The organism is Microbacterium sp. PI-SA-G, from assembly GCF_057215335.1.
Map to the genome: position 1 here is coordinate 2,480,373 of NZ_CM170103.1, position 221,101 is coordinate 2,701,473.

230 protein-coding genes, 1 tRNA gene and 2 pseudogenes (2 of these 233 only partly in view) are annotated in these 221,101 nt (G+C 69.4%); 139 read left to right on the forward strand and 94 right to left on the reverse strand.

The window, feature by feature from the left end:
- A protein-coding gene (locus AC2D10_RS12140; protein ID WP_484708002.1) for a response regulator transcription factor crosses the window boundary here: on the reverse strand, positions 1–134 show its 5' end (the start). The gene continues 544 nt to the left of window position 1, outside the view; only the first 134 of its 678 coding nucleotides appear in the window; it begins with the start codon at positions 132–134; its stop codon lies off the left edge, out of view.
- A gap of 84 nt (positions 135–218) precedes the next feature.
- On the opposite strand from AC2D10_RS12140, the gene AC2D10_RS12145 reads away from it, so the two are divergent.
- The 4 genes from AC2D10_RS12145 to AC2D10_RS12160 all read left to right on the forward strand — a co-directional run bounded on the left by AC2D10_RS12145 (position 219) and on the right by AC2D10_RS12160 (position 1,989).
- On the forward strand, positions 219–779 hold the full coding sequence (locus AC2D10_RS12145) for a dihydrofolate reductase family protein (protein WP_484708004.1): 561 nt from the start codon (positions 219–221) through the stop codon (positions 777–779).
- Between the two features lie 61 nt (positions 780–840).
- Positions 841–1,266: a MarR family winged helix-turn-helix transcriptional regulator gene (locus tag AC2D10_RS12150; RefSeq protein WP_484708006.1), complete on the forward strand. Its 426-nt coding sequence runs from the start codon at positions 841–843 to the stop codon at positions 1,264–1,266.
- Positions 1,267–1,279: 13 nt separating this feature from the next.
- The gene (locus AC2D10_RS12155; protein WP_484708008.1) at positions 1,280–1,729 is read left to right on the forward strand and encodes a hypothetical protein; all 450 of its coding nucleotides are present in this window, start codon (positions 1,280–1,282) and stop codon (positions 1,727–1,729) included.
- Positions 1,726–1,989, forward strand: coding sequence for a hypothetical protein (locus AC2D10_RS12160; protein ID WP_484708009.1), 264 nt, complete (start codon positions 1,726–1,728; stop codon positions 1,987–1,989). Before AC2D10_RS12155 ends, AC2D10_RS12160 begins: the two co-directional genes overlap by 4 nt.
- Positions 1,990–2,041: 52 nt before the next feature.
- Here AC2D10_RS12160 and AC2D10_RS12165 read toward each other — a convergent pair whose 3' ends face one another.
- Genes AC2D10_RS12165 through AC2D10_RS12180 form a run of 4 tightly spaced genes read right to left on the reverse strand, consistent with a single transcriptional unit; the run spans position 2,042 to position 6,259 of the window.
- A complete protein-coding gene (locus tag AC2D10_RS12165) occupies positions 2,042–3,022 on the reverse strand; it encodes a serine hydrolase domain-containing protein (protein ID WP_484708010.1) in 981 nt (326 codons plus the stop codon).
- A gap of 10 nt (positions 3,023–3,032) precedes the next feature.
- Positions 3,033–3,953 carry a carbohydrate ABC transporter permease gene (locus tag AC2D10_RS12170; RefSeq protein WP_484708011.1) on the reverse strand — a complete coding sequence of 307 codons (921 nt, stop codon included), beginning with the start codon at positions 3,951–3,953 and terminating at the stop codon, positions 3,033–3,035.
- A complete protein-coding gene (locus tag AC2D10_RS12175) occupies positions 3,953–4,909 on the reverse strand; it encodes a carbohydrate ABC transporter permease (protein WP_484708013.1) in 957 nt (318 codons plus the stop codon). Before AC2D10_RS12175 ends, AC2D10_RS12170 begins: the two co-directional genes overlap by 1 nt.
- Positions 4,910–4,966: 57 nt before the next feature.
- Positions 4,967–6,259, reverse strand: coding sequence for an ABC transporter substrate-binding protein (locus tag AC2D10_RS12180; protein ID WP_484708016.1), 1,293 nt, complete (start codon positions 6,257–6,259; stop codon positions 4,967–4,969).
- Between the two features lie 149 nt (positions 6,260–6,408).
- On the opposite strand from AC2D10_RS12180, the gene AC2D10_RS12185 reads away from it, so the two are divergent.
- The 3 genes from AC2D10_RS12185 (at position 6,409) to AC2D10_RS12195 (ending at position 9,962) form a co-directional block, all read left to right on the forward strand.
- Positions 6,409–7,275 (forward strand): MurR/RpiR family transcriptional regulator, encoded by an 867-nt coding sequence (locus tag AC2D10_RS12185; RefSeq protein WP_484708019.1) that lies wholly within the window; start codon positions 6,409–6,411, stop codon positions 7,273–7,275.
- 4 nt (positions 7,276–7,279) lie between these two features.
- On the forward strand, positions 7,280–8,452 hold the full coding sequence (locus AC2D10_RS12190; protein WP_484708020.1) for an exo-beta-N-acetylmuramidase NamZ family protein: 1,173 nt from the start codon (positions 7,280–7,282) through the stop codon (positions 8,450–8,452).
- A 94-nt stretch (positions 8,453–8,546) separates the two neighbouring features.
- Complete coding sequence (locus tag AC2D10_RS12195; RefSeq protein WP_484708022.1) at positions 8,547–9,962, forward strand: M20/M25/M40 family metallo-hydrolase; 1,416 nt, start codon at positions 8,547–8,549, stop codon at positions 9,960–9,962.
- A gap of 38 nt (positions 9,963–10,000) precedes the next feature.
- Here the strand turns inward: AC2D10_RS12195 and AC2D10_RS12200 are convergent, their stop codons facing one another.
- Both AC2D10_RS12200 and AC2D10_RS12205 read right to left on the reverse strand, forming a co-directional pair.
- Positions 10,001–10,207: a CDGSH iron-sulfur domain-containing protein gene (locus tag AC2D10_RS12200; protein ID WP_484708023.1), complete on the reverse strand. Its 207-nt coding sequence runs from the start codon at positions 10,205–10,207 to the stop codon at positions 10,001–10,003.
- Positions 10,204–11,241 carry an iron-containing redox enzyme family protein gene (locus tag AC2D10_RS12205; protein WP_484708025.1) on the reverse strand — a complete coding sequence of 346 codons (1,038 nt, stop codon included), beginning with the start codon at positions 11,239–11,241 and terminating at the stop codon, positions 10,204–10,206. Before AC2D10_RS12205 ends, AC2D10_RS12200 begins: the two co-directional genes overlap by 4 nt.
- Before the next feature lie 90 nt (positions 11,242–11,331).
- Between AC2D10_RS12205 and AC2D10_RS12210 the strand changes: the two genes are divergently transcribed.
- Positions 11,332–11,511, forward strand: coding sequence for a hypothetical protein (locus AC2D10_RS12210; protein WP_484708027.1), 180 nt, complete (start codon positions 11,332–11,334; stop codon positions 11,509–11,511).
- Between the two features lie 12 nt (positions 11,512–11,523).
- On the opposite strand, the gene AC2D10_RS12215 is transcribed toward AC2D10_RS12210, so the two are convergent.
- From AC2D10_RS12215 to AC2D10_RS12225, 3 genes are all read right to left on the reverse strand, one after another.
- Entirely contained in the window at positions 11,524–12,906 is a 1,383-nt protein-coding gene (locus tag AC2D10_RS12215) for an LLM class flavin-dependent oxidoreductase (protein WP_484708029.1), read from the reverse strand.
- 70 nt (positions 12,907–12,976) lie between these two features.
- Positions 12,977–13,690 carry a nicotinamide riboside transporter PnuC gene (gene pnuC / locus AC2D10_RS12220; protein ID WP_484708031.1) on the reverse strand — a complete coding sequence of 238 codons (714 nt, stop codon included), beginning with the start codon at positions 13,688–13,690 and terminating at the stop codon, positions 12,977–12,979.
- A gap of 7 nt (positions 13,691–13,697) precedes the next feature.
- The gene (locus tag AC2D10_RS12225) at positions 13,698–14,222 is read right to left on the reverse strand and encodes a GNAT family N-acetyltransferase (protein WP_484708032.1); all 525 of its coding nucleotides are present in this window, start codon (positions 14,220–14,222) and stop codon (positions 13,698–13,700) included.
- A gap of 137 nt (positions 14,223–14,359) precedes the next feature.
- Between AC2D10_RS12225 and AC2D10_RS12230 the strand changes: the two genes are divergently transcribed.
- Positions 14,360–15,781 (forward strand): alpha/beta fold hydrolase, encoded by a 1,422-nt coding sequence (locus tag AC2D10_RS12230; RefSeq protein ID WP_484708034.1) that lies wholly within the window; start codon positions 14,360–14,362, stop codon positions 15,779–15,781.
- Positions 15,782–15,865: 84 nt separating this feature from the next.
- Here the strand turns inward: AC2D10_RS12230 and AC2D10_RS12235 are convergent, their stop codons facing one another.
- Complete coding sequence (locus tag AC2D10_RS12235) at positions 15,866–16,783, reverse strand: DUF808 domain-containing protein (RefSeq protein WP_484708035.1); 918 nt, start codon at positions 16,781–16,783, stop codon at positions 15,866–15,868.
- 55 nt (positions 16,784–16,838) lie between these two features.
- Positions 16,839–17,561: a FadR/GntR family transcriptional regulator gene (locus AC2D10_RS12240; protein ID WP_484708036.1), complete on the reverse strand. Its 723-nt coding sequence runs from the start codon at positions 17,559–17,561 to the stop codon at positions 16,839–16,841.
- A gap of 127 nt (positions 17,562–17,688) precedes the next feature.
- Here AC2D10_RS12240 and AC2D10_RS12245 point away from each other — a divergent pair, with 127 nt between their 5' ends.
- The 10 genes from AC2D10_RS12245 to msrA all read left to right on the forward strand — a co-directional run bounded on the left by AC2D10_RS12245 (position 17,689) and on the right by msrA (position 27,820).
- Positions 17,689–19,287 (forward strand): ABC transporter substrate-binding protein, encoded by a 1,599-nt coding sequence (locus AC2D10_RS12245; protein WP_484708037.1) that lies wholly within the window; start codon positions 17,689–17,691, stop codon positions 19,285–19,287.
- A gap of 74 nt (positions 19,288–19,361) precedes the next feature.
- Entirely contained in the window at positions 19,362–20,318 is a 957-nt protein-coding gene (locus AC2D10_RS12250; protein WP_484708038.1) for an ABC transporter permease, read from the forward strand.
- 1 nt (position 20,319) lies between these two features.
- On the forward strand, positions 20,320–22,371 hold the full coding sequence (locus AC2D10_RS12255) for a dipeptide/oligopeptide/nickel ABC transporter permease/ATP-binding protein (RefSeq protein WP_484708039.1): 2,052 nt from the start codon (positions 20,320–20,322) through the stop codon (positions 22,369–22,371).
- Positions 22,368–23,168 carry an ABC transporter ATP-binding protein gene (locus AC2D10_RS12260; RefSeq protein WP_484708042.1) on the forward strand — a complete coding sequence of 267 codons (801 nt, stop codon included), beginning with the start codon at positions 22,368–22,370 and terminating at the stop codon, positions 23,166–23,168. The genes AC2D10_RS12255 and AC2D10_RS12260 overlap by 4 nt, the downstream gene beginning before the upstream one ends.
- Positions 23,169–23,184: 16 nt before the next feature.
- Positions 23,185–24,138: a dihydrodipicolinate synthase family protein gene (locus AC2D10_RS12265; RefSeq protein WP_484708043.1), complete on the forward strand. Its 954-nt coding sequence runs from the start codon at positions 23,185–23,187 to the stop codon at positions 24,136–24,138.
- Positions 24,138–25,073, forward strand: coding sequence for an ROK family protein (locus tag AC2D10_RS12270; RefSeq protein ID WP_484708044.1), 936 nt, complete (start codon positions 24,138–24,140; stop codon positions 25,071–25,073). Before AC2D10_RS12265 ends, AC2D10_RS12270 begins: the two co-directional genes overlap by 1 nt.
- Positions 25,070–25,756 carry an N-acetylmannosamine-6-phosphate 2-epimerase gene (locus AC2D10_RS12275; protein ID WP_484708045.1) on the forward strand — a complete coding sequence of 229 codons (687 nt, stop codon included), beginning with the start codon at positions 25,070–25,072 and terminating at the stop codon, positions 25,754–25,756. Before AC2D10_RS12270 ends, AC2D10_RS12275 begins: the two co-directional genes overlap by 4 nt.
- Positions 25,753–26,670 carry a DUF4862 family protein gene (locus AC2D10_RS12280; protein WP_484708046.1) on the forward strand — a complete coding sequence of 306 codons (918 nt, stop codon included), beginning with the start codon at positions 25,753–25,755 and terminating at the stop codon, positions 26,668–26,670. The genes AC2D10_RS12275 and AC2D10_RS12280 overlap by 4 nt, the downstream gene beginning before the upstream one ends.
- A gap of 116 nt (positions 26,671–26,786) precedes the next feature.
- Positions 26,787–27,278, forward strand: a complete 492-nt coding sequence (gene msrB, locus AC2D10_RS12285) for a peptide-methionine (R)-S-oxide reductase MsrB (RefSeq protein WP_484708047.1) — start codon at positions 26,787–26,789, stop codon at positions 27,276–27,278.
- Entirely contained in the window at positions 27,275–27,820 is a 546-nt protein-coding gene (gene msrA, locus AC2D10_RS12290) for a peptide-methionine (S)-S-oxide reductase MsrA (RefSeq protein WP_484708048.1), read from the forward strand. Before msrB ends, msrA begins: the two co-directional genes overlap by 4 nt.
- 50 nt (positions 27,821–27,870) lie before the next feature.
- Here msrA and AC2D10_RS12295 read toward each other — a convergent pair whose 3' ends face one another.
- Positions 27,871–28,680: an alpha/beta fold hydrolase gene (locus AC2D10_RS12295; RefSeq protein WP_484708049.1), complete on the reverse strand. Its 810-nt coding sequence runs from the start codon at positions 28,678–28,680 to the stop codon at positions 27,871–27,873.
- 127 nt (positions 28,681–28,807) lie between these two features.
- Between AC2D10_RS12295 and AC2D10_RS12300 the strand changes: the two genes are divergently transcribed.
- Entirely contained in the window at positions 28,808–29,089 is a 282-nt protein-coding gene (locus AC2D10_RS12300) for a hypothetical protein (RefSeq protein ID WP_484708051.1), read from the forward strand.
- An 18-nt stretch (positions 29,090–29,107) separates the two neighbouring features.
- On the opposite strand, the gene AC2D10_RS12305 is transcribed toward AC2D10_RS12300, so the two are convergent.
- Positions 29,108–29,722, reverse strand: coding sequence for a helix-turn-helix domain-containing protein (locus AC2D10_RS12305; RefSeq protein ID WP_484708052.1), 615 nt, complete (start codon positions 29,720–29,722; stop codon positions 29,108–29,110).
- A 188-nt stretch (positions 29,723–29,910) separates the two neighbouring features.
- On the opposite strand from AC2D10_RS12305, the gene AC2D10_RS12310 reads away from it, so the two are divergent.
- From AC2D10_RS12310 to AC2D10_RS12345, 8 genes are all read left to right on the forward strand, one after another.
- Positions 29,911–31,584 (forward strand): NCS1 family nucleobase:cation symporter-1, encoded by a 1,674-nt coding sequence (locus AC2D10_RS12310; protein ID WP_484708054.1) that lies wholly within the window; start codon positions 29,911–29,913, stop codon positions 31,582–31,584.
- Positions 31,581–32,309, forward strand: coding sequence for an aspartate/glutamate racemase family protein (locus AC2D10_RS12315; protein WP_484708055.1), 729 nt, complete (start codon positions 31,581–31,583; stop codon positions 32,307–32,309). Before AC2D10_RS12310 ends, AC2D10_RS12315 begins: the two co-directional genes overlap by 4 nt.
- Positions 32,306–33,718, forward strand: coding sequence for an allantoinase AllB (gene allB / locus AC2D10_RS12320; protein WP_484708056.1), 1,413 nt, complete (start codon positions 32,306–32,308; stop codon positions 33,716–33,718). Before AC2D10_RS12315 ends, allB begins: the two co-directional genes overlap by 4 nt.
- The gene (locus tag AC2D10_RS12325; RefSeq protein ID WP_484708057.1) at positions 33,715–34,845 is read left to right on the forward strand and encodes an acetamidase/formamidase family protein; all 1,131 of its coding nucleotides are present in this window, start codon (positions 33,715–33,717) and stop codon (positions 34,843–34,845) included. Before allB ends, AC2D10_RS12325 begins: the two co-directional genes overlap by 4 nt.
- On the forward strand, positions 34,823–36,424 hold the full coding sequence (locus AC2D10_RS12330) for an AtzH-like domain-containing protein (protein ID WP_484708058.1): 1,602 nt from the start codon (positions 34,823–34,825) through the stop codon (positions 36,422–36,424). The genes AC2D10_RS12325 and AC2D10_RS12330 overlap by 23 nt, the downstream gene beginning before the upstream one ends.
- A gap of 78 nt (positions 36,425–36,502) precedes the next feature.
- Positions 36,503–37,738 carry a pyridoxal-phosphate-dependent aminotransferase family protein gene (locus tag AC2D10_RS12335; RefSeq protein WP_484708059.1) on the forward strand — a complete coding sequence of 412 codons (1,236 nt, stop codon included), beginning with the start codon at positions 36,503–36,505 and terminating at the stop codon, positions 37,736–37,738.
- Positions 37,735–39,084 (forward strand): allantoate amidohydrolase, encoded by a 1,350-nt coding sequence (locus tag AC2D10_RS12340; RefSeq protein ID WP_484708060.1) that lies wholly within the window; start codon positions 37,735–37,737, stop codon positions 39,082–39,084. The genes AC2D10_RS12335 and AC2D10_RS12340 overlap by 4 nt, the downstream gene beginning before the upstream one ends.
- Positions 39,084–39,794 (forward strand): YoaK family protein, encoded by a 711-nt coding sequence (locus AC2D10_RS12345; RefSeq protein WP_484708062.1) that lies wholly within the window; start codon positions 39,084–39,086, stop codon positions 39,792–39,794. Before AC2D10_RS12340 ends, AC2D10_RS12345 begins: the two co-directional genes overlap by 1 nt.
- 57 nt (positions 39,795–39,851) lie before the next feature.
- Here the strand turns inward: AC2D10_RS12345 and AC2D10_RS12350 are convergent, their stop codons facing one another.
- A complete protein-coding gene (locus AC2D10_RS12350; protein WP_484708063.1) occupies positions 39,852–40,421 on the reverse strand; it encodes a TetR/AcrR family transcriptional regulator in 570 nt (189 codons plus the stop codon).
- Positions 40,414–41,262, reverse strand: a complete 849-nt coding sequence (locus AC2D10_RS12355; RefSeq protein ID WP_484708066.1) for an alpha/beta fold hydrolase — start codon at positions 41,260–41,262, stop codon at positions 40,414–40,416. The genes AC2D10_RS12350 and AC2D10_RS12355 overlap by 8 nt, the downstream gene beginning before the upstream one ends.
- Positions 41,263–41,373: 111 nt before the next feature.
- Between AC2D10_RS12355 and AC2D10_RS12360 the strand changes: the two genes are divergently transcribed.
- The 7 genes from AC2D10_RS12360 to AC2D10_RS12390 all read left to right on the forward strand — a co-directional run bounded on the left by AC2D10_RS12360 (position 41,374) and on the right by AC2D10_RS12390 (position 45,109).
- On the forward strand, positions 41,374–41,688 hold the full coding sequence (locus tag AC2D10_RS12360) for a transcriptional regulator (protein WP_484708068.1): 315 nt from the start codon (positions 41,374–41,376) through the stop codon (positions 41,686–41,688).
- 123 nt (positions 41,689–41,811) lie between these two features.
- Entirely contained in the window at positions 41,812–42,306 is a 495-nt protein-coding gene (locus AC2D10_RS12365) for a hypothetical protein (RefSeq protein WP_484708071.1), read from the forward strand.
- Between the two features lie 2 nt (positions 42,307–42,308).
- Positions 42,309–42,878, forward strand: coding sequence for a dihydrofolate reductase family protein (locus AC2D10_RS12370; protein WP_484708073.1), 570 nt, complete (start codon positions 42,309–42,311; stop codon positions 42,876–42,878).
- 91 nt (positions 42,879–42,969) lie between these two features.
- Positions 42,970–43,365 carry a hypothetical protein gene (locus AC2D10_RS12375; protein WP_484708075.1) on the forward strand — a complete coding sequence of 132 codons (396 nt, stop codon included), beginning with the start codon at positions 42,970–42,972 and terminating at the stop codon, positions 43,363–43,365.
- A gap of 39 nt (positions 43,366–43,404) precedes the next feature.
- Positions 43,405–44,073, forward strand: coding sequence for a hypothetical protein (locus AC2D10_RS12380; RefSeq protein WP_484708076.1), 669 nt, complete (start codon positions 43,405–43,407; stop codon positions 44,071–44,073).
- On the forward strand, positions 44,070–44,624 hold the full coding sequence (locus tag AC2D10_RS12385) for a hypothetical protein (RefSeq protein ID WP_484708077.1): 555 nt from the start codon (positions 44,070–44,072) through the stop codon (positions 44,622–44,624). The genes AC2D10_RS12380 and AC2D10_RS12385 overlap by 4 nt, the downstream gene beginning before the upstream one ends.
- The gene (locus AC2D10_RS12390; RefSeq protein WP_484708078.1) at positions 44,621–45,109 is read left to right on the forward strand and encodes a hypothetical protein; all 489 of its coding nucleotides are present in this window, start codon (positions 44,621–44,623) and stop codon (positions 45,107–45,109) included. Before AC2D10_RS12385 ends, AC2D10_RS12390 begins: the two co-directional genes overlap by 4 nt.
- Here AC2D10_RS12390 and AC2D10_RS12395 read toward each other — a convergent pair.
- From AC2D10_RS12395 to AC2D10_RS12440, 10 genes are all read right to left on the reverse strand, one after another.
- Entirely contained in the window at positions 44,993–46,315 is a 1,323-nt protein-coding gene (locus AC2D10_RS12395; RefSeq protein WP_484708081.1) for a hypothetical protein, read from the reverse strand. The two genes, AC2D10_RS12390 and AC2D10_RS12395, sit on opposite strands and share 117 nt — an antisense overlap.
- Before the next feature lie 136 nt (positions 46,316–46,451).
- Positions 46,452–47,903, reverse strand: coding sequence for a catalase (locus tag AC2D10_RS12400; RefSeq protein WP_484708082.1), 1,452 nt, complete (start codon positions 47,901–47,903; stop codon positions 46,452–46,454).
- 70 nt (positions 47,904–47,973) lie between these two features.
- Positions 47,974–48,396, reverse strand: a complete 423-nt coding sequence (locus tag AC2D10_RS12405; RefSeq protein WP_484708084.1) for a Fur family transcriptional regulator — start codon at positions 48,394–48,396, stop codon at positions 47,974–47,976.
- A 111-nt stretch (positions 48,397–48,507) separates the two neighbouring features.
- Entirely contained in the window at positions 48,508–50,547 is a 2,040-nt protein-coding gene (locus tag AC2D10_RS12410) for a hypothetical protein (protein ID WP_484708085.1), read from the reverse strand.
- Positions 50,548–50,551: 4 nt separating this feature from the next.
- Entirely contained in the window at positions 50,552–51,553 is a 1,002-nt protein-coding gene (locus AC2D10_RS12415) for a glycoside hydrolase family 130 protein (RefSeq protein WP_484708086.1), read from the reverse strand.
- Between the two features lie 30 nt (positions 51,554–51,583).
- Positions 51,584–52,426 carry a carbohydrate ABC transporter permease gene (locus tag AC2D10_RS12420; protein WP_484708087.1) on the reverse strand — a complete coding sequence of 281 codons (843 nt, stop codon included), beginning with the start codon at positions 52,424–52,426 and terminating at the stop codon, positions 51,584–51,586.
- Positions 52,423–53,319 (reverse strand): carbohydrate ABC transporter permease, encoded by an 897-nt coding sequence (locus AC2D10_RS12425; protein ID WP_484708089.1) that lies wholly within the window; start codon positions 53,317–53,319, stop codon positions 52,423–52,425. Before AC2D10_RS12425 ends, AC2D10_RS12420 begins: the two co-directional genes overlap by 4 nt.
- A gap of 4 nt (positions 53,320–53,323) precedes the next feature.
- Positions 53,324–54,589, reverse strand: coding sequence for an extracellular solute-binding protein (locus AC2D10_RS12430; protein WP_484708091.1), 1,266 nt, complete (start codon positions 54,587–54,589; stop codon positions 53,324–53,326).
- 50 nt (positions 54,590–54,639) lie between these two features.
- Entirely contained in the window at positions 54,640–55,647 is a 1,008-nt protein-coding gene (locus tag AC2D10_RS12435; RefSeq protein ID WP_484708092.1) for a LacI family DNA-binding transcriptional regulator, read from the reverse strand.
- Positions 55,648–55,781: 134 nt separating this feature from the next.
- On the reverse strand, positions 55,782–56,699 hold the full coding sequence (locus tag AC2D10_RS12440) for a J domain-containing protein (protein ID WP_484708094.1): 918 nt from the start codon (positions 56,697–56,699) through the stop codon (positions 55,782–55,784).
- A gap of 355 nt (positions 56,700–57,054) precedes the next feature.
- On the opposite strand from AC2D10_RS12440, the gene AC2D10_RS12445 reads away from it, so the two are divergent.
- Together AC2D10_RS12445 and AC2D10_RS12450 are read left to right on the forward strand one after the other, a co-directional pair.
- A complete protein-coding gene (locus AC2D10_RS12445) occupies positions 57,055–58,551 on the forward strand; it encodes an MATE family efflux transporter (RefSeq protein ID WP_484708095.1) in 1,497 nt (498 codons plus the stop codon).
- 115 nt (positions 58,552–58,666) lie between these two features.
- Positions 58,667–59,023 carry a hypothetical protein gene (locus AC2D10_RS12450; RefSeq protein WP_484708096.1) on the forward strand — a complete coding sequence of 119 codons (357 nt, stop codon included), beginning with the start codon at positions 58,667–58,669 and terminating at the stop codon, positions 59,021–59,023.
- A 29-nt stretch (positions 59,024–59,052) separates the two neighbouring features.
- Here AC2D10_RS12450 and AC2D10_RS12455 read toward each other — a convergent pair whose 3' ends face one another.
- On the reverse strand, positions 59,053–59,574 hold the full coding sequence (locus AC2D10_RS12455) for an acyl-CoA thioesterase (protein ID WP_484708098.1): 522 nt from the start codon (positions 59,572–59,574) through the stop codon (positions 59,053–59,055).
- A gap of 138 nt (positions 59,575–59,712) precedes the next feature.
- Here AC2D10_RS12455 and AC2D10_RS12460 point away from each other — a divergent pair, with 138 nt between their 5' ends.
- Positions 59,713–60,327, forward strand: a complete 615-nt coding sequence (locus AC2D10_RS12460) for a ClpP family protease (RefSeq protein ID WP_484708100.1) — start codon at positions 59,713–59,715, stop codon at positions 60,325–60,327.
- Positions 60,324–60,917 carry a ClpP family protease gene (locus AC2D10_RS12465; protein WP_484708102.1) on the forward strand — a complete coding sequence of 198 codons (594 nt, stop codon included), beginning with the start codon at positions 60,324–60,326 and terminating at the stop codon, positions 60,915–60,917. Before AC2D10_RS12460 ends, AC2D10_RS12465 begins: the two co-directional genes overlap by 4 nt.
- An 18-nt stretch (positions 60,918–60,935) precedes the next feature.
- On the opposite strand, the gene AC2D10_RS12470 is transcribed toward AC2D10_RS12465, so the two are convergent.
- Positions 60,936–61,313: a helix-turn-helix domain-containing protein gene (locus AC2D10_RS12470; protein ID WP_484708103.1), complete on the reverse strand. Its 378-nt coding sequence runs from the start codon at positions 61,311–61,313 to the stop codon at positions 60,936–60,938.
- A gap of 281 nt (positions 61,314–61,594) precedes the next feature.
- Here AC2D10_RS12470 and mscL point away from each other — a divergent pair, with 281 nt between their 5' ends.
- A complete protein-coding gene (mscL, locus tag AC2D10_RS12475) occupies positions 61,595–62,008 on the forward strand; it encodes a large conductance mechanosensitive channel protein MscL (protein WP_484708104.1) in 414 nt (137 codons plus the stop codon).
- A gap of 202 nt (positions 62,009–62,210) precedes the next feature.
- On the opposite strand, the gene AC2D10_RS12480 is transcribed toward mscL, so the two are convergent.
- The 3 genes from AC2D10_RS12480 to AC2D10_RS12490 form a co-directional block, all read right to left on the reverse strand.
- Positions 62,211–63,113, reverse strand: coding sequence for a hypothetical protein (locus AC2D10_RS12480; RefSeq protein ID WP_484708105.1), 903 nt, complete (start codon positions 63,111–63,113; stop codon positions 62,211–62,213).
- A 68-nt stretch (positions 63,114–63,181) separates the two neighbouring features.
- Complete coding sequence (locus AC2D10_RS12485; RefSeq protein ID WP_484708106.1) at positions 63,182–63,652, reverse strand: MarR family winged helix-turn-helix transcriptional regulator; 471 nt, start codon at positions 63,650–63,652, stop codon at positions 63,182–63,184.
- Between the two features lie 20 nt (positions 63,653–63,672).
- A complete protein-coding gene (locus AC2D10_RS12490; RefSeq protein WP_484708108.1) occupies positions 63,673–64,323 on the reverse strand; it encodes a GTP cyclohydrolase II in 651 nt (216 codons plus the stop codon).
- Between the two features lie 98 nt (positions 64,324–64,421).
- On the opposite strand from AC2D10_RS12490, the gene AC2D10_RS12495 reads away from it, so the two are divergent.
- From AC2D10_RS12495 to AC2D10_RS12510, 4 genes are all read left to right on the forward strand, one after another.
- Positions 64,422–65,258, forward strand: a complete 837-nt coding sequence (locus AC2D10_RS12495) for a sulfurtransferase (protein ID WP_484708110.1) — start codon at positions 64,422–64,424, stop codon at positions 65,256–65,258.
- 66 nt (positions 65,259–65,324) lie between these two features.
- Positions 65,325–65,990, forward strand: coding sequence for an acyl-CoA synthetase (locus AC2D10_RS12500; protein ID WP_484708111.1), 666 nt, complete (start codon positions 65,325–65,327; stop codon positions 65,988–65,990).
- Positions 65,987–66,346, forward strand: coding sequence for a hypothetical protein (locus AC2D10_RS12505; RefSeq protein WP_484708113.1), 360 nt, complete (start codon positions 65,987–65,989; stop codon positions 66,344–66,346). The genes AC2D10_RS12500 and AC2D10_RS12505 overlap by 4 nt, the downstream gene beginning before the upstream one ends.
- Before the next feature lie 28 nt (positions 66,347–66,374).
- The gene (locus tag AC2D10_RS12510; RefSeq protein WP_484708115.1) at positions 66,375–67,835 is read left to right on the forward strand and encodes an MFS transporter; all 1,461 of its coding nucleotides are present in this window, start codon (positions 66,375–66,377) and stop codon (positions 67,833–67,835) included.
- 102 nt (positions 67,836–67,937) lie between these two features.
- Here AC2D10_RS12510 and purB read toward each other — a convergent pair whose 3' ends face one another.
- Entirely contained in the window at positions 67,938–69,320 is a 1,383-nt protein-coding gene (gene purB / locus AC2D10_RS12515) for an adenylosuccinate lyase (RefSeq protein ID WP_484711849.1), read from the reverse strand.
- Between the two features lie 23 nt (positions 69,321–69,343).
- Complete coding sequence (locus AC2D10_RS12520) at positions 69,344–69,793, reverse strand: low molecular weight protein-tyrosine-phosphatase (RefSeq protein ID WP_484711850.1); 450 nt, start codon at positions 69,791–69,793, stop codon at positions 69,344–69,346.
- A 178-nt stretch (positions 69,794–69,971) separates the two neighbouring features.
- Between AC2D10_RS12520 and AC2D10_RS12525 the strand changes: the two genes are divergently transcribed.
- Both AC2D10_RS12525 and AC2D10_RS12530 read left to right on the forward strand, forming a co-directional pair.
- Entirely contained in the window at positions 69,972–70,235 is a 264-nt protein-coding gene (locus AC2D10_RS12525; RefSeq protein WP_484708116.1) for a hypothetical protein, read from the forward strand.
- Positions 70,232–71,512 (forward strand): hypothetical protein, encoded by a 1,281-nt coding sequence (locus tag AC2D10_RS12530; RefSeq protein ID WP_484708119.1) that lies wholly within the window; start codon positions 70,232–70,234, stop codon positions 71,510–71,512. Before AC2D10_RS12525 ends, AC2D10_RS12530 begins: the two co-directional genes overlap by 4 nt.
- Positions 71,513–71,536: 24 nt before the next feature.
- On the opposite strand, the gene AC2D10_RS12535 is transcribed toward AC2D10_RS12530, so the two are convergent.
- Positions 71,537–71,944, reverse strand: coding sequence for a phage holin family protein (locus AC2D10_RS12535; RefSeq protein ID WP_484708120.1), 408 nt, complete (start codon positions 71,942–71,944; stop codon positions 71,537–71,539).
- A 145-nt stretch (positions 71,945–72,089) separates the two neighbouring features.
- Between AC2D10_RS12535 and AC2D10_RS12540 the strand changes: the two genes are divergently transcribed.
- The 4 genes from AC2D10_RS12540 to AC2D10_RS12555 are packed head-to-tail and all read left to right on the forward strand — an operon-like array spanning position 72,090 to position 76,697.
- Positions 72,090–73,190 (forward strand): histidinol-phosphate transaminase, encoded by a 1,101-nt coding sequence (locus AC2D10_RS12540; RefSeq protein ID WP_484708121.1) that lies wholly within the window; start codon positions 72,090–72,092, stop codon positions 73,188–73,190.
- Positions 73,191–73,199: 9 nt separating this feature from the next.
- The gene (locus AC2D10_RS12545; RefSeq protein WP_484708122.1) at positions 73,200–74,327 is read left to right on the forward strand and encodes a thiamine pyrophosphate-dependent dehydrogenase E1 component subunit alpha; all 1,128 of its coding nucleotides are present in this window, start codon (positions 73,200–73,202) and stop codon (positions 74,325–74,327) included.
- A complete protein-coding gene (locus tag AC2D10_RS12550; RefSeq protein ID WP_484708123.1) occupies positions 74,324–75,304 on the forward strand; it encodes an alpha-ketoacid dehydrogenase subunit beta in 981 nt (326 codons plus the stop codon). The genes AC2D10_RS12545 and AC2D10_RS12550 overlap by 4 nt, the downstream gene beginning before the upstream one ends.
- Positions 75,305–75,353: 49 nt before the next feature.
- Complete coding sequence (locus tag AC2D10_RS12555) at positions 75,354–76,697, forward strand: dihydrolipoamide acetyltransferase family protein (RefSeq protein WP_484708124.1); 1,344 nt, start codon at positions 75,354–75,356, stop codon at positions 76,695–76,697.
- Between the two features lie 51 nt (positions 76,698–76,748).
- Here the strand turns inward: AC2D10_RS12555 and AC2D10_RS12560 are convergent, their stop codons facing one another.
- Positions 76,749–77,969 carry an ROK family protein gene (locus tag AC2D10_RS12560; RefSeq protein WP_484708125.1) on the reverse strand — a complete coding sequence of 407 codons (1,221 nt, stop codon included), beginning with the start codon at positions 77,967–77,969 and terminating at the stop codon, positions 76,749–76,751.
- Positions 77,970–78,069: 100 nt separating this feature from the next.
- On the opposite strand from AC2D10_RS12560, the gene AC2D10_RS12565 reads away from it, so the two are divergent.
- From AC2D10_RS12565 to AC2D10_RS12660, 20 genes and pseudogenes are all read left to right on the forward strand, one after another.
- Complete coding sequence (locus AC2D10_RS12565) at positions 78,070–79,416, forward strand: ABC transporter substrate-binding protein (protein WP_484708126.1); 1,347 nt, start codon at positions 78,070–78,072, stop codon at positions 79,414–79,416.
- Positions 79,413–80,342 (forward strand): carbohydrate ABC transporter permease, encoded by a 930-nt coding sequence (locus AC2D10_RS12570; protein WP_484708127.1) that lies wholly within the window; start codon positions 79,413–79,415, stop codon positions 80,340–80,342. The genes AC2D10_RS12565 and AC2D10_RS12570 overlap by 4 nt, the downstream gene beginning before the upstream one ends.
- Positions 80,342–81,220: a carbohydrate ABC transporter permease gene (locus AC2D10_RS12575; protein ID WP_484708128.1), complete on the forward strand. Its 879-nt coding sequence runs from the start codon at positions 80,342–80,344 to the stop codon at positions 81,218–81,220. Before AC2D10_RS12570 ends, AC2D10_RS12575 begins: the two co-directional genes overlap by 1 nt.
- 58 nt (positions 81,221–81,278) lie before the next feature.
- Positions 81,279–82,973: a glycoside hydrolase family 13 protein gene (locus AC2D10_RS12580; RefSeq protein ID WP_484708129.1), complete on the forward strand. Its 1,695-nt coding sequence runs from the start codon at positions 81,279–81,281 to the stop codon at positions 82,971–82,973.
- Between the two features lie 121 nt (positions 82,974–83,094).
- Complete coding sequence (locus AC2D10_RS12585; RefSeq protein WP_484708131.1) at positions 83,095–84,099, forward strand: metal ABC transporter solute-binding protein, Zn/Mn family; 1,005 nt, start codon at positions 83,095–83,097, stop codon at positions 84,097–84,099.
- Positions 84,096–84,959 carry a metal ABC transporter ATP-binding protein gene (locus AC2D10_RS12590; protein WP_484708133.1) on the forward strand — a complete coding sequence of 288 codons (864 nt, stop codon included), beginning with the start codon at positions 84,096–84,098 and terminating at the stop codon, positions 84,957–84,959. Before AC2D10_RS12585 ends, AC2D10_RS12590 begins: the two co-directional genes overlap by 4 nt.
- Positions 84,956–85,816, forward strand: a complete 861-nt coding sequence (locus AC2D10_RS12595; protein ID WP_484708135.1) for a metal ABC transporter permease — start codon at positions 84,956–84,958, stop codon at positions 85,814–85,816. The genes AC2D10_RS12590 and AC2D10_RS12595 overlap by 4 nt, the downstream gene beginning before the upstream one ends.
- A 31-nt stretch (positions 85,817–85,847) precedes the next feature.
- On the forward strand, positions 85,848–86,270 hold the full coding sequence (locus tag AC2D10_RS12600) for a hypothetical protein (RefSeq protein WP_484708136.1): 423 nt from the start codon (positions 85,848–85,850) through the stop codon (positions 86,268–86,270).
- Positions 86,257–86,670, forward strand: coding sequence for a DUF5615 family PIN-like protein (locus AC2D10_RS12605; protein ID WP_484708137.1), 414 nt, complete (start codon positions 86,257–86,259; stop codon positions 86,668–86,670). Before AC2D10_RS12600 ends, AC2D10_RS12605 begins: the two co-directional genes overlap by 14 nt.
- A 9-nt stretch (positions 86,671–86,679) precedes the next feature.
- A pseudogene (locus AC2D10_RS12610) lies at positions 86,680–87,072 on the forward strand (Fur family transcriptional regulator); the annotation flags it as partial.
- A gap of 19 nt (positions 87,073–87,091) precedes the next feature.
- Entirely contained in the window at positions 87,092–88,120 is a 1,029-nt protein-coding gene (locus tag AC2D10_RS12615) for a permease (protein WP_484708138.1), read from the forward strand.
- Entirely contained in the window at positions 88,113–88,937 is an 825-nt protein-coding gene (locus AC2D10_RS12620) for a TIGR03943 family putative permease subunit (protein WP_484708140.1), read from the forward strand. The genes AC2D10_RS12615 and AC2D10_RS12620 overlap by 8 nt, the downstream gene beginning before the upstream one ends.
- The gene (locus AC2D10_RS12625) at positions 88,927–90,540 is read left to right on the forward strand and encodes a hypothetical protein (protein ID WP_484708141.1); all 1,614 of its coding nucleotides are present in this window, start codon (positions 88,927–88,929) and stop codon (positions 90,538–90,540) included. The genes AC2D10_RS12620 and AC2D10_RS12625 overlap by 11 nt, the downstream gene beginning before the upstream one ends.
- 1 nt (position 90,541) lies before the next feature.
- Positions 90,542–91,321 (forward strand): DNA-3-methyladenine glycosylase, encoded by a 780-nt coding sequence (locus AC2D10_RS12630; RefSeq protein ID WP_484708143.1) that lies wholly within the window; start codon positions 90,542–90,544, stop codon positions 91,319–91,321.
- A gap of 126 nt (positions 91,322–91,447) precedes the next feature.
- Positions 91,448–91,684, forward strand: a complete 237-nt coding sequence (rpmB, locus tag AC2D10_RS12635; RefSeq protein WP_484708145.1) for a 50S ribosomal protein L28 — start codon at positions 91,448–91,450, stop codon at positions 91,682–91,684.
- Positions 91,684–91,854, forward strand: coding sequence for a 50S ribosomal protein L33 (gene rpmG, locus AC2D10_RS12640; protein WP_045250846.1), 171 nt, complete (start codon positions 91,684–91,686; stop codon positions 91,852–91,854). Before rpmB ends, rpmG begins: the two co-directional genes overlap by 1 nt.
- A gap of 3 nt (positions 91,855–91,857) precedes the next feature.
- Positions 91,858–92,163, forward strand: a complete 306-nt coding sequence (gene rpsN / locus AC2D10_RS12645) for a 30S ribosomal protein S14 (protein ID WP_102193482.1) — start codon at positions 91,858–91,860, stop codon at positions 92,161–92,163.
- Between the two features lie 245 nt (positions 92,164–92,408).
- On the forward strand, positions 92,409–93,233 hold the full coding sequence (locus AC2D10_RS12650; protein ID WP_484708147.1) for a DUF559 domain-containing protein: 825 nt from the start codon (positions 92,409–92,411) through the stop codon (positions 93,231–93,233).
- 323 nt (positions 93,234–93,556) lie between these two features.
- Positions 93,557–93,844 (forward strand): HU family DNA-binding protein, encoded by a 288-nt coding sequence (locus AC2D10_RS12655; RefSeq protein ID WP_017203554.1) that lies wholly within the window; start codon positions 93,557–93,559, stop codon positions 93,842–93,844.
- 90 nt (positions 93,845–93,934) lie between these two features.
- Positions 93,935–95,944, forward strand: a complete 2,010-nt coding sequence (locus tag AC2D10_RS12660) for a bifunctional copper resistance protein CopD/cytochrome c oxidase assembly protein (RefSeq protein WP_484708151.1) — start codon at positions 93,935–93,937, stop codon at positions 95,942–95,944.
- A gap of 5 nt (positions 95,945–95,949) precedes the next feature.
- Here AC2D10_RS12660 and AC2D10_RS12665 read toward each other — a convergent pair whose 3' ends face one another.
- Entirely contained in the window at positions 95,950–97,026 is a 1,077-nt protein-coding gene (locus tag AC2D10_RS12665; protein WP_484708154.1) for a hypothetical protein, read from the reverse strand.
- Between the two features lie 118 nt (positions 97,027–97,144).
- Here AC2D10_RS12665 and AC2D10_RS12670 point away from each other — a divergent pair, with 118 nt between their 5' ends.
- Positions 97,145–98,539 (forward strand): ATP-dependent DNA helicase, encoded by a 1,395-nt coding sequence (locus AC2D10_RS12670; protein WP_484708155.1) that lies wholly within the window; start codon positions 97,145–97,147, stop codon positions 98,537–98,539.
- A 2-nt stretch (positions 98,540–98,541) separates the two neighbouring features.
- On the opposite strand, the gene AC2D10_RS12675 is transcribed toward AC2D10_RS12670, so the two are convergent.
- Positions 98,542–99,189, reverse strand: coding sequence for a biliverdin-producing heme oxygenase (locus AC2D10_RS12675; protein ID WP_484708156.1), 648 nt, complete (start codon positions 99,187–99,189; stop codon positions 98,542–98,544).
- A gap of 70 nt (positions 99,190–99,259) precedes the next feature.
- The gene (locus AC2D10_RS12680; RefSeq protein WP_484708157.1) at positions 99,260–99,574 is read right to left on the reverse strand and encodes a DUF2470 domain-containing protein; all 315 of its coding nucleotides are present in this window, start codon (positions 99,572–99,574) and stop codon (positions 99,260–99,262) included.
- An 85-nt stretch (positions 99,575–99,659) separates the two neighbouring features.
- Here AC2D10_RS12680 and AC2D10_RS12685 point away from each other — a divergent pair, with 85 nt between their 5' ends.
- The 3 genes from AC2D10_RS12685 (at position 99,660) to AC2D10_RS12695 (ending at position 102,617) form a co-directional block, all read left to right on the forward strand.
- Entirely contained in the window at positions 99,660–100,940 is a 1,281-nt protein-coding gene (locus AC2D10_RS12685; protein ID WP_484708158.1) for a serine hydrolase domain-containing protein, read from the forward strand.
- A gap of 4 nt (positions 100,941–100,944) precedes the next feature.
- Positions 100,945–101,961 carry a magnesium/cobalt transporter CorA gene (gene corA / locus AC2D10_RS12690; RefSeq protein WP_484708160.1) on the forward strand — a complete coding sequence of 339 codons (1,017 nt, stop codon included), beginning with the start codon at positions 100,945–100,947 and terminating at the stop codon, positions 101,959–101,961.
- Between the two features lie 80 nt (positions 101,962–102,041).
- Positions 102,042–102,617: an isochorismatase family protein gene (locus tag AC2D10_RS12695; RefSeq protein WP_484708161.1), complete on the forward strand. Its 576-nt coding sequence runs from the start codon at positions 102,042–102,044 to the stop codon at positions 102,615–102,617.
- 27 nt (positions 102,618–102,644) lie between these two features.
- Here the strand turns inward: AC2D10_RS12695 and AC2D10_RS12700 are convergent, their stop codons facing one another.
- Positions 102,645–102,857: a multidrug transporter gene (locus tag AC2D10_RS12700; protein WP_484708162.1), complete on the reverse strand. Its 213-nt coding sequence runs from the start codon at positions 102,855–102,857 to the stop codon at positions 102,645–102,647.
- Positions 102,844–104,232 (reverse strand): APC family permease, encoded by a 1,389-nt coding sequence (locus tag AC2D10_RS12705; protein ID WP_484708163.1) that lies wholly within the window; start codon positions 104,230–104,232, stop codon positions 102,844–102,846. Before AC2D10_RS12705 ends, AC2D10_RS12700 begins: the two co-directional genes overlap by 14 nt.
- A gap of 119 nt (positions 104,233–104,351) precedes the next feature.
- On the opposite strand from AC2D10_RS12705, the gene AC2D10_RS12710 reads away from it, so the two are divergent.
- Positions 104,352–105,158 (forward strand): Rossmann-fold NAD(P)-binding domain-containing protein, encoded by an 807-nt coding sequence (locus AC2D10_RS12710; RefSeq protein ID WP_484708164.1) that lies wholly within the window; start codon positions 104,352–104,354, stop codon positions 105,156–105,158.
- Positions 105,159–105,238: 80 nt separating this feature from the next.
- A complete protein-coding gene (locus AC2D10_RS12715) occupies positions 105,239–105,664 on the forward strand; it encodes a cupin domain-containing protein (RefSeq protein ID WP_484708165.1) in 426 nt (141 codons plus the stop codon).
- A gap of 13 nt (positions 105,665–105,677) precedes the next feature.
- Here the strand turns inward: AC2D10_RS12715 and AC2D10_RS12720 are convergent, their stop codons facing one another.
- Together AC2D10_RS12720 and AC2D10_RS12725 are read right to left on the reverse strand one after the other, a co-directional pair.
- Positions 105,678–106,526 carry an alpha/beta fold hydrolase gene (locus AC2D10_RS12720; RefSeq protein WP_484708166.1) on the reverse strand — a complete coding sequence of 283 codons (849 nt, stop codon included), beginning with the start codon at positions 106,524–106,526 and terminating at the stop codon, positions 105,678–105,680.
- 118 nt (positions 106,527–106,644) lie between these two features.
- Positions 106,645–108,123 (reverse strand): PucR family transcriptional regulator, encoded by a 1,479-nt coding sequence (locus tag AC2D10_RS12725; protein WP_484708167.1) that lies wholly within the window; start codon positions 108,121–108,123, stop codon positions 106,645–106,647.
- Positions 108,124–108,196: 73 nt separating this feature from the next.
- Here AC2D10_RS12725 and AC2D10_RS12730 point away from each other — a divergent pair, with 73 nt between their 5' ends.
- Genes AC2D10_RS12730 through AC2D10_RS12760 form a run of 7 tightly spaced genes read left to right on the forward strand, consistent with a single transcriptional unit; the run spans position 108,197 to position 117,324 of the window.
- Positions 108,197–109,303: an S-methyl thiohydantoin desulfurase family protein gene (locus AC2D10_RS12730; RefSeq protein WP_484708168.1), complete on the forward strand. Its 1,107-nt coding sequence runs from the start codon at positions 108,197–108,199 to the stop codon at positions 109,301–109,303.
- A complete protein-coding gene (locus AC2D10_RS12735) occupies positions 109,300–110,877 on the forward strand; it encodes a hydantoinase/oxoprolinase N-terminal domain-containing protein (protein WP_484708169.1) in 1,578 nt (525 codons plus the stop codon). Before AC2D10_RS12730 ends, AC2D10_RS12735 begins: the two co-directional genes overlap by 4 nt.
- Before the next feature lie 34 nt (positions 110,878–110,911).
- Entirely contained in the window at positions 110,912–112,501 is a 1,590-nt protein-coding gene (locus tag AC2D10_RS12740; protein ID WP_484708170.1) for an ABC transporter substrate-binding protein, read from the forward strand.
- Position 112,502: 1 nt separating this feature from the next.
- Positions 112,503–113,546, forward strand: a complete 1,044-nt coding sequence (locus tag AC2D10_RS12745) for an ABC transporter permease (protein ID WP_484708171.1) — start codon at positions 112,503–112,505, stop codon at positions 113,544–113,546.
- A gap of 3 nt (positions 113,547–113,549) precedes the next feature.
- Complete coding sequence (locus tag AC2D10_RS12750) at positions 113,550–115,370, forward strand: dipeptide/oligopeptide/nickel ABC transporter permease/ATP-binding protein (protein WP_484708172.1); 1,821 nt, start codon at positions 113,550–113,552, stop codon at positions 115,368–115,370.
- Positions 115,367–116,134 (forward strand): ABC transporter ATP-binding protein, encoded by a 768-nt coding sequence (locus tag AC2D10_RS12755; protein WP_484708174.1) that lies wholly within the window; start codon positions 115,367–115,369, stop codon positions 116,132–116,134. Before AC2D10_RS12750 ends, AC2D10_RS12755 begins: the two co-directional genes overlap by 4 nt.
- A complete protein-coding gene (locus tag AC2D10_RS12760; RefSeq protein ID WP_484708175.1) occupies positions 116,134–117,324 on the forward strand; it encodes a M20 metallopeptidase family protein in 1,191 nt (396 codons plus the stop codon). Before AC2D10_RS12755 ends, AC2D10_RS12760 begins: the two co-directional genes overlap by 1 nt.
- Before the next feature lie 201 nt (positions 117,325–117,525).
- Here the strand turns inward: AC2D10_RS12760 and AC2D10_RS12765 are convergent, their stop codons facing one another.
- Complete coding sequence (locus AC2D10_RS12765) at positions 117,526–118,263, reverse strand: DeoR/GlpR family DNA-binding transcription regulator (RefSeq protein ID WP_484708176.1); 738 nt, start codon at positions 118,261–118,263, stop codon at positions 117,526–117,528.
- 55 nt (positions 118,264–118,318) lie between these two features.
- Here AC2D10_RS12765 and AC2D10_RS12770 point away from each other — a divergent pair, with 55 nt between their 5' ends.
- Positions 118,319–118,678 (forward strand): DUF4406 domain-containing protein, encoded by a 360-nt coding sequence (locus AC2D10_RS12770; protein WP_484708177.1) that lies wholly within the window; start codon positions 118,319–118,321, stop codon positions 118,676–118,678.
- A 69-nt stretch (positions 118,679–118,747) separates the two neighbouring features.
- Positions 118,748–119,914, forward strand: a complete 1,167-nt coding sequence (locus AC2D10_RS12775) for a MalY/PatB family protein (protein ID WP_484708178.1) — start codon at positions 118,748–118,750, stop codon at positions 119,912–119,914.
- A gap of 32 nt (positions 119,915–119,946) precedes the next feature.
- Here the strand turns inward: AC2D10_RS12775 and AC2D10_RS12780 are convergent, their stop codons facing one another.
- The 3 genes from AC2D10_RS12780 to AC2D10_RS12790 form a co-directional block, all read right to left on the reverse strand.
- Complete coding sequence (locus AC2D10_RS12780; protein WP_484708179.1) at positions 119,947–121,131, reverse strand: type II toxin-antitoxin system HipA family toxin; 1,185 nt, start codon at positions 121,129–121,131, stop codon at positions 119,947–119,949.
- Positions 121,124–121,426 carry a helix-turn-helix domain-containing protein gene (locus AC2D10_RS12785; protein ID WP_484708180.1) on the reverse strand — a complete coding sequence of 101 codons (303 nt, stop codon included), beginning with the start codon at positions 121,424–121,426 and terminating at the stop codon, positions 121,124–121,126. The genes AC2D10_RS12780 and AC2D10_RS12785 overlap by 8 nt, the downstream gene beginning before the upstream one ends.
- A gap of 74 nt (positions 121,427–121,500) precedes the next feature.
- Positions 121,501–122,157: an SGNH/GDSL hydrolase family protein gene (locus tag AC2D10_RS12790; RefSeq protein WP_484708181.1), complete on the reverse strand. Its 657-nt coding sequence runs from the start codon at positions 122,155–122,157 to the stop codon at positions 121,501–121,503.
- A 138-nt stretch (positions 122,158–122,295) separates the two neighbouring features.
- Here AC2D10_RS12790 and AC2D10_RS12795 point away from each other — a divergent pair, with 138 nt between their 5' ends.
- The gene (locus AC2D10_RS12795) at positions 122,296–123,495 is read left to right on the forward strand and encodes an ROK family protein (protein WP_484708182.1); all 1,200 of its coding nucleotides are present in this window, start codon (positions 122,296–122,298) and stop codon (positions 123,493–123,495) included.
- Positions 123,496–123,508: 13 nt separating this feature from the next.
- Here the strand turns inward: AC2D10_RS12795 and AC2D10_RS12800 are convergent, their stop codons facing one another.
- Positions 123,509–125,653, reverse strand: a complete 2,145-nt coding sequence (locus tag AC2D10_RS12800) for an alpha-galactosidase (RefSeq protein WP_484708184.1) — start codon at positions 125,651–125,653, stop codon at positions 123,509–123,511.
- 342 nt (positions 125,654–125,995) lie between these two features.
- Here AC2D10_RS12800 and AC2D10_RS12805 point away from each other — a divergent pair, with 342 nt between their 5' ends.
- On the forward strand, positions 125,996–126,646 hold the full coding sequence (locus tag AC2D10_RS12805; RefSeq protein ID WP_484708185.1) for a hypothetical protein: 651 nt from the start codon (positions 125,996–125,998) through the stop codon (positions 126,644–126,646).
- Between the two features lie 152 nt (positions 126,647–126,798).
- Here the strand turns inward: AC2D10_RS12805 and AC2D10_RS12810 are convergent, their stop codons facing one another.
- Positions 126,799–127,167, reverse strand: coding sequence for a hypothetical protein (locus tag AC2D10_RS12810; RefSeq protein ID WP_484708188.1), 369 nt, complete (start codon positions 127,165–127,167; stop codon positions 126,799–126,801).
- A gap of 266 nt (positions 127,168–127,433) precedes the next feature.
- Between AC2D10_RS12810 and AC2D10_RS12815 the strand changes: the two genes are divergently transcribed.
- A complete protein-coding gene (locus AC2D10_RS12815; RefSeq protein WP_484708190.1) occupies positions 127,434–127,853 on the forward strand; it encodes a tyrosine-type recombinase/integrase in 420 nt (139 codons plus the stop codon).
- A gap of 6 nt (positions 127,854–127,859) precedes the next feature.
- On the opposite strand, the gene AC2D10_RS12820 is transcribed toward AC2D10_RS12815, so the two are convergent.
- From AC2D10_RS12820 to AC2D10_RS12830, 3 genes are all read right to left on the reverse strand, one after another.
- Positions 127,860–128,819 (reverse strand): SDH family Clp fold serine proteinase, encoded by a 960-nt coding sequence (locus AC2D10_RS12820; protein ID WP_484708192.1) that lies wholly within the window; start codon positions 128,817–128,819, stop codon positions 127,860–127,862.
- 3 nt (positions 128,820–128,822) lie between these two features.
- Entirely contained in the window at positions 128,823–128,996 is a 174-nt protein-coding gene (locus AC2D10_RS12825; protein WP_484708193.1) for a hypothetical protein, read from the reverse strand.
- 155 nt (positions 128,997–129,151) lie between these two features.
- Positions 129,152–129,225: transfer RNA gene (locus AC2D10_RS12830), tRNA-Gly, on the reverse strand.
- Between the two features lie 92 nt (positions 129,226–129,317).
- On the opposite strand from AC2D10_RS12830, the gene dcd reads away from it, so the two are divergent.
- The 3 genes from dcd to AC2D10_RS12845 are packed head-to-tail and all read left to right on the forward strand — an operon-like array spanning position 129,318 to position 130,818.
- The gene (gene dcd / locus AC2D10_RS12835) at positions 129,318–129,923 is read left to right on the forward strand and encodes a dCTP deaminase (protein WP_484708195.1); all 606 of its coding nucleotides are present in this window, start codon (positions 129,318–129,320) and stop codon (positions 129,921–129,923) included.
- 1 nt (position 129,924) lies between these two features.
- Entirely contained in the window at positions 129,925–130,380 is a 456-nt protein-coding gene (locus tag AC2D10_RS12840) for a hypothetical protein (RefSeq protein ID WP_484708196.1), read from the forward strand.
- 6 nt (positions 130,381–130,386) lie between these two features.
- On the forward strand, positions 130,387–130,818 hold the full coding sequence (locus AC2D10_RS12845; RefSeq protein ID WP_484708197.1) for a GNAT family N-acetyltransferase: 432 nt from the start codon (positions 130,387–130,389) through the stop codon (positions 130,816–130,818).
- 3 nt (positions 130,819–130,821) lie between these two features.
- Here the strand turns inward: AC2D10_RS12845 and AC2D10_RS12850 are convergent, their stop codons facing one another.
- Positions 130,822–131,346, reverse strand: a complete 525-nt coding sequence (locus tag AC2D10_RS12850) for a helix-turn-helix domain-containing protein (protein WP_484708198.1) — start codon at positions 131,344–131,346, stop codon at positions 130,822–130,824.
- Positions 131,347–131,449: 103 nt separating this feature from the next.
- On the opposite strand from AC2D10_RS12850, the gene AC2D10_RS12855 reads away from it, so the two are divergent.
- The 3 genes from AC2D10_RS12855 to AC2D10_RS12865 are packed head-to-tail and all read left to right on the forward strand — an operon-like array spanning position 131,450 to position 132,718.
- Entirely contained in the window at positions 131,450–131,911 is a 462-nt protein-coding gene (locus AC2D10_RS12855; protein ID WP_484708201.1) for a MarR family winged helix-turn-helix transcriptional regulator, read from the forward strand.
- Positions 131,912–131,949: 38 nt separating this feature from the next.
- Positions 131,950–132,225, forward strand: a complete 276-nt coding sequence (locus tag AC2D10_RS12860) for a type II toxin-antitoxin system TacA family antitoxin (RefSeq protein ID WP_484708202.1) — start codon at positions 131,950–131,952, stop codon at positions 132,223–132,225.
- Positions 132,218–132,718 (forward strand): GNAT family N-acetyltransferase, encoded by a 501-nt coding sequence (locus AC2D10_RS12865; RefSeq protein ID WP_484708203.1) that lies wholly within the window; start codon positions 132,218–132,220, stop codon positions 132,716–132,718. Before AC2D10_RS12860 ends, AC2D10_RS12865 begins: the two co-directional genes overlap by 8 nt.
- 17 nt (positions 132,719–132,735) lie before the next feature.
- Here the strand turns inward: AC2D10_RS12865 and AC2D10_RS12870 are convergent, their stop codons facing one another.
- Positions 132,736–134,142 (reverse strand): MFS transporter, encoded by a 1,407-nt coding sequence (locus AC2D10_RS12870; protein ID WP_484708205.1) that lies wholly within the window; start codon positions 134,140–134,142, stop codon positions 132,736–132,738.
- Positions 134,143–134,238: 96 nt separating this feature from the next.
- Entirely contained in the window at positions 134,239–134,757 is a 519-nt protein-coding gene (locus AC2D10_RS12875; protein ID WP_484708206.1) for a DUF3253 domain-containing protein, read from the reverse strand.
- Between the two features lie 258 nt (positions 134,758–135,015).
- Here AC2D10_RS12875 and AC2D10_RS12880 point away from each other — a divergent pair.
- Positions 135,016–135,393 (forward strand): annotated as a pseudogene (locus AC2D10_RS12880) (arginase family protein); the annotation flags it as partial.
- Between the two features lie 2 nt (positions 135,394–135,395).
- Here AC2D10_RS12880 and AC2D10_RS12885 read toward each other — a convergent pair.
- Positions 135,396–136,868: an alpha/beta fold hydrolase gene (locus AC2D10_RS12885; protein WP_484708208.1), complete on the reverse strand. Its 1,473-nt coding sequence runs from the start codon at positions 136,866–136,868 to the stop codon at positions 135,396–135,398.
- Between the two features lie 193 nt (positions 136,869–137,061).
- On the opposite strand from AC2D10_RS12885, the gene AC2D10_RS12890 reads away from it, so the two are divergent.
- Positions 137,062–138,249 carry an MFS transporter gene (locus AC2D10_RS12890; RefSeq protein ID WP_484708209.1) on the forward strand — a complete coding sequence of 396 codons (1,188 nt, stop codon included), beginning with the start codon at positions 137,062–137,064 and terminating at the stop codon, positions 138,247–138,249.
- Between the two features lie 24 nt (positions 138,250–138,273).
- Here AC2D10_RS12890 and AC2D10_RS12895 read toward each other — a convergent pair whose 3' ends face one another.
- Positions 138,274–139,185, reverse strand: coding sequence for a helix-turn-helix domain-containing protein (locus tag AC2D10_RS12895; protein WP_484708211.1), 912 nt, complete (start codon positions 139,183–139,185; stop codon positions 138,274–138,276).
- A gap of 83 nt (positions 139,186–139,268) precedes the next feature.
- Between AC2D10_RS12895 and AC2D10_RS12900 the strand changes: the two genes are divergently transcribed.
- Entirely contained in the window at positions 139,269–139,730 is a 462-nt protein-coding gene (locus AC2D10_RS12900) for a DUF3817 domain-containing protein (protein ID WP_484708213.1), read from the forward strand.
- Between the two features lie 40 nt (positions 139,731–139,770).
- Here AC2D10_RS12900 and AC2D10_RS12905 read toward each other — a convergent pair whose 3' ends face one another.
- Positions 139,771–140,709, reverse strand: coding sequence for an NAD(P)/FAD-dependent oxidoreductase (locus AC2D10_RS12905; RefSeq protein ID WP_484708215.1), 939 nt, complete (start codon positions 140,707–140,709; stop codon positions 139,771–139,773).
- Between the two features lie 128 nt (positions 140,710–140,837).
- Here AC2D10_RS12905 and AC2D10_RS12910 point away from each other — a divergent pair, with 128 nt between their 5' ends.
- The 7 genes from AC2D10_RS12910 (at position 140,838) to AC2D10_RS12940 (ending at position 148,025) form a co-directional block, all read left to right on the forward strand.
- Positions 140,838–141,731 carry a heparin lyase I family protein gene (locus tag AC2D10_RS12910; RefSeq protein WP_484708217.1) on the forward strand — a complete coding sequence of 298 codons (894 nt, stop codon included), beginning with the start codon at positions 140,838–140,840 and terminating at the stop codon, positions 141,729–141,731.
- Between the two features lie 84 nt (positions 141,732–141,815).
- Positions 141,816–143,141, forward strand: coding sequence for an HNH endonuclease signature motif containing protein (locus tag AC2D10_RS12915; protein ID WP_484708218.1), 1,326 nt, complete (start codon positions 141,816–141,818; stop codon positions 143,139–143,141).
- A gap of 176 nt (positions 143,142–143,317) precedes the next feature.
- Positions 143,318–145,183, forward strand: coding sequence for a molecular chaperone DnaK (gene dnaK / locus AC2D10_RS12920; protein ID WP_484708220.1), 1,866 nt, complete (start codon positions 143,318–143,320; stop codon positions 145,181–145,183).
- A gap of 2 nt (positions 145,184–145,185) precedes the next feature.
- On the forward strand, positions 145,186–145,854 hold the full coding sequence (locus tag AC2D10_RS12925; protein ID WP_484708222.1) for a nucleotide exchange factor GrpE: 669 nt from the start codon (positions 145,186–145,188) through the stop codon (positions 145,852–145,854).
- Between the two features lie 11 nt (positions 145,855–145,865).
- Positions 145,866–146,849, forward strand: coding sequence for a DnaJ C-terminal domain-containing protein (locus AC2D10_RS12930; RefSeq protein WP_484708224.1), 984 nt, complete (start codon positions 145,866–145,868; stop codon positions 146,847–146,849).
- 48 nt (positions 146,850–146,897) lie between these two features.
- On the forward strand, positions 146,898–147,323 hold the full coding sequence (locus tag AC2D10_RS12935; protein WP_484708226.1) for a heat shock protein transcriptional repressor HspR: 426 nt from the start codon (positions 146,898–146,900) through the stop codon (positions 147,321–147,323).
- A gap of 42 nt (positions 147,324–147,365) precedes the next feature.
- A complete protein-coding gene (locus AC2D10_RS12940; RefSeq protein WP_484708227.1) occupies positions 147,366–148,025 on the forward strand; it encodes a GntR family transcriptional regulator in 660 nt (219 codons plus the stop codon).
- 1 nt (position 148,026) lies between these two features.
- Here AC2D10_RS12940 and AC2D10_RS12945 read toward each other — a convergent pair whose 3' ends face one another.
- Genes AC2D10_RS12945 through AC2D10_RS12960 form a run of 4 tightly spaced genes read right to left on the reverse strand, consistent with a single transcriptional unit; the run spans position 148,027 to position 151,876 of the window.
- The gene (locus AC2D10_RS12945) at positions 148,027–148,449 is read right to left on the reverse strand and encodes an ATP-binding protein (protein ID WP_484708228.1); all 423 of its coding nucleotides are present in this window, start codon (positions 148,447–148,449) and stop codon (positions 148,027–148,029) included.
- Positions 148,439–148,771 carry an STAS domain-containing protein gene (locus tag AC2D10_RS12950; RefSeq protein WP_484708229.1) on the reverse strand — a complete coding sequence of 111 codons (333 nt, stop codon included), beginning with the start codon at positions 148,769–148,771 and terminating at the stop codon, positions 148,439–148,441. The genes AC2D10_RS12945 and AC2D10_RS12950 overlap by 11 nt, the downstream gene beginning before the upstream one ends.
- Positions 148,755–150,719: a glycosyltransferase family 2 protein gene (locus AC2D10_RS12955; RefSeq protein WP_484708230.1), complete on the reverse strand. Its 1,965-nt coding sequence runs from the start codon at positions 150,717–150,719 to the stop codon at positions 148,755–148,757. Before AC2D10_RS12955 ends, AC2D10_RS12950 begins: the two co-directional genes overlap by 17 nt.
- A complete protein-coding gene (locus AC2D10_RS12960) occupies positions 150,716–151,876 on the reverse strand; it encodes a PP2C family protein-serine/threonine phosphatase (protein ID WP_484708231.1) in 1,161 nt (386 codons plus the stop codon). Before AC2D10_RS12960 ends, AC2D10_RS12955 begins: the two co-directional genes overlap by 4 nt.
- Before the next feature lie 149 nt (positions 151,877–152,025).
- Here AC2D10_RS12960 and AC2D10_RS12965 point away from each other — a divergent pair, with 149 nt between their 5' ends.
- The 11 genes from AC2D10_RS12965 to AC2D10_RS13015 all read left to right on the forward strand — a co-directional run bounded on the left by AC2D10_RS12965 (position 152,026) and on the right by AC2D10_RS13015 (position 162,815).
- Positions 152,026–152,994, forward strand: a complete 969-nt coding sequence (locus AC2D10_RS12965) for a tripartite tricarboxylate transporter substrate binding protein (protein ID WP_484708233.1) — start codon at positions 152,026–152,028, stop codon at positions 152,992–152,994.
- A gap of 86 nt (positions 152,995–153,080) precedes the next feature.
- A complete protein-coding gene (locus AC2D10_RS12970; RefSeq protein ID WP_484708235.1) occupies positions 153,081–153,608 on the forward strand; it encodes a tripartite tricarboxylate transporter TctB family protein in 528 nt (175 codons plus the stop codon).
- Positions 153,605–155,254, forward strand: a complete 1,650-nt coding sequence (locus tag AC2D10_RS12975; RefSeq protein ID WP_484708237.1) for a tripartite tricarboxylate transporter permease — start codon at positions 153,605–153,607, stop codon at positions 155,252–155,254. Before AC2D10_RS12970 ends, AC2D10_RS12975 begins: the two co-directional genes overlap by 4 nt.
- On the forward strand, positions 155,251–156,120 hold the full coding sequence (locus AC2D10_RS12980; RefSeq protein WP_484708238.1) for a dihydrodipicolinate synthase family protein: 870 nt from the start codon (positions 155,251–155,253) through the stop codon (positions 156,118–156,120). The genes AC2D10_RS12975 and AC2D10_RS12980 overlap by 4 nt, the downstream gene beginning before the upstream one ends.
- A 210-nt stretch (positions 156,121–156,330) precedes the next feature.
- Complete coding sequence (locus tag AC2D10_RS12985) at positions 156,331–157,626, forward strand: ABC transporter substrate-binding protein (protein ID WP_484708240.1); 1,296 nt, start codon at positions 156,331–156,333, stop codon at positions 157,624–157,626.
- A gap of 25 nt (positions 157,627–157,651) precedes the next feature.
- Positions 157,652–158,617: a carbohydrate ABC transporter permease gene (locus AC2D10_RS12990; protein WP_484708242.1), complete on the forward strand. Its 966-nt coding sequence runs from the start codon at positions 157,652–157,654 to the stop codon at positions 158,615–158,617.
- Complete coding sequence (locus AC2D10_RS12995; protein WP_484708245.1) at positions 158,614–159,486, forward strand: carbohydrate ABC transporter permease; 873 nt, start codon at positions 158,614–158,616, stop codon at positions 159,484–159,486. The genes AC2D10_RS12990 and AC2D10_RS12995 overlap by 4 nt, the downstream gene beginning before the upstream one ends.
- Positions 159,487–159,513: 27 nt before the next feature.
- Entirely contained in the window at positions 159,514–160,344 is an 831-nt protein-coding gene (locus AC2D10_RS13000) for an SDR family oxidoreductase (RefSeq protein ID WP_484708247.1), read from the forward strand.
- The gene (locus AC2D10_RS13005) at positions 160,338–161,258 is read left to right on the forward strand and encodes a dihydrodipicolinate synthase family protein (RefSeq protein ID WP_484708248.1); all 921 of its coding nucleotides are present in this window, start codon (positions 160,338–160,340) and stop codon (positions 161,256–161,258) included. Before AC2D10_RS13000 ends, AC2D10_RS13005 begins: the two co-directional genes overlap by 7 nt.
- 59 nt (positions 161,259–161,317) lie before the next feature.
- Complete coding sequence (locus AC2D10_RS13010; RefSeq protein ID WP_484708250.1) at positions 161,318–161,758, forward strand: DoxX family protein; 441 nt, start codon at positions 161,318–161,320, stop codon at positions 161,756–161,758.
- Positions 161,759–161,828: 70 nt separating this feature from the next.
- Positions 161,829–162,815: a LacI family DNA-binding transcriptional regulator gene (locus AC2D10_RS13015; RefSeq protein ID WP_484708251.1), complete on the forward strand. Its 987-nt coding sequence runs from the start codon at positions 161,829–161,831 to the stop codon at positions 162,813–162,815.
- A gap of 22 nt (positions 162,816–162,837) precedes the next feature.
- Here AC2D10_RS13015 and AC2D10_RS13020 read toward each other — a convergent pair whose 3' ends face one another.
- Positions 162,838–163,029 carry a hypothetical protein gene (locus AC2D10_RS13020; RefSeq protein ID WP_484708252.1) on the reverse strand — a complete coding sequence of 64 codons (192 nt, stop codon included), beginning with the start codon at positions 163,027–163,029 and terminating at the stop codon, positions 162,838–162,840.
- Positions 163,030–163,170: 141 nt separating this feature from the next.
- On the opposite strand from AC2D10_RS13020, the gene AC2D10_RS13025 reads away from it, so the two are divergent.
- Positions 163,171–164,685: an FGGY-family carbohydrate kinase gene (locus tag AC2D10_RS13025; protein WP_484708253.1), complete on the forward strand. Its 1,515-nt coding sequence runs from the start codon at positions 163,171–163,173 to the stop codon at positions 164,683–164,685.
- Entirely contained in the window at positions 164,682–166,316 is a 1,635-nt protein-coding gene (locus AC2D10_RS13030) for a fucose isomerase (protein WP_484708256.1), read from the forward strand. The genes AC2D10_RS13025 and AC2D10_RS13030 overlap by 4 nt, the downstream gene beginning before the upstream one ends.
- 132 nt (positions 166,317–166,448) lie before the next feature.
- On the opposite strand, the gene AC2D10_RS13035 is transcribed toward AC2D10_RS13030, so the two are convergent.
- A complete protein-coding gene (locus AC2D10_RS13035; RefSeq protein WP_484708257.1) occupies positions 166,449–167,036 on the reverse strand; it encodes a hypothetical protein in 588 nt (195 codons plus the stop codon).
- Between the two features lie 125 nt (positions 167,037–167,161).
- On the opposite strand from AC2D10_RS13035, the gene AC2D10_RS13040 reads away from it, so the two are divergent.
- On the forward strand, positions 167,162–168,373 hold the full coding sequence (locus AC2D10_RS13040; protein WP_484708259.1) for a glycosyltransferase: 1,212 nt from the start codon (positions 167,162–167,164) through the stop codon (positions 168,371–168,373).
- Between the two features lie 12 nt (positions 168,374–168,385).
- On the forward strand, positions 168,386–169,615 hold the full coding sequence (locus AC2D10_RS13045; protein ID WP_484708263.1) for a glycosyltransferase family 4 protein: 1,230 nt from the start codon (positions 168,386–168,388) through the stop codon (positions 169,613–169,615).
- On the opposite strand, the gene AC2D10_RS13050 is transcribed toward AC2D10_RS13045, so the two are convergent.
- Together AC2D10_RS13050 and AC2D10_RS13055 are read right to left on the reverse strand one after the other, a co-directional pair.
- On the reverse strand, positions 169,600–170,088 hold the full coding sequence (locus AC2D10_RS13050; protein ID WP_484708264.1) for a hypothetical protein: 489 nt from the start codon (positions 170,086–170,088) through the stop codon (positions 169,600–169,602). The two genes, AC2D10_RS13045 and AC2D10_RS13050, sit on opposite strands and share 16 nt — an antisense overlap.
- Before the next feature lie 48 nt (positions 170,089–170,136).
- Positions 170,137–170,259 (reverse strand): hypothetical protein, encoded by a 123-nt coding sequence (locus AC2D10_RS13055; RefSeq protein WP_484708266.1) that lies wholly within the window; start codon positions 170,257–170,259, stop codon positions 170,137–170,139.
- Positions 170,260–170,346: 87 nt separating this feature from the next.
- On the opposite strand from AC2D10_RS13055, the gene AC2D10_RS13060 reads away from it, so the two are divergent.
- Positions 170,347–171,327: a GlxA family transcriptional regulator gene (locus AC2D10_RS13060; RefSeq protein ID WP_484708267.1), complete on the forward strand. Its 981-nt coding sequence runs from the start codon at positions 170,347–170,349 to the stop codon at positions 171,325–171,327.
- 7 nt (positions 171,328–171,334) lie between these two features.
- Here AC2D10_RS13060 and AC2D10_RS13065 read toward each other — a convergent pair whose 3' ends face one another.
- Positions 171,335–172,342 (reverse strand): LacI family DNA-binding transcriptional regulator, encoded by a 1,008-nt coding sequence (locus AC2D10_RS13065; RefSeq protein ID WP_484708268.1) that lies wholly within the window; start codon positions 172,340–172,342, stop codon positions 171,335–171,337.
- A gap of 57 nt (positions 172,343–172,399) precedes the next feature.
- Positions 172,400–173,104 carry an NRDE family protein gene (locus AC2D10_RS13070; protein ID WP_484708269.1) on the reverse strand — a complete coding sequence of 235 codons (705 nt, stop codon included), beginning with the start codon at positions 173,102–173,104 and terminating at the stop codon, positions 172,400–172,402.
- 55 nt (positions 173,105–173,159) lie between these two features.
- Here AC2D10_RS13070 and coaBC point away from each other — a divergent pair, with 55 nt between their 5' ends.
- The gene (gene coaBC / locus AC2D10_RS13075; protein ID WP_484708271.1) at positions 173,160–174,374 is read left to right on the forward strand and encodes a bifunctional phosphopantothenoylcysteine decarboxylase/phosphopantothenate--cysteine ligase CoaBC; all 1,215 of its coding nucleotides are present in this window, start codon (positions 173,160–173,162) and stop codon (positions 174,372–174,374) included.
- 50 nt (positions 174,375–174,424) lie between these two features.
- Positions 174,425–176,590: an ATP-dependent Clp protease ATP-binding subunit gene (locus AC2D10_RS13080; protein ID WP_484708272.1), complete on the forward strand. Its 2,166-nt coding sequence runs from the start codon at positions 174,425–174,427 to the stop codon at positions 176,588–176,590.
- Positions 176,591–176,615: 25 nt separating this feature from the next.
- On the opposite strand, the gene AC2D10_RS13085 is transcribed toward AC2D10_RS13080, so the two are convergent.
- The 3 genes from AC2D10_RS13085 to AC2D10_RS13095 are packed head-to-tail and all read right to left on the reverse strand — an operon-like array spanning position 176,616 to position 179,876.
- A complete protein-coding gene (locus AC2D10_RS13085) occupies positions 176,616–177,545 on the reverse strand; it encodes an acetamidase/formamidase family protein (RefSeq protein ID WP_484708275.1) in 930 nt (309 codons plus the stop codon).
- Complete coding sequence (locus AC2D10_RS13090) at positions 177,542–178,951, reverse strand: APC family permease (protein WP_484708279.1); 1,410 nt, start codon at positions 178,949–178,951, stop codon at positions 177,542–177,544. Before AC2D10_RS13090 ends, AC2D10_RS13085 begins: the two co-directional genes overlap by 4 nt.
- A 31-nt stretch (positions 178,952–178,982) precedes the next feature.
- On the reverse strand, positions 178,983–179,876 hold the full coding sequence (locus AC2D10_RS13095) for a proline iminopeptidase-family hydrolase (protein WP_484708281.1): 894 nt from the start codon (positions 179,874–179,876) through the stop codon (positions 178,983–178,985).
- Between the two features lie 77 nt (positions 179,877–179,953).
- Between AC2D10_RS13095 and AC2D10_RS13100 the strand changes: the two genes are divergently transcribed.
- Together AC2D10_RS13100 and AC2D10_RS13105 are read left to right on the forward strand one after the other, a co-directional pair.
- A complete protein-coding gene (locus AC2D10_RS13100; protein ID WP_484708282.1) occupies positions 179,954–180,673 on the forward strand; it encodes a FadR/GntR family transcriptional regulator in 720 nt (239 codons plus the stop codon).
- Positions 180,674–180,791: 118 nt separating this feature from the next.
- On the forward strand, positions 180,792–181,379 hold the full coding sequence (locus tag AC2D10_RS13105) for a nitroreductase family protein (protein WP_484708283.1): 588 nt from the start codon (positions 180,792–180,794) through the stop codon (positions 181,377–181,379).
- A gap of 46 nt (positions 181,380–181,425) precedes the next feature.
- Here the strand turns inward: AC2D10_RS13105 and AC2D10_RS13110 are convergent, their stop codons facing one another.
- Complete coding sequence (locus AC2D10_RS13110) at positions 181,426–182,334, reverse strand: LysR substrate-binding domain-containing protein (protein WP_484708284.1); 909 nt, start codon at positions 182,332–182,334, stop codon at positions 181,426–181,428.
- 123 nt (positions 182,335–182,457) lie between these two features.
- Here AC2D10_RS13110 and AC2D10_RS13115 point away from each other — a divergent pair, with 123 nt between their 5' ends.
- Entirely contained in the window at positions 182,458–185,934 is a 3,477-nt protein-coding gene (locus AC2D10_RS13115) for a proline dehydrogenase family protein (RefSeq protein WP_484708285.1), read from the forward strand.
- A 62-nt stretch (positions 185,935–185,996) separates the two neighbouring features.
- Here the strand turns inward: AC2D10_RS13115 and AC2D10_RS13120 are convergent, their stop codons facing one another.
- The 6 genes from AC2D10_RS13120 to AC2D10_RS13145 all read right to left on the reverse strand — a co-directional run bounded on the left by AC2D10_RS13120 (position 185,997) and on the right by AC2D10_RS13145 (position 193,761).
- The gene (locus tag AC2D10_RS13120) at positions 185,997–187,091 is read right to left on the reverse strand and encodes an ABC transporter permease (protein ID WP_484708286.1); all 1,095 of its coding nucleotides are present in this window, start codon (positions 187,089–187,091) and stop codon (positions 185,997–185,999) included.
- Positions 187,088–187,984 (reverse strand): ABC transporter ATP-binding protein, encoded by an 897-nt coding sequence (locus AC2D10_RS13125; protein WP_484708287.1) that lies wholly within the window; start codon positions 187,982–187,984, stop codon positions 187,088–187,090. The genes AC2D10_RS13120 and AC2D10_RS13125 overlap by 4 nt, the downstream gene beginning before the upstream one ends.
- Positions 187,985–188,071: 87 nt before the next feature.
- On the reverse strand, positions 188,072–189,256 hold the full coding sequence (locus AC2D10_RS13130) for a benzoate/H(+) symporter BenE family transporter (protein ID WP_484708289.1): 1,185 nt from the start codon (positions 189,254–189,256) through the stop codon (positions 188,072–188,074).
- A gap of 38 nt (positions 189,257–189,294) precedes the next feature.
- Entirely contained in the window at positions 189,295–191,634 is a 2,340-nt protein-coding gene (locus AC2D10_RS13135; protein WP_484708290.1) for a hypothetical protein, read from the reverse strand.
- 142 nt (positions 191,635–191,776) lie between these two features.
- Positions 191,777–192,517, reverse strand: a complete 741-nt coding sequence (locus AC2D10_RS13140) for a response regulator (protein ID WP_484708293.1) — start codon at positions 192,515–192,517, stop codon at positions 191,777–191,779.
- Positions 192,514–193,761, reverse strand: a complete 1,248-nt coding sequence (locus tag AC2D10_RS13145; RefSeq protein WP_484708294.1) for a sensor histidine kinase — start codon at positions 193,759–193,761, stop codon at positions 192,514–192,516. The genes AC2D10_RS13140 and AC2D10_RS13145 overlap by 4 nt, the downstream gene beginning before the upstream one ends.
- Before the next feature lie 72 nt (positions 193,762–193,833).
- Here AC2D10_RS13145 and AC2D10_RS13150 point away from each other — a divergent pair, with 72 nt between their 5' ends.
- Positions 193,834–195,006 carry an MFS transporter gene (locus AC2D10_RS13150; RefSeq protein ID WP_484708298.1) on the forward strand — a complete coding sequence of 391 codons (1,173 nt, stop codon included), beginning with the start codon at positions 193,834–193,836 and terminating at the stop codon, positions 195,004–195,006.
- Here AC2D10_RS13150 and AC2D10_RS13155 read toward each other — a convergent pair.
- The gene (locus tag AC2D10_RS13155; RefSeq protein WP_484708300.1) at positions 195,003–195,812 is read right to left on the reverse strand and encodes a Cof-type HAD-IIB family hydrolase; all 810 of its coding nucleotides are present in this window, start codon (positions 195,810–195,812) and stop codon (positions 195,003–195,005) included. The genes AC2D10_RS13150 and AC2D10_RS13155 overlap by 4 nt on opposite strands.
- Positions 195,809–196,654, reverse strand: a complete 846-nt coding sequence (locus AC2D10_RS13160; protein WP_484708302.1) for an exodeoxyribonuclease III — start codon at positions 196,652–196,654, stop codon at positions 195,809–195,811. The genes AC2D10_RS13155 and AC2D10_RS13160 overlap by 4 nt, the downstream gene beginning before the upstream one ends.
- A 103-nt stretch (positions 196,655–196,757) precedes the next feature.
- Between AC2D10_RS13160 and AC2D10_RS13165 the strand changes: the two genes are divergently transcribed.
- Genes AC2D10_RS13165 through AC2D10_RS13175 form a run of 3 tightly spaced genes read left to right on the forward strand, consistent with a single transcriptional unit; the run spans position 196,758 to position 199,501 of the window.
- On the forward strand, positions 196,758–197,990 hold the full coding sequence (locus AC2D10_RS13165) for an ATP-binding protein (RefSeq protein WP_484708304.1): 1,233 nt from the start codon (positions 196,758–196,760) through the stop codon (positions 197,988–197,990).
- Between the two features lie 51 nt (positions 197,991–198,041).
- The gene (pyrE, locus tag AC2D10_RS13170) at positions 198,042–198,602 is read left to right on the forward strand and encodes an orotate phosphoribosyltransferase (RefSeq protein ID WP_484708306.1); all 561 of its coding nucleotides are present in this window, start codon (positions 198,042–198,044) and stop codon (positions 198,600–198,602) included.
- On the forward strand, positions 198,599–199,501 hold the full coding sequence (locus AC2D10_RS13175; RefSeq protein WP_484708307.1) for an ROK family protein: 903 nt from the start codon (positions 198,599–198,601) through the stop codon (positions 199,499–199,501). Before pyrE ends, AC2D10_RS13175 begins: the two co-directional genes overlap by 4 nt.
- Here the strand turns inward: AC2D10_RS13175 and AC2D10_RS13180 are convergent.
- Positions 199,491–199,784, reverse strand: a complete 294-nt coding sequence (locus tag AC2D10_RS13180) for a hypothetical protein (protein WP_484708309.1) — start codon at positions 199,782–199,784, stop codon at positions 199,491–199,493. The genes AC2D10_RS13175 and AC2D10_RS13180 overlap by 11 nt on opposite strands.
- Positions 199,785–199,983: 199 nt before the next feature.
- Here AC2D10_RS13180 and AC2D10_RS13185 point away from each other — a divergent pair, with 199 nt between their 5' ends.
- A complete protein-coding gene (locus AC2D10_RS13185; protein ID WP_484708310.1) occupies positions 199,984–201,147 on the forward strand; it encodes an anhydro-N-acetylmuramic acid kinase in 1,164 nt (387 codons plus the stop codon).
- A 28-nt stretch (positions 201,148–201,175) separates the two neighbouring features.
- Here AC2D10_RS13185 and AC2D10_RS13190 read toward each other — a convergent pair whose 3' ends face one another.
- The 6 genes from AC2D10_RS13190 to AC2D10_RS13215 are packed head-to-tail and all read right to left on the reverse strand — an operon-like array spanning position 201,176 to position 205,077.
- The gene (locus AC2D10_RS13190) at positions 201,176–201,337 is read right to left on the reverse strand and encodes a hypothetical protein (RefSeq protein ID WP_484708312.1); all 162 of its coding nucleotides are present in this window, start codon (positions 201,335–201,337) and stop codon (positions 201,176–201,178) included.
- Positions 201,334–201,903 carry a YdeI/OmpD-associated family protein gene (locus tag AC2D10_RS13195; RefSeq protein WP_484708313.1) on the reverse strand — a complete coding sequence of 190 codons (570 nt, stop codon included), beginning with the start codon at positions 201,901–201,903 and terminating at the stop codon, positions 201,334–201,336. Before AC2D10_RS13195 ends, AC2D10_RS13190 begins: the two co-directional genes overlap by 4 nt.
- A 3-nt stretch (positions 201,904–201,906) precedes the next feature.
- Entirely contained in the window at positions 201,907–202,719 is an 813-nt protein-coding gene (locus tag AC2D10_RS13200; protein ID WP_484708314.1) for an HAD-IIA family hydrolase, read from the reverse strand.
- A gap of 39 nt (positions 202,720–202,758) precedes the next feature.
- Complete coding sequence (locus tag AC2D10_RS13205; protein WP_484708315.1) at positions 202,759–203,391, reverse strand: metal-dependent transcriptional regulator; 633 nt, start codon at positions 203,389–203,391, stop codon at positions 202,759–202,761.
- Between the two features lie 38 nt (positions 203,392–203,429).
- Positions 203,430–203,732 carry a hypothetical protein gene (locus tag AC2D10_RS13210; RefSeq protein WP_484708316.1) on the reverse strand — a complete coding sequence of 101 codons (303 nt, stop codon included), beginning with the start codon at positions 203,730–203,732 and terminating at the stop codon, positions 203,430–203,432.
- A 25-nt stretch (positions 203,733–203,757) separates the two neighbouring features.
- Positions 203,758–205,077, reverse strand: coding sequence for an Nramp family divalent metal transporter (locus tag AC2D10_RS13215; protein ID WP_484708318.1), 1,320 nt, complete (start codon positions 205,075–205,077; stop codon positions 203,758–203,760).
- A 69-nt stretch (positions 205,078–205,146) separates the two neighbouring features.
- Between AC2D10_RS13215 and AC2D10_RS13220 the strand changes: the two genes are divergently transcribed.
- Entirely contained in the window at positions 205,147–205,821 is a 675-nt protein-coding gene (locus AC2D10_RS13220; protein WP_484708322.1) for a TrmH family RNA methyltransferase, read from the forward strand.
- A gap of 9 nt (positions 205,822–205,830) precedes the next feature.
- Here AC2D10_RS13220 and AC2D10_RS13225 read toward each other — a convergent pair whose 3' ends face one another.
- Positions 205,831–207,153, reverse strand: coding sequence for an MATE family efflux transporter (locus AC2D10_RS13225; RefSeq protein ID WP_484708323.1), 1,323 nt, complete (start codon positions 207,151–207,153; stop codon positions 205,831–205,833).
- A gap of 77 nt (positions 207,154–207,230) precedes the next feature.
- Here AC2D10_RS13225 and AC2D10_RS13230 point away from each other — a divergent pair, with 77 nt between their 5' ends.
- Positions 207,231–207,788, forward strand: a complete 558-nt coding sequence (locus AC2D10_RS13230; protein WP_484708325.1) for a DnaJ family domain-containing protein — start codon at positions 207,231–207,233, stop codon at positions 207,786–207,788.
- Positions 207,789–207,851: 63 nt separating this feature from the next.
- Here the strand turns inward: AC2D10_RS13230 and AC2D10_RS13235 are convergent, their stop codons facing one another.
- Both AC2D10_RS13235 and AC2D10_RS13240 read right to left on the reverse strand, forming a co-directional pair.
- Positions 207,852–208,256 (reverse strand): hypothetical protein, encoded by a 405-nt coding sequence (locus AC2D10_RS13235; RefSeq protein ID WP_484708327.1) that lies wholly within the window; start codon positions 208,254–208,256, stop codon positions 207,852–207,854.
- A gap of 62 nt (positions 208,257–208,318) precedes the next feature.
- Complete coding sequence (locus tag AC2D10_RS13240) at positions 208,319–208,792, reverse strand: DM13 domain-containing protein (RefSeq protein WP_484708328.1); 474 nt, start codon at positions 208,790–208,792, stop codon at positions 208,319–208,321.
- 149 nt (positions 208,793–208,941) lie between these two features.
- Here AC2D10_RS13240 and AC2D10_RS13245 point away from each other — a divergent pair, with 149 nt between their 5' ends.
- From AC2D10_RS13245 to AC2D10_RS13265, 5 genes are all read left to right on the forward strand, one after another.
- Positions 208,942–209,640 carry a response regulator transcription factor gene (locus AC2D10_RS13245; protein ID WP_484708331.1) on the forward strand — a complete coding sequence of 233 codons (699 nt, stop codon included), beginning with the start codon at positions 208,942–208,944 and terminating at the stop codon, positions 209,638–209,640.
- Entirely contained in the window at positions 209,637–210,797 is a 1,161-nt protein-coding gene (locus AC2D10_RS13250; protein ID WP_484708332.1) for a sensor histidine kinase, read from the forward strand. The genes AC2D10_RS13245 and AC2D10_RS13250 overlap by 4 nt, the downstream gene beginning before the upstream one ends.
- 10 nt (positions 210,798–210,807) lie before the next feature.
- Positions 210,808–212,790: a M13 family metallopeptidase gene (locus tag AC2D10_RS13255; protein WP_484708333.1), complete on the forward strand. Its 1,983-nt coding sequence runs from the start codon at positions 210,808–210,810 to the stop codon at positions 212,788–212,790.
- A gap of 109 nt (positions 212,791–212,899) precedes the next feature.
- Positions 212,900–213,859 (forward strand): serine hydrolase, encoded by a 960-nt coding sequence (locus AC2D10_RS13260; protein WP_484708334.1) that lies wholly within the window; start codon positions 212,900–212,902, stop codon positions 213,857–213,859.
- A complete protein-coding gene (locus AC2D10_RS13265; RefSeq protein ID WP_484708335.1) occupies positions 213,859–214,254 on the forward strand; it encodes a hypothetical protein in 396 nt (131 codons plus the stop codon). Before AC2D10_RS13260 ends, AC2D10_RS13265 begins: the two co-directional genes overlap by 1 nt.
- A gap of 14 nt (positions 214,255–214,268) precedes the next feature.
- Here AC2D10_RS13265 and AC2D10_RS13270 read toward each other — a convergent pair whose 3' ends face one another.
- A complete protein-coding gene (locus AC2D10_RS13270) occupies positions 214,269–215,708 on the reverse strand; it encodes an MFS transporter (RefSeq protein ID WP_484708336.1) in 1,440 nt (479 codons plus the stop codon).
- A 110-nt stretch (positions 215,709–215,818) separates the two neighbouring features.
- On the opposite strand from AC2D10_RS13270, the gene AC2D10_RS13275 reads away from it, so the two are divergent.
- Entirely contained in the window at positions 215,819–216,508 is a 690-nt protein-coding gene (locus tag AC2D10_RS13275; RefSeq protein ID WP_484708338.1) for a GNAT family N-acetyltransferase, read from the forward strand.
- Positions 216,509–216,514: 6 nt separating this feature from the next.
- On the opposite strand, the gene AC2D10_RS13280 is transcribed toward AC2D10_RS13275, so the two are convergent.
- Both AC2D10_RS13280 and AC2D10_RS13285 read right to left on the reverse strand, forming a co-directional pair.
- Positions 216,515–216,934 carry a VOC family protein gene (locus AC2D10_RS13280; protein WP_484708340.1) on the reverse strand — a complete coding sequence of 140 codons (420 nt, stop codon included), beginning with the start codon at positions 216,932–216,934 and terminating at the stop codon, positions 216,515–216,517.
- A 1-nt stretch (position 216,935) separates the two neighbouring features.
- A complete protein-coding gene (locus AC2D10_RS13285; RefSeq protein ID WP_484708342.1) occupies positions 216,936–218,405 on the reverse strand; it encodes a peptide MFS transporter in 1,470 nt (489 codons plus the stop codon).
- 86 nt (positions 218,406–218,491) lie between these two features.
- Here AC2D10_RS13285 and AC2D10_RS13290 point away from each other — a divergent pair, with 86 nt between their 5' ends.
- Positions 218,492–219,877: a glycine--tRNA ligase gene (locus tag AC2D10_RS13290; RefSeq protein ID WP_484708343.1), complete on the forward strand. Its 1,386-nt coding sequence runs from the start codon at positions 218,492–218,494 to the stop codon at positions 219,875–219,877.
- A gap of 31 nt (positions 219,878–219,908) precedes the next feature.
- Here the strand turns inward: AC2D10_RS13290 and AC2D10_RS13295 are convergent, their stop codons facing one another.
- The gene (locus tag AC2D10_RS13295; protein ID WP_484708344.1) at positions 219,909–220,499 is read right to left on the reverse strand and encodes an HhH-GPD-type base excision DNA repair protein; all 591 of its coding nucleotides are present in this window, start codon (positions 220,497–220,499) and stop codon (positions 219,909–219,911) included.
- 38 nt (positions 220,500–220,537) lie between these two features.
- Positions 220,538–221,101, reverse strand: partial view of a glutamyl-tRNA reductase gene (locus AC2D10_RS13300; protein ID WP_484708345.1) — the 3' portion only. 756 nt of this gene lie beyond the right edge of the window; the window shows 564 of its 1,320 coding nt (coding positions 757–1,320); the start codon falls outside the window, past its right edge; its stop codon occupies positions 220,538–220,540.

A 221,101-nucleotide genomic window follows, 5' to 3' on the forward strand; every position in this document is an offset into this window, starting at 1 on the left:
TACCGCGTCTCGCGTGCCCGCCAGAGTCCGTCCGTGCCGTTGTGCGCGACGTCGACCGCGAATCCCTCGGCCTCGAGCCCCCGGCGCACGCCGTCGGCGAGGCGCACCTCGTCGTCCACCACCAGGATCCGCATTTCTCCAGTGTGGCGGGCGAACGCTGAATCGCGCCTGAAGCGGCGCCCTTCCGCCGTCGAACGGCGCGGAGTACGGTCAGGGGCATGGCGCGCCTCATCTACTCCATGATCACCTCGCTCGACGGCTACGCCAGCGGACCCAACGGAGGGTTCGACTGGGGGCTCGACGCCGATCTGCACGACTTCATTCGCGAGCAGTTCGACAGCGTCGGCACCTATCTCTACGGGCGGCGCATGTACGAGACGATGGTCTACTGGGAGACCGCGCACCTCGAACCCGACCAGGAGCAGGCGGGCATCGACTACGCGCTGAGCTGGCAGAAGGCGGAGAAGGTCGTCTTCTCGCGCACACTCGCGGAGGTGTCGAGCGAGCGCACCCGCATCGAGCGCGAGTTCGACGCGGCGACGGTCGCCCGCTGGAAAGAGCAGTCGCCGCACGACCTCACGATCGACGGGCCGACGCTCGCCGCGCATGCGATCCGCGCAGGACTCGTCGATGAGTTCCAGCTGTTCATCGGGCCCGGAATCGTGGGCGGCGGGCTGCGGTTTTTCCCCGAAGGCGCGCACATCGACCTGGAGCTGCTCGAGGACCGGCGCTTCGACAGCGGCGTGATGTTCCTGCGCTATCGCGCTCTGCAGCCGTGAGGGGTCGCGGGGGCGAACCGGCACGAACTGCGACCCGAAGCGCGCCGAGTAGCCTGAACGAGTGACCGAGACCCCGCCCTTCAGCCCCACGATCGCGCTGCTCACCGTGGCCGCCGGGTGGCAGGAGGCCTTCGCCGCGGCACTGAAACCGCTCGGCCTGACCTCGCGCAAGTATGCGCTGCTCGGCCACATCCGCGGCACGCCGGGGATCTCGTTCAGCGAGCTGGCCCGTCGCTCTCGCATCACCGCGCCCAGCGCGCACGTGGCGGTCGCCGCGCTCAAAGACGAGGGACTCGTCGACGACGCCACGGCTCGCGCGGGCGCCGCGTCTCAGCTGCAGGTGACGGAACGAGGCCAGCAGGTGCTGGCGGATGCCGCGGGCCGGGTCGCCGCCCTCGACGAGTCCTTCGCCGCCGCGCATCCGGGCCTCACCGAGGCACTCCGCGCGCACCTCATCGACGTGATGGGCGCACCCCGCAACCTTTAGGTAGACTAAAGGTGTGGAACATCTCCTTCTCTCGGTACACGTCCTCGCCGGCATCCTCTTCATCGGCCCCGTCGCCGTCACCGCCAGCCTCTTCCCGCGGTTCGCACCGCAGCCGGCCGACGGTGGCGCGCCCGATCCGGATGCCGCCGGCCTCGGCGTGGCGACAGTGCTGCACCGGATCACCCGTGTCTACGGCATCCTCGCCCTCACGGTGCCGGTGATCGGCCTCGCGCTCGCCGCCGTGCAAGGCAGGATCGGCGAGATCTGGATCACGATCGCCATGGTGCTCACCTCAGTCGCGGGAGGACTGCTGGCACTGCGCATCGTGCCGGCGCAGCGCGACGCGCTCGCCGGCACCCTCGATGCCCGTGGCGGCCGCACGATGCGCATGATGACCGGGATGTTCAACCTGCTCTGGGTCGCCGTCGTCGTGCTCATGATCGTGCGACCGGGTGCCGAATGAGGCCCCTGCTGCGGGTGCTCGACGTGCTCTCGGTGCTCGAGCTGCTGAGCATCGCCGTGCTGCTTCTCAACCTGCTGACCGTGCATGTCGACGGCGTCGCCTCGGCGCTCGGGCCTATCCACGGCGCGCTCTACCTCGCCGTCGCGGTCACCGCGCTGTTCGGGCGCGATCTGATGCTGCGGACGCGACTGATGGCGCTCATCCCGGTGCTCGGCGGCGTGCTGACGCTGATGAACGTGCGCAGGGAAGCGCGGCGGTGACGCTCGGCCGCGGGGCGCGCGACGAGACCCCCCGGCGTCACGACCCCCCGCGTCACGACCCCAACGGTCGCAGGAACTCTTGACGCACGTCTGACATGTCCGCATCGTCACGCGAGGGGTGCACGCGGTTCGTCAGCAGCACCCCGAATCCGCCGCCGGCGAGGTCGACCGCGAAACACGTTCCGGTGAAGCCGGTGTGGCCGACGGCATCCGTCTCGCCCATCCAGGCTGCATCGCGCACACGCAGCCCGAGCGCCTGACCGTAGCCCGCCTCGGCGCGCGCGACCGGCGTCGTCATGAGGCGGATGCTGGCCGCTGACAGCACGCGCCCGCCCCCACCGACCCCGTCGTCGCGGATCATCCGCGCCAGTGCAGCGACGTCGTGCACGGTGCCGAAGAGTCCCGCGTGGCCGGCTGGCCGCCCGAGCGCATGCGCCAGCTCATCGTGCACTGCGCCGCGCACGAGCCCGCGATGCGGCTGCACCTCGGTCGCGACGGACAGCTGCGGCGCCGGCGTCCAGGTCAGCGTCGCCGCGCCGAGCACCTCGGCCGCCGCAGCGACGAGTTCGGCGAACGGTCGACCCGACACGCGTTCGAGCACCTCACCCACCGCGATGAATCCCACGTCCGAGTACCGGTGCGTCGTCCCGGGCGATGCGAGCAGTTCACTGCGCAGCACTGCCGCCCGCAGTTCCTCGCCCACGATCCCCGACCGCCACAGCGCACCCTCCGCGGGCAGCCCCGAGGTGTGCGTGAGCAGGTGCCGCAGCGTGATGCGGTCGGCGCCCGCCCCGCTCCCGACCGCCACGACACCGGCGACCGGCTCGTCGAGGTCGAGCAGCCCGGCATCTCCCAGCCGCAGCGCGGCCACGGTCGTGAAGATCTTGGTCAGCGACGCGAGGTCGAACAGATGCGCGTCGGTCAGCGGGGTGTCGTCGCCGTCGGCCGGGGTGCCCAACACCGTGAGCTCGGCGGCGTCCGATCGGCGGATGCTGCGCAGCGACGCCCACGCCGATCCCGGCGCCCCGTTCACTACGCCCGACTCACTTGCTCATGCCCGAGGTGAGCCCGTTGATGATCTGCTTCGTGGCGAGCAGGAACAGCACCACCAGCGGGATCGTCGCGATGGTCAGGCCGGCGAACAGCTGCGGCCAGTCGGTCGAGTACTCGCCGAAGAAGCGGGTGAGCCCGACGGGCAGCGTGTACGAGTCGCGGTCGCGCAGAAGGATCAGCGGGTAGAAGAAGTCGTTCCACACGGGCACGAAGCGGAACACGATCACGGTCGCGAGTGCGGGTCGGACGAGCGGCAGCAGGATCTGCAGGAACGTGCGGAAGGGGCCGGCGCCGTCGATGCGCGCGGCTTCTTCGAGCTCGATGGGCAGAGCGCGGAAGAACACCGTCAGCACGAACGTCGTGAACGGGATGCCGAGGGCGCCGTAGACGAGGATCAGGCTGAAGACGTTGCTCGTCATCCGCAGCGAGTCGAGCAGATAGAACAGCGGCAGGATCGCCAGGTGCACCGGCAGCATGAGTCCCGACAGGAACACCGCCTCGATGCCGCGGAAGAACTTCGCCCGCGCCCGCGCGAATGCGTAAGCGGCGAGGACCGACACGACGGTGGTGACGATGACCGACCCGACGGTCACGGTGATCGAGTTCACGAAGTAGGTGTCGAACGATGCCGTGATCCAGGCGTTCTGGAAGCTCGTGAACGTCGGCGGGACGGGAAGGCCCAGCGGCTCGGTCGCGATCTGCTGCTGCGTGCGCAGCGAGTTGTTGACCATGAGCAGCAGCGGGCCGATCGCGACCAGCGCGTATCCCCACAGGAAGATGTTCGCGAGCAGGCGTCCGAGGAACGAGCTGTCGGAGGTGCGGCTGGTGCGGCGACGCGCGGCCGAGGGGCGGCGACCCGACACGATCGCCTCGGTCGTCGGCGCGGGGCGTGGTTCGGTGGCGGTGGTCATCAGAACAGCTTTCGTTCGGCTCGGCGCATCGTGGAGGTGATGATGACGGAGATCACCATGATGAAGATGAAGAGCACCGTCGCGAGGGCGGAGGACACCCCGATGGAGTTCGGGTTCCCGGACTCGAAGGCGGTGCGGTAGAACAGCAGCATCATCACGTCGGTCGAGCCCGCCGGTGCGCCGTTCGAGCCGGCGAGGGCGAACGGGATGGCCATCGCCTCCATGCTGCCGATGAAGGTGAGCACGGTGATGATGCCGATGGTCGGGGTGAGCATCGGCAGCGTGATGTAGCGGAAGCGCTTGCCGGCGGTGGCGCCGTCGAGCGACGCGGCCTCCTCGATCTCCTCGGGGATGCCGCCGAGGGCTGCGCCGTAGAGCAGGATCGGGAAGCCGATCCACTGCCACGCGCTGACGAGCACGATGACCCAGATCGCGAGCTGCGGGTCGCCGAGCCAGGGGAGTGCGAGGCTCTCGAGGCCGACGCCGCGCAGGATCGCGTTGATCGGGCCGAACAGCGGCGACAGCATCAGCGACCAGAGGTAGCCGATCACCATCGGGCTGACCAGGTAGGGCAGCGCGAAGATCGTCTGGAAGAAGCGCTTCGTGCGCTTGCGGCGGTGCAGCAGAGTCGCGATGCCGAGGCCCAGCGAGTTCTGGAAGACGAGGGCGCCCGCGAACAGCAGCAGGTTGTGACCGAAGGCGTTCCAGAGCTCCGAGGCGTAGGGCTCCTTCGTCAGGAGCGTGATGTAGTTGCCGACGCCGGCGAAGCCGCCCTGCTTGGTCCCCTGCCAGTCGAAGAACGAATAGCTGAGCGCGGCGAGCATCGGGTACAGGATGAGCACCGCGAACAGCGCCGCCGCCGGCAGCACGAACAGCAGCGCGGTCGGCGTCGTCAGTGCGATGCCGGCCCGCGAGCGCCGCGGCTTCTCCTGGCGGAGGGGGAGGGTGAGGGCCATGATGTCTCTTTCACTGCGGGGTGGGGGCGCCAGGGCGACGCCCCCACCACCGTCGGATCAGGATGCGGGGGTGAACCAGGTGGAGACCCCGGACTGCAGGTCGGATCCCAGCTGCTCGGGCGTCTTGTCACCGAGGAACATCGCCTGGATGTCCGGGCCGAGCACCGCGGTGCCGGTCGGGTCGCCGTAGCGGAAGTCGACCAGCAGCAGGTACGGAGCGGGGTTCTCGGTGTACTGCTCGTTCATCTCCTGCATCAGCGGGTCGGAGTACTCCACACCCGGCAGGGCGGAGAACTGGTCGACCTCGTCGGCGACCAGCTGGCCGAACTCCTTGGTGGTCATCCAGTTGAGCAGCTCGGTCGCGGCCTCCTGCTGGTCGCTGGAGGCGTTGATGCCGAAGCTGCCGTCGGCGTAGCCGGGGGTGACGGCGTGGTCGAGTGCGCTGTCGGGAGCCGGCGGCACCTCGTAGACGCCCCACTCGGTGTCGGGAGCGGAGTTCTGGAACGTCGGCAGGTCGAACGAGCCGCCGGGCCACTGCGCGGCCTGGCCCGAGGTGAACTGCAGCACCGCGTCGGCCACGGCGATCGCGTTGACGTTCTTGTCGAGGTACTTCTGCATGTCCTTGACGATCTGCAGCGAGGCCACGTACGCCGGGTCGGTGAAGTCGGCCTCGCCGGCGAGCACCTTCTCCTCGAAGTCCGCGCCGCCGTAGTTCGCCGAGCCCACGATGTCGTGGAACATCGGCAGCACCCAGTCTTCGCGGGCGCCGAGCGCCATCGGCGTGACGCCCTCGCCGAGGAGCTCCTCCTGCAGGGCGATGAACTCGTCCCAGTCGGTGGGTTCCTCCAGGCCCATCTCGTCGAACATGGTCTTGTTGTAGAACATCTGCATGGTCTGGTACGCGAACGGGACGCCGTAGGTGGCGCCGTCGTCCTTGCCCTGAGCGGCACGCAGCACGGTCGGGTCGAACTGGTCGAGACCGTCGACGATGTCGTCGATCGGCACGATCTGCTCGGACTGGATCGCGGGCTGGATGCCGCCGTAGGCGCGCAGCATCGCGATGTCGGGTCCGTCGCTGCCTTCGAGACCGGTCGCGAGGATCTGGTTGTACTCGGTGGGCTGGAAGCCCTCGAACTCGATGGTCACACCGGGGTGCGACTCCTCGTACTTGTCGAACACGGCCTCCCACTTCGGAGACGACGACGCCTGCCACGACCAGATCGAGAGCGTGACGTCTTCTTCGCCGCCGCTACCCTCTCCGCTCGACGCCGAGGGCGCGCATCCGGCCACGGCCAGGCCCGTGACCAGGAGACCTGCGGTGAACGCAAATCGGGTGGTGCGGTATCGCATGGGGTTCCTCTCGGTTGTGAGAGCCGTCGGCCGGACCGGGGCGTCTCTGCTGTGAAAGCCTCCGCCCACTTTGGGCAACTTTTTACAGAAACTCAAGAGCAATTCGAAAATTACTTCCATTCGTAACACGGCCGTGTCATCCTGGTGCCGTGTCCACCAGTGCGATGACCGCCATCCATCAGCGTCTGTCGGCGCTCACCCCCACCGAGCGCCGCATCGCCACGCACGTGCTGGCTGATCCGCAGAGCGTGGTCGAGAACTCCATCACGCACCTCGCCGCCGCCTGCGGCACGTCGGTCGCGAGCATCGCCCGCTTCACGCAGAGCCTCGGCTTCTCGGGCTACCCCGATCTGCGCCGGGCCCTCGCCACCGAACTCGACCGCAGCGCCACCGACCGCGAGCGCTTCCAGGTGTCCGAGAGCGACGTCAGCCGACACGACGACGCACTCACCACGGTGCGCAAGATCGCCTTCGCCGAGGCATCCGCCATCGAGCAGACCGCGCGCCAGATCGACATCGACGAACTCGAGCGCTGTGTCGACGCGATTCGGGCGGCGCGGCGCATCGACATCTACGGCGCGGCGTCCAGCGGACTCGCCGCGCAGGACCTCGAGCAGAAGCTGCACCGCGCCGGTCTCGTCGCCCAGGCACGCACCGACCTGCACCTCGCCCTCACCGGGGCCGCACTGCTCGACGAGCGCGACGTGGCGATCGCGATCTCGCACTCCGGGCGCACGCTCGAGATCGTGCAGTCGGCCGAGGTCGCCGCGCGCGCCGGTGCCACCACGATCGCCATCACCAACAACCCGCGCTCGCCGCTCGCCCGCGTCTGCACGCTCGTGCTGGTGACGGCCGTGTCGGAGTCGACCTTCCGATCCGGCGCGATGGCCAGCCGCATCGCGCAGCTCGCCGTGCTCGACTTCCTGTTCACGCGCATCGCTCAGGCCGACTACGACACGATCTCCGACAACCTGCAGCGCACCTACAACGCCGTCACCGACCACAGAATCGACTGATCGCATGCTCCTCGGAATCGACCGCCTGATCCGCCGCAACATCCCCGCCGACCTGCTCACGCGCCTCGGGGGCAGCCGCATCGGCATGGTGACCAACGATCTCGCGCTGACCTCCGACCTGCAGCGAGGGCGGCAGCCGCTGACCGCCGCGGGCTGGACCTTCACGCGTCTGTTCGGACCGGAGCACGGGCTCAGCGGCCGCGCGCGTGAGGGCGAGTTGGTCGACGACCGCACCGATCCGGTCACCGGCGTCGAGGTGCGCAGTCTCTACGGCGCCGACGTGCGCCCGACGCCCGCCGACCTCGCCGACCTCGACGTGATGCTGATCGATCTGCCCGACGTGGGCGCCCGCTTCTACACCTACATCTGGACCATGAGCCACGTGCTCGAGGCCTGCGCCGACGCCGGCGTCGCCGTGGTCGTGCTCGATCGCCCGAACCCGATCGGCGGACGACTGGACCGGGCCGAGGGGCCGATGCTCGACGAGCGCGCCCAGTCGCTGGTGGGGCGGTGGAGCATGCCCATCCGGCACGGCCTGACGATCGGCGAACTCGCGCGGCACTGGGTGCGCACGCGGAGGATCGACGTCGACCTCACCGTGATCGAGGTCGAGGGATGGACCCGCGACGCCCCGATCGGTTGCGGGGAGCGGACCTGGATGCCGCCGTCACCGAACCTGCCCAGCCCCACCACCGCGCTGCTGTACCCCGGCACCTGCCTGGCCGAGGGCGTGAACGTGTCGGAGGGCCGCAGCACCGCGGTGCCGTTCCGTGTGATCGCCGCGCCGTTCCTCGACGGGGAGCGCTACGCCGCAGCCATCGCCGCCGCACGGTTGCCCGGTCTCGTCGCCGTGCCGTACGGCTTCACCCCCCTCGTGCGCGACCACGCGGGCGAGGCCTGCGAGGGCGTCATCCTGCACATCACCGATGCCGAGGCGCTGCGCCCCGTGCACGCGGGAGCCCGCCTGCTGTCGCTGATCGAGGAGCTGCACCCCGGCGCCCTCGAGGAGCGGTCGTTCGTGCCGATGCCCGGCGAGTCCGACTGGTCGCCGCTCGAGAAGCTGTTCGGCGTGCAGGGCGCCTTCGCCCAGATCGTCGCGGGGGAGTGGGACGACCCGGCGCGCTTCGCCGTGCCCGAGTGGGCGGATGCCGTGGAGCAGGACCTGCTGTACCGCTGAGTGCGGTCTTCGCACCGCAACATGCGCATACCCGGCATCCTCACGAATCGTCAAGCCCCGTCGCGGTCTCGATGCCGTGCGGCACGGTGGTGCCATGACCCACACCCGACCCGCCGGCGCGATCGCGCACTTCCTCGACGAGCAGCGCGCCGAGATCATCGACCGCCTCTCGGAGTGGGTGCGCATCCCGTCGGTGTCGGCCGACCCCGAGCGCCGCGACGAGATGCTGCGCTCGGCGGAGTGGATCGCCGACGAGATGCGCGATGCGGGCATGCAGGTGCAGGTCCTGCCGACGGGAGACTCTGCGGCGGTGTACGGCGAGCTCCGCGGCGACCCCGGCGCGCCGACCGTGCTCGTGTACAGCCATCACGATGTGCGCCACGCCAAGCCCGAGGAGTGGAGCGTGACCGGGCCGTTCGCGCCGCTGCTGCGCGAAGGGCGGCTGTACGGACGCGGGGCGTCGGACGCCAAGGGGCAGGTGCTCGCGCACACGTGGGCGCTGCGGGCGCACTGTTCGACCCGCGCCGACCGCACTCCGCGAGCCACCGTGAGGTTCATCATCGACGGCGAGGAGGAGATCGGCTCGCCGAGCCTCAAGAAACTGCTGGAGGAGCGCCGCGAGATGTTCGCGTGCGATGTGGTGGTGTTCTCCGACACGGTGCAGTGGAGTGCAGATTCTCCGGCGCCCGTCACGTCGATGCGGGGCACCATGACGGCATCCCTCACGGTGCGGGGGCCTGATCGCGATGTGCACAGCGGCGTGGCATCCGGTGTCACCGTGAACCCCGCGATCGCCCTGGCGCAGGTGCTGGCCGGTCTGCATGACGACGACGGTCGGATCGCCGTTCCGCACTTCTACGACGACGTCGAACCGGTCACCCCCGAGCGCGGGCAGGAGTTCGCTGCGCTGCCCATCGATCTCGAGGCGTGGGTCGCGGGCACCGAGACGCGGGTCATCAGCGGCGAGTCCGGCTTCACGCTCGCCGAGCGGCTGTGGGCGCGACCCGCGATCGAGGTGCTGTCCGTGCTGGCCGGCGAACCGCAGGGCATCGAGCGCTCGGTGATTCCGCGCGAGGCCAGCGCGTCGATCAGCATCCGGTACGTGCCAGGGCAGCGCGCGGCGACCGTCGCCGAGCAGCTGCAGCGCTATGTCGCCGAGGCCATGCCCGAAGACGCGGAGTACACCTTCGAGGTGCACGAGGACCTGGCGCAGGAGCCGTACGTGTCGCCCCCGGGTCCGGTGCTCGACGCGCTCGAGCGCGCCCTCACGCTGGGCCACGGGACCGCCGTGCAGGGCCGCATGGGCAACGCCGGCGGCGGTCCGGCGGACCTGCTGGCGCACGAGCTCGATGTGCCGGTGTACTTCCTCGGCACCGGGCTGCCCGAAGACCACTGGCACGCCAGCGACGAGAGCGTCGATGTGCGGATGCTGCTGCAGGGAGCGGCATCGATCGCGCACCTGTGGCGCGAGATCGGGGCGATGGCGGTCGAGGAGCGCGCCGCGAGCTGACTCGCTCCGGCCCGGCCGCGATGAGACCCGCTTCCGGGTCAGGCGTCGGTGCGGAAGCCGGTCGCCTTGTGCGTGCCGTCGCAGAACGGCTTGATCGTCGAGAGCCCGCAGCGGCAGAGTGCGACCGTGCGGCGGCGGCTCTCGAGCGGCTGGCCCTCGTCGTCGTGCAGCTCCACGTCGCCGCGCACGAGCAGCGGCCCGTCGGGATATGCCGTGATCGTGACCGGTTCGCGGTCGGCGCTCATGACGCGACCCGCTCGCGGAGCGACGACGCGCCCCGACTCCAGCACTCGAGCATGTGCTCGGCGCCCCAGCCGTCGACGGTCAGGCACGCCGATGCGCCGAACATGATGTCGCCCAGCAGCTCGGGGTGATCCTCGGCGAGCGTTCCGGCGAGGTCACGTGCGGCGATCTGCTCGTGCACCGCATCGGCCTCGACGTGCTCGTCGAAGTACGCCGTCACGTCGTCACCGAAGCCCAGGCGGCGCAGTCCGTCGCCGTACAGCCGGTTGGGGATCGACGAGGTCATCTCGAACGCGGCGAGGTGCCCGACGATCGCGCCCAGCAGGCGGCGGTTGAGCCCGAACATCGACATCGTGTTGTGCGAGGCCAGCGTGATCGCGGGCGCATCGTCGACGTACGCGCCGTAGGTGTCGTCGAGGCCGGCCCCGCGCATCGCGGTGGCGAACATCGTCGCGTGCACGCGTTCGGGGCGGCCGCCGCCGTACTCGTCGGACTGGATCTCGACCAGCGCGGCTTTGGGCCGCCCGTGCAGACGCGGGATCGCCCAGGAGTGCGGGTCGGCCTCGCGCAGCGTGTAGATCGAGCGCTGGATGAAGAACTCCGTGGCCTGCTCGGTGGTCGCCTTCTTCGCCAGGTAGCGCGACAGGCTCGGGCCCGTGTCGGCTTCGGCCAGCGCGAACAGGGCGCGGCCCACAGCGTCGACCGTGGGCTCGGGCGAGTCGGGCGCGGGGACACGCTCGCGCAGCACGGCCTCGAACGCGGTCTCGAGCAGCTGACGCGTGGCGACCAGTTCGGGATCCCATTCGAGCGACGCGTCGAGTTCAGGCAGCGAACCGTATGCCGAGGCGTAGAGCAGGAAGAGCGCGAGCTGGATGTCGTCGTCGCGCACGATGTCGTCGGTCATCGCCAGCGCGGTCTCGGCCTGGGCATGCAGGTCGGGCGACTCCTGTCCGACGAGGCGGCTCAGCACGGCGGCGCTCAAAGGCCCCCGCGCGGTGATGTCGGAGACGGTGGCGGGGACGGCAGTCGAGGTCATGTCACGCAGTCTCGCGCGCGCGAGCGCTGTCGGGAAGGGTCTTGACGCGGGCCGCTCGATGCGGCATCCGACCGGCCGTAGGCTGGACTCATGACCAAGAACAAGCTCTGGACCGTCCTCGGTGTCATCCTCGCCGTCGTGATCGCCTGGTGGCTGGTGAGCGCCCTGTTCTCGGTGCTGTGGTTCATCGCCAAGCTCGCGATCGTCGCCGTGGTGGCGATCGTCGTCTACTTCGTGATCCGCAGCATCTTCACCCGCGACGCCGACTGACGCCCGACCGGCTCAGCCGGCGACCTTCGCCCCGATGCGGTACTGCGCCGCGCGATGGGTGTCCTGCACCCGGTCGCCGCGTCCGTGCAGCTTGTGGCGCAGGGTGCCGGGTGTGTACTCCTCTGGGTAGAGCCCGCGCTCGCGCAGCACCGGGATGACGTGCTCGATCACGTCGGCCCAGGTGCCCGGGGTCACCGCGTACGCGAGGTTGAAGCCGTCGATGTCGGTCTCGTCGACCCAGGACTGCAGCTCGTCGGCGATCTCGACGCCCGAGCCGATGACGGTCGGGCCGAGGCCGCCGATCGCGTTGTGCCGTCCGAAGTCGCCGACGGTCCATTCGCGGCCGAGGTCGGCCTCCTCCTTCAGATGCTGCAGCACCGACTGGATCGCGTTCGACTCGACGTTGCCGACCGGCTCGTCCTCGCCGTACTGCGACAGGTCCACGCCCATCCATCCCGACATGAACGTGAGCGCGCCCTCGGGGCTGGCGTACGAGAGGTACTCGGCGTGCTTGGCCGTCGCCTCTTCGCTGGTCGCCGCGGTGATCACGGTGAGCAGCGTGTAGATGCGGGCGTCGTAGCGGTCGCGCCCCGCGGCCTCGAGTCCGTCGCGGATGCGCTTCACGGTCTTCGCGAGCACCTCCTTCGAGGGGGCGGCGACGAAGATCGCCTCGGCGTTCTCTGCCGCGAACTTCACGCCGCGGGGGCTCGCGCCGGCCTGGTAGATCACCGGGGTGCGCTGCGGCGACGGCTCGGAGATGTGGATGCCGGGAACGCTGAAGTGCGTGCCCTCGTGCCCGATCGGGTGCACCTTCGACGGGTCGGTGAAGATGCCGCGTTCACGGTCTTCGACGACCGCATCGTCTTCCCACGAGCCCTCCCACAGCTTGTAGAGCACCTCGACGTACTCGTCGGCGTGGTCGTAGCGGTCGTCGTGGGCGAGCTGGTCGGTCTGCCCCATGTTGCGCGCGGCACTGGGCAGATAGCCGGTCACCACGTTCCAGCCGATGCGGCCGTTCGTGAGGTGATCGAGCGTGCTGAGGCGGCGGGCGAACGGGTAGGGGTGCTCGAACGCGGTTCCCGCGGTGATGCCGAAGCCCAGGTGCTCGGTCACGGCGGCCATCGCGCTCACGAGCAGGATGGGATCGTTCACCGGCACCTGCGCGCCGTTGCGGATCGCGGCCTCGTTCGTGCCGCCGTAGACGTCGTAGGTGCCCAGCACGTCGGCGATGAAGATGCCGTCGAACGTCGCGCTCTCGAGCAGCTTCGCCAGATCGGTCCAGTACGTGATCGTGTTGTACTGGCGCGAGCGGTCGTCGGGGTGCCGCCACAGGCCGGACGACTGGTGGGCGACGCAGTTCATGTCGAAGGCGTTGAAGCGGATCTGACGAGTCATGGACCCATGAAACGGGATGACTCCGCCCGAGGCCACCCTCGGCGACACGGTCCGACACATTCGCCGCAGGTCAGCCGGCGTCCGACTCCTCGACCAGCCTCGGGCTCGGGTCGGGCGGCAGGATCTCGACCCGCTGCCGCGCCTGCGACTGCGCCCGCCACCAGATCACGAATCCGACCGCGGTGAACAGTCCGTAGAAGACGTACATCAGGCCGGTGGCGTAGTACCCCGAGCTGAACAGCAGCGGCACGCCCACCACGTCGACGGCGATCCACAGCAGCCAGAACTCGGTCCATCCCTTCGCCATGCCGTAGGTCGCCAGCAGCGAGCCGACGAATGTCCAGGCGTCCGCCCACACCGGCTCCCACGACCCCAGCGCGCGGAACAGCGGGGTCAGCGCGAGCGTGCCGATGATGAGCGCGGCGACCAGCCCCACCCGTGCGCCGGTCGGCGCCCAGTGCGGGCTGATGCGTCCGCCCTCGGCCTGACGCCAGCGCACCCAGCCGTAGATCGCGACGGCGATGAACATGACCTGCCGCCCCGCCTGTCCGAGCAGATGCGGCACCGAGGGATCCGGGCTGAGGATCGATCCGAGGAAGACGGTGAGCAGCAGCACATTGCCGACGATGCCGACCGGCCACGCCCAGATCCTGCGCCGCATGCCGCCGATCGCGCTCGCGAGCCCGAACGCGTTGCCGACCACCTCACGCACGAGCAGCGTCTGCCCGCCGGGCAGCACCCAGGTCGAGTTGAAGGCGTCGACGAGCCAGGTCAGCGGATCCATCGCGAGGTCAGGAGGTCGGTGCTGCGGCCGGCGTCGGCCGGTCGTCGAGCGTCAGCTGCAGGAAAGAGAGGTCAAGCCAGCGGCCGAACTTGGCGCCGACCTGGGGCATGCGTCCGGCCTCGACGAAGCCGAGCCGCTCGTGCAGGGCGATGGATGCCGCGTTGCCGCTCTCGACCGCCGCGATCATCACATGGATGCCGCGCTCGCGCGCCCGCTCGATCAGCGCGACCATGAGCGCGGTGCCGATGCCGCGGCCCTGCCCGTCGCCGCGCACGTAGACGGAGTGCTCCACCGTGTGGCGGAAGCCGCTGTGCGGGCGCCATCGTCCGTATGACGCGTAGCCCAGCACGCCGGTGTCGTCGGCGGCCACGATCACGGGGAATCCGTCGGCGGTGCGTTCGGCCAACCAGGCGGCGCGGTCGTCGAGGTCCACCGGATCCTCGTTCCAGATCGCGGTGGTGTGCACCACGGCGTGGTTGTGGATCGCGGTGATCGTGTCGAGGTCCGCGGCGACGGCATCCCTGATCTGCACGGGTGTCTCCTGGTCTGCGCTTCGGGCGCGCATCGCCGACGTTATCAGGGCGGCGGGCGTGCGCGGCGCGCGCGCCCCGACACCAAGATGTCGGGGGTTTTGGCTGAACCGCGTCACGGATGGAGCTCTGTGCGGTCATGCCCCAGGAAGTAAACCGTTCGGCGCTCTGCCGAACGGCAGAAAGAAAGTCGATTGTGAACGCTTTGAGAAACAGAAATGAGACCGGCGACGCGCCGGTCATGAGCCTCGGCAGACGAGTCGGAGGACGCATCGCCGTCGTCATCGCGGGGGTGCTGATCGTCGTGGTGAGCGTGATGCTGGCGGTCGTCGCCTTCCTGGGCACAGCCTACGCAGCGCCGAACAAGGTCGCGATGTACGGGGCGGCGATCATTGTCGGGATCATCGTGGCCTCCGGGCTGTCATGGATCGCGTTCCGCTGGACCCGCCGCCGCCGCGCGAAGGGTACTGGCTGGGGTCGTCGCAGCCTGACGAGTTCGATCGTCACGGGCGTGACCGCGCTCGTGCTCGTCGCGACAACGGCTGTTCTCGCGGCGCCGAGCGACACCTCTCACGCTTTCCCTGCCCCGGATGACGTCGTCGGGTCGGCGGAGACGCAGCACGTCGACCTGTCGACGGGCTCGCGCATCGCGTGGTGGAAGACCGAGGCGAAGACCAAGTCCGGCAAGCCTCCGATCATCGTCCTTCACGGTGGACCCGGCCAATATCAGGGCGGCACGATGGGCATTGTCGAAAAGCTCGCGCAGGACCAGGGAGTCGATGCCTACTACTTCGACCAGGTCGGTGCAGGCTTCTCGGGGCTCCTCCCCGCCGACGAGTACTCGATGCAGCGGTTGCTCGACGACCTTGACGCCTTCCGCAAGGAGGTCGTCAAGTCCGACAAGATCTCGCTGGTCGGTCATTCCTTCGGCGGCTTCTATGCCGAGGCATACGCGTCGAGTCACCCGGAAGTCATCGACAAGGTCGCACTCCTCGCGCCGCTGTCATACAGTTCCGGTCTTTCCGAGGAGGAGGAGGCGAAGATCCCATCAGCGCCCGTCGGCGACAGCCCACCCTTCGACCCGAGCGTTGTCAGTCCCGTGATTCTGGTCAAGATCTCGATCGCGTCCAAATTGCAGAAGATCAACCCGTTCGCCTCAGAGGCCTTCATGTCGCAGGAGGAGCAGATGAGCGCGCTCGGCAGCTTGAGCGGAGACAAGTCGCGAGCGAACGCCATCGCCACGATCGCGGTGAATGACACTGCGTGGCCGATCTTCGAGGATGTCGTGGCTGACGTCACCAAGACGGCACTGCCGACGCTCATCGTGCGACCGGAGTTCGACTCCATCAACTGGTCCGCTCTGCGTCGGTATCGCGACGTGAACCCCAATGCGACCATGGTGTTCGCTCCTGGCCTGGCTCATCTCGACGTCGACGCCGATGACCTTGCGGTCTACGACCCGCTGCGCGCCTTCTTCGCAGGCGAGGACCTGCGAAAGTCCGACTTCCCCGTCTACGACGGTGAGGAAGACCCGCACTTCTTCTACGAGAACAAGAAGTAGGCCTCACACGCAGAAACACGACGCCCGTGACCGACTTCGGTCACGGGCGTCGTGCTGTCTCCAGTGTTTCGGAGAGCCCCGGCCTCAGACGTGCACGTCGGCGGGCGACTCCTCGCCCTCGTGGAAGTTCGCCTTCTTGCCGAAGAGCTTCGCGATGCCGAGGATGATCCCGACGACCACCAGTCCGGCGGCGAGACCCGCGACGGCCGAGAACAGGGTGTCGCCGATCCACACGATCACGCCGCCGGCCGGCTCGAGCGCGTGCTCGATGGCGTGCAGGATGTCGGCGCCGAAGTGCACGCCGACTTCGCCGAGGTTGACGAGCAGCAGGTGTCCGCCGACCCAGAGCATGGCGACGGTGCCCAGGATGCTGATGAAGCGGAACACCGCGGGCATCGACCGCACGATGCGCATGCCGGCATGCCGCACGCGCGCTTCGCGGTTCTTGGCCATCTTCAGCCCGATGTCGTCGATCTTCACGAGCAGAGCGACCGCGCCGTAGACGACGCCGGTCATCATCAGGGCGATCACGGCGAGGATCGCGAGCGTGGTCCAGACGTCGAGGCCCGCTTCGAGGTTCGAGAGTGAGATGAGCATGATCTCGGTCGAGAGGATCAGGTCGGTGCGTACGGCGCCCCACACGAGCTTGTTCTCATTGCGGGCGGTCTCATCGGCGTGGCCGTGCTGCACGCCGAACCACTCGAGCACCTTCTCGGCGCCCTCGAAGCAGAGGTATGCGCCACCGAGGATCAGCAGATACGGCAGCACCCACGGCGCGAAGGCGGTGAGCAACAGCGCGACCGGAATGATGATCACGAACTTGTTGGCGAGCGAGCCCAGCGCGATCTTCGCGACCACCGGCAGTTCACGCGCGGGCGTGATGCCCTGCACGTACTGCGGGGTGACCGCGGCATCGTCGATCACGACCCCGGCGGCTTTGGCCGAGGCCTTCATCGCGGCGCTCAGGATGTCGTCGACGACGGCGAGCAGACCAACCGACATGTGTTCCCCCTGTGTTGAGTGCAGACGAGAAACTCTACCGACACCGGGGGTCTTCTCAGGTGCGCGCCCCCTCGGTGCTGGCCAGAGCACGCTGCAGCGGCTGGTAGTGCTCGACGACGGCGCGACGATACGCCTCGACGTCGCCGGCGCGAGCGGCGGCGAGCATGTCGCCGTGCGCCTTCGCCGTCTGGTGGATGTCGTCGGGCTGCGCGATGCCGAGCTGCGGCAGCACGGCGGTGTGCACGTCCCAGAACGCGCCCACGAGCTGTCCGACCAGACGGTTGTCGAGCGCGCCGAAGAGCCGGGTGTGGAAGGCGCGGTCTTCGTCGAGGAAGTACTCGCCTCGGGCCGCCTTGTCGACCATCTCGTCGACGAGCTGGTCGAGTTCGCCATCGACGTTCTCGCGCGCGGCGGCCACGATGAGCTCAGCCATCGACAGATCGAGGGCGAGCCGCACCTCGACCACTTCACGCAACGCCTGCAGAGACCCCTCGGGAGACAGCACCCCGCGGAAGACCAGTGCTTCGACCATCGGATCCAGAGACATCGCTCCGACGTACGTGCCGTGCCCGTGTCGCACGTCGACGATGTCGAGCGTCGAGAGTGTGCGGATCGCCTCACGCACTGATGACCGCGAGACGTCGAGGTCAGCGCACAGCTCGGACTCCGTCGGAAGCGGGTCGCCAGGGGTGAGGCCACGGGTGAGGATGAGCTGCTTGATCTGATCCGCCGTCGTCGAACGCCGCATGCGCGACGCCCTTCCCGTGGTGGACTTCATCTGGTTCCTCTCGTCCCGGCCGAAACGCTCCGATCATCTCACTCTTGTGATCTGCTCGAACCTGTGTTTAGAGTACATCAGACATCAGATGTCCTCAAGATGTCCCCTCACCCACCCTGGAGCACACATGAACCGACACATCACTCGCCGCCGTGCGGGTCGATTCGCGACGATGGTCGCCGGCACGGTCGCCGCGTCCCTCGCCCTTGCCGGCTGCGGTGGCGGCACATCCGCCGACCCGGAGGAGTCCGGCGCAGCAGCCGAAGTCGACCCCGACGGCATCATCGAAGCCGGCATCTCGTACACGTTGAACGGCAGCTTCGACCCGATGATCGCCTCAGGTGCGGTCACCGTCTCGGTGAACTGGCACGTCTTCGAGGGGCTCGTCGACCTCGACCCCGTGACCAAGAAGCCATACGCCGCGCTCGCCGCCGACCTGCCCACGAAGGTCGACGACACGACCTACGAGGTCGACATCCGCGAGGGCGCGACCTTCCACAACGGCGACCCCGTCACCGCCGACGACGTCGTCTTCAGCTTCGAGCGTGTTCTCGATCCGGCCAGCGGCTCGCTCTTCACCACGTACATCGACTTCATCGACACCGTCACGGCCGTCGACGAGGACACGGTGCAGATCACCACCGACTTTCCCTACTCGCTGATCAACGATCGCCTCGGCATCGTGAAGATCGTCCCGAAGGCCGTGGTCGAAGCCGACCTCGAGGGCTTCGGCGCGAACCCGATCGGCTCCGGTCCTTACTCGCTCGTGTCCGCCACCCCCGAGGACAAGATCGTGTTCGAGCGCTTCGACGACTACAACGGTCCGCGCCCGGCGCTCGCCGCGGGCATGAACTGGAACCTGCTCTCCGACGCCTCCGCCCGGGTGACCGCGATGTCGACCGGCACGATCCAGGCCATGGAGGACGTGCCCTACATCGACGTCGACAGCCTCGCCGCCTCGGCGGATGTCGAGAGCGTGCAGTCGTTCGGACTGCTCTTCATGATGTTCAACACCCAGGCAGCGCCGTTCGACGACGTGCGCGTGCGCCAGGCGATGTTCTACGCGCTCGACATGGACAAGATCATCGAGACCGGCATGCTCGGCAACGCCACCCCCGCGACGTCGTTCCTGCCCGAGACGTACCCGAACTACAACCAGGCGTCGACGGTCTACACCTACGACCCCGACAAGGCTCAGGAGCTGCTCGACGAGGCGGGCGTCTCGGACCTCGCGATCACTCTGCTCACGACCGACACAGGCTGGGTCAAGGAGGTCGCGCCGCTGATCAAGGAGTCGCTGGATGCCGTCGGCGTAGACGTGACGCTCGACATCAGCCAGTCCGCCTCGATGTACGAGAAGGTCGATTCGGGCGACTACACCGTCGCCGTCGCCCCCGGTGACCCGTCGGTCTTCGGCAGCGACCCCGACCTGCTGATGAACTGGTGGTACGGCGACAACGTGTGGAGCAACACCCGCACGAACTGGTCGAACTCCCCGGAGTACGCGCAGCTGAGCGAGCTCCTCGGCACCGCCATCCAGCAGGAGGGCGACGAGCAGCAGGAAACCTGGAACCAGGCCTTCGACCTGCTCTCCGACGAGGCAGTCCTGTACCCGCTGTTCCACCGCAAGCTCCCGACCGCGTGGAGCGGCCAGCAGCTCGTCGGGTTCGAGCCGGTTCCGACCACCGGACTGTCGTTCCTCGACGTCGGCGTCGCGGCACAGTAGTCCGACCGAACCAGCGGGGGCGCGCCGACGGTGCGCCCCCGCTCCACCCCTCCTGAACCCGGAAGGAGCGGCTCGTGTCACACACGCTCCGCCTCATCGGCCGACGACTGCTGCAGTTGCCGCTGATGATCCTCGGCATCACGTTCCTCGTGTTCTTCGTGATGTCGTTCTCCCCCGTCGACCCGGCGCGCACCGCGCTCGGCGAGACCGCATCACCCGAAGCGCTCGAGGCCTACCGCGAGAAGCAGGGCCTCAACCTGCCGCTTCTCGTGCGCTACGTGAACTTCCTGTTCGGCATGGTGCAGGGAAACCTCGGCACCTACTCCGCCCGACAGCTGCCGGTGATCGACGAGGTCGTCCGCGCCTTCCCGGTGACCATCGCCCTGACCTTCCTCGGGCTCGCCATCGCCGTCATCGTCGCCCTCCTGATCGGCGTGCTCGCCGCGGTGTACCGCGACCGGTGGCCCGATCAGATGATCCGCGTGTTCGGAGTGGCGGCCCTCTCGACGCCCTCCTTCTGGCTGGCGATCCTCCTGATCCAGCTGTTCACCCTCACACTCGGCATCCTTCCCGCCTCGGGTCCGCTGCCCGACCCCGCGACGGACTTCGGCGGATGGCTGGCGCGCATGACGCTCCCCGCCGTCGCCCTGGCCGTCCCCGTGATCGGCCAGCTCTCGCGCGTGGTGCGCACCTCGATGGTCGAAGAGCTCGACCGGGACTACGTGCGCACGGCGCTCGGCGCCGGCATCCCGCGATTCATCGTCGTCGGGCGCAACGTGCTGCGAAACGCCCTGATCACCCCGGTCACGGTCCTTGGCCTGCGCATCGGGTACCTGCTCGGCGGGGCGGTCGTGATCGAGATCATCTTCGCGATCCCCGGCATGGGAACCGTCATCCTCAACGGCGTGACCAACAACGAACCCAACCTCGTGCAGGGAGTGACGCTCGCCGTCGCCGTGGCCTTCGTGGTGATCAATATCATCGTGGACCTCCTGTACGTCCTCATCAATCCCCGAATCCGGGCGGTGTGACATGCGACGCAAACTCACAGAACGACTCTCTCTTCCCGGCCTCCGGTTCGGGCGGCTCTCGCTCGGATCGCTGATCTGCATCGTGGCGCTCGCGATCATCGCGTCGGCGGCGATCCTCGCACCGTTGCTGACTCCGTATGACCCGCTCGCCTCGGGCGCTCCGGTGCAGCCGCCGAGCCCCGAGCACTGGTTCGGCACCGATCGTCAGGGCCGCGACATCTTCACGCGGCTCGTCTACGGCGCCCGCTACTCGCTGGTGATCGGGCTCGGAGCGACCTCCGTCGCGCTGGCCGTCGCCTGCGTGATCGGCACCATCGCGGCCACGGCGCCGCGATGGCTCTCCGAGATCGTGATGCGGGTGATGGACATCGTGATGTCGTTCCCCGGCATCGCGCTCGCCGCGGTCTTCGTGGCGGTGTTCGGCAAATCGCTGCCGGTGCTGGTGCTCACGATCGCATTCCTCTACGTGCCGCAGCTGACCCGCATCGTGCGCGCCAACATCCTCGACCAGTACGGCGAGGACTACGTCTCGGCCGTGCGGGTGATGGGATCCGGCACTCCACGGATCATCGTGAAGCACGTGGCCCGCAACGCCATGGCGCCGGTGCTGGTGTTCGCGACGGTCCTGGTCGCCGACGCCATCGTCTTCGAAGCGTCGCTGTCGTTCCTGCAGGCCGGCGTTCCCGACCCCGAGCCCTCCTGGGGCAACGTGATCGCGGCCGGCCGCAACCTGCTGATGAGCGGAGCCTGGTGGGCGACGTTCTTCCCGGGTCTGCTGATCATGCTCACCGTGCTCTGCCTGAACATCCTGTCCGAGGGCATGACTGACGCGATGGTGTCGCCCCGGGCGCGCAAGATCACGGCGGATGCCGCGAACACCGAGGAGTCCACGCACGAGCTCGAGGAGGCCGCGGCCGTCGACGACACCCACGTGATCGCCACGGTCGACACGGCCGTGAACCTCTCGGTACCCAGCGGCGTGCCCGACACCCTCGTGCCCCGCACGCCGACGGTTCCGCTCGAGGAGCGCCTGGCGCGGCTGCGCGAGCGCGAATGGGAGCGCATGGATCGGCTGGTCTACGACGGTGAACCGACTCCGCTGCTCGAGGTCGACAACCTCCGCATCTCGTTCCCGCGGCATGGTGACGTCGACGTGATCGATCACGTCAGCTTCACGGTGCGTCCCGGCGAGACGATGTCGCTCGTGGGCGAGTCCGGCTGCGGCAAATCGATCACGTCGCTGGCGATCATGGGGCTGCTCGACTCGAAGGCCGATATCCGCGGACGCATCCTGTTCGACGGCAAGGATCTGCTGACGATGTCGGCGAAGGAGCGCAACACGCTGCGAGGCCACGACATCGCGATGATCTATCAGGACGCCCTGAGCTCCCTGAACCCGGCGATGCTGATCCGCTCGCAGATGAAGCAGCTGACCTCTCGCGGGGGAACGCGCACTGCCGAGGATCTGCTGACGCTGGTCGGCCTCGATCCGGTCCGCACGCTCGCCTCGTATCCTCACGAGCTGTCGGGCGGTCAGCGCCAGCGCGTGCTGATCGCGATGGCACTCACCCGCGACCCGCGTCTGGTGATCGCCGACGAGCCGACCACCGCGCTCGACGTGACGGTGCAGGCTCAGGTCGTCGAACTGCTGCTGCGCCTGCAGAAGGAGCTCGGGTTCGCGATGCTCTTCGTCTCGCACGACCTGGCCCTCGTCGCTGAGCTCACCCACCGCGTGACGGTGATGTACGCCGGGCAGGTCGTCGAGCAGGGAACCACCCGTGAGGTGCTCACCCAGCCCGTGCACGAGTACACCCGCGGTCTGCTCGGTGCGGTGCTGTCGATCGAGGACGGATCCGATCGCCTGCACCAGGTGTCGGGTGTCGTGCCGTCGCCGCGCGACTTCCCCGCCGGTGACCGGTTCGCGCCGCGGTCTTCCGACCCGACCCGCTATGCGGGGGTGACGCCGGTGCGCCGGCAGATCCGTGGGACCGAGCACTTCTACTCCGCGCATCCTGACGATGCGCCCGTCGAGCCGATCGGAGCAGGACGATGAGCGATCCCGTCATCGAACTCAAGGACGTTCACGTGCGGTACAAGACCCGCGCGTCGACGCTGTTCCGACCGGCCTTCGTCGACGCGCTCGACGGAGTCTCGCTCACGGTGCGGCGCGGCCAGACCCTCGGGATCGTCGGCGAATCCGGATCAGGCAAGTCGACCTCGGCGAAGGTGCTGATCGGACTCGAGAAGCCGACCAGTGGGCAGGTCGTGTTCGGTGGAGAGCCCGTGCGCTCCTTCACCCCGGCGGTGCGCAAGCGTCTCGGCCGCATCCTGTCCGTCGTCTTCCAGGATCCGGCGACCGCACTGAACTCCCGCATGACGGTACGAGACGCCCTGCTCGACCCGCTCCAGGTGCACCGTCTCGGCGATGTGAACTCCCGCCACCGCAAGGTGCGGGATCTGATCGGACTCGTGGGGCTCCCCGCATCCGCTCTCGACGCCCTGCCGAGCCAGCTCTCGGGCGGGCAGCGTCAGCGCGTCGCGATCGCCCGGGCGCTCGTGCTCGATCCGCAGGTGATCGTCGCCGATGAGCCCACCTCAGCCCTCGACGTCTCGGTGCGCGCGCAGATCCTCAACCTGCTCACCGATCTGAAGGAGCAGTTGGGTCTCGGGATGGTCTTCATCTCGCACGACATCCAGACCGTCCGCTATCTCTCCGACGAGATCGCCGTGATGAACAAGGGCAGGGTCGTCGAGTTCGGCGATGCTGCCCGCGTCTTCGAGGCACCCTCCGACGACTACACCAGAACGCTGCTGGGCGCTGCGCCCTCGCTGCTTGAACCGACCCCCTGAAACGACCGGAACACACATGTCTGCTGCCTCCATCGCCCCCGTCTTCGCGGGCGTCGTCCCGCCCGTCGCCACCCCGATGCTGCCGGACGGCACCATCGACCACACCTCGCTCGCGCGACTCGTCGATCGGCTCATCGAGGAAGGCGTCTCCGGCCTCTTCGCACTCGGCTCCACCGGCGAGACCGCCTACTTCACCGACGACCAGCGCGTCGAGTTGCTGCGCACGATCGTCGCCGCGAACGAGGGTCGCGTGCCGATCATCGCCGGAGCGATCGAGCTCACGGCGCCCCGCATCATCGCCACCGCACGTCGCCTGATCGACGCCGGTGCGCAGGCCATCGTGACCACGGCCCCGCTGTACACCCTGAACTCGCCGACCGAGGTCGCCGACCACTTCCGCACCATCGCCGCGGCCATCGACGCACCGCTCTGGGCCTACGACGTGCCGGTGCGCGTGCACTCCAAGCTCGGCGTCGACCTGCTCATACAGCTCGGCTCTGAGGGGGTCATCCACGGGGTCAAGGACTCCTCGGGCGACGACGTCTCATTCCGCCGTCTGATCGCCGCGAACATCACAGCCGGCAGCCCCCTGCAGCTGCTCACCGGGCACGAAGTGGTCGTCGATGCGATGGCGCTCGCCGGGGCGCACGGCGTCGTCCCAGGGCTGGCCAACGTCGAGGCGGCGGGATACGTGCGTCTGTGGAACGCCGCACAGGCCGGAGACTGGGTCGCCGCGCGCACCGAGCAGGAGCGCATCAACCGACTCTTCGACATCGTGTTCGAGCCGAAGGGGCTGTCGGGCGACGCGACCGGAGTGGGCGCGTTCAAGGCCGCCATGCACGCGCGCGGCATCATCGACCACCCGACGATCGCCGACACCGTGCAGACACTCGACGACGCAGCAGTCGCCGGGATCCACGGCATCCTCGCGGGGCTCGGGCTCGCCCCCGTCGCCGGCGCCGTCGCCTGATGACCGAGGTCGTCCTCGCCGTCGATATCGGCGGCACGAAGACGGCCGTGGCTCTCGCCGATCGACAGGACCGGCTGCTCTGCGCCGAGGTGGCCGCGACGCCGGCGGCCTCGGGCCCGGCCGCCGTGGTCGCCACCGTGATCGCGTTGGCCGAGAAGCTGCTGGCGGGTGGCGACCGGCGTCTCGCGGGGGTCGGCATCGGCACTGCAGGAGTCGTGGATGCCGGGACCGGCACGATCGTGTCGGCAACCGACACCTTCACGGACTGGCCGGGCACACCGCTCGCCGCGCTCGTGCGGGCCGGGCTCGGTGCGCGTCTGCCGGCGGATGCTCCGGTGTCGGTGCAGAACGATGTCGACGCGCATGCGGCGGGGGAGTACGCCCACGGTGCCGCGGCCGGGGCGTCGAGCGCGATGATCGTCGCGGTCGGCACCGGGGTGGGGGCTGGGTTGATCCTCGACGGTCGCCCGATCCGCGGCGCGCACCACGTCGCCGGCGAGATCGCGCACATTCCCACTCCGGGCGCGGAACATCTGTGGTGTCCGTGCGGGCGGCGAGGTCACCTCGAGGCCATCGGCTCCGGCATCGGCATGCACCGCCACTTCGTGTCGCTCAGCGGAGACCCCACCATCGTCGATGCGCGCGGGGTGGCGGCCGCGGCGGCATCGGGCGACCCGATCGCTCGACGTGCGCTGGAGGAATCCGCGGCTGCCGTCGGGCGGGCGCTCGCCGCGGCGGCGACGCTCCTCGACCCCGAACGCATCGTCATCACCGGCGGCGTGCCGAACATCGGCGATTCCTGGTGGCGCCCGATGCGTGCGGCCTACCGGTCCGAGGCCATCGACGCGCTGCAGAACACCCCGATCCTGCCGGGTACGCTCGGCGACGACGCTCCGTTGCGGGGCGCCGCAGCATCCGCCTGGAGGACCCAATGAGATTCACCGACACGCTCGACCGCCTGCGAGGCGGTCTCGTCGTCTCGTGCCAGGCGTATCCCGGTGAGCCGATGCGCGACCCCGGCACCATGGGCCAGGTCGCGGCGTCCGCGCTCATCGGCGGGGCCGTCGGCATCCGGGTGCAGGGCATCGCCGACATCCGCGCGGTCGCCGACCTGGCCGTGCCGATCATCGGTCTGTGGAAGGACGGTGACGCCGACGTGTTCATCACACCGACCCTCGCGCACGCGATCGCCGTGGCGGATGCCGGCGCCGACGTCATCGCGATCGACGGCACCCGGCGCACCCGCCCCGACGGACGCAGTCTCGCCGACACCATCGCCGGAATCCGCGCGCACACCGACGCGCTGATCATGGCGGACTGCGGTTCTCTCGACGATGCCCTGGCCGCGGCCGATGCGGGCGCCGACATCCTCGGTACGACGCTCTCGGGCTACACGGGCGAGCGACCGAAGACCGTCGGTCCCGACCTCGACCTCATCGGCCTGATCGCCGCACGCACTCCGTTGCCGATCATGGCCGAGGGCCGCATCCACACCCCCCGGCAGGCCGCGGCCGCGCGAGCCGCCGGCGCGTTCTCGGTCTGCGTCGGGACGGCCATCACCCACCCCGCCACGATCACCTCGTGGTTCGTCGATGCTCTCTCAGGAGACCGCGCATGACCGCTCCGATCCTCGTCAGCGCCTATCCGGTCTCGCCCGCGCACGGCCGGTGGGATCCACAGCTCGAAGCAGAACTGCTCCCCGCGATCTGCGCTCTGCCCGAGGTCGCCGGTCTCGAGGTGCCCTGGATGGGCGGCATCCACCCGCACGATGACGCGTGGTTCCTCGCGCACGTGCCCGCCGTCTCGCTCGCCGTGACCGCGATCCCGCACGTGATGGGCCAGGTCGGCCGAGATGCCCGCTACGGCATCGCCTCGAACGACGCCGAAGGCCGAGAGGCGGCGATCGCCGACCTGCGACGCATCGCCGACGACGTCGCGCGCATCGGGCAGGAGAGCCCTGCGTCGGTGGCCGTGGTGATGCTGCACACGGCGCCCCAGACCACCGGGGTGTCGGACGCGCTGGTGCGCTCCCTCGACGAGATCGCCGGGCTCGACTGGTCGGGCGCACAGCTCGTGATCGAGCACTGCGACGCGCACGTGCCCGAGCAGCAGTACGAGAAGGGCTTCCTGCCGCTCGCCGATGAGATCACCGCCATCCGACGTTCGGGCGCGCCGGTCGGTCTGTGGCTGAACTGGGGACGCTCCGTCATCGAGCTGCGGGACGCCGACGCGGTGACCGCGCAGATCTCGGATGCCGCGGCATCCGGCCTCCTCACCGGGCTCGCCTTCTCGGGAGCCGCACCCGTGCAGAGCCCGTACGGATACCCGTGGATCGATGCGCATCTGCCGATCGTCTCGACCTACCCCGAGTCGCTCTCGCTGCTCGACGACGCGCACGTGATGGCGGCGCTCGTCGCGGCAGGCGACGTGCCCTGGCTCGGGCTCAAGGCCGCGCGGCGGCCCGATGACGTGACGGCGGCCGACGCGCTGGCGACGGTCGAACGCAACCTTCGGGTGATCACCGGCCGCTGACGAACAGCCCGCCCGAAACTCACAGCCCGCTCCCAGGGTCACGGGACCAAAACAGGCCGCTCGTGGGTTCTCCTCTAAGACGCCGCAGCCAGCGACGTCGGACAAGGAGTCAGATCATGTCGAACGACTACACCAAGACCCCCGAGGCGGTCAGCGCCCTCACGCACCTGCAGTACGAGGTGACGCAGGAGGATGCCACGGAGCCGCCGTTCCGCAACGCCTACTGGAACACCAAGGACGACGGCATCTACGTCGACGTCGTCTCGGGCGAGCCGCTGTTCTCGTCCACCGACAAGTTCGACAGCGGTACCGGATGGCCGAGCTTCACCCGCCCGATCGACGCCGATGCCGTCACCACCCGCACCGACCGCAAGCTGTTCATGAAGCGCACCGAGGCGCGTTCCGCGGTCGCCGACAGCCACCTCGGGCACGTCTTCGACGACGGCCCCCGTGACGCCGGCGGCATGCGCTACTGCATGAACTCCGCGGCGCTGCGGTTCATCCCGGCTGACAAGCTCGAGGAGGAGGGGTACGGTCGCTACAGCCGCCTCTTCCCCGGCATCACGAGCACCACGATCACCACCGACACCGCTGAGGAGCAGTCATGACCGACACCGGAACCATCACCCGCACACCCGGGACCGAGACCGCCGTCCTCGCCGGCGGCTGCTTCTGGGGCATGGAAGACCTGATCCGCCGTCAGCCCGGCGTGCTCGACACCCGTGTCGGCTACACGGGTGGCTCGAACGACCACGCGACCTACCGCAACCACCCCGGCCACGCCGAGGCGGTCGAGATCGTGTTCGACCCGACCAAGACCACGTACCGCGACATCCTCGCGTTCTTCTTCCAGATCCACGACCCGTCGACGAAGGACCGTCAGGGCAACGACCGCGGGTCCAGCTACCGTTCCGCGATCTTCCCGCTCAGCCCCGAGCAGGAGCAGGTCGCGCGCGACACGATCGCCGACGTCGACGCCTCGGGTCTTTGGCCGGGCAAGGCCGTCACCACGATCGAGCCGGAGGGCCCGTTCTGGCAGGCCGAGGAAGAGCACCAGGACTACCTGATCAAGTACCCCAACGGCTACACCTGCCACTTCCCGCGTGCGGGCTGGGTGCTGCCGAAGCGCGCTGAGGCCTCTGCGGTCTGAGCATCACGAAAGCCCTCCGTCCTTCGGGTCGGAGGGCTTTCTCGTGCCCGTCAGGACTGTGCGAGGAACGCTAGTGCCGCGCTCCGGAAGTCGCGCGAGCCGGGCGCGTTGAAGTGGTTCCGGCCCGGGATCTCGAAGAACTCACCACCCGGGGCGGCGGATGCCAGGGCGCGCGAGCCTTCGATGATCGCGTCCTCCGACCCGGTCGCGAACAGGATCGGGCGGGTCGGGGCGTCCTCGGGGTCGGGGTCGATCGTGCCGGAGGCCCGCATCCCCTCGGCCAGGGCGACGAGCGCGCCGAGGTCGTTGCCCGGCACCCGCTCAGTCAGCGCGATGTAGTTCTGCGTGGTCTGGTCTGCCACGGGGGTGCCGTCGGCGAGATACGCCCGCACCTGATCGAGGTCGAGTCGCGCGAGCGGGATGCCGTCGGGCACACCGCCGAGCACGGCCCGACCGATGCGCTGCGGCAGATCGCGCACGACCTCCCAGCCGACGCGCGCGCCGAGCGAGTAGCCGACGTATTGCGCGTCGTCGACGAGGTAGGCGTCCATCACGGTCTCGACGTCGGTCGCGAGGGTGCGGATGCGGTAGCCCTCGGGCTCATGCGGCTTCTGGCTGAGTCCGTGCCCGCGCTGGTCGAGAGCGAGCACCCGGTAGCCGGCCTTCGTGAGGTCGCGCACCCAGCCGGTGAGCCCCCAGTTGTCGCGCGCGTTCGAGGCGAAGCCGTGCACGGTCACCACCACCGGGGCGTCGACGTCGCCCCACGTGTAGGTCGCGAGGCGGGTGCCGTCCGCGGCGTACACCTGCTGCGGTTCGGGCATGCTGGTCAGGTCGGAGAGAGGGACAGCCACGGCATCCATTGTGCCCCGGTCCTGCGGTCGAGCGAGCAGGCATATCGATATGCCGGAAGATACGCCCCGGGACCGAACTAACCTGAAGGCTCCGCGCGCAGAATCGACCGCGCGCCACCTCACCAGGGAGGTTCCGATGGGGCGTGACACCGACGAGATCGAGCGACGACTGGCCGACGTCGATGCGAAGATCTCCCGACATCCACTCGCCTCGACGCCGGTGACCGACGCGTTCGCCGTCATCGAGAAGCACGGCAAGGAGCACGAGGATGCGATCGCACAGGAGCTGCGCGATCGCGATCTGCCCACGCTCGAGGAACTGGGCAGGCTGCAGGTGCGAGGGACCTTCAGCTGGTGGAAGCTCCACCGTGATCGGCGAGCGCTGCTGAAGAAGCTCGGCCGCACGGACGACGCATGATGCGGATACTCCGCGGGATCAGCGCTCCGCGTGCACGATGAGCCAGCGGGCGACCGCGTCTTCGTCGCCGGTGTTGTGGATGCGGTGGGGCACTGAGCACGGGTAGCTGATCGAGTCGCCGGGGCGGAGGATGACGCGTTCGGCGTCGAAGTCGATCGTCAGCTCGCCGGAGACGACCGTGCCGACCTCGTAGCCGTCGTGGCGGAACAGGCCCATCTCGGCGTGCGCGCTCGCTCCTGGCGGATAGGTGGACTCGAAGTAGTCGATCCCGGGCGTGCGGCCGGGCGAGACGCGACGGAACAGCACGCCGCTCTCGAGAGTGACCGATGACGACTGGCCGGCCCGGACGAGTGCAAAGCCGCCCGCGGTGGCCTCGACCTCGGCGAGAGGTTCGACCGACGTGTCGAAGACCGCGGCCAGCGGCACTCCGAGGGCGTCGGTGATGGCGATGAGGCGCGAGACGCTCGGACGCATCACGCCCCGTTCGATCTGCGAGACCGCGCTGGGCGAGATACCCAGTCGGGCAGCGAGCGCCCGTGCCGACATGCCCTCACGCTTGCGCAGATCGCGCAGGCGGACGCCGACGTCGAGTCCGGCGGCCTGCGGGGCGAGCGTGTCCTCGACGTTCGACATGCCCCGAGTCTACGGATATACCGCCGGGGTGTGAAGCGGGAACTTCACAGCGCTGTTACACACGCGAAACCTGCGGCGCTGTGTTAATCAATAGCTTCATTTCCAGTACTACTTCACCGGACCCCGCCGCCGTGGTCTTCCGTCTTCACGGCCCCGGCTCGCCGAGGCTCTTCCGGAAGGTACGAGAAATGACGACTTCACTTCCCCCGACACCCGCCCGCACTTCGACACCACCGCTGACCAAACCGCAGGACATCATCGAGGCGGCCGGTCATCCGGCCGGCTCCGGCAACATGAAGCCGCACTACGACCCTCGGCTCGCGAACGAGGACCTCGCCCCGCTGCGCAAGCAGAAGTGGTCCTGGTACAACATCTTCGCGTTCTGGATGTCGGACGTGCATTCGGTCGGCGGGTACGTCACCGCCGGCTCGCTGTTCGCCCTCGGCATCGCCGCCTGGCAGGTGCTGGTCGCGCTGGTGGTGGGCATCGTGATCGTGCAGATCTTCGCCAACCTGGTCGCCAAGCCGAGCCAGAAGACCGGCGTGCCGTACCCGGTCATCAACCGTGCGATCTTCGGCGTCAAGGGTGCCAACATCCCCGCGATCATCCGTGGCGTCATCGCGATCGCCTGGTACGGCGTCCAGACGTTCCTCGCCGCGCAGTCGCTGAACATCATCTTCCTGAAGTTCATCCCCGGGTCGGCTGCTCTGCTCGATGTCGGCTTCCTGGGGCTGTCGGCGCTGGGGTGGATCTCGTACGCGATCCTGTGGGTCGCGCAGGTCGCCCTGTTCTGGAAGGGCATGGAGGTCATCCGCCGCTTCATCGACTGGGCGGGTCCCGCCGTCTACGTCGTCATGATCGTGCTGGCGATCTACCTGGTCTCGCAGGCGGGCTGGGAGAACATCAGCTTCGACCTGTCCGACCCGAGCCAGCCGGCTGTCGGCTTCTGGGGATCCATCGGTCTCATGTTCATGGCCATCGGCGTCGTGGTGTCGTACTTCTCCGGCCCGATGCTGAACTTCGGCGACTTCGCCCGATACGGCAAGAGCTTCGCCGCCGTCCGCAAGGGCAACTTCTGGGGGCTCCCGGTCAACTTCCTCTTCTTCTCGCTGCTCGTCGTGATCACGGCATCCGCCACCGTCCCGGTGTTCGGTGAGTTGATCACCGACCCGATCCACACGGTCGAGCGCATCGACACCCCGGTCGCGATCCTCCTGGGCGGACTCACGTTCGTCACCGCGACGGTGGGCATCAACATCGTCGCAAACTTCATCGCCCCGGCATTCGACTTCTCGAACGTCGCACCGCAGAAGATCTCGTGGCGGATGGGCGGCATGATCGCCGCGGTCGGCTCCGTCTTCCTGCTGCCGTGGAACTGGTACTCCGACGCGACCGCCATCCACTACTCCCTCGGTGTGCTGGCCGCGCTCATTGGACCGCTCTTCGGCCTGCTGATCGCCGGCTACTACATCGCCGCGAAGCAGCGCATCAAGACCGACGAGATGTTCTCGATGTCAGAGAACGGCCCGTACTGGTACCGCAACGGCTACAACCCCAACGCCCTCAAGGCGCTGGCGTGGGCGGGGCTGCCGACCATCGCCATCGCGATCCTCCCCAAGATGATCGCCGACCTCGGCTTCTTCGACGTCTCGTGGCTCGGCAACTTCACCTGGTTCATCGGCTGCGGACTCGGCTTCGTCGCGTTCGTCCTCCTCGAGCGGATCGACCCGAAGGTCCCCACGTTCGAGGGCGAGACCGAGGGCATCTCCGACGGCACCGTCGACGGGGCGGCCGACACCGCCGCGTCGCAGCCTTCGGCGATCTCCGGAACCATCGAGACCGTCACGGAGGCGCGTTCGTGAGGATCACCCTCATCAACCCGAACACCTCCCGGGCGATGACCGCGAAGATCGCGGTCGCCGCCCGGGAGGTGGCCGGGCCCGGCGTCGAGATCCGGGCGATCTGCCCGGATGACGGACCCGACGCCATCGAGAGCCATGTCGACGAGGTGTTCGCCGCCCAGGCGGTGATCGATCTCATCGAGCAGGACCTGCAGGACGGCGGCAGCGACGCGTACGTGATCGCGTGCTTCGGAGATCCGGGACTGGATGCCGCGCGCGAACTCGTCGACGTTCCGGTCGTCTGCATCGCCGAGGCGGCGATGCACATCGCCGCGGTCTCCGGACGCTCGTTCGGAGTGGTCACCACCCTCAGCCGCACGCTCGGCCGGGCGCGCGACCTCGTCGCCCGGTACGGCATGACCGAGGCGTGCGTGTCGCTGGTGGGCACCGGCATCCCCGTCCTCGAACTGGAGGACACCTCATCGCAGGCGGCCGAGCGGATCGCGGCGCTGTGCATCGAGGCGGTCGCCGCCGAGGCCGACGTGATCGTGCTCGGCTGCGCCGGGATGACCGATCTCTGCCGCACGCTGAGTGACCGGGTGGGCGTGCCCGTCGTCGACGGCGTCGGAGCTGCCGTGGGCATCGCGGTCGGCATGGTGCGGATGGGCGTCGGCACCAGCAAGCGCGACGAGTATGCGGCACCACCCCGTCGCCCGGCACCTGCACGTCAGGCGGTCACGGCGTGAGCGGCGCGGACGGGTCGGTGCTGCGCATCCGTGCCGCCCGGGCGTGGATCGAGGGGCGGATGCAGCCGGCCGAGGTCACGGTCGAGCACGGCGTGATCGCGTCGATCGATGTTCCCCGCGGGGCTCCGCGCGGTGCGGTCGTGGTGGCCGACGACGCCGTGCTGCTTCCGGGCCTGGTGGACTCGCACGTGCACGTGAACGATCCGGGCCGCACCGAGTGGGAGGGGTTCCGCTCCGCGACCCTCGCAGCCGCGGCCGGAGGCATCACGACGCTCGTCGACATGCCGCTGAACTCGCTGCCGCCCACCACGACCGCCGACGCCCTCGCTGTGAAACGGGCGACGGCCGCACCCTCGGCGCACATCGACGTGGGGTTCTGGGGCGGTGCCGTGCCCGACAACCTCGACGCGCTCGCGGAGCTGCACGCCGAGGGCGTCTTCGGGTTCAAGTGTTTCCTGTCGCCGTCGGGCGTCGAGGAGTTCCCGCACCTCGACCTCGCTCAGCTCGAGGCCACGATGGTGGAGATCGCGCGGCTGGACTCCCGCCTGATCGTGCACGCCGAAGACCCGCAGCTGCTGGGTGCCGACGGGCCTCTCGGGCGCGACTACCGCTCGTTCCTCGACTCGCGGCCCGCGGCGAGCGAGGCGTCGGCGATCGACGCGGTCATCGCGGCCGCTCGCCGCACGGGCGCCCGCGCGCACATCCTGCACCTGAGCGACGCGTCGGCTCTGCCCGCGATCGCCGCAGCCAAGGCCGAGGGCATCGCGCTCACGGTCGAGACCTGCCCGCACTACCTCACGCTCACGGCCGAGGAGATCCCCGACGGCGCGAGCGCGTTCAAGTGCTGCCCGCCGATCCGCGAGGCGGCGAACCGCGACCTGCTCTGGGACGGACTCCGTGACGGCACGATCGACGCGATCGTGAGCGATCACTCGCCGAGCACCGTGGCGCTGAAGCACGCCGGCGACGGCGATTTCGGACTCGCGTGGGGCGGCATCTCGGGGCTGCAGCTCGGGCTCTCGGCGGTCTGGACCGAGGCGCGACTGCGCGGCATCGCCCTGGAGACCCTGCTGCCGCTGTTCACGACCGGGCCCGCGGCGGTTGCCGGACTCGACGGCGTCGGACGGATCGTCGAGGGGGCGCCCGCGCACCTGACCGTCTTCGGTCTGGACGACCCGTTCCCGATCCGGGCGGCTTCGCTCCTGCATCGCAACCCAGTGACGGCGTACGACGGGCGCACCCTCACCGGGCGCATCCGCCGCACGTGGCTGCACGGGCGCTCGGTGTACGACGCGACCGAGGGTGGCGCGGGCGAGGCGCCGCAGTTCCGCGCCCCGGCCGGCGGGCGGCTGCTGTCGGCTGCGGTGGCGCCGGTTCGGGCGAGTTCCGGTGCGGCGGTGGCGGCATGACCGCGCGCGTCCGTACGGCAGCGCCGTTCGCCGTGCTGCAGCCGGGGGTCGGGGGGATCACGGGCGATCACTATGTGCCCGCGACACCCGAGAACGTGTCGTGGGGGCGGCTGCCGTGCGCGACGGATCAGCCGGTACGGCGGATGCGGTCGGGCGAGACCGTCACGATCGACACGGTGAGTCACGAGGGGATGCTGCCCGACCAGGGGTCGGACCCGCCGGCGTACTTCGAGTCGTGCGGGGTTCCAGCCGACCAGATTCTGCGCGACGTGATCGACATCGCCGCGACGGTGCCGCGTGACGCCACGCACGACGGCCCGCACGTGATCACGGGACCCCTCCTGATCGAGGGCGCGCAGCCCGGGGATCTGCTGCGGATCACCGTCGTACGGCTGGAGCCTCGGGTGCCCTACGGGGTGATCTCGAACCGGCACGGCAAGGGTGCGCTGGCGGGGGAGCTTCCGCGCGACGCCGATGCGGTGAGCGTGTTCACCGCGGTCGAGCGGCGCGAGTCGGGACTCGTCGGCGTGCTCCCCGTGCGCGCCGGGGGACCGCCCGTCGTGGAGTTCCCCCTCGCGCCCTTCCTCGGCACGATGGGCGTCGCCGTCGCGGGTGACGAACGGCCGCATTCGGTGCCGCCCGGTGCGCACGGCGGCAACATCGACATCAACCTGCTCACGGAGGGGGCGGTACTCCACCTTCCCGTGCAGGTGCCGGGCGCGCTCGCGTACGTCGGCGATCCGCACTTCGCGCAGGGCGACGGCGAGGTCGCGCTCACCGCGCTCGAGGCCTCGCTGCGGGCGACGCTGCGCTTCGACGTCATCCCGCGCGCCGTCGCGCTCGCCGAATTCGGTGAGGTGACCGGTCCGCTCATCCGCACCGCCGAGTACCTGGTGCCGACGGGGCTCGACCCCGACCTGGGCGAGGCGATGCGTGCGTGCGTCCGTGCCGCGATCGCGCTGATCCGCGCGCGCTGGGGTCTCGACGAGCACCTGGCCTACGCGTATCTGTCAGCGGCGACCGACTTCGACATCTCGCAGGTCGTGGATGTCGTGTGCGGGGTGCACGCCCGCATCCGCGAAGCCGACTTCCGGGAGGTGGATCGTGACCTCGACCATGACCGATGAGACGCGGGTCGGGCGCATCCCCGCCGACCTGCTGCACGCCTTCGAATCGTACGAGAGTGCGCTGCACGCCGACGACCTCGAGGCGCTCGACGCCGCGTTCGCGCCAGGACCCGAAACGATGCGCGGCGATCCGGCCGGACTGCTGGTGGGTCACGACGCGATCAGCGCCTTCCGCGGATCCCGCGGCGGGGTGCCCGCGCGCACGATCGAACGTCTCGAGTACCGGCCGCTCGACGACAGCGGCGACACGGCGCTGCTGATCTCGGTATCGCGCTACGCCGCGGGCGGCACGGGACTGCAGACGCAGGTGTGGCAGCGGATCGACGGACGCTGGCTGATCACCGCCGCGCATGTCACCCCGCGGGCAGCGGCACTCGACCGCTCGATCTGGCGCAGCGTCGGCGATCCGCTGCGACCCGGGGCCGCGACGGGACCGCTCGCCGGACTCAGCGTGGCCGTGAAGGATCTGTTCGCGATCGCGGGAGACCGCATCGGCGCCGGGAATCCGACGTTCCTCGATGAAGCGGCGACCGAGACCACCACGGCTCCGGCCGTCGTCGACCTGCTGCGCGGAGGAGCGTCGCTGCGCGGCATCGCCCGCACCGACGAGTTCGCCTATTCCATCGCTGGCGACAACGCACACTACGGCACACCTCCCAACGGCGCCGTTCCCGGAGCCCTGCCCGGAGGCTCGTCGAGCGGGCCGGCATCCGCCGTCGCCGCGGGTCAGGCCGACGTCGCGCTCGCCACCGACACGGCGGGATCGATCCGGGTGCCTGCGTCGTACCAGGGCCTCTGGGGCCTGCGCACGACGCACGGCCTGGTCTCCCGCCAGGGTCTGCTGCCCCTGGCGCCGAGCTTCGACACCGTCGGGTGGATCACGCGCGACGGCGAGACGATGCAGCGCGTCGCCGACTGGTGCCTGCGCGACGACACGTCGACACCGGACGACGAGTTGCCGGGGCGGGTGCTCGTGCTCGACGAGCCGCGGGCGATCGCCGAGCCCGCGACCGCCGGGGCCCTGCGTGCACTGGTCGCCCGCCTCGGCGCGCTCGACGATGCGCCGCGCGTACGGCGGGCCGCAATCGGTCCGCTCGATGCGTACCACGACGCGTTCCGGGTCGTGCAGGGTGCCGAAGCGTGGCAGACGCACGGCGACTGGGTGCGCGCCCACCCCGGCGCGCTCGGGCCCGCGGTCGCCGAACGGTTCCGGTTCGCGGCATCTGTCACCCGCGACCAGGAGCACATCGCGCGGACCGCGCTGGTCGAGCTGCGCGAGCGGATGACGCGACTGGTGCGCGACGACGTGCTCCTACTCCCCACGGCGCCAGGGCCGGCGCCGATGCGCACTGTCGGACGCGATCGTCTCGATGCGGTCCGGCAGGCGACCCTGCGCATGACGACGCCCGCCGCGATCGCGGGTCTCCCCGCCCTGTCGGTGCCGCTTCTGACCGTGCCCTCCCGATCCGGTCCGCTGCCGGTCGGGGTGACCCTGGTCTCACGGCCCGCCTCGGAACGCGCGCTCGTGCGCTTCGCGCGGCGCCTCTCCCGAGCACTCGAAAACTCCACATCCTCATGAACAACGCAGTACCCCGGAAAGAAATCGCAGTACCGGAAAGACAACGCAGTACCCCTGAAAGACAGAACGGACCCGCAAATGACCGACGCACTCCTGCCCGCCCAGATCGACCCGCCCGCCCGCCTGCTGATGGGCCCGGGACCGATCGGGGCGTACCCGAGCGTGCTGCGTGCGCTGTCGGCTCCGCTGATCGGCCAGTACGACCCCTTCATGACCGCCGCGATGACCGAGACGCAGGAGCTCTACCGCGGGGTGTGGTCGACCCGCAATGACGCCACCGTGCTGATCGACGGCACCTCGCGGGCGGGCATCGAGGCGGCGATCGTGTCGCTCGTGCGTCCGGGCGACCGGGTGCTCGTGCCGATCTTCGGACGCTTCGGTCACCTGCTCGCCGAGATCGCCGAGCGCGCGCTCGCCGAGGTGCACACGATCGAGGTGCCGTGGGGTCAGGTGTTCCCGGTGTCGGTCATCGAAGAGGCGATTCAGCGGGTGCAGCCCACGCTGTTGGCGATCGTGCAGGGCGACACGTCGACGACCATGAATCAGCCGCTCGACGAGCTCGGTGCCGTGTGCGCGAAGCACGGAGTGCTGTTCTACTGTGACGCGACGGCATCCCTCGGCGGCAACCCGTTCGAGGCTGACGCCTGGGGCCTCGACGCCGCGACCGCCGGACTGCAGAAGTGCCTCGGCGGACCGTCGGGGTCGTCGCCGCTCACCCTCTCGGACCGCGCGGTCGAGGTCGTGCGCTCGCGCGCCCGGGTCGAGGCGGGTATCCGCGAGGACACCGACGTCGCGGCCGACGACTTCGTGCGATCGAACTACTTCGACCTCGGCATGATCCTCGACTACTGGGGTCCGCGCCGACTCAACCACCACACCGAGGCGACGTCGATGCTCTACGCCGCCCGCGAGTGCGCGCGCGTGCTGCTGGCCGAGGGGCGTGATGCGGTGATCGACCGGCACGTGCTCGCGGGCCGTGCGATGCTCGCCGGGGTGCAGGGCCTCGGGCTCACCGTCTTCGGTGACGTCCCGCACAAGATGAACAACGTCGTCGCGGTCGAGATCCCCGACGGCGTACCGGGTGATGTCGCGCGCCAGGCGCTGCTGACCGACTTCGGCATCGAGATCGGCACGTCGTTCGGTCCGCTGCACGGCCGCGTCTGGCGGATCGGGACAATGGGCTACAACGCCCGAAAAGACACAGTGCTGACGACGCTCGCGGCGCTCGAGGCCGTGCTGCGTCGCTTCGGGGCCCGTGTCGCTCCGGGCGGCGGGGTCGATGCGGCGCTCGACGTGTACGCGGGCGCGGCGTGATTCCGCTGCTCGACCGACTGCTGACCACCTCGGGTGCCGACCCGACCGACATCACCGCAGCCGCCCGGCGGGTGATGGCCCGATGCCTTGAGCTCGCCCGCGTCACGGCGACCGACGGTGCCATCGAGCGGGTGTATCTGTCGCCCGAGCATGCGCGTGCGAACCGGATCGTCGCCGGCTGGATGCGCGAGATCGGCATGACCACGCGACAGGATGCCGCGGGCAACCAGATCGGCCGACTCGATGTGGTCGGCCGCTCCGGGTCGCCTGCGGGTGCGCCGGCCGTGATGCTGGGCTCGCACCTCGACACCGTGCCCGACGCCGGGCGCTTCGACGGCGTGCTCGGGGTGCTTCTGGCGATCGAGACCGTGCGGCTGCTGCGGGTGCCGACGGATGCCGGGTGGGCCTCACCGTTCACGTTCGCGATCGAGGTGGTCGCGTTCGCTGACGAGGAGGGAACGCGATTCGGCACCGCGCTGCTGGGCTCATCAGCCGTGGCCGGAAGCTGGGATGACCGGTGGTGGTCGCTGACCGATGCTGCCGGCACCACGCTGCGCGAGGCGTTTCGGGACTTCGGGCTGGACCCGGGGCGCATCGGCGAGGCCGCGCGGCGGCCGGACGAGCTGGTCGGCTACCTCGAGGCACATATCGAGCAGGGACCCGAGCTGCACGAACGCGGCGAGGCGCTGTCTGTCGTGTCGTCGATCGCGAGTGCCCGGCGGTTCCAATTCACGATGTCGGGGGAGGCGCGGCATGCCGGCGGCACCCCGTACGACGCGCGGCGCGACGCACTGCTGGGGGCGAGCGAGGCGGCGCTCGCCGTGGAACGAATCTGCCGCGCCGAGCATCACATCGTCGGCACGGTCGGGCAGTTCGAGGCTTTCCCGGGAGCGGTGAACATCGTCCCGGGCGAGGTGCGGTTCAGCCTCGACCTGCGCGGTGAGTTCGACGCGGAGCGCGACCGCGTGTGGGAGGCGCTGACAGACGAGATTGACGGCATCGCCGGGCGTCGGGGGCTGCACTGGCAGTCGCGCGAGGTGCACCGGGCCGCGGCGGTGATGTGCGCCCCGCTGCTGCAGGACGTCGTGCGCGCCGGCATCCGATCCACGCTCCCGAACGGCGCCGACGACCCGGCCGTGCTCTTCAGCCGCGCCGGGCACGACAGCATGGCGATCGCACGCATCACCGGCGTCGGGATGCTGTTTCTGCGAAACCCCGACGGCATCAGCCACCACCCCGACGAGGATGTCAGCGAGGCCGACGTGTGCCTCGGCATCCGCTCGCTTTCCGAAGCGGTGCTGCACCTCGGCGCCGAATCCCGCACCACCCTCGAGAGGATCCACTGATGACGACCCCGATCACCCGCCCGCGCTCCGGGGAGCGCGCGCCGACGGTCACCCTCTGGATGATGATGGTGCTCACGTTCGTCACCGGAGTCGTCGACGCCGTCGGCTTCCTCGGCCTCGACCGCGTCTTCGTGGGCAACATGACGGGCAACATCGTGGTCCTGGGCATGGCCGTCGCCGGGGCGGACGACCTGCCGATCCTCGGGCCTGCGATCGCGCTGGGCACCTTCACCGTGGGTGCCTTCATCGGCGGCGTCTTTCTGCGCACGCGACGCAAGCAGTGGAGCGCCGCCGTCTCGACGCTGCTCGGATCGGGAGCGCTGGTGCTGGGGCTGCTCGGCGTCGCGTTCCTCGTTCCGGCCTGGGCGGATTCGACCGCACTCGAGCTGATCGCCTCGTCGGCCACGGCCGCCGCCATGGGTGTACAGGCCGCCGTCGCCCGCAGCCTCGCGGTCGCCGACGTCACCACAGTCGTCGTCACCTCGACGCTGACCTCCCTCGCCAGCGAGTCACTCGTCGACAGCGGGATCAAGGGCTTGTGGAACCGCAGGTTCGCGGCGATCGCCATCATCTTCGCGGGAGCCGTGGTCGGCGCACTGCTGCTGCGCCTCGGCATCGCTGTGCCGCTGCTGCTCGCGGCCGCGCTGACGCTCGTCGTGGTCGGGCTCGGACACCGGATGCTTCACACCCCGGCCGCCGTGCAGTCCTGAGGCGCTTTCGCATCTCGCCGTGAAGCATCGATGCGGTGGCCGTTGGCCGACGACGCGTCAGCTGCGACTCGCTCGGAGACCGCCGTCGATGAACGAGACCATCCAGGCGAAGCTGTCGTCGATGTCGGTGTTCATCTGGAACCCGTTCGCGGCTTCCAAGGTCGCGAATCCGTGCAGGAAGCTTCGCAGCATTCGGATGGCGTGGATCTCTTGAGCGGGGTCGAAGCCGTATCCGGGGAGGATCGCGGCGAACGACGCGAGCGTGCGCTCCAGGGCGACGGCGAGAGGGTCGTTCGGGCCCGTGGGGGTGGCGCCGACCGTCGCGGCGTATCGGCCGGGGTGTTCTTTCACGTAGGTGCGAACGGCGTGGGCGGCGGCTGTGAGAGCATCTCTGCCGGCTCGTCCCTGCATGGCATCGCGGAGCGCATCACCCAGTTCGGTCGCGCCGAGGATCGCGATGCGATGAGTGAGATCTCCGAGGCCGTCGACGTGCTTGTAGAGTGACGGCGCCTTCACGCCCAGCCGCTCGGCTACGGCGCTCATGCTCAGCGTGTCCGGGCTGATCTCGTCGGCGAGGTCGGCCGCGGCTTCGGTGACCGTGGCCGCGATGAGTCCCGCCCTAGGCATTGTTCGACGATCGGGTCATGGTCTCGGCGAGGAACGGCACGACCAGGGCGAGCACTGCCGCCGGAGAGTCGGCGTGCGGGTAGTGGCCTGCGCCTTCGATGACCTCGACGGTGCCGAGGCCGGCAGGAAGATCGGCGACGATGCGCATGCCCTCGGCGCGAGGGTCTGCCCAGTCCGGGTCGGCGCTGCCTTCGATGATCAGGACCGGGCTGCGGACCCCCGCCAGCATCGCACCGGCGTCGGCGGGCGTGGTCTTGGTCATCGCGTGGAGCACTGCCATCCGCTCCGGCTGACCCATCGTGGTCTCGATCCGGGCGCGCTCTGCCACCCAGTCGGCGGGCTTGGTGGGGATGGCGATGTCCAGGTATCGCATCCACCCCGTGAGGCTGCTGCTCATCATCACCCGCAGGAGTTGCGCCATACCGGCGCGAACATGTCGCTGGCGCAGCATCCCGACGATGTCGAACGACTGCTTACGAGTGAAGGGGGCGAGTTCGACGATGCCGACGATCTCGTCGGGTGCAGTGGCTGCGGCGATCGTCGCCGCGCCTCCGCTGATCGAGTGCCCGATGATCACAGCAGGGCCGCCGAGGTGGTGAACGAGCGCCACCAGGTCGGCGGCGATGTCGGCGCGCTCGTAGCTCGACCAGCTGGTGCTGGAATCTCCACAGCCGCGGATGTCGACGTTGGCGACTCGGTACCCGGCGGCGACCAGCTCGGGCACCATGAATCGGTACGAGTGCCTGCTGTCACCCATGCCGTGGGCCAGGAGCACGAGGGGCCCGGCGCCGGTGATGTCGTAGGCGATGGTTCCCTCGTCGAGGGTGAGATGTTCGAGCACGACGTCCTCCGATGGCTAATGGATGTAGCCATAAGCTATTGGGCGTAGCCACGAATGTCAAGTGCCTCTGGTTTCCTCCGCGGCTCCGGCACCGGCGTCCGGGGCGGCGCGATGAGCGAGCCGGAAGGCGACGCACCGGCCCTGCGCCTGGATCCGCTGCTGCATGAACCGGCGCGGCTGGCGATCCTCGCTGCCCTCGCGCCTGCCGACTACGTCGACTTCTCAGCACTTCTCCGCATCGTGGGGGTCAGCAAGTCAGCACTGTCGAAGCACATATCCGCCCTGACCGATGCGGGTGTCGTGGTCGTGTGGAACATCCCCACCGACAAGCGAGCGCGTCGGATCGCCCTCACCGATGCTGGACGAAAGTCATTCGACGCCTACCTGCAGCGCCTCGAAGAGATCGTCCGATCGGCGCGCGGCTGAAGTGGCCCGAAGCCCAGACGCCGAGTCTGACATGCTGGAGTCATGGAACCGGAGTCACCCGAATCAGATTCCAACGCCGACGCGAGACTCACCCGAGCCCGGGACACCGTCACTTCGTCGGCGATGCAGATCATCAACGCCCTGGGCAGCATCCTCACGCTCGCCGGAACGACGGCCCACCCGAATCAGCCGCTCTGGCGTCGCCTCGACGTCTTCGCGCGCGCCGACCTCAAAGGCGTCCTCGGCAACGACGTCCAGGCCGACATCGTGCACCACCTCCGCCCGCTCGTCTCACTGCAGAATCGGGTAGCCAGCGCGCAGTGGCAGATCTCGACGACCCACGAGGCGGCAGAGCAGGAGACCGTCACCGGGCGCGGCAGCGGCAGCACGACGACGACCACGATCGCCGCGATTGAACTTCTCGCCGACGTCTTCACCACCGTCGCCGAAGCGATCGGCTCCCTCGACACACGCCTGACGGCGCAGACCGTCTTCAGCGCGCCGATCCCGATCTCGCTCCCCGCCTATCTCCGCGAGATTCAGACGGCGACCGCCCAGATCTCGACGGGCCCGGACGCCGTCTGGACCTGGGAATCGCGCCCCGACCCGATGGACTGACGATGAGATCACTGCGATACGCCATCAACGTCACGCTCGACGGCTGCTGCCACCATGAGGCGGGTCTTCCTCCCGACGAGGAGTCGATGAGCTGGTGGACCGCAGACGTGGCGGGGGCTGACGCACTGATCTTCGGCCGCACGACGTTCGAGATGATGCAGTCGGCGTGGCGAAAGCCGGCCGCGGGCGTGTGGCCGGAATGGATGCGCGAGTGGGAGACACCGTTCGCCGAGACCATGGATCGGGCGAAGAAGTACGTCGTGTCGAGCACCCTCGCCGACGTCGACTGGAATGCCGAGCTCCTGACGGGGGAGCTGGGGTCCGCGATCCAACGGCTCAAAGCGCAGCCGGGCGACCGGCTCTCGGTGAGCGGGGTGACGCTCCCGTTGGCGTTGGCCGACCGGGGGCTGATCGACGAGTACGTCTTCCTCGTGCATCCGGTCCTGGCCGGCCACGGGCCGTCGTTGCTCGCCGGCCTGCGCGAACGCATCCAGCTCGAGCTCGTCGATCGCAAGGAGTTCCGGTCGGGCCTGGTGGCGCAGCGATTCCGGCCGGTGCCCGCGAGCGCCTGACGAGAGTTCGCCCCTCGGCGGTAGATGCTCGGTCACATCCGTTCATGCGGACGTAAGCTCCTCGGTCGATGATGGGGCGATGCGACGATGGATGCGTGCTTCCGCGGTTGCGCTGATCGTGCTGGCTTCCTTGTCGGCGACCGGGTGTGGGATGGCCTGCCATCAAGCGGGCTACGTGAACACTCTCGACATCCGCGTCACCGAATCACCCGAGCGGCAGGTGGCGTCGGTCGAGGTTTGTTTCGATGGCGAATGCGTCACCGGCGACCCTGTGGAGCCGGATGCCGCAGCACTGCACTCATCGCAGTGGGTCTTCGAGCTCTTCGTGGCGGCGCCGACGAGTGTCAGGGTGAGGATGCTCGATTCATCCGCTGCGGAACTTGTGACCGAGGACGTCGACCTCGTCTGGGTTCCGACCTGGACGCCGAACGGGCCGGGATGCGAGAACCGCTCGACGACCGACCCGCTGTTCATCGAACTGCCATAGGTGCGATGGGGGTCTCGGCGACGTCGCTAGGCTGACCGGGTGACCACGATGCGCGCGATCGCCGAGAAGGCCCGCCGCGCGAGCGCCCGGGCGGCGCGCGAGGCGACGCGGCGCTCCGCACTCCCGTTCTGGATCGCCGGGGCGACAGCCGCCGGCATCCTCATCGTCTTCCTCGTCGCCGGTGGGCTCGCAGCGGCGGAACGCGTGCCGACCGCGGTCGATGCGGGCAGTGAGGTGCGCACCTCGCTGTACTCGGTGACGGTCATCGACGCCGAACTGACCGACGAGGTCGCCGAGGAGTTCCTCGAGGCGGATCCCGGCGAGACCCTGCTGGTCATGACCGTCGAGATCGAGAACCTGTCCGACCGCCCGATCGGAGTCGGCACCGCGGCGAACCGGGTCGAGTCGAAGCTCGTCAACTCCAGGACCCCGCTGCTGGAGGTGCCCGAGGTCACCGACTCGTTCTCGACGCGCGCCTGGCGAACCGACGCCTCGGCGGGCGGGGTCGTCCTGCAGCCCGGAGTGCCCAGCGAGCTGCACATCGCCTGGTCGGTGCCGGATGACGCCTTTCCTGACGGCATCGCCGAGTTGAACGTGTTCGACGCGAACGCCCAGGGCGGGCAGATCATCCTGTCGTCGTCCGTCATCTCGTGGCAGCGGAGTGACCAGGTCGCCCGCGTCACCGTCGATCTCGGCGAGGGCTCATGAGACGCGTCCTGCCCTGGGTGCTCGGAGCCGCACTGGTACTGGCCGCCGGCGTCGTCACCACGACGATACCGAGCGAGGACTCACTGCTCGAGCCGATCGTCGTCCGCGGTGATGCGGGCGAGACGGTCACCTCGCGATCACTGGCCGTGACGGTGACCGATGCCGTGTTCGCCGAGCGCCTCGAGGTGGCCTCGGCCGACTGGAGCGCCGACGGCAACTGGCTGCTGGTGACGCTCGACGCGTCGGCCGCGCAGACCGAGAAGGATGCCGTGATCGGCCTCGCCACGCTCACGATCGACGTCCGCGTGTTCCAGGCGAGCGAGCGGCCGCCGACGTCGCTGCTGCAGACTCGCCTCCACGTCGGCACCGACGTCACCGGCACCCTCGCTTTCGAGCTGCCCGCCGAGCTGCGGTCGGGTGTCGCCGAGCTGCAGATCACTCCGGCCGCGTTGACGCCGCAGCTCGACGACGTGATCTCGGTGCCGCTCGACCTCGATCAGCTCGAGAGCACGGCACGGTTCGCGCTCGAGGCGCCGGGGTGGGCGCTATGAGCTGGTGGCGGAGGCAGCGCCTGCCGCTCATCGCACTCGCTGCGGCCGCGCTCGCGGTGGTCGGGGTGCACGTGTGGCTCGACGTGCTCCCTGCATCGACCCGAAGCTCGCAGACGATCACGGTCGCGGACCCGGAGGCCGACATCGCGGGCCAGACGATCAGGCTCGATTCGGCGATGTGGTCGGAGTTCGATGCGCCGGACGGCTCGCGCACCATCAGCATCCGCGTCGACGCCCGCACCGGGACGGATGCCACGACCTGCGGCACGTTCTCGCTGACCGAGGTCGACGGCGGACGCACCTGGGAGAACGCGCGAACCCTGCTCGACGTGCCGACGGATGCCGGCGAGCGCGCCTGCCTGGAGGAGTCAGGCCCCTACGGGATCCTCGCGGTCTTTCTGCTGCCCGCCGATGCCGAGGGGCCGTTCTGGTTCGACATCCCCGGCGACGACGGCGAGATCGCCCGCTTCTCCGTCGAGCCCTGAGCCCGACCCCGACCCCGATCCCGAGCCGGGTTTCAGATCGAGCGTCGCCTCGGCGGTGCGCGCCTCGAGGCCTGCGCTCGGCCGGCCGACGACCGCGTCGTAGGCGGTGGCCACGATCGCCACGCGCAGCGGCTCGGCGATCACGGCCACGGCGACCGAGATCAGTGGCAGGAACGCCGCCCAGAACGTGGTCTCATGCCCGCCGATGACCTGGAGCAGACCGCGGGAGCCCGCACGTTCGGCCCAGGCCCAGAGCGCATACGCCAGAGCCGTGGCGCCGAAGAGGACCGGGCCTCCCCGCCACACCAGCGCGACCGCCGCCCAGAGGCTCTCGAAGCGCAGCAGCACCGAGCGAGCGAGCGTCGACGCGGTGCCGCGCAGGGCCGATTCCGCACCGCGAAGAGGTTTCGGTGTCGCGTCGAACGTCGTGCCGTAGACCACTCCGGCCACGGTGAGCCATGCCGCCGGGACGAGCACCACGGCGGCGACGAGGCCGACCACCCACAGCAGCCCCTCCCAGATGACGGCGACCGGAAGGACGTTCGCGGCGAACCAGTCGCCGAGATCGTCGAGCCACACGATTCCCGCGCGGCCCGACAGCCAGCCCCTCGCGTCGGCCCACCACTGAGCCACGAGAGTGAACAGCATGAAGGTCCAGAGCACTTCGGCGTACGCGGCGAGCGCCAGCGTCCAGGACGGCAGTCGCTCGCGCAGACGCGTCAACAGCATGCGGGCGGCGAGGGCGATCACGAGCACGGTGACGGGAAGGATGCCGACCGAGACGATTCCGCCGCGATCACCGAGCAGGTCGTAGTCGAAGCCGGCTTCGCGGAGCGCGATGTCGCTCGCGATCCGGAAGAACTCGATCTGATCGGCCTCGAGCATCCCCCACGCCGCGTAGAAGGCGAAGAACGGCAGGATGGCGGCGAGCACCGCCGCGCCGAAGGCGCGGGGCCCGATCGGAGCCTCCGGGGCACTGTGCGGCAGCGACGGGCGCACGGCCAGGTACATCGCGACGTACGACACCAGCCGGACGGCCACCGCGAGAGGCAGCAGAAGGAGCCCGCCGAGCGTGGTCTGTCCTCCGACGAACCCCGCGAGCTGCACCAGCAGCTGGTGCGCCGCCTCACCGCCGAGGTACCACGCCGCGAGAGCGGGCCAGTGCCGCGCGAGGATGCGCCCGAACGTGCGCAGAGCCGGTGCCATGTGCTCCACCGTAGCGGGCGTGCGATCGGACGCACCCGCGCACGCAGAAGGGGCCGACACCCCGGATGTCGGAACGGTTCCTGAGAACCGTCCGAGATCTGGTGTGTCGACCCCTGAAGCGGAGCGGACGCTCGGATCAGACCGTGCGGCGCAGCGCCTCGCCGAGCGTGGCATCCACGTTCGTCCAGTACTGGAAGAAGCGCTCGCGGATCTCGTCGATCGTGATGGAGCGGCCCTGACCCGTGAGGGTCTCGAGGAACCGGGCGCGCTGCTCGTCGTCGAAGACGACGCGGTAGAGCGTGCCCGCCTGACCGAAGTCGTCGTCATCGAGGTGCAGGGTCGCGGCGGCGCGCATGAGCTCGCCGTCGGTCTCCCAGCTGGCCTCGACGCCGGCGGCCGGGTCGGCCTCGGGTCCGCCTGCGGCGCCGAACGAGTTCGGCGTGTAGGTGCGGTGCTCCGCCGGGTTGTACTTGTACTGCATCTGACCCTCGTGCATGTAGTTGCGGGTCTCGGTCGCGTGCGGCTGGTTGACCGGCAGCTGGTTGTAGTTCGCGCCGATGCGGTAGCGCTGCGCGTCGGAGTACGCGAAGACGCGGGCCATCAGCATCTTGTCGGGCGAGATGCCCGTGCCGGGGACCTGGTTGACGGGCGAGAACGCCGCCTGCTCGATCTCGGCGAAGAAGTTCTGCGGGTTGCGGTTCAGCGTGAACGTGCCGACCTTGATACGCGGGTAGTCCTTCTTCGACCACGTCTTGGTGAGGTCGAACGGGTTGAAGCGGTAGTCCTTGGCCTCCTCGTAGGGCATGACCTGCACGTACACGTCCCACGAGGGGTGCTCGCCACGGTTGATCGCGTCGTAGAGGTCGCGACGGTAGTAGTCGGCATCCGATCCGGCCAGCTTCTCGGCCTCATCGGCGCCCATCGCCTCGACGCCCAGGTGGGAGAGGAAGTGGTACTGCACCCAGAAGCGCTCGCCGGCGGCGTTGATCCACTGGTAGGTGTGCGAGCCGTAGCCGTTCATGTGGCGCCAGCTGCGCGGCAGGCCGCGGTCGCCCATGAGGTACGTGACCTGGTGGGCGGTCTCGGGCGAGAGGGTCCAGAAGTCCCACTGCATGTCGGAGTCACGCAGACCCGAGTCGCCCAGACGCTTCTGCGAGTGGATGAAGTCCGGGAACTTCATCGCGTCGCGCAGGAAGAAGGTGGGGGTGTTGTTGCCCACGATGTCGAGGTTGCCCTCGGTCGTGTAGAAGCGCAGCGAGAAGCCGCGCACGTCGCGCCAGGTGTCGGGCGAGCCCTGCTCACCGGCGACGGACGAGAAGCGGATGAGCGTCTCGCTGGTCGCGCCCGGCTGGAACGCCGCGGCCCGGGTGTACATCGAGACGTCTTCGGTCACGACGAACTCGCCGAACGCGCCGCCGCCCTTGGCGTGCGGGTTGCGCTCCGGCACACGCTCGCGGTTGAAGGAGGCGAGCTTCTCGACCAGGTAGCGGTCGTGCAGGACCGTGGGGCCGTCGGCTCCGACGGTGAGCGAGTGCGCGTCGCTCGCGACCGGGGTGCCGGTCTGTGTGGTGGTGGGAGGTTTCGTCATGGTGTTTCTCCTTCTGCGCGCAGGCGCGACGAGGAACCCGTCTCGGGCGTGAGGCGGGCGCGCGCGTCGCTCACTGAGCGGCGTTCTGGCAACTGGGGCACAGGCCCCAGAAGGTGACTTCGGCTGTCTGGACGGTGAATCCGCCCGTTTCGGACGGGATGAGGCAGGGTGCTTCGCCGGTGACGCAGTCCACATCACCGACCGCACCGCACGCGGTGCAGACGATGTGGTGGTGGTTGTCGCCGGTGCGACGCTCGTAGAGCGCCGCGGACCCTGCCGGTTCGATCCGGCGGATGAGCCCCGCCGTCGTCAGATCCGTGAGGATGTTGTGCACCGACTGGATCGACGTGGTCGGCAGCACGCCCGACACGGTGCGGAAGATCCGCTCCGCATCCGTATGAGCCATGGAATGCAGCGCCTCGAGCACGGCGACGCGACCGGCGGTGGCCCGCAGGCCCGCTTCGCGAATCGTCGTGTCGAGGTCCGTATCCATGTCTCCGACCCTACACCCTGTTTTGAATGATTCAAAACAGGAATGCCGGCATGTCGGTGTGTGATCGGATTCACCCCCCGAATCGTCGGCTCGCCCGCGAGCCAGCCCCGATCACCCGCGCGTGATCGTGAATCCCTCCCCGCGAACGCGCACTCTGCCACCCTGCACGGCCTGCCCGCGTTGCGATCCGTCGAACGTGTACGAGCGTCCGGAGCCGGGAGCGAGCGCGGTGACGCGCTCGTCCTTGTGCGCACTGTTGGCGTACAGCACCGCCGCGCCCGTCGTGGTCGCGTATACGGCCGTGGCCACGCGCGGCTGGATCACGAGCGCGTCGAGGCGTACGTCACCGCGGCTCGTGCAGCGCACTGTGACAGGTCCGTCAGGCAGATCGCCGCCCAGCAGCTGGGGCACCAGCATCCCGTCGGCCTCGGTGAGACCGCGGTCGCCCGCCCCGCCCGCCGGCGTCGTGGTGCTCCACAGCTTGCGTCGCCCGCGGAACACCTCCCACACGGCATCGCCGGCATCCGGCGCCTGACGCCAGATCAGACCGTGCAGGATGCCGCCGGCCTCGGTCACGTCGAACTCGACCCACTCGTCCGCGGCCAGCCGCACGAAGGATCCGCCGGACAGATTGCCCTCGCCGATCCAGGCGCCGCTGTCCGGGGTCTCGACAACGGCGCCGGGCGAGAGCCGCGCGGCTTCCGCGTCGAGCACCCGCAGCCCCGAGAACGACGTCAGGCCCATGATCGACGTCGCGACCTCGGCCACGTCGCGGTTAGCATCGAGCAGCAGCATCGTGAGCAGTCCGTGGATCGTCGACTCCGCACCCGAGTTGCGGTTCACACGGCCGTCGGTCTCGACCCCGTCGAACGTCACCCCGGTCGCCGGGTCGTACACCGGCACGCCCGCGGTGTTCGCGCCGAAGAACCAACCCGCCGCGAGGCCGGCCAGCACGCGCAGACCTTCGCCGCCTACGGCCGCCGCCTGCAGCGCCCCGGCCACGCGTCCGTGCGCGCCGTAGGCGATCTGCGCCTCGGCGGGCAGCGGAGCCCACGCGTTGTGCGGGCCTCCCGATGCGAGCACCTGCGGGGTGAAGCGTCCGGCATCAGCCAGTGCCGCCGCTGTCCAGTCCTGCCGCCGCAGCAGTGCGCCCGCGCGGGCGAGTGCCTCGGGGGCGGCCGCACCCCACGCGTGCCAGAAACCGAGCGACCCGGTCCAGGGCAACACCGCTCCGAACGGCCAGCCCGCGGCCGGATCCGTTGCCATCGCGGCGACGCCTTCACCGTAGGTCTGCAGCGCCTGGCGGCTGCGCGCATCGCCCGCTTCGGCCGATGCCGCAAGGCCGAGCATGGCCTCGGCCGTGGCATCCGCCCCTCCGGCGATGAGCCAGGCGGGGAGTCGGCGTCCGTCGCTCTGCACCCATTGCCCGGCGCGCGACAGCGACTCGCGCCCGAGCGCGTCGAGGCACAGGTGCAGTCGTGCGAGCAGGAATGCCGCGAACTCGGGGTCGTCGTGGCGGAACCGTGCGTAGCCCTCGCCGAACGCCCACACGGTGCGCGCCAGCCAGTACGACTCCGCCGAGTCCGAGGGGTCGGGAAGCTCGACCGGGATCGCGCTGGGCGTGAGCGTGCCGTCCTCCTGCTGCCAGAGCACCACGCGGCCGGCGTTTGGCCCGCTGGCGGTCTGCAGGTAGGCGAGAGAGCGCAGCACGTCGCGCGCGTCGTCGCGGCTCTGCGTGTCGCCCGACGCATTCCAGTCGCGCAGGAACACGACGGCTGCCCGGGCGATGTCGTCGGCGTTGTAGGCGCCCTGCGTCCAGTACCCGGTCACCGCGTCGCGCGTGCCGCCGCCGACCGGACGGTAACCGCCCGCGCCGTCGGTGTCGGCGTAGGTCCAGGGCGCGCGCACTGTCGGGGTCGTGTCGATGTCGTAGGTCGTGTGGGTGCTGCTCGCGGCGACCGGCACCTCGGCCAGCAGGAAGCGCAGGTGCGCGAGGTTGGTCAGTCGCGGGCGGCGCACGGCGCCGGAGCGCAGCGCGGCGGCCGTGCCGGGGGTGCGGTTCGTCGCGCCGACGGCGGCGTCGACGGGGATCAGGGCGAGGGCGGATGCCGTGGCCGCGAGGGTCAGGAAGGTCCGGCGTGAGGTCTCCATGGCGTCACTCCCCGGCTTCCACGGCGGAATCAGCAGTGGTGCGCAGCACGCGACCCCACGGCTCGGCGGGGTCGTGGATCGCCACGGCGAGTGTCGTGTCGGACTGCCCGTAGTACGCGAACCACTTGTCGCGGAACTTCACGAGCCCCTCGACGAAGGTCACGTTCGAGACGAGCCCGTTCCGGTCCTCGAAGGTCTGTGGGCGCAGCCACGGTTCCTGCAGGCGCGCGATGACCGTGGTCGGCTCGTCGGGGTCGATCGCGATCTGCCCGCAGCGGTAGTCGACGTCGACCGTGCCGTCGTCGTGCACGGTGCGGGTGGCGCCGTTCGTGAGCATCACCAGCAGTCCGTTGTCGGTGACAACCGGCGAGGTGCCGATCTCGACCAGCGCCTCGTCCCACGTGCCCGCCGTGGGCGAGTACATCGGCTCGGTGTCGGGCGTGCCCGGTGTCCAGTGGATCAGGTCGTCGCTCGTGGCCCAGTAGATCGCGCCCTCGCCGAAGTACATCCACCACTTCCCGTGCATCTTCTGCGGCACGATGACCCCGGCCTTCGACCAGTTGAAGCCGCGCGGGTCCATGGTCTTGAAGGTGTCGAAGTCCTCGAACAGCGGCCCGTGCCGGGTCCACGTGCGCAGGTCGGTGGAGGTCGCCAGGCACAGCTGCGCGCTGCGCCGATCCCACCCGGTGTACGTGAGGTAGTAGGTGCCGTCGATCAGCGCGATGCGCGGGTCCTCGCAGCCGAACTCCTCGTAGTCCTCTTCGGGCGACAGGATCGGTGCGTCCTCGCGGGTGAAGTTCACGCCGTCGCTCGAGCGCGCGAGACCGATGTGGGAGATGATGTCGTCGGCGTGCGCCCGGTACAGCAGCAGCACCTCGTCGCCCTCGACGAGCGCCGCCGGGTTGTAGAGGTTCGACGACTCCCAGCTGTCGCCGCGGGGGCGCAGGATCGGGTTGCCCTCGTACGGGGTGAACGGACCGAGGGGGAAGGATGCTCCGGTGAACATGGGTGCCCTTTCTGTCTGGACGGTGTGCGGTCAGCCTTTGACGGCCGCGCCGAGGTCGGTGGCTCGGAAGAACCGCTGGAAGACGATGAACAGGATCACGACGGGGAACGCCAGCGCGGTGGCGCCGGCGAGGATCGCCCCGTTCGGATTCGCCGTGGACTGCGCGACGTTGGAGATGTAGTTGGCGAGAGACACGGCGAGCGGCTGCAGCGTCGCATCCTTCGTGATGAGGAAGGGCCACAGGAACTCGTTCCACGGCCCGATGAAGGTGACGAGGATGACGGTGACCAGCACCGGCTTGATGAGCGGAATCGCGACCGAGGTCAACAGCCGGATCTCGCCCGCGCCGTCGATGCGCGCCGCCTCGAAGATCTCCACCGGCAGCGCCTTGAAGAACTGCACGAAGATGAACACCGCGGTGGTGTTGATCGCGAACGGCAGGATCATGCCGAGGTACGAATCCCCCAGCCCGTAGCTGCGGGTGATCTGCACGTACAGCGGGATCATCAGCAGCTGGAACGGCACCATCTGCACGAGCAGCATCAGCACCCAGATCACCCCGCGGCCGCGGAAGTCGAGACGTGCGATCGCGTAACCGGCGAGCAGTCCGAACACGACGGTCCCCAGCAGCACGCCAGCGGTGAAGACCAGCGAGTTCAGCAGCGAGCCCACCAGGTCGATGCGCGAGTCGATCGCGACGAAGTTGTCGACCGTCCAGCCGCTGGTGGGCAGCAGCTCGCTCGGCGAGTTCGTCGGGTTCTCCTGGAACGCCCCGACCAGCATGAAGTAGAACGGGAAGGCGAACCCGATGGCCGCAATCGTGAGCAGGATGATGCTCAGGATGCGGGGAGCCTTGCGTGTGCGTCTCATCATCGCTCCCTGGTTGCGCGGTTGGCCGCCAGCGACAGCATCCCGACCAGGATCACCAGGATCATGCCGATCGCCGCCGCCGTGTCGGGGTTCTGCTGCTGGATGCCCAGCTGATAGATGAGCAGCACCGGCGTGGAGGAGGCCCCGTCGGGGCCGCCGCCGTTGGTCAGCAGGTACGGCTCGGTGAAGAGGTTGGCGCCGGTGATGATCGAGAGGATCAGCACGAGCGTGGTGGCGCTGCGGACGCCGGGGACCGTGACGTGCAGGAACCTCTTGAAGGCTCCGGCGCCGTCGGTCTCGGCCGATTCGTACAGCTCCTTCGGCACGTTCTGGAGGGCCGCGAGGTAGAGCAGGATGTAGAAGCCGAGCTGCTTCCACGTGACGTACAGCGCGATCATCGGCATCGCCAGACCGCTGTTCACCAGCCACGAGGGGTCAGGGGCGAGCGGGCCGAGGATGGTGTTGATCAGACCGTTGCCCGAGAACAGCAGCATCCACACGCCCACGAGCGAGACGCTCGCCGTCAGGTACGGCACGTAGAACGCCACCCGGTAGGCGGCGACCCAGCGGATGCCGGTGTTCAGCGCCGCGGCCAGCACCAGTGAAAGCACGGCGGTCAGCGGCACGTTGATGACGAGGAAGACCAGAGTGTTGCGGAACGAGTCCAGCACACGCGGATCCGTGAGCACCGTGACGAAGTTGTCGAAGCCGACGAACGGACGCTCGACCTCGACGTTCGGCGCGGTGAAGAAGTAGTCGTGGAAGGCGATGTAGATCGCGAACGCGAGTGGATACGCGAAGATCGCGATCACGAACACGAGGTACGGCAGCGCGAACAGGCCGCCGATCGGTTGCGCACCCAGCCATCGGGTGCGCAACCGCCGGTTGTCGGTCATCAGATCACTCGGCGACGAGGTCGTCGATCTTCGTGGCCGCGTTCCCCAGGAACTCGTCGATCGATTCCTTGCCGAAGATCACCGAGGCGGAGTACTCGTCGCGGAACGCCTGCCAGGCCTCGACCGAGTTGGGGATGCTGGGAACGTCGGCGGTCGACTCCGCCTGCTCGGCGAAGGCCACGTAGTTCGGGTTCGCCTCGAAGTAGTCGGCGTAGTTGTCGAGCAGGTCGGTGCGCATCGGCATCTGACCGGTCTCTTCGAGCAGCTGGCCGTCGCTCTCGACACTCGTGGAGAACTTCAGGAACTCCCACGCGGTGCCCTGGTTCTCGCACGCGGTGAACATCGACACGCTCTTCGAGTCGGCGAAGGTGGTCGGGTTCTCGCGGCCGTCGCTCGTCGGCACCGGCATGAAGCCGACGTCGACGGTCTCGGCGTACGACGGGATCGCCCAGGGGCCGGCGAGCTGCATCGCGGTGGTGCCGGCCGACATCGCGTCGTCGGTCGAGGCCTCATTAGGCGAGAGCTTGTCCTGGTAGAAGGTCGACCAGAACTCGGCGACGGTGCGCCCGGCATCCGAGTCGATCGTGGCCTTGCCGTCCTCGACGAGCATGGTGCCGTCGGTCTCGGCCAGGTAGAGCGGATAGAAGTCGAACCACGGCTGATAGAACTCGCTCGTCGGCGCGGGCCAGATCGCGCTCTGCACGCCCGATGCGACGATCGCGCGGGACTTCTCGAGGAACGCGTCGTGCGTGTTCATCTGCGGGTTCTCGGGGTCGATGCCGGCCGCGGTGAAGAGCGCCTTGTTGTACATGACCATGACCGGGTTCGACTTCCACGGCAACTGGTAGAAGCTGTCGTCGGTGGCGTACGCGTCGACCTCGCCGCCGCGCTCGGTGATGTAGTCGCTGCCGCCCTCCATCGTGCTGAGGTCGACGAGCCCGCCCTGCTTGACCCAGCCCGACACGGCTGCCGGGGCGACGTTGTACACCAGGCACGGTGCGGTGCCGGCGGTGATCGCGGCGGTGATGGCCTCCTCCGACGACGACCCCGCGGGGATCTCCTGCGCGGTGACCTTCTCGTCGGGATGCTCGGCGTTCCAGGCCTCCACGACGGCGGTGCCCCAGGCGACCTCCTGCTCGTTGTTCGAGAGCCAGACGTCGATGGGACCGGTGGCGTCGGCTGTGCCTTCGCCCCCTCCTCCGCCGGATGAGCATCCGGTGGCGACGAGTGCGACGACGCCGATGAGTGCTGCGGCACGGATCTTCTTCATGGTGTCCTCCTCGACACGGGTGATGACGCTGGGGGTGATGCGGATGCCGACTACGGGGTCTGCGCGCCGCCTTCGGTGCTCTGGCGGAAGTGCACGACGTTGCAGTCGACGACCTCGGTGCGCGGGTGTGCGCCGAGGATGTCTGCCCGCAGGAGGCGGGCGGCCGCACGACCTCGCGCGGCGGGGTCCGACGAGACGCTGGTGAGCGCCGGCGACAGATGAGCGGACAGGTGGTCGTCGTCGAAGCCCGAGATCGCCAGGTCGCGGGGGATCACGAGCCCCTGCGACCGGGCGTACGAGAGGCCGGCGATGGCCATGGTGTCGTTCGAGTAGAGGATCGCGGTCGGGCGATCGTCGAGGGCGAGCAGCTCCTCGGTGACATCGCGTCCGCTCGCGGCGGTGAAGTCGCCCTCGCGCAGCAGCTCATCGGTGCCGAGCTCGGCGACGTAGGCGTCGGCCCTGGCGCGCGAGTGCACGTACTCGAGTGGCCCCGAGACGTGGGCGATGCGCGTGTGCCCGACCGCTCGCAGGTGCGCGATGAGCTCGCGCAGGGGGGCGGCGTCGTCGGTGCGCACGCACGAGAAGTCGTGTGGCTGGTCGTAGGCGCCCACCAGTACGGTCGGCAGGCCGAGTTCGTCGAGCAGCGGAACGCGCCAGTCGTCGGTCCGCAGGTCGAGCAGCAGAGCGCCGTCCGCGCGGCCGTGGCTGAGAGTGCGGTAGGCGCGTTCCTCGGCGTCGCGTCCCGACACGACCTGCAGCAGCAGTGCGGTCTCGGTCTCGGCGAGCACCGACTCGACGCCCGCGATGAACGCGGGGAAGAACGAGTCGTTCGCGATGACCTCGGGGTCGCGGGCGAGCACCACCGCTATCGCATTGGCCCGGCTGGTGGCGAGGGCGCGGGCGCTCTGGCTCGGCACCCAGTTGAGCTTCTCGGCCGCGGCGAACACCTTGGCCCGGGTCTCTTCGGAGGTCGGACGGTTGCCGCTCAGCGCATGCGACACGGTGGCCTTGGTGACGCCCGCTTCACGGGCGACGTCGGCGATCGTCGTGCGGCTCATGTCACCTCCTCGGGACCCGGCGCAGCGCGAGTTGAACCGGTTTGCACGAGTGTAAACCGGTTTGCGTAGGCGTGTCAATGGCGTCGGGGGCGGATGCCGGGGGCGGATGCTGCGCCGGATGCCGGGGCCGACGGTCAGACGAAGCGGACGGTCTGCTGCAGGCGGGTGCGCACGTCGAAGAGTTCGTTGCCGCCGATCGCGCGCGCGCCGGGGACTCCCTGGCGCAGCACCGTGCTGAGCGCACTGCGCCGCACGACCACGACCGGCACGCCGCGACTGGTGCCCAGCGGAGTGACGGCCTGCGCGAGGTCATCGTCCGGAAGCACGATGATCGCTCCGCCGAAGCGCACGCGCGCGGCCTTCGCCACGGTCCGCATGCGGGCGAGTGCCGCGGTGACGGGTGCGCGCGTGCCCAGGCTCGGACCGGTGATCTCACCGCGACGGAAGTTGACCACGCCGCCGAAGTCCTCGCTCATCACGCCGTACAGCCCCGACGGGCTCAGCACCACGTGGTCGAGCTTGTCGTCGGCATCCCGGCCTGCGGCCACGTCGTGCCACACGGTGAAGCCCATGCCGAGTGCCGAGACCGTGCGCGCGGTGGACTCCTCGGCCAGAGCGTCGGCGAGCATGCGTCGCAGTTCGCGCGGGGCGCCGCGCACCAGCGCCGGGTCGTACGGGTCGGGCACGTCGACCCCGCGGCCGGCCCATTCGCGGATCAGCACGAGGTACCGCTCGCGGCGCCAGCCGCCCGGGTGCCCGTACGAGCGGGCGCGCGGACGGGTGTCGGTGCGGGCCGACGTCGGCGGACGCCATCCGCTCCACTCCGTGTCAGAGCTGACGCCGGTGCGGCGGTCGTAGGCGGCGCGGCCCTCGGGCGTGCCGATGAGCTCCCACGCACGCTGCACCTGGATGAACACGGCCGCGTCGCCGCCCGTGTCGGGGTGCGTCTGGCGCAGTCGCAGGCGATACGCCCGGCGCAGCTCCGTGTCGTCGACCGACGGCTCGACCCCGAGAACCTCGTAGGCCGACGCAGAGAGCGGACTGTCGAACATCGCACTCCTCTCGCGACCGCGCATCCAACATATCCGTCCCGCTTGTGCGTTCCCCGATCCCCGCCCCCTCCCGCTCCCACCCCTCCCGCCCCCACCCGCCCCCACCCGCCCGCTCCCACCCCTCCCGCCCCCCTCCCGCCCCCGAGTGCACGGGATGCTGCCGAGTGCACGGCGTCCGTGCGCGAAGATCCCATGCAGTCGACGCGATCCCGTGCACTCGGCGACTTCGACGCCGAGTGCAGAGACCGAGATCAAGCCGGGGATGACACGCTCCGAATCGATTCGATACACTGGGATACCGCGCTCTCGCGTACTTCCCCCGATCCGCATCCGATCTCTCTGCGAGCTCCCCCTCATGGCCACCTCCCTCACCACGGGTCGCCCGTGGCGTGTCATCCTCGCCTTCTCGATTCCGCTCCTGCTGGGCAATGTCGTGCAGCAGCTGTACCACTTCGCCGACGCCATCGTCGTCGGGCGGCACCTCGGCGTCGCCTCGCTCGCGGCCGTCGGGGCCACCGGTCCGCTGCTGTTCCTGCTGCTCGGATTCGCGTGGGGACTGACGAGCGGATTCGCGATCCCGATCGCGCAGGCCTTCGGCGCGCGCGACGACGCCGGGGTGCGTCGCTCGGTCGCGACGGGAGTGATCCTCTCGGGCATCACCAGCATTCTGCTCACGGTCGGCGCTCCGCTGATCGCCGGACCGCTGCTGGTGCTGCTGCAGACACCGGCCGAGCTTCTGCGCGAGGCGACGACGTTCACGCAGATCAGCTTCCTCGGCGCGGGCGCGACCATGTTCTTCAACTACCTCTCGGCGATCATCCGTGCGATCGGCGACTCCCGCACGCCGCTCGTCTTCCTCACCATCTCGTGCGTCCTCAACGTCGGTCTCGTCGTGCTCATGGTCGGTCCCCTCGAATGGGGGGTCGGCGGGGCGGCGCTCGCGACCGTCATCGCGCAGGCGATCTCGGTTCTGCTGTGTCTCGAGTTCGTCCGCCGGCGACTGCCGATGCTGCACCTGCGGCGGGGCGACTGGCGCGTCACCCGTGAGGACTTCGCCGAGCACCTGCGACTGGGTCTGCCGATGGGCTTCCAGGCGTCGATCATCGCGATCGGCACGCTCACAGTGCAGGTCGCCCTGAACACGCTCGGCGCCGAGGCCGTCGCCGCGTACACGACCGCGTCTCGCGTCGACAGCCTCGCGGTGGCCATGCTCTCGTCGCTCGGGCTCGCGGTGTCGATGTACACCGCGCAGAATCACGGCGGACGTCGTCCCGACCGCATCCGCCGCGGGGTCATCGAGGCGACCTGGATGTCGATCGGTGCCGGCATCGTGCTGGGCGCCCTGCTCATCGCGTTCGGCTCGACGATGGTGCGGCTGTTCGTCGGCGAGGGGTCCGACGAGGTCGTCGAGCTCGCCCACCTGATGCTGATCGTGAACGGCTGCGGCTATTGGGCCCTGGGGATGCTGTTCGTGCTGCGCGGTGCGCTGCAGGGGCTCGGCCACACGTTCGTCCCGACCGTGACCGGTGTGATCGAGCTGGTCATGCGTGTGGGCGCCGCCGTCGTGCTCGGCGCACTGATCGGGTTCGTCGGTGTCGCGCTGAGCAATCCGCTGGCGTGGGTCGGGGCGATCGTGCTGCTCGTGCCCGCCTACGTCCGCGCGCACCGGGCACTCGGGCGCCTGCCGGTCGCACCGCTCGAGGCGACCGAGACCTCGGCCATGGCGATCATCGGTCCGACCGACGGGTCGATGGTCGTCGATGCGGTCGTCACGCAGCCGGTGCGCACCCTGCGCTCGTCGCGTCTGCGGCGGCTGAGACTGCGTCGCTCACGGTCGCGCGCTCGTCGCTGAGCGCGCCAAAGATCCTCCCGAAGGATGACATCGATCGCACCTGAGACGGATGGCGAATCACCGACGCTTTCCTACTGTGGAGGGTGCGGGTATTCCGCAACGGGGGGAAGTCACCATGTCATCGTTTCGAGTCGTCCACGAGCTGTCCGCCGTCCTGGTGCCCATCGGCATCGTCGGCGCGGTGCTCGCGGTGGTGTGTGCGATCGTCGCGGGGGTGGCGATTGTGCGCGGTGCGGGCGGACTCAGTGGGGGAGCGGTCGGGGTCTGGATCCCGTTCGCGCTTCTGAGCTTCACCGCATCGTTCGCGAATCAGTGGCTGCCGCTCATCGTGGCGGTGGCGGCGCTGATCGCGATGCTGGTACTCGGCGGTGTCATCCGAGCGATCGTGAAGGGTGCGACGTCTGCGTCGTCGCGAGGACGGGTCACGGCTGCCGTGACCGTTCCTTCCACCCTCCCGCTCGTCGCTCCGTGACCGGAGGGTCCGGCTGCCGTCGGTGCTGATCAGGCCGACGGCAGCCGGATGGTCCCGGTGGCGAGTCGCTCGGTGGGCATCCGGTCCCGGTTGTAGGTGATCTCGCTGTAGCCGTGGGGCGTCGGGATGCCGTCGTCATCCAGACTCACGAACACGATCTTCTCGATCGTGAGGATGCGCTTGCGCGTGATCATGTTGCGCGCCACGGCCCGCATCGTCAGCGACGTGCGGCCGAAGTGCGTGGCCTGCAGGCCGATCTCGATCAGGTCGCCCTGTACCGCCGATGCCTCGAAGTTGATCTCGGAGATGTGCTTGGTCACGGCGCGGTAGTTGCCCAGCTGCACGATCGCGTAGATCGCGGCCTCCTCATCGATCCACTTGAGCAGGCTGCCGCCGAAGAGCGAGCCGTTCGCGTTGAGGTCCTCCGGACGCACCCATTTGCGGGTGCGGAAGTTGATCCCGTCTTCGGACCACTGCCATGCCGGCGCCTGCTGCGCGGCACCGCTCTTCTTCTCGTCATCCTTCTTCTTCGCAGCATCTCTCTTGGCCATGTGCCCGAGCGTACGAGCGCCATGAGTCCGCGCTGTTACGCCTCCGTTTCCTGCAGGGAGGCGGGCTCTCTGCTCCCGGCAGAGAAGCTGAGGGCAGAGAAGGGCGTGTGAAGGATCGGGGCGTCGGATGCTGGGGGCATGAGCGAAGACACCTCCCTCCCGCACTTCGGCCCCGAAGCCCGCCGCGAGCTCTTCCACGAGCGCGTGCTCGTGCTCGACGGCGCCCTCGACGACGACAACGGCACCTTGCTCATGACGCAGCTGCTGAGTCTGTCGGCCGAGGATCCCCGCACCGACATCGCCCTGTGGATTCACTCACCCGGGGGATCGGTGCCGTCGATGCTGGCGATCCGCGACATCATGAACCTCATCCCGAACGACGTGGCGACGCTCGCGCTCGGACTCGCCTGCAGCGCCGGCCAGTTCCTGCTGTCGGCCGGGACGACGGGCAAGCGCCGTGCACTCCCGCATGCCCGGATCCTCATGCATCAGGGGTCGGCGGGCATCGGCGGATCCGCGGGCGAGATCGAGACGCAGGCCGATGATCTGCGACTCACGCGTGACACCGTGCTGGGGCTCATCGCGAACGACACCGGGCAGCCGGTCGAGCGCATCTTCGAGGACTCGCTGCACGACCGCTGGTACACCGCGACCCAGGCCAGGGAGTATGGGTTCATCGACGAGATCGTCTCGTCGATCGCGCAAGTGATGCCGCGTCAGCGCGAGCGGGTCGGACTGGGGACGAGCGCATGAGCGGCTACACGATCCCGAACGTCATCGCGCAGCATCCGCGCGGAGAGCGCGTGATGGACGTCTACTCGCACCTGCTCGCCGAGCGCGTGATCTACCTCGGAACGGGCATCGATGCCGGTGTCGCGAACGCGGTGATCGCGCAGCTGCTGCATCTCGACGCCGACAGCCCCGACAGCGGCATCCAGTTCTACATCAACAGCGAGGGCGGGGATCCGGGCGCGGCGCTCGCGATCTACGACACCATGCAGCACATCCGCCCGACGATCGCGACGACGTGCGTCGGGCAGGCCATCGGCCCCGCCGCGCTGCTGGTCACCGCCGGTGCCCCGGGGGACCGGGCGGCGCTCGCGGATGCGCGCATCGTGCTGCACCAGCCGGCCGGGCAGTCGCGCGGCGCGATCCCCGACCTGATCCTCGCGGCCGACGAGGTCGTGCGGGTGCGGTCCGACATGGAGGAGATCCTCGCCAGACACAGCGGCCGCTCCGTTGCCGAACTGCGCGCCGACACCGACCGCGACCGCGTGTTCACGGCGTCGGCTGCGAGGGACTACGGGCTGATCGACTCCGTGCTCGGCGCCCGCGTCGGCTAGGCCGCGAGGGCGCAGGGCTCAGGCCGCGAGGGCGAGCGCGCCGCGCGTGACCGAGACGGATGCCGACACCGGCGCCGAGACCGAGACCGGTGCCGAGACCGCGCCCGAGCGCAGCTCGTCGGCGATGGCGCTGGTCAGGTCGATCAGAGTGGTGTCGAGCGCGCCGGCGATCGCCGCGATCATCTCGCTCGACGGCTCTTTGAGCCCGCGCTCGACCTCCGACAGGTACTGCGGCGAGACGCCGGCCTTCTCGGCCGTAGCGGAGAGGATCTCGTGGCGCTGGTGTCGGCGCCGCCGCAGCTGGTCGCCCAGCAGTTGACGCCAGAGCGGCTCGGGCGGGCCGGGGTGCGGGCGGTCGGACGGAGAGACGCGGGGGAACGGTGCGATGTCGGCCATGCCTCACGATAATTCCCCGCCTCCGGTGGCTTCGAGGGGTTCTGCTCAGAGCAGAAAGGTAGAGGCCACCGAAACGCGATATATCTCCGTTCACATTCATGCCCGATGGGTGTCGACGCCTCGTTGCTACCGTCACAGAGTCGGCGGATCGGATGATCGGGGTGGTGCCGCCGAGGTGTCTTCATCGGGGGATGGGGCACATGCCGGGAGGTGGGCGCGATTCGCATCGCCCCACCTCCCGGGTCCGATCGCACATCGAGAGAAAGCGGAATCGCAGCGCCATGATCAACGGGTTCAAGGAATTCATCCTTCGAGGAAACGTCATCGACCTCGCGGTCGCCGTCGTCATCGGAGCCGCGTTCACGGCGATCGTGACCGTCCTCGTCGACGCACTCATCAACCCGCTGATCGGACTGTTCTTCCAGGCCGGCAGCCTCAAGGACGCCCTGCAGGTGGTGGTGCCCACGATCAGCGGCGGCACCTCGACGTTCTCGTTCGGCCTGATCCTGTCGGCCCTCATCAACTTCCTCGCCGTCGCCGCGGTGGTCTACTTCGTCTTCGTGCTGCCGATGAACCACGTCAAGGGACGCATGCCCTCGGCGCAGGCCGTCGTCGAAGAGAAGGCGCCCGAGCCCACCGAGCGCGAGCTGCTGGCGCAGATCCGCGACCTGCTGAACGACCGCCGCGGGGTCTGATCCGTCACACCCCCCCGCTGGCGCGGCCGATTCGGCGTGCGCCTCCACACACCTGCCCCTCGGCCGTCGCATGGACGAGGCGCGGGCGCGAGCCGTCCCGCCCCTCCCTCCAGGCAGAGGCACTCCCCTCAGGCTCGCGCGAACAGGGACGGAGCCCCGTATGCTCCGTCCCTGTTCCACATGCGCCTCGGTGGTCTGAGAATCACCAATCCCACTCGAGCGTGATCACTCCGGGGCCGAAGTTGAACTCCGCGTGCGACACGCAGTCGCCGTTGAGCGGTACGGCATGGGTGCGCGTCTCGCCGTCTTCCTCGACGATGACCCGGCAGCGGATCGGAAGGCACTTCGGGTCGAAGACGGCGTAGAGCAGAAGCTCCGCCTGCTTCCGCGTCGCGACGACCGACGTGCCGTCCTGGGACTCGAACCCAGGGGGAACGAGAGAGCGGCGTTCGGTCAGTGCCAGCTCGCCCTGACTCAGCGGCGCGCGCAGTCGCAGCGTGGCGCGCAGCAGTAACCGCTCGGCGTCGATCACGACGTCGACGAGGTCGCATCCGATCGTGCCCTTGATGTCGAGCCCTGTGAGCTTCGAGAGCTCAGGCCGGTAGTAGTGAACGGTCGCCTCCTGGGCGCCGTCGCGCCGCGCCTGCCACAGGGTCCGGTTGACCGAGCGCGCGGTCGTGCCGTCGGCATCGAGATAGACCCCGACGGCTCCCGACCGCTCCAGCAGGTCGGGGTCGGGCTCTTCGTCCCCTTCCTGACGCGTCAGCTCGATGAGCTCGGCGTAGGTGCGTTGGCGGGAGCGTCCGACCCGTCGAGACGGCCCGAGTGTATCGCTGAGCTCCCCGTCGTCGAGGTAGAGGATCTCCTCGAGTTCGCGGACGATGTCGATCGATGCGGCACGCTCCGGCCGACGTGCTCCGGACTGCCAGAACGACAGCGTGGAGATGCTGATGTCGTAGCCGCGATCCATGAGGCGCTGACGGATCGATCGCAGCGAGATCTTGCGCCGATCGAGTGCCTCACGCAGGGTCGACGCGAAGAGCGACACAGCCCCCGCGTCGGATCCGGACTCGGTTTCTGCGGACGGTTCCTGCCGGAGGGTCATGAAGGGGATTCTCCTCCATGCGGAGGCTCCCTGTCCTGGGGGTCTGAGGCGCGCGGTCGGCGCCCGGTCTACAGCGCTCGTCTCACCTCGGGCAGCAGCTTGCCGAGGATGCCCCGCAGCTGCTCTCGTTCCGTCTCGGTCAGCGGGTCGAGCACGAGTTCGCGCACCTGCTGGACGTGCTCGGGTGCGGCAGCGCGCAGCACGTCGCGCCCCGCCGGCGTCAGCGTCGCCGAGAGGGTGCGCTTGTCGCTGCGGCAGGAGGTGCGCGCCACCCACCCGCGCTCCTCGAGCGAGTCGAGGGCGTGGCTGAGGCGTGAACGGCTGAGTCCGGCGATCTGAGCGAGCTCGGTCATCGTGACGGCGCCCTGTCCTTGACCGGCGAGGGTGGCGAGAATCGCGTATCGGGAATGGTTCAGGCCGACCTCGTCGCGCAGGGTGCGGTCGAGCACCTGCGGCAGCAGTTGCACGAAGCGGATCACCGGAAGCCAGGTCGCCATCTCGTCGTCGTCGAGGCGACGTGGATGCCGCGACTCCGCCATGGTGCGCTCCTCCTGTGTCGTCACGCTGCCGACAGGTCGATGGTGTGCGCGGTGTGGTCGCGCTTCGCCTGCAGGTATCGGGTGTTGGCCTCCGACAGGTGCACTTCGGTGGGAACCCGCTCGGCGACCTGGATGCCCAGGGCCTCGAGCTGCACCGCCTTGTCGGGGTTGTTGCTGAGCAGCCGGATGCGGGTGGCGCCGACGGCGTGCAGCATCTGCGCCGCGACCGTGTAATCCCGCTCGTCTTCACCGCGACCGAGCGCGAGGTTCGCCTCGTACGTGTCGAGCCCCGCGTCCTGCAGGGCGTACGCGTCGAGCTTGGCGTACAGGCCGATGCCGCGTCCTTCCTGGCGCAGGTACAGCAGGAACCCGCCCTCGGCGGCGATGCGCTCGACCGCCTCGCGCAGCTGCGGTCCGCAGTCGCAGCGCTCCGATCCGAACACGTCGCCGGTGAGGCATTCGCTGTGCGGGCGCACGAGCGGCGCCACGCCACCCGTCGCCATCCGGTCGAGCGCGGCACGCCAGTCACCGAGCCCGAGCAGCAGGTGCTCTCGCCCGTCGACCAGGCCGTCGAACGTGACGACGTCGGCGGTGGTGCCGAACCCGTCCGCGAAACGCAGGGGGACGCGCACGCGGGTCCGCTCGGTGGCGACGGTTGAAGTTTCAATCATGGGAGGTGAAACGCGTTCGGGGTGGGTCTATTCCCGTGAATGCGTCAGAAATCGACACGAGCGGAGTCCGCGATTCCACGAGTCGGTACCCTCACAGCATGACCAACTTCGTCTCCGCCGATGAGCTGCACGCCCTGCTGACCGAGGGCGCGCCGGTGCAGGTGCTCGACGTGCGGTGGCGGCTCGATCGACCGGACGGGCACGCGGACTATCTCGCCGGCCACATCCCCGGTGCGGTGTATGTGTCGCTCAGCGAGGAGCTCGCCACGCACGGTGCTCCGACCGAGGGGCGTCATCCGTTGCCGTCGACCGCGGCGCTGCAGGCGGCCGCGCGCCGCTGGGGTGTCCGCACGGGTGACGCCGTCATCGCGTACGACGACGCCAAGGGTCTGGCCGCATCGCGCGCGTGGTGGCTGCTGCGCCAGGCCGGTGTCGACGTGCGCGTGCTCGACGGCGGCATCCGGGCCTGGCAGGCGGCGGGGCACGAGGTTGCGACCGACGAGGTGATCCCGACTCCAGGCGATGTCGAGCTGAGTGAGATCGGCGCGGACGCGCTCACGATCGACGAGGCGGCGGAGTTCCCGGCATCCGGTGTGCTGCTCGACGTGCGTGCCCCCGAGCGCTACCGCGGCGACGCCGAGCCCCTCGATCCGGTGGCCGGCCACATCCCCGGCGCCCGCAACCTGCCGACCGGGCTGCATCTCGACGCCGAGGGCAGGGTTCACGATCATGACACCATCCGGGCGACCTTCGCCGCAGCCGGGGTGACCGCCGACACTCCGGTCGCCGCCTACTGCGGGTCGGGCATCACGGCCGCCCACAGCGTGCTGATCCTGGATGAGATCGGGATCGACGCGCGCGTGTTCCCCGGTTCGTGGAGTCAGTGGTCGAACACCCCCGACCGCCCGGTGGCGACCGGCGATCAGCCCGGCTGAGCGGCGGCGCCCCCTCCGCGCCCCCGCGTAGACTGGGAGAGACACCCCGGAGGACTCCACCCAGTCATGTCTGCCCCCGCTCACGCGCTCACCATGCGCCACATCCAGCTGCTGCGCGCACTCATCGCGGCCGCTGCGGCGCTGATGATCACCTTCTCGTCGGACCACTCCGCTCCGATCGGCCTCGCCGTGTTCAGTGGCTTCGTCTTCGTGACCGCGCTCGCGCACATCCTCGCCGCCTGGCTCGTACAGCCCGCCGGTGCCCGCTGGCCCTTCGTGCTGCTGGCGGCGTTCGGCGTGATGGCCGGAATGGCGACCGGTGTGCCGATGTGGCGCACCGACGACCTCTTCTTCGTGGTGGTGACGGCGTGGGCGGTCCTCACCGGCGGCATCGAGCTGCTGGCGGGTCTCCGTGCCCGCCGCAACGCCGACCCGCTGGCCCGCGATGCGATCACGGTCGGTGCCTTCGGCATCCTCCTCGCCGTCCTGCTGATGCTGATCCCGGCCGGCTTCCTGCAGGAGTACTCCATCTCGGGCGCCGGTGACTTCGTGCTCTCGGGCATCATCCTCGGCGTCGGCATGTTCGGCGGCTACGCAGCCGTCGTCGCCGTGTTCCTCGCCATCGCCGGTCTCACGCCTCGGCGTGCGGACGCCGCCCTGACCACCGACACGGACTCGGCTGCACCCGAGACCACCTCGGCCCCGACGACCCCGAACGGAGGAGAGCGATGAGTGACGAGAAGCCCACCCGCCGCGACATCCTGCGCCCGCTGCACCTGCTCGGGATCGCGCTGGCCTGCGGCATCTTCGCCATGGTGGTCACCCTGGTGACGACCGGCGCCTTCACGCTGAAGGTGAACACCGCCATCGCGAACGGCACCTACGACGGGCTGACCCCGGTCGTGCTGGGGCTCGTCGTCGGCGGCGGAGCGTTCATCGCGGCGCTGCTCATCCTCGCGATGCTGCTGCTCGCGATCGATCCCGCCGAGGTCACGAAGACCGTGGACCGCCCGGTGCTCTTCGACCCGTTGCCCGACGCCGAGCCAGGGTCGTCGGCATCCGGCGCGCCCACCGACCGCGAGGAATAGTCCGTCGGCGATCGGGCTTGAGCCTGAAGTGACTGCCTCCGTCGATCGCTCCTCCATCGGGTTGCGCTCTGCGCGCGGGCCCATCCTCGGCGCGCTGATGCTCGCCACCGGCCTCATCGCGATCGATGCGACGATCCTCGCCACCGCGGTGCCCAGCATCGTGCGCGACCTCGGCAGCTACCAGCAGTTCCCCTGGCTGTTCTCGGTGTATCTGCTCGCCCAGGCGGTGAGCGTGCCGATCTATTCCCGCTTCGCCGACACCGTGGGCCGAAAGCCCATCATCCTGCTCGGGATCGCGCTGTTCCTGCTCGGCTCGGTGCTCTGCGGCATCGCGTGGAGCATGCCGTCGCTGATCGTGTTCCGTATCGTGCAGGGGCTCGGCGCCGGAGCCGTCGCTCCGATGGCGATGACGATCGTCGGCGACATCTACACGGTCGCCGAACGCGCCAAGGTGCAGGGATATATCGCCAGCGTGTGGGCGATCTCGTCGGTGATCGGCCCCGCGCTCGGCGGACTCTTCTCGCAGCTCGACGCGTGGCGGTGGATCTTCTTCGTCAACATCCCGCTCTGCCTGATCGCCGGGTGGATGCTGGTGCGCCACTACCGCGAAGAGAAGCAGACTCAGAAGCACCGCATCGATTACGCGGGGGCCGTGCTGCTCACGGTCGGGCTCACCGGCATCATCCTCGGCATGCTCGAAGGCGGCAACGCGTGGGCGTGGATCTCGGTGCCCAGCGCGATCTGCTTCGGCGTCGGCATCCTCGCGCTCGTCGCGTTCGGGTTCGTGGAACGGCGCGCGCCCGAGCCGATCGTCGACCTGCGCCTCGCCTCGCGGCGGCTGATCCTCACCACCACGATCGTGTCGCTCGGGGTCGGGGCCCTGATGATCGGCGTCACGAGCTTCGCGCCCGCCTACCTCGAGGGATCCATCGGCATCGCTCCGCTGCTGTCCGGGCTGGCCGTCGCCGCGCTGACACTCGGCTGGCCGGTCTCGGCCGCCAACGCCGGGCGACTGTATCTGCGCATCGGCTTCCGGCGCACGACCCTGATCGGAATGAGCATCGCGACGGTGGCGGCGATCGCACTCGCGGCGGTGTCGCCCTGGCCGAACCCGTGGACGATCGCGGGGGTGGCGTTCCTGCTCGGGTTCGGACTCGGGTGGAGTGCCGCCCCGACGCTGATCGCCGCTCAGTCCTCGGTCGGGTGGGGCGAGCGCGGCGCCGTCACCGGCATGAACGCGTTCGCGCGCTCGGCGGGCAGCGCGGTGGGCGTCGCGATCTTCGGCGCCATCTCGAACTCCGTGATCGCGCAGGGCGCCGGACCCGACGACTCCGACACGATCATCCAGGCGTCGTTCTGGGTGTTCGTGGCGGTCGCCGTGACCGCCGTGCTGACGCTGCTCGCCGCCGCCTTCATGCCCCGCGACCGCGTCTCGGACCAGTCTCCCGCTGCCGATCCGGCGCCGAGTGCACGGGATCTCGCCGACTGAACGGGTTGTTCACGCGAATACCCCGTGCACTCGGCGCAAAGCCGTGCACTCGGCGTCAGGGGAGTGGGGGGTGGAGTGGGTGGGAGCGGGGAGGGCGCGGGGTCAGCGCGCGAGACGCTCCGCGACTCCGGTGTAGGTCGCGGGGGTCAGGGCGAGCAGGCGCTGCTTGGCGGCATCGCCGATCTCGAGACCCTGCACGAACTCCGCCAGCTCCGCGCCGCCGACACGGTGCCCGCGCGTCAGCTCCTTGAGCAACGCGTACGGGTCGGTGATGGTGGAGCGTCCGGCCACGACCTCGGCTCGGATGACGGTCTGGATCGCCTCGGCGAGCACTTCCCAGTTCACGTCGAGATCGGCCAGCAGCACGTGACGCGACAGCGAGATCTCGTTCAGTCCCCGGCGCAGGTTGTCGAGCGCGAGCAGCGAGTGCCCGAACGCGACACCGATGTTGCGCTGCGTGGTCGAGTCGGTCAGGTCGCGCTGCAGTCGACTGGTCACCAGCGTCTGCGAGAGCGAGCCCAGCAGCGCGGCCGAGAGCTCGAGGTTGGCCTCGGCGTTCTCGAAGCGGATCGGGTTGATCTTGTGCGGCATCGTCGACGAACCGGTCGCGCCCGCGATCGGGATCTGCGCGAAGTAGCCCAGCGAGATGTAGGTCCAGATGTCGGTCGCGAGATTGTGCAGGATGCCGCCGGCGTGACGAACGCGGTCGTAGAGTTCGACCTGCCAGTCGTGCGACTCGATCTGGGTGGTCAGCGGGTTGAAGCCCAGGCCCAGGCCTTCGACGTATTCGCGGGCGATGGTCGGCCAGTCCGCGTCGGGGTCGGCGGAGAGGTGCGCGGACCACGTTCCGGTCGCGCCCGAGAACTTGGCGAGGTAGTCGGATGCCGCGATCTGCGCGCGCACGCGCTCGAGACGCCACGCGAACACGGCGATCTCCTTGCCCATGGTCGACGGCGTAGCGGGCTGACCGTGCGTGCGCGACAGCATCGCGGCGTCGGCGTGCTCGACCGCGAGTTCGCGGAGCTTGGCGATCACGCCGTCGAGCGCCGGCAGCCACACCTGCTCGACCGCACGCTTGACCGTCAGCGCGTACGAGACCGAGTTGATGTCTTCGCTGGTGCAGGCGAAGTGCGTCAGTTCGGCGATCGCGTCGAGGCCCAGGGTCGACAGGCGGTCGCGTACGAGGTACTCGATCGCCTTCACGTCGTGGCGCGTGACGGCTTCCTTCTCGGCGAGCCAGTCGATCTCGGTCTGGCCGAAGTCGCGGTACAGCGCGCGCAGGCGCTCCTTGACGTCATCCGTCAGGGCGGTGGTCTCGAACAGCCCGCGGTCAGTGAGAGCGATGAGCCACTCGACCTCGACCTCGACCCGTGCCCGGTTGAGTCCGGCCTCCGAGAGGAAGTCGGCGAGGCCCGAGACGGCGGCGCGATACCGTCCGTCGAGCGGGCTCAGGGGCTGCGGCGGAAGCGAAGGCTGGAAAGTCAGGGGAGTCCTCCTGATCGGGCCCGTCAGATGCGGGGTGTGCGGGGCGGACGCAGGGCGGGTTCGAGCTGGCGGAACAGGCCTCGGGTCGCTGTCTCGATCATACCGAGCACGGAATCGAACATGTCCGTGCCGGCGTAGTACGGGTCGGGGACGTCGTGAGTGGAGGCATCCGCGTCGAATGCCATGAGCAGGGTGACCTTTCCCTCCTGATCCTCGTCGGAGGACCACTCCCGCAGGATCCGCTCGTGCGTGCGGTCGAGCGCGACGATGAGGTCGTTGTCGGCGAACGAGGCCAGGGTGAACTGCTTTGCGCGGTGCTGCGTGCCGTCGTATCCCCGCCGAGCGAGGGAGTCGATGGTGCGGTGATCGGCCTGTTCGCCGAGATGCCAGTCACCGGTGCCGGCGCTGCGCGACACGATGCGCGAGCCGAGTCCCTGCCGTTCGGCGAGATCGCGGAACACCACTTCGGCCATGGGTGATCGGCAGATGTTCCCCGTGCACACGAAGATCACGCGAAAGGGATCCGGGGATGTCACGCCTCCATTCTGCCTGCCCCGGAGCATCCTGCACAGCGCGGTGGTCTGCCACGGGTCTCCACGGGTGGCGTGATCCCGGTGAGGCAGGGGTCTGCCGGTCCCGGATGCTGGTCGCATGAACCCCTTCGTGAACGCGGTATCCGCCGGCTCGGATGACATGTGGGCCTGGTTCGCGGCATCCCGCGAGATCATCGCCGCGATGCGCGCCCTCGACGAGACGGGCGCGGCGCTGTTCGCTCTCGCCGATGAATCGGAGTGGCACTCCGACGGCGTGCAGGCTCTGAACTCCGTGCTGGAGCGCTTCCAGCACCGCACACGCTCCGAGGTCGGCGACCTGCGCATGCGGCAGTGGGAGCTGGAACGGGCGGCAGCCGCATGAGCGACGGGCTGCAGATCGATCACGGCGGTGCGATCGCGGTCGACACCGAGGTGCTGCGTGACATCGGCTCGCGCGTGCTGGCGCTGGCGGCGCGGCTCGATGATGCGCAGGAGGCCATTCGCCGCGCGCAGCGCATCGTCGCGATCACGCCGATGCTGCTCGAGCGGGTCGACGTCGGAGCCCTACGGTGGAGCGCCGAGCGGGTCGGGGCCCTGCTCACCGAGACGCAGGAGGCCGGGGCGGCGACGCTGCTCATGGCCGACGCATTCGAGGTGGTCGAGCTGCGCGCGCAGGCTGACGCGCTGCGGATCACCGATGCGGCGGGGGCGGCGGCGGTGCGGGCGCGACTCGACCGGCTCCTGGCATCCGACCCGCGTCTCGGGCGCATGGCCGACCGGCTGGTGGCCGACTGGACGGACGAGCGCTTCGAGGGGCTGGCGATCCCCTGGTACGCGGCCGGGGCGGCGACGCCGCAGATCTTCCTCACGGGCGCCGTCCTGTCTCTGCTCACCGGACTCGGCAAGGTCCGCGCCGGTGCACGGCTGACGGGCACGGCGGATGCGGTGGCTGTCACGCCTGCCCGCACGACCACGCCGACCGGACCGCCCACCTCACTCGCCGACGCGCTGCGGCGCTTTCCGAAGGCGGCAGGTGCACAGGTGGGAGTGGAGCGGTACACGATGCCCGATCGCACGCAGCAGTTCGCCGTGTACGTGAAGGGAACGCAGACCGTCGCGTTCGGCGGGGCCGAGCCCTGGGACATGCGCTCGAACACGCAGCTCTACACGGGCCAGAAGTCGGCCTCGTATCAGGCGACGCTCGACGCGCTCGAGAAGTCGGGGGCGAAGCCGGGTGACCGCGTGGTGGTCGTCGCGCACTCGCAGGGGGCGATGGTCGCCGCGCATCTCGCGATGGAGAGCGGATACGACGTGCAGCTGCTGGTCACCGCCGGAGCTCCGGTCGAACCGACCGTCGGCGACGACCAGCTGATCGTGCAGCTGCGGCACACCGACGACGTGGTCTCGTCGCTCGCGGGCGGCGGGTCCCCGGAGGGCACGGGGTCGCCCGACAGCTTCACCGCGAGACGCGTGGCCGATCCGCTGTTCGGGCTGCAGGACTTTCTGATCCAGTCGCACGGCCATGACGAGTACGTCGAGACCGCGGAGATGGTGGACGCCTCCGGCGACCCGCGTCTGGAGGCCGTCGACCGCGTCTGGGCCGATCTCGAGGGGGCGGTCGAGATCACCTCGACCGACTACCGCGCCGAGCGCGAGTGAGACGCGTCCAGCTGTGCTGTTCGCTCAGTCCCGGCGACGGGATCGCTTGCTCTGCGGGCGCAGGATGAAGCCGAAGAGGCCGTTGATCAGCGAGATGAGGATCGCCGCGAGCACGCCCCACCAGAAGTCGCCGACCGTGAGGCCCCAGCCGAAGCCGCTCGTGATCCATGCGGTCAGCCACAGCAGGAAGCCGTTGATCACGAATCCGATCAGGCCGAGCGTGAGGATGTACAGCGGGAACGCGACGATCTTCACGACGGTGCCGATGATCGTGTTCACCAGGGCGAAGATCGCGGCGACCGCGAGCAGCGTCAGCACGAGCTGCAGGGGCTCTCCCGGAGGGAAGGCGATGATCATGACCTGCAGGGCGGGGATCAGCGTCACGACCCATAGGGCGAACGCGTTGACGACGACTCTGATGATGAAGCGCATGGTCCGCTCAGTCTTCCATGATCGTCCCGCGATGTCAGCGGTCGCGCGTCCTCCGGCTGTCTGCATCGAACTCGTCGGGGACAGCCGTGCTCATGCGATCAACTTCGATCCGTGTCGCGCGTCCTCCGGCTCGTAGACTCGACCCGTGACCGACCCGATCCTGCCCCGCATCCGTCCCGCCATCGCCGCGCTCGCGCCGTATCGCCAGGGAAAGCCGGCAGGGCCCGACGCCTTCAAGCTCTCGAGCAACGAGAACCCCTTCGACCCGCTGCCGTCGGTCGTCGAGGCGCTCGCGCACACCACCCCGATCAACCGCTACCCGGATGCGACGGCCGGCCGTCTGCGCGCCCGCCTCGGCGCGCGCTACGCCGTGACCGCCGAGCAGGTGCACGTCGCCTCGGGCAGCGTGTCGATCCTGCATCAGCTGATCCTCGCGACGGCATCCGTCGGCGATGAGGTCGTCTACGCCTGGCGCTCCTTCGAGGCCTACCCGAGCCTCCCGCTCGTCGCCGGCGCGACCGGCGTGCAGGTTCCCCTGGCCGCCGGCGCGCGTCACGACCTCGATGCGATGGCGGATGCCGTGACCGACCGCACCCGCGCGATCATCGTCTGCACGCCCAACAACCCGACCGGCCCCATCGTCACGAGCGCCGAGTTCGCCGCCTTCGTGCAGCGTGTGCCCGCGGACGTGCTGATCATCCTCGACGAGGCCTATGCCGAGTTCGTCACGGCGCCCGACGCCGTGAACGGTCTCGCGGAGCGCATCTTCGAGAAGCATCCGAACGTCGTGGTGCTGCGCACCTTCTCGAAGGCCTACGGTCTCGCCGGTCTGCGCATCGGTTACGCGATCGGGCACGAGAAGGTGCTCGATGCGGCGCGCACCACCGGCATCCCCCTCTCCGTCACCTCGGCCGCCGAGAACGCCGCGATCGCGAGCCTCGACGCCGAGGGCGAGCTCCTCGAGCGGGTGGCGGCGATCGTCGAGCGCCGAACGCGACTGGTCGCAGGTCTTCGCGCGCAGGGGTGGGACGTCCCCGACGCGCAGGGCAACTTCGTGTGGCTGCCGACCGGTGAGAGCACCGACGAGGCGGCGGCGGCTTTCGTCGCGGGCGACCTGGTCGTGCGGCCGTTCCCGGGCGACGGGATCCGCGTATCCGTCGGAGAGCATGAGTCGGTGGACAAGGTCCTACAGGTCGCGGAATCCATTGTGCGGACCCTCCAGCCTGTGCCGACCAACCTCGGATAGCGTGGAACGGTGACCTCGTCAGAGACTGAACTCGTCCGCGTCCTGGAGAAGGACGGCCGCTTCGCGCCCAGTCCCGCCGCCGAGCGATACCTGCCGCTGATCGAGGCGATCGGCGATGCGGAGCTCGAGCAGTTCTACCGGGACATGGTGGTGATCCGCGCGCTCGACACTCAGGCGACCAACCTGCAGCGTCAGGGGCAGCTCGCGCTGTGGCCGCCGAGCCGCGGGCAGGAGGCCGCTCAGGTCGGCTCCGGTCGCGCCGCCCGCGCGCAGGACACGATCTTCCCCTCGTACCGCGAGCACGCGGTCACCCGCATCCGCGGCGTCGATCCGCTCGACATCATCAAGCTCATGCGCGGCGTCTCGCACGGCGGATGGGACCCCACGGACCCGAAGAACGGCAACACCCGGCTGTACACGCTCGTGCTCGGCTCGCAGGTGCTGCACGCCACGGGGTACGCGATGGGGCTGGCCTTCGACGGGCGCTCCGGCACCGGCGACGCCGACCGCGACGAGGCCGTCATCGTCTACTACGGCGACGGTGCCTCGAGCCAGGGCGACGTGCACGAGGCCATGGTCTTCGCGGCGAGCTACCAGGCCCCGACCGTGTTCTTCCTGCAGAACAACCACTGGGCGATCTCCGTCCCGGTCTCGACGCAGTCGCGCGTGCCGCTCGTCGAGCGGAGCGCCGGCTACGGCATCCCCAGCATTCGCGTCGACGGCAACGACGTGCTCGCCAGCTACGCGGTCTCGCGGGTCGCCCTCGACGAGGCGCGCGGCGGTGCGGGCCCGCGGGCGATCGAGGCGGTCACGTACCGACTCGGCGCGCACACCACCAGCGACGACCCCACGAAGTACCGCGGCAGCGCCGAAGAGGCATCGTGGGCGGAGCGCGACCCGATCACCCGCATGCGCGCGTTCCTCGAGGGCAAGGGTGCCGCGGCATCCTTCTTCGACGAGGTCGACGCCGAAGGAGCCGACGCCGCCGAAGACCTGCGTGCCCGCACGGTCGAGCTCGGCCCGCCGCCGGTCAGCCGCATGTTCGACCACGTGTACAGCGACCCGCATCCGCTGATCGAGGAGCAGAAGGCCTGGCAGGCACGGTACGAGGCGTCGTTCGAAGGAGACCAGGCATGACCCTCGAGACGATGCCGCTGAGCAAGGCGATGAACGCCGGCCTGCGCAAGGCGATGGAGAACGACCCGAAGGTCCTGCTCATGGGCGAGGACATCGGCAAGCTCGGCGGAGTGTTCCGCGTGACCGAGAACCTGCAGCGCGACTTCGGTGAGCGTCGGGTGCTTGACACCCCGCTCGCGGAGTCCGGGATCGTCGGCACCGCGATCGGCCTCGCGATGACCGGCTTCCGTCCGGTCATCGAGATCCAGTTCGACGGATTCGTGTTCCCCGCGTTCGACCAGATCACGACCCAACTGGCGAAGCTGACGAACCGTCACGAGGGCCGGATCAGTCTGCCGATCGTGATCCGCATCCCCTACGGCGGACACATCGGCGCGGTCGAGCACCACCAGGAGAGCCCCGAGGCGTACTTCACGCACACCCCGGGGCTGCGGGTGGTCTCGCCGTCGACGCCGAACGACGCGTACTGGATGATCCAGGAGGCCATCGCCTCGAACGACCCCGTGATCTTCATGGAGCCCAAGAGCCGCTACTGGCCCAAGGGCGAGGTTGACCTCGAGTCGTCGGCCGCACCGCTGCACGCCTCACGCGTGGTGCGCCGGGGGAGCGACGTGACTCTGGTCGGGCACGGCGCGATGGTCACGACCCTGCTGCAGGCGGCGGCGCTCGCCGAATCGGAGGGCACCAGCTGCGAGGTCGTCGATGTGCGGTCGCTGTCGCCGATCGACTACGCGCCGATCCTCGACTCCGTGCGCAAGACCGGTCGCATGGTCTACGCGCAGGAGGCGCAGGGGTTCACGAGCCTCGGCAGCGAGGTCGCCGCGACGGTCATGGAGCGCGCTTTCTACGCGCTTGAGGCTCCGGTGCTGCGCGTCTCGGGCTACGACACCCCGTTCCCTCCCGCCAAGCTCGAGGGCGTCTACCTCCCCGATGCGGACCGCATCCTCGAAGCCGTCGACCGCTCACTCGCCTACTGACACCGACGCTCGAACGGCTCGACTGCAGCACTTCCCGAAAGGCACGCTCATGAGCACGCAGAACTTCACCCTCCCCGACGTCGGCGAGGGCCTGACCGAAGCCGAGATCGTGGCCTGGAAGGTCGCGCCGGGCGATACGGTCGCGATCAACGACGTGCTGTGCGAGATCGAGACGGCGAAGTCGCTCGTCGAGCTGCCGTCGCCGCACGCCGGCGTGGTCGGTGAGCTGCTGGCCGCCGAGGGCACGACGGTCGAGGTCGGCACCCCGATCATCACCTTCACCACGGCGGATGCATCGGCGGAGCCCGCGGTCGCGGTCGCCCCCGCGCCCGAGGAGGGCGGCGGCTCGGTGCTCGTCGGCTATGGCACGGGCGGCGGAGCCAGCTCGCGTCGCAAGCGTCCGGCCGAGCGTCCGGTGCGCTCGTCGGTCGGCGTGATCGCCAAGCCCCCGATCCGCAAGCTCGCGCGGGACCTCGGCGTCGACCTGACGACGGTCACCCCGAGCGGTGCCGACGGCGAGGTCACCCGCGACGACGTCATGAAGCTGGCGTCGCAGGCCAGCGTGTTCCGCAACATCGAGACCCCGGAGTGGGGCGAGGTGCGCGAGGAGACGGTGCCGGCACCGCAGAGCGCTCCGGCCGGTCTGGCCCGCGGTGTCGCCACAACTCCCTCCGGCGCATCGAACGACGACGGTCGCACCGAGTCGATCCCGGTCAAGGGCGTGCGCAAGGCGACGTCATCCGCCATGGTGCAGAGCGCGTACTCGGCCCCGCACGTCACCGTGTGGAAGGAGATCGACGCCAGCCGCACGATGGAACTCGTCAAGCGCCTCAAGGCATCGCCGGACTACGCCGACATCCGCGTCTCGCCGCTGTTGATCATGGCGCGCGCGGTGATCTGGGCCGCCCGCCGCACGCCGATGGTGAACGCCGCGTGGGTCGAGACCGAGCACGGCGCAGAGATCTCGGTGCGCCACTACGTGAACCTCGGCATCGCGGCCGCCACGCCGCGCGGCCTGCTCGTGCCGAACATCAAGGACGCGCAGGACCTCGGCATGAAGGACCTCGCCCGGGCGCTCAATCGCCTGACTCTCACCGCGCGCGAGGGCAAGACCTCGCCCGCCGACCAGCAGGGCGGCACCATCACGATCACCAACATCGGAGTGTTCGGGATGGATGCCGGCACGCCGATCATCAACCCCGGTGAGGCCGGAATAGTGGCCATGGGCACGATCAGCCAGAAGCCGTGGGTCGTCGACGGTGAGGTCCGCCCGCGCTGGGTGACGACGGTGGCCGGGTCCTTCGACCACCGCGTGATCGACGGCGACGGCATGAGCCGCTTCATCGCCGACGTGGCATCGGTCCTCGAGGAGCCGGCGCTGCTCGTCGACTGAGCTGTCGCCCGCCGGAACGGCGGCGGATGCTGCGCCGAAACCTCGCGCGACCTACGCCGAAGGCCGCAGGCGCAGCTCCGCGAGCAGCGGCACCGCGCGCTCGCGCGCCGCACGCCGCGCCGTCGCCACCGCGCCGACCGACACGACCTCGGCCCCGAGCGTCGACGCCAGCAGCTCGGGCGCGGGCAGATGCAGCTCGTCGGGCAGGATGCGTCGGGCTGCCGCGAGCACGGGTTCGATGCTCTCGGCCACCGCGCCGCAGACGATCACGCGTGCCGGGTCGAACATGCTGCCCAGCACGCCGACCACGCGGGCGACCGTCGCGCCGACGCGTTCCGCGATCAGCAGAGCGTCGGTGTCTCCGGATGCCGCGAGCGTGAGCAGCAGGCGGGCGTCGACGTGCGCGCTGCCGACCACGCGTCCGACCGCGCTGTCCGTCGCGATCTCCCCGCTCGCCACTGCTGCCCGTGCCTGCTCCTGCGTCGAGTAGCGCAGCCCGATCGCCGATCCGACGCCGATGATGTGGTCGAACACGACACCCTCGCCGACGCCGCCGTGCGCACCGTGGAGCACGTGTCCGTCGATGACCACACCGCCGCCGTAGCGCTCACTCGCGAGCAGGGCGACGTAGTCTCGGCATCCGATCGCCGCCCCCTCCGTGCCCTCGGCGATAGCGGCGAGCTGTGCGTCGTTCTTGATTTCGACGACAGGCGCCCAGTCACGCAGCGCCTCGGCGAGTCCGGGGTTCGTGCGCTCCCAGAAGCCCTCGGGGTGCGGGGGCGAGATGCCGGAGCGATTGACCGGTGCCGCGACGCCGACGCACAGCGCGAGCACGCGATCGGGCGACACCTCGGCCTCGGCCAGCGCGGCGTGCAGGTTCTCGATGATCGTGGCGCGACGGGCGGCGACGGACTGCGTGGGGTCGACCTCGATGCGGTGGTGCACGAGCGTGCGGTCGATCGGGTCGGCGACGGTGACGGCGAGGTGCGTGTCGCCCGCGTCGACGCCGATCACGACCCCCAGGTCTGGGGAGAGCCCGAAGCGTCGGGCGGGGCGGCCCGAGCGATAGCTTCCGGCAGCGCGAGCATTGGGGAGTTCGCGCAAGACCTCGGCGCCCACGAGGGTGTCGATCGCGTCGATGGCGGTCGAGCGGGTCAGTGAGGTGCTCGCCATGACGTCGGTGGCGGTGAACTCCTTGGCCGCCCAGGCGAAGTCGAGCACGGCGCCGACGCTCGCACGCCCCGTGCCGAGCCCCGCGGATACTTCTGTCACGCCCCTTGACCTCCCTGTCCTGCCAATGAGAGAGTACCTCCCGACAGAGTAGATTCGCTCACTAGATTTAGTTCGCGCATCTACAGATGAAAGGACGACGGTGTCTGGAAGAAGAACACGCGCGCTGCGGATGATCGCCGGGGGCCTCGGGCTCACGCTGGTCGGAGCCGCCCTCACGAGCTGCGCAGCCGGCTCCGGAGCGGAGACCATCCGCTTCACCTTCAGCAAACGCGAGGCGATCGAGTTCATGACCGAGCTCGTCGCGGAGTACAACTCCTCGCAGGACGACGTGCGCGTCGAGATCGACACTTCGGGCGTCGACGTCGTCTCGGCCAGCTTCGTGCGGGGCAACCCGCCCGACATCATGCTCGCGAACTACAACTACGAGGTCGCGCGCTTCGTGCAGCGGTGCGCGCTCATCGACCTGTCCGAGACGGATGCCGCAGCGAACATCCGCGAAGACCTGCAGCCGCTCATGGAGCAGTACGGGTCGTGCGAAGGTCGCACCAGCGCCCTGCCCTACTCGGTGATGGCGGCATCGGTCATCTACAACAAGCAGATCTTCGAGGAGCAGGGGCTCGAGATCCCGCAGACCTGGGACGAGCTGATCGCGGTCTGCGATCAGCTGAAGGCCGCGGGGATCGACCCGTTCTACGCCACGTTCAAGGACGACTGGACCGTCGCGCAGGGCTGGTACGACTACACCGCCGGCGGCTCGGTCGACGTGATCGAGTTCTTCGACGCGCTCGCCGAGGAGGGCACCGAGGTGGGCGCGGACTCGGAGGTGTCGTTCGAGAAGGACTTCGCCGAGCCGATGGAGCGCATGATGCAGCTCGCGACCGAGTACACCAACGAGGATGCCGCGAGCCGCGCCTACGGTGACGGCAACCTGGCCTTCGCCAAGGGCGAGGCGGCCATGTACCTGCAGGGTCCGTGGGCGTTCAGCGAGATCGCGAAGACCGATCCGGATCTCGCGCTCGGCACGTTCCCGCTGCCGATGACCGACGACCCTGCCGAGCTGGGCGTGCGCGTCAACATGGACCTCGCCGCGATGATCCCCGAAGAGGCCCGCAACCCCGAGGCCGCCCGGGACTTCCTCGAGTATCTGTATCTGCCCGAGAACATCGAGGCCTACAACGCCTCGCAGCTCGGCTTCACGCCGACGAAGGATGCCGCGCCGCCGGACGATCCGCGTATCGAGGGCATGACCGAGTACTACGAGAACGGTCAGATCTACCAGGGTCCTTCGGTGCTCGTTCCCAAGACCCTTCCGATGTTCAACTACGCGCAGGCGATGGTGCTCGGCGCCTCGACGACCTCGACACTGCGCACCATGGATGCGGACTGGGCGCGCATCGCGTTCCGTGCGCCGATCCCCACGACACAGGATTCCGCATCGGCTGAGACAGATCCGGCACAGGCTGAGACAGAGGAGTCCACGCCATGACGACCACGGCCCCCACCACCGACACCACCGCGGTGGTCACCGGCGGTGACCGCACGCTGCGGCGCCACACGAAACGCGTCGAGCCGATCTACTATCTCTTCCTGCTGCCGACGCTGCTGCTCTTCACGCTCGCGATCACGGTGCCCGGCGTCATCGGCATCTTCTTCAGCTTCACGGACTCCATCGGCATCGGCGAGTGGAGCTTCAACGGGTTCACGAACTACATCGCGATGTTCAGTGATCCGGCGATCCTGCAGAGCTACCTGTTCACGTTCGGCTTCTCGATCGCCACGGTGATCGTCGTCAACGTGATCGCCTTCATGCTGGCGGTGGGGCTCACCTCGCGCATCCGCTTCAAGACCGGGCTGCGCACCGTGTTCGTGATCCCGATGGTGATCTCGGGCATCATCATCGCCTACGTCTTCAACTTCCTGTTCTCGAACTCGTTGCCCTCCGCGGCGGCCGGGTCCGGCATCCCGTGGTTGGAGACGAGCCTGCTCGCCAACCCGGATCTCGCCTGGGTCGCGATCGTGATCGTGACCGCCTGGCAGGCCGTGCCGGGAACGCTGCTGATCTACATCGCCGGTCTGCTGTCGGTACCCGGCGAGGTGTACGAGGCGGCGAGCATCGACGGCGCCAGCAAGACCCAGCAGCTCACCCGCATCACGATCCCGCTGGTCGCCGGCTACGTCGTGATCAACATCATCCTCGGATTCAAGGGCTTCCTGAACGCCTACGACATCATCGTCGGACTCACCAACGGCGGGCCCGGCACCTCCACCCGCAGCGTCGCCATGACGATCATCGCGGGCTTCAACGGCGGCGACTACGCCTACCAGATGGCCAACGCGACCATCTTCTTCATCGTCGCCGTGCTCATCTCGCTGCTTCAGCTCTCGCTGACCCGCGGAAGGAACGCCCTCTGATGTCGACGCAGACGATCACCCCCCAGACGCACTCCGGCAAGAAGCCGCGCATGAAGATGGAGCGGGTCAACTGGTCGGGAACGATCATCCTGATCCTCTGTGCCGTGACGGTGCTGCTGCCGCTGTACGTGACCATCTCGATGGCGTTCAAGACCTCGGGCCAGTCCGTCGACGGCAACGCGTACTCGCTGCCGGCGCCGTTCAGCATCGACGGCTTCGTGCAGGCGTGGAACCTCACGAAGTTCCCCGTCGGCGCCGCGATCTCGTTCCTGGTCACCGCCGGCACCGTGATCGCCACGATCCTGCTCGCGGCGTTCGCCTCGTACGCGATCGCGCGCAACTGGGATCGCAAGCTGTTCCGCTGGTCGTTCTTCTACCTGCTGGCGGCGATGTTCATCCCGTTCCCCGTGGTGGCGCTCCCGCAGATCCAGCTCACCGGACGATTCGGACTCGACAATCCGCTCGGCGTCATCATCCTCGCGACGATGTTCCAGCTGAGCTTCAGCGTGCTGCTGTTCACCGCGTTCCTGCGGTCGATCCCGATCGAGCTCGAGGAGAGCGCCCGCATCGACGGCGCGACCACGTGGCAGACGTTCTGGCAGCTGATCTTCCCGCTGCTCGCCCCCATGAGCGCGACGGTCGGCATCTTCGCCTTCCTCTACGCCTGGAACGACTTCATGCTGCCGTCGCTGATCATCTCCGATCCGGCGATGCAGACACTGCCCGTGCGACAGAACCTCTTCCAGAACCAGTTCAGCAACAACTACAACGTCGCCTTCGCGTCGTACCTCATGGCGATGGCGCCGGCGATCCTCGCCTACCTGTTCACGCAGCGCTTCGTCATGGAGGGCGTGACGCAGGGCGCCGTCAAGGGCTGAGCCACCCGACCACCGACCGTTCGACCGACCGCAACAACAGAAGGAGCGACACCCTCTCATGACCGATGCGACTCTCACCGAGACCCGCACAGACACGGCTGCCGCCTGGTGGCGTCAGGCTGCCGTGTACCAGATCTACCCTCGCAGCTTCGCCGACGCGAACGGAGACGGCCTGGGCGACATCCCCGGCATCCTCTCCCGCGTGGACTACCTCGCCGACCTCGGGATCGACGCGATCTGGCTGAGCCCGTTCTACCCCTCCGAGCTGGCGGACGGCGGATACGACGTCGCCGACTACCGGAACGTGGACCCGCGCCTGGGTACGCTCGAGGACTTCGACCGGATGGTCACGGCGCTGCATGCCCGCGGCATCCACGTGATCGTCGACATCGTGCCGAACCACAGCTCCGACCAGCACGCGTGGTTCCAGGAGGCGCTCGCCGCCGGCCGCGGGTCGGCCGCCCGCGAGCGGTACATCTTCCGTGAGGGGACCGGACCCGACGGCTCCGAGCCGCCCACGGACTGGGTCTCGGTGTTCGGCGGCAGCGCGTGGCAGCGCGTCGAGGACGGGCAGTGGTACTTCCATCACTTCGCCGTGGAGCAGCCCGACTTCAACTGGGATCACCCCGAGGTGCGCGAGGACTTCCTGAAGACGCTGCGCTTCTGGTCGGATCGCGGGGTCGACGGCTTCCGGGTCGACGTCGCGCACATGCTCACCAAGGACCTCACCGAGCCGCTGCCGTCGCAGCTCGAGCTCGACGCGATGGACCGCACCACGGGTACGCATCCGATCACCGATCGTGACGACGTGCACGAGATCTACGCCGAGTGGCGCGAGGTGTTCAACTCGTACGACCCGCCGCGCACCGCTGTGGCCGAGGCGTGGGTGGCGACGCCCGAGCGTCGGGCGCGCTACGCGTCGGCGTCGGGGCTCGGCCAGGCGTTCAACTTCGATCTGCTTGAGGCTGACTTCGACGCGGCGCAGTTCCGGTCGATCATCGACGAGAACCTGCAGCTGGCGCAGCAGTCGGGGTCATCGACCACGTGGGTGCTCTCGAACCACGATGTCACCCGCCACGCGACCCGTTACGGGCTCGCGCCGCTGAACGGGCGCGCGGTCAAGCAGGGCACCGAGTGGGTCGCCGCCGGGGGACCGGAGGAGATGCTCGACCGCGATCAGGGGCTGCGCCGCGCGCGTGCCGCCTCGCTGTTCATGCTCGGGCTTCCGGGCAGCGCCTACCTGTATCAGGGCGAGGAGCTCGGCCTCCACGAGGTCGCCGAGATCACGCCAGAGCAGCGGCAGGACCCGGGGTTCTTCCGCGGCGCCGAGTTCGACGGTCTGGGCCGGGACGGATGCCGGGTGCCGATCCCGTGGTCGGCGGACGGCGTCTCGTTCGGCTTCGGCCTCGCCGAGGCGCATCTGCCGCAGCCCGAGTGGTTCTCGGCGTACGCGGTCGACGTCGAAGCCGAGGACCCCACGTCGACGCTGAACCTGTACCGCGAGGCGTTGCGGCTGCGGCATCCGCTGCAGACCGGCGAGACGCTGGAGTGGATCGAGACCGGACGCCCCGATGTGCTGCGCTTCGCCCGCCCGAACGGGTGGCAGGTCGTGGCGAACTTCGGCACCGAGCCGTTCGACCTCGGCGCGGATGCTGCGGGAGTGGTGTTGTCGAGTGTTCCCCTCGCGGGACCCCTGCTCGCGGGTGAGGCCACGGCGTGGATCGCGCCCGCGGGGCTCGTGCTCCCGGACTGAGCGTGTTCTGACGCCGCGAGGTGTCGCGAATGGCCGCTTCCCTGCCCGGGAGGCGGCCATTCGCGCCTCCCGCCGTGCACCCGCTTTGATAATGGTTCTCATTAGCGCGTAGAGTGGAGGGATGAAAAAGCTCTTCGCTCCCCTCGCCCTCGCATCCGTCGCAGCTCTCGCGCTCGCCGGATGCTCCTCTTCGCCGACCGCGGCGACCGAGGGCGATGCGGGCGGCACGATCCAGGTCGTCGCGAGCACGAACGTCTACGGCTCGATCGCCGCGCAGATCGGTGGGGACCGTGTCGACGTCACCTCGATCATCGAGTCCGCCACGCAGGACCCGCACTCGTACGAGGCGACCGCCCGCGACCGGCTGACCGTGCAGAAGGCCGATCTCGTGATCGAGAACGGCGGCGGATACGACTCCTTCGTCGACACCCTGTTGCAGGACGCGAAGGACCCGCACGTGGTCACCGCGGTCGAGTTCGCGCACGACTACCCCGGCAACGAGGGCCACTCCGACGAGGCGCACGCTGAAGATGAGCATGCCGAGGAGGAGCACGACCACGCCGAGGATGCGGAAGGCCACGAGGGCCACGATCACATCGAGGGCTTCAACGAGCACGTCTGGTTCGACCCGCACGCGATGATCCACGTGATCGAGGCCGTCACCGACGAGCTGTCGGAGCTCGACCCCGACGGCGCCGCCGACTTCGAGGCGAACGCCGCCGACCTCACGGCCGATCTCGAGGGCTTCGAGGCCGACCTCGAGGGGCTGCAGTCCGCCGCGGCGGGCAAGACCGTCTTCATCACCGAGCCGCTGCCGGGCTACCTCGCCACGGCGGCCGGTCTCACCGACGCGACGCCCGAGGGTTTCGCGGAGTCGGTCGAGGAGGGCACCGATGTCGCCCCGGCCGTGCTGCTCGAGTCGCTGACCCTGATCGAGGGCGGAACACTCACCGCGGTGCTCACCAACGCCCAGACCGGTGGGGCCGAGACGCAGCGTGTAGAAGACGCCGCGAAGGCCGCCGGTATCCCGGTCGTCGCCTTCACGGAGCTGCTCGAGGAAGGATCGTCGTACTCTGAGTGGATGCGTGACGCGATCCAGAGCCTCGCCGCCGCGATCCAGCCGTGACGGGCGGCCTTCGACAGGCACCCCACGGCGGAGAGACGGCCGAGAGTGACGCGACCCCGGTCCTCGAGATCGCGGACGCGTCGCTGCATCGCGACGGGCGGGAACTCTGGTCAGGACTCGATCTGACCGTGCGCGCGGGCGAGTTCATCGCCGTGCTCGGACCATCGGGCTCGGGCAAGACCACGCTGCTGCGCAGCATCCTGGGCCTGCAACCGCTGTCGTCGGGAACCATCCGCGTCGCCGGACAGCCGGTGCACCGCGGAAACGCGCGTATCGGGTACGTGCCGCAGCAGCGGTCGCTGGCGCCTGACACCAGCATGCGCGCCCGCGACCTGGTCGCGCTGGGCGTGCAGGGCAGTCGTTTCGGACTCCCGATCCCGCATCGCGGTGACCGCGCCAAGGTCGATCGACTGCTCGAATCGGTCGGTGCCGCGCACTTCGCCGATCGCCGGGTCGGGATGCTGTCGGGCGGTGAGCAGCAGCGACTCCGAGTCGGGCAGGCGCTCGCCGACGAGCCCTCGCTACTTCTCTGCGACGAGCCGCTGTCGAACCTCGACCTGGCGAACCAGCTGGCCGTCACCGACATCATCGACCGGCAGCGACGGGATCGGGATGCCGCGGTGCTGTTCGTCACGCACGACATCAACCCGATCCTCGGCCGGGTCGACCGCATCCTGTACATCGCGGGCGGGCGCTTCCTGCTCGGCACCCCCGACGAGGTGCTGCAGACCCGCGTGCTCACCGAGCTCTACGGCACGCCGGTGTTCGTGCTGCGCGCCGGTGACCGCCTGGTGGTCGTGGGCGTGCCCGACGCCGAGCCGCATCACACGCACGACGACGACCACGGCGGTGCCGCATGAGGCCGCTCGTCGAGTGGAGCGACGTCTTCTCGTTCCAGGACTACGGCGAGCTGGTCGCACTGCTCGCGAACTCGATCGTGGCGGGTGCCGTGCTCGGCATCGTCGGCGGTCTGATCGGCGTCTTCGTGATGCAGCGCGACCTCGCGTTCGCGGTGCACGGGGTGAGCGAGCTGTCGTTCGCCGGGGCGGCCGCAGCGCTGCTGTTCGGCGGCAGCGTGGTGGTCGGCTCCCTCGGGGGAGCGCTGGTCGCGGCGATCCTCATCGGCGTGCTCGGGGCCAAGGCACGCGACCGCAACTCCATCGTCGGGGTGCTCATGCCGTTCGGCCTCGGCCTCGGAATTCTCTTCCTGTCGCTGTACGACGGGCGCAGCGCCAACCGCTTCAGCCTGCTCACGGGGCAGATCGTCTCGGTGTCGAGCCCCGACCTCGGCTGGCTGATCGGCATCAGCATGGTCGTGCTGATCGGTCTGCTCGTGATGTGGAACCCGCTGCGCTTCGACTCGCTCGACCCGGAGTCGGCCGCGGCGCGTGGCGTGCCGACGCGCACGGTGAGCCTGGTGTTCATGGTGCTGCTGGGGCTGATCGTCGCCGTCAGCGTGCACATCATCGGCGCACTGCTCGTGATGGCGCTGCTGGTCACTCCCGCCGCAGCCGCGATGCGCGTGACCGCCGGGCCGGTGGCAGTGCCACTGCTGGCCGCGCTGTTCGGCTTCGTCTCGGCCGTCGGCGGCATCCTGCTCGCGCTGGCCGGAACGCTGCCCGTCAGTCCGTACATCACGACGCTGTCGTTCCTGATCTACTGCGTCTGCTGGATCGTACAGCGCACCCGCGCCCGCGTGAAGCGCGTTCGCGCCTGACCCGGTTCCGCGCGGTGCTACGCTGTAGCGCATGGTAGCTCCGACGAACGTCCGCTTCAGCGAGCGAGTCAATGATGCGCTCACTCGGTACGTCCACCTCACCGGTCAGACCAAGTCCGGCGTCATCAACAGCGCGGTGGAGGAATGGCTGAGGATGCAGGAGCATCCGAAGATCCGCTACGCAACGGTGGAGACGGGAGAGCGGCGAGCGCGGCTGGTCGACGGCCCGGAGGTCTGGAGCATCGCTGAAGCCTGGTCGGCGCACGCGCCCGGCGAACGGAAGCCCGAGGTGCTGAGCTACGCGCTCGGACTCGTGGACGACGACGTCGAGGCGGCTCTTCGGTACTGGGCTGACTATCGCGACGAGATCGATGCGCTGATCGAGCGCCACCGCGCCGCGCAGGACGACGCGCTCGCGGCATGGGAGAGGCGTCAGGCGATTGACGCCGCCTGACCTCAGGATCCTGCTCGACGAGCACTACCCGGGTTGGTTGGCCGAGGCGTTGCGCGCCGCGGGTGTCGATGCCGTAGCCGTGGTCGACCGCGACGACCTGCGCGGCGCCCCGGACACGTCGGTGCTCCGCGCCGCCGTCGTCGAGGAACGCACCGTCGTGACGGAAGATGTCTCCACGTTCACCGTCGCCATTGACCGGGTCGGTCGTCATCACGGCGTCGTCTTCTGTCATCACGCGCGCTTCCCTCGGACTCGGAGCGGCCTGGATCGACTGAGGCGAGCGCTGATCGCGTTCGTGTCGGCTCCGCCCATCCAGTCCGATCAGCTGTCATTTGTGTGGTGGCTGGCGGCTGACCCCGGTTCCGCGCACTCCCAGCCCTCGGCAATGCCCGACGATTAGACTCTCCGTATGGCTCAGCGGAACACCTGGCAGCGCGAACGCGTGCGCGAAGCGCTCGCCGACGCCCGCGGATTCGTGAGCGCGCAGAACCTGCACGCGTCGCTGCGCGACGACAACACCGGCATCGGACTCGCGACGGTCTATCGCGCCTTGTCCGGACTGGCCGCCACGGGCGACGCCGATTCGCTGCAGAGCCCCGAGGGCGAGGCGCTCTACCGCGCCTGCACCACGCAGGGCCACCACCACCATCTGATCTGCCGCTCCTGCGGACTGACGGTCGAGATCGAGGCCACCGACGTCGAGCAGTGGGCACACCGCACGGCCGCCCTGCACGGCTTCACGGATGCCGCGCACGTCGTCGACATCTTCGGTCTCTGCACCCCCTGCGCCAAGAAGCGCGAGACCCCCGGGCAGCATCCGCGTGAGCCTGCTCACTCCTCCGAGGCAGTCGCAACGCCTCACCCGTTCGCCGCGATCGGCCTGGGTGGGCGTGGCGATCGGCGTCGCCATCATCGCTGCGCTGTTCCTGATCGACCAGTTCCTGCCGGCGCTCTTCCCCGCGTCGCTTCCCACGCGCGCGCAGGACGGGCTGACGCTCGCGCTCAGCGTGCTGATCGAGGCGCTGCCATTCGTCATCCTCGGCGTCGTGCTCTCGATCGTGGTGCAGGTGTGGCTGCCGGCCGATGTCATCCAGCGCTGGCTCCCTCAGCGGGCCTGGGCGCGGCGCGCGGTACTGTCGCTGCTGGGCATGCTGATCCCCGTGTGCGAGTGCGGCAACGTGCCGTTCGCCCGTGGACTGATGATGCGCGGGCTCGCGCCGGCCGAAGCGCTGACCTTCCTCATCGCTGCGCCGATCGTGAACCCGATCGTGATCCTCACCACGCACGCCGCGTTCGGCTGGGACGGCGGCATTCTGGTCGCCCGGCTCGTCGGCGGATACCTGATCGCGAACCTGATCGGCTGGATCTTCAGCCGCCACCCCGACCCGAACGCGCTGCTCACCCAGCGCTTCGTCGACACGTGCGATCGGGTCACCCACGAGCACGGCACCCCGACCAAGCGCAGCCTGACGCAGTTCCTCGTGGAGTTGCGCGCCGTGATGCCCGCGCTCGTGATCGGTTCGGCGCTGGCGGGTGCCGTGCAGGTGCTGATCCCGCGCGACATGCTGCTCGCGATCGGGTCGAACCCGGTGCTGTCGATCGTGACGATGATGGTGCTGGCGATGACGGTCGCGATCTGCTCGAACGTCGACGCCTTCTTCGCGCTCTCCTTCGCCTCGACGTTCTCGTCGGGCGCGCTGATCGCCTTCCTGCTGGTCGGCCCCCTCGTCGACATCAAGATGCTCGCGCTGATGCGCACCACCTTCACCGGTCGCACCCTCGCGATCATCGTGGGGGTCGTCGTCGCGTCGGCATTCGCTATCGGGATCGGGGTGAACGTCCTTGTCTGATTCCGTCTTCACCCGTCCGCGCACCCGCGCCCTCGCCTCGCGCTGGCTCGGAGTCGGTCTCGCGACTTTGCTCTCGGTGCTCACACTCGGACTCGGGGTCACCGGTCGCCTCACGCTCTACATCAGCCCCGAGACGGTCTGGTTCGCCTGCGCCGCGGCGGTCGTCACCCTGGCCGGTGCTGTCTGGTCGTGCACGCTGCCGCTGGGTGTCGAAGACGATCACGGCCACGATCACGGCCACGATCACGGCCCGGTCGCCGCCGCGGATCCGGTGACGGATGCCGGTGAGACCCCCCGCGCGGTCTCTCCGCGCCGCACCCTCGCGACGGTCGGCGCCGTGGCCGGGGGAGTGGTGGCCTCGGGTGTGGTGCTGACCGCGCTCGTGTTGCCGCCGGCGACGCTCTCGGTCGAACTCGCGATGTCGCGCGCGGGGGAGCAGACCTCGCTGTTCGCCGGAGCCGACACGGTGGCGCTGGGCGTGGCCGACACCTCGACGTTCGGGGTCGGAGACTGGGCGAGCGTGTTCGCGGCCGCCACCAACACCGCCGCGTACGACGGCGCCCCGGTGACGCTCACGGGGTTCGTCACACCGGCGGCCGGCGACGACGGCGTGAACCTGACGCGACTCGTCATCACGCACTGCGTGATCGACGCGCAGACCGCGACTCTGCCCGTGACGGTGGATGCCGGGGACTACCCCACCGGCCAGTGGATCGAGATCACCGGCACGGTGCGCGCGGACGCCGACGGCTCGCTGCACGTCGACCCGACCGATGTCGTCGAGATCGACGAGCCCGGGGACCCGTATGAGTACTGACGACCAGCGCCCTGAGACGCCGGCCGTCCCGCAGACACGAGCGGAGATGCGTGCGGCGCGCGAGGCCGCGGCGGCGCAGGAGGCGGCGCGCGAGGAGGCTGCCGCGCCTGTCGCGGCATCCGTTCCCGCTCCCGTTCCCGTTCCCGAGCCCGTTCCCGAGGCCATCGCCTCCCCCGCATCCGAGGAGCCTCCGCCCCCGGCAGCGCCGTCACCCGCGGCAGCACCGCGCCCGCGCCGATCCCGTCGCTTCCTGCTGACGATCGCGGCGGTACTCGGTGTGCTCGTCCTGGTCGGCGCAGGGTTCGGCGTCGTCAGCCTGACGCAGGGTCCGCGCATCACCGATGTGCAGTCCGACCCCGAGCAGGCGATCGAGTCGTCCGGCAGCCGGGTCATCCTCACCGCCAACCAGTCGCTCACCGCCATCGACCCCGCGCAGGTCACGGTCGAGCCCGCGGTGCCGTTCACGGTCGACGCGGCGGGCCGTGGCATCGGCATCCGCTTCACGGTCCCGCTCGACGACGCCACGAAGTACACGATCCGGGTGGCCGATGTGCGCGGCGCCGGCGGAGGACCGTCCTCGGTCCTCACGACGACCCTCACGACCCCGGAATCGAGCATGTTCCTGCTGCGCCGAGACGTGAACGGCGAGGACATCATCTTCCGCACTGACCTCGGCGGCAAGAAGGGCGTGCCCGTCTACTCGCACGACGAGATCAACGACTTCCGCGCGACGTCGAACCGACTCGTGGTCGCCCTCGCCGAGGGCGACGCGTCGAAGATCCTCGTGATGGACCGCGACGGCACCAACGAGCGCGAGCTCGAGTTGCCCGGTGAGGGCTACGTCGGCGCGATCCAGGTCTCGGAACGCGGCGGGCTCGTCGGCTACAGCTACTCCGACCGCGAGCTCAGCGACACCGAAGGACGAGCGAGCGTTCTGGTGACGCAGTCGCTGACCGGCGACGACGAGCCGCAGATCGCCGAGGTGGCGGGCGAGGAGGCCAGCGTGTTCTCGTGGCAGTTCGTGCCCGACAGCGCCGCCGTGCTCTTCATCGACTTCGACGGCGGGCTTTCGCTGATCGACCGCTCGAGCGACGCCGGCGTGCAGTCGCTCGGTCTCGCCGCCAACATCCAGGGCGTCTCACGGGGCACGTACACCGCGATCGTCGAGCGCCTCGACGGCACCGTGGTCGAACTCAACCTCACCGACGGGTCGGAAGTGCCGTTGGAGGCGTCTGTGCCCGACTACGGCATCGCGACGACGATCACCCCGTTCCCCGGCGGAACGCTGCGCCATGTCGTCGCCCGCGACGAGTCCGGCATCCCCGAGGGCCAGGCGATCGTGCGCGTCGCGGAGGACGGCACCGCCGAGCCGCTGATCGAGGTCGGATCCACCGACTCGATCCTGCAGGCGTGCGCCTCGCCGAGTGGGCAGTACGCGGCGGTCGTGATCGCCCCGGATCTGGCCGAGAACCCGTACGACGGCATGCTGCTGCCGCTGCCCGAGAACATGGAGACGCACCTGCTCGACCTGCGCACGGGCGAGGAGATGGTCGCACTCACCGGTTTCGATGCCTCGTGGTGCCAGACGGCGCCGCGCTTCTGACATGACCCCGATCGCCCCCCTCGGGTCCACGCCGCGAAGCGATCTGCGGCGGGCGACCCGTGACGATCTCGGCGGACTCCCCGTCGATGTCGCGCCGAGGCTGCTCGGCGGCGAGCTGCGCACAATCGTCGCCACGGCGCGCGATGCCGGGCTCGAGCCGGTCGAGGTGCGGCTGCGCATCACCGAGGTCGAGGCGTACCACGGGCAGGGCACCGGTCCGATGCCGGACCCGGGGTCGCACGCACGCATGGGGCGCACGGCCCGCAACGCCACGATGTGGGGCGAGCCCGGGCACCTCTACGTGTACCTGAGCCACGGCATCCATTCGTGCGTGAACGTGGTGTCAGGGCCCGAGGGTGAGGCGGGAGGAATCCTGCTGCGCGCGGGCGAAGTCGTCGGCGGGACGGATGCAGCGGCACTCCGCCGCGCGGCGGCACTCCCGCTACGGGCCACCGCCCTCAGGGATCTCGCGCGCGGCCCCGGGCGTCTCGGACAGGTCGTGGGGCTGCGGCATCCGCTCCACGACGGCATCGACGTCGTCACGGGCGAGGAGTGGCACGGGGCCCGCGCGGAGCTGTGGCTGGGCGAGCCGCTCGCCGACGTCGCCGTCGGGCCGCGCGTCGGGGTGGCCGGCCTGGCCGGGACGGCGGCGTTCCCGTGGCGGTTCTGGGTGCCGGGAGACGCGACGGTGTCGACGTTCCGCTGGGGACGAGGCGCGCACGCGGCGAGCCTCGAGCATCCGATGCCCGACACGCCCGGGCCGGGAGCCGTGCTAAACTGACTCCTTGTCTGCGCACACTCCTGTGCGCAGTTCGCGTGCTGTCCGGTCTTGAGGGACCGATCAGCGTGCAGACAAGGGATCTTGGGTGGGGCCGTCCGGCCTCACGGTAAAGAAGGAGTCACCATCATGGCAGCAGTGTGCCAGGTGACCGGAGCTGTTCCCGGTTTCGGTCACAACGTCTCGCACTCGCACCGCCGGACGAAGCGCCGCTTCGACCCGAACGTGCAGAAGAAGACCTATTTCGTGCCGTCGCTCGGTCGTAAGATCACGATCAACGTGTCCGCCAGGGGCATCAAGGTCATCGACGTCCGCGGCATCGAGAACGTCGTCAAGGACCTCAAGGCGAAGGGTGTGAAGCTCTAATGGCCAAGAAGGCTCAGGACATTCGTCCGATCATCAAGCTGCGTTCCACGGCAGGTACGGGATACACGTACGTGACCAAGAAGAACCGCCGCAACACCCCCGACCGCCTCGTGCTGAAGAAGTACGACCCGGTTGTCCGCAAGCACGTCGAATTCCGAGAGGAGCGTTGATCAATGGCTAAGAAGAGCAAGATCGCTCGCAACGAGCAGCGCAAGGTCATCGTCGAGCGTTACGCCGAGCGTCGCGCCGAACTGAAGAAGACCCTCGTCGACCCGAACGCGACCGACGAGGCCCGCGAGGCCGCTCGTGTCGGCATGCAGAAGCTGCCGCGCAACGCGTCGCCGGCTCGCGTGCGTTCGCGCGACGTCATCGACGGCCGCCCCCGCGGTGTCCTCACGAAGTTCGGCATCTCGCGTGTCCGCTTCCGTGACATGGCACACCGTGGCGAGCTGCCCGGCGTGACCAAGTCCAGCTGGTAAGTCCCAGTACTCGAAAGGGGCGAGGATCTTCGGATCCTCGCCCCTTTCGCGTACCCCGGTGTGCGGGAAGGGCGGACTTCTCCGTCGCGGGCGGTCTCCAGCCCCGGCATCCTCCGCCCATGCCGAAGTTCTCCGCCTGACGAGTCCTCCTGCACGCCACTGCCAGCCCGCCGTGTGTCCCCCGAACTTGTTCACAGTGGACGGCGTGGAGCCATGAGAACGCGGCGGACCGTCATGATCGACCGATGGATGTCGTGCGAGTTCTGGCCGCTGGACAGGGGATCGCGCGCGTCACGACACTGCGACGCTCCGGCATCACCGAGCACTCACTCCGCCGGGCGTTGCGTGGCGGGGAGGTGGTCTCGGTGTGCCGCGGATGGGTGGCGCTTCCACACGCCGACCCGATGCTCGTCGCGGCGGCGAAGCGGGGAGTCGTGCTCAGCTGCATCACGCTCGCCGCGAGGAGAGGACTGTGGGTGACGGCTGCCTCTGAAGCGCACGTCGCGGCGCCGCCGAAATCGGGTCACGCGAACGCCGTTCGAGGCGTCGTGCACTGGAACAGGCCGACCTTCGCTCGTGATCCTGATCGCCTGGAGGACTCGATCGAGAACGCACTCATCCTCGTCGCCCGGTGTCAGCCGTACGAAGATGCGTTGGCGACGTGGGAATCCGCGCTGAGAGCGGGCGCGGTGGATCTCACCGCGCTCGAGCGGATGCACCTGCCGCCGCCCGCGAGAAGGATGCTGGCCGACGCTCGACCGTTCGCGGATGCCGGGACCGAGACGATCTTCCGAACGAGGCTCGCATGGCTGAATGTGCCGATCACGCCGCAGGTGTGGATCTTCGGGCGTCGGGTCGACTTCGTGCTCGGCGAGCGGCTCGTCGTCCAGATCGACGGTGGCCACCACGTGGGAGTCCAGCGCACGAGCGACATCGCTCATGATGCCGAGCTGATGCTCCGCGGCTATCACGTGATCCGGATCAGCTACGACCAGTTCATGAACCACTGGGCGTCCGTGCAGGGCACGATCCTGGCCGCAATCGCCCAGCGTCTGCATCGGGCTGGGTGAGTGGAGCGCCTGCGCTCGCACAGTTCGGGCGGAGGACTCGGCGTTGGGCGGAGGTGCGCCGCGGCATCCTCCGCCCAACAGGTGAGAGTCCGCCCAACGCGCCATCCGATCCCCTCGAACGACGCGCCCGCGCCCGCCCACAGCACCCAAACGTGTGACCAGAGTGACAAAAGTGGTGCAACACGCCCCGGAAATCGCCAAAACCCGCGAAATGACGCGGAAATGTCGGCGGACGTTGATACATTCGAGGCGGTCACTCGACCACGGGGCTTCCGCTCCGACACCCACAACGATGCGACGGGATCTCGTCGCTGGAGGATGACATGGCTGACAAGTCCATCACCAAGACCGAGCTCGTCGCGAGCATCGCAAGCGCCACGGGCCAGAGCCAAGCCACCGTCTCCGGTGTCCTCGACTCCCTGTTCGCCACGGTCTCCGACGCCGTTGCCAAGGGCAGCAAGGTCTCGATCCCGGGCTGGATCTCGTTCGAGCAGGTCGACACCGCTGCCCGCACGGGCCGCAACCCGCAGACCGGCGCCGAGATCAAGATCCCGGCCGGCAAGCGCGTCAAGGTCACCGCTGGTTCGAAGCTGAAGGCAGCCGTCAAGTAATTCCGACGCACCTCACGAAGGCCGCCATCCTCTCGGGGTTGGCGGCCTTCTGCGGTCCCTGGGCAGGATCACGCGGCTTAGGCTGGAGGGGTGAGTTCGCGCACTGAGACGACAAGCCACGGTTCGGCGTACCGTCTCGCCGGACTCGGAGTGCTGCTCGCGGCATCGGTCGTCGGCGTGGTCGTCGCGCTCGCGCTCGGCGGGGGAGCGGCACCGCTCCTGCTGCAGGACCCCGGTCCCTTCGTGCGATGGGGCATTCCGGTGGCCAAGGTCATCATGAACGTGGCCGGCGCCGCCATGCTCGGATCCCTCGTGATGGCGCTCTTCGCCCTGCGCAGCGAGACCCGGCCGTTCGACGCGGCGCTCAACATCGCCTCGGTCGGCGCCGCGCTGTTCACGGTCGCCGCGGGGTTCACCGGCTTCCTCACGTTCATGGCCGCGTTCAACCCGCGACTCAGCATCGAAGCCGAGTTCGGCTCGCAGCTCGGCCGCTACCTGCTGCAGACGCCGCTGGGACAGTCGTGGCTGATCACCACCATCCTCGGCTCGGTGATCACAGTCCTCGCTTTCGCGTGGCGCACGTGGACTCCGACCCTGCTGACCGCCGGGCTCGCGGCGATCTCGTTCCTGCCCCTCGCGAGCCAGGGGCACTCCGGCGAGCTCTCGGGGCACAACGTCGCGGTCAACTCGATCCTGCTGCACACGATCGGCGCAGCGGTCTGGCTGGGCGGCCTGCTGCTGCTCGTCCTGTTCCGCACGCGCTCCGACGTCGACACCCCGCGCCTGGTCGCGCGCTACTCGTCGATCGCGCTCGCGGCGTTCGTGGTCGTCGCGGTCTCGGGTGTCGCGCGCTCGATCGTCGCGCTGGGCGACTGGAGTCAGCTCGCGACCCCGTACGGCGGCATCCTGATCGCCAAGGTCGTGCTGCTGACCGGCATGGGCCTGCTGGGCGCCTGGTACCGCGCACGGCTGATCCCCAAGCTGCATGGCGAACGCGCGTCGCGCTGGTTCTGGATGCTGGTGCTGGCCGAGGTCACGCTGATGGGTCTGGCCTCGGGCGCCGCGGCCGCGCTCGCACGCACACCTCCGCCCACCGGCGAGGAGGCCGCGTTCGCGCAGACCCCCGCCGAGGTGCTCACGCGCTCGGCGCTGCCGCCGGAGTTCACGATCGATCGCTGGTTCACGGCGTGGGATCTCGACATCCTGTGGCTGGTCGCGGCGGGCTTCGGGCTCTTCTTCTACCTGGCCGGCGCCATCCGTCTGCATCGCCGCGGGGACCGCTGGCCGATCCACCGCACGATCTTCTGGGTGTTCGGGCTGCTGCTGCTGGTCTGGGTCACGGGCGGCCCGATCAACGCGTACCAGGAGTACCTGTTCAGCGTGCACATGCTCGGGCACATGATGCTGTCGATGGCCATCCCGCTGCTGCTCGTGGCCGGAGCGCCCATCACCCTGGCGCTGCGCGCGGTGCACAAGCGCGACGACGGCACCCGCGGCGGTCGCGAGTGGATCATGTGGGCGGTGCACTCGCCGTTCTCACGCGTGGTGACGCATCCGTTCGTCGCCGCGGCGCTCTTCATCGTCTCGCTGTGGGCGTTCTACTTCACCGACCTCGTGCGGTGGTCGATGTACGAGCACCTCGGGCACGAGTGGATGGTCGCGCACTTCCTGATCACCGGCTACCTGTTCGTGATGAGCCTCGTCGGCGCCGACCCCGTGCCCTACCGCCTGCCGTACCCGGGCCGCCTGATCACGCTGATCGCCGTCATGGCCATGCACGCCTTCTTCGGCGTCGCGATCATGATGCAGGAGGGCCTGATGGTCGCGGACTGGTTCGGCTCGATGGGTCGCGACTGGGGCCCTGCGCCGTTGGACGACCAGTACATCGGCGGCGGCATCGCGTGGTCGATCGGCGAGATCCCCACCCTGATCCTGGCGATCACCGTCGCGATCCAGTGGAGCCGCAGCGACACGAAGCTGCAGCGTCGTCGCGACCGGCACGCGGACCGAACGGGCGAGGCCGAGCTCGAGGAGTACAACGCGAAGCTCGCGAAGATGGCCGAGCGGGATCAGCGCGAAGCAGAGAACGCCCGCCGCTGACAGGCTCAGCCTTCGGCGATCGGGTCCTCGGGTGAGCCGACGCGGATGGACGCCGAGCCGTCGGGCAGGATGACGATCGTGCCGTTCACCTGGAAGGGCACGTCTTCGGACACCTCCTGGATCGAGCCGTCGAAGAGGGACTGGATCTCGACCTCGAGATGAGCCACCGCATCCGCCGCAGGAATCATCCAGTGGCCGGTGCCGTCGGGCGCGACCGTGACCTTCGGCTGCGTGGTGATCGACCACGTCGGCGGCGACGTGATGCGGTTGCGCACCTGCAGTCCGAACGGGCACGCCGTGGGCTGCAGCACCTCTTGCGTGGCGCACTGCGCCAGGTACTCTTCGACGCGCTGCTGCACGACGCCGACGAACTCGTCGGTCGGCTTCGTCTGCACGTCGAGCGGTGTGATGGCGAGCGGGGTGTCGGCGAGCACGCCCGACCCTGTCGATTCCGCGATCGGGGTGTCGACGGTGACGGCGTAGATGCCCGGGGTGAAGACCAGCAGCGGCAGCGGGTCGAGCGGGGCGGCCTCGACTCCCGCGCTGGAGACCTGACGCCGGTCGACCTCGAAGCCGTTCACCGCGAAGCGATCCGATCCGCGCACGGTGAGTTCGATGACCGCGAGCGGGCTCTTCTGGAATCGCCAGTTCGGGGTGACGCCGACCCAGCCGTCCTGCTCGATCACGAACGTGCTGCTGCCGGTGTGGCCGCCGGCCTTGTAGCTGACGGTGACCGCGGTGCCGTCATCGCCGGGCTTCTCGGAGTCGACGTGCACGTCGGTGAGGGGCGCGAGGGCCGCATGGCGGAGCATCGCCTCGGATGCCGCGGTGTCGATGCCGGCCGCCGAGAGCGTCGCCCGGTCGATCGCCACGCCCGGGGTGCGCAGCGCGTCGGCCGCGCGGCCGGCCGAGAGCAGGTCGAGATAGCGCGCCACGAACGCGGAGGGGCCGTAGAACTGGTGGTACAGCGAGGTGCCGCCCGCGCCCACGGCCGCGAACAGGAGCACGCCCACGAGCGCGAGCAGCGTGAGATCGACGCCGAGACGAGCGCGCCGAGGCGCCTTCATCTCCCCCGTGTGCATGGCGTCAGTCTAGGAGTGCGTCCTGGGACGATGCCGAGCGCCACGGGGGTGCTGACGATGCCGGGCCGTAGCATGGGGGAGAGCATTTTCGCGTCCGCCCGCGTCCCCTGAGAGAGCCGTGTCCCTTCCCGCCCTGTCCGATGAGCAGAACGAGCTGTTCCGACTCATCGAGGACACCCGCGAGCACGTGTTCATCACGGGTCGGGCCGGCACCGGCAAGTCGACGCTGTTGCAGTACTTCGCGCACAACACCGCGAAGCAGATCGCGATCTGCGCGCCGACCGGAGTCGCCGCGCTCAACGTCGAGGGCCAGACGATCCACTCGCTGTTCCGGCTGCCGATCGGGCTGATCGCCGACGGAGACATCGACCAGAACGACGCGACGCGCCGCATTCTCAACGCGATCGAGACGCTCGTGATCGACGAGATCTCGATGGTCAACGCCGATCTGATGGATGCGATCGATCGCTCACTGCGACAGGCCAGGGGGCGCCGCGGTGAGCCGTTCGGCGGCGTGCAGGTGGTCATGTTCGGGGACCCGTACCAGCTCGCTCCGGTGCCGCCCCGCGGCGACGAGGCCCGCTACGTGCAGGACCACTACCGCTCGTTCTGGTTCTTCGACGCTCGGGTGTGGGCGGGCGGATCCGGCGGCGACGGGTCGTCCGAGCAGCAGGGGCTGTTCGAGGTCGACACGCGCGCGCACCTGCACGTGCGTGAGCTCGTGCAAATCCACCGGCAGTCCGACGACGGCTTCAAGGCCATGCTCAACGCCGTGCGGTACGGGCGCGTGACCGCCGAGATCGCGGGCGTGCTCAACGCGCAGGGTTCGAGAACGCCTCCGGACCCCGAGCCGGGCGAGGTGCCCATGATCACGCTCGCGACGCGCAACGACATCGTGAACGGCATCAACAACCGTCACCTCGCCGCGCTGCCCGGCAAGGAGCAGACGGCCAAGGCCGAGGTGAGCGGTGACTTCGGTCGCGGCGAGGCCTCGCTGCCGGCGGAGTCGGAGCTGCGGCTGAAGGTCGGCGCGCAGGTGATGTTCCTGCGCAACGACACCGCCCCCTCGGGGGAGCCGCCGCGCTGGGTGAACGGCACAATCGGCACGGTGGTGCGGATCCTGGGCAGCTCGGTGCGCGTCGACATCGACGGCGAGGAGGTCGACGTGGAGCCCGCCGTCTGGGAGCGGTTCCGCTACGCGTACGACCAGAACACGAAGAAGCTCAGCCGCGACGTGGTGGCGGAGTTCACGCAGTTCCCGCTGCGGCTGGCGTGGGCGGTCACGATCCACAAATCGCAGGGCAAGACGTACGAGCGCGCGATCATCGACCTCGGGTCGGGGGCCTTCGCGCCCGGGCAGACCTATGTCGCGCTGAGTCGGCTGACCTCGCTCGACGGGCTGTACCTGTCGCGTGATCTGCGGCCCCGCGACATCCGGGTCGACGAGGACGTGCGCCGGTTCATGCGTGACGCGTGGCTCGCGGCGTCGACGCCCGAGCTGCCGCGCACCTGAACTCAGGCGGCGGCGCGTGCGCGGTCGAGGTCCTCGAAGAGCTCGGTGTTGAAGCGGTAGGCCAGCAGCACCTCGTCTATCACGCGCTCGCGCTCCGCGTCGTCCCACGGGGCGGCGTCGAGCTGCTCGCGGTACACGTCCTTGAAGGCGGACGGGTCGGCGATGTCGTCGAAGAGGTAGAACCCGATGCCGTTGGTCTCGAATCCGAAACGACGGGCCATCACGCGGCCGATGAAGATCCCGCCCGACAGGTCGCCCAGGTAGCGCGTGTAATGGTGCGCGACGAAGCCGCCCGGCCAGGTGGCGCCGACCTGCAGGATGCGCTGCACGTAGCGCTGCGTGGTGGGGAGCGGGGTGATGTGGTCGAGCCAGTCCTCGCCGAGCAGGAACTCGAGGTCGGCCTTCAGTGCGGGCAGCCGCGTGAGCTTGTCGCTGAGGAAGACGGATGCCACGGCATCCTGCCGCATGCGTTCACTGGCGCCCTCGAGGGCCGCGTAGATGAAGTAGTGCTGTGCGACGAGGGAGATGTAGTCCTCGCGGGAGCCCTGACCCTTCAGCAGGTCGGACATGAAGCCGGCGCCCTCACTGCGGGAGTGCGACCCGGAGGACCGTTCGCGCAGCGCGGCGGAGAAGGAGAGGATCTCGGACATGACCTCAGTGTAAGGGTTACCTAAGTCGCGAGGAAAGCCCCGATGTGGAAGCGACGCGGGCCGCCGTCCCTCAGTCGTGGGGGCGGGGTTCGACGCCCAGGCGCGCGCACGCGGCGTCGTAGAGCGCGACCACCTGGCGGCGCACGGAAGGGCGGTCGGAGATCGCTCCTCCCGGCCACGGCACCCGCAGCTCGGTCACGGAGTCGCCGCGCGTCACGTCCCAGCGGCCGCCGTCGCCGTCGAACCCCGTCATCACGGACTGCGTGACCTCGGCGTCTGCGGGCTCGCTGAATGCGCGCGCGATCAGGATGTTGTCATCGGTGTGGTCGCCGTTCATGTGACGCAGCACGGCGGCGATCACGTCGGCATCGAAGGAATGAGGCACGACCACACTCTAGGACGGGGGGTCCGGTGCGGACTTTCAGCATCGGCGTTCTAGACTCGGGAGACATCATTCGGGGGTTCCTTTCATGCAGCTTCTCTCGTCGCGCCGGTGGCGCGCCGCAGTGGCCAGTGCGGCCGTGCTCGGTCTCATGCTCACCGGATGCTCCTCGGAGGAGACGTTCACCTACACGCCGCCCTCTCAGGTCGAGGGCGCACTGCCCGATGACATGACCGCCGCGCTGCAGGCCGCAGTCGACAACGCCCTCGTGTCATCCGGTGCCACCGGTGCCGTGGTCGGGGTCTGGGCCCCGTGGAGCGGCAGCTGGGTGACCGGCGTCGGCACGCAGGGTCCCGGCGGCGAACCGCTCGACACCGACATGTCGTTCCGCATCGCCGACGTCACCCGACTGATGACCTGCGACGTGCTCTACGCGCTCGCCGACCGGGGAACGGTCGAGCTCGACGCTCCCGTTCCCGACTACGTGTCAGGCGTCGCCGACATGACCGACATCACGCTCCTCGACCTGTGCAACGGCACCAGCGGAGCCGGCTCGTCGGAGGAGACGGTCAAGGCGGCGTGGCTGAACACCCCCGAACGCGTCTGGGCGCCGCTCGAGCTGGCTGGGTACGGACTCGGCCGCGACCGGATTCCCCCGCACACCACCTACCGCGAATCCGACGCCGGCTACCTGCTGCTCGGCCTCGCCCTGGAGCGGGCATCGGGCATGACAGCATCCGAGCTGATCGCCGAGTACGTGACGCAGCCGCTCGGCCTGTCGAACACGCGCCTTCCCGCGACGGAGGCGGCCCCGCCGTCGGACGGGCCGGTCGTGAACGGGCACTACATGAACGGCGTCGAGGGCGGCTATGACTGCGCGGCACCGGTCGACATCACCACGATGTCGTCGAGTACCGGCTACCTGGACTCCGGAGTGGTGTCGACGATCACGGACCTGGGCCGCTACGTGCAGGCCGAGGCGACGCAGGCCCTTCGCCGCAAGGACACCCCGGACCGCTTCGCGGCGCCGCTGCCGGCGAGTCCCGACTCCCCGTCGTGGTACCAGACGACGGGCGGGGCCACGCTGATCGGTTCGATGATCGGTCAGGGCGGGTGGACGCCCGGCTATGCGACCGCCGCGTACTCGGACCCGACGACCGGCTTCACCGTCGCCGTGGTGCTCAATGACTCGACCACCGGGGCCGGCTTCGCGCAGTGGCTCTCCTGGGAGCTCGCGGCGATCGCCTCGAAGGCCCCCGCCGCCGAGGGGCAGACGGCACCCGAGTTCGGTCTTCCGTTCACGGCCGAGCAGTATCACCAGACGATCACCGACTCCGCGCTCCCGTGCGTGGCACCGCCGGCGGGATAGCACGATGGCCATCGTCGACAACGCGATCTACGTCGACGGCGTACGCACCGAGAATCCGCAGAGCCTCAGCGAGACCTTCGAGCTGATGCGCGCCCGCGGCGGCATGAGCTGGATCGGACTCTACCGCCCGAGCGAGCAGGAGATCCGCGAGGTGGCCGACGAGTTCGGCATCCACGCGCTCGTCGTCGAAGACGCGCTCTCGGGCCACCAGCGCGCCAAGCTCGAACGCTACGGCGAGGTGCTGTTCATGGTGCTGCGCCCGGCCCGGTACCTCGACGAGACCGAGGAGGTCGAGTTCGGCGAGGTGCATGTGCTGGTCGGCCCCGACTTCGTCGTGACGATCCGCCATGCCGAGTCTCCCGACCTCGCCCGCGTGCGGCACCGGCTGGAGTCCGACATCCCGCTGCTCAAGCGCGGCCCCGAGGCCGTGCTCTACGCGATCCTCGACGAGGTCGTCGACGAGTACACCCCGGTGCTCGCCGGTCTCGAGAACGACATCGACGAGATCGAGAGCCAGCTGTTCGTCGACGACGTCGACGCCACCCAGCGCATCTACGAACTGGGCCGCGAGGTCATCGACTTCCAGCGGGCCACGCAGCCGCTGTCGGGGATGCTGGAGGCGCTGCTGCGCGGATCCGAGAAGTACCGGGTCGACGACGAGCTGCAGCGGTATCTGCGCGACGTGCTCGATCACACGCTGCGCGTGACCGATCGGGCGACGACGTTCCGCGCCGTGCTCGACAACGCGCTGACGGTGGAGTCGACGATCGTCGCGCGGCGCCAGAACGACGAGATGCGCCGGATGACCGAGCTCAGCATCCGGCAGAACGACGAGGTCAAGAAGATCTCGGGCTGGGCCGCGATCCTGTTCGCGCCCACCCTGGTCGGCACGGTCTACGGCATGAACTTCGACCACATGCCCGAGCTGCACTGGGCGCTCGGCTACCCGATGGCGATCGGGCTCATGCTCGTGATGGGCGTCGGGCTCTACGCCGCTTTCAAACGCAAGGGCTGGCTGTAACGGCTCCCGTGGCGGGATCCCGCCGGTGATTGTCGCCGCGCGCGCTTGTCGCCGCGATCGCGGTCGGCGACGATGAGCGGATGACACGACACACCGACACCGCCCTCCTCGTCATCGACGCGCAGGAGTCGTTCCGGCAGCGCCCCGACGAGTGGGCGGCGACCGCGAACCCCGAGGCGATCGACAACATCGCTCTGCTCGTCGCGGATGCGCGGTCGCGGGGGGATCTCGTGGTGTGGATCACGCATGCAGAACCCGGCACCGGGGGCGTGTTCGACCCGGACCGCGGGTTTGCGAGGGTGATGGCGGAGCTCGGACCGCTCGAGTCGGAGCCGGCGGTGACGAAGACCACCGTCAACGCGTTCACCTCGACCGACCTGCAGCGGCAGCTCGACGCCGCGGGCGTCGGACGGGTCGTCATCTGCGGTATCCGCACCGAGCAGTGCTGCGAGACGACCGCTCGCGTGGCGAGTGATCTGGGGTTCGACGTCGACTTCGTGACCGATGCCACCACGACCTCGGCGATCCCGGCGAACGGCGCGCTCGCTGCCGTCTCGGGCGACGAGATCATGCGCAGGACCGAGAGCATCCTGGCGGCGCGGGGCTTCGCGCGGGTCATCCGCACGCAGGACCGCGTCGGGGTGGCGGTGCGCTGACCCCGACGCGGCAGCGCGTCGGTCGCGTCAGACGCCGTCGGCTTCGGGCATTCCCGGGCCGGGACCCGGGCGGACGGGGGCGTCGGGCGCGACGTCGATGCGCGTGACGCCGTCGTGCTCGGTGACCTCGATGCGCGGGGCGGCGTCGGCCTCGGTGGCGTCGGGGGCGGAGGTCAGCTGATCGTGCCGCTTCTCTTCGTTCGTCATGTCGGCCGCGGTGCTGTCGTCATGCGTGGTCATGTGTGTTCCCTTCAGGGGTGGTGGATGCGGAGGCGGGAGCGGCGTCGGCGGAGCCCTCAGAGCGGCGGCGACCCCAGCGGGCCAGGAAGAACAGCACCACGCCGACGGCGAGCAGGATCGCGCCAAACAGCCACACGATCGGACGCTGCTGGCTGAGCAGCAGGATGCACGAGCCGATGCCCAGCACGGGCACGAACGTCCACACACGGAAGTGATCGTGATCGACGCGGTCGCGGCGCAGGACCAGGACCGACACGTTCGCGCTGAGGAAGACGAACAGCAGCAGCAGCACGACGGTCTCGGCGAGAGTGGCCAGATCGCCCACGAGCGTGAGCCCCATCGCGACGAGAGTGGTGGTGACGATCGCGACCCACGGCGTCTTGCGCTTGGGGAGCACGCGGGCCAGCGGCGAGGGCAGCAGGCCCTGCTCTGCCATGCCGTACGTGAGGCGGCTGACCATGATCATCGTCAGCAGGGCGCCGTTGGCGACCGCGATCAGCGCGATCAGGCTGAACAGCCACGACGGGATGTTGGCGCCGGTGGCCTCAACGACGGCCAGCAGCGGTCCTGAAGACTCCTGCAGGTCGGCGGCGGGCAGGGCGACCGAGCTTGCCAGACCCACCAGCAGGTACACGGCGCCGGCCGTGAAGAGCGAGGCGAACAGCGCCCGCGGGTAGGTCTTGCGCGGGTTCTTGACCTCTTCGATCATGTTCGCCGAGGTCTCGAAGCCGACGAAGGAGTAGTACGCGATCACGGCTCCGGCCAGCACGGCGATGCCGGTGCTCGTGCCCTCCGGGGCCTCGGTGACGCGGGAGAGGTCGCCGCCTCCGCCGCCGACGAAGACCGCGACGACCGCGATCACGATGACCAGGCCGCTCAGCTCGATCGCCGTCATCACGAGGTTCGCCCCCATGGATTCGCGGATGCCGCGGGCGTTCAGGGCCGCGACGACCGCCAGGAACACGATGGCGACAGGGATCGTCGGCAGATCGATGAAGGTGCGGAAGTAGTCGCCGGCGAACGCGATCGCCAGTCCCGCGGCACTGGTCACACCCGCGGCGAGCATGCTGAAGCCGACCAGGAACGACACGATCGGGCTGCGGAACGCGCGCTCGGCGAAGACCGCGGCTCCTCCGGCCCGGGGGTACTTGGTCACGAGTTCGGCGTACGAGCCGGCCGTCAGCAACGCGAGGCCGAGAGCGAGCAGCAGGGGAGCCCACAGCATCCCGCCGACCTTCTCAGAGAGCACGCCCATCAGCGCGTAGATGCCCGCCCCGAGCACGTCTCCGAGGATGAAGGCGAAGAGCAGGGGGCCGGTGATGGCGCGGCGGAGGCGAGTCGGCGCGGGAGCTTCGGCCGCAGTGTCTGAGGTCATCTGACCACGCTAGAGCCGGGCGGGGTCCAGCGGGAAGGGCTTGACACGGGGTGTCTCCTTTGCCGAGGCTCCTCGGCGCCCGTGTCCGGGTGTCGGTGGGGTGTGGAAGATTGGGAGGCGTGAACCCGGCTCCCGCACGCACCCTCCTCATCGGCTACGGCAAGCTGGCGCAGCGCCTGGCGCCGCGACTGGTGGCGGACGGCGGCGAGGTCGTCGCGGTGCGGCGCAGTGACGGCGTGCTGCCCGACGGCGTGACCGGGATCCGCGCCGACGTGGGCGAGCCGCTGGCGCAGCCGCTGCCCGAGGTCGATGCGATGGTGGTCACGCTGCCGCCCGGCGGACCCGGCTACCGCACGGTGCTCGCGCATGTTCTGGCGGCACTGCCGCACCCGCCCGCACGCACCGTCTTCGTGTCGTCGACGGGGGTCTTCGAGGCCGGCCCGTTCGACCGCCCGATCACCGAGTCCGACGAGCCCGTGCCCGCGAGCGACCGTTCGCAGGGGCTGCGCGACGGCGAGCTGGCCGCGCGCGAGATGTTCGACGCCGTGATCCTGCGACCCGCCGGCATCTACGGTCCTGGGCGCGAGTTCCTGCTGCGCCAGGTGCGCGATCACGCCGTGGTGAACCACCGGCGGCGCACGAACCGCATCCACGAGGTCGACCTGGTGCGCGCGATCGACGCGCTGCTGCGCATGCCCGAGCCCCCGACCGTGGTGCACGCGGTCGACCAGGCACCGGCACCGCTCGGCGAGGTCGTCGCGTTCATCGCCCGGGAGCTGGAGGTGGATGCTCCGCCCGACGACCCGGCCGCAGAGGCCAGCGGCACCGTGCTCGACGGCACGCTGCTGCGCCGGGTGCTGGGCACGCTCGAGTACCCGACCTACGCCGAGGGGTACGCCGAGATGATCCGTGAGGCGCGCGCGTAGATCAGGCGTACACCGGCACGGCGGCGCGCTGGGGCATCGCACCATGGTCTGCGCGTGCGACGCGTCGCACACTGGCACGCATGCGCGTGCAGAGACGAGGCGACGGCGGCCATGACTGGGAACTCTACGACGGAGAAGGCCGCATCGGCGTGGAGTGGTACTTCCGGCAGACGACCGCGCTGCCGACCTCGGTCATGCTCTACCACCTCGAGCCCGGCGCCGAAGAGGGACAGCACCATCACCTGACCGGTGATCCGGAGAGCTGCTCGACGACCAGCTCCGACGAGATGTACGTCGTGACGCGGGGCGAGGTCGTGATCACCGCGGGCACCGATCGCCGCGTGCTGCGTGCCGGCGACGCGTTCTACGCGCCCGAGGGTCTGCACCACGGCGTGCGCAACGAGTCGGAGGCGCCGGCCGAGCTCGTGCTCGTGTTCGGCCCGCGCGGCCCGCATCCGTTCCCGCAGACGGGAGTGGAGGAGTTCGACGCGGAGGCCGACCGCTAGCGGCGCTCTCCGGCTAGCGGCGCTCTTCGGCCCTGGTCGCCGTGCGCAGCAGAGCGGCGGCGAGATCGGGCCACAGCTCGTGCGCGATGAGGTGGCCCATGTCGGGATGCACCTGCAGCTCCGCATGCGGGATGGCCTCGGCGATGTCGACCGCGGACGCCCAGTGCAGCACGTCGTCGTCGCGGCCGTGGAACACGAGCGTCGGAACGGTCACCGCCCGCAGCGCCTCGAGCCGCTCGGGCGCGCGCCGCAGCGCGGCCCACTGCCGCGAGAAGCCCTCGGGGAAGTAGCCGCGGTCGTACGCGTCACCGGTCGCGGCGACGTGCCATGCGACCTGTGGGGCGTAGCGCCCGGGCGGGAGCGATTCCAGCACAGCCCGCGTGAAGGCGACGGCCTCGTCTCGCGTGACGCGCACCGGCGGTTCGGCGAGTTCGGGGCGCTCGCCGTGCAGCACGTACCGGGGCGACTGCCCGGGGATCGTCGACAGGAGGCCGAGGCTGCGCACGCGCTCGGGATGCTCGATCGCCAGCATCTGCGCCATCATGCCGCCCATGGAGTGGCCCGCGATGTGCGCCGACTCGACGCCGAGGTCATCGAGCACGCGGAGCACGTCGTCTGCCAGGTCGGACAGCGAGTAGCCGCCGTCGAGGTCGTCGGGGCCGCCGAAGCGCTGCGAGAGACCGGTGTCGCGATTGTCGAACCGCACCACGCGGAGGCCGCCGTCGGTGAGCATTGCGATGAAGCGTTCGTCCCACGCCAGCAGCTGAGCCCCGCCGCCCGACACCAGCACGAGCACGGGGGCGTCGGGCTCGCCGAAGACCTCGTAGTACAGACGCACATCGGCGGAGTCGGTGTAGGGCATGCAGCGAGCCTAGGTCGCACCGCGGCATCCGGTCATGTGATGCGGCTCCACCGGAGACGCGCGCGGGTGTGTGCTGTGCCCATGCTGTGCGGCCATCTATGACGCCTGCCCGCCCCCGCTACCCCGCCCCGAGCAGCCGCACCCGGCACGCGAGCTCGACCGCGAAGCGCGCGTCGGGGTCGCTGAGGTCGATGCCGAGCAGGTCGCGGATCCGCCGCATCCGGTAGCCGACGCCGTTCGGATGCAGCATCAACTCCTTGCCAGCGTGCACGAGCGAGCCGTCGTGCGCGAGGTACGCGAGCAGCGTGCGCACCGACAGCAGTGCGCGCTCGGCGCCGAGCTCGTCGAGCGGACGCAGCACGTCGTGCAGCAGCTCGCGGCTGATCGGCGAGGCGTAGACGTCGAGCAGCACGCGCCGCAGTCCGGTGACGTCGGTGAGCTCCACACCGCCGAGGCGCCCGGCGGCGATGGCCGATTCCGCGGCGATGCGGGCTTCTGCGGCGGAGTGCCGGAGTCCGAGCGCTCCGAGTTGCGGGGTGCCGAGTCCGAGCGTGTAGGCCCAGTCGGCGCCGGCGAGTTCGCGCGCCTGCTGCTGGATGAGCATCGCCACCTCACGCACGCGTCGCTGGTGGTCTCCGGCGCCGTGCTCCTCGGTGCACACGAGCATGAGGTCGTCCTGCAGGAAGGCGACGTGCCACATCTCGTCGCGCGCCTCGACCAGCTGCAGCGCGAACAGCTCGAGCGCCGGCTGCACGCTGCGCGGGGCACGTGCCTCAGGGTCGGACGGACGGGTGGGCGCGAGCCAGGCGACCACGTGCGACTGCGCGAGCGGCAGTCCCAGACGGGCGGCCTGCGCCACGAAGCCCTCCGCCCGGGTGGAGTCGGCGAGCACGAGCTCCACGAGCAGATCGGCGCGGGACTGGGTCGGCGCGTAGCGGTCGCGACTCTGCCGCTGCGCGACGCGCGAGAGCAGCGAGGCGATCACGGGCAGAGAGACCTCGGTGGCGCCGTCGGTGCTCGCGGCGACAAGGCGACCGACGGGAACCTCGCCGATGAAGACCGCGTCGGTGTCGGTCCATCCCACCTCCGCATCCGACACGAGGGAGAGGGCGGCGCCCAGCACTCCGCCCGCGGCGGCGAGGATGCTGTCGGTCGTGCTCCCGGGGAGGGATGCCGCCTCGGTGGCCGCGGTCACGGCCTGGGCGCCGCGCATCATCGCCTCGGACGCCCCGCCCGAGATCGCTCGGTCGACGGTCTTCGCAAGATCGGCCGCACTCACTCCCGCCGCCGAGAACACCGGCACCCCGCCGCGGTCGGCGAGCACCGATGCCGTCTCGGCCAGCACGATCCCGGTGGTGAACACGATGCCGGCGAGCCCGCGCGCGCTGGCCTGACGCAGCGCCACGTCGACGCGGAAGGGCGGCGGCTGCTCATCTCCGGGGATGATCGCCAGCGTGCCGGCGGTGACGGCGTCGAGGCGGTCGACCGATGCCAGGTCGACGCGGCTGATCTCACGGTCGTCGACGGGTCCGGCGATGCGGCGCAGTCCGAGCCGATCCGCGTCAGCCTGCAGATCTCGGAGAGAGTACTGTGCCATGCGCACAGTATGGCGGGAAACACTGGTGGTTCGTGACATTGTCCACAGGTCGATGCCTCCGTACCGTGAACACATGGCCCAGATATCTCCTGCCGCACGCACCGCGGCGCCGATCACCGAGATCACCGCGGACGACATCGCCGCGCTCGGCGTCGGCACCGCGATCTTCGGCACCGGCGGCGGTGGCGCCGTGTACACCAGCCAGATCATGGTCGAGACGGCACTGCGCGAGCACGGCCCGGTGCGGCTGGTCACGGTCGACGACCTCGGCCCGGATGACGTCGTGATCCTCATGTCGGGCATCGGCGCCCCGACGGTAGGCATCGAGATGCTCTCGGCCACCGGGCAGATCCACGCGCTGCTCGCCGAGGCGGAACGGCTGCTCGGGCGCCGGGTCACCACGCTGATGGCGGCCGAGATCGGTGGCGGCAACGGCGTGCAGCCCATCGGCTGGGCCGCACGACTCGGACTGCAGGTGCTGGATGCCGACGGCATGGGCCGCGCGTTCCCGGATGCCGCGATGGTCGCCATGAACGTCGCGGGGGTGCCGTGCGAGTGGGCGGTGCAGAGCGACGTGGTGGGCAACATCTCGGTGCTGAAGACCATCGACCTGCACTGGCTCGAGCGGCACGCCCGCGCACTCACCGTCGCCAGCGGCTCGATCTGCATCGGTGCGCACTATCCGATGACCGCCGACCAGGTGCGCGGCGCCGTGATCGAGGGCACCGTGAGTGCGGCGATCCGCGTCGGCCACGCGCTGATGTCGGCATCCGATCCGGTCGCCGCTGTCGCGGAGGAGCTCGACGCGCGCGTGCTGATGACCGGCAAGATCACCGACCTCGACCGCCGCACCGCCGGCGGTTTCGTGCGCGGCTCGGTCACGATCGCCGGTGTGGGCGCCGACCGCGGCCGCCTGCAGCGCCTCGAACTGCAGAACGAGAACCTGCTCGTGCTCGAGGACGGCGAGGTGCTGGTCAGCGTGCCCGACCTCATCACCATCATCGACTCCGAGACCGGCCACGCGATCACCACCGAGATGCTGCGCTTCGGGCAGCGCGTGTCGGTGCTCGCCTGGGCGTGCGACCCGATCTGGCGCTCGCCGCGGGGGCTCGAGCTCGCCGGCCCCGCCGCGTTCGGCTACGACCTGCCCTACATCCCCTTCGAAGGAGGCGTCCGATGACCGCGCGCGATCTGTCCATCGGCGTCGACGTCGGCGGAACCAACACCGACGCGGTCGTGCTCGACGGCGACGGCCGGGTGCTCGCGTGGACCAAGCGCGCCACGACCGATGACATCACGGGCGGCATCCGTGCCGGCATCCGCGACGTGCTCGCCGCGATCGGCGACGACCGCTCCCGCGTCTCGCGGGTGATGCTGGGCACGACCCACGCCACCAACGCGATCGTGCAGCGCCGCCAGCTCGACCGGGTCGCGATGATCCGCCTGGGCGCACCGGCCGCGACCGAATATCCGCCGCTGACCGGCTGGCCCGAGGACCTCGTGCGCATGCTGCTCGCGGGCTCGGCGATGCTCGGCGGCGGACACATGGTCGACGGCACCCCGATCTCTCCGCTGGATCGCGACGGCATCCTGCGCTTCGTCGACGGACTCGACCACTTCGACGCGATCGCCGTCGCGGGCATCTTCAGCCCGTCGTCGCCCGAGCAGGAGCTCGAGGTCGCCGATCTGCTGCACAGTCACCTCGGCCCCGACGCCCGGGTGTTCCTGAGCCAGGACATCGGCCCCACCGGACTGCTCGAGCGCGAGAACGCCACGCTGCTGAACGCCGCGCTCTACGGCGTGGCCCGCTCGGTCACCGAGGCGCTGGTCACCGTCGTCGACGAGGAGGGCCTCGACGCGGCCACCTTCTTCGCGCAGAACGACGGCACGCTGATGTCGCTCGACTACGCCGCGCAGTATCCGGTGCTGACGATCGGCTCGGGGCCGGCGAACTCCATTCGCGGCGCCGCCTACCTCTCGGGGCACGACGACGCGATCGTGATCGACGTGGGCGGCACGACCTCCGACCTCGGCGTCGTCGTCGGCGGCTTCCCGCGCGAGTCCACCCTGCCGCGTGAGATCGGCGGGGTGCGCACGAACTTCCGCATGCCCGACATCCTCAGCGTCGGCATCGGCGGCGGCACGGTGATCGACGTGGCCTCGGGTCGCGTGGGACCGGACTCGGTCGGCTACCGGATCGACCCGGAGGGGCTGCTGTTCGGCGGCTCCACGCCCACGCTGACCGATGCCGCGGCGCTCGCCGGCGGAAGCCCGGTCGCTGGACGCACGCTGCCCGCGCTCGACGGCACGATGACCGCAGCACTCGAGAAGGCGCTCGCGCTCGTCGCCGACCGACTGGAGGAGGCCGTCGAACGCCTCTCGCTCGGCCGCATGGACATCCCGCTGGTGGTCGTGGGCGGCGGCGGATTCCTCGTCCCCGACCGGCTCGCCAGCGCCGGACGCATCCTGCGGCCCGACCACGGCGGCGTGGCCAACGCGGTCGGTGCCGCGATCTCGCTCGCCGGAGGGCGCGCCGACCAGATGGCGGCGATGGGCGACCGTGAAGCCGCAATCGAACAGGCATCCGAAGCCGCCATCGCCAAGGCGATCCAGGCCGGAGCCGACCCGCTGCAGGTGTCGATCGTCGACGTGCTCGAGACGCACGTGCCGTACACCGCGCATCCCACCGTCAACATCACCGTCAAGGCCGCCGGACCCCTGGCCCGGCTCTCGGCCGAGGCCGTCGTCCGCTGAACCGCACCACCTGTACCCGATTAGAGGAGACGCAATGAAACGCAGTACCGCAGTACCCGTCGCCGCCGCTCTCTCCGTGCTCGCGCTCACACTGACGTCCTGTGCGGGCTCGAACGACCAGTCCGCTCCCTCCGAGGGGGACTTCGTCTCCGGAGGCACCTTCGTCACCGCGGTCGGCGACGACCCGGGTGACCTGAACCCGCTGAAAGCCGTGTCGCCCGACACGTTCGCCGTGGTCAACCTCGCCTACGAGTCGCTGATCGCCGTGACCTCCGAGGGTGAGCTCGAGCCCTGGCTCGCCGAGAGCTGGGAGGAGACGGGCACCGAGGTCGTCTTCACCCTGAAGGACGGCATCACCTGCACCGACGGCTCCGAATTCACGGCGCAGACCGTCGCCGACAACCTGAACTACAACGCCGACCCCGTCAACGCGACCTTCTCGTACGGATCGGTCATCGACGAGAGCATCTCGGCGACCGCCGACGGCAACGTCGTCACGGTCACCAGCACGCAGAACAACCCGTTCCTCGCCGTCAACGTCGGCACCATCATGCTGGTGTGCGACGCGGGTCTCGCCGACCCGACGACGCTCTCCGACGCCACCGACGGCACCGGGCTGTTCGGCCTGAGCGACATCAAGCCGGGTGACACCTACACGTTCACCAAGCGTGACGACTACACCTGGGGTCCGGCTGACGTGACCAGCGAGACCGCGGGTCTGCCCGACACGATCGAGGCGCGCGTCATCACCGATGAGAGCACCGCGGCGAACCTGCTCGTCTCGGGCGAGATCAACGCCGCGACCATCTCGGGTGCCGACCGCTCACGTCTCGACGGCGCCGGCCTCACCCACACGGGTGTGCGCAACCCGGTCGGCATGATGCTGTTCAACGAGAAGGAGGGGCGTCCGTTCTCCGATCCGCTCGTGCGTGAAGCGCTGTCGACGGCGATCGATCGCGACGAGGTCGGCACGGTCATCGCCGACGGCGAGGGACTCGAGTCGGTCTCGCTCGTCACGAAGAACCCGCTGCTGTGTGTGGCCGATGAGCCGGGCTGGACGCTTCCCGACACCGATCTCGACCGAGCCGGCGAGTTGCTCGACGAGGCCGGCTGGACGCTCGGCTCCGACGGACTGCGCTCCAAGGACGGCGAGCCGCTCACGATCAAGTTCGTCTACAACGCCCCCACCTCCACGCACGCGGCCGCAGCCGAGCTCGTCAAGGAGACGTGGGACCAGCTCGGCGTGACGACCGAGCTCTCGGCGAACGACGCCGCCGCGTGGTCGGAGCAGCTCTACTCGACGGCCGACTGGGACACCGGCTGGGTGCAGATCGCCCCGGGCGGACCGGTCCTGCTGTCGGTCTTCTTCGACGGCGCCACCCCCGACGAGGGCGGCCTGAACTTCATGTGGGTCGACAACCCCGAGTACTCTGCCCTCGTGGCCGAAGCCTCGAGCGCGACGCCTGAAGAGGCGTGCGGCATCTGGAACGAGGCCGAGAAGGAGCTCATCGAGCGCTTCGACGTCTTCCCGGTGATCGACAACATCCTGCCGACCTACCAGTCGGGTGCGGTGTTCGATCAGCCGAACTTCATCCAGCCGACCTCGATCCGGATGCTGGGCTGACATGACGACGACTCCTCCTCCCGCGACCGCCGAGGTGGTCGACACGACCACGGCTGCCCTGGCGGCGCGGGTGGAGGAGCGCCGTCTGCGGCGGGGCCTCTCGCCGCGAACCGCATTCCTGCTCCGCCGACTCGGGCGGCTGGTGATCTCGCTCGCGGTGGTCATCGTCGCCTCGTTCCTGCTCATGTACCTCGTGCCCGGTGACCCCGTGCGCGCCGCACTCGGGCAAAGCGCCACCCCGCAGCTCGTCGAGGCGACCCGGGCCCAGCTCGGACTCGATCGGCCGATGGGCGAGCAGTTCTTCCGCTTCATCGGCGGACTCTTCACCGGCGACCTCGGCACGTCGGTGCGGCTGCAGCGTCCCGTGGGCGACGTGATCGCCCAGCGCTTCCCGACCACGCTGATGCTCGCCGTCCTGGCATTCGCGATCGCGGTCATCGGGGCCCTGCCCGCCGGCATCGGTGCGGCGGTGCTCGCCCGCTCAGGCCGCCGCCGCGGTCTCACCATGGCGGTCTCGGCCGTGCTCGGCATCATGATCGCGGTGCCCAGCTTCCTCGTCGCGGTCGGCCTGATCTCGCTCTTCGCGGTGCAGCTCGGCTGGCTGCCCGCCGCCGGATGGGGGTCGCCGGAGGATGCCGTGCTGCCGGTGATCGCGCTGGCGATCGGCCCGATGGCCTATCTCGTGCGCATCGTGCAGGTCGAGATGCTGGCGGTGCTCGACACCACCTACATGACCACCGCGCGGGCCAAGCGGCTCCCGCGTCACCTCATCCATCTGCGTCACGCGCTGCCGAACATCGTCACCGCGTCGCTCACGGTCGGCGGGCTCATCCTCGCCGGGCTCACCGCGGCGACGGTGCTGATTGAGACGGTCTTCTCGATCCCCGGCCTCGGCACGATCATGGTGTCGTCGGTCGGCGCGAAGGACTATCCCATGGTGCAGGGCGTCGTGATCGTCTACGCCCTGATCGTGCTCGGGGTGAACCTCGTCGTCGACGTGATCCTCGCCACCATCGATCCCCGCTCATCGATCACGGAGGGCTGAGCCATGTCACTGCGTCAGAAGCTCCTGAACCCCACCGCGATCGCGGCCCTCATCGGCTGCGCGCTGCTGTTGTTCGTCGCGATCGCCGGCCCCACGATCTGGGGTCCTGCCGCCGAGACGACCGATGTCTCGTCGCGACTGCTGCCCGCGAGCGCCGCCCACCCGTTCGGCACCGACGAGCTCGGGCGCGATGTGCTGGCGCGCGTGCTGGTCGCCACCCGGCTCACGCTGCTGCTGACGCTGGGCGCCACGGCGATCGCGCTCATCGGGGGCATCGTGTTCGGTCTCGTCGCCAGCATCCTGCCGAAGTACCCGCGACGCTGGTTCACGGGTCTGCTCGACATCCTGCTCGCGTTCCCGTGGCTGCTGATGGTGCTGTTCTTCACCGTGATCTGGGGGGCCACGGCCACCGGGGCCATGCTCGCGATCGGCTTCGCCGGCATCCCGTCGTTCGCCCGCCTGGTCTACAACCTCGCCGCCTCGGTGTCGGGGCGCGACTACGTGCGCGCCGCCCGCGTCGTGGGAGTCGGCCCCGTCGGCATCCTGCTGCGGCACGTGCTGCCGAACATCGCCAACCCGTTCTTCGTGAACGCGGCGGCCACCGCCAGCGTCACGCTGCTGTCGTTCGCGGGACTGTCGTTCCTCGGACTCGGGGTGCAGGCTCCGGCGTACGACTGGGGGCGGATGCTGCAGGAAGGCATTCTGCGCATCTACATCAACCCGCTCGCGGCGGTCGGGCCGGGTATCGCCGTGGTACTCGCCGGTCTCGTCTTCACCCTGCTCAGTGAGGCCGTCGCCGGCTCGCGGGGCCAGGGGTGGAAGGCCGTCGCGAACCGGGCGACCGGCGGGATCACGCTCACGCCGCGGCGTCGGCGGGCGGTGCCCGAGAAGGATGCTCCGACCGGAGAGACGATCGCCGAGATCACCGACCTGCGGATCGCCTTCGCCACCGCGGACGGCGGCGAGGTCGAGCGCGTACGCGGCGTGGATCTGCGCATCGCGCCCGGCGAGATCGTCGGCATCGTCGGCGAGTCCGGATCGGGCAAGTCGCTCACCGCGATGGCGCTCGCCGGTCTGCTCGGCGACGATGCGCGGATCACGACCTCATCGCACCGCTTCGACGACATCGACATGACCCGGCCGCTGGCGCCCTCGGAACGCTCGCGTCTGGGCGTGGAGCTGGGCATGATCTTCCAGGACCCGCTGACTTCGCTCAACCCCGCTCTCACGATCGGCCGCCAGCTGACCGAGGTGCCCGAGGTACACATGGGCATGCGTCCGGCACAGGCGCGAGCCCGCGCGGCCGACGCGCTCGGCGCGGTCGGCATCGCCAACGCCACCGCGCGACTGAAGCAGTACCCGCACGAGTTCTCGGGCGGCATGCGCCAGCGCGCCATGATCGGCATGGCACTCACCGGGCGCCCGCGCCTGATCATCGCCGACGAGCCCACCACGGCCCTCGACGTCACCGTGCAGAAGCAGGTCATGGGCGTGCTGCACCGGGCGCAGGAGGAGACCGGCGCGGCGATCGTGTTCATCTCGCACGACATCGCGCTGGTGTCGGCCTTCTGCGATCGGGTCATCGTCATGAAGGACGGCCGTGCGGTCGAGACGCTCGACGCGGGGCGCATCCGTGAGGACGCGCGGCATCCGTACTCGAAGGCGCTGATCGCGTGCCTGCCCGACATGACCAGCGACCGCACGCAGCCGCTGCCCGTGATCCCGGCAGACCTGGTGCCGGAGGCGCTCGACGAGAACGGCGGCGCGCACGACGACCGCACGCACGACGACGGTGTTCATCACGAAGCGGAGGTGCCGGTGTGAACGCACTGGAGATCACGGACCTGAGCGTGCGGTACGGCCGCACGCGGGTCGTCGACCGGGTCAGCCTCGCCGTGCCGAAGGGCAGGACGGTCGGACTCGTCGGCGAATCCGGATCGGGCAAGAGCACGATCGCCGCCGCCGCCGTCGGTCTGGTGCGACCCGAAGCGGGGTCGATCCGCGTCGACGGCGTCGAGGCGGTGGGCGGGGGCGGCGACGCACGGCGCGCCCGGCGACGGATGCAGCTGGTGTTCCAGGATCCGTTCTCGGCGCTCGACCCGCTCATGCCGGTCGGCGACTCGATCGCCGAAGCGCTGCGGGCGACCGGGCGTCGGTGGAGCAGGGACGAGCGCATCGCGCGGGTCCGTGAACTGCTCGCGCTCGTGCATCTCGACCCGGACCGGGCCGTGGAGCGCCCCGCCGCGTTCTCAGGCGGACAGCGTCAGCGCATCACGATCGCCCGCGCGCTCGCCGGGGAGCCGTCGGTGCTGATCGCCGACGAGGTCACCAGCGCGCTCGACGTGTCGGTGCAGGGTGCGATCCTCAACCTGCTGCGCGAGGTGCAGCAGGAGCTGGGTCTGTCGATGCTGTTCATCTCGCACAACCTCGCCGTCGTGCGGTACATCAGCGACGAGGTGTGCGTGATGCGGCACGGCGCGCTGGTCGAGGCCGGCCCCACCGAGACGCTGCTCGCCCACCCGGGCGACCCGTACACGCAAGATCTGCTCGACGCCGTGCCGGTGCTCGGGCAGCGGATGGAGTTCTGATGACTGATTCTGCGCGATTCCTGCCCGACGCCGAAGAGCTGCGCGACGAGCTGATCGCCGTGCGGCGCGAGCTGCATGCGGCGGCAGAGCTCGGACTCGACCTGCCCCGCACGCAGCAGATCCTGCGGCGGGAACTCGAGGGGCTCGGGCTGGAGGTCTCGCTCGGGGACGCACTGTCGTCGATCACGGCGGTGCTGCGCGGCGGGCGTCCCGGACCCGTGGTGCTGCTGCGCGGCGACATGGACGCGCTGCCGATCAGCGAGACGACCGGGCTGCCGTTCGCGGCGACCTCCGGCGCGATGCACGCGTGCGGGCACGACCTGCACATGGCGGGGCTCCTGGGCGCGGTGCGACTGCTGGCCGCGCGGCGCGAGGACCTGCCCGGAACGATCGTGTTCATGTTCCAGCCGGGAGAGGAGGGGTACGCCGGCGCGCAGGTCATGATCGACGAAGGTGTGCTCGACGCCGCGGGTGAGCGGCCGGTCGCGGCGTACGCGATCCACGTCGACAGCGCCACCCCGCTCGGGCAGCTCGTGACGCGCGAAGGCCCGATGATGGCGAGCGCGAACGCCCTGCGCATGACTCTGCACGGCACCGGCGGGCATGCCGCGTTCCCGCATCTGACGATCGACCCGGTGCCGGTGGCCGCGCAGCTGATCCTCGCCGTGCAGACCTTCGCCGCGCGGCGACTGCCCGCCACGGACCAGGCGGTCATCTCGATCACGCAGCTGCGCAGCGACTCCGAGGCGAGCAATGTGCTGGCGTCGACCGTGCACCTCGAGGCGAACATCCGCACCCTCTCGATGGCGACCCTCGACACCGTGCGCACGCAGCTGCCCGCGATGCTGGCCGGTATCGCCGAGGCGAACGGATGCCGGCTCGACACCGAGTTCATCGCCTCCTACCCGGTCACGCACAACGACCCGGTCGAGACGCGGGAGGTGCTCCGGGTGCTCGACGAGCTCGTCGGCGCGGAGCGTGTGACGCGCCTGCCCGAGCCGTCGATGGCGTCGGAGGACTTCTCGTACGTTCTGCAGGAGATTCCGGGCGCGCTGGTGTTCGTCGGTGCCGCCGCGGCATCCGGGCCCACGCCCATGCACGCGGAGCACTCCGTGTTCGACGACGCCGTGCTGCCGCTGCAGGCGTCGGTGCTCGCGGAACTCGCCTGGCGGCGCCTCGCGCGCGGGTAGAGGGGCTTGCGCTGAGCGCGCATCCGCGGGCTCGAGGGGACGCGTATGGCCGCTATGGATGCTGGGTAGAGGCCATTCGCGACCCCTGCCAGCCCCAGCGCGCGCATCCGCGGGCTCGAGGGGACGCGTATGGCCGCTATGGATGCTGGGTAGAGGCCATTCGCGACCCCTGCCAGCCGCGTGCCACCCCAGCCCCAGCCCTCACCCCGCGGCGGGCAGCCCCGCGATGAGCGGATTCCGATCGAGCGGATCGACGATGACGCCCGTGACCGCGTCGAGCGCGAGCACGGGGAAGGTCGAGACCGCGCCGATCTTCTCCTCGCTGCCGAGCACGTAGGTCTCGGCGCACCGGGCGGTGATCGCCCGCTTGGTCACGGCGTCGCCGAGGTCGCCCGTGGTGAGACCGTGCTCGGGGTGGATCCCCGTGACGCCCAGGAAGAAGACGTCCGCGGCGAGATGCTGCACGGCCTCCATCGCGAGGGCGCCGCTCGCGACCATCGAGTAGCGCGCGAGCTCGCCGCCGATCATGATCACGCGGGCGTCGGAGTGCTCGGCCACGGCGATGGCGACGGCCGGACTCGGAGTGATCACGGTGAGGCCCGCATCGCGGGGGAGCAGACGGGCCATCGCGAGGGCGGTGGTGCCGGCGTCGAGGACGAGGGTGGATGCCGGGCGCACGAGCTCGACGGCACGCCGGGCCACGCGTTCCTTGCTGTCGGTCGCGAGCGTGAGGCGCTGATCCACCGGTCGATCGGCGGGCGGCACCGGCAGCGCGCCGCCGTAGACGCGCACGAGTCGCCCGGCGTCGGCGAGCTCGCGCAGATCACGCCGGATCGAGTCCTCCGACACCCCGAGGTCGTCAGCCACGGTCTTCGCGACGACTCGCCCGTCGCGGGCGAGGATCTCGAGCAGGTGGGTCTTGCGCTGAGCGCCAAGCATACGATTCCTTCACGAAGTTGCACGTTGTTGCATGATTCACGTTACAGTCATCCTCATGAATTCTCCACTCCTCATCCTCATCGCTGGTCCCTACCGCTCCGGCACGGACGGCGACCCCGCCCTGATCGCCCAGAACCTCGCACGGCTCGAGGAGGCCGCAACCCCCATCCATCGCCTCGGGCACGTCCCGATGATCGGCGAATGGGTCGCTCTCCCGATCCTCCGCGGCCTGACGGATCCGGATGCCGCGGACGGCGACGTCATGTACGAGACCGCGCGACGGCTGCTGCAGCACTGCGACGCCGTGCTGCGTCTGCCCGGAGCATCCGCCGGCGCCGACAAGGACGTCGAGATCGCGCTCGAGCGCGGCCTGCCCGTGTACCGCGCGCTCGAGGAGATCCCCGCGGCGGTCTGATCCGACCCGCACACCCTCCTCGGCGCGACATGATGGAAGCACCCCACCCCCCGCATGACAGGAGCACCGATGTCCCTCGCCTCAGGCTTCGACGCCATCGACGTCGACCACCTTCGACGCATCGGCGGCCTCAAGTGGTCGATGTTCCCCGACGCGGTCGGGGCGTTCGTCGCCGAGATGGACTTCGGGGTGGCCCCCGGCATCTCGCGGGCGCTGCATGCGGCCGTCGACCAGGGGCTGTTCGGCTATCTGCCGGATGCCGTGTCGAACGAGATGTCCGTCGCCACCTCCGACTGGCTGCGTGACGTGTACGGGTGGGCGGTGCCGGCATCCGACATCCATCCAATCGCCGACGTCATCCACGCCCTCGAGCTCGCGATGCGGCACTTCTCGCGTCCGGATGCTCCGGTCATCGTCCCCACGCCGGCGTACATGCCCTTCCTGTCGGTGCCGCCCGACGCCGGACGCGAGGTCATCCAGGTGCCGATGACCGTGACCGACGGCCGCTACGCGCTCGACCTCGAGGGCATCGATGCGGCCTTCCGTGCCGGTGCGAGCCTGCTCATCCTCTGCAACCCGTTCAACCCGGTCGGTCGCGTGTTCGACCGCGACGAGTTGCTCGCGGTGAGCGAGATCGTGGAGCGCCACGGCGGTCGCGTGTTCTCCGACGAGATCCACGCCCCGATGGTCTACGCGCCGGGCGTGCACATCCCCTACGCCTCGGTGTCGGATGCCGCGGCCGCCCACACCGTCACGGCGACCTCGGCGTCGAAGGCGTGGAACCTGCCGGGGCTGAAGACCGCACAGATCATCCTGACCAACGACGGCGACCGCGAGATCTGGGAGCGCATCGGCATGATGGCGTCCCACGGCGCGAGCAACCTCGGCGTCATCGCGAACACCGCCGCCTACCGCGACGACCGCGCCTGGCTCGCCGAGGTGGTGGAGTACCTCGACGGCAACCGCCGGTTCCTCGGCGAGGCACTCGCGGCGCGCATTCCTGAGATCGGCTACCGCCAGCCCGAGGGCACCTACATCGGGTGGCTGGATGCGCGGGCGCTCGACCTGGGTCCGCAGCCGGCGGAGTTCTTCCGCGAGAAGGCGGGCATCGCGCTCACCGACGGATCCGCGACGGGCCTCGCGGGCGTGGGCTTCATGCGCTTCGTGTTCGCGACGCCGCGCCCGATCATCGAGCAGGCTGTGGATCGCATGGCGGAGGCCCTGGCGCGGCGCTGAGGCTCACAGCGCCGGGTCGAGCGCCCCGGATCTCAGTTCGTCGCCTCGACGGCGGCATGGATCCGCGACCGCATGATGTCGATGGAGCGGTCGTCGGCGCCGTGCGCTTCGGCGCGACGTGGAAGAGCGGCGAGCACCGGGGACAGCGAGTCGAGGAAGGCTCGGACCGCCGCTGCTCGGACGCCGAACAGATCGAGCGCCTCTTTGGTGATCAGCAGGTCGAGGCGAACCTCGCGATCCCCGATCAGCGCGAGTTGGTGCTCATCGCCGTCCGCCTGCGGCTCCGGGTTCACATCGAAGGCCGGGGAGAGGGACCAGCCGTTGGCGCGGCGAAGGAAGCCGAGGTTGCGCAGATGATCGTCGAGATTCCCGATGAGAGCCCCGAACACGGCTCGTCGCCAGAGTTCAGTCGTGTCCGCGCCAACGAGACGCGCGAAATCGACGACGTCGATCCAGTCGCCGCCCTCCCCGTCATGCGCTTCGAGGGCGGTCATCGCCGAGATATACGGGATGCGGCTGCCATCGCCCGTGCGGTCGAACCGCCGCGAGAACAGCACAGTACGCTCGGTGCCATCCACGGTGATGCGCTTCGTCGAATGCTTCGGGGTGTCGATTCCGGCGGCGGCCATCGCGTCCAGTGTCGCGGCCTCCCACGCGATCACATTCCACTCATCGCCGACGGGCTTGGGGAACTTCGCGAGCCAGAGGTCGGAGCCGACCCGAACGTTGGCCTTCGGGCGAGCGCCGCCGAGCGAGCCGGTCGCGCGAAACAGGCGACGGAGGCCCGAGTCATCGATGTCCGTCGCGTTTCGCTCGATCTGATCGGCCACATGGATCAGGTCGGACAGATCAGCCTCCACCGGCACTCCGTCGCCTGCTGCGAGGGCCATGCCATCTTGCCAGAACCGCGTGGCTCCCTGGCGTCCTTCATCGTTGACGCCGAACATCAGGGTGAGCTCGTCGAGGGTGCGTCCGGCAGAACGGTTCTGAACCTTGCGCCCCCAGGTGTCCGGCGCGGAGTCGCTGAACGGATTGGCCGGGAACAGCGGCTGCGCGCCCGGAAACAGGCTGAGCGAAGGAGCGAGTTCGAAGGCCGAACGATCGCGCAGATAGGTGGTGTCGTATTCGAAGGACCCGGAAGTTCGGGTGCGGTAGATCCTGCCCGCGAGCACCTCTCGTCGGCCGATCACCGTCGTGACCTCGTAGGTGTCAGCCATCGCGGCGCACTCGAACGCGTTCGGGAAGTTTCTCGTCCACGAGAAGCCGGCCTCGTGCGGTGGCGAACGGATCGGTCGCTGCCACCACGTCGTCCATCAATCCGAGCACGCGCAACACGCGAAGGGTGATCTCGAGGGACGTTCCTTCGCCGTTCTCCAGTCGGCTGATCGTGGGTGCGGTGGTGCCCGCGCGCTCAGCGACCATCTTCGCGGTCAGCCCGAGGAGCTTTCGCTGATTCGCAAGATTCTGCCCGATGGTACGCAGGGAGCGCTTGACGGGGATGGGCGTGTGCATGGTTCCAGTTTAGATCGCGTAAAAGCTATATCAAACCACTTTGCATAAAGACTGCGTGTTCTTATGGGTAAGACTTACAGCGCCGGGTCGAGCGCCTTCAGCGCAGCATCCATCTGCTCGGCCATCTGCGCGTACCCGGTGTCGGAGGGGTGGATGCCGTCGGGCGCCATCCAGCTGTCGTCCGCGCCGGCGTAGTGCCCGTCGAGCCAGCGGCTCGCGCCGGGGATCCAGTCCGCGTCGATCGCGGCCGCGGCATCCTTCGTCCAGCCGATGATCGTGTCGACCGATGCGGGGCGCTCCTCGGTGTACCAGAACGGCTCGACGACGATGATCCGCGCGTCGGGCAGGGCGTCGCGCAGACGCGTGAGGTCGACGGTGATGGTCTCGCGGATCAGGTCGGCGCGGCGGTCAAAGCTGAAGTTGTCGTTCAGGCCCATCGTGACGAAGACGATGTCGGGCTTCTGCGCGATCACGAGTTCGGGAAGGTCGTTCTCGCCGAAGTCGGAGCGGTGGTTCACGAACCCGAGTCCGTTGACGCTCGGGTTGAACTCGCGCCATCCGCGATCTTCGCTGATGATCGTCGACCAACGCATCGACGGATCGCTCGCACCGGTGCCCAGCGTGTAAGAGTCACCGTAGAAGCCGACCAGCGGGCCGCCGCCGGGGGTGGCGGAGGTGTCGGGCGCCGGGCTCGCGGCGCATGCGGTGAGGCCCAGGGCGAGGGCGACCACGGAGACGAGGGAACGGAATCGGCGCATGTCGGTTGTTCGTCGCGGACGGCGGGGCGGATGGGGTCGCGCCGCAGCCGCCGCCGCAGCCGCCGCCGCCGCGGGGATTCGCTAGCGTTGCCGAAGACAGCGAGGACACCGATGGACCACGACGACAACACGGGCCGCGAGACCCTGCATGACGACACCGCCATGCGCACGACTCTCATCCGCTCTGCGTCGGATGCCGCGTCACAGGTGTTCGCGACCCTCCTCACGCGCAGTCCGATCAGCCGTATCGACATCGCGCGGCACACCGGTCTGTCTCAGGCTGCCGTCACCAAGGCCGTCACGCCGCTGGTGGCCGCGGGGCTCGTCGACTCCCCGCCGCCCGCGCAGCGCGACGGCACCCCCGGGCGGCCTGTCGCACCGGTCGCCCTGGTTCCCGACGCCCTGCTGATCCTGGGCGTCAAGGTGAACGTCGACGAGATCATCGCCGTGGCGACCGATCTCACGACGACCGTCCTCGCCGTCGAGCACCGCGGCCTTGCGGCGCACGACCCCGCGACCGTCGTCGACGCGATCGCCGACGTGGTCGTCACGCTCCAGGGCCGCCTCGGCGAGAAGGCCGCCGCCATCGCGGGCATCGGGGTGTCGGTGTCGGGCGACGTCGACGCGGCGTCCGGCATCGTGCGCGATTCGGCGCTGATGGGCTGGACCGACGAGGACTTCGGAGGTGCGCTGCAGCGGCGGCTCGGTCGCCCCGTGACGCTCGAGAACGACGTGCACGCGCTCATGGTCGGCGAGCACTGGTTCGGAGCAGGCGTCGGCACGGCATCGTTCGCGATCGTCACGATCGGGCGCGGCATCGGCAGCGGACTGCACCTGAACGGCGACGTCGTCACGGGCGCCTACGGTGTCTCGGGCGAGATCGGACACCTGCCGCTCGCGGACCCTCGCCGCCTCTGCCCGTGCGGACGCCGCGGCTGCGTCGAGACCGTCGCCTCGACCGAAGCCATCGAGGCTGCCGTCTCCGCGGCGCACGGGCGGCCCGTCGACATCGACGACGCGGTGCGGCTCGCGCATGAGGGCGACCCCGCAGCCGAAGCCGCCTTCCGCGAGGCCGCGAGCGTCATCGGCACCGCGATCGCGACGCTCGTCAGCCTCACCGGGCCCGAGGTCGTGCTCATCGGCGGCGAGGGCGTGGCGAACTTCGACCTGTTCGACGAGACCTTGCGCCGCGCCTACGCCGCGCACGCGTTCGGTGCCGCGGCACGTTGCCCGATCGTCACCCGGCCGCACACCTTCGAGGACTGGGCCCGCGGCGCGGCGGCTGCGGCCGTCCAGGCGCTCGTGCGCTGAGCCGCGCGCCGCGTCAGTCCGCGACGGCGGTGAGGTGCAGCAGCATCGCCTGGCCAGGGTTGAGCACGGGCAGCGGCAGACCCTCAGCCAGCACGGCGCCGGTGCAGACGAGCGGATGCTCCGCCTGCAGCCATGACGGGTCCGCGACCTGATGGCGGCTGGCGCTCCCCAGCTCATCGCGCACCTGCACGCGATACGCCACGCGGGGATCGAGCCCCGGGATCGGCACGCGCGGGCTCGATGCTGTGCCACTGGTGTGTGTGCGCACCCACGCGAACACGGCCTCGCTCCGATCCGCCGCGACGGCGCCGTGCAGCAGCGCGCCCTCATCGATGGCGTCGCCGCGCACCGTGACGCCCGTGTGGATCAGCCCGCGAAGCTCCTTGTACAGCGAGGCCCAGGCGGCGATGCCGTGGCGCTCGTCCGGCGTCGCCGTCTCGAGGTCCCACTCGATGCCGGCGTGCCCGAAGAGCGCCGTGATCGCGCGGAACGCGAATGAGGCGTGCCGGTGGGTCGTGTGCGACTCGGTGGGTCCGACGTGCGCGCCGATCAGCTCGGGCGGCAACAGCGTCTGCGTCCAGCGCTGAATGCTCTGGCGCTCGATCGGGTCGTTGCAGTCCGACGCCCACACGCGGTCGGTGCGCGCGAGGATGCCGAGGTCGACGCGGCCGCCCCCGCTCGCGCACGACTCGATCTCGAGGCGGGGGTGACGGCGGCGGATCTCGTCGAGGACGCGATAGACCCCGGCGGTGTGGGCGCGCACCCGGCGCTCGCCGCGGGGGCCCAGGGCGGCGTGCAGGTCGCGGTTGTGGTCCCACTTCACGAAGTCGACGCCGGCCTGTGTGATCACGTCGTCGAGGCGGTCGACGATGTAGGAGGTGACGTCGTCGCGCGAGAAGTCGAGGACGAACTGATGGCGGGATGCGAGCAGCGGCGACTCGCCCAGCAGCCAGTCGGGATGCGTGCGGGCGAGGTCGGAGTCGGGGTTGACCATCTCGGGCTCGAACCACAGACCGAACTGCATGCCGAGTTCGTGCACGCGGTCCGAGAGCGGACGCAGCCCGTCGGGCCAGACGTCGTCGTCGATGAACCAGTCGCCGAGCCCCGCACCATCATCGCGCCGCGACCGGAACCAGCCGTCGTCCAGCACGAACCGCTCCACGCCCACCTCGGCCGCCGACGTCGCCAGCCGGGTGAGCGTCGCGAGGTCATGGTCGAAGTAGACCGCCTCCCAGGTGTTCAGCAGCAGCGGCCGCGGTGCGCGCGAGTGCGAGTCGCGGGCGCGGATCGAGGTGTGCAGGCGTGCGGTGACACCGTCGATGCCCTCGTCGCTCCAGACGAAGACGGCGTCGGGAGACCGGTAGGTCTCACCCGGCTGCAGGCGCACCTCGCCGGCGTCCAGCAGCTCGGCGGTGCCGAGGACGGATCGGTGCACGCCGGCGCCCTCCGGCAGCCGCTCGACGAGTGTCTCTTGGTTACCGCTCCACGCGAGATGGGCGGCCCAGATCTCGCCGGTGCGGAAGCGGAAACCCTCGGTGCCGGCGAGAGTGAGGAACGAAGCATCGTGACCCGGGCGTCCGCGGCGAGACGTGCGAAGCCAGGTGCCGTCGTGGATCGCCGACCGCTGGGGGCGACGTTCGTTCGTCCAGCGGCCCGAGAAGTCGAGCACCTCCTCGGCGCGCGCGGGGAGCGGCAGGAGCGCGCGTGCGGCGCGGATGTCGACGGCGCGGTCGTCGGTGAGGCTGCGGATCTCGATCGCGGCGTGCAGCACTCCGGCGGTGTCGAGACGGTATGAGAACACGGCCTCGACGAGGGCGGCCGCATCGCGCAGGGTGAATCGGGCCTCCGTGTCGTCCGCCACGGTGTCGCTCAGCGTGAAGCCGTCGACCACGGCATCCGCACTGTCGGCATCGACCGTGGGCGTGCCCGACCAGCCGTGCGCGCGCCCCGCGGCGATCGAGAACGATCGGGGGATGTCGAGCGAGCTGTTCATCGCCGCCGGAGCGGCGGTCGCGAGCAGCCCCGCAACGTCGCGGTCATCGAGTGCGCGACCCCAGTGCGCGACCGTCGGCGCGCCGAATGCGTCGCTGCCGAAGACCAGGCTCACACCGGAGCGGCGGAGGTGCGCGAGCGGACTGGTCCCGATACTTGACGTCATGAATTAATCATCGACGTTCGCGGAAGACGCCGCAACCGAGGGTACAGAGGAGATCGTGAGGAGAGGGGCTGACGGGAATCGAACCCGCGCTATCTGCTTGGGAAGCAGATAGCAGGCCATCAGCGAAGACCCGGAAATGTCGTGTGATGCTGCTGAGCCCCGCTCTCGTCCCTGCCCTCCCGTATCCGTGAGTTATGGCACGTCACTCCCTGTACTGGCACGAATCTGGCACGCCGAAAGGGGAGTGGATGACCGCGCAACCGCTGTCCATCCGGTCATCGACAGCGGCCCGAGTCGAACCCGTCGTGGGATGCGGTGAGGCTCTATCACTACGGTGGTCGCATGACCCCTACGCCCATCCCTGTGGACGCATTCGACGGAGCCAACTTCGGCGTCGCTCTTGCTGCCGTTGTCATCAGCCTCCTCGCGCTCGCAGTCGGCGGATACTCGCTCGGCTGGCAGATCGTCCGGCACTACCGATGGGAGCGACCGCGCCTCACCGTGACCGGTGAATGGGGGCGTTACCAGGAGCAGCACTCCGACGGACGCGTGCTGAAGGAGGAATGGGCGCTAGAAGTCACCGTAACGAACACGGGCGATGTGGGCACGCAAATCACCGACGTGTACTGGGAGTTCCCCGGAGAGGGCGAACAACGGAGCCTCCGCGTCGCGGGGTCCACAAACCCCGACGAACCGCTCGCTATGCACGTGGACTGGAATGGAGTGATCACCGAGGAGGGCATCCGCGACCCGGCGATACCGGTCAGGCTGGAGCCGTTCTCTCGGCTCTACTGGAAGTTCGAGGTCCCGGCCTCCGGCACAGGGCTCTCCCAGGTGAGCAAGTACGAGCGCGGCCGGGCGGCTGTGACTTGGGTGTCGAGGGAGCCGGTGAAGGAGCCTGGGTTCGCTGAGCATCCGCATGTGCAGACCTCGTATGGTCCCTGGCAGACGTTCTCTGCGAACCACCCGTCAAGGTCTGCCGGTGACGGGTGACGCACCTCAGTTCGCCTCTTCAGGCTCTTGCAGGATGGACGGTGTGCGGTTGCTTTCGGACTTAGGTGGGGCACTAAGACCCGCCCAGGAGTCGCCAGAGCCGCACAGAGCGACGAACGAGGCCGGGGCGGGGTGGAAGCTCTCAGAGGCGCTCAGCGGGCGGAGCCGGCGCGAGGGGCGGACCAGCCGGTTAGGCCAGCCCGCCCCTCGGCGGTGGTGGGGCGCTCAGGCGTCCACGGGCATGCTCTCCAGGGACTCCACGAGCGTCGGGATCTCGTTCCGGACGGTGCCGGGGCGGCGAGCGCGTCACCGTCCACGAGGAGGTCGAACGCCTCCGTGTCAGCCTGGTGGAGGAGCACGAGCCCTTCGAACGGAATCTCACCCGTCGCCGCGAGGCCCTCCAGGATGGTGCGCCATGCGATGGCGGGCTGGTTCGTGCGCTCGATGTCGGTGATGCGCTCGGCGGCAGGGTCCACCTGCACGAGTCGGTCCCACACCGCGCCCTGCACGAAGTCCACCACGGACTCGGGCTGGGGAGTCCTCCAGGACCTCCGGCATCGTCTCCAGGTTGTCGAGGATCGCGGCGAGGCGCACACGGTCGGCGTCCGCGATGATGCTCGGGAGGTCACGCCCGGCGTCGAGGAGCGCGCGCACCTTCGACCACTGGTGCGCCTGAAGCGCGATGATGTCGGCGCCCTTCGGTGCGAGGGCGTCGAGGACTGGCTGATGGTCGGGCGTGGTGGGCTCGACGGGCATGGCCGCGGTGAGGCGATCCCGGATCGTCTCCGTGGCGCTCCCTCCCCGGATCGCCGCCGAGGTTGAGGCGCACCTTGCCGCGGCGGCTGGCTTCGGGAAGTCGCCCCTGTTCCCTCGCGCTGATGGTGAGGCGATCACCGGGAACGCCCTCGGGCAGGCATGGCGCAAGGTGGCACGAAGCATCGGCCTGGGACAGTTCCACGTGCACGACGTGAGGCACGCGGGATTGACGATGGCGGCGCAGGGTGGCGCAACGACGCGCGAACTCATGGCGCGCGCCGGGCACTCCACAGCACGAGCGGCGCTCATCTACCAGCACGCCGCGGAGGAGCGTAACGTCGCCATCGCCGCGACGCTTGACATCCTCGCTGGGGGAGCGATGGAGCCTCGTGTACAGATGCGAAGCGCAGGCCTGGAGGCCGTCATTCGTCTGGAGATGCCGAGCGGATAGGTCCGGCTACTGGGTAGGAACGCCGGGAGCAAACCCGGGGGGCATTACCTGCATCATCTGCATTGACTTGATGACCGCGCGGCCCAACTGGTTTTCAGTGATCTTCTGCGTTGGCGTCATGCCGAGCGTGTGCATGTAGGCGTGGTGCACAGAGAGCACGGCGTCCTGGAGCGCCGGATCGCTTTCGAGGTCCTCGACCTCAATGGCGTACTCCCTTAGTTGATCCGCTCGAATCCCGCGTCCGTGCGCGATATGTATGGTGTCATTCGCGAAGAACTCGGCCGCCACACGGGCTCGGTCAGCGCGGTCATCACGGCCAATGAACATGTGCTCGCGCAGGTACTCCTCGACTAGCGTCTTAGAGAGTCGGGTCGAGTCATCGCACATCTCTAGGAGCCCGGGGAAGTACTGCTGGAGGGTGGGCATCCATGCGCTCAGGGCGCTTGGGTCGCTCTTGCACTCCTCCTTCGCGCGGTCGAACTGTCGGAGGATCGCGCCAGCAGGGACACTCCCGGCAGGGGTCACGAGTTGGGGGTCAATGGGGCCCAACTGAGAGTGCCGCCCCATCATGATTCGGTCCGCGGCGAGCGACCACATTGTGGCGGCAGACATCGCTGCCACCGGCACGATCACACGGACGTCATCAAACATCGCGCGCATATAGCGGACAAGGCTGTCGGCCGCAGTGGGGTCGCCTCCGGGGCTGTGGATGAGGAGGTCGAGGCCCTTGCTTCGATCAAGGTCCTTGAAGACCTCCATCAGACCGTGCACGTCGGTGAGATTGATCGACACATCTGGGGAGTTCGAGCCCATCCAGTCCGTGTAGTACGTGACTGTATTGCGCTCGGTGATCTGGTGCAGGGCGATGAGGTAGTGGCGACGCATCCCATCGAGGTCCACAGCGCCCGTCTGTTGGTCTGTCCAGCGCGTGTTGATCTCGGTGAGAATCTCACCCCAAGTCGGCATACGTCAGCGTCGCGTGAAGTTCGTGGATGTTGACATCGTGGCGCGCGCCACCGTGTGACTGGTGGGGGTGTAACGGGTTGCCTCGTGCGCTGCGCCGTATGTCTTGAGTACTTCCGCGATGCCGGGGATCTCCCGAGTGCGTGCAACGAGGGCGTCGAGTTCAGGCGTGGTGGGCATGGTCGAATTGTTGCATATGAGGCTATCCGCGGGCAGTTAATTTTCCCGAGAGCGGAGCGCTACTGGCACGGGGATGACACGAGTGCGCCTGGAGGCGGCTATCTGCTGGGAGACGGTGGCGGACGTGATCAGCGCCTGACCTGGGGATAACCCTGTGGAGGGGCTGACGGGAATCGAACCCGCGCTATCTGCTTGGGAAGCAGAAGTTCTGCCATTGAACTACAGCCCCGTACCTGTTCCGGAGAGCAGGTGAAGGCCAGCCTACCCGCCACGGTCGCGTTGGCCAAAGTGTCGAAGGCTGCGGGCAACTAGGCTGGGGCCGTGCTTCTCAGCGATCGCGACATCAAGGCAGAACTCGCATCTGGCCGCATCGGCCTCGACCCGAGCGAGCCCGAGATGATTCAGCCGTCGAGCATCGACGTGCGTCTCGACCGGTACTTCCGGCTGTTCGACAACCACAAGTATCCGTTCATCGATCCGTCCGAGGATCAGCCGGAGCTCACACGCCTGATCGAGGTCGATCCGGAGGAGCCGTTCATCCTGCACCCGGGGGAGTTCGCCCTGGGTGCGACGTACGAGCAGGTGACGCTGCCCGACGATGTGGCCGCCCGCCTCGAGGGCAAGTCCTCGCTCGGTCGTCTCGGTCTCATCACGCACTCGACGGCCGGGTTCATCGACCCCGGCTTCACGGGGCATGTGACGCTCGAGTTGGCGAACGTGGCGACGCTGCCGATCAAGCTGTGGCCGGGCATGAAGATCGGTCAGCTGTGCTTCTTCCGCCTGACCTCGCCCGCCGAGAACCCCTACGGCTCGGGCCCCTACGGCAACCGCTACCAGGGTCAGCGCGGCCCCACGGCCTCGCGGTCGCACCTGAATTTCCACCGGACAGACGTCGGCGTGACCGACATCGGAGCAGTCGGAGGCTGACATGAGTGATGACAGCAGGACCACGCAGGATCCGCAGGACCCGCAGATTCCCCCGCGCGACGCTGTCATCCCGCCCGATGCGCCCGAGACGCCGATCCCCGAGGGGCTGCTCACGGACGTTCCCGATATTCCGATCGCGGATGCCGTCATCCCGCCGCCTCCGCCCGAGCTGATGCCGTCGTCGCGACGCACGCGCCCGAAGCCGGCGATCCTCGATGACGATGCGCCGTCGGCGGCGGCCGAGGACTGGGCGAGGCCGTCGGTGGCCCCCGAGGTGCCGTTGTCCGGCGGGTACCGCGGCTTCTCCATCGCGGTGTTCGGCGTCCTGTTCCTGCTGCTCGCGGCCGCGGTCGTCGTGGGCATCTACCTGGTGACCAGCACGACCTTCCCGTTCGCCGCAGCCGACCCGTCGGTTTCGCTCGCCGTCGCGTCGCTCGGCGGCGCACTGCCGCTCTGAGCGCGAATGACGTGGGAGCTGCGCCCGAGCACGAGTGACGACGCCGCTTGGATCGCCGAGCTGCGCGCCGTCGTGCTGCGCGACGACCTGGAGCGCCTGGGCATCTACGACCCGGTGCGGGTGCGGCGACGCCTTCTCGACGCCTTCGATCCCGCGCTCACGCAGGTGATCGTCGTCGCCGGGCGAGATGCCGGATCCATCGCCCTGCGTCCGGATGCGCAGGGCGCCCTATGGATCGAGCACTTCTATCTCGATGCCGATCTGCAGGGGCGCGGCATCGGTCGGGGCGTCCTCGAGCGGATGCTGTCGGAGCGCACCGCGACCTTCCGCCTCAACGTGCTGCAGGGGAGCCCGGCGTATCGGCTCTACGCGCGGCTGGGCTTCGTCGTCGAGCATGAGGATCCGATCGACCTGTTCCTGGTGCGCCCGCCGCACTGAGAGTCAGCTGGCGGCGTGCCCGTGGCCGAAGCCGTGACCGCGCCCGTGGCCGAAGCCGCGCCCGTGGCCGAAGCCCCGTCCGTGACCGCCGAAGCCGTGAAGACGTCCGCGTCCGCGGGGAAGAGGGTTCGCCTCGTCCCATCCGAATGCGCGGGCGATCTTCTCGAGCGAGGCGAGCGTCGTGGCCATCTCCTCGGGGGAGACGGCGTCGGCGACCTTCGCGCGGATGCCGTCGACGGCGGCGCCGAGGCGTTCCTTCGCGGCACGGCCGTCGTCGGTCAGGGCCCAACCGTCGCCGTCGGCGATGACCCAGCCGCGCTCGACCAGTCGCTGCAGCTTGTGTGCGTGCAGCGGTCGGCGGGCGGGCATCGTGCCGTCGACGACATTGAGCAGGCGCCAGTCGCGGCGGCCGGCGCGCTCGTTCTCGAACGCGGTGGCGAACTCGTCGGCCAGCAGGCGGTCGGTGACCTTCAGCCAGAAGCCGAACGGGCGGGTGTTCTCAGAGGTGTGTGATTCAGAGGTGTTCATGGAAGTCCTTTTGTTGTCATGATGCATGTGTATGCCACAGTGCATGTACATGTAGTGTGACATGCGGTACGGATGCATGTCAAGTCGCATGTAAAATCGACACATGTCCTCCGATGAGATCGATCCGGCCGAAGCCGTCGCGCACGCGCTGTCCCGCCTGCGGGGCCGCCGTCCCCATGGTCATGGCCGCCCCGGAGGGCCCCCGTGGATGGGTGATCCGTCAGCGCGCATCGCCGGTCCGGCGCGCATGAGGATGCTTGAGGCGCTCGCCGCGGCATCCACGCCGCTGAGTGTGAGCGCGCTCGGTGAGGCCATCGGCGTCGATCAGCCGCGCGCCTCGCGGCTGGTGCAGCAGGGAGTCGATCACGGGGTGGTGCGTCGCGAGGCCGACCCGGATGACGCGCGCCGCACCCGCATCGCCCTGACAGACGAAGGCCGCCGGTTCGCCGGCGGCATGCGGGGGGAGCGCCGCGAGCACCTCGGTCGTGCGCTGGAGTCGTTCACCACCGACGAGCGCACCGAGCTGGCGCGACTGCTGAACAAGCTCGCCGACAACTGGCACTGATCTTCGCCGTGTACGGAAATCTGCCGTACAATCATGAGATGACCGCACCCCTGAAAAACCGCCGCATCGAACTGCGGGTCACTTCGGCGCAGAAGTCGGCGATCGAAGAGGCTGCGGCGCTGCAGGGGCGATCTGTGACCGACTTCTCGGCCGAGGCGTTGACGCAGCGTGCGGAAGAGGTCATCCAGCGCGACCGTCAACTGCGCGTCGACGCCATCCGGTTCGACGCCTTCCTCGAGGTGCTCGACCGACCAGCCCGCAGTGTCCACGGACTCCGCGAACTGCTGACGCGCGAATCCATCTTCGTTGACTGAGTTCCTGACTCCTCGTCCGCTCGCGCCGGGGGATCGGGTCAGCGAGTTCCGGTGCGGGGAGGAGCAGCTCGACGCGTGGCTGCGCGGCCGCGCGCGCGGCAATGAACGTTCGGGAGCATCGCGCACCCTGGTGTCGGTGACTCGCGAGGGGCGGGTCGCCGGGTATTACTGCCTCTCCTCGAGCTCGATCGTCCGCGATTCGGTGCCGGCAGAGCTTGCGCGGCAGCAGCCCGATCCGATCCCGGTGGTGCTGCTCGGCCGACTCGCGGTCGACGAGTCGTTCGCCGGAGTCGGACTGGGCGCGTCGCTGCTGCAGCACGCCACATCGCGAGCGATCGAGGCTGCAGAGGCCATCGGCATCCGTGCCATCCTCGTGCATGCGATGACCGAGGAGGTCGTTCCGTTCTACGAACGATTCGGCTTCACGCGGTTCCCCGGGCAGGATCGCACGCTGTACCTTCTCCTCGCGGACGCTCGCGCGACTCTCATCTGACGCCGCAGCCCCCGGCTCTAGCGCGGCGCCTTCACGGGCAGCAGCAGCAGGAATCCGATGATGAGCACGATCATGATGCCGAGAATGCCGAAGGCGGTTTGGCTCGTCAGCGCGATCAGGATCGTCCACGCGCCCGAGGCCATCCAGCTCGCGGCGCGCCCGGTCGTGGCGTAGAGGCCGAAGATCTCGCCCTCGCGTCCGGCCGGCGTGACGCGGGCGAGGAACGAGCGGGCGGCAGCCTGCGCCGGACCGACGAACGCGCAGAGAATGAGTCCGCCGATCCAGAAGACCATGGTGCCGCCGTCGCGCAGCACGAACACCGCGAGCCCCGCGACGATCATCGCGCCGATCGAGGCGAGGATGATGCGCTTGGGCCCGACGCGGTCGTCGAGGCGCCCGGCGATGATCGTCGAGACACCGGCGATGAGGTTCGCGGCGATGCCGAAGATGATGATGTCCTGCGCGCCGAACTTGAACACCGCGGTGCCGATGATCGCACCGAAGGCGAAGACGCCGCCGAGACCGTCGCGGAAGACGGCGCTCGAGAGCAGGTACCAGAACGTCGGACGCGTCTCGGGGTCGCGGTACAGACCGCGCACGTCCTGCACCAGCAGCACGTACGACCGGAAGAAGCCGACCCGGCGCTCGGGGCGTCCGAGCGAGGGCTCGGGCACGTTGAGGAAGATCGGGATGCTGAAGATCACGGCCCAGACGGCGCATCCGACCGCGATCAGGCGATAGGCCAGCCCGTTCTCGGTCGACATGCCGAACCAGTCGAACGTGTCGAGGACGACCACGATCACGAGCGCGATGATGCCGCCGAGGTAGCCGAAGCCCCATCCCAGGCCCGAGATCCGGCCGACGTTCTTCGGGTTCGCGATGCCGATCAGCATGGCGTTGGAGTTGACCGCTGCGATCTCCTGGAACACCGTCGCGGCCGAGATCAGCGCGACGCCCAGCCAGAACAGGCTCGGGGTCGGCTCGACGAACCACAGACCGAGCATGCAGAACACCAGCGCGCCGGTGCCGATGCCGAGCCAGAGCTTCTGGCGCCCCGCGGCATCCGCCCGCTGGCCGAGCACGGGTGCGAGCAACAGGATGCCGAACGCGGCGATGGTCGATCCCAGCCCGAGACCCGAGGCGAGTTCCGCCTCGGCGGCCATCCGGATCGGGTCATCGGCGTCGAGGGCGGCGACCTCAGCCGGAAGGAAGCCGGAGCCCACCAGGTACAGCGCCGTGAAGACGAAGGTGAGGATGACGGTGTTGAACGGCTGCGTCGCCCAGTCCCACAGCGCCCACGAGTACACCTGCTTCTTGGGGGCAGGAGTCTCGCCGCGCAGATCGAGGCCGATCACGGCCACGGCGCCGCTGTTGGCAGTCGCCGGAGGCTCGGGAACGTCCGAGCGGGAATCGCGTGCACTCATGCTCGAAGTCTGGCCGTGCCCGGTGAACGGGCGGTGACGGCGCGCCGCGCCGAGATTCCGGTCACAGGACGCTTCCGGTCATAGGGCGCTGCCGCGTCACAGGGCGCTGCCGCGGATGATGCGCACGGGACCCTTCGCCTGGTCGACCTGCACGGGTTCGCCCTTCTGCGTCACCACGACCTCATCACGTGCGGCGAGTTCGCCTGCGACGCGGCGAACATCGGCCATGCGGCTGCGCCACGACTCGCCCCCGATCGCGCGGGCGACGTCGCTCGGGCAGATCGACGACTCCGCGCGCTTGCGGGTGAGGGCACGCATGGTGGCGGCCGCGCGCTCGGCGAAGTCGGCGTCGGATGCCTCGTCCCACCACGGGGCGCCGCGCTCGCCGAGGGCGACCTTCGCGTCCTGCACCCGCCGGCGCGCGTCGGGCTCGGACGCCTTGACCGCTCGCCGCGCAGCCATCAGCTCGTCGACCAGCTCCTGTCGGAAATTCTCGGGAATGGACGGGTCGCTCGCGCGCCACTTGCGCCCGTTCACGACGATGTGACGCCCGTCGTCGGTGCGCTCGACTCCGTCGGCCTCTGTATCGGTTCCTGAGCCGGCCTCTGCATCCATTCCTCCACCCTGCCGTGCCGCCTGCCCGGGAGCCAGCCCCTTGCGCGCGGGCCCCGCCCCCCGCGCGGCCCGTTCCGGTCGCAGTTCCTGCCGCCCCGGCATCCGCCCCGCCCGTTCCGGTCGCAGTTTCTGCCGCCGGGCCGCCGCCCCTCCCGTTCCGGTCGCAGTTCCTGCCGCCGGGCCGCCGGCGGGACGGCGTCAACTGCGACCGGAACCTCCCCACGGCATCCAACCGCCCGCCCCGGCGACGGAACCACCGCCCACCTCGGTGACCAGGTCGTGCGCCCCGCCCACGGCCGACACCAGCACCGTCTCCTCCATGTCGAGGAGCACGGGGTCGAGGCCGCGATCGCGCGCATGCTGCAGCGCGTCGGCGACAAGCCGCTGTACGTCTCGATCGACATCGACGTGCTCGACCCCGCGCATGCTCCCGGCACGGGCACGCCCGAGGCGGGCGGGCTCACGAGCCGGGAGCTGCGGCGGATCCTGCGGGCGCTCAGCGCGAAGGACATCGTCGGGGCCGACGTGGTCGAGGTCTCGCCGGCCTACGACCACGCGCAGATCACGGGAATCGCCGCGAGTCACGTGGTCTACGAGCTCGTCTGCCTGCTCGCCGCGCGCCTCGGGCGGCCCTGACCCTACTTCTTGTCGCCGAACGGATCCATGTCGTACTCGCAGCTGGTCGTCTCGGTCGTGCCGTCCTGGAAGAAGGCCGTCAACGCGGCAGACCCGCATCGTGACGCGTTCGCGGCGCCGCCGTGGACGTCGTCGTCGATCGCGAGGATGCTTCCACCGACCTCGTCCTGCAGAGCCTTCGCGAGCGATGCCGGCGTGACGATCTCCTGGGAATGGCTTACGAGCAGGAGAGCAGCACCGGTGTCCTTGAGCGCGGCGGGACGAGGAGCGAGATCCTCAGGCCACTCCGCGCAGAACCCGAAATAGTACGCCTGAGCGGCGGTCCAGGTCTCAGGGTGGTCCGTGCGCAGACGAGAGATGTCCTGCCAGGCCGACGCTGCGGTCTGCTCGGGCTTCCAGTCGTTGCAGAGGTACGCCGCTTCGGTCCCATCGGCCACGGTGTCTGTTCCCGGCTCCACGGCGGTGAGCGTGCCGAGCGCTTTCTGCACGGAGAGGATCATCGGGATGGCTTCGGCCCAGAGACGCTTGGGCGCGAACATGAAACTCTCGAAGGTGTATTCACCCACAGGTGAGTCATTGACCGTCACCTGCTTCCCCTGCAACTTCGTCGTGATGTCGACGAGTGACGCCACGACCGCCTCGGGCGTCGCGCCCAGGGCGGCGCCCTCAGGGACGGAGGCGACGAACTCGGCGAACTCCTGGAGCTTCGGTCCTGCGACCTCGAGCACCTCGTCCTGCATCGTCGCGAGATCCACGTCGGGCGTCACGGCGGAGTCCAGCACCATCTCGTCGACACTGTCTGGGAACAACGACTGGAACACCGCGCCCAGGTAGGTCCCCCAGGAGAGGCCTAGGTAGTCGACCTTCTTCTGGCCGATGGCCAGGCGGATCGATTCCATGTCGCGCGCGGTCACCTCGGCGCGCATCGAGGCGACGTACTCCTCGTTGTCGTCGATGCAGGCCTCGCGATCTGCGGTCTGCGCTGTGATCGCGGCGGTGAGCTCCTTCTCGGTGGCTTCGAACCCTGTCAACGTCGTGGCCTCGGCGAGACACGAGAGAGGGGCGCTGATCCCGGTGCCGCGCGGGTCGAAACCGACCAGGTCGTGATCCTTCGCGAGATCCGTCAGGAGCGCCGTGCCCAGACCCGGCAGCTGACGGCCCCCCGTGCCGGGACCGCCGGGGTTCATCAGCAGAGTCTCCGTCTCGCCCTTCTTCCCCGTCGCGGGGAGTTTCGACAGAGCGATCTCGGTCATCTCACCCTCGGGGTCGGAGTAGTCGACGGGCACCGCGAGCGTGGCGCACAGGAACCCCTCCGTGCCGTTGGCCTCGGCGTCGTCGGCCGAGCACTCGCTCCACTTGACGGGCTTCGGCTTCCACTCGGGCGTCGAGCTCGTCGATCCACTCGCCGTGCACCCGGAAAGCACCACGATCGCGGCGGCCAGTGCTGCCGTCGTCGCCCACAGTCGGTTCTTCATCAAGATCTCTCCTATCGTCGAACGCCAGCGCGTTCGGCTCCCAAGTCTTGAGTACGGCGAACCGGGTGACATCCTCCCGCGGGGCCGATCTCGTCGTCCCATGGGACGAGATCGCACCCCACCCCGGACGAATCGTCGGATGCGGCGGACGCCTGGTCGGGCGACGGCATCCGGCCCCTGCGAGTCTGAGGGAATGACAACCACCGCGCCCACCCCCACCGCCGCGCCCGCAGGTCGCGAGCGCATCCGCTACGGCGGACTGATCGTCCTCATGCTGATGGGCTTCTTCCTCGTCACGGCAGAGTTCCTGCCCAACGGGGTGCTCACCGAGATGGCCGTCGCGCTGGGCGTCACCCCCGGTCAGGCAGGACAGACGGTGACCGTCACGGCGCTGGTGGGGCTCGTCGTGGCGCCCACGATCGGGCTGATGTTCCCCCGGCTCGACCGCCGCTCGCTGCTGATCTGGATGGCGCTCGCCGCGGCCGTGTCGAACCTCATCGTGGCGATCTCGCCGAACCTGATCATCATCCTGCTGGCGCGGTTCCTGCTGGGCGCGGCGATCAGCGCGTTCTGGGCCATGTCGATCACGGTCGCAGCGCGGCTCGCGGGCCCCGCGCACCTGGGCCGCGGCGTCATGTTCACCTCGGCGGGCGTCTCGCTCGCGACGGTGGCGGGTGTGCCGCTCGGCGTCATGCTGAGCGAGCTCGTCGACTGGCGTGCGGTGTTCGCGATCGCCGGCGTCGTGACCGCCCTGCTCGCGATCGCCCTGCGCGCGCTGCTGCCCTCGGTGCCCGCGGCCCAGGCCTCGAGCATCGGTCTGCTGGTCGACACCCTGCGCCGGCGGGGGATCGGACTCGGCATGGCCGGTCACATGCTCGTGGTTCTCGGACACTTCTCGGCGTACACCTACGTGCGCCTCGCGCTCGAGCGCATCCCCGGGGTCGACGCCTCGACGATCGTCGTGCTGCTGGCCCTCTTCGGCCTCGGCGGACTCGTCGGCAACATCACGATCGGCCTCGTGATCGACCGGACGTTCGCGTTCTTCTCGGTCTTCGCGCCGCTCGTGATCGCGGTGTCGGTGATCGCGATGATCCTGTTCTCGGGGTCGGTCTTCGGCGTCGGGGCGATCGTGTTCGTCTGGGGCTTCTTCTTCTCGTCGTGGCTGATCGTGGTCAACACCTGGGCGGGGCACCGGATGCCGGATCGCCTCGAAGCCGGCGGAAGCCTGGTCGTGGTCGGATTCCAGGGCGCGATCGCGCTCGCGGCCGGAGTCGGCGGCATCCTCGTCGACACCCTGAGCGTCGAGCTGGTGTACGTGATCGGGGCGGTGTCGCTCGTCGTGGGCGCCGGGCTGTTCGGGGCCTCGAACCGGATGCGGTAGGCCGGATGCGCTAGGCCGGAGGCGTTACGCCGGAACCGCCGTCCGGTGGGATGCGCGCCAGGCGGAGGGGGTCATGCCGGTGCGTCGGCGGAAGGCGCGGCTGAACCCCTCGTCCGAGGTGTAGCCCAGCTCGCGTGAGATCTCGCTCACCGATCGTCCGGTGTCGAGCATCCGCTTCGCCGCGTCGATCCGCACCTCGGTGACGTAGTCCGCGGGGGAGCGACCGACCGCGCTCCGAAAGCGCTCGGCGAAGGTCGATCGCGACATGGCGCCGACGCCGGCGAGGCGTTCGACGGTCCATTCGCGGCCGGGCGCCTCGTGGATGGCTTCGACGACGCGGTCGAGGAACGGGTCGTTCGATCGCGAGGGCCAGCCGTCGGGAGCGCAACCGTTCGCGGCCCAGGCGCGGATGACCGAGAGCAGCACGGTCATCGCCATCATGCGGCAGATCACGGGGTCGCCCTGGCGTGTGGGCAGGACAGGCGGATCGGCGATGCCCATGGTGCCGGCGAGGGCGGCCGCCGCGGGTTCGAGCGCGTCGAAGCCGGTGACCGTGATCGCGTCGGGAAGCACCGCACTCAGGCGCGATGCGGTGTCGGAGAGCACGAGGTCGACGACCACGAGATCGGCGCCGGCATCCGCGTGCAACGCCACCGGAGACGCCCCGAAAGTGAGGAACGCGTCGCCGGCGAGCAGCCGGTCGGAGCCGACGGTCAGCGCGAGGTGCTGTGAGTCGCGGTCGACGTCGAGGTGGCAGCGCGAGGTGAGCGGCGGATGCCCCTGCACGCTGCCGCCCGCGATGTAGACGAGGGTCACGGCGCCCGGGTTCAGCGGCAGCAGCCCGCCGGGGCGGAGAGCGACGCGTCGGGCGATGCCGACCTCGAGGTCGACGGAGGTGAGCACCTGCGAGAGCGCGTCAGCATCCACCGTCACCATGTCTTCGCCAACGTCCGCTCCCGTCGCGATATTCCGGATGACGCGCCGCCGATACTCTGGAGGGACCCCACCCGAGGAGAGCCGTGTTCCGTTCCCCCGCCCGTCTGTACCGCGCACTCGCGATCGCCGAGGCCATCACCTGGACCATCCTGATCGCCGCCATCATCGCCCGCGCGGTCGGAGCACCCGGCGTCGTGGTGACGATCGGCGGCGGCATCCACGGATTCATCTTCCTCGCCTATGCGGCCACCGCCGTGCTGGTCGCCCTCAATCAGCGCTGGCACCTGGGTGTGGCCGCGCTCGCCGTGGTGAGCGCGGTGATCCCCTACGCCACGATCCCCACCGAGATCTGGCTGCAGCGCACCGGCCGGCTCGACGGCGCCTGGCGACTCGAGCCGGGTGACGACCCGCGCGACCACCGCTGGTACGACCGCCTGATGCGCTGGTTCCTGCGGCGTCCGTGGGTGCTCGCGCTGCTGCTCGCCGTCGGCATCGTCGCGCTCTACGTGATCCTGCTGCTGGTCGGCCCGCCCGGAGGCAAGTAAGGAGTCAGCGCCTTTCAGTGCGCCGTCGTCAGTGCGCCTTTCAGTGCGCCGTCGCGATGCCGACGAGGTCGTGCACGATGACCGCGGCCACGCGTGCACCCGCTCCGGCGGCGACGATGAGCTGCTGCGGACCGGGGGTGGCGGCGTCGCCGGCGGCATAGAGGCCGGGCACGTCGGTGCGTCCGCCCCGGTCGGTGAGCAGGTTGCCGGCGTCGTCGAGGGCGGGCGTGATGCCGTCGAGGAACGAGAGCTCCGTCTCCCACTCCGGCCGCACGAATCCGCCGTCGACCTCGATCGTGGTGCCGTCGGCCAGTCGGACGGCGTCGAGTCGGCCGTGATCGCCGACGAGCTCGACGATGGGCTGGCGCTGCACGGCGACTCCGGATGCCGCGAGTGCGGCCTCTTCCTCGGCGGTCACGGCGTCGGAGCCGTGGGTGAAGATGGTCAGGTTCTCGGTCCAGCGGGCGATGAGCCGGGCCCGATCCGAGAGGTCGGCCGATTCTCCGATCAGGGCCAGTCGGCGGTCCCGCATCTCCCACGCGTCGCAGGCGGCGCAGCTGAACAGGCTCATGCCGTAGAAGCCGCGCAGGTTCGGCACGTCGGGGAGAGTCTCGCGCAGGCCGGTGGCGAGCAGCACGGTCGGGGCCGACACCGTGTCAGACGGCTCGCGGCGGCCGATCTCGGCGAGGAAGCGCTCGCCGGTGCGGCGCAGCGACAGCACGCGTACTCGCGAGCGCAGCTCGATCGTGGGGTACGCGGCGAGCTCGGCACGCGCGAGTCGGCGCAGCTCGTGCGGCGGAATGCCGTCGCGCGTCAGGAACCCGTGCGAGTTGAGTGTGGCCGCGTTGCGCGGGCGGTCGGCGTCGATCACGAGCACCCGGGCGAGCGACCGACCGAGGTTGAGCGCGGCGGACAGCCCGGCAGGCCCACCGCCGATGATGATCACGTCGTACTCGGTGGCGTCGGTCACATCGGTCACGGGGGTCCTCTCGGAAGGCGGGAAAGGCTCGCCTCGTCTCAATCCTGCCAGCCCACGCGAGGGCGAGGATTGTTCATTTCTGTTAGTTCGCTTGGATCCCGGATGCCGGGGAACCTACGGTGTCGGGCATGACGAACGACGATGTTTCTCAGACCTCACCGGTGCTCGGTCGCCGGGCCCTTCTCCTCGGCGCCGGCGCGGCAGCCGCGACGGCGCTGACCGGTCCGCTGCGCGGTGGCGCGGATCCGGCGACGGCCGCCGAGGCGCGCGCGACGGCTGCCGACTGCGGCACTCTGGTGCATCAGGACGGGTTCGGCACCCCCAGCGCCGGCGCATGGACCGCACGCCGCTATGACGGGAGCGGCGCCACCGTCGGCCCGGGCGACGTGTGGAGCGACCGCACGCTGTTCCCTCCCGCGCGCTACGCGATCGTGCCCGACCCCGCCGGCTCGGGGGAGTCGGTCATGCGGTTCACGGTGCCGGCCGATCAGACCTCATATCGCAGTGAGGTCGCCCGCCGGCAGTTCGACTTCGGGCGGTATCGCTACGGGGTCTCGCACTTCGTCCCCGACGACTATGTGCCGTATCGCTACGGCACGATCCTCGCGCAGTGGCACGGCTACACGCTTCCCGACGGGCGCGCGACGAACCCGCCGCTCGCGCTCCTGCTCAACGGTGCGCCAACGCCGACGTGGCAGTTCCACGTGTACCGACTGCAGGCCGATCTCACGACGACGCTCACGCGGCACGTGTTGCCGGTGCCGGCGACGACCGGAAGCTGGCACGACTGGACGATCGACATCACGTGGTCGACCGAGGCCGCGCCAGGGCGGGTGGTCGTCGCGAACGGCGGGGCGACGGTGCTCGACATCTCGGGCGTCAACAACTACCACCAGCAGTGGCCGCCGTACTTCCAGACCGGCATCTACCGCGCGTCGTGGAAGACCGGCGGGTACCCGGCTCAGCCCGATCTGCAGATCTGTCACCGCCGCATCACGGTGCACGATCTGCGGGGCTGCTGATCACATATCGGTATATCGGATGCCCCTCCTTTTCGTGGTCTGATCTGGGGTTGGAATGTCGGTGGTCCCTGATCTACTCGAGGTATGACGGCGCTGGTGGACGCGACAATTGAGCAGGTGGGGGCGTTGGACGCGCTCACCGAGATGCTCGTCGAGGTCGAGCGCACGATCAGCAGCATGCAGGCCGTGCGCGACGGCATCCTCGCCACGGGATCACGATTGGCACTGCAGGTCGCCGAACAGGCCGAGCACCCCGACCACGGCGATCTGACGCTGCGCACGGTGGCGGCCGAGATGGGCGCGGCACTGCGGGTGAGCGACCGCACGGTGCAGCGCCGCATGGCCGATGCGGTCTGGCGCGTCGAGCGGTTCCCGCTCGTCTGGGCGGCACAGGGCGCCGGGCGGCTCAGCGCCGCGCACGCGCGGGTCATCGCCGAAGCGGGCGAGCACCTCGACGATGCGGGGGCACGCGACCAGTACTCGTCGCAGATGATCGAATTCGCGCAGACCGAGTCCTCGAACCGAGTGGCGCGGATGGCGCGGCGCACGGCCGAACGCTTCCAGCCGCGCTCGATCGACGAACGGCACGAGAAGGCGCGTCACGGTCGACGCGTGTGGATCACCGACACCGCCGACGGCATGGCCCAGCTCGGGCTCATCGGCCCCGCCGCACTCGTGCACGGCGTCTTCGATCGGCTCACCCGCATGGCGACGGCAGTCGAGGAGCAGCGGCGGTCGGCGGCCACGCACGACGCGGCGGATGGTGCGGGTGCGTGTGCCGATGCGGATGCACGCACGCGTGACCAGTTGCGAACCGACCTGGCGCTCGAGCTGCTTCTCGCCGGAACGCCGCTCGCGCACGACACACCCGACGCGCTCCTCGGACGCATCGTGGGAACCGTGTCGATCACCGTCCCCGCGACCACCCTCCGGGGTCGCGACACGGCTCCGGCCGAGCTCGACGGCAGTGTCGCGATCGATCCGCACACGGCGCGGCAGCTCGCGGGTGCTGCCTCCGGCTGGGATCGCCTCTTCACTCACCCGGTCAGCGGCGCGTTGCTCGCCGTCGACCGCTACCGCCCGGGCGCCGACCTCAAGCGGCTCCTGCGCGCGCGTGATCAACGCTGTCGATTCCCGACCTGCGGCCACCTCGCCAACGATTCCGATATTGATCACACCCGTGACGCGGCACTCGGCGGCGCGACCGCGCACGAGAACCTCGGTCATCTCTGTCGACGACATCACACGCTCAAGCACCACTCTCCCTGGCAGGTCGAGCAACGCCCCGGAGGACTGTTCGCCTGGACCAGTCCCACCGGTCGCACGTACATCGACCGCCCACCGCCGCCGAACACGGTCACCTTCACCGAAGACACTTTCACCCGAGACGGCGCTCGACCTCCGTTCTGACAGTCCACGGGGCGACCCTCCCGGCGCGCCCTGACGCGAAGTTGAGCCGATTCATATCAAGTTCACTTTGACTCCAGCGCACCCTCGACGTACACTTGAGTCATCGCGACTCAGGTTTTCCTGATCGCCGCAGATTTCCGAATCCGCTCATCTTCCGTCAACAAAGGAGAAATCACATGGCACGTGCTGTTGGAATCGACCTCGGTACGACGAACTCCGTCGTCAGCGTCCTCGAGGGTGGCGAGCCGAAGGTCATCGCCAATGCCGAGGGCTTCCGCACCACCCCGTCGGTGGTCGCATTCACCAAGGACGGCGAGGTGCTGGTCGGCGAGACCGCCAAGCGCCAGGCCGTCACCAACGTCGACCGCACCATCGCGTCGGTCAAGCGCCACGTCGGCACGACCTGGTCGTTCGACGTCGACGGCAAGAAGTGGACGCCGCAGGAGATCTCCGCGCGCATCCTCATGAAGCTCAAGCGCGACGCCGAGTCCTACCTGGGCGACACCGTGACCGATGCGGTCATCACCGTCCCCGCGTACTTCAACGACGCCGAGCGTCAGGCCACCAAGGAGGCCGGCGAGATCTCGGGCCTCAACGTGCTCCGCATCATCAACGAGCCCACGGCCGCCGCTCTCGCCTACGGCCTCGACAAGGGCAAGGAAGACGAGCTCATCCTGGTCTTCGACCTGGGTGGCGGAACGTTCGACGTCTCGCTGCTCGAGGTGGGCAAGGACGACGACTTCTCGACGATCCAGGTGCGCTCCACCGCCGGTGACAACCGCCTCGGCGGCGACGACTGGGACCAGCGCCTCGTCGACTACCTGATCTCGCAGTTCAAGTCCACGACCGGTGTCGACGTCTCGGGTGACAAGATCGCCCTCCAGCGTCTCAAGGAGGCCGCGGAGCAGGCGAAGAAGGAACTCTCCTCGTCCACGAGCACGAGCATCAACCTGCCGTACCTGTCGCTCACCGACTCGGGCCCCGTCTCGCTCAGCGAGACCATCACCCGCGCCAAGTTCGAGGACCTCACCAAGGACCTCCTCGACCGCACCAAGAAGCCGTTCGAGGACGTCATCCGCGAAGCCGGCATCAAGGTGTCCGAGATCGACCACATCGTGCTGGTCGGCGGATCGACCCGTATGCCCGCCGTCGCCGAGCTCGTCAAGCGCGAGACCGGCAAGGAGGCCAACAAGGGCGTCAACCCGGATGAGGTCGTCGCTGTCGGCGCCGCGCTCCAGGCCGGCGTGCTGAAGGGCGAGCGCAAGGACGTCCTGCTCATCGACGTCACCCCGCTGAGCCTCGGCATCGAGACCAAGGGCGGAATGATGACCAAGCTCATCGACCGCAACACCGCGATCCCGACCAAGCGCAGCGAGACCTTCACCACGGCCGACGACAACCAGCCGTCCGTCGCGATCCAGGTCTTCCAGGGCGAGCGCGAGTTCACCCGCGACAACAAGCCGCTCGGAACGTTCGAGCTCACCGGCATCGCGCCGGCGCCCCGTGGCATCCCGCAGGTCGAGGTCACCTTCGACATCGACGCCAACGGCATCGTGCACGTGTCCGCCAAGGACAAGGGCACGGGCAAGGAGCAGTCGATGACGATCACCGGCGGCTCGTCGCTCTCGAAGGACGACATCGAGCGCATGGTGCGCGAGGCCGAGGAGAACGCGGCTGAAGACAAGAAGCGCCGCGAGGCCGCCGAGGTCCACAACCAGGCCGAGACGCTCGCGTACTCGATCGACAAGCTGATCAAGGACAACGACGACAAGCTCCCCGCCGACGTCAAGGAGTCGGTCCAGGCCGACGTCGACGCGCTCAAGACGGCGCTCGCCGGAGACGACGACGAGGCGGTCAAGACCGCGTTCGAGAAGCTGAGCGAGTCGCAGGGCAAGCTCGGCGAGGCCATCTACGCGCAGTCGCAGGCAGATGCCGCATCGGCGGCTCCGGCTGACGGCGAGGCGCCCACGGCTGACGAGACCTCCTCCGACGAGGATGTCATCGATGCCGAGGTCGTCGACGACGAGGACGAGAAGAAGTAGCCATGACGGACAAGAACTTCGACGACACCCCTGAGAACACGCAGGGCGCAGCCGGAGTTCCGGAAGAGGGGTCGGACGTGAACGCGTCCGGCCCCCAGCCGGATCTCGGCAACCCCGACTCCTCCGAGGCTGCAGCCGCGGAGGGCTCGGACGAGACCCCCGTCGATGCAGCTGCCGACGACCTCACGGTCGACGACATCCTCGGCGCGACGCAGACCGGTGAGGCCGCGGCAGAGGACGCCGTGCTCGCCGACCTCGAGTCGACGCTGCTGAACGACCTCAAGCGCCTGCAGGCGGAGTACGCGAACTACCGCCGCCGCACCGAAGACCAGCGCCAGGTCGAGATCGAGCGCGCGAAGGGCGAGGCCGCCAAGGGCCTCGTCCCCGTGCTCGACGATCTCGACCGCGCCGCTCAGCACGGCGACCTCGTCGAGGGCACTCCCTTCGCCGCGATCGCCGACAAGGTGCGGGCGGTCGTGGAGCGGCTCGGCGTCGTCTCGTACGGCGCCGCGGGCGAGGACTTCGATCCGCAGCGCCACGAGGCGATCTTCCAGCAGCCGACTCCCGGGGCGGAGAAGGCCACGATCCTCGAGGTCGTCGAGGTGGGCTACCGCCTGGGCGATGTCGAGCTGCGTCCTGCGAAGGTCGTCGTCGCTGTCCCGGCCCAGTAGGCAGGTGATCAGTGGCTAGCCAGGACTGGTTCGACAAGGACTTCTACAAGACCCTCGGGGTCTCGAAGGACGTCAGCGCTGCCGATCTGAAGAAGACGTATCGCAAGCTCGCCCGCAAGTATCATCCGGACTCCAATCCGGGTGATGCGGCGGCCGAGGCGACGTTCAAGGAGATCAGCGAGGCCTACTCGGTCCTCAACGACGCCGAGCAGCGCAAGGAGTACGACGAGATCCGAGCGATGGGTTCGGGCGCGCGCTTCACGGCGAGCGGTTCGGGCGCAGGCGGGTTCGAAGACGTCTTCAGTCGCTACGGTCAGAGCCGGAGCGGACAGTCCGCCGACTTCGAGGACATCTTCGCGATGTTCAACCAGGGCCAGGGCGGATCCTTCGGGTCCGGCCGGTTCGGGCAGACGTCGGGCGGCTATCGCGGCTTCGGCGGTCCGCAGCGCGGGTCCGACGTCACCGCCCGCACCACGCTCGACTTCGTCACCGCGGTGCAGGGTGAGACGATCACGCTGCAGGGCGAAGACGGCAAGCCGTTCAAGGTGAAGATCCCGGCCGGGGTCGCCGACGGGCAGAAGATCCGCCTGCGCGGACGCGGCCGACCCTCGCCCGACGGCGGCGAGAGCGGCGACATCGTGGTGCAGATCGCGGTGCGCCCGCATCCGGTCTTCACCCGCGACGGGCTCAACCTGCGTGTGACGGTCCCCGTGACCTTCACCGAGGCCACACTCGGCGCGACCATCGAGGTCCCCACGCTCAGCGGCGACACCGTCAAGTTGCGCGTCGCCCCCGGCACTCCGTCGGGGCGCGTGCTGCGCGTCAAGGGACGCGGTGTCACGACCGCGAAGGGCTCGGGCGACCTGCTCGCCGAGCTCCAGGTGGCCGTGCCGTCGCACCTCGACGACGCCGCACGCGAGGCGCTCGAGAAGTTCCAGGCGCTCGAGCCGAACGAGAACCCGCGCGCCGATCTGATGGCGAAAGCACGTCGCTGATCATGCACGCGTCGATCACCGCGACACCGGGGGAGGAGGTGACCAGTCATGGTTGAACGCCGACTGGATGCCGACACCCCGGTGTTCGCGATCGCCGCGGCCGCCGAGCTCGCAGGCATGCATCCGCAGACCCTGCGTCAGTACGACCGCATCGGCCTCGTCGTGCCCGGGCGCACCACCGGTGGCTCGCGCCGCTATTCGCCCCGCAACATCGAGCAGCTCCGCGAGGTCGCCCAGCTCTCTGCGCAGGGGGTGAGCCTGCCCGCGATCGCGAAGCTGCTCGACCTCGAAGACGAGAACCGGATGCTGCGCCGCCGCGTCGCCGAGCTCGAAGCCGCCGTCCGCGCCGAGCGTGAGAACCGCCCCGGCGTGCGGGTGTTCGCGGCCGGATCCGCGGGCGTCGTGCCCGTGCCGAGCGGCCGCCGTCTGCGCCGCTCCACCGAGCTCATGCTTTGGAACCCGCGCGGCAACTGACGACCCGGTGTGTATCCTGTCAACTGTTAACAGGAGGTCACCGTGACGCAGAGTGTGAAGCGTGGAGAGTCCCTCGGCGCCCAAGTGGCCCGTCTGCTGCGGCAGCGCATCGTGCGAGGAGACCTCGCCCCGGGCGCCCGCATCACCGAAGAGGCGCTCGCCGAGGAGTTCGCCGTCAGCCGCGGCCCGATCCGCGACGCCCTCACGCAGCTGAGCTTCGAGAAGCTCGTCGAGGTGCAGCGTCCGCGGGGCGTGTACATCGTGGGCCTCGCGCCCGACGACGTGGAGCAGCTCTACAGTCTGCGCGGAGCACTGGAGCAGCTCGCGCTCTCCCGCGCCATGCGGGTCTCTGACGACGCGCGCTGGATCCCCATGTCCGAAGCGGTGGAGCGGATGGCGCGCGCGGCCGACGACGGCGACCACGCTGCGTTCGTGACCGCCGACCTCGACTTCCACTCGCAGATCTACGCCCTCGCCGACCACGCACGGCTCGAAGGCGCCTGGAATCAGTACCTGCCGACCTTCACCGCTCTGCTCGACGTCACCATCAACCACGACGAGGACCTGCACGAGTCGGCATCCGACCACGCACGCCTCATGCAGGTCATGCGCGGGGGCGATCCGGCCGAGGCGGCCGCCGTGCTCACCGCGCACCTCGACGGCGCGCGCGACCGCATGCTGAGCGAGATCAGCGAGTCGTAATTCAGCGAGTGATGCCGAGCCGGCGCCGCAGCACCCACGTGTTGCCGCTGTCGTCGTAGGTGTGGCGGAACTCGTCCAGCACCGCCTGCGCGAGCGCCAGCCCACGACCGCTCTCGCTCTCGGCATCCGGCATCGAGACGCCGTGCCAGTCGATCGAGGCGGGGGGCGCGGTGTCGACCAGCGTGGCGCGCAGCTCGTCCGACGAGGCGACGATGTCGACGGCGAGCGTCACCGGCGTGGTCGTGACGCCATGCTGCACCATGTTGGTGGTCACCTCGCTCACCGCGAGCGTGAACAGCGAGCGGTCGTCCTCCGGCACGTCGGGGGTCTGCGCCCACAGAGCGTCAAGCGCGTCGAGCACGCGGTCGACCAGGGCGAGCCCGGCGGGCCCGTCGATGTGGACGGTGCGGGAGTCAGTGACCATCGAACGCCGATTCCGGCGTGGGGTAGTCCCGCAGAACCCGGTCCAGGTTCGTCAGATTCAGCACGGTGCGCACGACATCGGGCACGGCCGCGATGCGCAGGTCCCCACCCGCCACCCGGGCGCTCTTGAGCCCTCCGACGAGAGCGCCCAGACCCGACGAGTCGACGAACTGCACGGCACCCATGTCGATCACGATACGGCTGTGCCCGGCGGCGATCAGGTCGCTCACCGCGTTGCGCAGCAGCGGCGCTCCCGTGGCGGTCAGTCGCCCGCCCAGTGCGATCACGGCGAAGCCGTCGCGCGTGTCAGTGTTCAGATCCATGGGTCTCCTTCTCGAGGATGTGAGCTGCAGGACCGCGGTACCGCGCGGCCTGGATGATGACGCTGAGCACGACGAGGTCGTAGACGACCCACGCCGTGTTCACCAGCGTGCCGGTGCCGTCGGCGGTGCCGAGGAAGACGCGGACGATGCCGATCACGAGCGCGATGCTGAGCATGACGATCGCGGTGAGCTGCGGCCAGATCTGACCCCACGGCACTCCGCGCGGGTCGCGGCCGTCCTTTCGCGTGACGGCGAACGAGAGCGGACGCCGGAAGACCACGTTCGCGAACGCCGTGGTGCAGGCGCGGATCCACACCGGGAACAGCGCGAGCGAATACTGCTGCCCACGCCAGGTGCGCATGCCCTTCGCGACGACGAGGAAGAGCAGCTGATTCACCACGAAATACGGCAGGAATCGCACGAAGAAGTCGACCGACCACGCCGTCACCGGCAGCACGCCGAAGACGAGATAGACCACCGGCGCGGTCAGATACACGATCGCGGCGAACCCCGACAGGTAGCTCCACATCGTGGCGAAGTACATCAGCCGCTGCCCGAACGACAGCCCGCGCTTGAGGAGCGGGTTGTCGCGCAGCATGACCTGCAGGGTGCCCTGCGCCCAGCGCAGGCGCTGGGTGAGCATGGTGCGCAGGTCTTCTGGCGCGAGGCCCTGCGCGAGGATCTCGTGGTGGTAGACGCTGCGCCAGCCGAGCGCGTGCAGCTGCATCGCGGTCGCCATGTCCTCTGTGACCGAGATGGTGGCCAGGGGCAGGATCGGCTGCGCCTCGCCACCGCGGTCGAGCCGCAGGGCGTCGAGCAGCGCGCGCACCGCATCGAGTGCGGTGATGGGCGAGAGGTCGGATGCTGCGAGAGCAGCGAGTCCCTCCTCGTCGACGACCACCGCGTCGAGCTCGGCGTCGTGTGCGATCGGCAGCGCGCCCAGCTCTTCGAGGTCGGCGCGGATTCCGGCGAGGTCCTGAGCGAGGAGGATCCGCGACGCCTGATCGACGGACTGCCGCACGCGGTCGGCGACGTCCGACACCCGTGCTCCCGCGGCGAGCTCGCGGGCGCCCTGGCGGATCGAGATCTGCAGGGCGCCGAGCTCGCGCGCGAGGTTCGGGTCGGCGGCGGAGCGGATCTCCTTCGCGATCATCAGCTCCGAGGTGCGCAGGGCGCGTGCTGCCGAGTCGGTGACCTCGCGCACGTAGCCGATGATGCCCAGCTGCATCAGCGCCTCGCGGCGCAGCACCGCGTTCGATCCGCAGAAGAAGGCCGCGTTCCAGCCGTCCTTCCCCTGCTGGATCGGACCGTAGAAGAGCGGGGCCTGGCTGCCGAGCGGATCGGCCTCGTCGACGTTCACGAACCACTGCGGCGTCTGCACGACCGACACCTGGGGGTCGTCGGCGAAGTAGCCCAGCGTGCGGTGCAGGATCAGCGGGTCGGGGATCTGATCGGCGTCGAGGATCAGCAGGAACTCGCCGTCGGTCTCGAACAGCGCGCTGTTGAGGTTGCCCGCCTTCGCGTGCCGCGGCTTGCCCGTCCAGTCGTCCGAGCGGGTGAGGTAGCCGACGCCGGCCTCGCGCGCGGCGGCCTCGAGTTCGGGCCGCGACCCGTCGTCGAGCACCCAGGTGGTGTGCGGGTAGGCGATCCGCGCCGCGGCGCGTGCGGTTGTCATCACCAGCTCGATCGGCTCGTCGTAGGTCGTGATGAACACGTCGACGGTTCCCTGCGGTGGCGACACGGGAGCAGGGCGCTCCTTGGCGCGCCACATCGTCGAGCAGAACAGGATGGTGTCGATCAGGCTGTACGTCTCGGCGATCACGAGCGGCACCGCGATCCACCACGCCGACCAGTTCACCGATTCGAGCCAGCGCCAGGTGACGTAGTTCACACCGAGCAGGACCGAGAGGAGGGCGAGGACGCGGATCGTCGCAAACCGCGCGGTCATCGGTCCCTCCGGACCACGACCACGGTGATGTCGTCGGTGGCGCGGTCGTCGTCGGCCAGGCGCAGCGCCTCGCGGATGGCGCCGTCGGGGCCGAGCGCGGTCAGCACCCGGTAGACGTGCGCGAACGGGTCGTCCGCGTCGAGCACATCGAGCAGGCCGTCGCTGCAGCAGACGAACGCGTCGCCCGGTTCGAGGCGGCTGAAGCGCGGCTCGCGGATCTCAGGCGGCTGCAGGCCCATGCCCATGCCCAGCGGCAGGCTCGTCGAGCGCAGGTGCTCCCACGACCCGTCGGCACGCAGGATGAACGCCAGGCTGTGTCCGGCGTCGATCACCTCGAGCTCGCCCGTGTCGGGCTGCAGCTCGGCGTGCACGGCGGTCACGAACATCGCCGTGTCGGCCAGGTCCTCCTCGAGCAGGCGGTCCGCGTCGGCGATCGCCTCCTGCAGGGAGCGGTCGGGGGCCGTGCGCAGCGAGGCCCGCACGCTGGCGGCGATCAGTGCCGGACCCGTGCCCTTGCCCATCGCGTCGGCGAGGGTGATGCGCAGGGCGCCGCGGTGCAGTCCGAGGTCGTAGAAGTCGCCCGCGAGGCGACCGCGCGAGACGGCGCCGCCCGCGATCGTGTAGCCGGGGACGACGGGATGCGCGTGCGGGCGCAGTGCGCTCTGGATCACGGCGGCGTGATCGAGCTCGGCATCGTTGGCCAGCTCGGTCTGCACCCAGAAGGCCAGGTCGCGCAGCAGCCCGCGCTGCGCCTCCGACAGCGTGTGCGGCTCGGTGTCGAGCACGCAGAGGGTGCCGATCGGCTCGCCCCCGGGCGCGTGCAGGGGGTGGCCCGCGTAGAAGCGCAGATGCGGGTCGCCGATCACGAACGGGTTGTCGGCGAACAGGTCCGTCGTGCTGGCATCCTCGATGATGACCGTGCGGTCCTGACTCACCGTGTAGTCGCAGAAGGAATCCTGCCGGGGTGCCTCGGAACCGCCGAGTCCGATCTCGGTCTTGCGCCACTGCCGGTCGCGATCGAGGAGCGAGACGCTCACCATGGGCACGCCGAACATCTCTTTGGCCAGTCGTGCCACTCGATCAATGCGCTCATCGCGCGGTGTGTCGAGGATCCCCAGTTCCTCGAGCGCTTCCTGTCGTCTTCGCTCGTCGAACATCTGCCGCCCTCCAGGGTCGATCCCATCCTGTCACGGGGCGGGCCGCGAGGACGGGAACGCCGAGAGCACTACCAGTGTTGACTGTTAACAGTCAACACTGGTAGCCTCAGGGCGTCGACAACACGGTCGACCCACGTAGAGGAGCAAAGATGCCCCGCAAGCGCATCACCCGGGCGGCCGCAGCGATCGCCGCCCTCGCCGCCACCGCACTCGTCCTGTCCGCCTGCACGAAGGTCGACGAGAGCCCGGAGGCAGAGTCGACGTTCCCCGAGAACGACATCCGACTGATCATCCAGGCCAACCCCGGCGGCGGCTCCGACCTGTCGTCGCGCGCCCTCGCGACCGAGCTCGAGAAGATCCTCGGCGTCAGCATCATCCCCGAGAACATGCCGGGTGCCGCCGGCGCGCTCGCGATGGAGTACGTCGGCTCGCAGGACCCCGACGGCTACGTGATCGGCTTCGCTCCGGTCGAGATCGCCATGCTGAACACCACCCAGGGCGCGAACGTCATGCCCGAGGACTTCGACCTCCTCGGTCAGATCATGCTCGCCCCCGGTGTCATCACCGTGGGCGCGAACAGCGGCATCGAGACCCTCGAAGACCTCGTCGCCCAGGCCGGGAGCGGCGCCGTCACGGTCGCCAACTCCGGTGCGGGCTCGATCTGGGAGGCCGCGACCATCGGCCTCGGCACCGCCACCGACGCGACCTTCACCCCGGTTCCCTACGACGGTGGTGCGACCGCCGTCGCGGCCGCCGCATCCGGCGAGACCGTCGCCGCCGTCTCGGGCCTGGGTGAGGCACTCGCGCAGGGCGAGGCCGTGCGCATCCTCGCGGTCATGAACGACGAGCGTCACCCCGACGCCGAAGATGTCGAGACCGTCGAAGAGGCCATCGGTGAAGACGTGGTCTTCGGCGGCTGGGGCGGCATCTACGCCCCGAAGGGTCTGCCCGACGACGTGAAGAGCGAGCTCGAGGCCGCTGTCAAGGAAGCCGTCGAGTCCGACACCTACCAGCAGTTCCAGGCAGACGCGGGCAACCTGGTCGTCTACCGCGACTCCGCCGAGTGGACCACCTTCGTCGACGAGCAGTTCGCGCTGTTCCAGGACCTCCTGGGCTGAGACCCGGTCGACAACGCTGCGGGGCCGGGCTCATCACCGGCCCCGCAGCGCTTTCCGCCCACCTCTCAGACCACGGAAGGAGCATTATGTCGAACCCCGACATCGCGGAGCAGGACGAGCATCAGGGCGCCCCCGCCTCGAAGGCGATCGAGATCGCCTTCGGCGCCGTCGCGCTGGCCTTCTCGGCCGGCTACGTCTTCCTCACCACCCAGATCCCGCTGCGCCGCGAGGCGGCCCCCGGCCAGATCGACGCCCGCTTCTGGCCGATGGTGATCGGCGTCACCGCCGTCGTCATCGCCCTCATCCTCCTCGCCCGCGCCGTCACCCGTCCCGCCCCGGGCCGTGAGGACCTCGACCGCATCCAGTCCGGCGGCGTCTTCCGCGTGGTCGCCACGCTCGTGATCACCATCGCCTTCGTCGCGGTGTGGTCGCTGAGCACCGTCATCCTGTTCGGCTACCGCATCGAGGTCTTCCCCGTCGCCGCCGCCGTGCTCATGGCCGCCCTCATGCTCCTCTACGGCCACCGCCGCTGGCTGAGCCTGATCATCTACACCGTCGCCCTGACCGCGTTCATCTACGTCGTGTTCGGCATGCTCCTGAGGATTCCGCTGTGAACGCACTCATGGAGGGGCTGAACTCGCTCCTCGACATCTCGATCCTGCTGTATATGCTCGTCGGGCTGCTGCTCGGCTTCATGGTCGGCGCCTTCCCCGGCATCACCGCGACCATGGCCGTCGCGCTCGCCGCAGGCTTCACGCTCACCCTCGAACCCGTGCAGGGTCTCGCGGTGCTGCTGACCATCTACGTCGCGGCGAACTTCGGCGACCGGGTGCCGTCGATCCTGATCAACACCCCGGGAACCCCCGCCTCCATCGCCACCACCCTCGACGGGTATCCGATGGCCAAACAGGGGCGCGCCGGGCTCGCGCTGACGATCTCGGCGATCGTGTCGGCCGTCGGCATCCTGGCGTCCCTCGTGCTGTTCGCGGTCGCCGCCGTGCCGATCGCCAGCTTCGCCCGCGACTACTTCAAATCGCCCGAGCTGTTCGCGCTCGTGATCTTCGGCATCTCGATCATGATCGGCATCTCGTCGAAGTCGATGCTCAAGGGCATCCTGGCCGGACTCTTCGGTCTGATGCTCGGCACCGTCGGCACCTACGCCGCCACTGCCGACCAGCGCTTCACGTTCGGGGTGCTCGAGCTCGTCGAAGGCGTGAACTTCATCGCCGTGATCATCGGGCTGTTCGGCATCGCCGAACTCTTCGACCAGCTGCTGACGTACCGCAAGTCGAACGTGCGCCCCATCTCGAGCCTCGGCCGCTGGTGGCCGAACCGCGCCGAGCTCAAGCAGAGCGGCCGTGCGACCGCGGTCGGCGGAGCGGTCGGACTCGGCGTGGGACTCATCCCCGCGGCCGGCGGCGACATCGCCGGACTCATCGGATGGGAGCGCGCACGCAAGGCGTCGAAGCACCCCGAGATGTTCGGCAAGGGCTCGATCGAGGGCGTCGCGGCATCCGACACCGCCTCCAGCGCCACGCTCGGCGGATCCCTCACCACCACGATGGCGCTCGGCATCCCCGGCGACTCGGTCATGGCGGTGATGATCGGCTCGATGATCATCTGGGGAATCACCCCCGGCCCGACGCTGTTCACCAACCGGCCCGACCTCGTCGTGTCGATCGTGGGCATCATGCTCATCGCGACCCTCCTGTCGCTCGCCCTGAGCCTCGTGCGCATGAAGGGCATGGTGAAGCTGCTCGACGTGCCGCAGCCGTACCTGTGGAGCGGCATCCTGATCTTCTGCATCATCGGCACCTACGCCACCTCGAACAGCCTGTCGACCGTGCTCACGATGCTCGTGTTCGGCGTCGTCGGCGTGCTGCTCAAGCGCCTACAGGTGCCGGCCGGTCCGATCGTGCTGGGACTGCTGCTCGGACCTCTCGCCGAGGAGAACCTCGCCCGCACGCTGGCGATCCTCCCCACGCGCCCGTTCTTCGAGGTCGTCAGCCCGATCGCGATCGTGCTGCTCGCGCTGGCCGTCCTGTCGATCGTGATGCCGGCGATCCGGGCCGCCCGCAAGCCCCGCGACAAGCGCGCCTCGCTCGCCGACTCGATCCTCGCCGACGACACCGTCGCGCAGATCGAGAAGGCGCACGACGAGCTCGCCGCTCAGCCCGACCTGCTGACCTCGACGGTGCGAAACGTTGCTGCGCCCAAGACCGGCAAGCCCAAGAAGAACTCCAAGGAGAACAAGAAGTGACCCGTTACGACATCCTGACCGCCGTCCCCACCGCGTTCCATCGCGACGGGAGCCTCGACCTCGAGGGCTCGCGGGCGATCTTCCGTTTCGTCGGAGAATCGGGCAACGAGGGCGCCTTCATCCTCGGCACCACGGGGGAGTTCCCCGCGGTCGACGTGGCGGAGTTCACCGACCTGGTCGGCGCCGCGGTCGCCGAGCTCGCCGATCGCATGCGGGTGATCGTGCATGTCGGTCAGCCGAGCACCTTCGAGGCCGTTCGCCTCGTCGAGATCGCGAAGGGTCTCGGAGCGACCGAGTTCGCCGCCCTCACTCCGTACTACCTGAAGTCGACCGAGGAGTCGATCTTCGGGTACTACCAGGCGGTGTCGGATGCCGTGGGCGACGGGCGCCTCTACGTCTACATCTACCCGGCACGCAGCGGCAACACCGTCTCGCCCGAACTGCTCGTGCGTCTGGCGGGTCTGCCGAACGTCGTCGGTGCGAAGGTGAGCGAGCTGTCGCTCGACGAGATCGCCGCGTACCGCGCCGCCGTGCCCGCCGACTTCGAGCTGTACACCGGTGCCGACCGCGATCTGATCGCCGCGGTCGACGCGGGCGCCCAGGGCGTCGTCTCGGGCGTCTCGTCGGTCACGCCGAAGCCCTTTCGCGCGCTGGCCGACGCCGGCCGCTCGGGCGATGCCGCAGCCATCGCCGCCGCGCAGACAGCCGTCGACGACGTGGTGTCGCTGATCGGCGGCGACATGGCCCGCATGAAGGAGGCCTACCGCGTGCTCGACGTGGTCGACACGCACTGCCGCATGGCGATCGCCGAGCCGACCGACGACGAGCGCGCCGCCGTGGCGCAGGTGGTCGCCGCGCACCGCTGAGAGACGAGTACGCAGAACGCGAATGCCGCGGCCCCTTCGGGGGTCGCGGCATTCGTCGTTTCTGCGGTTTCACGAATGAAATAGTTACGTAACCATTTTTCCTTGACACCGTTCAAACAGGCGGGATACGGTAGCGAAATCGATTTCACGCACCCGAGCGAGAGATCGCATGCATCGTCGCAAAGTACTTGCTGCCCAAAGGAGTGAACAGTGAAGTCGAACCACGCACACCCGTCCCGCCGCGCCCGTGCGCTGCGGATCACCGGCATCGCCGCCGTCGCCGCCCTCGCCCTCGCCGGTTGCGCCGGCGGAAGCGACTCCGGTGACGGCGGAGAAGCCGCCGGAGGAGAGCTCACGTTCTCCAACTGGCAGTTCCTGGAAGACGGCAAGGGCCCCATCATCTGGGACGCCGTCAAGGGATACACCGGACCCGACGACAACATCGAGCTGGCCAAGGTCGAGATCCCGTTCGCCAACTACGCCGACAAGCTCAGCACCGAGCTCGGCGCCGGCGGCGGACCCGACGTGATGGTCTTGCAGGACAGCCAGTTCGCCTCGCTGGTGGATGCCGGCGTGCTCGAGCCTCTCGACGACATTGCCGACGAGTTCGGCGACGACCTGAACGCCACCAACGAGGCGGGCTTCTTCCAGGACGGCCAGTACGGCTTCAACTGGGAGCGCCCCACCTACAACACGGTGATCTACAACAAGGACGTGTTCGCCCAACTCGGACTCGAGGCCCCGACCACGTTCGAGGAGTTCCTCACCACCGCTGAGACCATCAACACCGAGCTCGGCATCGCCGGGTGGGCGGGCCGCCACCAGACCGCCGAGATCGACGGCTGGACGCTCGAGATGGCCAACTGGATCTACGGATTCGGCGGCGAGCTCAGCGACGGCGAGAAGCTCACGATCGACAAGGCCGAGAACGTCGAGGCGGTCGAGTCGTTCCTCGAGACCTTCGCGTCGGGCGTCGCCCCGATCGGTGATGACGCCTCGACCTTCCGTGCCAAGTTCGGCCAGGGCCAGGTCGGGATGCTGTTCGAGAACTCCGGCGTCGCGACGACCATCACCAGCAACCCCGACAACGTGGTCACCGGTGAGAACCTCGGCGCAGCCCCGCTGCCGATGGCGAACGCGGGCTCGAACTCGCAGCTGATCATCGCCGTCAACGCGAACAGCGACAACAAGGAGGCCGCGAAGGACTTCGTGCGCTGGGTGCTGAGCGAAGAGGGTCAGACCGCGATCCGCGCCGGTCTCGGTGCCTCGGCCATGGCGACCGACGTCGAGCCCGACGCCGAGTTCCTCGCCGCCAACCCGTGGGCGACGCAGTTCCTCGAGGCGGCGAAGACCTCGAAGTCGACGCTGGTCGAGGGCTTCGAGACCGAGAGCAAGCTCGTCTGGCGTGAGGTGCTCACCGCGGTCGAGGACCTGCGGGTCAACGGCGGCGACGTGAAGACCAAGCTCGCCGACGTGCAGACGGCGCTCGAAGCCGAACTCGGCTGAGAGCCCTCCCGAAAGGACCCCGGCCATGGCCACCCCCACCCTCGAGGCGCACCGCACCGTGCCCCGCGCGAGTCCGCCCCGGCGGCCGCGCGGGAGCGGGGCAGTCGGACGCTTCATCGAACGCAACGGCGCCTACCTCTTCCTGTTCCCGGCGGTGATCTACCTCGCGGTCTTCACGGTCTTCCCGCTGATCCGCGGCGTGATGCTGTCGTTCACGGCCACCAAGCTCGTGAATCCCTCGGGCGGACGCGGCGTCGGCGTCGAGAACTACGAGTATCTGCTGAGCAGCGACCGGTTCTGGTCGTCGGTCGTCACGACCCTGCTGTACACGCTGTTCACGGTGATCTTCTCGGTGGGAATCGGCACGGCCGGGGCCCTGCTGCTCAACACGTCGTTCAAGGGTCGCGGCATCGTCCGCGCGATCGCCACGATTCCGTGGGCCGTTCCGACGGTCGCCGCGGCCCTCATCTTCGTGTGGATCTACAACAACGAGCAGGGCATCCTCAACCGCACCACCTCGGCGCTCGGGATGGGGCAGCACGGCTGGCTCGTCGATCCGCAGTACGGACTCTTCGCCGTGACGCTCGCCACGGTGTGGAAGCTCACCCCGCTGGTGATGCTCGTCATGCTGAGCGCTCTGCAGAGCGTGCCGCAGGAGCTGCGCGAGGCGACCTGGGTCGACGGCGCGACGCGGTTCCAGTCGTTCCGGGCGGTCACCCTGCCGCACCTCATGCCGACCCTCCGGGTGATCACGCTGCTGATGACGATCTGGTCGATCCGACGGTTCGAGATCATCTTCCTCATCACCGGCGGCGGTCCGCTCGACGTCACCAACACGCTCGTCGTGAACGTCTACCGCACCGCCTTCCAGGACCAGAACCTCGGTCGAGCCGCCGCCATCGGCGCCCTCGGGCTCGTGCTGTCGCTGCTGGTCACCGTCGTGTACTTCATCGTCGAGCAGATCCAGGAACGTCAGGAGAGCCAGCGATGACCACCATGCGCATCCCCACCGACCTCCCGCGCCGACGCGGCGTCGGAGCCCGGTTCGGCAGCCTGGGCAAGGCGGTGCTGATCACCCTGCTCGTGGTCTTCGCCGGCTTCCCCGTGTACTGGATGCTGGGCACCTCGCTCGGCACGGAGACCTCGCTGTACCGCGACGGTCAGCCGTTGGTCCCCGAGGTCCAGAACATCGGCCAGTGGGGCGGCTTCCTCGCCGACATCCCGATCTTCCGCTGGCTCGGCAACTCGTTCGTGATCGCGGCGGGAACGACGATCCTCAGCCTGGTGCTCGCGACCATGGCCGCCTACGCGCTCAGCCGCTATCGCTTCCACGGTCGCGGGATCGCCGGGTTCCTGTTCTTCAGCACGCAGATGCTGCCCGAGGCGCTCATCATCGTGCCGCTCTATGCGATCTTCGCCGGGGCGGGACTGCTGAACAGCCACTGGGGTCTCGTGCTCGCCGACACCGCGTTCGTGATGCCGGTCGCGATGTTCATCATCAAGAGCGGGATCGACAAGATCCCCTATGAGATCGAGGAGTCCGCGCGCATCGACGGATGCTCGCGCCTGCGCATCCTCACGACCATCGTGCTGCCGCTGATCATGCCGAGCATCGCCGCCGCCGCCGTGATCGCGTTCTTCGACGGCTGGAACGAGTTCATGTTCGCGAACACGTTCATCTCGTCGTCGGAGCTGTGGCCGGCATCCGTGGGGCTGTCGTCGTTCCTCGGGCAGTTCTACACCCCCATGAACGTCGTGATGTTCTGCGCGCTGCTGTTCGCGCTGCCCGCGATCATCTTCTTCCTGTGGGCGCAGCGGGGCATCGTGTCCGGGCTCACCGCAGGATCCGTCAAGGGCTGAGCGCCCTGCAATCTGGAGTATCGACATATGTCTGAAGGATTCGATCCGCTGTTCTCGGTCGCCGGGAAGGTGGTGCTCGTCACCGGCGGCTTCGGCCAGATCGGGGCGGAGTTCGTCAAAGCCCTCCATGCCCGCGGGGCTCGGGTCGCCGTGACCTCGCGCAACGCCGTCGAGGATCCGGCCGCCCGGCTCGGCCTCGACGACGACGGCACGCTGCTCGCCGTGACCATGGACATCACCGACAAGGCCAGCGTCGAGGCCGGTCTCGACCGGATCGTCGCGACCTGGGGGGTACCGACCGTCGTCGTCAACAACGCCGGCATCGACACGCAGCCCAGCGCGCCGCCCGAGGTCTCCGGACCGTTCGAGGACTTCCCGGTCGAGGTGTTCCGCGAGGTCGTCGACACCAACCTGGTCGGCACCTTCCTGGTGACGCAGGCGACCGGTCGGCGCATGCGCGAGGCCGGGCTGTCGGGGTCGATCGTGAACGTCGGGTCGATCTACGGAATGCTCTCGCCCATCCAGGACATCTACGCCTACAAGGGCGAGCAGACCGGGGTGCCGTTCATCAAGCCGGTCGCGTACTCGGCGGCGAAGTCGGGCCTGTACAACCTGACGCGCTACTGCGCCACGTACTGGGGGCGCACCGGCATCCGGGTCAACACGCTCACGCCGTCGGGCGTGCGTCGTGACACGCAGGACGCCACGTTCCAGGCGAACTACACCGCCCGCATGCCGATCGGGCGCATGGCGGAGGCCGACGAGTTCAACGGCGCGCTGCTCTTCCTCGCGTCGGAGGCGTCGACCTACGTGACCGGCTCGAACCTCGTCGTGGACGGCGGGTGGACCGCATGGTGACCGACCTGCTCGGCGACCGTCTGTTCACGGCCGCGGTCACCCCCATGCACGCCGACGAGAGCGTCGACCACGAGGCGCTCGCCGCGATGCTCGACAGCGACATCCGCCGCGGCGTCGAAGGACTCTACGTCTGCGGCTCCTCGGGCGAGGGCGTGCTGCTGTCGGCGGCCGAGCGGATCGCGATCGCCGAGACCGCGGTCACCGCCGCGGCTGGGCGCGTGCCGGTCGTGTCGCACGTCGGCGCGATGTCGACCGGCGAGGCGATCCGCATCGCGAGCGCGGCGAAGGACTCCGGCGTCGGCGCGATCTCGATGATCCCCCCGCTGTACTACGGCTACGCGACCGCTGACGTCGTGCGGCACTTCCGACGGGTGATCGACGCGGTCGATGTGCCGTTCGTGCTCTACAACATCCCGCAGTTCACCGGGCGCGACATCTCGGAGGGCGGCTTCGACGAGCTGCTCGAGCTGCCGCAGGTCGTGGGCGTCAAGCACACCTCACGCAACCTCTATGGCGCCGAGCGCCTTGTGCAGCGCTACCCCGCGGTGACGCTCATCAACGGGTTCGACGAGTTCTACCTGCCCGCGCTCTCGATCGGAGCACGCGGAGCCATCGGCACCACCGTGGCGCTGCAGATCGACCTGTTCCGGTCGCTGCGACGACGGTTCGAGGCGAACGACCTCGCCGGAGCACGCGCCGTGCAGGTGCGCATCAACGACACCGTCGAGGCGATGGTCGCGGTCGGCGTCTTCGGCGCAGCGAAGTACCTGAACGGCAAGAACTCGGTGGCGTTGGGCGAGTGCCGGTCGCCGCTGCCGGCGTTGGATGACGCCGGGCGCGCTCGTCTCGATGAGGTGTACGAACGCCTGCAGGCGCACATCGCCGTCACCGCCGAGGAGGATGCGCTCCGCTGAGGTGCACTCCGCTGAGGTGCACTCAGGTGACCGAAATATCGGTTCAATAGCGTGGGGGCATGACGAACAGAACCCGCACCTCTGCCGCCGCCTCCCTGGGACTCCTCGTTCTGCGCATCGTCGTGGGTGCGATCTTCGCCGCACACGGCGCCCAGAAGGTCTTCGAGTACACGATCCCCGGAACCGTGGGCAGCTTCGCGGAGATGGGCGTGCCCCTGGCGGAGTTCGCCGCACCGCTGGTCGCCTTCCTCGAGCTGATCGGCGGCGTGCTGCTGATCCTCGGCTTCCTGACGCGGCCGATCGGCATTCTCCTCGCTGTCGACATGGTGGTCGCCCTGGTGCTCGTGCACCTGTCGGCCGGGCTCTGGGTCGCGGGCGGCGGCTACGAGTTCGTCGCCGTACTGGGGGCTGCGTCTCTCGCGCTCGCGCTGACGGGTGCGGGCCGGTTCTCGATCGACGGTGCATTCCTGCGCGGACGCGCCCCCGCCTGGCTCAGCTGAGCCGTGCGGGTGTAATCGATTTCACTCGGGCGGTCGAGAAGCGGCGCGAGCGCGCTACTGTTGCTTGCACATGGCTACGATCTACGACGTCGCAGAGCTGGCGGGAGTCTCTCCCGCCACGGTCTCGCGTGTCTTCAACGGCACGAGCGTGTCGAAGGAGAAGGTAGCGGCGGTGCGCGACGCGGCCGAGAAGCTGAGCTTCACGCCGAACCGCACTGCGCGCAACCTGCGGCGACAGAGCTCCGAGGTCATCGCACTGGTGATCCCCGACATCGAGAACCCGTACTTCACCGAGATGGCCCGCGGGGTCGAGGACGTCGCATCCGAGGCCGGGTACTCGGTCGTGCTGTGCAACTCCGACGCGCAGCTCGAGAAGGAGGCGACCTACCTGCGGATCGCGATCGCCGAGCACATGTCGGGAGTCATCATCGCGACCGCCGACGAGCAGTCCGACCTCGACAGCATCCTCGCCACCGGACGCCCGGTGGTGGCGGTGGACCGCAGCACCGCGTACGACATCGACGGCGTCGTGATGGCGAATCGCGCGGCGGGCACCTCGGCCACGAAAGACCTGATCGACGCCGGATACCGCCGCATCGCGTACATCGGAGGGCCGGAGCACATCGACACCGCCGCCGACCGTGCCGCGGGCTGGCGGGCGGCCCTCGGCGCCGCGCACCCGGAACTCGACCTCGACGAGCTGGCGCGCTTCGCGACGTTCCGTGTCGACGGCGGACGCGCCGCGATGGAGAAGCTGCTCGCGCTGCCCGAGCCGCCCGATGCGGTCGTCGCCGGCAACAACCTCATCGGCGTCGGCGCCATCCAGGTGTTGACGGAGCACGGGCTCACCCCGCCGGAGGTGGGCGTCGCGGTCATCGGATCCCTGCCGTTCACGACCCTCTCGCCCACGGCCGTCACGGTCGTGCGGCTGCCTGCTCGGCACATGGGCGTGACCGCCGCGCGGATGCTGCTGGAGCGCATCGGCGGAGATGTCCAGCCCTCGCGCACCGTGGTGCTGCGCAACGAGGTGCAGTCCGCCAGCCTGCAGCGCGCCTGACCGGCCCTACCCGCACCGCCGCTCACTGCGAGCGCCAGAACCGCGTCGCGAGGTTCGTGAGCTCCTTGTCGAAGTCGTCGACCTTGGTCTCCACGCGGGTGAGTCGGAGGTCAATGGCATCGAGGCGGGCGTTCATCTCGGCGCGCACGCCGCCGAGCATCATCGTCGTGAAGACGCCGATCAGGGTCCATACCTGGGGATCAGACAATTCCATGGCTCCATTCTGTGCAGGGAAAGCCCAGATTGTCACGGTATTCCGGTCGGGTTTGGTGCAGGTGTTCTTGCATCGTGAAATCGATTTCGCGTACAGTGGCGGTCAGGTTCGGATTCCGCGCTCCGGTTCGAGGAGGACACCATGCGCTGCACCCTCGGGGTGGACATCGGCACATCCAGCAGCAAGGGCGTGCTGGTCGCTGCCGACGGCGCGATCCTGCACTCGGCGACCCGTGCGCACGACGTCAGCCGCCCCCGCAGCGGCTGGGTCGAGATGGACGCGAACGTCTGGTGGGACGAGTTCGTCGCCATCGCCCGGGACCTGCTGGCGGCCCATCCCGAGGCCGAGGTGGTCGCCGTCGGCGTCAGCGGCATGGGCCCCTGCATTCTCCTCGCCGACGAGGATGACGAGCCGGTGCGCCCCGCCATTCTCTACGGCGTCGACACCCGCTCGACCGCGCAGATCGCCCGCATGACCGCCGAGCTCGGCGTCGAGGAGATCACGCGCATCGGCGGATCGACCCTCACCTCGCAGGCCGGCGGACCCAAGATCGCCTGGGTCGCCGACGAGGAGCCGGATGCCTGGGCGCGCGCCCGCCGACTGTTCATGCCCGCCTCCTGGCTGGCGCACAAGCTCACGGGCGCCTACGTGCTCGACCACCAGTCCGCGAGCCAGGTCTCGCCGCTGTACGACATCGAGAACGAGCGGTGGCACGAGCCGTTCTGGCAGCGGTACGCCGCGCCGATCGCCCAGCCCGCGCTCGCCTGGGCCGGCGACATCGCGGGCGCGGTGACCGCCGACGCGGCATCCGCCACCGGCATCCCGGTCGGAACCCCGGTGATCACGGGCACGGTCGACGCCTGGACCGAGGCCGTCAGCGTCGGCGCGCACGAGGTCGGCGACCTGATGCTGATGTACGGCACCACCATGTTCCTGGTGGCCACGGGCGAGGAGACGCTGCGCACCACCTCGATGTGGACCACGGCCGGAGCCTTCGCCGGAACGCGGAATCTCGCGGGCGGCCTCTCGACCTCCGGTGCCCTGACCGCCTGGCTGAAGGGGATGACCGGCGCCGACTACCCGCAGCTGCTCGCCGAGGCCGCCGAATCCGGTCCGGGCGCGAACGGCCTGCTGGTCCTGCCGTACTTCGCCGGGGAGCGCACGCCGATCCAGGACCCCGACGCCCGCGGAGTGATCGCCGGCCTCACCCTCGAACACACCCGAGGCGATCTCTACCGGGCAGCCCTCGAGGCGACCGCGCTGGGTGTGCGCCACAACGTCGAGACCATGCGCGCGGCCGGGGCCGACATCCGCCGCATCGTCGCCGTGGGCGGTGGCACGCAGGGGCAGCTGTGGCTGCAGATCGTCTCCGACGTGACCGGCCTCGTGCAGGAGGTGCCCGCGACCACCATCGGCGCCAGCTACGGCGCCGCGTTCCTCGCGGCAACCGCGACGGCGGGCCACGGCGCCGTTCCGGTGATCACCGACTGGAACCCGGTCGCCCAGACCATCACGCCCGACCCCGCGCTGCGCGCGCAGTACGACACCCTCTTCGACCGGTACGTGCGCCTGTACGCCGGCACGAAGGACGTCGTCCACGAACTCGCCGCCGTGCAGCGCGGTGCCGCCCCGACCCCAACACCGGAGGAATCATGACCACGTACACGCTGCCGACCCCGGCATCTCGTCCGGCATCCGCGCCGAAGACCGCCTACCTGATCGCCTCGGGCGATCTGCGTGAAGCCGCCAACACGGGCGGCTGGCCCGTGCAGGTCGAGCTCGAAGCCGGCGTGACCGGCGTGTTCGAGGAGCTCGGGTGGAGCGTCATCCGCGCCAACGAGGTCGACCCCGAGACCGGCCACGGCTTCATCTCGAGCCAGCGCATGGGGCTCGAGGTCTTCAAGAACATCCCCAACGACGCGCCTCTGATCGTCGCCGAGGCCGTGTGGCAGTACTCCCACCACGTGCTCGCCGGTCTGCGCGACCACCAGGGCCCCATCCTCACCGTCGCGAACTTCGCCGGCGACTGGCCCGGACTCGTCGGGCTCCTCGGTCTGAACGCGGGCCTGACGAAGATGGACAAGCCGTACGCCACGATCTGGTCGGTCGACTTCCGCGACGAGTGGTTCACCAACGGCATCAGGGAGTGGACCGAGACGGGCGCCATCACCCACGACGCCTCGCACGTGCGTGCACTGCCCGAGCTGCCCGACAGCCCCGAGAAGCAGCTGGGCGAGGCGCTCGCCGCCGAACTTCTCGCCGAGAAGGCCATCATCGGCGTGTTCGACGAGGGCTGCATGGGCATGTACAACGCGATCTTCGACGACGAGCTGCTCAACAGGACCGGCATCTACAAGGAGCGTCTGTCGCAGTCGGCACTGTACGCCGAGATGCTCGAGGTCTCGGAGGACGAGGCGGATGCCGCCTACGACTGGCTGATCGAGGCGGGCATGACCTTCCGCTACGGCGAGGATGCCGCCACCGAGCTCACGCGCGAGCAGGTGCAGTGGCAGCTCAAGATGTACATCGCCGCGCTCCGCATCTCCGACGACTTCGGTCTCGACGCCGTCGGCATCCAGTACCAGCAGGGCCTGAAGGACCTGGTCCCGGCGTCCGACCTGGCCGAGGGCATCCTGAACTCCACCGAGCGTCCGCCCGTCACCTCGCGCGACGGCTCGCGTGTGCTGCACGAGGGTCGCGCCTTCCCGCACTTCAACGAAGCCGACGAGGGTGTCGCGGTCGACGCACTCGTGACCGACCGCGTGTGGCGCGCCATGGGACTGGTGCCCGACAACACCCTGCACGACGTGCGCTGGGGCGAAGACTACGACGGACAGTTCGTCTGGGTGTACGAGATCTCGGGCTCGGTCCCGGCCTCGCACCTCGGCGGATGGCAGAACGCCGAGGGCTGGCGTCAGGGGCACGTGTTCTTCCCCGCGGGCGGCGCCACGATCAACGGCGTCTCGAAGCCGGGCGAGCTGGTGCTGTCGCGCGTGTTCATCGCCGACGGCATCCTGCAGGCCGACATCTTCCGCGCCTCGGTCGTCGAGCTGCCCGAGGAGGAGACCCAGCGCCGCAAGGACGCGACCAACCCGGAGTGGCCGATCGCGCACGTGGTGCTGCACGGCATCTCGCGCGACCAGTTCATGGCCCGCCACAAGGCCAACCACGCGCAGACGGTCTACGCGCCCGACGCCGAGACCGCCGACAAGGCGCTGATCGCCAAGGCCGCGATGTTCGCCGGCATGGGCATCAAGGTCAACCTCGTGGGAGACGTCGCGATCTGAGGCCGATGCGCTCGGCGCGGCGCGGCGGTGCTGCGGCAGTGCGGAGGGGATCGGCAGTGCGGAGGAGGGATCCGGCGTGAGGTCCCTCCTTTGCGCCGATCCCCTCCGTCATGCGCGGGCGCGCAGCCGAGATCAGGCGGGCGGCAGGCGCAGCACGTCGGGCGACTCGCCGCCCGAGAGGTCGTCGGCGATGCGGATGCTGCGCGCGAGATCGTCGAGCGCACCCGACAGCACTCCGAAGCGCTCGCGGTCGCTGCACACCGCGGTCAGGGTCACGAGGTGCGTGCCGGTGTCCCACGTGTAGGTCGCGAACGGGGGAGCGGCTGGCGCCTCCGGCATCGGCACCACGAGCTTCTCGCCGGCGCCCAGACGCGTCGGGAACGAGACGGTGTCGTCGTAGTCCATCGGCATGGATGCTCGGGCGATGCGCACGTCGGGCGTGAGCTGCTGAGCGGTCGCCATCGCCACGATCAGCTCGGGCTCGGCCTTCCACGTCCACACCAGCACCCGACCGTCAGCCTGCTTCATCATGAACGGCGCGGCCTGACTCATCGCCCAGGCGCCGAAGCGCGAGCCGGGGCGCTCCGTCCGTCCGAGCGCGGTGTTCGCCTGTCCGAGCAGCATCCGGATCGCGGCCTTGCGATGGCGCCGTCCGCGCCAGCCCAGCGATTCCGTCACGGGGATCCACAGAGCGGGGTCGGCGTCGGCACTCAGTCGCATGACCCCACGCTACGGGGATGAGCTGAAGGATGCCGGTACGCCTCAGCCGCGCAGGCAGACCCCTCCGGTAGAGTGGCCAGCGCCCGACCAGGGCTTTCCTTGGCCGCCGTCACCCGTAAGGCAGCATGTCTGACTTCTCCCCCGATCCGAGTGCTCCCGCGACCGGAGAGCGACCGCTTCGCATCCTGCTCGGATGCGACACCTTCGCCCCCGACATCAACGGCGCCGCCCGCTTCGCCGAGCGCCTCGCCGCCGGTCTCGTGCAGCGCGGGCACGACGTGCACGTCGTCGCCCCGAACCAGGCGTACCGCCGCGCACAGCCGCGCACCGAGGTGATCGAGGGCGAGCCGATGACGCTGCACCGTCTGCCGTCGGTGCGGTGGGCTCCGCACGACTGGCTGCGCTTCGTGTGGCCGTGGCGCACCAAGCATTACGCCCGGCAGATCCTCGACAGCGTGCAGCCCGACGTCGTGCACATCCAGTCGCACATCGTGATCGGTCGAGGACTGGCGCACATCGCCCACGACCGCGGCATCCCCGTGATCGCCACCAATCACGTCATGGCCGAGAACATCCTCGACCACAGCACATTCCCGAAGTTCGTCGACGAACTCATCCTGAAGTTCGCCTGGGCTGACGCCAAGCGCACCTTCGATCTCACGCGCGCCGTCACCACGCCCACGCGCCGGGCCGCCGACTTCCTCGAGCAGACGGTCTCGGTGCAGGGAGTCATCCCGATCAGCTGCGGCATCGACCGCACGCAGTACACCCCGGTGATCGCCCCGCGCGAGAAGAACCGCATCATCTTCGTCGGGCGCCTCACCGCTGAGAAGCAGGTCGAGGTCATCCTGCACGCGATGACGAAGCTCGACCCCGCGCTCGAGACCACGTTCGACATCGTCGGCGGCGGCGACCAGCGCAAGCAGCTCGAGAACCTCGCCGCGAAGCTCGGACTCGCCGAGCGCGTGACCTTCCACGGCCGCACCACCGATCAGGAGCTGCGTGCCCTGCTGTCGCGCGCGAGTCTGTTCGTGATCGCGTCGATCGCCGAGCTGCAGTCGATCGCGACCATGGAGGCGATGGCCTCGGCGCTGCCGATCGTCGCGGCCGATGCGGTCGCCCTCCCGCACCTCGTGCACGACGGCGAGAACGGGTACCTGTTCACGCCCGGTGACGCCGACGAGCTCGCCGCGCGCCTGACCGACGTGCTCACCGCGGAGCCCGCCGAGTATGCCCGCATGCAGCAGGCCTCGCTCGACGGCGTCGCCATCCACGACATCAACCGCACGCTCGACACGTTCGAGGCGCTGTACCGCGACCAGCCGCTTCCCGCCTAGGCGGACACCGCCATGCACATCGTCTTCTTCGGCGACCAGCACCTCGACTCGCTGGGTGGTGCACAGGTGTCGATGCGGCTGCAGCGGGAGTTCCTCGAACGTGCGGGCCACACGGTGACCGTGGTCGCGCCGCGCATGCACGGCTCGCGTGCCGCGACGGGCCCGGCGGCTGCGGGGAACGTCGATCTGCCTTCGATGCCGATCACGCTCGATCGCGAGTACTCGATGACGTGGCCGGGGCGCGCGACCGACCGATTCCTCGACCGCGCCATGACCCGGCGTCCCTCCGTCGACGCGGTGCACGTGCAGGCCGACTTCTGGGGGGCGTTCATCGGCCACCGGTATGCGCAGCGCCACGGCATCCCGGTCGTGCACACGATGCACAATCGCGTCGACGTGGGCATCGCCGCGGTCACCCCCCTGCACCGCCCGGTGCTCGCCGTGCTCAACCTGTGGCGCCGCGCGGCGATGCGGGGTGTGGGCTCGCCCGACCGCACGCCTGGCCGCGGCACCGACGGCTGGGCATTCCTGCGCGGACTCGCCGTCGGAGCGTCGGCGGTCACCGCCCCCTCGACGCACTTCGCCCGGCGTCTCGAGCAGCACGGAGTCTTCGACACCGTCGACGTGATCTGGAACGGCATCGACGACGACGTGCGCGACGCCACGCTCGCTGCCGCTCCCGCCGAGCGCGAACCCGGGCGTCCGCGCTTCGTGTGGCTCGGACGCATGAGCCCCGAGAAGCGGCTGCTTCCGTTCCTGCACGCCTTCGTCGCGTCGGGCGTCGATGCCGATCTCGAGGTCATCGGCGGAGGCGGGCAGCGCGCCGCCGCCGAGAAGATCACGGCCGGGCATCCGACCGTGCACTTCGCCGGACGCCTCACCTACGCCGACACGCTCGCGCGCATCGCGGCGGCCGACGCCCTCGTGCAGACCTCGATCGGCTTCGAGACGCAGGGGATGACGCCGTTCGAGGCGGCGACGCTCGGCACGCCGTCGGTGATCAGCGATCCCGACATCGCGGCCGAGCTGGGCGGCGGATTCTGGGCGGTGCCCGATGCCGACGCGTCGGAGCCCCGCCGGGTCGCTGCCCTCGCGCGCACGCTGCGCGACGCGGCATCCGACATCGTGGCGGGAACCGCGCCGACGCCCGTCCAGGCCGTGGTCGAGGGGTTCCGGCAGTCATCGCGCACGGCGGCCATGATCGAGGTCTACGAGCGCGTCGCGCCTCAGAAGAAGTTGTAGAGCAGCGACGAGAACCAGCCGACCACGATTCCGGCGGCCTGCGCTCCGGCGACGCCGATCGCGATTCCGCTGACGAGCGTCGACCCCGGGCGACGTGCCGCGATGATGCCGAAGGTCAGTGCCGCCGCCGACCCGCCCAGGGTGATCAGACCGCTCACGGTGCCGATCAAGCCGAAGCCCAGCGTCGAATAGTCGAAGGCGCCGTACAGGTAGGGCGTCAGCATCGAGAACAGCAGCCCGACGGCGAACGTCGCGACCGCGATGATGAGGGCCGTGCGCGCGAGCGGGTTGCGCGTGCGCGCATCGGCGGGATGCTGCGGCGGTGCCCCGAAGGGCGGCTGCGCGGGGATCTGGTGACCGGCGGGGTACTGGTGGCCGGCCGGATGCTGGGGTTGGGCCGGGAGCTGGGGTTGGGCCGAGAGAGGGGCCGCGTACGGGGGAGTGGGGACGGGAGGCTGCTGCGGCTCGCTCATGCCGACGAGCGTAGTCGGCCGCTCGCCGGACCGGGAGGGGAAGAGGCCTCAGCGGTCGGTGACGCGGGTCCAGTCGGTGGGCGTTTGGCGATAGCCGTCGCGCCGCAGCTCGATCACGGTGGCGACGCCGGCCCAGACGGCGAGGGCGGCGAGGAGAAGAAGAAGGATCATGGCAGAAACGCTACGATCCACTGGAATCCGTCACGAGTGGCAGGTTAGACTCCGAACGAAGGAAAACTGCCAACCTCAGGAGCGCGCATGAAGACGGTCGCCTGCATCATCCAAGACGGGTTCGCTCCGTTCGAGTTCGGCGTCGCCTGCGAGGCGTTCGGCCTCGACCGATCGGATGACGGCGTGCCGAACTTCGACTTCCGCGTGGTGGCCCCGCACACCGGTGTCGTGCCGTCGAAGATCGGATTCTCGGTGAACGTCGAGCACGACCTGTCGTTCGCGTACGAGGCGGACCTCGTCGTGTTCTGCCCGCTTCCGCGCTCGCACTGGGGGCAGATCGACCCGCGGGTGCTCGACGTCGCGCGTGACGCCGTGGCGCGCGACGCGTGGGTGATGAGCGTGTGCAGCGGCTCGTTCATCCTGGGGGCCGCCGGCGTGCTCGACGGGCGCCGCGCGACCACGCACTGGATGTACTCCGACGTGATGGCCGAGATGTACCCGAAGATCGACATCGACCCCGACGTGCTGTTCGTGCAGGACGGCAAGATCATCACCAGCGCGGGCACTGCTGCGGGCATCGACGCCTGCCTGCACCTGCTGCGCCAGGAGCTGGGGGCCGAGCTGACCAACCGCATCGCGCGGCGCATGGTCGTGCCCCCGCAGCGCGACGGCGGCCAGGCGCAGTTCATCGACCGCCCGATCCCGGTCGTGCCCACGCTGTCGCTCGCCGCAGTGACCGACTGGGCCGTCGAGCATCTGCGCGAGGACCTGGGCGTCGATCAGCTCGCCGCCCGGGCGCTGATGTCGCCGCGCACCTTCGCGCGCCGGTTCAAGGCCGAGTTCGGCGCGACCCCGGCCGCGTGGCTGGCGCGCCAGCGCATCATCCATGCGCAGCGCCTGCTGGAGCGCACCGACCTGCCCCTCGAGCACATCGCCGACGAGTGCGGCTTCGGGTCAGCGGCCGTGCTGCGGCAGAACTTCTCGCGGGTGCTGGGGCTGACCCCTACGGCCTACCGGGCGCGCTTCTCGTGCGCGGACGACATCGCGGCGGAGGAATCCGCCGCCTGAGTCGGGTTCACAGCGCGCGCGTCGTCGACCGTTCGACCAGGGTGCAGGGGAGCAGTACGTGCGCACGCTCCTGCGCGGGATCGTCGAGCAGGGCCAGGACGAGCTCGACCGCGCCGCGGGCCATGTCGAGGATGGGCTGGCGCACGGTGGTGAGGTCGAAGGACTCCCACGACGACATGGCCACGTCGTCGAAGCCCAGGATCGAGACGTCATCGGGGACCCGGACGCCGAGCGCCGTCGCCGCATTCAGGGCGCCGAACGCCACGAGATCGTTGTGGCAGAACAGTGCGGTGGGCGGGTCTGCGCGCTGGAGCAGGCGGGTCGCGGCGTCGAAGGCGCGGGCGTAGTCGAGATCGGCGACCTCGAGCAGTGCGTCGTCGAAGCTGACGTCCGCGGCGGCGAGCTCCGCGAGGAAGCCCTCGTGGCGGTCGCGCACGGATGCCGCGGTCAGCGGGCCCGCGATCACGCCGATGCGCCGGTGGCCGAGAGAGGTGAGGTGGCGACCGGCGAGGCGACCGCCCTCGAGGTTGTCGGGCGAGATCGTCGCGGTCTCGGGCGCGGTACCCGGTCCCATCGTGACCGAGGGCACGCCGAGCGACACGATGCGCCCCTCGTCGTCGGGCGGCAGGAGCGTGGTCGTGAGGATCACCGCGTCGACGTTCGTCTCCCACAGCGTCCTCGCGAGGTCCTCGGTGGTGTCGGCGCGACCGCTGAGGATGAGCGCGCGATACCCGGCGTGGGTGAGCTCATCGCTGATGGTGTGCAGCAGCTCGGCGTAGTAGCTGTTGCGCGGGTCGCCCAGCACGACCCCGATCGTGTGCGTGCGGCTGGTCACCAGGCTGCGCGCGCTCAGGTTCGGGCGGTAGCCGAGCTGCTGGATCGCCGCCTCGACCTTCTCGCGCACCCGCTCCGACACGCCCTCGTGGCCGTTGACGATGCGCGACACGGTGGTCTGCGACACCCCGGCCGCCTTGGCGACATCGATGCTCGTCACTCCGCGCGATCTGGGTGGCATGGGCGGTCCTCCTCCGGGCCGGAATTCCCATCGTAGACGCCGCCGTGCCGCGGATGACTACGCAGTACCGTCCCAGTGCGCCGGCGACGGCAGGGCGTGGTCGTGCACGTCGACCCCGGCGGGCGTGACGGATGCCGTGGCGTACAGCAGCGACTGCGTGGGGTAGCCGTGCGGACGGTTGTCGCGGATGATCGCGCGATCGTCCTCGGGGTCGAGGGTCGTCGTCTCGGCGAGCAGGGCGATCCAGTCGGCGGCCCACTCCGGTCGATCCGCGGCGGGCCCGATCGCGCGGAATCGTGGCAGCCACGTCTGGATGCGCGGCGTGACCGCGTCGTCGAGATCATCGTGCGCGATCATGTGCGTGCCGGGCGAGACCTGTGTCTCGCGCAGCTCGACGCCGTCCCACGACAGCACGCGGGCGCCCTCCGGCCCGACCTCGAGCAGGTTGAAGCCGTGCATCGGCAGGGGGCCTGTCGGCGATCGTCCGCTGACCGACTCGAGCGCAAGCGACCCGCGCGAGAGTGCCTCGCCGGCGAGGTCCTGCACGTCGGCCCGGTTCAGCAGCACCGCGAGGCGCCGCTGCGCGGGATTCACCGCGAGCCAGGCGCCGCCCGCGCGCCGGTCGCGGATGCCGATGACACCCGGGTACCGAGCGGGCCACCACGGTCCCAGGCCGTCCCACTCGCGCAGCGGGTCCTCGTCGCGAACCGCCAGCAGTCGTGCGGACGCGGCATCTTCGACATCGATCACGACGGTGCACACACGGCAATCCTAGGTCGGGGCCCGACGGGAGGGATGCTGCGGCAGAATCGAGAGGGTGAACATCGTCGTCGGAGTCACGGGCGGAATCGCCGCGTACAAGACCGTCCACCTGGTCCGCCTGCTCACCAAGGCCGGGCACGAGGTGACCGTCGTGCCCACGGAAGACGCGCTGCGGTTCGTCGGACTGCCCACATGGGAGGCGATCAGTCGGCATCCGGTCACCACCAGCGTGCACGACGACGTGGCGCGGGTGCGGCACGTCGCACTCGGTCAGGCGGCCGATCTCGTGATCGTCGCGCCGGCGACCGCGAACACGATCGCGTCGATGACCGCCGGGCTCGCGAGCGACCTGCTCGGCACGACGCTGCTCGCGACGATGGCTCCCGTGCTGATCGCGCCCGCGATGCACACCGAGATGTGGCGGCATCCGGCCACTCAGGCCAACATCGCCACGCTCCGGGGGCGCGGCGTGCAGCTGGTCGGCCCCGCTGAGGGCGAGCTCGCCGGCGGCGACACGGGGCCGGGGCGCATGTCGGAGCCGGAGCAGATCTTCGACGCGGCGCTCGCGCTGCTGCGGCCACGCGACCTCGTGGGTCTGCGCGTGGTCGTCTCGGCGGGCGGCACGCGCGAGCCCATCGACCCCGTGCGCTTTCTCGGCAACCGCTCCAGCGGACGGCAGGGAGTGGCGCTCGCCGCCGAAGCCACCGCCCGCGGGGCGAAGGTCACACTCGTCGCCGCGCACGTCGAGGGTGACGTGCTGGCGGCGGCGCAGCATCCGTGTCTGCGGATCGTGCGCGTCGGCACCGCCGCCGAGCTGTCGGAGGCGATGAAAGATGCCGCCACCACGGCCGACGTCGTCATCATGGCCGCAGCCGTGGCCGACTATCGTCCGACCGAGGCGGCGGACCACAAGATCACGAAGGCCACGGGCGGCCTCACCCGCATCGACCTCGTCGAAGCCGAAGACGTGGTGGCCGCCCTCGCGGTCGCACGCACCGAGGGGCGCGCGCCGGCCGGACAGACCATCGTGGCGTTCGCCGCCGAGACGCTGACCGACGTCGAAGATCGCCGCGAGCGCGCGCGGCACAAGCGGGAGCGGAAGGGCGTCGACCTGCTCGCGGTCAACCTCGCCGACGCGGAGCACGGGTTCGAGTCGGCGCACAATGCGGTCGAGATCATCGGGACCGAGGGAGCCGTCGTGGCGGAGGCCGCCGGAACGAAGCGCGAGGTCGCGGGGGTGATCTGGAACGCCGTGGTCGGCATGCGCTAAACTTGAGTCATAACCACTCAACTTTGAAGGAGTCTCCTCAGGAGGAACAGATGGCCACCCCGCAGACCGGCACCCAGAACCAGGACCAGCAGTCACCCCTCGAGCAGTTCGGCATCAACCTCACCGACCGCGCGCGGCAGGGCAAACTCGACCCCGTCATCGGGCGCGACAGCGAGATCCGCCGCGTCAGCCAGGTGCTGACCCGACGCACCAAGAACAACCCGGTGCTGATCGGCGAGCCCGGCGTCGGCAAGACCGCCGTCGTCGAGGGGCTCGCGCAGCGCATCGTCGCGGGTGACGTCGCCGAGTCGCTCAAGGACAAAGAGCTCATCACGCTCGACATCTCGGCCCTGGTCGCCGGAGCGATGTACCGCGGCCAGTTCGAGGAGCGGCTGAAGAGCGTCCTGAAGGAGATCACCGAGTCCGAAGGCCGCGTCATCACCTTCATCGACGAGCTGCACGTGCTCATGGGTGCGGGCGGCGGCGAGGGGTCGGTTGCGGCATCCAACATGCTCAAGCCGATGCTGGCCCGGGGTGAGCTGCGTCTGATCGGTGCGACGACGCTCAACGAGTACCGCGAGTTCATCGAGAAGGATGCCGCGCTCGAGCGCCGCTTCCAGCAGGTGTACGTCGGCGAGCCCACGGTCGAGGACACCATCGCGATCCTGCGTGGACTCAAGGAGCGCTACGAGGCGCACCACAAGGTCGCGATCTCCGACGGTGCGCTGGTCGCCGCGGCATCCCTCTCGAGCCGGTATCTGCCCGCCCGCCAGCTGCCCGACAAGGCGATCGACCTGATCGACGAGGCCGCCTCGCGCCTGCGCATGGAGATCGACTCGGCACCGGTCGAGATCGACGAGCTGCGCCGCCACGTCGACCGGCTGAAGCTCGAAGAACTCGCGCTGAAGAAGGAGAAGGACCCGGCGTCGAAGGAGCGACTCGCCACGCTGCGTGCCGATCTGGCGACCGAAGAGGTCAAGCTGCGCGAACTGCAGGAGCGGTGGGAACGCGAGCGGGCGTCGCTCAACCGCGTCGGTGATCTGAAGACGCGGCTCGACGCCGCCCGCATCGACGCCGAGCGCGCGCAGCGCGAGGGCAACCTCGAGAAGGCGTCGCGGCTGCTCTACGCCGAGATCCCCGCGCTGGAGCGCGAACTCGTCGAGGCCGAGCGCTCCGAGGCCGACCCCGAGACCGGCGCTGGCGCAGAGCGCATGGTCAACGAGCAGGTCACCGATGAAGACATCGCGGGCGTGATCGCGGCGTGGACCGGCATCCCGGTGGGCCGTCTGCTGCAGGGCGAGGCGTCGAAGCTGCTGCACCTCGAAGCCGAGCTGGGCAAGCGCCTGATCGGGCAGAAGGATGCCGTGAAGGCGGTGTCGGATGCGGTGCGCCGCTCGCGCGCGGGCATCAGCGACCCCGGCCGCCCGACTGGTTCGTTCCTGTTCCTCGGCCCCACGGGCGTGGGCAAGACCGAGCTGGCGAAGGCCGTGGCGGAGTTCCTCTTCGACGACGAGCACGCCATGGTGCGCATCGACATGTCGGAGTACGGCGAGAAGCACTCGGTCTCGCGGCTGGTCGGCGCCCCTCCCGGATACATCGGCTACGAGCAGGGCGGTCAGCTGACCGAAGCCGTGCGGCGGCGCCCGTACAGCGTGATCCTGCTCGACGAGGTCGAGAAGGCGCACCCCGAGGTGTTCGACGTGCTGCTGCAGGTGCTCGACGACGGGCGCCTCACCGACGGACAGGGACGCACGGTCGACTTCACGAACGTGATCCTGATCCTCACCTCGAACCTCGGCTCGCCGATCCTCATCGATCCGCTCCTGTCGACCGACGACAAGCGCGAGCAGGTGATGGCGCTGGTGCGTCAGGTGTTCCGTCCGGAGTTCCTCAACCGCCTCGACGACATCGTGATGTTCTCGGCTCTGAGCGAAGACGACCTCGCCCAGATCGTCGAGCTCACGATCGACCAGCTGCACAAGCGGCTGCGGGATCGCCGGCTCACGCTCGCGGTCACCCCCGACGCCCGGTCGTGGCTGGCCGAGCGGGGCTACGACCCGGTGTTCGGGGCGCGCCCGCTGCGACGCCTGATCCAGAGCGAGGTGCAGAACAAGCTCGCGACCGCGCTGCTCTCAGGCGGCGTGCGCGACGGCGACACCGTGCGCGTCGACGTGGCGGCCGACGGGTCGGGGCTGGTGCTCACGAGCGCGGCGTAGCGGGGGCGCGCGACGGGTCGTCGGGTTACAGCACCGACTTCGGCAGCCGGTGCAGGGTCACCGCGCCGATCGCGGCGAACGGATGCAGCGGATCGGGGTCGCTCGATCCCGTCGGGCCACCCAGAGTGGAGTCGACCAGCGCGCTCATCACAGCGAACGCGTCCATCCGACTCCATCCCTGCCCGGTCACCAAGAAGTCGAAGGCGTCTTCGTAGCCGCGCGTGATGCTCTCCTGTACCGGATCCCCGAGCCCGACGAAGACCCACTCCTCCGGCGTTTCGATGCGGGGCGCGCGCAAAGGCAGGTCGACGATCAGATCGATGCTGACGACCGCGACGCCCTCCGCCTCGATCGCGACGAACGAGGACTCGCCCTCGCTCATGATCGCGTGGATGTCGCCGATGGAGAGGAGCGCACCTTCGACCTCGACCGGCAGGTAGACGATGGAACCGGGGCGGGCCTCGGTCACGTCCATGTTGCCGCCGAGCGCGGTCGTCGGCATGACGGTCGAGTGCACGCCCGATGCGGGCGCGGTGCCGATGCAGCCGATCATGGGCCGCGGTGCCACCACGTGCCGGTCCGTGAGGTGTACTCCGGTCTCGTCGATCGGGATGCGTCTCGACTCGACCCTGTCGCTCATCCTGTTGCGCAGCGCGCCGACGCCGGGCAGGCTCTGCGACCAGCCGCAGTCCTTGAGTCGGATCTCGTGGACGGTCACGGCGAGTGTGTCGCCCGGCTTCGCTCCCGTCACCCAGACCGGTCCTGTGACCGGGTTGATCGGTGCGACGAGGGCCGCGAGATCGCCATGGTCGTGGAGTTCGCGGTACACGGCGTCATCCGTCTCGAACCCGATCCTCTCGCCCGTGCCCGGGTGAATCCGCAGCACCGGCTCGATGTCGGCCCGGAATCCGGGTCGTCCGAGGTGCTTGCCGAGGAAGTGATCGATTCCGGTCATTTCGCTGTCCCTTCGGTCGTCGCTGCGTGCTCGAGCAGAGGCTCGGGGTTCGCTCCGTTACGGACGCGGAAGACGAAGAAGACGATGACCCCGATGATGAGCCACACGGCTCCGCCGATCTTGGCGAGGTCGGAGGCATTGACCAGCACGTAGCCGATGATGAGGAAGCCGCACAGCGGCACGACGAGGTGCAGCAGCCAGTTGCGCGAACGCTGGCGCACGATGTAGTGCCAGAAGACGGTGATGTGCAGCAGCAGGAATCCGAACAGCGCGCCGAAGTTCACGAGCTGGGCGATCAGATCGAGCTGCCCGACGAAGAACAGCACCAGCACCGTGCTGAGGGCGCTCACGAACAGGATCGCGTAGATCGGAACCTGCCGGGAGTTGATCTTCGAGAAGAACGCGGGCAGCCGGCGGTCGCGGCTCATCGAGTACAGCAGACGGGAGGTCGCCGCCTGGGCAGCCACCGCGTTGGCGATGCCCACCGCGATGACGTTGACTGCGAGGAACGCCGTCGCCCATCCGCTTCCGGCGGCTTGCGCGACGATCGAGAAGAACGCGTTGTTGACCTCGTCCTCCGAGAACGACACGGTTCCCGCGGCCAGGGCGCTGGCCAGCCAGGTCTGCAGGATGAAGAGCGTCGCGACGATGAACAGCGCGATCACCATCGCCCGGCCCGCGGGGTTCCGCTTGCCCGTCGTCTCTTCGGAGAGCGTCGAGATCCCGTCGAACCCGAGGAAGCTCAGGACGGCGATCGACAGTGCGGCGGCGATCAGCGGCGGATCCACCTTTGCCGGGTCCCAGAGCTGTGCGAGCGAGAACGACGACCCCTCGATGGTCTGCCCCGTGAGTGCGGAGACCGCGATGATCACGAAGATCGCGACGAACACGAGCTCGATGGCGAGGAAGACGCGGTTCGCGACGGTGATCGAGCCGATGCCGAGCACGTTGATGATCGTGTTGACCGCCACGCAGAGAACGGCCCACAGCCATTCGGGGGATTCGGGGAAGATGCCCCGCATCGATGAGGCGGCGAAGACGTACAGCAGGGTGGGGACGAGCAGGTAGTCCAGCAGGATCGCCCAGCCGGCGAAGAAGCCCGCGACCGGGTGGGTGCCGCGGCCGACGTAGGAGAACACGGATCCGGCGAGGGGGAACGACTTCGCCATCTGGGCGTACCCGAGCGCGGTGAAGATCATCGCCACGAGTCCGACCAGATAGACGAGGGGCACCATCCCCTTCGACTCGTTGAACACCACTCCGAAGATCGCCCAGGGGGCGATCGGAACCATGAAGACCAGTCCGTAGACGACGAGGTCGAAGGTCGAGACGGAGCGCTTGAGTTCTTGCTTGTAGCCGAAGGATTCCAGCCGAGGCTGGCCGTCGGATGCGGCGGTGGTGGTCATGATTCTCCTGTCGGAAATGCAGGTGTCGGATTCAGGGACGCTGTGCGAGGAAATCGGCGATCACGCCGCGGAAGGACTCCGGATGCTCAAGATGAACGCAGTGGCTGGCATCGGGGAACACGTGCCCGACGGCTCCGGGGACGAGGTCGACGAACGGCTCCCAGGTCGCGGGCGTCGCCTCGTCGTGCTCGCCGGCCACCACCAGGGTCGGGACCTGGATGCGGGGCAGCCGGTCGATCACCGACCATTCGCGCAGCGAGCCGATCACGTGGAACTCATTCGGCCCGTTCATGGTGTGGTAAACCGTCGGGTCGGCCAGCATCTGCGCCTCGCTGTCGACGAAGTCCTGCGGCATGGGCACGGATCGGCACACGTGTCGCTCGTAGAAGACCCGCGTCGCGTCGAGGTAGGCGGCGTCGTCGAGTGTGCCCGCGGTCTCGTGCTCGATCAGGGCATCCCGGACGGCGGGTGGCAGAGCATCCCGAAGTCTCGACGCCTCGCTCATCCACAACGGCATGGAGGCGGGCGAGTTGCAGATCATCAGACCGAGCAGGCCATCGGGCCGCCGTACGGCAATCTCTGCGCCGAGCATGCCGCCCCAGGACTGGCCGAGTACGTGGTACTCGCCGATGCCGAGATGCTCGCGGAGCGAATGGAACTCGTCGATGAAGTACTCGGGTGTCCAGCGCTCGGCGGGAGCATCGGGGTGGTGGGAGCTGCGTCCGCAGCCGATCTGGTCGTAGTGGATGACGGTGCGGCCGGTGAGGTCGGCGAGCAGAGCGATGTTCTGCACGTAGTCGTGCGCCATGCCGGGGCCGCCGTGCAGGACGAAGAGCGGCGCGAGGTCGCGCGGCGCGTCGGGCTCGGATCTCCGGTACCAGGTGAAGCCGTCATCGAAGAGTGCGGTGGACTCAGAGACATACATGAAGACATCGTGGCCCCGAAAAGGTCTTATGTAAACCAATTCTCCGGTGATTTAATCCTGGTGTAACACTGGGAGCGATGACCGACACCGACGACACCTTGATTGATCGCACGACCGACCGACTCATCACCGCCGTGGCGATCGGCGAGTTCCTGCCCGGAACTCGCCTTCCTGCGGAGCGCGACCTCGCCCGGTCGCTCGGCGTCGGCCGCACCACGACGCGCGCAGCCCTCGATCGCCTGGTGAGCAGAGGGATCCTCGAGAAGCAGCGCGGACGGGCCGGTGGCTCCTTCGTGCGGGAGGAATGGCCGACCTCCGAAGTGTCGGCGGTCGCGCGCTGGCTCGAGGACCAGTGGCCCCAGCTCGTCGATGCGGCCGTCGCGGGCACTCACCTGCACGGCGCGATCGCTCGCCTCGCGGCGGCCAATCGAACGGAGGCGGACATCGTGCGGCTCCGGTCCCGGCTCGACGACTTCCGCCGGGCCGAGAGCGGCGCCGCCCGTCAACACGCCGACAGTGTGCTCCACCTGGCGATCATCGGGGCGGCGCACAACGAGACGCTGTCCGCGATCGTGCTCGATCATGAACGCCGGTCCACGATCGTCGCTCCCGCGCATCCGTGGGGAGACTCGGCGAGTCGTCCGGCGATGGAGGAGCGCGCCGGACGCGAACACGAGGAGCTCGTCGCCGCGATCATCGACGGTCGCGTCGACGACGCGGGTCGAATCGCGCAGCGGCACGTCGAGATCGATCTAGAACTCCTCGAGGCGGCACGCCGCCGCGCGTTGACGCGCTGACGTGCTGACGTGCAGCGTCATGCATCCGTCGCGCGGGAATATGCGCGTGCATGCACCTGTTCCTCCCCGTGTACGCGGACGAAGGAGTCCGATCCACTCCTTTCGAAAGGCAATTCCCTTGAGCACTCCCGTCATCGACCGCACCGCGCCGACCGAGCACCCCGTCCTCGACGTCCTCGCCGCCCGCTGGAGCCCCCGCGCCTACGACGCGCAGAACTCGATCGACGAGGCCAAGCTCGCCACCGCGCTCGAGGCCGCCCGCTGGGCCCCGTCGGCGAACAACTCGCAGCCGTGGCGCTTCATCGTCGCGCGCCGGGGCACCGCCCTGCACGCACAGGTCGTCGACGCGCTGGTCGGCTTCAATCAGACGTGGGCGCGCAACGCCGCCGTGCTGGTCGTCGCGGTCGCCGAGACCGCCGCCGCGGACGGCACCCCGATCACGCACGCGCTCTACGACCTCGGTCAGGCTGTCGCGCACTTCTCGGTGCAGGCGCATCACGACGGACTCGTCGTGCACCAGATGAGCGGCTTCGACCCGGAGGTCGTGCGCGAGTTCGCCGATCTCGAGGCGCGCTTCGTGCCCACGACAGTCTTCGCCGTGGGTGAGTTCGGCGACGTCAGCACGCTGCCCGAGGTGCTGCAGGAGCGCGAGGTCGCCCCGCGCGTGCGTCGCCCGATCGACGAGACCGTGATCCTCAGCGCCTGAGAGCTCGAGCGCCCGGCTGGGCGCTTGAGCCGGAGGCGGCTCGCGCTCAGTCCGGCAGGTTGTGCGAGGCGGCGGATGCCAGGGCGCTGCGCACCGCGCGGATCGAGGGAGCGGCCACCGACACGCGTCGCGTCGACGAGAAGATCTCGCGGCGCGGCGCCTCGGGCAGCGGGGTGAGCGCCACGGTCGGGGTCTCGCCCGCCCACACGAGTTCGGGCAGCAGCCCCACCGCCAGCCCCGCGCGGATCAGTCGCACGTGCGCGGTCAGATCCGCGACCTCGAAGCGCACGTCCGGCTCGAAGCCCGCGGTGCGGCAGAGCTGCTCCGCCCAGGCGCGTGACGCGGTGCCCTCGGGCTCGAGCACCCACGGCTCGTCGCGCGTCGCCCACAGAGCCGCCGCGGCATCCGTCGTGTCGGGTGTGCCGGGCCGTCGCGCCAGGGCGATCGCGTCGTGCGCGAGAACCATGCGGTCGAGGTCGGCGTGGATCGGACGGGTGCGACCGGGGTACTGCTCGGCGAGGATCAGATCGAAGTCGCGGCTCGACACCCCCACGAGCCCCGTCTCGGGATCGCACTCGGTGACCTCGACCCGCAGGGCCGGATGCTGTGCCCTGAGCCCCGCGAGCGCGCGGGGGAGCAGTGAGTGCGCCGCCGACTGGAACACCGCGATGCGCACCGTGCCCGTGACCTCGGTGAGCGATTCGGCCACCGCGACCCTGGCGTGCTCGAGCTGATCGAGGATGCCGATGGCCTCGGCGACCAGCACGTTGCCCTGCGGGGTGAACTGCACTCCGCGGCCGACGCGGCGCAGCAGGGGGACGCCCACATCGCGCTCCAGCGCGCTCAGCTGCTGCGACACCGATGCCTTGCTGTACGAGAGGGCGTCGGCGACCGCCGACAGCGTGCCGCGGCGGCTGAGTTCGACCAGCATCCGGAGTCGGTTCACGTCGAGCATCTGTTCAGGATAACTGAACACTAAGCACGCGAACTGGTTGATAGACGGCGCCTGCCAGCCAGGATGACAATGATCCAGCCGCACACGATCCGAGGTGTGCGATCTCCTGGAGGTTTTCCGCCGATGACTGCCGTCGACACCACCCCCCGCACCGAAGAGGTCGCCGCCGTCGTGCAGCGCTGGCTGGCCGAGAGCGAGACGTACCCCGTCGAGCCCGCCGCCCAGCGTCTGGCCGAGGTGCTGAAGGACCCCCGAGGCCTCGACTTCACGGTCGGCTTCGTCGACGGCGTCATGCGCCCCGAAGACCTCAGCGTCGCCGGACGCAAGCTCGCCGACATCTCGGAGATCACCCCCGCGCTGCTGCCCTGGTATCTGCGCAGCGCCATCAAGACCGGCGGCTTCTTCGCGCCGAAGATCCCCGGCGTCGTCGTGCCGATCTCTCGCCGCGTGCTGCGCGCCATGGTCGGCCACCTCGTGCTCGACGCGACCCCGGCCAAGCTCGGCCCCGCGATCGCGAAGCTCCGCAAGAGCGGCAACCGCCTCAACCTGAACCTGCTGGGCGAAGCCGTGCTCGGTGAGCGCGAGGCCGGACGCCGCCTGCAGGGCACGCGCGACTTCCTGGCGCGCGACGACGTCGACTACGTCTCGATCAAGGTCTCGAGCGTCGTCAGCCAGCTCTCCATGTGGTCGTTCGACGAGGCCGTCGCCGACGTCGTGACCCGCCTGACCCCGCTGTACGAGCTCGCCGCGCGCGCCGAAGCCTCGGGCAAGGCGAAGTTCATCAACCTCGACATGGAGGAGTTCCGCGACCTCGATCTGACGATCGCGGCGTTCACCGCCATCCTCGACCAGCCGGGACTCGAGAATCTCGAGGCCGGGATCGTGCTGCAGGCCTATCTGCCCGACGCGCTCGGTGCCATGCAGCACCTGCAGGAGTGGGCCGCGGCCCGCCGTGCGAAGGGCGGCGCTCCGATCAAGGTGCGTGTCGTGAAGGGCGCGAACCTCGCCATGGAGCACGTCGACTCGGCCGTGCACGGCTGGCCGCTCGCGACCTACTCGACCAAGCAGGACTCCGACACCAACTACAAGCGCGTGCTCGACTGGGCGCTCACCCCCGAGCGTCTCGACGCCGTGCGCATCGGCGTCGCGGGGCACAACCTCTTCGACATCGCCTACACATGGCTGCTGACGCAGGCGCGCGGCGTCGAGGGTGCGCCCGACGGCTCCGAGCCCCTCGTCGAGTACGAGATGCTGCTGGGCATGGCCACGGGTCAGGCCGAGGCCGTCCGCAAGGACGTCGGCCGCCTGCTGCTGTACACGCCGGTCGTGAACCCGGCCGAGTTCGACGTGGCGATCGCGTACCTGGTGCGCCGCCTCGAAGAGAACGCCAGCCCCGAGAACTTCATGTCGGCGGTGTTCGAGCTCGCATCCGACCCGACGCTGCTGACGCGGGAGCGCACGCGCTTCGAGCGTTCGCTCGCCGCCCTCGAGGCCGATCGCTCGGTGCCCGCATCACACCGCGTGCAGAACCGCGCGACCGAGGCGGATGCCGCGACCCCCACCACCGGGTTCGCGAACCAGCCCGACACCGATCCCGCGCTGGGCGCCAACCGCACGTGGGGTCGCGAGATCCTCACCCGGTCGGTCACGACCACCCTGGGCGTCGACGCGATCACCGCCGCGCGCGTCGAGACGCCCGCACAGCTCGACGCGATCTTCGCCGCCGCGACCGTCGCCGCCGAGGAGTGGGCCGCGCGCCCGGCCGCCGAGCGCGCCGCCGTGCTGCACCGCGCGGGTGACGAGCTCTCCGCGCGCCGTGCAGAGCTGATCGAGATCATGGCGCACGAAGCGGGCAAGACGATCGCCGAGGCCGACCCGGAGATCAGCGAGGCGATCGACTTCGCCCACTACTACGCGGAGCGCGCGAAGGACCTCGAGGCCGTGTCGGGCGCCGAGTTCGTGCCCTCGAAGATCACCGTCGTGACGCCGCCGTGGAACTTCCCGGTCGCGATCCCCGCGGGTGGCGTGCTCGCCGGCCTCGCGTCGGGCTCGGGCGTCGTCATCAAGCCGGCCAAGCTCACGCAGCGCTGCGGCGCGGTGATGATCGAGGCGCTGTGGGCCGCCGGAGTGCCGCGTGACCTGCTCGCGCTCGTCGACCTCGCCTCGCGCGACCTCGGCACCCGCCTGGTCTCGAGCCCCGCGGTCGATCGCGTCATCCTCACCGGGGCGTACGAAACCGCGCAACTGTTCCGCTCGTTCCGCTCCGACCTGCCGCTGCTCGGCGAGACCAGCGGCAAGAACGCGATCATCGTCACGCCCTCGGCCGACCTCGATCTGGCGGCCGCCGATGTCGCCCGCAGCGCGTTCGGGCACGCGGGGCAGAAGTGCTCCGCGGCATCCCTCGCGATCCTCGTCGGGTCGGTGGCCGATTCGAAGCGGTTCGAACGCCAGCTCGTCGACGCCGTCGCCTCGATGCGCGTCGGACTCCCCGCCGATCCCGCAACGCAGATGGGCCCGATCGTCGAGCCGGCCGACGGCAAGCTGCTCGCCGCGCTGACCGAACTCGGCGCGGGCGAGAGCTGGCTCGTGAAGCCGAAGAAGCTCGACGCCGAGGGCAAGCAGTGGACCCCGGGCGTGAAGACCGGCGTGCGCGCGGGCTCGTACTTCCACATGACCGAGTTCTTCGGTCCGGTGCTCGGCATCATGCACGCGAAGGACCTCGACGAGGCGATCCGTCTGCAGAACGCTGTCGACTACGGCCTCACCGCCGGTCTGCACTCGCTCGACTCGACCGAGGTCGAGACGTGGCTCGACCGTGTCGAAGCCGGCAACCTCTACGTCAACCGCGGCATCACCGGCGCGATCGTGCAGCGCCAGCCCTTCGGTGGCTGGAAGCGTTCGGCCGTCGGTGCCGGTGCGAAGGCCGGCGGTCCGAACTACCTCTTCGGCCTGGGCGACTGGTCTCCGGCCGAGCTGCCCGCGCTGGTGCCCGGTGCCGCTCTGGCTCCCGCGGTCGAGACGCTGCTGCGCGCGGCGGCGAGTGACCTCGACTCCGTGGAGTCCGAGTGGCTGCAGCGCGCCGCGGGTTCGGACGAGCAGGCCTGGACCACAGAGTTCGGCGTGATCAGCGACAAGTCCGCACTCGGCGTGGAGCGCAACCTGTTCCGCTACCGTCCGGTCGCGGTCGACGTGCGCATCGCCGACGGCACCCCGCTGGTCGACGGGGTCCGCGTGCTCGCGGCGGCTCTGCGCAGCGGCAGCCCGTTCACGGTGTCGTCGCCGAAGCTGCCGTCGGGCATCGAGAAGGCGCTGCGCGCGCAGGGTGTGGCGATCACGCACGAGAAGGATGCCGCGTGGGCCAAGCGCTACGCCAAGGCCGTGTCGAAGGCCGAGCACAGCTGGGCGCGTGTGCGTCTGGTCGGCGGTGAGCCCGCGGCGCTGTTCGAGGCGCTGGGCGGACTGCCCGACGTCGCGGTCTGGTCGCACGCGGTGACCGGCGCCGGACGGGTCGAGATCTTGCCCTTCCTGCACGAGCAGGCCGTCTCGATCACGAACCACCGCTTCGGCAACCCGACCGCCCTGACGGACGCGGTGATCTAGCCGAGCAGCGCGTCGTCCCCCTCCTCCCGGAAGAGCGAGGAGGGGGGAGGGAGAGAGCGAGGCTAGCCGCGCAGCGCGTCCTTCAGCTTCACCCGCGAGCCCATGCGCAGCAGTGAGTTCTCGTAGATCTTCGCGCCCACGACGATCGCGGCCACGCAGCTGGCGAGCAGGATCACGAGGCTGAGTAGCGGCTCCCACCACTGCGCCTCGCCCACGAACAGCCGCATCGGCATGCCCACGGGCGCCGAGAACGGCACGTACGACATGATCGTCAGCACCAGCGGGTTGTCGTTGAACACGATCACGAGCACGTACGGCGCCATCACCAGCATCGTGATCGGCGTCGTCGTGGAGCCGATGTCCTCCTGGCGGGAGACCATCGATGCCGCGGCGGCGAACAGTGCGGCGAGCAGGATGAAACCGAACAGGAAGAACACCGCGAACCAGATGATCGGTGCGCCGAGACTCGCGAGGACGGCGTTCTGCCCGGTCACGATGAGCCCGATCGTGGCGACCGCCGCCAGGGCGATGATCTGTCCCATGGCGAGCACCGTGTTGCCGATCACCTTGCCGGCGAGCAGCGTGCGGGCAGGGATCGCCGACAGCAGCACCTCGACCACGCGGGTCTGCTTCTCTTCGACCACGCTCTGGGCGATCGTGCCGCCGAAGGTCGCCGCGGCCATCATGAACACCAGGCCGAAGCCGATCGCGATGAAGTAGCGCAGCAGCGGGTTCGTGGTCGCCGGCTCGAGGATCTGCACCTCGGGCGACTGCGACAGCGCCGAGACGAGCGAGGTGGGCGCGTCCTTGAGAGCGATCACGGTGTAGCCGGTGGGTCCGGAACCGGGGAGCACCGCAGCATCGACCTTCTCGGAGCGCACCAGCTCTTCGGCCGCCGCCTGGTCGGCGACCTCGGTGACCTCGACGTCGGGCAGCGCCGAGACGGCCGACGCGGTCTCGGAGGTCGCCGCGACCGGCATCGCCGAGGTGTCCTTCGCCGCGAAGCCCGAGAGCAGGATGCCGGCGAGCACGAGCACCAGCAGGATGCCGGTCGAGATCAGGAACGCCTTGCTGCGCAGCTTCGAACCGATCTCGCGCTCGGCGACGAGCCAGATGCCGCTCGAGGGGCGGACAGGCTGGGGACCAGGAGCGTTCACTGGATGACCTCCTTGAAGATCTGGGCGAGCGAAGGATGCTTGGGGGCGAAGCTCGCGACGTCGCCGCGCTCGACGGCCGCGCGCAGCACGCGCTGGGCGGTCTCGGCGCCGTCGGTGTCGAACAGGGCGTAGCCACCCTCGAAGTCGACGACCGTGACACCGGGTTCGGTGCGCAGCCAGCCGGCGTCGCCTGACGAGATCAGCTCGTAGCGGCTGCCCGCGTGCTCGGCACGGAGCCCCTCGCGGGACCCTGACGCGCGGATGGTGCCGCCGGCAAGGATCACGAGGTCGTCGCAGAGGCGTTCGACCACGTCGAGCTGGTGCGAGGAGAACAGGATCGCCGCGCCCTTCGCCGCGGTCGCCTGCAGTACGCCCGCGACCACGTCGACCGCGAGCGGGTCGAGGCCCGAGAACGGCTCATCGAGGATCAGCACCGCGGGGTCGTGCACGAGCGCCGCGGCGATCTGCGCGCGCTGCTGGTTGCCGAGCGAGAGCGACTCGATCGTGTCGTCGAGCCGCTCGCCGAGGCCGAGCTCGCTCAGCAGCACCGTGGCGCGGGCCGTGGCATCCGCCTTGCCGAACCCGTGCAGGCGGGCGATGTAGACGATCTGCTCGAGCACCTTCATCTTGGGGTAGAGCCCGCGCTCCTCCGGCATGTAGCCGAAGCGGCGACGGTCGGCCGCGCTGAGCGGGACGCCGTCGAGGTCGACACGGCCGCCGTCGGACGAGAGCAGTCCGAGCACGATGCGCATGGTGGTGGTCTTGCCCGCGCCGTTGCCGCCGACGAAGCCGGTCAGCCGCCCGGGAGAGACGCGGAACGAGACGTCGTCGAGCACGAGCCGCGAGCCGTAGCTCTTGGTGATGCCCGTCAGTTCAAGGGGTCCTGTGGTCATGCCTCCACGGTAGGGAAGAGACGGATGCCGCGGCATCCCCCCTGGGGTGGACAGCGCGGCGTCCTCCCGGGGGAGGAGCCGCCTCCGCTACCGCGGTGACGGGTCTCGCCGCACGTGCAGCACCGCGCGCACGAGCAGCCCGGCGACGAGGCCCCAGAACGCCGCGCTGACGCCGAGCACGGCGATTCCGGATGCCGCGACGAGAAAGGTCACCACGGCCGGCAGCCGTTCGCCCGGGTCGTCGATCGCCTGCTGCACGGCCGACCCGAACGCGGTGAACAGGGCGAGACCGGCGACCGCGGGGATGACGGCATCGGGCGCCAGCAGGACGAGCGCCGCGAACGCCGCCGAGAAGCCGCCGAGCACCAGATACGACGCTCCGGTGGAGACGCCGGCGACCCAGCGACGCTGAGGATCGGGGTCGGCGTCGGGCGCGGCGGCCAGTGCCGCGCTGATCGCCGCGAGGTTGATGGCGTGTCCGCCCGCGGGAGCCCCGAGCGCACTGCCGAGTCCGGTGACGAGCATGGCCGGACGCCACGGCACCTCGTAGCCGAAGCTGCGCATGATCGCGACGCCGGGCACGTTCTGCGACGCCATCGTCACGATGAACAGCGGCAACGCCAGGCCGACCAGAGCGCCGACGGTGAACGTCGGCGCGGTGAGCTCGAGACGCGGCAGCAGCAGGGCCGGATCCACCGGCACCCCTTCGCGGATCAGGGAGACCGTGACGACGATGGCCGCCGCGACGAACGCGAGCGGCACGGCCCAGCGCGGAGCGAGGCGGGCGACGATCAGCCAGGTCACGACCACCGGCACCACGCCCCACGGATTCTCGACGAGCCCGGTGATCGGCGCGAGGCAGAGCGGCAGCAGCACTCCGGCGAGCATCGCCTGCGCGATCGACGGCGGGATGCGGGCGATCAGCGCGCCGAGTGCGGGCCACAGCGCGGTGAGCAGGATGAGCGCGGCACTGACCAGGAAGGCCCCCACGGCCGCGGGCCATCCGCCCTCGACCGTGCCGGTCGCCACGAGCAGGGCCGCGCCGGGCGTCGACCACGCGGCCGTGATCGGCATGCGGTACCGCCAGGCGAGGATCACGCACGCGAGCCCCATGGTGAGACTCGCGGCGAGCAGTCCGCTCGCGGCCTGTACCGCCGAGGCGCCCACCGCGTCGAGCCCGGTGAGCACCACAGCGAAGGAACTCGTGAACCCGACCAGTGCGGTGACGACGCCCGCCAGGATCGGGCGGGAGAGCGTGGTGCGGCCGGGCATCCTCCGAGACTAGTGCGGCCCCCGCTCGAGTTCGGCGGCTACTCCGGTGCTGCGACCCGGAACGCGTCGAACAGCATGCGCACGGGGGCTGTGGCGCTCGCCGAGCGATTGGCGATCACACCGGCCGATCCGGCGGGGAGCGACGTGGCATCCGTCGCCTCGAGCTGCCAGGCGGTCGGCTCGGCGGTGCCGGTCGGCCAGAGCTTCGCGGTGATCGATGCGGATGCCGACCCGGTCACCGACACCTTCAGCGAATACGAGGTGTTGGCGTCGAAGGTCATGCCCGCGATCGCCCGGGTCGCGAGGACTGTGCCGTCGCGGTGAGCCACGAGCCAGACGCTCCCGTCGGGCCGCAGCCAGGCGCGTACGAGATACTTGCCGGCGGTCGAGCTGCGGGCAATGACGCCCGCGTAGGCGCCGCCCGCCGCCGACGCCTGGTCGACGCTGAACTGCACCGACGTGACCGAGTCCGCGATCGAGGTGGCGTTCAGCGCGGCCTGGCGGGATTCGCCGGCGGCCAGCGTCAGCACGCCGTGGTCGCCGTCGACCGTCGCTGCGGCAGCCGACCCGCCCGTGATGCTCCAGGCGCCGCCCGGGTCGGCGCTGCCCCACGCCGCACCTGCCGGTCGGTCGAACGCATCGCTCGCGAGAGCCGCGGCCACCGGCGGCGGCGTCGCCCCCGCCTTCACGGTCGCGCTCACGGGCTGACTCGAGACGGTGTTGCCGTCGCCGTCCGTGGCGACCACGGTGTACTCCTGCTGTGCGGCAGAACCCGCGGTGGTGTCGGTCAGGGTGATCGAGGGTCGGTTCCAGAACGTCGCGTTCGCGGTGATCGAGGCGACCGGTGTGCTGCGGCCGGTGCGGCGCAGCTCGTACGTGAGCGTCAGGTCGTCGCGGTCCCAGTTCGTGGCGATGGCGACGTCGACCTCTCCCGGACGTGTCGACGTCGCGGTGGGTGCCCATCCGGCGCCCGCGACGCGGGGTCCGTCCTTGGCACCGGCCGGCGGCGTGGTCGAGAAGCGCACGAGCCCCTCGAACTGCTTGTTGTTGACCGTGCGGAACTCGCCGCCGATCGAGATCATGGTGCCCGTGCCGGTGATCGAGAGTCCGGCCTGGCCGAGTCCGGTCTGCGTGCCCACCGCCCAGTCGGGCGACCACGAGTACGGGGACGGCGCCGGTGTTCCGGCCCAGCTCATGTGGCTGGGATCTGACGCGCCGAGCGTGCCGCGCGCGTCAGCGGTGTACGCCTCGGCATAGCGGTACACGCCCTGCGGCGACGTGGCTGGCTGCAGCGAGTGCAGGTTCATGGTGGTGCACGAGTAGGTGTGGTTCGTCGTGTACACGACCGAGCCCGTGGAGTAGACGCCGTAGTGGTCGCCGTGGCAGTCCGCGACCCAGCGCACCGCGCCGGTGCCGGCTTCGGCGGCGAACGAGCCCTCGAGGTTCCCGGCGCTGCCGCTGTGCACCCAGCCGGTGCCGTACACGGCGCCCGCGTCGGTGGTGAGAGCGAAGATCCCGGCCTTGCCGGCGCTCGTGCCGGTGTTCGAGCCGTTCTTGACGGTCTTCGACAGCGCCCAGGCGGTGTCGACGGCGCCGGTCGAGCGGTTCACCGCTGCGCTTCCGCTGAGCGGGGTGGCGTTGACCTGCGCGAAACGACCGCCGACGATGACGTTGGTCCCCGCGGGGTCCATGACCATCGCGTCGACCTGCCGGTCGGTGGTCGGCGCCCAGCTCTGGAGCGCCCCGGTGGATGCCGCGAAGGCGGCGAGGTTCTTGCGTGCGGTGCCGTTGGCCTGCGTGAACAGTCCACCGACGTAGATGTTCGAGCCCGAAGTGGTCAGGGCGTACACGCCGCTCCCTCCGATCGAGGGCGCGAAGCCCGGGACCAGTGCGCCGGTCTTCGCGTCGAGGGCGGCGATGTTCCACCGCGCCTTGCCGTTGACGGAGTTGAACGATCCTCCGATGTAGATGCGGGTGCCGTCCGGCGACGTGGCGACGGACTTGATGACCCCGTTCACCTGCGGGGCGAAGGGCAGCAGTGCTCCCGTGACGATGTCGTACGCCAGCACGTTCGACCGCGCCGTCAGCGCGGTGCCCGGTGTCGCGAGCGGCTCACGGGCGTTGTCGAACTTGCCCACCGCATAGACCGTCGACCCGATCATCGTCTGCGCCCACACATACCCGTTGTCGATCTGCACCGTCGGAATCGGATCCGCGGTGACCACACCGGCATCCCGCTGCAGCAGCGGGGGTGGCGTCGGCAGGACCGCCGCCTCCGCGGCGCTGCCCCCCAGCGCTGTCATGCCTGCCACGAGTACCGCCGTGGTCACCAGCGCGGCGAGCGCTCGGCGCGCGCCACTGATCGATCTGTTCCCCATGTTGAACTCCCCAGTTCCCCAGTCGAGCTGCGGCGACGGGCTCGACGAGCGGTCGCGCAGCTGCTCCGCTCACGGTAGCGAAGTGCCGTTCACACTTGACGAGGCCGTGTGCGAACACCGGGGAGCGCGGGCGACGCAGGCGTCAGGCGAGCCCGCCGCGATGCGCCAGGACGACCGCCTGCACCCGGTCACGGGCGCCGAGTTTCTGCAGGATGCGCGAGACGTGCGTCTTGACCGTGGCTTCGCCGATGAACAGCGCACCGGCGATCTCGGCGTTGCTGCGCGCGTCGGCCAGCAGCGCCAGCACCTCGGCCTCGCGATCGGTCAGCGGCTCCGCGAGCACGGTCGGCGGAGTTCCGGTCCCAGTTCGTGCCGCTTCAGCATCCCCCGCCCCGGCAGAAACTGCGACCGGAACGAAACCGGCGGATGCCGCGGGCGGCACTGCCGCGGCCGCGAAGCGCGCCAGCACGCGGCGCGTGACCTCGGGCGCCAGCATTCCGTCGCCGGCCGCCAACGCGCGCACCGCGGCGATCAGGTCCTCGGCGCCGGCGTTCTTCAGCAGGAAGCCGCTGGCCCCGGCATCCAGCGCCTGGTGCAGGTAGTCATCACGGTCGAAGGTCGTCACGATCGCGATCGCCGCGGTGACGGACGGATCGGCCACTATGCGGCGGGTCGCCTCGATGCCGTCCATGTCGGGCATCTGCACGTCCATCGTGATCACGTCGGGCTGCAGGGCTGATGCCTGGGCTACGGCATCCGCGCCGGTGGCTGCCTCTCCGACCACGGTGATGTCGGGCTGGGTCTCGAGGATGGTGCGGAACCCGGCCCGCAGCATCGCGTGGTCGTCGACGAGGAGCACGCGGATCGAAGCGGTGGCGGTCATGCGAGGTCCTTCTGGTGGGCGAGCGGTACCCGGGCGCGCACGCGCAGGCCTCCGTGCGGGCGAGGGGTGACCTCGATCGAGCCGCCCGAGGCGATCGCGCGCTCGCGCATGCCGAGCTGACCGAGTCCGGGGCGCAGCTGTCCGACAGCGCGACCCGTGTTCACGATCTCGACCTCCACGCCGTCGTCGTCGTAGCGCACGCGCACATCAGCGGTGGCCTCCACGCCGGCATGGCGGCGCGCGTTCGTGAGCGACTCCTGCGCGATCCGGTACAGGTTCACGGCGACAAGCGAGGGCACCGGGGCCGGATCGCCGATCACCGCGTAGTGGGTGGGGAGTCCGGCCGCGGTCGACGCCGCGGCGAGCTCGGCGATGTCGTCGAGGGTGACGGTCGACGCGGTCTCGGCCGTGTCGCCGCCAGGCGTGCGCAGCGTCTCGAGCAGCTGCCGCAATTCGCTGATCGCATCGCGCGCCGACGACTCGATGCTGGTGAGGATGCGGGCGGACTGCTCCGGATCGCGGTCGATCACCAGTCGGGCGGCGCCGGCCTGCACGCCCATGACGGACACGTGATGGGCGACGACATCGTGCAGCTCGCGCGCGATGCGCACTCGGTCGAGGGCGACTGCCTGCGCCGCAGTGACCTCGCGTTCGCCCTCGAGCTCGATCGTGCGCTGCTCGAGCACCTCGCGCTCGGCGGCGGCGTGCCAGGAGCGCTCGCCGAAGTAATAGGCGCCGCCGAAGTAGAGCACGTTCATCAGGATCTGGATCATCATGAACGCGATGTACGGCGAGAACGCGCCCGCCGCGACGTCGGCCTCGTCGGCCTGACTGATCGCCTCGTAGTACATCGTCACGATCAGCCAGGCGAACATGCCGACGATGATCGCGACCCGCACGATGACCGCCCGGCGGCGGTCGTTCATCCACGCGCCGACCGAGTAGAGCGCGATGAACATGGCGATGTTGCCGACGTAGATCTCGGGTACCCGCGCCGTCACGGCCACGAAATACGCCGCGGCCACGACGACCGCGACGATGCCCGGCCAGCGGCGGCGGAACGCCAGCGGCACGGTGACGACTGCGGCGTACAGCAGCGCGGTCCACAGCTCGGCCTGTTCGGAGCCGTACAGCTCGGCGACCGACGAGAGCCCGGCGCTGAGCACGGCGCCGACGAACATCACGGCGGCGAGCAGCAGGTCGCTGCGGCGATCCTGAGCGGTCGGAGTGCGGGTGAACGGCATCCTTCCACCGTAGGGCGGGGGAGGATGCCGCGGCATCCCCCGCGCGGCGGAGCGGATCTGCCACGATTGACCGTGACCTCCGCTGAGCGCCCCCGCCTCGCCCCGCTGTATCTGGCCGGTTTCACCACGGCCTTCGGCGCCCACGGCATCGCCGCCGCGCTCGGGGCCGAGACCGAGGACATCGGCTGGACGCTTCTCGCGTTCGGCTTCACTCTCGCGCTGTACGACCTCGCCGAGGTGCTGCTGAAGCCACTGTTCGGGGCGCTGAGCGACCGCGTCGGGGTGCGCCCGGTGATCATCGGCGGGCTGCTGGCGTTCGCCGCGTTCTCGGTGCTCGGCGCTCTCGCCCCCGGGATGTGGGGGCTGGTGATCGCCCGCTTCGGCCAGGGCGCCGCCGCGTCGGCGTTCTCGCCGGCCTCCTCTGCCGCGGTCGCCCGGCTCACCGACAGCGCCTCGCGGGGGCGCTACTTCGGTCGCTACGGGTCGTGGAAGAGCCTCGGCTACGCGCTCGGCCCGCTGATCGGCGCAGTCCTCGTGGTCTGGGGCGGGATGCCGGCGCTGTTTTGGGCCCTCGCGGTGCTCGGTGTCGCGGCGGCCGCGTGGGTCGCGGTGGCGGTCCCCTCGGTTCCGGTCCTGCCGCGCAAGCGGGTGACGCTGGTGGATCTGGGGCGCGAGCTGCTGCACCCCGGATTCCTCGTGCCCACGCTCGTGCTCGCCGCGACGACGGGGGCCCTCGCCGTCGCGGTCGGATTCCTGCCGCTGCTCGGGCGGCAGCAGGGGCTCGGGGTGGTCGGCAGCATGGCGGTCGTCACCGTGCTGGCCGTGGTGTCGAGTGTGGTGCAGCCGTTCGTCGGGGCGTGGCACGACCGAGGACGCATCTCGGTCCGCCGGGGAACCGTCGGGGGCCTGGCGCTCATCGCGGTGGGCATCGCGGTCGCCGCCGTGTGGGCCTCGCCGGTCGGACTGGTGCTGACGGCGGCCCTCGTCGGGGCCGGGGTGGGCATGGCCACGCCTGTCGCGTTCTCGCACCTCGCCGCGTCGACGCCGCCCGAGCGCATGGGACGCACGATGGGCAGCGCCGAACTCGGACGCGAACTGGGTGACGCCGGCGGTCCACTGGTGGCGGGAGCCGTGGCGACGGCGACGGTCCCGGCGATCGGGATCGGAGTCATCGCGGTGCTCACCGCGGGTGCGGGTCTGCTGGCGCTGATCGGACTGCGCAGCCGGGAGAAGATCGGCGGTTAGCCCAGCATCCGCTCGATCACTCGCGCGACGCCGTGCTCGTCGTTCGATACCGTCGTCTCGTCCGCGGCATCGTGCACCACATCTGCGGCATCGGCCATCGCGACGCCGTGACCTGCCCAGCGCAGCATCTCGACGTCGTTGAGGGCGTCGCCGAAGGCCACCACGTCGGCGCGGTCGATGCCGAGATGCGTGCAGAGGCGGGCGAGGCCGGTGGCCTTGGTGACCCCCTCGGCCATGACCTCCACGAACGGGGCGCCCGAGAGCGTGGCCTCGAAGCCGGTGAGTCCGAGCGCCTGCAGGGTCTCGAACACCAGCGGCGGCGCGAGCTCGGGATGCCGGATCACGAACTTCACACTCGGAGCGGCGAGCACCTGCTCGAGCGGCACACCACCCATCTCCTTCGGGTCGCGCTTGTGGTCGGAGTGGTCTGCGATCTCGGCGTAGCCGTGCTGCGCGACGAAGGTCTCGCCCGCCTCGCGCACGCTCGCGAACAGCAGGTCCGGAATGCTCGCGCGCAGCGCCTCGGCGAGCGTGCGGAGAGTCTCGGGCGGCAGCTCTTCGGCGAACAGCATCCGTTTGTCGGTGAGGTGCACGGCGTAGGCGCCGTTGCTGCACAGCGCCCAGTCGTCGAAGGCGGCATCGGCGGCGATCGTGCGCAGACCGATCGGCTGGCGTGCGGTGACCGGCACGACATGGATGCCGCGGGCCCGAGCCGCATCGAGCGCGGTGCGGGTGCGAGCAGAGACCGACGCCGTCGAGTCGAGCAGCGTGCCGTCGAGATCGGTGGCGATCAGCCGGAGCGTCACGAGAAGATCATCGGAAGATCGTCGTCTTCCTCTGCGCCGCCCAGGTCGATCTCGACCACGACCGGCACGTGGTCGCTCGGCTGCTCGCCCTTGCGCTCCTCGCGGTGGATCGATGCCCCGGTCACCGCGTCGGCGAAGGTGCGCGAACCGAGCACGAAGTCGATGCGGATGCCCTCGTTGCGGGGGAACTTGAGCCGCTGGTAGTCCCAGTACGTGTAGCCCTCGGGGAGCAGCGGACGCACGACGTCGGTCACGCCGGCCTCTTCGAGGGCGAAGAACGCCGCACGCTCGAGCGGTGACACGTGGGTCGAGACACCCTCGACGATCCCGGGGTCGCCGTTGTCGTGCGGGAACGGGATGATGTTGAAGTCGCCGACGAGAGCGAGCGGCAGATCGGGGTTCGCGGCGAGCTCGGCCGCCGTGGACTTCTTCAGCTCCTCGAGCCAGTGCAGCTTGTACGCGTAGTGCGGGTCGTCGAGCGAACGGCCGTTCGGCACGTACAGGCTCCACACGCGCACGCCCTCGACGAGGAGTCCGATCGCCCGCGCCTCGAGCGGAGCATCCGGCCCCTCATGTCCCTTGGCGAAGCCCGGCATGCCGTCGAACGCGGTGCGCACATCGGAGACGGGCAGGCGGCTCGCGATCGCGACGCCGTTCCACTGATTCAGCCCGTGCACCTCGACGTGATAGCCCGCCTCTTCGAACGGCGCGTAGGGGAACTGCTCGGGCTTGCACTTGATCTCCTGCATCGCCAGCACGTCGATGTCTTCGCGTACCGCGAACTCGACCGTGCGGGTGACGCGGGTGCGGATGGAGTTGACGTTCCAGGTGGCCAAGCGCATGCGACCAGCCTAGTTGTGGCTTCCGACTTCGGCGGCTGTTAGGAACTTTAGATCGCTTTATTCCTTTCGGATAAACTCGGCTAAACCTTGAAAGGCGGTCTGCATGGACAGCGTGTCGAATCCGTACACTCCGAACGCCGGAGCGTCGCCGGAAGCTGTCGTGGGACGGGAGGAGCAGACGAAGGCGTTCACGACTCTGCTGCAACGCCTGGCTCGCGGCAGAACCCATCAGTCCATGATCATCACAGGCCTGCGAGGAGTCGGCAAAACGGTGCTCCTGAACGAGTTCGGCGAGATCGCCCGCGCTGCACGGTGGGAGGTGCTCGAGCTCGAGGCGAGCAAACACGATGACACGAGGTTCCGGCAGACGCTCGCCTCGCTCCTCAAAGGGGCACTGCTCCGACTGTCGCCCCGCGCGAAATGGACGGAGCGCGCTCGGCAGGCCGCCGCTGTCGTCAGTTCGTTCGCGGTGTCTGTGGACCAGCAGGGCACATGGTCCCTTGCGTGGGACGTCGAACCCGAGGAGGGATACGCCGATCACGGTGACCTCGGTCTCGACCTGACCGACGTGCTCGTCGCGATCGGTGACATGGCGAAGGAGCGAGAGCGGGGGGTCGCGATCCTCATCGACGAAGTGCAATTCCTGAGTGCCCGTCAGCTCGAGGCCCTGATTCAGGCAGTACACAAGACGGTGCAACGGAAATTGCCGGTGACCTTCGTCGGTGCAGGTCTGCCGCAGATCGCGGAACTCGCCGGAGACGCGAAGTCATATGCTGAGCGTCTCTTCCAGTTTCCCAAGATCGACTCCTTCGATTCCGCGGACGCTCGTGATGCGCTGGCGGAGCCTGCTGCCGCAGAAGGAGTCGCCTTCACGCCCGACGCCGTGGATCTCGCACTCGAGATCACCAAGGGCTACCCCTACTTCTTGCAGGAACTCGGATACCAGGTGTGGGAGATCGCCGAGAGTTCACCGATCACCCGCTCAGACGTCGAGATGGCGAAGGAAGGGTACGAAGCCAAGCTCGACAGCTCGTTCTTCCGTGTGCGGCTCGACCGTTCGACGCCGCTGCAGACTGCATACATGCGAGCGATGGCGGAGCTCGGACCAGAGCCGCAGAAGGCATCGGATGTCGCGCGGATCATGGGGCGCGAATCGACACAGTTGGGCCCGACGCGCGCAGAGCTGATCGACATGGGGCTGCTGTATACGCCCGAGCATGGCTATGCGGCCTTCACGGTGCCCGACTTCGACCGGTTCATCCTTCGCGCAGTACCTACGCTGTCGGTGCCCGAGGTCCAGCGACGCAGGCGAAGGAAAGCGGCCGATGACTCGTGACCATGACGACCCGTCGCGGTTGCCTAGGGCTTGCCTCCTACACTGGATGCCGTGACCGCACTCGACGCAGACCGCCAGACACTCCTCGACCTCATCACGGATGAGGCGGTGTTCCACGGCGACTTCACTCTCTCCAGTGGCAAGAAGGCGACGTACTACGTCGACATGCGCAAGCTGACCCTCGACCACCGCGCCGCCCCCGCCATCGGGCGGATCATGCTCGACCTCGTCTCGGACCTCGACGTCGCAGCCGTCGGCGGGCTGACGCTCGGCGCCGACCCGATCGCGAACTCGGTGCTGCACGCGTCGGTGGCCACCGATCGTCCGCTCGACGCGTTCGTGGTGCGCAAAGAGCCCAAGGACCACGGCCGCGGACGCCAGATCGAGGGCGCCGACGTGAAGGGCAAGCGAGTCGTCGTCCTCGAAGACACCTCGACCACCGGGCAGTCCGCGCTCAAGGCCGTCGAGGCTCTCCGCCGCGAAGGGGCCGAGGTCATCGCCGTCGCCGTGATCGTGGACCGCAAGACCGGCGCGCAGGCCGCGATCGAAGCCGAGGGACTCGAATGGCGCGCCGCCTTCGACCTCGACGACCTCGGACTCGACCCGCAGTGACCCGCCACGCGCTCGCCGTCGACATCGGCGGCACCAAGATGGAGGCCGCACTCGTCACCGAAGACGGCACGCTCGTCGCCGGCAGCCGCAGCCGTCAGCCCACCGGTCGGGAGGCGACGTTCGAGTCCCTGACCGCCGCCGTGCAGGCGATCGTCGCGCACGCGCTCGCCGCAGCACCGCTCGACGCCGAGATCGCCGGCGCGGGTGTCGGCAGCGCCGGACCCATCGACCGTTCCGCCGGAGCGATCATGCCGGTCAACATGCCGCTGGCGCAGGGCTTCGGCCTGGCCGAGGCCGTGCGGTCGGCGGCGTCCGTCGTGCTCGGTCGTGACGTGCCGACCGTGCTCGGTCACGACGGCGGTGCGCTGGCCCTTGCCGAGGCCTGGCTCGGAGCGACGCAGGATGCCGGTGCGTCACTGTCGATCGTCGTGTCGACCGGCGTGGGCGGCGGTTTCGTCGTGAACGGCGCGTACATCCCCGGTGCCACCGGCAACGCCGGGCACCTCGGGCAGGTGCGGCGCGAGGGCGGACTCACGCTCGAGGAGATCGCCTCCGGCCCCGCGAGCGCCGCGTGGGCGCAGCAACAGGGATGGACCGGAGCCACCGGCGAAGATCTCGCCCGCGATGCCGCGGCCGGTGACCCGATCGCGCGCGCCGCAATCGAGCGCTCGGCTCGCGCCGTCGGGGAGGCGCTGGCGGATGCCGCGACGCTGGTCGACCTCGACACGGTCGCGATCGGCGGCGGCTTCTCCCGTGTCTCGAGCGACTACATCGATCTCGTGCAGCAGGCTCTCACCGCGAGCGCCGCGCACGAGTACTCACGCCGCGCACGGGTCGTGCGCTCGGGACTCGGCGACGAGGGACCGCTGATCGGGGCCGCCGCGCTCGTCATCCGCTGACGCGCCCCGTGACGAGGAGCTGACGGGCGGGAGCTTCGATCCGCGCCAGGGAGATCTTCACCTCGACCACGTCCACCGCGACGGCGTCGATGCGGGCGCTGAGCTTCATGTCGACGCGGTCGATCTTGTCGGTGAGCCTCACATCCAGTTCGCTGAGCTTGGTGTCCACGGCATCGATGCGTCGCACGACCCAGGCGAGCCCGGCGAACGAGCCTCCGCCGAGTGTCAGTACGATGCCGATCGCGCTGAGCACGATCGTCAGGGTCTCTGCAGACACGAACATGCCTCCAGTCTGCGCCCGTGCAGGGGGGCACGCCACGAAAACTAACTGAAGTGGGGGCTCGCTCTCGGACGTGTACACGCTTGGGGCCGCAGCCTGGGGAGAAGTCGAGGTCGACGGCGCCGGTGCAGGGAAGCATGAATCGGTATACACACCTAACAAATCCGTCGTACGCTCGAACCAGACGACGGAAGGACTGCGCATGCGCGTACTCGGCCTGCTCTCGGGCACCTCTCATGACGGCATCGACGTGACGGTGGTGGAGTTCGACGAGACGGACGGAGCCCTCCGCGGCACCGTCCTGCACGAGGACAGCGTGCCGTACACGCCGGAGCTCCGGGCTCGGCTCGTCGCCGCGCTGCCCCCCGCACCGACGACGTTCGCCGAGGTGTGCGAGCTCGACACCGTGATCGGACAGGCGTTCGCCGACGTGGCGGCCGCCGCCGCGGCATCCGTCGGCGGCATCGACGCCGTCTGCACCCACGGTCAGACGGTCTTCCACTGGGTCGACGCCGGTCATGCGCTCGGCACGCTGCAGATCGGCCAGCCCGCATGGATCGCCGAACGCCTCGGTGCGCCGGTGGTGTCGGATGTGCGCATCCGCGACATCACCGCGGGCGGCCAGGGGGCGCCGCTGGTCTCGTTCCTCGACGAGCTGCTGCTGCGCGGTCGCACCGGCACCTCTGCCGCGCTCAACCTCGGCGGCATCGCGAACATCACGGTCATCGGCGACGCTGCCGCGGGCGGAGTCTCGGCATACGACATCGGGCCGGCGAACGCGCTCGTCGACGCGGTGGTCGTCGCCGAGGGGCTGAATGAGCTCGGCTACGACGAGGACGCCGCGATCGCCCGCACGGGAACGATCCATCACGAACTGCTCGATGCCCTGCTCGCCGACGAGTACTACGCCTTGCCCGCCCCGAAGAGCACCGGCAAGGAGCACTTCCACCTCGAGTATGTGCAGGCCGCCGTCGCCGAGCACGGGCCGATCGCCCCGGCCGACCTGGTGCGCACGCTGACCGAGCTCACTGTGCGCACGGTCGCTCAGGACGTGCGCGCTGCGGGAGTGGACTACCTCGCCGTATCCGGGGGCGGATGCCGCAACCCGCTCATCCTGCAGGGGCTGCGTGACGCGCTGACCGACGTCGACGTGGTGCTCGCGGACGAACTCGGCGCCTCCGCCGACAACAAGGAGGCGATCCTCTTCGCGCTCATCGGCTGGTGCACGCTGCACGGCGTGCCCGCCGTCATCCCCGGTGGAACGGGCGCGCGCGAGCCCCGCATCCTCGGCACGATCACCCCCGGCGCCGGCGCTCTACGACTTCCGGAGCCCGTCGCGCAGCTGCGCAGCCTCACGCTCCGCTGAGCCCGCCCGCCACGCCCGCCCGCCGCGCTCAGCGCTTGTCGTCGTCCCAGGGGCCTTCCCACCAGCCGGTGCGGGGCTCCTCGCCGTCACCGCGACGGCGGCGCGAGCGCACGAACTGCACGATGAAGATCGTCAGCGTGCTCCCGGTGATCAGGATCAGCACGAGGAACAGCAGGTCTCTCTCGTTCACGGACGCTTCCCTTCCGCGGCATCCGCCACGATCTTGGCGATGCGGGCATCACGCGTCTCGGCGCGCTTGGCGGTCGCGATGTGCGTGAGCGCGAACTTCTTCACGGACCGGGGGAACGCATCCCACTGGGTCCGCGCTTCGGGCACAGCGTCGAGCGCGGCCGTCAGCTCGGGAGGCTCGATGCCCGCCTCGGGTCCGTCGAGCATCTCCCACGCGCCGTTCGCCTTCGCGACGTCGAGGGCACGGATGCCGGCGGCAGCCAGCTGTCCGGTCGCTTCGAGTTCCGCGATCCGCGCCTTGTTCGTGGCGGCCCATCCGCTTCCCGGCCGGCGAGGCGAGAACCACTGTCCGACGGTCTGGTCGTCGAAGGTGCGCACGGGGCCGTCGATCCATCCGAAGCACAGCGCCTGGCGCACTGCGTCGTCGTAGCCGACGCCGCCCGCCGTCTTGCCGCGCACGCTCAGCAGCCAGACGCCCGCGGTATCGGCGTGGTGCTCATCGAGCCAGGCACGCCACGCCGCGGCATCCGCTGCCGTGACGCGCTCACCGTCGTCGAGGACGCCCACCGGTCACTTCTTCGACGCGACCGTGGTGATGGTCTCAGTGATCCGCGGCAGCAGGTCGGCCACGGACTGCACGATCTCGTCGGGACGGAACGGGTACTTCTCGATCTCGGCCTGATCGCTGATGCCCGTGAGCACCAGGATCGTGTGCAGCCCGGCCTCGATGCCGGCGACGACGTCGGTGTCCATGCGGTCGCCGATCATGCCGGTGCGCTTGGAGTGCGCGCCGATCTTGTTCAGCGCCGACCGGAACATCATCGGGTTCGGTTTGCCGACGACGTACGGCTCCTTGCCGGTGGCCTTGGTGATCAACGCGGCGATCGCGCCCGTCGCGGGCAGCGGTCCGTCGGCGCTGGGGCCCGTGGCATCGGGGTTCGTGACGATGAAGCGCGCGCCGCCGATGATCAGGCGGATCGCCTTCGTGATCGCCTCGAACGAGTAGTTGCGTGTCTCGCCGACGACCACGAAGTCGGGGTTCGTCTCGGTCATGATGAAGCCCGCGTCGTGCAGGGCGGTGAGGATGCCGGCTTCGCCGATCACGAACGCCGATCCGCCCGGCAGCTGCTGCTGCAGGAACGACGCGGTCGCGAGCGCCGAGGTCCAGATGCGGTCCTCGGGCACGTTCAGACCGCTGGTGCGCAGGCGGGCCGAGAGGTCACGCGCGGTGAAGATCGAGTTGTTGGTGAGCACGAGGTAGGGAATCTCGTTGCGCTCCCACTCGGCGAGCAGTTCGGCAGCTCCCGGGATCGCGTCGTTCTCGTGCACGAGGACGCCGTCCATGTCGGTGAGCCAGCATTCGATGTCGTCTCGTTGTGCCATGTGCACAGCCTAGACGGCGGGGGTGACGGAAAAGAGGTCTCAGGCCGTCAGCCACACGGCGGCGCGGGCGCCGTCGGGAAGGGCTGCCATGCGTCCGTCGATCTCCGCGCCGTCTGCCGTGACCTCCACGCGCGTGCCGACGTCGAGACCGTGCTCCTCGAGTGCACGGAGGATCTCCGAGTCGTCGTCACTGACCCGCAGCACGCGGCCGACGTGCCCGACCGGGGCATCGGCCAGCAGCACGAACGGCTCGCGCTCGACCCGGCCGTCGGCGTCGGGGATGGCGTCTCCGTGCGGGTCGAAGCGCGGACGCCCGAGGCGCGCATCGATGCCCTCGAGCAGGCGATCGCTGATGGTGTGCTCCAGCACCTCCGCCTCGTCGTGCACCTCGTCCCAGCGGTAGTCGAACTCGCGAACGAGCCAGGTCTCGACCAGGCGGTGCCGACGGACCATCGCGAGCGCGCGTCGGGTGCCGGCATCCGTCAGGCGCACCGCACCGTAGGGAACATGCGAGACGAGGCCGGCGGCGGCGAGCTTCTTCACCATCTCGGTGACGGACGAGGGGGCGATGCCCAGCTTCGCGGCCAGCACCGACGGGGTGATCGGGGCATCCTGCCACTCGGTGTGCGCGTAGACGGTCTTCAGATAGTCGTCAGCTGCGGGGGAGGCCACGGGTCAAGTCTAGATCAGCGGGTTTCGCGGGCCGAGGCTCAGCCGTTGATGACGGCGAGCACCATGATGAACGCCACCTGTCCTGCGAAGAACACCACGAGGAAGCCGAGCAGCGCGGCGGCGAGCGACAGGCGCCCGTCGAACTCGGGGATCTCGGCGATCCCGATCTTGCGGGCACGGAACGCCAGCACCAGCGTGGCGATGCCGAGGGCGAGCTGCACCCAGGGTCCGCCGAAGGGGAGCGCGCTGGGGAATGCCACCAGCAGGCCGCCGATCAGCCCGACCGCGATGCCGATCCACGTGAGCGTGCGGACGGTGCGGCGGGCGGATTCGACAGACATGCGTCGAGCCTATCCGCGCAGCGGGTCAGGCGCCGGTGAGCACCAGCCACAGCAGGGCGGCGTTGAGTGCGATCAGCAGCACCGAGGCGACGACGCCCGCCGCGGTCGTCCACACTCGGTTCGCCCAGACGCCGAGCGTGCGTCGCTGCGCGGTGAGCACGACGAGCGGGATCAGCGCGAACGGGATGCCGAACGACAGCACGACCTGGCTCAGCACCAGGGCGAGGGTCGGGTCGACGCCGATGCCGAGGATGACGAGGGCCGGGATCAACGTCACCAGTCGCCGCATCAGCAGCGGGATGCGCACGTGCAGCAGCCCGTGCATGATCTCGGCGCCCGCATAGGCTCCGACCGACGTGGAGGCGAGACCCGACGCCAGGAGCCCGACCGCGAAGAACGTCGCCACGACCGGGCCGAGTCCCGCGGCCAGGGCGGCGTGTGCTCCCTCGAGCGAGTCGGTGCCCTCGACGCCTGCGAGGTTCGCCGCGGCCAGGAGCAGGATCGCGAGGTTCACCGACCCCGCGATGATCATGGCGATCGACACGTCCCACCGCGTGGCGGTGAGGATGCGGCGGATGCGCGGGACCTCGGTGCGAGTGGCCTCGGCGCGCGCGTGGCTGGCCTTCGTGTCGGAGGACAGCTGCGCCGCCGAGGGCGCGGTGCCGAAGCGGTCGCGCGTGAGGGAGGAGTGGGCGTAGATGGCGTGCGGCATGATCGTCGCGCCGAGGATGGATGCCGCGAGCAGCACGGATCCGGTGCCCTCGAAGCGCGGGACGATGCCCCCGATGACTCCGGCCGGGTCGGGTGGTGCCACGAAGACGCCGGCGACGAAGCCGATCGTGATGATCGCCATCAGCGCGATGATGACGAACTCGAACGGGCGCGGTCCGCGGCGGCTCTGCACCGCGAGCAGGATCATCGACACCGCTCCGGTGATCAGTCCGCCGAGCAGAAGGGGCACGCCGAACAGCAGGTTGAGGGCGACGGCGCCACCGATCACCTCGGCGAGGTCGGTCGCCATGGCCACGAGCTCGGCCTGCAGCCAGTACGAGCGGCGCGCCCAGCGGTTGCGCATGCGCGCGCCGAGCACCTGCGGCAGGCTCTGCCCGGTGACGACGCCGAGCTTGGCCGACAGGTACTGGATCAGCCACGCCATCACGTTGCCCGCCAGCACGACCCACACCAGCAGGTAGCCGTACTGGGCGCCCGCGGTCATGTTGCTCGCGACGTTGCCCGGGTCGAGGTAGGCGACGCCCGCGACCAACGCGGGGCCCAGGAGCCAGAGGCTGCGCGGGGGCGCGGTACGGGTGGGGGGAGCCTCGATGATCCCGGAACTTTTAGGCATGCCGAAATCGTAGCGGATATTTCGGCGCACCTAAAGAGCTGAAGGATGCTGCGCGGATAGCCTGGCGGAATGGATCACCACACCCCCGACAGCTCCCCGCCGGAGACTTCCGCGCCGGAGAGCGGCACGCCCGAGCGCAGCACGCACGGCGTCGGGCCCTGGCCGGGCGGTCGCACGGAGTGGCCCGAGGGCGAGCAGTACGACCCCGAGCTGCTCGAGGTCGGTGACACGCGCAACGTGATCGATCGCTACCGCTACTGGCGGATGGAAGCCATCGTCGCGGATCTCGACACCCGGCGGCACCCCTTCCACGTCGCCATCGAGAACTGGCAGCACGACATGAACATCGGCTCGATCGTGCGCAGCGCGAACGCGTTCCTCGCCGACACCGTGCACATCATCGGCCGCCGGCGCTGGAACAAGCGCGGGGCGATGGTCACCGACCGCTACCAGCACGTGGTGCACCACGACGATGTCGAGACCTTCGCCGCCTGGGCTCGAGCCGAGGGCATCCCGATCGTGGCGGTCGACAACGTCGAGGGCTCCCGGTCGGTCGACTCCGCGGAGCTCCCCGAACGCTGCGTGCTGCTGTTCGGTCAGGAAGGGCCCGGGTTGTCGGCCGAGGCGCTCGCCGCGGCATCCGCTCACATCGAGATCACGCAGTACGGGTCGACGCGCTCGATCAACGCCAGCGCCGCCGCCGCGGTGATCATGTACGAGTGGTGCCGTCGCTTCGCACGCTGAGTCGGAGGATCAGGCGGCCGCCGAGAGCCAGGCTCCCGAGCGCACGCGCCAGCCCAGGGTCGCCAGGCGGGCGAGCAGGTACACGCCGAAGAACGCCACCGCGAGCCAGACCAGCCCGCCGACGCCGTCGACGCCGATCACCTGGATGATCCACAGTGCAGGCAGGAACGGCACGAGGTTGAGCACGCCCGCGATCGCCAGGTAGCGCGCGTCGTTCGCCCCCATGAGCACGCCGTCGAGCACGAACACCACGCCAGCGATGGGCTGCGCGACCGCGAGCACGAGCAGCGCGGGCTGCACGAGCTGGGCGACCTCGGCCGAGCCGGTGAACACGATCCCGAGCACGCCCGAGAGCGCGGCGATCACACCGCCCACGATGACTCCGAACCACACGCCCCATGCCACGGTGCGGCCCAGCACGCGCTGCACCTGCTTCTCGTCTCCGGCTCCGAGCTCCTTGCCGATGAGGGCCTGGGCGGCGATGGCGAGCGCGTCGAGGGCGAACGCCGCAGCCGAGAAGATCGTGAAGACGATCTGCCAGCCGGCGAGCTCGTCGGTGCCGATGCCGGTCGCGACCCCGACCGTCGCGAGCAGGGCCGCTCGCAGACTGACGGTGCGCAGGAACAGCCAGCCGCCCGACCGCACGGTGCCGCCCATTCCCTCGCGCTGGGCGCGGAGTGAGGCGCTGTGCTTCGTGGCGAGCCGGCGGATCACGAGTGCGTACGCTGCGACCATGCCCCACTGCGCGGTGATCGTGCCGGCGGCCGACCCGGCGATCCCCCAGCCGAAGCCGTAGATGAAGAGCACGTTGAGCAGCGCATTCGCGCCGAACCCGAGTCCCGCGATCCACAGCGGCGTCACCGTGTCCTGCATGCCACGCAGCAACCCGGTCGCCGCGAACACGATCAGCATCGCGGGAAGACCCCACATCGAGATGACGAGATAGTCGTTCGCCTGCTGTGACACCGCCTCGCCCGCGCCGAAGAGCGACACCAGCCAGGGCGACGACACCGCGCCGACCACGGCCAGCACGGCACCGAGACCGAGGGCCAGCCACATGCCGTTGATGCCCACCGACACGGCCTCGCCCGGTCGACCGGCGCCGAAGCGTCGGGCCACGGCCGGCGTGGTGGAGTACGCCAGGAACACCATCAGTCCGACGATCGTCTGCAGCATGGCCCCGGCGATGCCGAGTCCGGCGAGCGGTGTGGTGCCGAGATGACCGATCAGTGCGGCGTCGACGATCAGGAACGCCGGCTCCGCGATCAGTGCGCCGAGGGCGGGGACCGCGAGCCGCAGGATCTCTCGATTGAGGGAGGGGCGCGCGGTCATCTTCCGAGCCTATGGGCTGGCGCCGACAGTGCGGAGCCGTCGTAACCTGGAGGGATCGGATGCTGCGGAGGTGCATCATGACGGATCCACGCGAAGCCGCAGCGCGCTACCGCGCGCGGCAGCAGAACCCCTCGTCGGCGAGCGATGACGACGACGCGTCGCCCGGCCCCGAGACCGCCGCCGATCGTGCTGCGTTCGTCGAGTCGGCGATCCAGGTCGCGATCCGCCGCGGCGACTTCGACAATCTCCCCGGCGCGGGCAAACCGCTCCGCGGGCTGGGCGAGCATCACGACCCCGACTGGTGGATCCGCCAGAAGATCGAGAACGAGAATCTCACCGGCCTCGGCCCGCCGGCGATCCTGCTGCGCACCGAGGACAAGGGGCTCGACGCCGAACTCGACCTGCTGGGGCGTGAGGACGACGTGCGTGCGGTCCTCGACGACTTCAACCGACGGGTCCGCGAGGCGCGTCGGCAGCTGCAGGGCGGCCCACCGGTGGTGACGCAGACGCGCGACATCGACGCGGAGGTCGCGGCGTGGGCAGGCCGTCGCGCCGCCCGCCTGGCAGCGTCGGCCGCAACGGCCGCCGCAGAACAGCCACGCCCTCGGCGATTCCGCCTGCGCCGGCGCCGCTGACCCCCGGGGGCAAGGGCGGACGCCCCCGTCCGTCCCGCCCCCGCCCCCTCGCGGGCGCCGCGGTCAGGTGACGCGCGGCGCGCCCTCCCGTCGCGCCCGCAGCCAGCCGCCCACCCCGAGCCGGCCCGCCCCCGGCACGAGAAGCACGAGCGCAGACAGCACGACCATCGCGGGGTACGCGGCGGTGAGCTGATCGGCGCTCCAGTAGAGCATCAGCGTCCCGATCGACGCGAAGGCGGCCAACGGCGTGATGATCCCCAGAAGCAGCAGCGCACCGAGCCCGACCTCGAGCGCCGGCATCATCACCCCGAACACGCCGGGTAGCGCGTCCATCACCGAAGCGACCGGACCGAAAAACCAGGGCACGCGCGCATTCCCCGCCGTGCTGTCGACCACCAGCCCGATGTCGGCCGCCCCGAATCCGGCTCGGTACTTCAGCGTCCCCTCCACCAGCCACAGGATGCCCACGACCCCTCTCACCACACCCCCGACCAGCGAGAGGGAAAGGGCGAACGCGGGCGGCGATCCGGTCACGTGAGATCAGCCGCCCCGAACACGGCCTTCGCCTTGTCGCAGTGGATGACCACGTGGGAGTACTTCGACACGTCCACGTCCTTCAGGGTGAACGACTGTGCGGCGGTGTCGAACGACACGGCGTCGACGAGCGTGCCGGCCGAGACGGCGGCTTCGTCGGTGCCGTTGGTCAGATAGACGTGCAGGTCGGGCCCCTCGTCAGACGAGAACCCCGCGAGTGCGATCTCATCGGCGGTGACCGTGACCGTGCCGGCGACGGACTTGTCGTTCAGGCCGGCGAACGTCCCGGTGCGCTCGGCGGTCGCGCCCGTCGCCCCGTCATCCGGCTTCTGCGGGGACTGCGACGAAGACGAAGACGAGGACTTCGACGTCGGCGACCCGGCACCGGAGCCCGCGTCCGACGGCGTGCAGGCGGTGAGGGTGAGTGCGAGGGTGAGTGCCGCGGTGGCGGCGAGGGCGAGCTTGCGCATGGGTTCTCCTGTGTGAGCGGAGCGGCGGATGCCGCGTCGGATGTTCGTCGCTCAGCACGCTACGAAGCGGCGCGGGCCGATCGGGAAGACCTTTCGGATCCGTAAGATTCCCGGCGGACGGATATGGGCCCGAGGCTAGGGTCGACCGCATGGAGCAGGCAGCACGGGTCGTCGTCGTCGAGGACGACCCCACGGTCCTGGCCACGGTCGGGGCGTATCTGCGCTCTCACGGGTACGCGGTCGCCAGCTATGCCGACGGGGTCTCGGCGCGCACGGCGCTGGCGGACAGCATCCCCGATGTGGTGATCGTGGACCGGATGCTGCCCGGCATCAGCGGCGACGAACTCTGCCGCGAGGTGCGTCGCCACTCGGACGTGCCGATCATGATGCTCACCGCGCTCGGCCAGATCGACGACCGGATCGAGGGTCTGGAGCACGGCGCCGACGACTACCTCGCCAAGCCCTTCTCTCTGCGCGAGCTGCTGCTGAGGGTGGGGGCTCTGGTGCGTCGTGCCCGCACGGCTCAGAGCGCCCTCGGAGAGGTGCGGCGGGGCGACTTCGTGATCGACACGCTCCGCCGACGTGTCATCGTCCGCGGTGACGAGGTGTCTCTCACCGCGCGCGAGTACGACCTCCTCCTGTTCCTGATGCGCGACGACGAGCGCGACCTCGGGCGCGACGAGATCCTGCGGGAGGCCTGGGGGTGGAGCTTCGGCGACGCGTCGACGGTCACCGTGCACGTGCGCCGGCTGCGGGAGAAGATCGAGCGCGATCCGACGGACCCTCGGCATCTGCGCACGGTGTGGGGCATCGGCTACCGTTTCTCTGCGAACGGTGAGAGCCCGTGATCGTGCTCGCCCCGATGGATCTCGTGCTCATCGTGCTCACCTGTCTTCTCTCGGCGACGGCGGTCGCAGCCCTCGCTCTACTGTCGCTGCGCCTGCTGCGTCAGCGGTCGATGCGGGCGCGACTGATGGTCGTCTCGAGCGCCGGCGTGGTGGCGATGGCCGCGTCGGTGATGGCGATCTCCGTCGAGATGTACATCTCGGCGCACGACCTGACGGTGCTGCTGTCGGTCAGCGTCGTCGCCCTGCTTCTGAGCGTCGTGGCCGCCTGGGTGGTCGCGGGGGCGCTGCGCACGTCGTTCGAGCGCTTCTCGCAGTCGCTGCTGCAGGTGGCCGACGGCGAGGTGGTCGCGGCGGAGCGGGTCGGGCTGCTCGAAGTCGATCTGCTCTCGGCGCAACTCGCCGCGATGTCGGCGAAGGTCGATGCGGCACGCGCCGAACTCGAGATGCTCGACTCCGCCCGGCAGCGCTTCTTCGCGTGGATCTCGCACGACCTGCGCACACCTCTGACGGCGGTGCGTGCGCTCGCCGAGTCGTTCGAAGAGGGGGCCGCCGATGCGCCGCAGCGCTTCGCGGGTGACGTGCGCGCGCAGGTCGAGACGATGAGCCGTATGGTCGACGACCTCTTCGAGCTCTCCCGGTTGACCTCGGGTGCGGTGCAGCTGAAGACCGAGCAGGTGGAGCTGCTCGACATCGTCTCGGATGCGGTCGCCGACGTCGCGGGCGCCGCCGCGCGACACGAGGTGCGGATCGTCGAGCGCGGCGTCGCCGGGCACATGATGTGGGCCGACCCGCACCACCTCGGACGCATCATCGTGAACCTTCTGACCAACGCGGTCCGGCACGCGCCACCGGGCACCGACATCGTCGTGTCGGCGCAGCCGGTCGACGAGGGTCGGCTCGTGCTCGGGATCCTCGATCGCGGGTCCGGCGTGGCGGTCGAAGACCTCGACCGGATGTTCGAGGTGGGCTGGCGTGCAGACGCCGCGCGCACCACGACGGTCGACGAGGGCGTGGCCTCCGGGGCCGGGCTCGGCCTCTCGATCGCCCGGGGTCTCGCGCGGGCACACGGCGGCGACGTGTTCGCGGAACGCACCGGCGACGGATTCCGGATGAATGTCCTGCTGCCGTTCGGGACAGCCGGCGTCGACGCGTCCTAGGCTGGAGCGCATGACCGACGTTCTCCCCGCAGGCCTGGCCACTTCCGAGTTCAGCTCCGACATCCGCCCGCAGGACGACCTCTACCGTCACGTGAACGGTTCGTGGATCGCCCGCACCGAGATCCCGGGTGACAAGGCCCGCTGGGGCTCGTTCCACCTGCTCGCCGAGCAGGCCGAGAAAGACGTGCGCGCGATCATCGAGGAGTCGCAGGATGCCGCCGAGGGCACCCTCGCCCGCAAGATCGGCGACCTGTTCGCGAGCTTCATGGACACCGAGCGCATCGACGCGGCCGGCGTGACGCCCCTCGCCGAGACGCTCGCCGAGATCGACGCGATCGACGACGTGCCGGCGTTCCTGCGCACGGTCGGCGCCTACGACCGCGACGGCCGCGCCCACCTGATCGGCTTCTACGTCGACGGCGACCCGGGCAACCCCGAGCGCTACGTGCCGGTGCTCGTGCAGTCCGGGCTGTCGCTTCCTGATGAGAGCTACTTCCGTCTCGACACCTTCGCCGACACTCGCGCTGCCTACCGCGCACACCTCGAGCGCCTGCTCGCGCTCGCCGAGGTTCCGGATGCCGCGGCTGAGGCCGAGCGGGCGATCGCCCTCGAGACCGAGCTCGCCGGTCACCACTGGGACAACGTGAAGAGCCGCGACGCGGTCGCCACCTACAACCTCAAGACGTGGGACGAGATCCAGCAGCTCGCCGGTGTCGACCTCGAGCCGTGGCGCGACGCCGTGGCACCGTCCGCGCCCGAGGCGTTCGCCGAGGTCGTGGTCTCGCAGCCGAGCTTCCTCGAGGGCCTCGGCTCGCTGCTCACCGACGCCCGCCTCGACGACTGGAAGGCGTGGCTGCGCGCGCAGGTCGTGCACGCCGCCGCCCCGTACCTCACCGACGAGTTCGTGCACGAGAACTTCTCGTTCTACGGCACCGAGCTCACGGGCGTTCCCACGATCCGCGAGCGCTGGAAGCGGGGCGTCTCGGTCACCGAGAGTGCACTGAGCGAGGCGATCGGCAAGGTCTACGTCGAGCGCCACTACCCGCCGACGGCGAAAGCCGCGATGGACGAGCTGGTCGACAACCTGATCGAGGCGTACCGGCAGAGCATCGAGAAGCTCGAGTGGATGACGGCTGAGACGCGTCAGCGCGCGCTGGCCAAGCTCGACGCCTTCACCCCGAAGATCGGTCACCCGACGGTCTGGCGCGACTACTCGAGCCTCACCATCGATCGGGACGACCTGTTCGGCAATGTGCGCCGGGCCGCGATCTTCGAGCACGACCGCAACGTCGGCAAGGTCGGCAAGCCGATCGATCGCGACGAGTGGCACATGCCGCCGCAGATGGTCAACGCCTACTACAACCCGTCGATGAACGAGATCGTGTTCCCCGCCGCGATCCTGCAGTACCCGTTCTTCGACGCGGGTCGCGATGCCGCGGCGAACTACGGCGGCATCGGCGCGGTGATCGGCCACGAGATCGGCCACGGCTTCGACGACCAGGGCAGCCGCTACGACGGAGCCGGTCGCCTCGAGGACTGGTGGACCGACGCCGACCGCGCCGCGTTCGAAGAGCGCACCAAGGCCCTCATCGAGCAGTACGACGCGCTCGTCCCCGAAGGGCTGTCGCCCGAGCACCACGTCAACGGCGCGCTCACGATCGGCGAGAACATCGGCGACCTCGGCGGTCTGGGCATCGCGCTCAAGGCGTACGAGTTGTCTCTCGACCCTTCGTCGGGCTCAGGGACCGGTGAAGGGCCTGTCATCGACGGGCTCACCGGCGTGCAGCGGCTGCTGCTGTCGTGGGCGCAGGTGTGGCAGCAGAAGGGGCGCGAAGCCGAGACGCTGCGCCTGTTGACGATCGATCCGCACTCGCCGAACGAGTTCCGCTGCAACCAGATCGTCCGCAACATCGACGCCTTCTACCAGGCGTTCGACGTGCGCGAGACAGACGCTCTGTGGCTGCCGGAAGACGACCGCGTGACGATCTGGTGACCAACGTCCGCCTTCTGTGAGCGATCCTCATCGGCCGGGGTTACGATAACCCTGCCGCTGGGGATCGCGCCTCGCGGCGTCCCATCCACCCTCTCGGTAAGGACCATGCGTGGGCTCCCGCATCCCCTCGTTCCCTGACCCGTTCGGCGGGGCTCAGGGAGCGTCTGCCGACGGATCGCCGGCGTTGCTGCGCCGCTCTCAGGGTGCCAGCCGGCGCCTTCCGCGACGGGCCGCCGTGGGCCGCCGATCGTTCACGTCGACGCTCCGGGCGCTCGAGACGCTGGCTGACGCCGGGGCGCAGGTCTCGGTGCATGTGGTCGATCTCGACTCGCATCAGCACGTGCTCTCCGGCGACGACCACGTGACGATGCCGGTGGCCGGTCTCGGGGTCGTGCCGCTGCTGATCGAGGTCGCGGCCGGCTTCGCGAGCGGCGAGCTGGACCCGCTCGAGATCATTGAGCGCACCGACGTCGACGCGGTGACCACATCGGGACTCTGGCGTCATCTCCATGCCCCGGCGCTGCCGCTGGAAGACCTGGCGGTGCTGGCCGCGACCGCCGGCGACCCGATCGCCGTCAACGCCCTGCTGCAGAAGGTCGGCCACGATCGGGTGCGTGCGCGCATCGAAGGACTCGGGCTGCGGCGCACCGCCCTGCTCGATCAGTTCCGCGATGAACGGGGGCCCGACGACGCCCCGCACGTCGCTGTCGGATCGGCACGTGAGCTCGCCGGCCTGTTCTCGGCGCTCGTGAACTCCTCGGTCGTCGACGCGGCCGTCAGCGCGCAGGTCTCGGAGTGGCTCAGCCTGAACCAGGATCTGAGTCTCGTCGCAGCATCCACCGGGCTCGACCCGTTCTCGCACGAGCACGACGCGCACGGGCTGCTGTTCGTGAACAAGACCGGCCGCGACCGGGGGGTGCGCGCCGAGGCGGGGGTGCTCGCGGGGCCGCGTGCCGGCGTCGCGTACTCGCTCATCGTGTGCTTCGACGACCTCTCGATCACGCACCGGCTGCGCGCACACGACGCCTTCCGCGTGCTCGGCGTCGAGCTGATGGAGTACACGCACTGATGGTGTCGCAGGACTGGACGCCGCACCGACGCGACGATGGCGAGATGCTCGGCTGGATCCACCCCGACGGCGATCTCTGGGTCGCGGTCGACGTGCTCGGCCGACCGGCATCCGACCCCACGGAGTGGCTCGATGCCGAGGCTGCGCTCGAGGCGCACGGCATCGGCTGGCTGGCCGACCCCTGGATTCTGGAGGGGGAGGGAGAGCGGCCGCTGCGTGTGCGCGTCGTCGAGGCGACGCCCGACCACGACGGCGTTCCGGGTCGAATCGTGGTGAAGATCGACGACTTCGGTGACATGACCCGGCCGGCCACCGCGCAGTTCGTGCTGGCGTGGCCCATTCCCGCCCGGCTGCGTCCACCGCGTGACGGCGATCCGGACCCGCGCGAGATCTAGAGCTCCGCTTCCGCTCAGCTGGGCAGTGACCGGTGATGCTCGCCGGTGGGCTGCTTGGGGATGAACAGCGAGAGCACGACCGCGATGATGCCGGCGGCGATCGCCAGCCAGAAGCAGACCTCGAACGCGGCCCGAGTGGGCACCGCGACACCGCCGCCGACGTCGACGCTCATGGCGGCGAGCACGCCGCCCATCACAGCTGAGGCGCTCGAGGTGCCGACGGAGCGGAACAGGGCGTTGAGCCCGTTCGAGGCGCCGGTCTCGTTCGCGGGGACGGAGCGCATGATGATCATCGGCATCGCCGCGAAGGTGAAGCCGATGCCCACCCCGATCAGCAGGTTGCCGACCAGGATGTGCCACACCTCGCTCGACCAGATCAGCACGAAGACGTAGGCGAGCACGATCGCGACCGCACCGACGGTGAACAGCGGTCGCGGACCCACGGTGCGCTCGAGCCAGCCGGAGAGTGGTGAGATCACCATCATCACCAGTCCGGCGGGCATGATCACGAACGCGGCGGCGACCATGTCGAGCCCGAAGCCGAAGCCCTCCGGACCCTCGAGCAGCTGCGAAAAGGTCACGTTCGAGGCGAAGAGGGCGAAACCCATGCCGATCGCGGCGATGTTCGTGAACAGCACGGCGGGCCGAGCGGCGACCCGCAGATCGAGCAGCGGGTCGTCGGTGCGCAGCTGGTACCAGCCCCACACAAGAAGCACGACCACTCCGCCGATGATGCAGGCGAGGGTGAGCGGAGCCGTCCAGCCCCACTCCGCGCCGCGCGAGACGAAGAGCAGAATACCGGTCAGCCCGATCGCGAGACCGATGGCGCCGGGCACGTCGAGACGCCCGGGGAAGCGCAGCACGTCCTCGGGGATCACGGCCAGCACGAGGGCCAGACCGACAGCTCCGAGACCGGCCGCGAGCCAGAACAGCCAGTGCCAGTCGGCGTTCTGCGCGAGCAGGGCGGCCACCGGCATCCCGATCGCTCCCCCCACGCCCATCGTCGCGCTCATCAGTGCCACGGCGGTGCCGAGCCGGTTCGTCGGCAGCACGTCGCGCATGATCGCGATGCCGAGCGGCACCACGCCGGTGACCGCGCCCTGCAGCGCTCGGCCGATGATCACGCCGACGATCGACCCCGACAGCGCCGCGATCACAGAGCCGATGATGAGCAGGATCAGCAACACGATCACGACCCGACGTTTGCCGTACATGTCACCGAGTCGCCCGGAGATCGGGGTCGCGACGGCGGCGACCAGCAGCGTGATCGTGACGACCCACGTGGTGTCCTCGCGAGAGGCGTTCAGCAGCTGCGGCAGTTCGGCCTGCAGCGGCACGACCAGCGTGAACATGAACGAGGAGCACAGGCCCGCGAAGGCCAGCACCGCGACGATCGCCCACTTGGGAGAGGTGCGAGAGAGTCGTCTTCTGGCCTTGTCGTCGTTCGCACCCACCGGCCAAGGCTATCGGCGATCCCCGACACCGGGGCCGCCCGGCGGGAGCAGCGCCCGACGACGGGCGCCTCGATTTCGCCGATCCTCGGCAGGAGGGGCAGACTGGGCGCGTGCGAACCATCCGTGATCTCGACACCGTTGAACTCATCCTCGATGCACAGGGCCTGCTCGACTCCATCCGGGGTCCGCAGCGTGTGGTCGATGCCGGAACGCTGCGTGCGCTGCAGCAGTCGGGCAACTACGTCGTGGGCCTTTTCGACGGCGAAGGCGACGAGGAGCGCATGGTCGGCGCCTCGATCGCGTTCTTCGGCGAGCCGGGCCGGCGTGCGATGCACTCGCACATCACCGCGCTGATCCCGGAATACCGCGGACGCGGCTGGGGGCGCGAGCTCAAGGAGCACCAGCGTCAGTGGGCGTTCTCGCGCGACGTCGGGCGCATCACCTGGACCTTCGACCCGCTCGTCGCGCGCAACGCGCACTTCTTCCTCACGGTCCTGGGCGCGCGGGTGACCGGCTACTCGGTGAACCGCTACGGCATCTTCGGCGGCGGTGACGCCGGAGACGAGAGTGACCGTCTCGACGTCGAGTGGGCGCTGGCCGACATCGCCAAGACGCCGGGCGATGACGCCGTGGTCGAGACGCTCGAGATCCCGTCCGACATCGAGTCGCTGCGTGAGTCCGACCCGAACGCCGCGCACGAGTGGCGCACCCGTCTGCGCTCCGAGATGTCGGAGCTGCTCGGCCGCGGGTTGGAGATCGCCGGCTTCGACGTCGAGCGCGGCTACCTGTTCACGGCCTGAGCGACTTCACGAGCTGAGCGGCGGCAGCACGAAGTCCCCGGTCTCGCCGGGGTTGACCGCGATCTCCCAGCGGAACCCGTCGGGGTCGCTGAAGTAGCCCGAGTATCCGCCCCACTCCCGTGTCCGTGCCGAGCTGACGGGTGCCCCGAGCAGGGCGGCCTCGGCGAGCACGTCGTCGACCTCGGCCGGTGTCGCGAGGTTGTGCGCGAGGGTGACCGGGGCGATGCCGGATGCCGGGGCCTCGCCGATCTCGGCGGTGAAGCCCGCGATCGACCACAGCGACAGGATCAGTCGATCGGCGACGGGGAACATCAGCACGTCGTCGCCCGCGAAGATCGGCTCCCAGCCGAGCCCGTCGACGTAGAACGCGCGGCTGCGGGCGAGGTCGGCCACGGCGAGGGTGAGGAAGCTGACGCGTTGCTCCATGTCAGCGCACCCCCTTCATCAGGCGCAGCACCGGCTTGATGCTCAGCAGCAGTCCGATGCCGACGACGATCGCGATGCCTCCGAGGATCGAGAAGTAGGGAACCTCGTTCTCGGAGTCGTAGAACCGCACCAGCTCGCCCGAGATCGCCGTGCCCAGCGCGATCGACAGGAAGAACAGTGCCACCATCTGCGTCCGGAAGACCGACGGCGCGAGCTTGGTCGCGACCGAGAGGCCGACCGGCGAGATGAGCAGCTCGGCGATGGTGAACACCAGCAGGATGCCGACGATCGCGAGCAGCGGCGTCGAGTTCGGACCCCCGCCGGCGAACGGCAGGAACAGCAGGAACGCCCCGCCCATGATGATCGCGCTGAGACCGAACTTCGCGGGCGTCGAGGGCTGACGCTTTCCGAGACGCGTCCAGAGCACCGCGAAGACGCCCGAGAGGATGATGATGAAGACCGGGTTGATCGACTGCACCCACGACACCGGCATCTCCCAGCCGAACAGATCGCGATTCAGGCGCTGGTCGGAGTACACGGTGAGCACCGTGAACTGCTGCTGGTAGAGCGACCAGAAGGCCACGCTCGTGATGAACAGCGGCAGGAAGCCCCAGACGCGCGAGCGCTCGGTGCTGTCGATGCGGCGGCTCGAGAGGATCACCGCGAAGTACGTGATCGAGGCGACCACGGTCACACCGATCACGATCACGGCGAGGTTGTCGGCGCGGATGACGCCGATCAGCGCGAGCACCGCGATCAGGGCGACAGCGGCCGCAGCGATGATCGCGACCATCGGATAGCGCGAGGCGGGCAGCGGATTCGGCACCTCGCGCACCGTGGCGGGAAGAGCGCGGCGCCCGAAGGAGTACTGCACCAGTCCCAGCGTCATGCCGATCGCCGCGAGGCCGAAGCCGAAGTGGAACCCCAGCGTGGACTGCAGCAGTCCGGTCAGGATCGGGCCGATGAACGCGCCCAGATTGATGCCGAGGTAGAACAGCGAGAAGCCGGCGTCGCGGCGCACGTCGTCAGGCGCGTAGAGGCTGCCGACGACCGAGGTGGCGTTGGCCTTGAGCCCGCCCGAGCCGAGGGCGACCAGCACGAGGCCGACTCCCACGCCCAGCATCCCGGGCAGCAGGGCGAGCGCGAGGTGGCCGGCGACGATCACGATGGCGCTGACGAACAGCACGCGCTCCGAGCCGAACAGTCGGTCCGCGAGCCAGGCTCCGAGGATCGTCGACAGGTACACCGAGCCGCCGTAGGCACCCACGATTCCTCCGGCGACGGCCTCGGGGATGCCGAGACCACCCTGCGTCGCGGAGTAGTACAGGTAGATGAGCAGGATGCCCTGCATGCCGTAGAAGCTGAAGCGCTCCCACATCTCGACGCCGAAGATGTGCACCAGCGCCCACGGCTGGCCGAAGAAGCGGGTGTTCTCGTCGCGGGTGCGCGGGAGAGACTGCGGAGTGCTCATGCACACGACGCTACTCTTCCCCCTCGATAGAATGAGCAGGCCCGCGCTCTCGGGCACTCTCCCCGCATCCGACCATTGGAGCCACCATGGCCGAACAGTCCCGCCTCGACAAGGTCATCGCCCTCGCCCGCCACCGCGGGTTCGTGTTCCAAGCGGGTGAGATCTACGGTGGTTCGCGTTCCGCCTGGGACTACGGCCCCCTCGGCACGGAGCTCAAGGAGAACATCCGTCGGCAGTGGTGGCAGACGTTCGTGCGCGGTCGCGGCGACATGGTCGGCCTCGACTCCAGCATCATCCTGCCCAAGCGGGTGTGGGAGGCCTCCGGCCACGTCGCGACGTTCTCCGACCCGCTGGTCGAGTGCCTCAACTGCCACAAGCGCTTCCGCGCCGACAACCTCATCGACGACTTCGAGGCGCGCAAGGGCCGCAAGGCCGAGAACGGTCTCGCCGACGTGCCCTGCCCGAACTGCGGCAACAAGGGTCAGTACACCGAGCCGAAGTCGTTCTCGGGTCTCGTGAAGACCTACCTCGGCGTGGTCGACGACGAGTCGGGCCTGCACTACCTGCGCCCCGAGACCGCGCAGGGCATCTTCGTGAACTTCTCGAACGTACTCACCGCGAGCCGCAAGAAGCCGCCGTTCGGCATCGGCCAGGTCGGCAAGGCGTTCCGCAACGAGATCACCCCCGGCAACTTCATCTTCCGCACGCGCGAGTTCGAGCAGATGGAGATCGAGTTCTTCACGCCGCCCGCCGAAGCGCAGGAGTGGTTCGAGCACTGGGTCGAAGCCTGCTGGAACTGGTTCATCGATCTCGGCATCGACCCCGAGAACATGCGTCAGTTCGACGTTCCCGAAGACGACCGCGCGCACTACTCCGCCGGCACGATCGACGTCGAGTACAAGTTCGGCTTCACCGGCAAGGAGTGGGGCGAGCTCATGGGCGTCGCCAACCGCACCGACTACGACCTGTCGAGCCACAGCGAGGCGTCGGGCCAGAGCCTCACATACTTCGACCAGGCCACAGGCGAGCGCTACACCCCGTTCGTGATCGAGCCGTCGTTTGGCCTGACCCGCGCGATGATGGCGTTCCTCGTCGATGCCTATCGCGAAGAAGAGGTGCCCAACGCCAAGGGTGGCACCGACGTGCGCACCGTGCTCAAGCTCGACCCGCGTCTCGCGCCGGTGAAGGCCGCCGTGCTGCCGCTGTCGCGCAACGAGAAGCTCTCGCCGCTGGCGCGCGAGGTCGCCGACACGCTGCGCAGCTCGTGGGCCGTCGACTTCGACGACGCGGGGGCCATCGGCCGTCGCTACCGCCGTCAGGACGAGATCGGCACGCCGTTCTGCGTCACGGTCGACTTCGACTCGCTCGACGACCGCGCGGTGACGGTGCGTGATCGCGACACCATGGCGCAGGAGCGCGTCTCGATCGACGAGCTGCACGCGTACCTGTCGGAGCGTCTGAAGGGCGCCTGACTTCCGGACAGCTCCCTGCGCGGTGCTCCGCTCAGGACGACTGCTTGGCTGCAGCCTTCATCGCCTTCTTGTGCTCGCGCACCTTCGTGAGCGACTCGGGGGAGACGATGTCGGCGACGCTGCGGTACGAGCCCTCCTCACCGTAGGCGCCGGCGGCCTCGCGCCATCCGTCGCCCGTGAAGCCGTACTGCTTGCCCAGCAGCGCGAGGAAGATCTTCGCCTTCTGCTCGCCGAACCCCGGCAGCGCCTTCAGCCGCTTCAGCACCTCAGCGCCGGACGGCGCGGTCCCTGACCCCGACGACGGCCGCGTCCACAGCGCCGCGGCGTCTCCGCCCCAGTCGTCCACGAGCGTCTGGCACAGCGTCTGCACGCGCGTCGCCATCGAACCGGGAAAGCGGTGCACGGCGGGAGTCGCCTTGAAGGCCTCGAGGAACTCGTCGGGGGCCATGCCGGCGATCGCCGCGGCATCCGTCGCACCTGTGCGCTGCTCGATCTTCAGCGGCCCGGCGAACGCGGTCTCCATGGGCACCTGCTGGTCGAGCAGCATCCCGACCAGCAGCGCGAGCGGATTGTCGGTGAGCAGGGCGTCGGCGTCGGAGTCGCCGGTGATGTGCAGGGCCATGCATCCAGTCTGGCACTGCGTGACGACCGAAGAGCTGCTCAGGCGGTGAGAGACGTCTCGTCGTCGGATGCTGCGGCGGGGGTCTCGGGCGTGATGCCGTAGAGCGCGCCGATCGCGGCGGCGAACTCGTCGGCTCGTCCGGCGGCGGCGAGCTCGTGTGCCCGGGCCGTCGGGGTGTGCAGCAGCACGCCGGAGAGGTGGCGCAGCGCCTGCTCGATCCGCCCGTCCTCGTCGCCGCGCGCACGCGCCCGGTCGATCTCGCTCTCGAGCAGCCCGAAGATGTGCGAGCGCAGTGCGACGACCGAGGGGATGACGCTCTGACGCTCACCGACCACGTGGAACGTGTCGGCGGCTTCGCGCACGACGGTGCGCGCGGCATCCGTCGCCTGCAGCTCTTCGAGAGGAGCGTGCAGACGGATCGTCTCGAGGTCGAGCAATCCGACGCCCTCGACCGTGGCGATGGCGGGGTCGACGTTGCGCGGCATGCCGAGGTCGATCACCAGGCGACGCTGCGCGCCGGAGTGCGTGTTCACCGGGCATCCGACCGCGGCGACGCCGACCGGACCCTGCAGGTGCTCCGGGCCCAGCACGGGCTCCGTAGC

Excerpts from the sequence above, each read along its gene's own strand:
- AC2D10_RS12955 (WP_484708230.1), bottom strand. The coding sequence starts at position 150,719 with ATGACCGCGCGGTTTGCGACGATCCGCGTCCTCGCCCTCCTCTCGGTC.
- AC2D10_RS13215 (WP_484708318.1), bottom strand. The coding sequence starts at position 205,077 with ATGCCTAAAAGTTCCGGGATCATCGAGGCTCCCCCCACCCGTACCGCG.
- AC2D10_RS12950 (WP_484708229.1), bottom strand. The coding sequence starts at position 148,771 with ATGGATCTGAACACTGACACGCGCGACGGCTTCGCCGTGATCGCACTG.
- AC2D10_RS12280 (WP_484708046.1), top strand. The coding sequence starts at position 25,753 with ATGACCGCTCCGATCCTCGTCAGCGCCTATCCGGTCTCGCCCGCGCAC.
- AC2D10_RS12805 (WP_484708185.1), top strand. The coding sequence starts at position 125,996 with ATGACCCCTACGCCCATCCCTGTGGACGCATTCGACGGAGCCAACTTC.
- msrA (WP_484708048.1), top strand. The coding sequence starts at position 27,275 with ATGACCGACACCGGAACCATCACCCGCACACCCGGGACCGAGACCGCC.
- AC2D10_RS12415 (WP_484708086.1), bottom strand. The coding sequence starts at position 51,553 with ATGTTCACCGGAGCATCCTTCCCCCTCGGTCCGTTCACCCCGTACGAG.
- AC2D10_RS13040 (WP_484708259.1), top strand. The coding sequence starts at position 167,162 with ATGTCTGACTTCTCCCCCGATCCGAGTGCTCCCGCGACCGGAGAGCGA.
- AC2D10_RS12840 (WP_484708196.1), top strand. The coding sequence starts at position 129,925 with ATGAGTGATGACAGCAGGACCACGCAGGATCCGCAGGACCCGCAGATT.
- AC2D10_RS12410 (WP_484708085.1), bottom strand. The coding sequence starts at position 50,547 with ATGGAGACCTCACGCCGGACCTTCCTGACCCTCGCGGCCACGGCATCC.
- AC2D10_RS12995 (WP_484708245.1), top strand. The coding sequence starts at position 158,614 with ATGACCACCATGCGCATCCCCACCGACCTCCCGCGCCGACGCGGCGTC.
- AC2D10_RS12750 (WP_484708172.1), top strand. The coding sequence starts at position 113,550 with ATGTCACTGCGTCAGAAGCTCCTGAACCCCACCGCGATCGCGGCCCTC.
- AC2D10_RS13035 (WP_484708257.1), bottom strand. The coding sequence starts at position 167,036 with ATGCGACTGAGTGCCGACGCCGACCCCGCTCTGTGGATCCCCGTGACG.
- corA (WP_484708160.1), top strand. The coding sequence starts at position 100,945 with ATGGCCATCGTCGACAACGCGATCTACGTCGACGGCGTACGCACCGAG.
- AC2D10_RS13165 (WP_484708304.1), top strand. The coding sequence starts at position 196,758 with ATGGACAGCGTGTCGAATCCGTACACTCCGAACGCCGGAGCGTCGCCG.
- AC2D10_RS12700 (WP_484708162.1), bottom strand. The coding sequence starts at position 102,857 with ATGACCACGCATGACGACAGCACCGCGGCCGACATGACGAACGAAGAG.
- AC2D10_RS12800 (WP_484708184.1), bottom strand. The coding sequence starts at position 125,653 with ATGACGTCAAGTATCGGGACCAGTCCGCTCGCGCACCTCCGCCGCTCC.
- AC2D10_RS12175 (WP_484708013.1), bottom strand. The coding sequence starts at position 4,909 with ATGGCCCTCACCCTCCCCCTCCGCCAGGAGAAGCCGCGGCGCTCGCGG.
- AC2D10_RS12235 (WP_484708035.1), bottom strand. The coding sequence starts at position 16,783 with ATGTCGGTTGGTCTGCTCGCCGTCGTCGACGACATCCTGAGCGCCGCG.
- AC2D10_RS12655 (WP_017203554.1), top strand. The coding sequence starts at position 93,557 with ATGGCTGACAAGTCCATCACCAAGACCGAGCTCGTCGCGAGCATCGCA.
- AC2D10_RS12555 (WP_484708124.1), top strand. The coding sequence starts at position 75,354 with ATGAGCACGCAGAACTTCACCCTCCCCGACGTCGGCGAGGGCCTGACC.
- AC2D10_RS13145 (WP_484708294.1), bottom strand. The coding sequence starts at position 193,761 with ATGCCGTTCACCCGCACTCCGACCGCTCAGGATCGCCGCAGCGACCTG.
- AC2D10_RS12945 (WP_484708228.1), bottom strand. The coding sequence starts at position 148,449 with ATGGTCACTGACTCCCGCACCGTCCACATCGACGGGCCCGCCGGGCTC.
- AC2D10_RS12470 (WP_484708103.1), bottom strand. The coding sequence starts at position 61,313 with ATGGCCGACATCGCACCGTTCCCCCGCGTCTCTCCGTCCGACCGCCCG.
- AC2D10_RS12200 (WP_484708023.1), bottom strand. The coding sequence starts at position 10,207 with ATGAGCGCCGACCGCGAACCGGTCACGATCACGGCATATCCCGACGGG.
- AC2D10_RS12190 (WP_484708020.1), top strand. The coding sequence starts at position 7,280 with ATGCTCCTCGGAATCGACCGCCTGATCCGCCGCAACATCCCCGCCGAC.
- AC2D10_RS12890 (WP_484708209.1), top strand. The coding sequence starts at position 137,062 with ATGACAACCACCGCGCCCACCCCCACCGCCGCGCCCGCAGGTCGCGAG.
- AC2D10_RS12400 (WP_484708082.1), bottom strand. The coding sequence starts at position 47,903 with ATGACGAAACCTCCCACCACCACACAGACCGGCACCCCGGTCGCGAGC.
- AC2D10_RS12260 (WP_484708042.1), top strand. The coding sequence starts at position 22,368 with ATGAGCGATCCCGTCATCGAACTCAAGGACGTTCACGTGCGGTACAAG.
- AC2D10_RS13255 (WP_484708333.1), top strand. The coding sequence starts at position 210,808 with ATGACCGACGTTCTCCCCGCAGGCCTGGCCACTTCCGAGTTCAGCTCC.
- AC2D10_RS12650 (WP_484708147.1), top strand. The coding sequence starts at position 92,409 with ATGGATGTCGTGCGAGTTCTGGCCGCTGGACAGGGGATCGCGCGCGTC.
- AC2D10_RS12965 (WP_484708233.1), top strand. The coding sequence starts at position 152,026 with ATGCCCCGCAAGCGCATCACCCGGGCGGCCGCAGCGATCGCCGCCCTC.
- AC2D10_RS12275 (WP_484708045.1), top strand. The coding sequence starts at position 25,070 with ATGAGATTCACCGACACGCTCGACCGCCTGCGAGGCGGTCTCGTCGTC.
- AC2D10_RS12335 (WP_484708059.1), top strand. The coding sequence starts at position 36,503 with ATGACCGACGCACTCCTGCCCGCCCAGATCGACCCGCCCGCCCGCCTG.
- mscL (WP_484708104.1), top strand. The coding sequence starts at position 61,595 with ATGATCAACGGGTTCAAGGAATTCATCCTTCGAGGAAACGTCATCGAC.
- AC2D10_RS12935 (WP_484708226.1), top strand. The coding sequence starts at position 146,898 with ATGGTTGAACGCCGACTGGATGCCGACACCCCGGTGTTCGCGATCGCC.
- AC2D10_RS12375 (WP_484708075.1), top strand. The coding sequence starts at position 42,970 with ATGCGTGCTTCCGCGGTTGCGCTGATCGTGCTGGCTTCCTTGTCGGCG.
- AC2D10_RS12305 (WP_484708052.1), bottom strand. The coding sequence starts at position 29,722 with ATGTCGAACGTCGAGGACACGCTCGCCCCGCAGGCCGCCGGACTCGAC.
- AC2D10_RS12720 (WP_484708166.1), bottom strand. The coding sequence starts at position 106,526 with ATGCCCTACACCGACTCCGCCGATGTGCGTCTGTACTACGAGGTCTTC.
- AC2D10_RS13115 (WP_484708285.1), top strand. The coding sequence starts at position 182,458 with ATGACTGCCGTCGACACCACCCCCCGCACCGAAGAGGTCGCCGCCGTC.
- AC2D10_RS13220 (WP_484708322.1), top strand. The coding sequence starts at position 205,147 with ATGGATCACCACACCCCCGACAGCTCCCCGCCGGAGACTTCCGCGCCG.
- AC2D10_RS12910 (WP_484708217.1), top strand. The coding sequence starts at position 140,838 with ATGACGAACGACGATGTTTCTCAGACCTCACCGGTGCTCGGTCGCCGG.
- AC2D10_RS12885 (WP_484708208.1), bottom strand. The coding sequence starts at position 136,868 with ATGAAGAACCGACTGTGGGCGACGACGGCAGCACTGGCCGCCGCGATC.
- AC2D10_RS13130 (WP_484708289.1), bottom strand. The coding sequence starts at position 189,256 with ATGCCCGGCCGCACCACGCTCTCCCGCCCGATCCTGGCGGGCGTCGTC.
- AC2D10_RS13060 (WP_484708267.1), top strand. The coding sequence starts at position 170,347 with ATGAAGACGGTCGCCTGCATCATCCAAGACGGGTTCGCTCCGTTCGAG.
- AC2D10_RS12180 (WP_484708016.1), bottom strand. The coding sequence starts at position 6,259 with ATGCGATACCGCACCACCCGATTTGCGTTCACCGCAGGTCTCCTGGTC.
- AC2D10_RS12820 (WP_484708192.1), bottom strand. The coding sequence starts at position 128,819 with ATGCCGACTTGGGGTGAGATTCTCACCGAGATCAACACGCGCTGGACA.
- AC2D10_RS12845 (WP_484708197.1), top strand. The coding sequence starts at position 130,387 with ATGACGTGGGAGCTGCGCCCGAGCACGAGTGACGACGCCGCTTGGATC.
- AC2D10_RS13290 (WP_484708343.1), top strand. The coding sequence starts at position 218,492 with ATGGCCGAACAGTCCCGCCTCGACAAGGTCATCGCCCTCGCCCGCCAC.
- AC2D10_RS12445 (WP_484708095.1), top strand. The coding sequence starts at position 57,055 with ATGGCCACCTCCCTCACCACGGGTCGCCCGTGGCGTGTCATCCTCGCC.
- AC2D10_RS12780 (WP_484708179.1), bottom strand. The coding sequence starts at position 121,131 with ATGGCTGACACCTACGAGGTCACGACGGTGATCGGCCGACGAGAGGTG.
- AC2D10_RS12310 (WP_484708054.1), top strand. The coding sequence starts at position 29,911 with ATGACGACTTCACTTCCCCCGACACCCGCCCGCACTTCGACACCACCG.
- AC2D10_RS12170 (WP_484708011.1), bottom strand. The coding sequence starts at position 3,953 with ATGACCACCGCCACCGAACCACGCCCCGCGCCGACGACCGAGGCGATC.
- AC2D10_RS12460 (WP_484708100.1), top strand. The coding sequence starts at position 59,713 with ATGAGCGAAGACACCTCCCTCCCGCACTTCGGCCCCGAAGCCCGCCGC.
- AC2D10_RS12775 (WP_484708178.1), top strand. The coding sequence starts at position 118,748 with ATGTCCCTCGCCTCAGGCTTCGACGCCATCGACGTCGACCACCTTCGA.
- AC2D10_RS13185 (WP_484708310.1), top strand. The coding sequence starts at position 199,984 with ATGCGCGTACTCGGCCTGCTCTCGGGCACCTCTCATGACGGCATCGAC.
- AC2D10_RS12495 (WP_484708110.1), top strand. The coding sequence starts at position 64,422 with ATGACCAACTTCGTCTCCGCCGATGAGCTGCACGCCCTGCTGACCGAG.
- AC2D10_RS13200 (WP_484708314.1), bottom strand. The coding sequence starts at position 202,719 with ATGGCACAACGAGACGACATCGAATGCTGGCTCACCGACATGGACGGC.
- AC2D10_RS12405 (WP_484708084.1), bottom strand. The coding sequence starts at position 48,396 with ATGGATACGGACCTCGACACGACGATTCGCGAAGCGGGCCTGCGGGCC.
- AC2D10_RS13180 (WP_484708309.1), bottom strand. The coding sequence starts at position 199,784 with ATGTTCGTGTCTGCAGAGACCCTGACGATCGTGCTCAGCGCGATCGGC.
- AC2D10_RS12715 (WP_484708165.1), top strand. The coding sequence starts at position 105,239 with ATGCGCGTGCAGAGACGAGGCGACGGCGGCCATGACTGGGAACTCTAC.
- AC2D10_RS13135 (WP_484708290.1), bottom strand. The coding sequence starts at position 191,634 with ATGGGGAACAGATCGATCAGTGGCGCGCGCCGAGCGCTCGCCGCGCTG.
- AC2D10_RS12550 (WP_484708123.1), top strand. The coding sequence starts at position 74,324 with ATGACCCTCGAGACGATGCCGCTGAGCAAGGCGATGAACGCCGGCCTG.
- AC2D10_RS13045 (WP_484708263.1), top strand. The coding sequence starts at position 168,386 with ATGCACATCGTCTTCTTCGGCGACCAGCACCTCGACTCGCTGGGTGGT.
- AC2D10_RS12295 (WP_484708049.1), bottom strand. The coding sequence starts at position 28,680 with ATGGATGCCGTGGCTGTCCCTCTCTCCGACCTGACCAGCATGCCCGAA.
- AC2D10_RS13240 (WP_484708328.1), bottom strand. The coding sequence starts at position 208,792 with ATGCGCAAGCTCGCCCTCGCCGCCACCGCGGCACTCACCCTCGCACTC.
- AC2D10_RS12850 (WP_484708198.1), bottom strand. The coding sequence starts at position 131,346 with ATGAACACCTCTGAATCACACACCTCTGAGAACACCCGCCCGTTCGGC.
- AC2D10_RS12740 (WP_484708170.1), top strand. The coding sequence starts at position 110,912 with ATGAAACGCAGTACCGCAGTACCCGTCGCCGCCGCTCTCTCCGTGCTC.
- AC2D10_RS13110 (WP_484708284.1), bottom strand. The coding sequence starts at position 182,334 with ATGCTCGACGTGAACCGACTCCGGATGCTGGTCGAACTCAGCCGCCGC.
- AC2D10_RS12915 (WP_484708218.1), top strand. The coding sequence starts at position 141,816 with ATGACGGCGCTGGTGGACGCGACAATTGAGCAGGTGGGGGCGTTGGAC.
- AC2D10_RS12860 (WP_484708202.1), top strand. The coding sequence starts at position 131,950 with ATGACCGCACCCCTGAAAAACCGCCGCATCGAACTGCGGGTCACTTCG.
- dnaK (WP_484708220.1), top strand. The coding sequence starts at position 143,318 with ATGGCACGTGCTGTTGGAATCGACCTCGGTACGACGAACTCCGTCGTC.
- AC2D10_RS13025 (WP_484708253.1), top strand. The coding sequence starts at position 163,171 with ATGCGCTGCACCCTCGGGGTGGACATCGGCACATCCAGCAGCAAGGGC.
- AC2D10_RS12665 (WP_484708154.1), bottom strand. The coding sequence starts at position 97,026 with ATGCACACGGGGGAGATGAAGGCGCCTCGGCGCGCTCGTCTCGGCGTC.
- AC2D10_RS12685 (WP_484708158.1), top strand. The coding sequence starts at position 99,660 with ATGCAGCTTCTCTCGTCGCGCCGGTGGCGCGCCGCAGTGGCCAGTGCG.
- AC2D10_RS12695 (WP_484708161.1), top strand. The coding sequence starts at position 102,042 with ATGACACGACACACCGACACCGCCCTCCTCGTCATCGACGCGCAGGAG.
- AC2D10_RS12240 (WP_484708036.1), bottom strand. The coding sequence starts at position 17,561 with ATGAAGTCCACCACGGGAAGGGCGTCGCGCATGCGGCGTTCGACGACG.
- AC2D10_RS12630 (WP_484708143.1), top strand. The coding sequence starts at position 90,542 with ATGACCCCGATCGCCCCCCTCGGGTCCACGCCGCGAAGCGATCTGCGG.
- AC2D10_RS12570 (WP_484708127.1), top strand. The coding sequence starts at position 79,413 with ATGACGACCACGGCCCCCACCACCGACACCACCGCGGTGGTCACCGGC.
- AC2D10_RS12205 (WP_484708025.1), bottom strand. The coding sequence starts at position 11,241 with ATGACCTCGACTGCCGTCCCCGCCACCGTCTCCGACATCACCGCGCGG.
- AC2D10_RS13295 (WP_484708344.1), bottom strand. The coding sequence starts at position 220,499 with ATGGCCCTGCACATCACCGGCGACTCCGACGCCGACGCCCTGCTCACC.
- AC2D10_RS13100 (WP_484708282.1), top strand. The coding sequence starts at position 179,954 with ATGACCGACACCGACGACACCTTGATTGATCGCACGACCGACCGACTC.
- AC2D10_RS13265 (WP_484708335.1), top strand. The coding sequence starts at position 213,859 with ATGGTGTCGCAGGACTGGACGCCGCACCGACGCGACGATGGCGAGATG.
- AC2D10_RS12490 (WP_484708108.1), bottom strand. The coding sequence starts at position 64,323 with ATGATTGAAACTTCAACCGTCGCCACCGAGCGGACCCGCGTGCGCGTC.
- AC2D10_RS13280 (WP_484708340.1), bottom strand. The coding sequence starts at position 216,934 with ATGGAGCAACGCGTCAGCTTCCTCACCCTCGCCGTGGCCGACCTCGCC.
- AC2D10_RS12450 (WP_484708096.1), top strand. The coding sequence starts at position 58,667 with ATGTCATCGTTTCGAGTCGTCCACGAGCTGTCCGCCGTCCTGGTGCCC.
- AC2D10_RS12855 (WP_484708201.1), top strand. The coding sequence starts at position 131,450 with ATGTCCTCCGATGAGATCGATCCGGCCGAAGCCGTCGCGCACGCGCTG.
- AC2D10_RS12430 (WP_484708091.1), bottom strand. The coding sequence starts at position 54,589 with ATGAAGAAGATCCGTGCCGCAGCACTCATCGGCGTCGTCGCACTCGTC.
- AC2D10_RS12760 (WP_484708175.1), top strand. The coding sequence starts at position 116,134 with ATGACTGATTCTGCGCGATTCCTGCCCGACGCCGAAGAGCTGCGCGAC.
- AC2D10_RS13245 (WP_484708331.1), top strand. The coding sequence starts at position 208,942 with ATGGAGCAGGCAGCACGGGTCGTCGTCGTCGAGGACGACCCCACGGTC.
- AC2D10_RS12455 (WP_484708098.1), bottom strand. The coding sequence starts at position 59,574 with ATGGCCAAGAGAGATGCTGCGAAGAAGAAGGATGACGAGAAGAAGAGC.
- AC2D10_RS12365 (WP_484708071.1), top strand. The coding sequence starts at position 41,812 with ATGCAGATCATCAACGCCCTGGGCAGCATCCTCACGCTCGCCGGAACG.
- AC2D10_RS12350 (WP_484708063.1), bottom strand. The coding sequence starts at position 40,421 with ATGCCTAGGGCGGGACTCATCGCGGCCACGGTCACCGAAGCCGCGGCC.
- AC2D10_RS12435 (WP_484708092.1), bottom strand. The coding sequence starts at position 55,647 with ATGAGCCGCACGACGATCGCCGACGTCGCCCGTGAAGCGGGCGTCACC.
- AC2D10_RS13085 (WP_484708275.1), bottom strand. The coding sequence starts at position 177,545 with ATGACCGGAATCGATCACTTCCTCGGCAAGCACCTCGGACGACCCGGA.
- AC2D10_RS13160 (WP_484708302.1), bottom strand. The coding sequence starts at position 196,654 with ATGCGCTTGGCCACCTGGAACGTCAACTCCATCCGCACCCGCGTCACC.
- AC2D10_RS12395 (WP_484708081.1), bottom strand. The coding sequence starts at position 46,315 with ATGGCACCGGCTCTGCGCACGTTCGGGCGCATCCTCGCGCGGCACTGG.
- AC2D10_RS12505 (WP_484708113.1), top strand. The coding sequence starts at position 65,987 with ATGAGTGACGAGAAGCCCACCCGCCGCGACATCCTGCGCCCGCTGCAC.
- AC2D10_RS12255 (WP_484708039.1), top strand. The coding sequence starts at position 20,320 with ATGCGACGCAAACTCACAGAACGACTCTCTCTTCCCGGCCTCCGGTTC.
- msrB (WP_484708047.1), top strand. The coding sequence starts at position 26,787 with ATGTCGAACGACTACACCAAGACCCCCGAGGCGGTCAGCGCCCTCACG.
- AC2D10_RS12725 (WP_484708167.1), bottom strand. The coding sequence starts at position 108,123 with ATGGCACAGTACTCTCTCCGAGATCTGCAGGCTGACGCGGATCGGCTC.
- AC2D10_RS12245 (WP_484708037.1), top strand. The coding sequence starts at position 17,689 with ATGAACCGACACATCACTCGCCGCCGTGCGGGTCGATTCGCGACGATG.
- AC2D10_RS12325 (WP_484708057.1), top strand. The coding sequence starts at position 33,715 with ATGACCGCGCGCGTCCGTACGGCAGCGCCGTTCGCCGTGCTGCAGCCG.
- AC2D10_RS12160 (WP_484708009.1), top strand. The coding sequence starts at position 1,726 with ATGAGGCCCCTGCTGCGGGTGCTCGACGTGCTCTCGGTGCTCGAGCTG.
- AC2D10_RS13285 (WP_484708342.1), bottom strand. The coding sequence starts at position 218,405 with ATGAGCACTCCGCAGTCTCTCCCGCGCACCCGCGACGAGAACACCCGC.
- rpsN (WP_102193482.1), top strand. The coding sequence starts at position 91,858 with ATGGCTAAGAAGAGCAAGATCGCTCGCAACGAGCAGCGCAAGGTCATC.
- AC2D10_RS12595 (WP_484708135.1), top strand. The coding sequence starts at position 84,956 with ATGAGGCCGCTCGTCGAGTGGAGCGACGTCTTCTCGTTCCAGGACTAC.
- AC2D10_RS13230 (WP_484708325.1), top strand. The coding sequence starts at position 207,231 with ATGACGGATCCACGCGAAGCCGCAGCGCGCTACCGCGCGCGGCAGCAG.
- AC2D10_RS12230 (WP_484708034.1), top strand. The coding sequence starts at position 14,360 with ATGCCCCAGGAAGTAAACCGTTCGGCGCTCTGCCGAACGGCAGAAAGA.
- AC2D10_RS13000 (WP_484708247.1), top strand. The coding sequence starts at position 159,514 with ATGTCTGAAGGATTCGATCCGCTGTTCTCGGTCGCCGGGAAGGTGGTG.
- AC2D10_RS12520 (WP_484711850.1), bottom strand. The coding sequence starts at position 69,793 with ATGGCCGAAGTGGTGTTCCGCGATCTCGCCGAACGGCAGGGACTCGGC.
- AC2D10_RS12795 (WP_484708182.1), top strand. The coding sequence starts at position 122,296 with ATGGACCACGACGACAACACGGGCCGCGAGACCCTGCATGACGACACC.
- rpmG (WP_045250846.1), top strand. The coding sequence starts at position 91,684 with ATGGCCAAGAAGGCTCAGGACATTCGTCCGATCATCAAGCTGCGTTCC.
- AC2D10_RS12500 (WP_484708111.1), top strand. The coding sequence starts at position 65,325 with ATGTCTGCCCCCGCTCACGCGCTCACCATGCGCCACATCCAGCTGCTG.
- AC2D10_RS13030 (WP_484708256.1), top strand. The coding sequence starts at position 164,682 with ATGACCACGTACACGCTGCCGACCCCGGCATCTCGTCCGGCATCCGCG.
- AC2D10_RS12145 (WP_484708004.1), top strand. The coding sequence starts at position 219 with ATGGCGCGCCTCATCTACTCCATGATCACCTCGCTCGACGGCTACGCC.
- AC2D10_RS12425 (WP_484708089.1), bottom strand. The coding sequence starts at position 53,319 with ATGACCGACAACCGGCGGTTGCGCACCCGATGGCTGGGTGCGCAACCG.
- AC2D10_RS12525 (WP_484708116.1), top strand. The coding sequence starts at position 69,972 with ATGAACCCCTTCGTGAACGCGGTATCCGCCGGCTCGGATGACATGTGG.
- AC2D10_RS12875 (WP_484708206.1), bottom strand. The coding sequence starts at position 134,757 with ATGGATGCAGAGGCCGGCTCAGGAACCGATACAGAGGCCGACGGAGTC.
- AC2D10_RS13210 (WP_484708316.1), bottom strand. The coding sequence starts at position 203,732 with ATGTCTGTCGAATCCGCCCGCCGCACCGTCCGCACGCTCACGTGGATC.
- AC2D10_RS13020 (WP_484708252.1), bottom strand. The coding sequence starts at position 163,029 with ATGGAATTGTCTGATCCCCAGGTATGGACCCTGATCGGCGTCTTCACG.
- AC2D10_RS12300 (WP_484708051.1), top strand. The coding sequence starts at position 28,808 with ATGGGGCGTGACACCGACGAGATCGAGCGACGACTGGCCGACGTCGAT.
- AC2D10_RS12210 (WP_484708027.1), top strand. The coding sequence starts at position 11,332 with ATGACCAAGAACAAGCTCTGGACCGTCCTCGGTGTCATCCTCGCCGTC.
- AC2D10_RS13125 (WP_484708287.1), bottom strand. The coding sequence starts at position 187,984 with ATGACCACAGGACCCCTTGAACTGACGGGCATCACCAAGAGCTACGGC.
- AC2D10_RS12960 (WP_484708231.1), bottom strand. The coding sequence starts at position 151,876 with ATGTTCGACGAGCGAAGACGACAGGAAGCGCTCGAGGAACTGGGGATC.
- AC2D10_RS12420 (WP_484708087.1), bottom strand. The coding sequence starts at position 52,426 with ATGATGAGACGCACACGCAAGGCTCCCCGCATCCTGAGCATCATCCTG.
- AC2D10_RS12370 (WP_484708073.1), top strand. The coding sequence starts at position 42,309 with ATGAGATCACTGCGATACGCCATCAACGTCACGCTCGACGGCTGCTGC.
- AC2D10_RS12195 (WP_484708022.1), top strand. The coding sequence starts at position 8,547 with ATGACCCACACCCGACCCGCCGGCGCGATCGCGCACTTCCTCGACGAG.
- AC2D10_RS12385 (WP_484708077.1), top strand. The coding sequence starts at position 44,070 with ATGAGACGCGTCCTGCCCTGGGTGCTCGGAGCCGCACTGGTACTGGCC.
- AC2D10_RS12265 (WP_484708043.1), top strand. The coding sequence starts at position 23,185 with ATGTCTGCTGCCTCCATCGCCCCCGTCTTCGCGGGCGTCGTCCCGCCC.
- AC2D10_RS12770 (WP_484708177.1), top strand. The coding sequence starts at position 118,319 with ATGAATTCTCCACTCCTCATCCTCATCGCTGGTCCCTACCGCTCCGGC.
- AC2D10_RS12785 (WP_484708180.1), bottom strand. The coding sequence starts at position 121,426 with ATGCACACGCCCATCCCCGTCAAGCGCTCCCTGCGTACCATCGGGCAG.
- AC2D10_RS12485 (WP_484708106.1), bottom strand. The coding sequence starts at position 63,652 with ATGGCGGAGTCGCGGCATCCACGTCGCCTCGACGACGACGAGATGGCG.
- AC2D10_RS13010 (WP_484708250.1), top strand. The coding sequence starts at position 161,318 with ATGACGAACAGAACCCGCACCTCTGCCGCCGCCTCCCTGGGACTCCTC.
- AC2D10_RS12825 (WP_484708193.1), bottom strand. The coding sequence starts at position 128,996 with ATGCCCACCACGCCTGAACTCGACGCCCTCGTTGCACGCACTCGGGAG.
- AC2D10_RS12705 (WP_484708163.1), bottom strand. The coding sequence starts at position 104,232 with ATGACCTCAGACACTGCGGCCGAAGCTCCCGCGCCGACTCGCCTCCGC.
- AC2D10_RS12970 (WP_484708235.1), top strand. The coding sequence starts at position 153,081 with ATGTCGAACCCCGACATCGCGGAGCAGGACGAGCATCAGGGCGCCCCC.
- AC2D10_RS12440 (WP_484708094.1), bottom strand. The coding sequence starts at position 56,699 with ATGTTCGACAGTCCGCTCTCTGCGTCGGCCTACGAGGTTCTCGGGGTC.
- AC2D10_RS12730 (WP_484708168.1), top strand. The coding sequence starts at position 108,197 with ATGGCCCAGATATCTCCTGCCGCACGCACCGCGGCGCCGATCACCGAG.
- AC2D10_RS12925 (WP_484708222.1), top strand. The coding sequence starts at position 145,186 with ATGACGGACAAGAACTTCGACGACACCCCTGAGAACACGCAGGGCGCA.
- AC2D10_RS12765 (WP_484708176.1), bottom strand. The coding sequence starts at position 118,263 with ATGCTTGGCGCTCAGCGCAAGACCCACCTGCTCGAGATCCTCGCCCGC.
- AC2D10_RS12360 (WP_484708068.1), top strand. The coding sequence starts at position 41,374 with ATGAGCGAGCCGGAAGGCGACGCACCGGCCCTGCGCCTGGATCCGCTG.
- AC2D10_RS13055 (WP_484708266.1), bottom strand. The coding sequence starts at position 170,259 with ATGATCCTTCTTCTTCTCCTCGCCGCCCTCGCCGTCTGGGCCGGCGTC.
- AC2D10_RS13015 (WP_484708251.1), top strand. The coding sequence starts at position 161,829 with ATGGCTACGATCTACGACGTCGCAGAGCTGGCGGGAGTCTCTCCCGCC.
- AC2D10_RS12345 (WP_484708062.1), top strand. The coding sequence starts at position 39,084 with ATGACGACCCCGATCACCCGCCCGCGCTCCGGGGAGCGCGCGCCGACG.
- AC2D10_RS13080 (WP_484708272.1), top strand. The coding sequence starts at position 174,425 with ATGGCCACCCCGCAGACCGGCACCCAGAACCAGGACCAGCAGTCACCC.
- pnuC (WP_484708031.1), bottom strand. The coding sequence starts at position 13,690 with ATGGATCCGCTGACCTGGCTCGTCGACGCCTTCAACTCGACCTGGGTG.
- AC2D10_RS12600 (WP_484708136.1), top strand. The coding sequence starts at position 85,848 with ATGGTAGCTCCGACGAACGTCCGCTTCAGCGAGCGAGTCAATGATGCG.
- AC2D10_RS12480 (WP_484708105.1), bottom strand. The coding sequence starts at position 63,113 with ATGACCCTCCGGCAGGAACCGTCCGCAGAAACCGAGTCCGGATCCGAC.
- AC2D10_RS12625 (WP_484708141.1), top strand. The coding sequence starts at position 88,927 with ATGAGTACTGACGACCAGCGCCCTGAGACGCCGGCCGTCCCGCAGACA.
- AC2D10_RS13225 (WP_484708323.1), bottom strand. The coding sequence starts at position 207,153 with ATGACCGCGCGCCCCTCCCTCAATCGAGAGATCCTGCGGCTCGCGGTC.
- AC2D10_RS13005 (WP_484708248.1), top strand. The coding sequence starts at position 160,338 with ATGGTGACCGACCTGCTCGGCGACCGTCTGTTCACGGCCGCGGTCACC.
- AC2D10_RS12870 (WP_484708205.1), bottom strand. The coding sequence starts at position 134,142 with ATGAGTGCACGCGATTCCCGCTCGGACGTTCCCGAGCCTCCGGCGACT.
- AC2D10_RS12675 (WP_484708156.1), bottom strand. The coding sequence starts at position 99,189 with ATGTCCGAGATCCTCTCCTTCTCCGCCGCGCTGCGCGAACGGTCCTCC.
- AC2D10_RS13095 (WP_484708281.1), bottom strand. The coding sequence starts at position 179,876 with ATGTATGTCTCTGAGTCCACCGCACTCTTCGATGACGGCTTCACCTGG.
- AC2D10_RS12390 (WP_484708078.1), top strand. The coding sequence starts at position 44,621 with ATGAGCTGGTGGCGGAGGCAGCGCCTGCCGCTCATCGCACTCGCTGCG.
- AC2D10_RS12215 (WP_484708029.1), bottom strand. The coding sequence starts at position 12,906 with ATGACTCGTCAGATCCGCTTCAACGCCTTCGACATGAACTGCGTCGCC.
- AC2D10_RS12895 (WP_484708211.1), bottom strand. The coding sequence starts at position 139,185 with ATGGTGACGGTGGATGCTGACGCGCTCTCGCAGGTGCTCACCTCCGTC.
- AC2D10_RS12530 (WP_484708119.1), top strand. The coding sequence starts at position 70,232 with ATGAGCGACGGGCTGCAGATCGATCACGGCGGTGCGATCGCGGTCGAC.
- AC2D10_RS13090 (WP_484708279.1), bottom strand. The coding sequence starts at position 178,951 with ATGACCACCACCGCCGCATCCGACGGCCAGCCTCGGCTGGAATCCTTC.
- AC2D10_RS12990 (WP_484708242.1), top strand. The coding sequence starts at position 157,652 with ATGGCCACCCCCACCCTCGAGGCGCACCGCACCGTGCCCCGCGCGAGT.
- rpmB (WP_484708145.1), top strand. The coding sequence starts at position 91,448 with ATGGCAGCAGTGTGCCAGGTGACCGGAGCTGTTCCCGGTTTCGGTCAC.
- AC2D10_RS12575 (WP_484708128.1), top strand. The coding sequence starts at position 80,342 with ATGTCGACGCAGACGATCACCCCCCAGACGCACTCCGGCAAGAAGCCG.
- AC2D10_RS13050 (WP_484708264.1), bottom strand. The coding sequence starts at position 170,088 with ATGAGCGAGCCGCAGCAGCCTCCCGTCCCCACTCCCCCGTACGCGGCC.
- AC2D10_RS12585 (WP_484708131.1), top strand. The coding sequence starts at position 83,095 with ATGAAAAAGCTCTTCGCTCCCCTCGCCCTCGCATCCGTCGCAGCTCTC.
- AC2D10_RS12535 (WP_484708120.1), bottom strand. The coding sequence starts at position 71,944 with ATGCGCTTCATCATCAGAGTCGTCGTCAACGCGTTCGCCCTATGGGTC.
- AC2D10_RS13140 (WP_484708293.1), bottom strand. The coding sequence starts at position 192,517 with ATGACCGCCACCGCTTCGATCCGCGTGCTCCTCGTCGACGACCACGCG.
- AC2D10_RS12270 (WP_484708044.1), top strand. The coding sequence starts at position 24,138 with ATGACCGAGGTCGTCCTCGCCGTCGATATCGGCGGCACGAAGACGGCC.
- AC2D10_RS13065 (WP_484708268.1), bottom strand. The coding sequence starts at position 172,342 with ATGCCACCCAGATCGCGCGGAGTGACGAGCATCGATGTCGCCAAGGCG.
- AC2D10_RS12580 (WP_484708129.1), top strand. The coding sequence starts at position 81,279 with ATGACCGATGCGACTCTCACCGAGACCCGCACAGACACGGCTGCCGCC.
- AC2D10_RS12465 (WP_484708102.1), top strand. The coding sequence starts at position 60,324 with ATGAGCGGCTACACGATCCCGAACGTCATCGCGCAGCATCCGCGCGGA.
- AC2D10_RS12735 (WP_484708169.1), top strand. The coding sequence starts at position 109,300 with ATGACCGCGCGCGATCTGTCCATCGGCGTCGACGTCGGCGGAACCAAC.
- AC2D10_RS12745 (WP_484708171.1), top strand. The coding sequence starts at position 112,503 with ATGACGACGACTCCTCCTCCCGCGACCGCCGAGGTGGTCGACACGACC.